This is a genomic window from Nonomuraea sp. NPDC049309 (assembly GCF_043196965.1).
GTDB lineage: Bacteria > Actinomycetota > Actinomycetes > Streptosporangiales > Streptosporangiaceae > Nonomuraea > Nonomuraea fastidiosa.
Genome location: NZ_JBICSH010000001.1, coordinates 1,176,732 through 1,404,608 on the forward strand (window position 1 = coordinate 1,176,732; position 227,877 = coordinate 1,404,608).

198 protein-coding genes, 2 pseudogenes and 1 riboswitch (2 of these 201 running past the window's edge) are annotated in these 227,877 nt (G+C 73.0%); of the genes and pseudogenes, 92 read left to right on the forward strand and 108 right to left on the reverse strand.

What is annotated here, in order from left to right; translation table 11 throughout:
- The 4 genes in view from ACGFIM_RS05525 to ureA are tightly spaced (at most 12 nt apart) and all read right to left on the reverse strand, a layout consistent with a single transcriptional unit that may run on beyond the window.
- Window positions 1–489 carry the beginning of an amidohydrolase gene (locus ACGFIM_RS05525; protein ID WP_393195071.1) on the reverse strand. The gene continues 1,122 nt to the left of window position 1, outside the view, so the window shows 489 of its 1,611 coding nt (coding positions 1–489); the start codon lies at window positions 487–489; its stop codon lies off the left edge, out of view.
- Window positions 489–1,766 carry an MFS transporter gene (locus ACGFIM_RS05530; RefSeq protein WP_393195073.1) on the reverse strand — a complete coding sequence of 426 codons (1,278 nt, stop codon included), beginning with the start codon at window positions 1,764–1,766 and terminating at the stop codon, window positions 489–491. Before ACGFIM_RS05530 ends, ACGFIM_RS05525 begins: the two co-directional genes overlap by 1 nt.
- Before the next feature lie 12 nt (window positions 1,767–1,778).
- Window positions 1,779–3,422, reverse strand: a complete 1,644-nt coding sequence (locus tag ACGFIM_RS05535; RefSeq protein ID WP_393195076.1) for an urease subunit alpha — start codon at window positions 3,420–3,422, stop codon at window positions 1,779–1,781.
- Complete coding sequence (gene ureA / locus ACGFIM_RS05540) at window positions 3,419–3,982, reverse strand: urease subunit gamma (RefSeq protein ID WP_393195079.1); 564 nt, start codon at window positions 3,980–3,982, stop codon at window positions 3,419–3,421. The genes ACGFIM_RS05535 and ureA overlap by 4 nt, the downstream gene beginning before the upstream one ends.
- Window positions 3,983–4,073: 91 nt before the next feature.
- Here ureA and ACGFIM_RS05545 point away from each other — a divergent pair, with 91 nt between their 5' ends.
- Window positions 4,074–5,237 (forward strand): PucR family transcriptional regulator, encoded by a 1,164-nt coding sequence (locus ACGFIM_RS05545; protein ID WP_393195082.1) that lies wholly within the window; start codon window positions 4,074–4,076, stop codon window positions 5,235–5,237.
- Window positions 5,238–5,276: 39 nt separating this feature from the next.
- On the opposite strand, the gene ACGFIM_RS05550 is transcribed toward ACGFIM_RS05545, so the two are convergent.
- Complete coding sequence (locus ACGFIM_RS05550; RefSeq protein ID WP_393195085.1) at window positions 5,277–5,702, reverse strand: SPW repeat protein; 426 nt, start codon at window positions 5,700–5,702, stop codon at window positions 5,277–5,279.
- A 131-nt stretch (window positions 5,703–5,833) separates the two neighbouring features.
- On the opposite strand from ACGFIM_RS05550, the gene ACGFIM_RS05555 reads away from it, so the two are divergent.
- Window positions 5,834–6,880 (forward strand): iron-containing redox enzyme family protein, encoded by a 1,047-nt coding sequence (locus ACGFIM_RS05555; protein WP_393195088.1) that lies wholly within the window; start codon window positions 5,834–5,836, stop codon window positions 6,878–6,880.
- A 3-nt stretch (window positions 6,881–6,883) separates the two neighbouring features.
- Here ACGFIM_RS05555 and ACGFIM_RS05560 read toward each other — a convergent pair whose 3' ends face one another.
- Window positions 6,884–7,621, reverse strand: a complete 738-nt coding sequence (locus tag ACGFIM_RS05560) for a class I SAM-dependent methyltransferase (RefSeq protein WP_393195091.1) — start codon at window positions 7,619–7,621, stop codon at window positions 6,884–6,886.
- Between the two features lie 171 nt (window positions 7,622–7,792).
- Between ACGFIM_RS05560 and ACGFIM_RS05565 the strand changes: the two are divergent.
- Window positions 7,793–7,885: pseudogene (locus ACGFIM_RS05565) on the forward strand (hypothetical protein); the annotation flags it as partial.
- Here the strand turns inward: ACGFIM_RS05565 and ACGFIM_RS05570 are convergent.
- From ACGFIM_RS05570 to ACGFIM_RS05585, 4 genes are all read right to left on the reverse strand, one after another.
- Window positions 7,849–8,958 carry a glycosyltransferase gene (locus ACGFIM_RS05570; RefSeq protein ID WP_393195094.1) on the reverse strand — a complete coding sequence of 370 codons (1,110 nt, stop codon included), beginning with the start codon at window positions 8,956–8,958 and terminating at the stop codon, window positions 7,849–7,851. The pseudogene ACGFIM_RS05565 and the gene ACGFIM_RS05570 sit on opposite strands and share 37 nt — an antisense overlap.
- 69 nt (window positions 8,959–9,027) lie before the next feature.
- Window positions 9,028–9,879: an ABC transporter permease gene (locus tag ACGFIM_RS05575; RefSeq protein WP_393195097.1), complete on the reverse strand. Its 852-nt coding sequence runs from the start codon at window positions 9,877–9,879 to the stop codon at window positions 9,028–9,030.
- Window positions 9,839–10,600, reverse strand: coding sequence for an ABC transporter ATP-binding protein (locus tag ACGFIM_RS05580; protein ID WP_393195100.1), 762 nt, complete (start codon window positions 10,598–10,600; stop codon window positions 9,839–9,841). The genes ACGFIM_RS05575 and ACGFIM_RS05580 overlap by 41 nt, the downstream gene beginning before the upstream one ends.
- A gap of 245 nt (window positions 10,601–10,845) precedes the next feature.
- Window positions 10,846–11,301, reverse strand: a complete 456-nt coding sequence (locus tag ACGFIM_RS05585; RefSeq protein WP_393195103.1) for a MarR family winged helix-turn-helix transcriptional regulator — start codon at window positions 11,299–11,301, stop codon at window positions 10,846–10,848.
- Window positions 11,302–11,607: 306 nt separating this feature from the next.
- On the opposite strand from ACGFIM_RS05585, the gene ACGFIM_RS05590 reads away from it, so the two are divergent.
- Window positions 11,608–12,387, forward strand: coding sequence for an LLM class flavin-dependent oxidoreductase (locus ACGFIM_RS05590; protein WP_393195106.1), 780 nt, complete (start codon window positions 11,608–11,610; stop codon window positions 12,385–12,387).
- A 163-nt stretch (window positions 12,388–12,550) separates the two neighbouring features.
- Here ACGFIM_RS05590 and ACGFIM_RS05595 read toward each other — a convergent pair whose 3' ends face one another.
- Both ACGFIM_RS05595 and ACGFIM_RS05600 read right to left on the reverse strand, forming a co-directional pair.
- Window positions 12,551–13,558, reverse strand: coding sequence for a glycoside hydrolase family 11 protein (locus ACGFIM_RS05595; protein WP_393195109.1), 1,008 nt, complete (start codon window positions 13,556–13,558; stop codon window positions 12,551–12,553).
- A 253-nt stretch (window positions 13,559–13,811) separates the two neighbouring features.
- Window positions 13,812–15,212, reverse strand: a complete 1,401-nt coding sequence (locus ACGFIM_RS05600) for a pyridoxal phosphate-dependent decarboxylase family protein (protein ID WP_393195112.1) — start codon at window positions 15,210–15,212, stop codon at window positions 13,812–13,814.
- A 202-nt stretch (window positions 15,213–15,414) separates the two neighbouring features.
- On the opposite strand from ACGFIM_RS05600, the gene ACGFIM_RS05605 reads away from it, so the two are divergent.
- Window positions 15,415–16,086: a DUF4142 domain-containing protein gene (locus tag ACGFIM_RS05605; protein WP_393195115.1), complete on the forward strand. Its 672-nt coding sequence runs from the start codon at window positions 15,415–15,417 to the stop codon at window positions 16,084–16,086.
- Between the two features lie 163 nt (window positions 16,087–16,249).
- Here the strand turns inward: ACGFIM_RS05605 and ACGFIM_RS05610 are convergent, their stop codons facing one another.
- The 5 genes from ACGFIM_RS05610 to ACGFIM_RS05630 form a co-directional block, all read right to left on the reverse strand.
- Window positions 16,250–16,765 (reverse strand): MarR family winged helix-turn-helix transcriptional regulator, encoded by a 516-nt coding sequence (locus ACGFIM_RS05610; protein WP_393195118.1) that lies wholly within the window; start codon window positions 16,763–16,765, stop codon window positions 16,250–16,252.
- A gap of 19 nt (window positions 16,766–16,784) precedes the next feature.
- Entirely contained in the window at window positions 16,785–17,054 is a 270-nt protein-coding gene (locus ACGFIM_RS05615) for a DUF3040 domain-containing protein (protein WP_393195121.1), read from the reverse strand.
- Between the two features lie 445 nt (window positions 17,055–17,499).
- Entirely contained in the window at window positions 17,500–18,078 is a 579-nt protein-coding gene (locus ACGFIM_RS05620; protein ID WP_393195124.1) for a hemerythrin domain-containing protein, read from the reverse strand.
- Between the two features lie 306 nt (window positions 18,079–18,384).
- A complete protein-coding gene (locus ACGFIM_RS05625) occupies window positions 18,385–18,588 on the reverse strand; it encodes a hypothetical protein (RefSeq protein ID WP_393195127.1) in 204 nt (67 codons plus the stop codon).
- A complete protein-coding gene (locus ACGFIM_RS05630; RefSeq protein WP_393195130.1) occupies window positions 18,582–19,073 on the reverse strand; it encodes a ketopantoate reductase family protein in 492 nt (163 codons plus the stop codon). The genes ACGFIM_RS05625 and ACGFIM_RS05630 overlap by 7 nt, the downstream gene beginning before the upstream one ends.
- A 251-nt stretch (window positions 19,074–19,324) precedes the next feature.
- Between ACGFIM_RS05630 and ACGFIM_RS05635 the strand changes: the two genes are divergently transcribed.
- Together ACGFIM_RS05635 and ACGFIM_RS05640 are read left to right on the forward strand one after the other, a co-directional pair.
- Entirely contained in the window at window positions 19,325–20,689 is a 1,365-nt protein-coding gene (locus ACGFIM_RS05635) for a sensor histidine kinase (RefSeq protein WP_393195133.1), read from the forward strand.
- Window positions 20,686–21,336: a response regulator gene (locus ACGFIM_RS05640; protein ID WP_393195136.1), complete on the forward strand. Its 651-nt coding sequence runs from the start codon at window positions 20,686–20,688 to the stop codon at window positions 21,334–21,336. Before ACGFIM_RS05635 ends, ACGFIM_RS05640 begins: the two co-directional genes overlap by 4 nt.
- 71 nt (window positions 21,337–21,407) lie before the next feature.
- Here the strand turns inward: ACGFIM_RS05640 and ACGFIM_RS05645 are convergent, their stop codons facing one another.
- Together ACGFIM_RS05645 and ACGFIM_RS05650 are read right to left on the reverse strand one after the other, a co-directional pair.
- A complete protein-coding gene (locus tag ACGFIM_RS05645; RefSeq protein ID WP_393195139.1) occupies window positions 21,408–22,271 on the reverse strand; it encodes a DUF2268 domain-containing protein in 864 nt (287 codons plus the stop codon).
- A 164-nt stretch (window positions 22,272–22,435) separates the two neighbouring features.
- Window positions 22,436–23,215, reverse strand: coding sequence for a hypothetical protein (locus ACGFIM_RS05650; RefSeq protein WP_393195142.1), 780 nt, complete (start codon window positions 23,213–23,215; stop codon window positions 22,436–22,438).
- A 56-nt stretch (window positions 23,216–23,271) separates the two neighbouring features.
- Here ACGFIM_RS05650 and ACGFIM_RS05655 point away from each other — a divergent pair, with 56 nt between their 5' ends.
- The 7 genes from ACGFIM_RS05655 (at window position 23,272) to ACGFIM_RS05685 (ending at window position 29,627) form a co-directional block, all read left to right on the forward strand.
- A complete protein-coding gene (locus ACGFIM_RS05655) occupies window positions 23,272–24,273 on the forward strand; it encodes an AAA family ATPase (RefSeq protein ID WP_393195145.1) in 1,002 nt (333 codons plus the stop codon).
- On the forward strand, window positions 24,270–25,208 hold the full coding sequence (locus ACGFIM_RS05660; protein ID WP_393195148.1) for a DUF58 domain-containing protein: 939 nt from the start codon (window positions 24,270–24,272) through the stop codon (window positions 25,206–25,208). The genes ACGFIM_RS05655 and ACGFIM_RS05660 overlap by 4 nt, the downstream gene beginning before the upstream one ends.
- A complete protein-coding gene (locus ACGFIM_RS05665) occupies window positions 25,205–26,152 on the forward strand; it encodes a VWA domain-containing protein (protein ID WP_393195151.1) in 948 nt (315 codons plus the stop codon). The genes ACGFIM_RS05660 and ACGFIM_RS05665 overlap by 4 nt, the downstream gene beginning before the upstream one ends.
- Before the next feature lie 11 nt (window positions 26,153–26,163).
- Window positions 26,164–26,754, forward strand: a complete 591-nt coding sequence (locus ACGFIM_RS05670) for a class I SAM-dependent methyltransferase (RefSeq protein WP_393195154.1) — start codon at window positions 26,164–26,166, stop codon at window positions 26,752–26,754.
- Entirely contained in the window at window positions 26,751–27,290 is a 540-nt protein-coding gene (locus ACGFIM_RS05675; RefSeq protein WP_393195157.1) for a TrmH family RNA methyltransferase, read from the forward strand. Before ACGFIM_RS05670 ends, ACGFIM_RS05675 begins: the two co-directional genes overlap by 4 nt.
- 39 nt (window positions 27,291–27,329) lie before the next feature.
- On the forward strand, window positions 27,330–28,124 hold the full coding sequence (locus ACGFIM_RS05680) for a glycerophosphodiester phosphodiesterase family protein (protein ID WP_393199633.1): 795 nt from the start codon (window positions 27,330–27,332) through the stop codon (window positions 28,122–28,124).
- Window positions 28,125–28,193: 69 nt separating this feature from the next.
- Window positions 28,194–29,627 (forward strand): MFS transporter, encoded by a 1,434-nt coding sequence (locus tag ACGFIM_RS05685; RefSeq protein ID WP_393195160.1) that lies wholly within the window; start codon window positions 28,194–28,196, stop codon window positions 29,625–29,627.
- Between the two features lie 220 nt (window positions 29,628–29,847).
- On the opposite strand, the gene ACGFIM_RS05690 is transcribed toward ACGFIM_RS05685, so the two are convergent.
- Window positions 29,848–30,138 (reverse strand): hypothetical protein, encoded by a 291-nt coding sequence (locus ACGFIM_RS05690; RefSeq protein WP_393195163.1) that lies wholly within the window; start codon window positions 30,136–30,138, stop codon window positions 29,848–29,850.
- A gap of 15 nt (window positions 30,139–30,153) precedes the next feature.
- Between ACGFIM_RS05690 and ACGFIM_RS05695 the strand changes: the two genes are divergently transcribed.
- On the forward strand, window positions 30,154–30,744 hold the full coding sequence (locus ACGFIM_RS05695; protein WP_393195166.1) for a MarR family transcriptional regulator: 591 nt from the start codon (window positions 30,154–30,156) through the stop codon (window positions 30,742–30,744).
- Window positions 30,745–30,792: 48 nt separating this feature from the next.
- Here the strand turns inward: ACGFIM_RS05695 and ACGFIM_RS05700 are convergent, their stop codons facing one another.
- Window positions 30,793–31,812: a universal stress protein gene (locus tag ACGFIM_RS05700; RefSeq protein WP_393195169.1), complete on the reverse strand. Its 1,020-nt coding sequence runs from the start codon at window positions 31,810–31,812 to the stop codon at window positions 30,793–30,795.
- A 431-nt stretch (window positions 31,813–32,243) separates the two neighbouring features.
- On the reverse strand, window positions 32,244–32,450 hold the full coding sequence (locus ACGFIM_RS05705; protein WP_393195172.1) for a cold-shock protein: 207 nt from the start codon (window positions 32,448–32,450) through the stop codon (window positions 32,244–32,246).
- Window positions 32,451–33,148: 698 nt separating this feature from the next.
- On the opposite strand from ACGFIM_RS05705, the gene ACGFIM_RS05710 reads away from it, so the two are divergent.
- Window positions 33,149–33,493, forward strand: coding sequence for an RNA polymerase-binding protein RbpA (locus ACGFIM_RS05710; RefSeq protein ID WP_364052876.1), 345 nt, complete (start codon window positions 33,149–33,151; stop codon window positions 33,491–33,493).
- Window positions 33,494–34,155: 662 nt separating this feature from the next.
- Here ACGFIM_RS05710 and ACGFIM_RS05715 read toward each other — a convergent pair.
- From ACGFIM_RS05715 to ACGFIM_RS05730, 4 genes are all read right to left on the reverse strand, one after another.
- Complete coding sequence (locus ACGFIM_RS05715; RefSeq protein WP_393195175.1) at window positions 34,156–34,662, reverse strand: FxsA family protein; 507 nt, start codon at window positions 34,660–34,662, stop codon at window positions 34,156–34,158.
- A 288-nt stretch (window positions 34,663–34,950) separates the two neighbouring features.
- Window positions 34,951–35,703 carry a polyprenol monophosphomannose synthase gene (locus ACGFIM_RS05720; protein ID WP_393195178.1) on the reverse strand — a complete coding sequence of 251 codons (753 nt, stop codon included), beginning with the start codon at window positions 35,701–35,703 and terminating at the stop codon, window positions 34,951–34,953.
- A complete protein-coding gene (gene lnt, locus ACGFIM_RS05725; protein ID WP_393195181.1) occupies window positions 35,700–37,334 on the reverse strand; it encodes an apolipoprotein N-acyltransferase in 1,635 nt (544 codons plus the stop codon). The genes ACGFIM_RS05720 and lnt overlap by 4 nt, the downstream gene beginning before the upstream one ends.
- 633 nt (window positions 37,335–37,967) lie before the next feature.
- A complete protein-coding gene (locus tag ACGFIM_RS05730; RefSeq protein ID WP_393195184.1) occupies window positions 37,968–40,160 on the reverse strand; it encodes a HelD family protein in 2,193 nt (730 codons plus the stop codon).
- Window positions 40,161–40,473: 313 nt separating this feature from the next.
- Here ACGFIM_RS05730 and ACGFIM_RS05735 point away from each other — a divergent pair, with 313 nt between their 5' ends.
- Window positions 40,474–41,670: an ROK family protein gene (locus ACGFIM_RS05735; protein ID WP_393195187.1), complete on the forward strand. Its 1,197-nt coding sequence runs from the start codon at window positions 40,474–40,476 to the stop codon at window positions 41,668–41,670.
- 13 nt (window positions 41,671–41,683) lie between these two features.
- Window positions 41,684–41,893: a hypothetical protein gene (locus ACGFIM_RS05740; RefSeq protein WP_393195189.1), complete on the forward strand. Its 210-nt coding sequence runs from the start codon at window positions 41,684–41,686 to the stop codon at window positions 41,891–41,893.
- 6 nt (window positions 41,894–41,899) lie between these two features.
- On the opposite strand, the gene ACGFIM_RS05745 is transcribed toward ACGFIM_RS05740, so the two are convergent.
- The 5 genes from ACGFIM_RS05745 to ACGFIM_RS05765 all read right to left on the reverse strand — a co-directional run bounded on the left by ACGFIM_RS05745 (window position 41,900) and on the right by ACGFIM_RS05765 (window position 46,579).
- Window positions 41,900–42,373 carry an Lrp/AsnC family transcriptional regulator gene (locus tag ACGFIM_RS05745; protein WP_393195192.1) on the reverse strand — a complete coding sequence of 158 codons (474 nt, stop codon included), beginning with the start codon at window positions 42,371–42,373 and terminating at the stop codon, window positions 41,900–41,902.
- A 23-nt stretch (window positions 42,374–42,396) separates the two neighbouring features.
- Window positions 42,397–42,990, reverse strand: a complete 594-nt coding sequence (locus tag ACGFIM_RS05750; RefSeq protein ID WP_393195195.1) for an ATP/GTP-binding protein — start codon at window positions 42,988–42,990, stop codon at window positions 42,397–42,399.
- Between the two features lie 256 nt (window positions 42,991–43,246).
- Window positions 43,247–44,113: a hypothetical protein gene (locus ACGFIM_RS05755; RefSeq protein WP_393195198.1), complete on the reverse strand. Its 867-nt coding sequence runs from the start codon at window positions 44,111–44,113 to the stop codon at window positions 43,247–43,249.
- Between the two features lie 586 nt (window positions 44,114–44,699).
- Window positions 44,700–45,464: a protein phosphatase 2C domain-containing protein gene (locus ACGFIM_RS05760; protein ID WP_393195201.1), complete on the reverse strand. Its 765-nt coding sequence runs from the start codon at window positions 45,462–45,464 to the stop codon at window positions 44,700–44,702.
- 5 nt (window positions 45,465–45,469) lie between these two features.
- Window positions 45,470–46,579 carry a M24 family metallopeptidase gene (locus tag ACGFIM_RS05765; protein WP_393195204.1) on the reverse strand — a complete coding sequence of 370 codons (1,110 nt, stop codon included), beginning with the start codon at window positions 46,577–46,579 and terminating at the stop codon, window positions 45,470–45,472.
- Between the two features lie 142 nt (window positions 46,580–46,721).
- On the opposite strand from ACGFIM_RS05765, the gene ACGFIM_RS05770 reads away from it, so the two are divergent.
- Window positions 46,722–47,918, forward strand: a complete 1,197-nt coding sequence (locus tag ACGFIM_RS05770; RefSeq protein ID WP_393195207.1) for a PP2C family protein-serine/threonine phosphatase — start codon at window positions 46,722–46,724, stop codon at window positions 47,916–47,918.
- A gap of 61 nt (window positions 47,919–47,979) precedes the next feature.
- Window positions 47,980–48,873: a 5'-3' exonuclease H3TH domain-containing protein gene (locus tag ACGFIM_RS05775; RefSeq protein WP_393199635.1), complete on the forward strand. Its 894-nt coding sequence runs from the start codon at window positions 47,980–47,982 to the stop codon at window positions 48,871–48,873.
- Between the two features lie 220 nt (window positions 48,874–49,093).
- Here ACGFIM_RS05775 and menD read toward each other — a convergent pair whose 3' ends face one another.
- The gene (gene menD / locus ACGFIM_RS05780; protein ID WP_393195210.1) at window positions 49,094–50,758 is read right to left on the reverse strand and encodes a 2-succinyl-5-enolpyruvyl-6-hydroxy-3-cyclohexene-1-carboxylic-acid synthase; all 1,665 of its coding nucleotides are present in this window, start codon (window positions 50,756–50,758) and stop codon (window positions 49,094–49,096) included.
- A gap of 450 nt (window positions 50,759–51,208) precedes the next feature.
- On the opposite strand from menD, the gene ACGFIM_RS05785 reads away from it, so the two are divergent.
- The 3 genes from ACGFIM_RS05785 (at window position 51,209) to ACGFIM_RS05795 (ending at window position 54,310) form a co-directional block, all read left to right on the forward strand.
- Entirely contained in the window at window positions 51,209–52,357 is a 1,149-nt protein-coding gene (locus tag ACGFIM_RS05785; RefSeq protein WP_393195213.1) for an AMP-binding protein, read from the forward strand.
- A 44-nt stretch (window positions 52,358–52,401) separates the two neighbouring features.
- The gene (locus ACGFIM_RS05790; RefSeq protein ID WP_393195216.1) at window positions 52,402–52,743 is read left to right on the forward strand and encodes a hypothetical protein; all 342 of its coding nucleotides are present in this window, start codon (window positions 52,402–52,404) and stop codon (window positions 52,741–52,743) included.
- A 178-nt stretch (window positions 52,744–52,921) separates the two neighbouring features.
- The gene (locus tag ACGFIM_RS05795) at window positions 52,922–54,310 is read left to right on the forward strand and encodes an RNA polymerase sigma factor (protein WP_393195219.1); all 1,389 of its coding nucleotides are present in this window, start codon (window positions 52,922–52,924) and stop codon (window positions 54,308–54,310) included.
- A 267-nt stretch (window positions 54,311–54,577) separates the two neighbouring features.
- On the opposite strand, the gene ACGFIM_RS05800 is transcribed toward ACGFIM_RS05795, so the two are convergent.
- Window positions 54,578–54,955 carry a hypothetical protein gene (locus ACGFIM_RS05800; protein ID WP_393195222.1) on the reverse strand — a complete coding sequence of 126 codons (378 nt, stop codon included), beginning with the start codon at window positions 54,953–54,955 and terminating at the stop codon, window positions 54,578–54,580.
- A 136-nt stretch (window positions 54,956–55,091) separates the two neighbouring features.
- Here ACGFIM_RS05800 and ACGFIM_RS05805 point away from each other — a divergent pair, with 136 nt between their 5' ends.
- Window positions 55,092–55,652: a TetR/AcrR family transcriptional regulator C-terminal domain-containing protein gene (locus ACGFIM_RS05805; RefSeq protein ID WP_393195224.1), complete on the forward strand. Its 561-nt coding sequence runs from the start codon at window positions 55,092–55,094 to the stop codon at window positions 55,650–55,652.
- A gap of 198 nt (window positions 55,653–55,850) precedes the next feature.
- Window positions 55,851–56,042, forward strand: a complete 192-nt coding sequence (locus tag ACGFIM_RS05810) for a DUF5999 family protein (protein ID WP_364052933.1) — start codon at window positions 55,851–55,853, stop codon at window positions 56,040–56,042.
- Window positions 56,043–56,399: 357 nt separating this feature from the next.
- On the opposite strand, the gene ACGFIM_RS05815 is transcribed toward ACGFIM_RS05810, so the two are convergent.
- Window positions 56,400–56,990 (reverse strand): alpha/beta family hydrolase, encoded by a 591-nt coding sequence (locus ACGFIM_RS05815; RefSeq protein ID WP_393195227.1) that lies wholly within the window; start codon window positions 56,988–56,990, stop codon window positions 56,400–56,402.
- An 83-nt stretch (window positions 56,991–57,073) separates the two neighbouring features.
- Here ACGFIM_RS05815 and ACGFIM_RS05820 point away from each other — a divergent pair, with 83 nt between their 5' ends.
- The gene (locus ACGFIM_RS05820) at window positions 57,074–57,421 is read left to right on the forward strand and encodes a hypothetical protein (protein WP_393195230.1); all 348 of its coding nucleotides are present in this window, start codon (window positions 57,074–57,076) and stop codon (window positions 57,419–57,421) included.
- A 92-nt stretch (window positions 57,422–57,513) separates the two neighbouring features.
- Here ACGFIM_RS05820 and ACGFIM_RS05825 read toward each other — a convergent pair whose 3' ends face one another.
- The 13 genes from ACGFIM_RS05825 to ACGFIM_RS05885 all read right to left on the reverse strand — a co-directional run bounded on the left by ACGFIM_RS05825 (window position 57,514) and on the right by ACGFIM_RS05885 (window position 73,098).
- Window positions 57,514–58,323, reverse strand: a complete 810-nt coding sequence (locus tag ACGFIM_RS05825) for a tetratricopeptide repeat protein (protein ID WP_393195233.1) — start codon at window positions 58,321–58,323, stop codon at window positions 57,514–57,516.
- 162 nt (window positions 58,324–58,485) lie between these two features.
- Window positions 58,486–61,317: an aminomethyl-transferring glycine dehydrogenase gene (gene gcvP / locus ACGFIM_RS05830; RefSeq protein WP_393195236.1), complete on the reverse strand. Its 2,832-nt coding sequence runs from the start codon at window positions 61,315–61,317 to the stop codon at window positions 58,486–58,488.
- 179 nt (window positions 61,318–61,496) lie between these two features.
- A riboswitch (glycine riboswitch) is annotated at window positions 61,497–61,593 on the reverse strand.
- 194 nt (window positions 61,594–61,787) lie between these two features.
- A complete protein-coding gene (locus tag ACGFIM_RS05835) occupies window positions 61,788–62,408 on the reverse strand; it encodes a MerR family transcriptional regulator (RefSeq protein WP_393195239.1) in 621 nt (206 codons plus the stop codon).
- Between the two features lie 147 nt (window positions 62,409–62,555).
- Window positions 62,556–63,026, reverse strand: coding sequence for a bifunctional nuclease family protein (locus ACGFIM_RS05840; protein WP_090771501.1), 471 nt, complete (start codon window positions 63,024–63,026; stop codon window positions 62,556–62,558).
- A gap of 131 nt (window positions 63,027–63,157) precedes the next feature.
- A complete protein-coding gene (locus ACGFIM_RS05845; protein ID WP_393195242.1) occupies window positions 63,158–63,784 on the reverse strand; it encodes a MerR family transcriptional regulator in 627 nt (208 codons plus the stop codon).
- Window positions 63,785–63,807: 23 nt separating this feature from the next.
- On the reverse strand, window positions 63,808–64,320 hold the full coding sequence (locus ACGFIM_RS05850) for an FHA domain-containing protein (RefSeq protein WP_393195245.1): 513 nt from the start codon (window positions 64,318–64,320) through the stop codon (window positions 63,808–63,810).
- A 268-nt stretch (window positions 64,321–64,588) separates the two neighbouring features.
- Window positions 64,589–67,093, reverse strand: a complete 2,505-nt coding sequence (locus tag ACGFIM_RS05855; protein WP_393195248.1) for a sugar phosphate nucleotidyltransferase — start codon at window positions 67,091–67,093, stop codon at window positions 64,589–64,591.
- A gap of 4 nt (window positions 67,094–67,097) precedes the next feature.
- Window positions 67,098–67,679: a CDP-alcohol phosphatidyltransferase family protein gene (locus tag ACGFIM_RS05860; protein ID WP_393195251.1), complete on the reverse strand. Its 582-nt coding sequence runs from the start codon at window positions 67,677–67,679 to the stop codon at window positions 67,098–67,100.
- Window positions 67,680–68,602: 923 nt separating this feature from the next.
- A complete protein-coding gene (locus ACGFIM_RS05865; RefSeq protein WP_393195254.1) occupies window positions 68,603–69,547 on the reverse strand; it encodes a GNAT family N-acetyltransferase in 945 nt (314 codons plus the stop codon).
- A 118-nt stretch (window positions 69,548–69,665) separates the two neighbouring features.
- Window positions 69,666–70,262, reverse strand: a complete 597-nt coding sequence (locus ACGFIM_RS05870) for a phosphoribosylanthranilate isomerase (RefSeq protein WP_393195257.1) — start codon at window positions 70,260–70,262, stop codon at window positions 69,666–69,668.
- Window positions 70,263–70,272: 10 nt separating this feature from the next.
- Complete coding sequence (locus ACGFIM_RS05875; RefSeq protein WP_393195260.1) at window positions 70,273–70,689, reverse strand: hypothetical protein; 417 nt, start codon at window positions 70,687–70,689, stop codon at window positions 70,273–70,275.
- 133 nt (window positions 70,690–70,822) lie between these two features.
- Window positions 70,823–71,497: a response regulator gene (locus tag ACGFIM_RS05880; protein ID WP_393195263.1), complete on the reverse strand. Its 675-nt coding sequence runs from the start codon at window positions 71,495–71,497 to the stop codon at window positions 70,823–70,825.
- Entirely contained in the window at window positions 71,494–73,098 is a 1,605-nt protein-coding gene (locus ACGFIM_RS05885; protein WP_393195266.1) for a sensor histidine kinase, read from the reverse strand. Before ACGFIM_RS05885 ends, ACGFIM_RS05880 begins: the two co-directional genes overlap by 4 nt.
- 129 nt (window positions 73,099–73,227) lie before the next feature.
- On the opposite strand from ACGFIM_RS05885, the gene ACGFIM_RS05890 reads away from it, so the two are divergent.
- Complete coding sequence (locus ACGFIM_RS05890) at window positions 73,228–73,815, forward strand: class I SAM-dependent methyltransferase (RefSeq protein WP_393195269.1); 588 nt, start codon at window positions 73,228–73,230, stop codon at window positions 73,813–73,815.
- 450 nt (window positions 73,816–74,265) lie between these two features.
- Here ACGFIM_RS05890 and ACGFIM_RS05895 read toward each other — a convergent pair whose 3' ends face one another.
- From ACGFIM_RS05895 to ACGFIM_RS05905, 3 genes are read right to left on the reverse strand one after another with little or no spacing between them, the layout of a single operon-like run.
- On the reverse strand, window positions 74,266–75,051 hold the full coding sequence (locus ACGFIM_RS05895; protein WP_393195272.1) for an enoyl-CoA hydratase/isomerase family protein: 786 nt from the start codon (window positions 75,049–75,051) through the stop codon (window positions 74,266–74,268).
- Window positions 75,048–75,962, reverse strand: coding sequence for an alpha/beta hydrolase (locus ACGFIM_RS05900; protein ID WP_393195275.1), 915 nt, complete (start codon window positions 75,960–75,962; stop codon window positions 75,048–75,050). Before ACGFIM_RS05900 ends, ACGFIM_RS05895 begins: the two co-directional genes overlap by 4 nt.
- Before the next feature lie 9 nt (window positions 75,963–75,971).
- Window positions 75,972–76,658, reverse strand: a complete 687-nt coding sequence (locus ACGFIM_RS05905; protein WP_393195278.1) for a gamma-glutamyl-gamma-aminobutyrate hydrolase family protein — start codon at window positions 76,656–76,658, stop codon at window positions 75,972–75,974.
- 1,485 nt (window positions 76,659–78,143) lie between these two features.
- Here ACGFIM_RS05905 and ACGFIM_RS05910 point away from each other — a divergent pair.
- Together ACGFIM_RS05910 and ACGFIM_RS05915 are read left to right on the forward strand one after the other, a co-directional pair.
- Window positions 78,144–79,262, forward strand: coding sequence for a globin domain-containing protein (locus ACGFIM_RS05910; protein ID WP_393195281.1), 1,119 nt, complete (start codon window positions 78,144–78,146; stop codon window positions 79,260–79,262).
- Between the two features lie 74 nt (window positions 79,263–79,336).
- Window positions 79,337–80,773 (forward strand): sialidase family protein, encoded by a 1,437-nt coding sequence (locus tag ACGFIM_RS05915; RefSeq protein WP_393195284.1) that lies wholly within the window; start codon window positions 79,337–79,339, stop codon window positions 80,771–80,773.
- Here the strand turns inward: ACGFIM_RS05915 and ACGFIM_RS05920 are convergent.
- Window positions 80,760–81,596 (reverse strand): helix-turn-helix domain-containing protein, encoded by an 837-nt coding sequence (locus ACGFIM_RS05920; RefSeq protein WP_393195287.1) that lies wholly within the window; start codon window positions 81,594–81,596, stop codon window positions 80,760–80,762. The two genes, ACGFIM_RS05915 and ACGFIM_RS05920, sit on opposite strands and share 14 nt — an antisense overlap.
- 142 nt (window positions 81,597–81,738) lie before the next feature.
- Here ACGFIM_RS05920 and ACGFIM_RS05925 point away from each other — a divergent pair, with 142 nt between their 5' ends.
- On the forward strand, window positions 81,739–82,821 hold the full coding sequence (locus ACGFIM_RS05925) for a WD40/YVTN/BNR-like repeat-containing protein (protein WP_393195290.1): 1,083 nt from the start codon (window positions 81,739–81,741) through the stop codon (window positions 82,819–82,821).
- A gap of 141 nt (window positions 82,822–82,962) precedes the next feature.
- Here the strand turns inward: ACGFIM_RS05925 and thyX are convergent, their stop codons facing one another.
- The 4 genes from thyX to ACGFIM_RS05945 form a co-directional block, all read right to left on the reverse strand.
- The gene (thyX, locus tag ACGFIM_RS05930) at window positions 82,963–83,745 is read right to left on the reverse strand and encodes an FAD-dependent thymidylate synthase (RefSeq protein WP_393195293.1); all 783 of its coding nucleotides are present in this window, start codon (window positions 83,743–83,745) and stop codon (window positions 82,963–82,965) included.
- 166 nt (window positions 83,746–83,911) lie between these two features.
- Window positions 83,912–86,542 carry a M4 family metallopeptidase gene (locus tag ACGFIM_RS05935; protein ID WP_393195296.1) on the reverse strand — a complete coding sequence of 877 codons (2,631 nt, stop codon included), beginning with the start codon at window positions 86,540–86,542 and terminating at the stop codon, window positions 83,912–83,914.
- A gap of 827 nt (window positions 86,543–87,369) precedes the next feature.
- Window positions 87,370–88,539, reverse strand: coding sequence for an amidohydrolase family protein (locus ACGFIM_RS05940; protein WP_393195299.1), 1,170 nt, complete (start codon window positions 88,537–88,539; stop codon window positions 87,370–87,372).
- A gap of 45 nt (window positions 88,540–88,584) precedes the next feature.
- The gene (locus ACGFIM_RS05945; RefSeq protein ID WP_393195302.1) at window positions 88,585–90,711 is read right to left on the reverse strand and encodes an anthranilate synthase component I; all 2,127 of its coding nucleotides are present in this window, start codon (window positions 90,709–90,711) and stop codon (window positions 88,585–88,587) included.
- Window positions 90,712–91,490: 779 nt separating this feature from the next.
- On the opposite strand from ACGFIM_RS05945, the gene ACGFIM_RS05950 reads away from it, so the two are divergent.
- The 6 genes from ACGFIM_RS05950 (at window position 91,491) to ACGFIM_RS05975 (ending at window position 101,135) form a co-directional block, all read left to right on the forward strand.
- Window positions 91,491–94,985, forward strand: coding sequence for a S8 family serine peptidase (locus tag ACGFIM_RS05950; protein ID WP_393195305.1), 3,495 nt, complete (start codon window positions 91,491–91,493; stop codon window positions 94,983–94,985).
- A gap of 165 nt (window positions 94,986–95,150) precedes the next feature.
- Window positions 95,151–96,752, forward strand: a complete 1,602-nt coding sequence (locus ACGFIM_RS05955; protein ID WP_393195308.1) for a CocE/NonD family hydrolase — start codon at window positions 95,151–95,153, stop codon at window positions 96,750–96,752.
- Window positions 96,734–97,693 (forward strand): helix-turn-helix transcriptional regulator, encoded by a 960-nt coding sequence (locus ACGFIM_RS05960; protein ID WP_393195311.1) that lies wholly within the window; start codon window positions 96,734–96,736, stop codon window positions 97,691–97,693. The genes ACGFIM_RS05955 and ACGFIM_RS05960 overlap by 19 nt, the downstream gene beginning before the upstream one ends.
- 280 nt (window positions 97,694–97,973) lie before the next feature.
- A complete protein-coding gene (locus ACGFIM_RS05965; protein WP_364053028.1) occupies window positions 97,974–98,183 on the forward strand; it encodes a DUF3311 domain-containing protein in 210 nt (69 codons plus the stop codon).
- Window positions 98,180–99,787, forward strand: coding sequence for a monocarboxylate uptake permease MctP (gene mctP, locus ACGFIM_RS05970; protein ID WP_393195314.1), 1,608 nt, complete (start codon window positions 98,180–98,182; stop codon window positions 99,785–99,787). Before ACGFIM_RS05965 ends, mctP begins: the two co-directional genes overlap by 4 nt.
- A gap of 565 nt (window positions 99,788–100,352) precedes the next feature.
- On the forward strand, window positions 100,353–101,135 hold the full coding sequence (locus tag ACGFIM_RS05975; protein ID WP_393195317.1) for a CPBP family intramembrane glutamic endopeptidase: 783 nt from the start codon (window positions 100,353–100,355) through the stop codon (window positions 101,133–101,135).
- A 224-nt stretch (window positions 101,136–101,359) separates the two neighbouring features.
- On the opposite strand, the gene ACGFIM_RS05980 is transcribed toward ACGFIM_RS05975, so the two are convergent.
- The 8 genes from ACGFIM_RS05980 to ACGFIM_RS06015 form a co-directional block, all read right to left on the reverse strand.
- Complete coding sequence (locus ACGFIM_RS05980; RefSeq protein ID WP_393195320.1) at window positions 101,360–101,812, reverse strand: hypothetical protein; 453 nt, start codon at window positions 101,810–101,812, stop codon at window positions 101,360–101,362.
- 557 nt (window positions 101,813–102,369) lie between these two features.
- Window positions 102,370–103,737 (reverse strand): alkaline phosphatase family protein, encoded by a 1,368-nt coding sequence (locus tag ACGFIM_RS05985; protein ID WP_393195323.1) that lies wholly within the window; start codon window positions 103,735–103,737, stop codon window positions 102,370–102,372.
- Window positions 103,734–104,861, reverse strand: coding sequence for a metabolite traffic protein EboE (gene eboE, locus ACGFIM_RS05990; RefSeq protein ID WP_393195326.1), 1,128 nt, complete (start codon window positions 104,859–104,861; stop codon window positions 103,734–103,736). Before eboE ends, ACGFIM_RS05985 begins: the two co-directional genes overlap by 4 nt.
- Window positions 104,861–105,715 carry a TatD family hydrolase gene (locus ACGFIM_RS05995; RefSeq protein ID WP_393195329.1) on the reverse strand — a complete coding sequence of 285 codons (855 nt, stop codon included), beginning with the start codon at window positions 105,713–105,715 and terminating at the stop codon, window positions 104,861–104,863. The genes eboE and ACGFIM_RS05995 overlap by 1 nt, the downstream gene beginning before the upstream one ends.
- Window positions 105,715–106,320: an EboA domain-containing protein gene (locus tag ACGFIM_RS06000; protein WP_393195332.1), complete on the reverse strand. Its 606-nt coding sequence runs from the start codon at window positions 106,318–106,320 to the stop codon at window positions 105,715–105,717. Before ACGFIM_RS06000 ends, ACGFIM_RS05995 begins: the two co-directional genes overlap by 1 nt.
- Entirely contained in the window at window positions 106,317–107,207 is an 891-nt protein-coding gene (locus ACGFIM_RS06005; RefSeq protein WP_393195335.1) for a sugar phosphate isomerase/epimerase family protein, read from the reverse strand. Before ACGFIM_RS06005 ends, ACGFIM_RS06000 begins: the two co-directional genes overlap by 4 nt.
- Window positions 107,204–108,169, reverse strand: coding sequence for an SCO3242 family prenyltransferase (locus tag ACGFIM_RS06010; RefSeq protein WP_393195338.1), 966 nt, complete (start codon window positions 108,167–108,169; stop codon window positions 107,204–107,206). Before ACGFIM_RS06010 ends, ACGFIM_RS06005 begins: the two co-directional genes overlap by 4 nt.
- A gap of 64 nt (window positions 108,170–108,233) precedes the next feature.
- Window positions 108,234–109,376 carry an inositol-3-phosphate synthase gene (locus tag ACGFIM_RS06015; protein WP_393195341.1) on the reverse strand — a complete coding sequence of 381 codons (1,143 nt, stop codon included), beginning with the start codon at window positions 109,374–109,376 and terminating at the stop codon, window positions 108,234–108,236.
- 202 nt (window positions 109,377–109,578) lie between these two features.
- Here ACGFIM_RS06015 and ACGFIM_RS06020 point away from each other — a divergent pair, with 202 nt between their 5' ends.
- Complete coding sequence (locus ACGFIM_RS06020; protein ID WP_393195344.1) at window positions 109,579–110,193, forward strand: PadR family transcriptional regulator; 615 nt, start codon at window positions 109,579–109,581, stop codon at window positions 110,191–110,193.
- A gap of 9 nt (window positions 110,194–110,202) precedes the next feature.
- Here the strand turns inward: ACGFIM_RS06020 and ACGFIM_RS06025 are convergent, their stop codons facing one another.
- Both ACGFIM_RS06025 and ACGFIM_RS06030 read right to left on the reverse strand, forming a co-directional pair.
- Entirely contained in the window at window positions 110,203–112,230 is a 2,028-nt protein-coding gene (locus tag ACGFIM_RS06025; RefSeq protein ID WP_393195347.1) for a SpoIIE family protein phosphatase, read from the reverse strand.
- A 175-nt stretch (window positions 112,231–112,405) separates the two neighbouring features.
- Window positions 112,406–114,223 carry a glycoside hydrolase family 15 protein gene (locus ACGFIM_RS06030; RefSeq protein WP_393195350.1) on the reverse strand — a complete coding sequence of 606 codons (1,818 nt, stop codon included), beginning with the start codon at window positions 114,221–114,223 and terminating at the stop codon, window positions 112,406–112,408.
- 159 nt (window positions 114,224–114,382) lie between these two features.
- Here ACGFIM_RS06030 and ACGFIM_RS06035 point away from each other — a divergent pair, with 159 nt between their 5' ends.
- The 6 genes from ACGFIM_RS06035 (at window position 114,383) to ACGFIM_RS06060 (ending at window position 120,301) form a co-directional block, all read left to right on the forward strand.
- A complete protein-coding gene (locus ACGFIM_RS06035) occupies window positions 114,383–114,817 on the forward strand; it encodes an ATP-binding protein (RefSeq protein ID WP_393195353.1) in 435 nt (144 codons plus the stop codon).
- Between the two features lie 31 nt (window positions 114,818–114,848).
- Window positions 114,849–115,535, forward strand: a complete 687-nt coding sequence (locus ACGFIM_RS06040; RefSeq protein ID WP_393195356.1) for a class I SAM-dependent methyltransferase — start codon at window positions 114,849–114,851, stop codon at window positions 115,533–115,535.
- Window positions 115,536–115,628: 93 nt separating this feature from the next.
- Complete coding sequence (locus ACGFIM_RS06045) at window positions 115,629–116,423, forward strand: hypothetical protein (protein WP_393195359.1); 795 nt, start codon at window positions 115,629–115,631, stop codon at window positions 116,421–116,423.
- Window positions 116,420–117,550: a hypothetical protein gene (locus ACGFIM_RS06050; RefSeq protein ID WP_393195362.1), complete on the forward strand. Its 1,131-nt coding sequence runs from the start codon at window positions 116,420–116,422 to the stop codon at window positions 117,548–117,550. The genes ACGFIM_RS06045 and ACGFIM_RS06050 overlap by 4 nt, the downstream gene beginning before the upstream one ends.
- Before the next feature lie 49 nt (window positions 117,551–117,599).
- Complete coding sequence (locus tag ACGFIM_RS06055) at window positions 117,600–119,027, forward strand: hypothetical protein (RefSeq protein WP_393195365.1); 1,428 nt, start codon at window positions 117,600–117,602, stop codon at window positions 119,025–119,027.
- The gene (locus ACGFIM_RS06060) at window positions 119,024–120,301 is read left to right on the forward strand and encodes an AAA family ATPase (protein ID WP_393195368.1); all 1,278 of its coding nucleotides are present in this window, start codon (window positions 119,024–119,026) and stop codon (window positions 120,299–120,301) included. Before ACGFIM_RS06055 ends, ACGFIM_RS06060 begins: the two co-directional genes overlap by 4 nt.
- A 45-nt stretch (window positions 120,302–120,346) precedes the next feature.
- On the opposite strand, the gene ACGFIM_RS06065 is transcribed toward ACGFIM_RS06060, so the two are convergent.
- The gene (locus tag ACGFIM_RS06065) at window positions 120,347–121,303 is read right to left on the reverse strand and encodes a GNAT family N-acetyltransferase (RefSeq protein ID WP_393195371.1); all 957 of its coding nucleotides are present in this window, start codon (window positions 121,301–121,303) and stop codon (window positions 120,347–120,349) included.
- A 128-nt stretch (window positions 121,304–121,431) separates the two neighbouring features.
- On the opposite strand from ACGFIM_RS06065, the gene ACGFIM_RS06070 reads away from it, so the two are divergent.
- The gene (locus ACGFIM_RS06070; RefSeq protein ID WP_393195374.1) at window positions 121,432–121,977 is read left to right on the forward strand and encodes a TetR/AcrR family transcriptional regulator; all 546 of its coding nucleotides are present in this window, start codon (window positions 121,432–121,434) and stop codon (window positions 121,975–121,977) included.
- Between the two features lie 104 nt (window positions 121,978–122,081).
- Window positions 122,082–122,513: an ATP-binding protein gene (locus ACGFIM_RS06075; RefSeq protein ID WP_393195377.1), complete on the forward strand. Its 432-nt coding sequence runs from the start codon at window positions 122,082–122,084 to the stop codon at window positions 122,511–122,513.
- 94 nt (window positions 122,514–122,607) lie between these two features.
- On the opposite strand, the gene ACGFIM_RS06080 is transcribed toward ACGFIM_RS06075, so the two are convergent.
- Complete coding sequence (locus ACGFIM_RS06080) at window positions 122,608–123,033, reverse strand: hypothetical protein (RefSeq protein ID WP_393195380.1); 426 nt, start codon at window positions 123,031–123,033, stop codon at window positions 122,608–122,610.
- A 76-nt stretch (window positions 123,034–123,109) separates the two neighbouring features.
- Window positions 123,110–123,496, reverse strand: a complete 387-nt coding sequence (locus ACGFIM_RS06085) for a hypothetical protein (RefSeq protein ID WP_393195383.1) — start codon at window positions 123,494–123,496, stop codon at window positions 123,110–123,112.
- Between the two features lie 204 nt (window positions 123,497–123,700).
- Between ACGFIM_RS06085 and ACGFIM_RS06090 the strand changes: the two genes are divergently transcribed.
- Both ACGFIM_RS06090 and ACGFIM_RS06095 read left to right on the forward strand, forming a co-directional pair.
- A complete protein-coding gene (locus ACGFIM_RS06090; RefSeq protein ID WP_393199637.1) occupies window positions 123,701–124,516 on the forward strand; it encodes a formylglycine-generating enzyme family protein in 816 nt (271 codons plus the stop codon).
- A 5-nt stretch (window positions 124,517–124,521) separates the two neighbouring features.
- On the forward strand, window positions 124,522–125,682 hold the full coding sequence (locus tag ACGFIM_RS06095) for a glycosyltransferase (protein WP_393195386.1): 1,161 nt from the start codon (window positions 124,522–124,524) through the stop codon (window positions 125,680–125,682).
- Between the two features lie 48 nt (window positions 125,683–125,730).
- Here the strand turns inward: ACGFIM_RS06095 and ACGFIM_RS06100 are convergent, their stop codons facing one another.
- From ACGFIM_RS06100 to ACGFIM_RS06140, 9 genes and pseudogenes are all read right to left on the reverse strand, one after another.
- Complete coding sequence (locus ACGFIM_RS06100) at window positions 125,731–126,645, reverse strand: hypothetical protein (protein WP_393199639.1); 915 nt, start codon at window positions 126,643–126,645, stop codon at window positions 125,731–125,733.
- Window positions 126,646–126,674: 29 nt separating this feature from the next.
- The gene (locus tag ACGFIM_RS06105) at window positions 126,675–127,580 is read right to left on the reverse strand and encodes a hypothetical protein (RefSeq protein WP_393195388.1); all 906 of its coding nucleotides are present in this window, start codon (window positions 127,578–127,580) and stop codon (window positions 126,675–126,677) included.
- A gap of 27 nt (window positions 127,581–127,607) precedes the next feature.
- Entirely contained in the window at window positions 127,608–128,495 is an 888-nt protein-coding gene (locus tag ACGFIM_RS06110) for a hypothetical protein (protein WP_393195391.1), read from the reverse strand.
- A 48-nt stretch (window positions 128,496–128,543) separates the two neighbouring features.
- On the reverse strand, window positions 128,544–130,538 hold the full coding sequence (locus ACGFIM_RS06115) for an MMPL family transporter (protein ID WP_393195394.1): 1,995 nt from the start codon (window positions 130,536–130,538) through the stop codon (window positions 128,544–128,546).
- Between the two features lie 151 nt (window positions 130,539–130,689).
- Window positions 130,690–131,334, reverse strand: a pseudogene (locus tag ACGFIM_RS06120) (response regulator).
- Window positions 131,331–132,446 (reverse strand): sensor histidine kinase, encoded by a 1,116-nt coding sequence (locus ACGFIM_RS06125; protein WP_393195397.1) that lies wholly within the window; start codon window positions 132,444–132,446, stop codon window positions 131,331–131,333. Before ACGFIM_RS06125 ends, ACGFIM_RS06120 begins: the two are co-directional and overlap by 4 nt.
- Window positions 132,447–132,561: 115 nt before the next feature.
- The gene (locus tag ACGFIM_RS06130; protein WP_393195399.1) at window positions 132,562–135,405 is read right to left on the reverse strand and encodes an NACHT domain-containing protein; all 2,844 of its coding nucleotides are present in this window, start codon (window positions 135,403–135,405) and stop codon (window positions 132,562–132,564) included.
- A gap of 96 nt (window positions 135,406–135,501) precedes the next feature.
- Window positions 135,502–137,367 (reverse strand): propionyl-CoA synthetase, encoded by a 1,866-nt coding sequence (locus tag ACGFIM_RS06135; RefSeq protein WP_393195402.1) that lies wholly within the window; start codon window positions 137,365–137,367, stop codon window positions 135,502–135,504.
- 251 nt (window positions 137,368–137,618) lie between these two features.
- On the reverse strand, window positions 137,619–138,566 hold the full coding sequence (locus ACGFIM_RS06140) for a GNAT family N-acetyltransferase (RefSeq protein ID WP_393195405.1): 948 nt from the start codon (window positions 138,564–138,566) through the stop codon (window positions 137,619–137,621).
- A gap of 130 nt (window positions 138,567–138,696) precedes the next feature.
- Here ACGFIM_RS06140 and ACGFIM_RS06145 point away from each other — a divergent pair, with 130 nt between their 5' ends.
- Together ACGFIM_RS06145 and ACGFIM_RS06150 are read left to right on the forward strand one after the other, a co-directional pair.
- On the forward strand, window positions 138,697–139,647 hold the full coding sequence (locus tag ACGFIM_RS06145) for a hypothetical protein (protein WP_393195408.1): 951 nt from the start codon (window positions 138,697–138,699) through the stop codon (window positions 139,645–139,647).
- Between the two features lie 233 nt (window positions 139,648–139,880).
- Window positions 139,881–140,396, forward strand: a complete 516-nt coding sequence (locus ACGFIM_RS06150; RefSeq protein ID WP_393195411.1) for a hypothetical protein — start codon at window positions 139,881–139,883, stop codon at window positions 140,394–140,396.
- A gap of 487 nt (window positions 140,397–140,883) precedes the next feature.
- On the opposite strand, the gene ACGFIM_RS06155 is transcribed toward ACGFIM_RS06150, so the two are convergent.
- Window positions 140,884–141,684, reverse strand: a complete 801-nt coding sequence (locus tag ACGFIM_RS06155; protein ID WP_393195414.1) for a class I SAM-dependent methyltransferase — start codon at window positions 141,682–141,684, stop codon at window positions 140,884–140,886.
- 146 nt (window positions 141,685–141,830) lie between these two features.
- On the opposite strand from ACGFIM_RS06155, the gene def reads away from it, so the two are divergent.
- The 4 genes from def to ACGFIM_RS06175 all read left to right on the forward strand — a co-directional run bounded on the left by def (window position 141,831) and on the right by ACGFIM_RS06175 (window position 145,003).
- Window positions 141,831–142,364 (forward strand): peptide deformylase, encoded by a 534-nt coding sequence (gene def / locus ACGFIM_RS06160; protein WP_393195417.1) that lies wholly within the window; start codon window positions 141,831–141,833, stop codon window positions 142,362–142,364.
- 7 nt (window positions 142,365–142,371) lie between these two features.
- On the forward strand, window positions 142,372–143,022 hold the full coding sequence (locus ACGFIM_RS06165) for a helix-turn-helix domain-containing protein (protein ID WP_393195420.1): 651 nt from the start codon (window positions 142,372–142,374) through the stop codon (window positions 143,020–143,022).
- Window positions 143,015–144,448: a pyridoxal phosphate-dependent decarboxylase family protein gene (locus ACGFIM_RS06170; RefSeq protein WP_393195423.1), complete on the forward strand. Its 1,434-nt coding sequence runs from the start codon at window positions 143,015–143,017 to the stop codon at window positions 144,446–144,448. Before ACGFIM_RS06165 ends, ACGFIM_RS06170 begins: the two co-directional genes overlap by 8 nt.
- 189 nt (window positions 144,449–144,637) lie before the next feature.
- On the forward strand, window positions 144,638–145,003 hold the full coding sequence (locus ACGFIM_RS06175) for an MmcQ/YjbR family DNA-binding protein (protein WP_393195426.1): 366 nt from the start codon (window positions 144,638–144,640) through the stop codon (window positions 145,001–145,003).
- 266 nt (window positions 145,004–145,269) lie between these two features.
- Here the strand turns inward: ACGFIM_RS06175 and ACGFIM_RS06180 are convergent, their stop codons facing one another.
- Window positions 145,270–146,163, reverse strand: coding sequence for a hypothetical protein (locus ACGFIM_RS06180; protein ID WP_393195429.1), 894 nt, complete (start codon window positions 146,161–146,163; stop codon window positions 145,270–145,272).
- 102 nt (window positions 146,164–146,265) lie between these two features.
- On the opposite strand from ACGFIM_RS06180, the gene ACGFIM_RS06185 reads away from it, so the two are divergent.
- The 8 genes from ACGFIM_RS06185 to ptsP are packed head-to-tail and all read left to right on the forward strand — an operon-like array spanning window position 146,266 to window position 152,815.
- The gene (locus tag ACGFIM_RS06185) at window positions 146,266–147,027 is read left to right on the forward strand and encodes a DeoR/GlpR family DNA-binding transcription regulator (RefSeq protein WP_364053166.1); all 762 of its coding nucleotides are present in this window, start codon (window positions 146,266–146,268) and stop codon (window positions 147,025–147,027) included.
- On the forward strand, window positions 147,024–148,001 hold the full coding sequence (pfkB, locus tag ACGFIM_RS06190; protein WP_393195432.1) for a 1-phosphofructokinase: 978 nt from the start codon (window positions 147,024–147,026) through the stop codon (window positions 147,999–148,001). Before ACGFIM_RS06185 ends, pfkB begins: the two co-directional genes overlap by 4 nt.
- Window positions 148,002–148,033: 32 nt before the next feature.
- Window positions 148,034–149,143: a mannitol-specific PTS transporter subunit IIC gene (gene mtlA, locus ACGFIM_RS06195; protein WP_393195435.1), complete on the forward strand. Its 1,110-nt coding sequence runs from the start codon at window positions 148,034–148,036 to the stop codon at window positions 149,141–149,143.
- Between the two features lie 3 nt (window positions 149,144–149,146).
- Window positions 149,147–149,455, forward strand: coding sequence for a PTS lactose transporter subunit IIB (locus ACGFIM_RS06200; protein WP_393195437.1), 309 nt, complete (start codon window positions 149,147–149,149; stop codon window positions 149,453–149,455).
- Window positions 149,448–149,873, forward strand: coding sequence for a PTS sugar transporter subunit IIA (locus tag ACGFIM_RS06205; RefSeq protein ID WP_393195440.1), 426 nt, complete (start codon window positions 149,448–149,450; stop codon window positions 149,871–149,873). The genes ACGFIM_RS06200 and ACGFIM_RS06205 overlap by 8 nt, the downstream gene beginning before the upstream one ends.
- Window positions 149,870–150,874, forward strand: coding sequence for a zinc-dependent dehydrogenase (locus ACGFIM_RS06210; RefSeq protein WP_393195443.1), 1,005 nt, complete (start codon window positions 149,870–149,872; stop codon window positions 150,872–150,874). Before ACGFIM_RS06205 ends, ACGFIM_RS06210 begins: the two co-directional genes overlap by 4 nt.
- Window positions 150,875–150,885: 11 nt before the next feature.
- Window positions 150,886–151,167: an HPr family phosphocarrier protein gene (locus ACGFIM_RS06215; protein ID WP_364053184.1), complete on the forward strand. Its 282-nt coding sequence runs from the start codon at window positions 150,886–150,888 to the stop codon at window positions 151,165–151,167.
- Window positions 151,160–152,815, forward strand: coding sequence for a phosphoenolpyruvate--protein phosphotransferase (ptsP, locus tag ACGFIM_RS06220; RefSeq protein ID WP_393195446.1), 1,656 nt, complete (start codon window positions 151,160–151,162; stop codon window positions 152,813–152,815). Before ACGFIM_RS06215 ends, ptsP begins: the two co-directional genes overlap by 8 nt.
- Before the next feature lie 192 nt (window positions 152,816–153,007).
- On the opposite strand, the gene ACGFIM_RS06225 is transcribed toward ptsP, so the two are convergent.
- From ACGFIM_RS06225 to ACGFIM_RS06240, 4 genes are all read right to left on the reverse strand, one after another.
- Window positions 153,008–153,337 carry a hypothetical protein gene (locus ACGFIM_RS06225; RefSeq protein ID WP_393195449.1) on the reverse strand — a complete coding sequence of 110 codons (330 nt, stop codon included), beginning with the start codon at window positions 153,335–153,337 and terminating at the stop codon, window positions 153,008–153,010.
- Window positions 153,334–153,765: a type II toxin-antitoxin system PemK/MazF family toxin gene (locus tag ACGFIM_RS06230; protein WP_393195452.1), complete on the reverse strand. Its 432-nt coding sequence runs from the start codon at window positions 153,763–153,765 to the stop codon at window positions 153,334–153,336. The genes ACGFIM_RS06225 and ACGFIM_RS06230 overlap by 4 nt, the downstream gene beginning before the upstream one ends.
- Before the next feature lie 254 nt (window positions 153,766–154,019).
- Complete coding sequence (locus ACGFIM_RS06235) at window positions 154,020–154,286, reverse strand: hypothetical protein (protein ID WP_393195455.1); 267 nt, start codon at window positions 154,284–154,286, stop codon at window positions 154,020–154,022.
- Window positions 154,286–154,597 (reverse strand): epoxide hydrolase N-terminal domain-containing protein, encoded by a 312-nt coding sequence (locus ACGFIM_RS06240; protein WP_393195458.1) that lies wholly within the window; start codon window positions 154,595–154,597, stop codon window positions 154,286–154,288. The genes ACGFIM_RS06235 and ACGFIM_RS06240 overlap by 1 nt, the downstream gene beginning before the upstream one ends.
- A 29-nt stretch (window positions 154,598–154,626) precedes the next feature.
- On the opposite strand from ACGFIM_RS06240, the gene ACGFIM_RS06245 reads away from it, so the two are divergent.
- Entirely contained in the window at window positions 154,627–155,421 is a 795-nt protein-coding gene (locus ACGFIM_RS06245; RefSeq protein WP_393195461.1) for an acyl-CoA thioesterase domain-containing protein, read from the forward strand.
- 5 nt (window positions 155,422–155,426) lie between these two features.
- Here the strand turns inward: ACGFIM_RS06245 and gndA are convergent, their stop codons facing one another.
- Complete coding sequence (gndA, locus tag ACGFIM_RS06250) at window positions 155,427–156,851, reverse strand: NADP-dependent phosphogluconate dehydrogenase (protein ID WP_393195464.1); 1,425 nt, start codon at window positions 156,849–156,851, stop codon at window positions 155,427–155,429.
- Between the two features lie 62 nt (window positions 156,852–156,913).
- Window positions 156,914–157,606, reverse strand: coding sequence for an HAD family hydrolase (locus tag ACGFIM_RS06255; protein ID WP_393195467.1), 693 nt, complete (start codon window positions 157,604–157,606; stop codon window positions 156,914–156,916).
- Between the two features lie 23 nt (window positions 157,607–157,629).
- On the opposite strand from ACGFIM_RS06255, the gene ACGFIM_RS06260 reads away from it, so the two are divergent.
- Window positions 157,630–158,277 carry an SDR family oxidoreductase gene (locus ACGFIM_RS06260; protein ID WP_393195470.1) on the forward strand — a complete coding sequence of 216 codons (648 nt, stop codon included), beginning with the start codon at window positions 157,630–157,632 and terminating at the stop codon, window positions 158,275–158,277.
- A 49-nt stretch (window positions 158,278–158,326) separates the two neighbouring features.
- Here ACGFIM_RS06260 and ACGFIM_RS06265 read toward each other — a convergent pair whose 3' ends face one another.
- Together ACGFIM_RS06265 and ACGFIM_RS06270 are read right to left on the reverse strand one after the other, a co-directional pair.
- A complete protein-coding gene (locus ACGFIM_RS06265) occupies window positions 158,327–159,667 on the reverse strand; it encodes a 6-phospho-beta-glucosidase (protein WP_393195473.1) in 1,341 nt (446 codons plus the stop codon).
- A gap of 10 nt (window positions 159,668–159,677) precedes the next feature.
- Window positions 159,678–160,436: a DeoR/GlpR family DNA-binding transcription regulator gene (locus tag ACGFIM_RS06270; protein WP_393195476.1), complete on the reverse strand. Its 759-nt coding sequence runs from the start codon at window positions 160,434–160,436 to the stop codon at window positions 159,678–159,680.
- A gap of 131 nt (window positions 160,437–160,567) precedes the next feature.
- On the opposite strand from ACGFIM_RS06270, the gene ACGFIM_RS06275 reads away from it, so the two are divergent.
- From ACGFIM_RS06275 to ACGFIM_RS06320, 10 genes are all read left to right on the forward strand, one after another.
- Window positions 160,568–161,782 (forward strand): PfkB family carbohydrate kinase, encoded by a 1,215-nt coding sequence (locus ACGFIM_RS06275; RefSeq protein ID WP_393195479.1) that lies wholly within the window; start codon window positions 160,568–160,570, stop codon window positions 161,780–161,782.
- Between the two features lie 3 nt (window positions 161,783–161,785).
- The gene (locus ACGFIM_RS06280) at window positions 161,786–163,183 is read left to right on the forward strand and encodes an extracellular solute-binding protein (protein WP_393195482.1); all 1,398 of its coding nucleotides are present in this window, start codon (window positions 161,786–161,788) and stop codon (window positions 163,181–163,183) included.
- Window positions 163,180–164,058: a carbohydrate ABC transporter permease gene (locus ACGFIM_RS06285; RefSeq protein WP_393195484.1), complete on the forward strand. Its 879-nt coding sequence runs from the start codon at window positions 163,180–163,182 to the stop codon at window positions 164,056–164,058. The genes ACGFIM_RS06280 and ACGFIM_RS06285 overlap by 4 nt, the downstream gene beginning before the upstream one ends.
- On the forward strand, window positions 164,055–164,855 hold the full coding sequence (locus ACGFIM_RS06290) for a carbohydrate ABC transporter permease (RefSeq protein ID WP_393195487.1): 801 nt from the start codon (window positions 164,055–164,057) through the stop codon (window positions 164,853–164,855). Before ACGFIM_RS06285 ends, ACGFIM_RS06290 begins: the two co-directional genes overlap by 4 nt.
- Window positions 164,856–164,870: 15 nt before the next feature.
- Window positions 164,871–167,603, forward strand: coding sequence for a sugar-binding protein (locus tag ACGFIM_RS06295; protein WP_393195490.1), 2,733 nt, complete (start codon window positions 164,871–164,873; stop codon window positions 167,601–167,603).
- Between the two features lie 129 nt (window positions 167,604–167,732).
- Window positions 167,733–168,665 carry a zinc metalloprotease gene (locus ACGFIM_RS06300; protein WP_393195493.1) on the forward strand — a complete coding sequence of 311 codons (933 nt, stop codon included), beginning with the start codon at window positions 167,733–167,735 and terminating at the stop codon, window positions 168,663–168,665.
- 397 nt (window positions 168,666–169,062) lie between these two features.
- Complete coding sequence (locus ACGFIM_RS06305) at window positions 169,063–170,556, forward strand: NAD(P)/FAD-dependent oxidoreductase (protein WP_393195496.1); 1,494 nt, start codon at window positions 169,063–169,065, stop codon at window positions 170,554–170,556.
- 115 nt (window positions 170,557–170,671) lie between these two features.
- Window positions 170,672–171,382: a DUF3152 domain-containing protein gene (locus tag ACGFIM_RS06310; RefSeq protein WP_393195498.1), complete on the forward strand. Its 711-nt coding sequence runs from the start codon at window positions 170,672–170,674 to the stop codon at window positions 171,380–171,382.
- Between the two features lie 333 nt (window positions 171,383–171,715).
- Window positions 171,716–172,837 (forward strand): MBL fold metallo-hydrolase, encoded by a 1,122-nt coding sequence (locus tag ACGFIM_RS06315; protein WP_393195501.1) that lies wholly within the window; start codon window positions 171,716–171,718, stop codon window positions 172,835–172,837.
- A gap of 47 nt (window positions 172,838–172,884) precedes the next feature.
- A complete protein-coding gene (locus tag ACGFIM_RS06320) occupies window positions 172,885–173,799 on the forward strand; it encodes a pirin family protein (RefSeq protein WP_393195504.1) in 915 nt (304 codons plus the stop codon).
- Here the strand turns inward: ACGFIM_RS06320 and ACGFIM_RS06325 are convergent.
- From ACGFIM_RS06325 to ACGFIM_RS06350, 6 genes are all read right to left on the reverse strand, one after another.
- Window positions 173,774–173,953 (reverse strand): hypothetical protein, encoded by a 180-nt coding sequence (locus ACGFIM_RS06325; protein ID WP_393195507.1) that lies wholly within the window; start codon window positions 173,951–173,953, stop codon window positions 173,774–173,776. The two genes, ACGFIM_RS06320 and ACGFIM_RS06325, sit on opposite strands and share 26 nt — an antisense overlap.
- Before the next feature lie 86 nt (window positions 173,954–174,039).
- Window positions 174,040–175,725, reverse strand: a complete 1,686-nt coding sequence (locus ACGFIM_RS06330) for a serine/threonine-protein kinase (protein WP_393195510.1) — start codon at window positions 175,723–175,725, stop codon at window positions 174,040–174,042.
- A 115-nt stretch (window positions 175,726–175,840) separates the two neighbouring features.
- A complete protein-coding gene (locus tag ACGFIM_RS06335; protein WP_393195513.1) occupies window positions 175,841–177,589 on the reverse strand; it encodes a DJ-1/PfpI family protein in 1,749 nt (582 codons plus the stop codon).
- A 651-nt stretch (window positions 177,590–178,240) separates the two neighbouring features.
- A complete protein-coding gene (locus ACGFIM_RS06340) occupies window positions 178,241–179,311 on the reverse strand; it encodes an FAD-dependent oxidoreductase (protein WP_393195516.1) in 1,071 nt (356 codons plus the stop codon).
- Between the two features lie 367 nt (window positions 179,312–179,678).
- A complete protein-coding gene (locus tag ACGFIM_RS06345; RefSeq protein ID WP_393195519.1) occupies window positions 179,679–180,698 on the reverse strand; it encodes a LacI family DNA-binding transcriptional regulator in 1,020 nt (339 codons plus the stop codon).
- Window positions 180,682–183,126 (reverse strand): glycoside hydrolase family 3 N-terminal domain-containing protein, encoded by a 2,445-nt coding sequence (locus ACGFIM_RS06350; protein ID WP_393195522.1) that lies wholly within the window; start codon window positions 183,124–183,126, stop codon window positions 180,682–180,684. The genes ACGFIM_RS06345 and ACGFIM_RS06350 overlap by 17 nt, the downstream gene beginning before the upstream one ends.
- Before the next feature lie 413 nt (window positions 183,127–183,539).
- On the opposite strand from ACGFIM_RS06350, the gene ACGFIM_RS06355 reads away from it, so the two are divergent.
- Genes ACGFIM_RS06355 through ACGFIM_RS06365 form a run of 3 tightly spaced genes read left to right on the forward strand, consistent with a single transcriptional unit; the run spans window position 183,540 to window position 186,670 of the window.
- Complete coding sequence (locus ACGFIM_RS06355) at window positions 183,540–184,859, forward strand: extracellular solute-binding protein (protein WP_393195525.1); 1,320 nt, start codon at window positions 183,540–183,542, stop codon at window positions 184,857–184,859.
- An 8-nt stretch (window positions 184,860–184,867) separates the two neighbouring features.
- Window positions 184,868–185,767: a carbohydrate ABC transporter permease gene (locus ACGFIM_RS06360; RefSeq protein WP_393195528.1), complete on the forward strand. Its 900-nt coding sequence runs from the start codon at window positions 184,868–184,870 to the stop codon at window positions 185,765–185,767.
- Between the two features lie 3 nt (window positions 185,768–185,770).
- Window positions 185,771–186,670, forward strand: coding sequence for a carbohydrate ABC transporter permease (locus ACGFIM_RS06365; protein WP_393195531.1), 900 nt, complete (start codon window positions 185,771–185,773; stop codon window positions 186,668–186,670).
- Here the strand turns inward: ACGFIM_RS06365 and ACGFIM_RS06370 are convergent.
- Window positions 186,648–187,424: a phosphotransferase enzyme family protein gene (locus ACGFIM_RS06370; RefSeq protein WP_393195534.1), complete on the reverse strand. Its 777-nt coding sequence runs from the start codon at window positions 187,422–187,424 to the stop codon at window positions 186,648–186,650. The genes ACGFIM_RS06365 and ACGFIM_RS06370 overlap by 23 nt on opposite strands.
- 82 nt (window positions 187,425–187,506) lie before the next feature.
- On the opposite strand from ACGFIM_RS06370, the gene ACGFIM_RS06375 reads away from it, so the two are divergent.
- The 5 genes from ACGFIM_RS06375 (at window position 187,507) to ACGFIM_RS06395 (ending at window position 193,012) form a co-directional block, all read left to right on the forward strand.
- Window positions 187,507–188,220 (forward strand): response regulator transcription factor, encoded by a 714-nt coding sequence (locus ACGFIM_RS06375; protein ID WP_393195537.1) that lies wholly within the window; start codon window positions 187,507–187,509, stop codon window positions 188,218–188,220.
- Window positions 188,220–189,689, forward strand: a complete 1,470-nt coding sequence (locus ACGFIM_RS06380; protein ID WP_393195540.1) for a sensor histidine kinase — start codon at window positions 188,220–188,222, stop codon at window positions 189,687–189,689. Before ACGFIM_RS06375 ends, ACGFIM_RS06380 begins: the two co-directional genes overlap by 1 nt.
- A gap of 65 nt (window positions 189,690–189,754) precedes the next feature.
- Window positions 189,755–190,660 (forward strand): polyphosphate polymerase domain-containing protein, encoded by a 906-nt coding sequence (locus ACGFIM_RS06385; protein ID WP_393195543.1) that lies wholly within the window; start codon window positions 189,755–189,757, stop codon window positions 190,658–190,660.
- 5 nt (window positions 190,661–190,665) lie between these two features.
- Window positions 190,666–191,343 carry a DUF4956 domain-containing protein gene (locus tag ACGFIM_RS06390; protein ID WP_393195546.1) on the forward strand — a complete coding sequence of 226 codons (678 nt, stop codon included), beginning with the start codon at window positions 190,666–190,668 and terminating at the stop codon, window positions 191,341–191,343.
- Window positions 191,344–191,353: 10 nt separating this feature from the next.
- A complete protein-coding gene (locus ACGFIM_RS06395) occupies window positions 191,354–193,012 on the forward strand; it encodes a CotH kinase family protein (RefSeq protein WP_393195549.1) in 1,659 nt (552 codons plus the stop codon).
- A gap of 390 nt (window positions 193,013–193,402) precedes the next feature.
- On the opposite strand, the gene ACGFIM_RS06400 is transcribed toward ACGFIM_RS06395, so the two are convergent.
- Both ACGFIM_RS06400 and ACGFIM_RS06405 read right to left on the reverse strand, forming a co-directional pair.
- Window positions 193,403–194,251 (reverse strand): hypothetical protein, encoded by an 849-nt coding sequence (locus ACGFIM_RS06400; RefSeq protein ID WP_393195552.1) that lies wholly within the window; start codon window positions 194,249–194,251, stop codon window positions 193,403–193,405.
- A 278-nt stretch (window positions 194,252–194,529) separates the two neighbouring features.
- The gene (locus ACGFIM_RS06405; RefSeq protein WP_393195555.1) at window positions 194,530–195,312 is read right to left on the reverse strand and encodes a hypothetical protein; all 783 of its coding nucleotides are present in this window, start codon (window positions 195,310–195,312) and stop codon (window positions 194,530–194,532) included.
- 835 nt (window positions 195,313–196,147) lie between these two features.
- Here ACGFIM_RS06405 and ACGFIM_RS06410 point away from each other — a divergent pair.
- Window positions 196,148–196,492 carry a hypothetical protein gene (locus ACGFIM_RS06410; RefSeq protein ID WP_393195558.1) on the forward strand — a complete coding sequence of 115 codons (345 nt, stop codon included), beginning with the start codon at window positions 196,148–196,150 and terminating at the stop codon, window positions 196,490–196,492.
- Between the two features lie 183 nt (window positions 196,493–196,675).
- Here the strand turns inward: ACGFIM_RS06410 and ACGFIM_RS06415 are convergent, their stop codons facing one another.
- Window positions 196,676–197,335, reverse strand: a complete 660-nt coding sequence (locus tag ACGFIM_RS06415) for an Lrp/AsnC family transcriptional regulator (RefSeq protein WP_393195561.1) — start codon at window positions 197,333–197,335, stop codon at window positions 196,676–196,678.
- Window positions 197,336–197,424: 89 nt separating this feature from the next.
- On the opposite strand from ACGFIM_RS06415, the gene ACGFIM_RS06420 reads away from it, so the two are divergent.
- The 9 genes from ACGFIM_RS06420 to menC all read left to right on the forward strand — a co-directional run bounded on the left by ACGFIM_RS06420 (window position 197,425) and on the right by menC (window position 207,831).
- On the forward strand, window positions 197,425–199,008 hold the full coding sequence (locus ACGFIM_RS06420) for an ABC transporter substrate-binding protein (protein ID WP_393195564.1): 1,584 nt from the start codon (window positions 197,425–197,427) through the stop codon (window positions 199,006–199,008).
- A 12-nt stretch (window positions 199,009–199,020) separates the two neighbouring features.
- Window positions 199,021–200,100, forward strand: a complete 1,080-nt coding sequence (locus ACGFIM_RS06425) for an ABC transporter permease (RefSeq protein WP_393195567.1) — start codon at window positions 199,021–199,023, stop codon at window positions 200,098–200,100.
- Complete coding sequence (locus tag ACGFIM_RS06430; RefSeq protein ID WP_393195569.1) at window positions 200,097–200,975, forward strand: ABC transporter permease; 879 nt, start codon at window positions 200,097–200,099, stop codon at window positions 200,973–200,975. Before ACGFIM_RS06425 ends, ACGFIM_RS06430 begins: the two co-directional genes overlap by 4 nt.
- Window positions 200,972–201,745 (forward strand): ABC transporter ATP-binding protein, encoded by a 774-nt coding sequence (locus ACGFIM_RS06435; protein WP_393195572.1) that lies wholly within the window; start codon window positions 200,972–200,974, stop codon window positions 201,743–201,745. The genes ACGFIM_RS06430 and ACGFIM_RS06435 overlap by 4 nt, the downstream gene beginning before the upstream one ends.
- Before the next feature lie 2 nt (window positions 201,746–201,747).
- Window positions 201,748–202,650, forward strand: coding sequence for an ABC transporter ATP-binding protein (locus tag ACGFIM_RS06440; protein ID WP_393195575.1), 903 nt, complete (start codon window positions 201,748–201,750; stop codon window positions 202,648–202,650).
- Window positions 202,647–203,867, forward strand: a complete 1,221-nt coding sequence (locus tag ACGFIM_RS06445; protein WP_393195578.1) for a M24 family metallopeptidase — start codon at window positions 202,647–202,649, stop codon at window positions 203,865–203,867. The genes ACGFIM_RS06440 and ACGFIM_RS06445 overlap by 4 nt, the downstream gene beginning before the upstream one ends.
- 345 nt (window positions 203,868–204,212) lie before the next feature.
- Window positions 204,213–205,799, forward strand: a complete 1,587-nt coding sequence (locus ACGFIM_RS06450) for a Na+/H+ antiporter (RefSeq protein ID WP_393195581.1) — start codon at window positions 204,213–204,215, stop codon at window positions 205,797–205,799.
- A 167-nt stretch (window positions 205,800–205,966) separates the two neighbouring features.
- A complete protein-coding gene (locus tag ACGFIM_RS06455) occupies window positions 205,967–206,734 on the forward strand; it encodes a GNAT family N-acetyltransferase (protein ID WP_393195585.1) in 768 nt (255 codons plus the stop codon).
- Window positions 206,731–207,831, forward strand: coding sequence for an o-succinylbenzoate synthase (menC, locus tag ACGFIM_RS06460; protein ID WP_393195588.1), 1,101 nt, complete (start codon window positions 206,731–206,733; stop codon window positions 207,829–207,831). Before ACGFIM_RS06455 ends, menC begins: the two co-directional genes overlap by 4 nt.
- Here the strand turns inward: menC and ACGFIM_RS06465 are convergent.
- The 7 genes from ACGFIM_RS06465 to ACGFIM_RS06495 all read right to left on the reverse strand — a co-directional run bounded on the left by ACGFIM_RS06465 (window position 207,821) and on the right by ACGFIM_RS06495 (window position 217,790).
- Window positions 207,821–208,486, reverse strand: coding sequence for an ABC transporter ATP-binding protein (locus tag ACGFIM_RS06465; RefSeq protein ID WP_393195591.1), 666 nt, complete (start codon window positions 208,484–208,486; stop codon window positions 207,821–207,823). The genes menC and ACGFIM_RS06465 overlap by 11 nt on opposite strands.
- Window positions 208,483–210,378, reverse strand: coding sequence for a dipeptide/oligopeptide/nickel ABC transporter permease/ATP-binding protein (locus ACGFIM_RS06470; protein ID WP_393195594.1), 1,896 nt, complete (start codon window positions 210,376–210,378; stop codon window positions 208,483–208,485). The genes ACGFIM_RS06465 and ACGFIM_RS06470 overlap by 4 nt, the downstream gene beginning before the upstream one ends.
- Entirely contained in the window at window positions 210,378–211,319 is a 942-nt protein-coding gene (locus ACGFIM_RS06475; RefSeq protein WP_393195597.1) for an ABC transporter permease, read from the reverse strand. Before ACGFIM_RS06475 ends, ACGFIM_RS06470 begins: the two co-directional genes overlap by 1 nt.
- Window positions 211,316–212,890, reverse strand: a complete 1,575-nt coding sequence (locus tag ACGFIM_RS06480; protein WP_393195600.1) for an ABC transporter substrate-binding protein — start codon at window positions 212,888–212,890, stop codon at window positions 211,316–211,318. The genes ACGFIM_RS06475 and ACGFIM_RS06480 overlap by 4 nt, the downstream gene beginning before the upstream one ends.
- A 90-nt stretch (window positions 212,891–212,980) precedes the next feature.
- Window positions 212,981–214,618 carry a PucR family transcriptional regulator gene (locus ACGFIM_RS06485; RefSeq protein ID WP_393195603.1) on the reverse strand — a complete coding sequence of 546 codons (1,638 nt, stop codon included), beginning with the start codon at window positions 214,616–214,618 and terminating at the stop codon, window positions 212,981–212,983.
- Between the two features lie 14 nt (window positions 214,619–214,632).
- Window positions 214,633–215,961: a serine hydrolase domain-containing protein gene (locus ACGFIM_RS06490; protein ID WP_393195606.1), complete on the reverse strand. Its 1,329-nt coding sequence runs from the start codon at window positions 215,959–215,961 to the stop codon at window positions 214,633–214,635.
- Window positions 215,922–217,790, reverse strand: a complete 1,869-nt coding sequence (locus ACGFIM_RS06495; protein ID WP_393195608.1) for a S9 family peptidase — start codon at window positions 217,788–217,790, stop codon at window positions 215,922–215,924. The genes ACGFIM_RS06490 and ACGFIM_RS06495 overlap by 40 nt, the downstream gene beginning before the upstream one ends.
- 244 nt (window positions 217,791–218,034) lie before the next feature.
- Between ACGFIM_RS06495 and ACGFIM_RS06500 the strand changes: the two genes are divergently transcribed.
- Window positions 218,035–219,330 (forward strand): UDP-glucose dehydrogenase family protein, encoded by a 1,296-nt coding sequence (locus ACGFIM_RS06500; RefSeq protein ID WP_393195611.1) that lies wholly within the window; start codon window positions 218,035–218,037, stop codon window positions 219,328–219,330.
- Between the two features lie 385 nt (window positions 219,331–219,715).
- On the opposite strand, the gene ACGFIM_RS06505 is transcribed toward ACGFIM_RS06500, so the two are convergent.
- The 4 genes from ACGFIM_RS06505 to ACGFIM_RS06520 all read right to left on the reverse strand — a co-directional run.
- Complete coding sequence (locus ACGFIM_RS06505) at window positions 219,716–222,607, reverse strand: glycoside hydrolase family 2 TIM barrel-domain containing protein (RefSeq protein WP_393195614.1); 2,892 nt, start codon at window positions 222,605–222,607, stop codon at window positions 219,716–219,718.
- 89 nt (window positions 222,608–222,696) lie between these two features.
- On the reverse strand, window positions 222,697–224,013 hold the full coding sequence (locus ACGFIM_RS06510; protein WP_393195616.1) for a M20 family metallopeptidase: 1,317 nt from the start codon (window positions 224,011–224,013) through the stop codon (window positions 222,697–222,699).
- Between the two features lie 31 nt (window positions 224,014–224,044).
- Complete coding sequence (locus ACGFIM_RS06515) at window positions 224,045–225,190, reverse strand: amidohydrolase family protein (RefSeq protein ID WP_393195619.1); 1,146 nt, start codon at window positions 225,188–225,190, stop codon at window positions 224,045–224,047.
- A 111-nt stretch (window positions 225,191–225,301) separates the two neighbouring features.
- On the reverse strand, window positions 225,302–227,877 hold the 3' portion of the coding sequence (locus ACGFIM_RS06520) for a phosphodiester glycosidase family protein (protein WP_393195622.1). It continues 817 nt past the right edge of the window; 2,576 of the gene's 3,393 nt are visible here — the last part of the coding sequence; its start codon lies off the right edge, out of view; it ends in the stop codon at window positions 225,302–225,304.

The window sequence follows — 227,877 nt, forward strand, 5'->3', positions numbered from 1 at the left end:
CACGTCGGGCACGTCCTCAAGGGACGGAAAGCCCATGAGCGCGAACGCCGCGGTGCTGGCCACGCCCATGTGACCGGAGGTGTGCTGGAGCCAGACGGGGCGGCCGCCTGAGGCCCGGTCGAGGGCCTCGCGGGTGGGGTGTGCGCCGCCCAGCTTGTTCTGGTCGTAGCCGCCGCCGCGGATCCAGGCGCCCTCCGGCAGGGTCGCGGCGCGCTCGGCGACCCGCGCGTACAGCTCGTCGAGGCTGCTCACGCGGACGTCCAGCTCGCGCAGCCGCTGTCCGCGCATGCTGAGGTGGTGGTGCGCGTCGTTGAAGCCGGGCACGACGGGCGCGCCGCCGAGATCCACGACCGTTTCCGCGCTCACCCCGTCGAGCTTCTCGTCGAGCCCGGCGATCCGGCCGTGCAGCACGCCCAGGCGGGTGGCCTGCGGCCGGTCGCGGTCGAGGGTGGTGAAGCGGCCGTTGACGAACAGCGTGTCGAGACGCATCAGACCTCCAGCGGTTCCCGCGCCGCCACGCTCCTGCGCCGCAGGGCGGCCACGCAGGCCATGGTGAGCAGGATGATGACCAGGTACTGGCCGACGACCGCCCAGATGGTGCCGGTCGAGGTGAGCAGCGCCTGGGCGATCATGGGGGCGGTGCCGCCGATGAGGGCGCCGCACAGCTGGTACGACAGCGAGATGCCGGTGTAGCGGACGCGGGCGGGGAACGCCTCGGCGAGGAAGCCGGCGAGGGCCGCGTACGACATGCCGCCGAAGACGATGCTGATCGCGAGCCCCAGCGTGGCGAGCACGGGCGAGCCGGTGCCGACCATGGCGAAGGTGATCGGCGTGCAGACGATGAGCGCGGTGAACGCGATGAGCATGAAGCGGGCGGCGCCGTAGCGCTGGCCGAGCACCGCGCCGGCCGGCTGGGTGACGAACTGGGTGATCGCCACGATGAGCAGCACGTCGAGCATCGTGCTGCGGCTGATGCCGAGGTCGGTGGTGGCCCACGACAGGATGAAGGTGTTGGTGAAGTACGCCGAGGCGATGCCGACGCCGCTCGCGCCGATGCCGAGCAGCACCAGCGGCCAGGAGGTGCGGAAGACCTCGGCGACGGGCAGCTTGGCCACCTCGCGCCGCTGCTGCATGCGGGTGAACTCCGGCGACTCCTCCACCCGCATCCGGATGATCAGGCCGACCACGAGCAGCACGGCCGAGCACAGGAACGGGATGCGCCAGCCGTAGGACAGGAAGTCGTCCTCGGGCAACGTGCTGACCAGCGCGAACGCGGCGGTGGCGAGGATCGACCCGGCGGGCGAGCCCTGCTGGGCGAAGGCGGCGTAGAAGATGCGCTTGGGCCCCGCGTGCTCGGCGGCGATCAGCACGGCGCCGCCCCACTCGCCGCCCACGGCGATGCCCTGAATGAGCCGCAGCGCGGCGAGCAGCATCGGCGCGAGCACCCCGATCTGCGCGAAGGTGGGCAGCACGCCGACCAGCGTGGTGGCCCCGCCCATGAGCAGCAGGGTGACGACGAGCGTGCGCTTGCGGCCGATGCGGTCGCCGAGGTGGCCGAAGACGACACCGCCGAGCGGCCTGGCCAGGAACCCGACCCAGAACGTGGCGAAGGAGGCCATCACCCCGGCGGCGTCGCTGACGTCGGGGAAGAAGAGCTTGCCGAAGACGAGGGCGGACGCGGTGCCGTAGATGTAGAAGTCGTACCACTCGATGGAGGTGCCGACGAAGGACGCGATGCCCGCGCCGCGGGCGGTGGTGGAGCTCATACGGGGGGATTCCTAGGCGAAGTGGTGGAGTCGGGCCAGCGGCACCTCGGTGGCGGGGGCCATGCTCGCCTCGGCGCCGTCCACGAGGACGGGTCCGGGTTCGCGCGGCACCTCGACGCGAGGGGTCGCCGTGTTGCGGTGCATGTCGGATCGGGTGAGGCCGCGGGAGTGCCGGATCGCCGCATACCGCAGGCCGCGCGGCAGGGCGTCCCTGCTGTCGGCGGAGTCGAGCGCGTCGCGCGCGACGAAGATCCGCGACAGCCGGGCGGGCGCGTCGCCGAGCCCGCCGAAGTACGGCCGGTAGACGCGCGGCTGGGTGAGCCGGGTGGAGCCGGAGCCGCTGCCGGAGACGCCGTGCGCGACGAACCCTGCCTTGATCACCAGCTCGGGCTTGGTGCCGAACCAGGCCGGCTGCCAGAGCACGATGTCGGCGAGCCGGCCGGGCTGGAGTGTGCCGACCTCGTGGGCCAGGCCGTGCGCGACGGCCGGGTTGACGGTGAGCTTGGCCAGGTAGCGCAGGATCCGCGGGTTGTCCGCGGCCGGTTCGCCGGCGCCCGCCGCCAGGGCGTTGAGGTGCGCCACCTGCCAGGTGCGCCGCACGGTCTCGGCCACCCGGCCCATGCCCATCGAGTCGGAGTTGACGATGCTGATCGCGCCCAGATCGTGCAGGACGTTCTCGGCCGCGATGCCGTGCTCCCTGACCCGGCTGCGGGTCACCGCCACGTCGCTGTCGATGTGGTGGTTCTGCCGGTGCACGGTCATCGTCATCGGGAACAGCTCGCCGGCGGTGTTCGTGGTGTAGGGCAGCGTGGGGGTGGTGGAGGAGGGCAGCACGTGCGGCTCGGACAGGATCTCCAGCAGGTCGGGGTGCCCGCCGCCGCCCTCGACGTGGTAGGCGTGCACGGTGCGCCCGCGCGTCGCGGCGATCGTGTCGGCCAGGTAGCCGGACTCGTTCATGGAGTCGGAGTGCAGCGCCACCGGCAGGTCGGCCTGCTCGGCGACGCCGAGGCAGGTGTCGATGACGCGCGGCGTCGCGCCGAAGTCCTCATGGATCTTGAAGCCGCCCGCGCCCGCGAGCACCGCCTCCTCCAGCAGCCGCCGCGAGCTGGAGGACCCGCGGGCCAGGAACGCGACGTTCAGCGGGGTGCCGCGCCAGGCGGCCATGAGCGTGTGCAGGTTGTGCGCCGGGTTGACGCCGACGTCCCACACGCCGCCGAGGCCCATGCCGACCACGGTCGTCACGCCGGAGGCCAGCGCGGCGGGCGCGATCTCCGGCGACGACAGGTGCACGTGCGAGTCCACGACGCCGGGCGTGGCGATCAGCCCCTCGCCGGGGACGATCGCCGTGTGCGAGTCGATGATCGCGCCCTCGAACGGCACGATGCGGCCGTCCTTGACGCCGATGTGCGTCTTGCGCACGCCGAGCACCGGGTCCATCAGCACGACCCCGGCCACGACCAGGTCGAGCGCGGACTCCCGGTCGCCGCGCGGGCTGGCCAGCAGCCCGTCGCGCAGCGTCTTGCCGCAGCCGCCGAGCAGCTCGTCGCCGTGCGGCACGTCGTCGGCCTCCACCTCGGCCCACAGGCAGGTGTCGCCGAGCCTGATGAGGTCCCCGGTGGTCGGGCCGTAGATCGCGTTGTACGTCTCGCGCCTCATGACGTGATGACCTCCACCTCGACGGTCTCGCCCGGCGGGAATGCGGTCGCCGTGCCGGCGGGGATGGCGAGCCTGAACCCCTCCGGCGGCCTGTCGAACGCCAGCGCCGCGTTGACCTCGCCCAGCGGGAAGTGCGAGGAGACGTAGACGGTGCGCTCGCCCCGGTTGGTGACGCGCAGGGTGGTGCGCTCGCGGCCGGGGTTCAGCTCGACGTCGCGCGGCAGCGGCCGGACCGCGCCGGGGCCGCCGGGCTCGGGCGGTCCGATGGGGGCGTCCACGGCGACGAGCGCGGTGCCGCTGGGGAACAGCGCCTCCACCTGGACGTGGGGCACGAGCGCGCAGACGCCGTCCATGACGTCGCCGGGGCCGAGCACGGCCTTGGCGCCCTCGATGACCTCGGGCAGCGTGGCGCCGTCCCAGGCCAGTTCGAGGATCTCGTCGCAGATCAGGGCGATCGCCTCCGGGGCGTTCAGCCTGCGCCCTCTGGCGCGGCGGCGGCGGGCGAGCTCGGCGAGCGTGAAGATGGTGAGCCGCTCCTGCTCGCGAGGTGTCAGATGCAACGTCGAACCTCCCGTTTCGCCCACGGTATGGCGAGGTCAGGGGCCCGACCAACGGTGAGACGGTGCGTAAATGCGCGGCTAGATTGTGCACATGACCAACGAGGTACTGGTCCGTCTCGCCCGGCGATGTCTGGAGAGTTACGAAGACCTCATCGACGGCTGGGCCGAGCAGGTGATGGCGATGGAGCCGTACGCGCAGGGCCTGGTCAGCCGCGCGGAGGTGCTGGAGGGCGCGCGGGTCGGGTTCGAGCTGATCCTGCGTCACCTCGCCGAGGGCCGGGTGCCGCCCGAGCTGCGCCCGCACTCCGAGCGGCTGGGCGAGCGGCGGGCCGGGCAGGGCGTGCCGCTGGAGTCGCTGCTCGCCGCGGCCCGGCTCGACGCCCGCGCGCTCTGGCAGGGCCTGGTGCGGCTGGCCGCACCTGAGGACCTGCCGCCGCTGCTCGAAGGGGCCATCCTCGTGTGGGAGGCGGTCGAGCAGCACAACACCGGCCTGATGACCGGCTACCAGCGGGCCGTGCTGGAGATGGGCAGGCAGCGCGAGGACGAGCGGCGCACGTGGTTCGCCCGGCTGCTGGACAACGACGGCCGCAACCCCGACGTGGTGCGCGACGCCGGGCGGGTGCTCGGCTTCGACGTGGCGGCCGCGTTCGTGGCGGTGGTGGCGTCCCCGGCGGCGGGTGCGGCGCTGCGGGTGGCGGCGGGCGGGATGAGCGGGCTCGGGCTGCGCACGCACCGCCACGAGTCGCCGTCGGGCGACATGCTCGTGGTGCAGCTGCCCCATCGGGCGCCCGATCCCGAACGGCTGGTGCTGGACGCGCTGGCGCGCGTGGCGTGCGGGGTGTCCCCGCGGGTGAACGGCCTGGCCAGGGTGCCGCACGCGGTGCGGCTGGCCGCGGCCACGATCCGGGCCGGCGGCGCCGCGCCCGCGGGGCCGATGCGGCTGGAGGACCGGTGGCTCGAGGTGTTCGTCGCGCACAGCCCCGAGCTGGCGGCCGAGCTGGCCGAGCGGGTGCTGGGGCCGCTGGGGTCGATCGGCGCGGCGGAGCGGGAGCGGCTGCTGGAGACCGTACGCGTGCATCTGGCGGGCGACGGCGCGATCGCCGAGACGGCGGCGGCGCTCTACTGCCATCGCAACACCGTGCAGCACCGCTTCGCCAGGTTCAGGGAGCTGACGGGCCGCGACGTGCGGGTGCCGGGCGACGCCGCCGTGGTGGCGCTGGCGCTGCGCGTCCGGCCCGCCGATGAGGGCGGCTGAGCGCGTGAGAAGGGCCGGTCTCGAGGGCCGGCCCTGGTCTCATCGCCTCCTCGTCATGCTCATGCCGAGCGCCACCAGGCCGAGGACGAGGATGATCGCGCCGACGATCACGTTGGTGGTGATCGTCGCCGCCGTGTCGGCCTCTCCCCTGATCAGCCACGGCGCGAGGATGGTCCACAGACCGATGACGGGCGTGATCCACGCGAGGCCGTGCGTGCGCCCGTACGCGGAGCTGAACCCCGCCGCCAGCAGCGCCACGGCGAGCCCCGTCACGAGGTTGTTGACGGTCAGCGACGTGATGCCGGAGAAGCCGACGATCCACGGAGACAGGGCCAGGAACAGCCCGGCCAGCAGGGTCAGTCCGTCGGCCACCTGAACGACCGGTTTGGCCGCGGCCACGTCGTACTGCTCGCGCATGCTGATGATGTCGGGATGCCGCTCCATTTCGCGGGTCATCAGGGACATCACCTCCTCGTTGCGACCGGCGAGAGCCTTTCCCGCCGTGCCCCCACTACCCCGTCAAGGGTGAGTCATACCGGCGGTTTGCCCGGTCAGCGCGGGGGAAACGAATGGGAGCCGTCCAGAGGGGGTACTTCGTGACAGCGGTCGACGCCATCGGAGGACACGGCAGGACCGTCCAGCACAGGACGAGCGGGCTCGCACCGGGGCTGCCCAAGCCGCGCGGGCCCGTCACCGCGCTGCTGTTCCGCCGCCTGTCCACACCCCCTGACGGGCGGGCGCTGCACCTCGACGTCACCGGCGCCGACCTGGGCGACGGCGACTTCCAGCTCGCCCTGTTCGCCTGCTACGAGCTGCACTACCGGGGCTTCGCGGGCGTGGACGAGCGCTGGGAGTGGGAGCCGTCGCTGCTGGCCGCGCGGGCGGTGCTGGAGCGGCACTTCGAGAAGCTGCTCGCGCGCGCCGTGCCCCGGCCGCGCGTGGCCGGGCCGCACGACGTGCGGCGGGCGCTGGTCGCGCTCACGGCCGACGACAGCGGGCCGTCGGTGTCGCGCTTCCTGGCGCGGCGGGCCGATCGCGAGCAGTTCCGCGAGTTCGTCGTCCACCGGTCGATCTACCACCTCAAGGAGGCCGACCCGCATACGTGGGCGATCCCCCGCCTGGCCGGCGGGCCGAAGGCGGCGCTGGTGGAGATCCAGGCCGACGAGTACGGCGGCGGCCGCGCCGAGCGGATGCACTCCGAGCTGTTCCGCGCCACCATGCGCGGCCTCGGCCTCGACGACTCCTACGGCGCCTACCTCGACCGCGTCCCCGGCATCACGCTGGCCATCTCCAACGCCATGTCGCTGTTCGGCCTGCACCGGCGGCTGCGCGGCGCCCTCGCCGGGCACCTGGCCGCCTTGGAGATGACCTCGTCGCTGCCCAACCGCCGCTACGCGCAGGGGCTGCGCCGGCTCGGCGGCGACGCCGCCGCCGCGCGCTTCTACGATGAGCACGTGCAGGCCGACGCCGTGCACGAGCAGGTCGCGGCCCATGATCTGTGCGCGGCGCTGGCCGCCGACGAGCCGCACCTGGCGGGCGACATCGTGTTCGGCGCGGCGTGCGCGCTGGAGCTCGAGCGGTCGTGGGCGGCGTACGTGATGGCGCGGTGGGAGCGCGGCGACTCGTCGCTGTCCCGGCCCTGAGCGTCATCCGGGCAGGCGGTAGACCGACACGTGCTCGGCGCTGGCGTCGGTGAACGGCGTCCGGTGCCAGTCGGCCCAGCGGTGCTCGCGTTCCATGCCGGCCAGCCGGGCCATCAGGTCGAGCTCGCAGGGCCAGGCGTAGCGGTGGTTGGCGGGCAGCAGGCGCACGCCGCCGTCGGTCAGCCGTACCTTGGTGGTGGCCATGAGCTGCTCGGCCGGCGAGATGCGGGCCGCCTCGGCGAGCACGACGTCCTCGCTCAGCGCGAGCAGCCGCAGCGCGCTGCCGTTCCTGAACGCCGCGGGGTCGGGCACCCACGCCTCCACCACGAACCTGCCGCCGGGCCGCAGGTGCGCGGCGGCGTTGCGGAAGCAGGCGACCTGCGCCTCCTGCGAGGGCAGCGCGTAAATGGTGTTGGTGGTCAGCGCCACCAGCGAGAAGGTGCCCTCGACCCGGGTCGTGGAGAAGTCGCCCACGGTGACCGGGATGCGCTCGCCGCCCGGCTTGGCGCGCAGGATCTCCACCATCTCGGGCGAGCCGTCGATGCCGGCCACCTCATGCCCGCGAGCGGCGATCGGCACGGCCAGCCGGCCCGTCCCGATGCCGAACTCCAGGATCGGGCCGCCCTCGGCGAGCAGGCACAGCTGCTCGACGGTGGCCTCGGTGGGCAGGTTCGCCACCGTGAGGTCGTAGATGTCGGCGATGCCGCGCCCGTAGGCGGCCGGGTCGAAACCGGTCGTCATCGCCGCTCCCCCGCTCTGGTCACGCGCTGCGTCCGTGTGCTCACGCGCCCGTGCTACCCCGCAGGTCAGGGATCATTCCGGCATATCGCCCCGCCTCCCGGGCACGGGACAGAGGTGTCGCAACACCGGGAAGACGTGGACGACGTGGAGCACACGGACGATGTGGTGACCGTGACGCCGTGCGAGGACGGGCCGCTGCTCCTCAGGGGACCGTTCCGGCTGGTCACTCAGGACGGCGTGCCGATCCCCGCGGGACGCTCGACGGTGGCGCTGTGCCGGTGCGGGCGCTCGGCGGTCAAGCCGTTCTGCGACGGCTCGCACAAGGTCATCGGCTTTCGCGCGCCGAGCGAACCCGACCCGCAGGACTGACCCGGCCGCGGCTGCGAGCGTGCCGCCCGGCGCAGCCACCGCGGGGAGTGCGCGGCCCGGCGCAGCCTGCGCCCCGCGTACGGGACGCCGCCCCGCAGCGCGGCCCCGGCGGCGAGCCAGCAGCAGATGGCCCGCTCCAGCACCCACACGGGCGCGAACAGCGCCGAAGAGGCGGGAAAGACGCGCCTGCCGCCCACCCGCCGCCTGCCCAGCTCGGCCAGCGCGACCGCCAGCGCGGCACCGGCCAGCGGCGGAGCGTACCGGCGCCGCCACAGGCACCAGACGAGCGCGGGCAGCAGCGGCAGGAACAGCGCGAGCCGGGCAGGCTGCGCCAGATCGTCATAGGCCTGGCGGACCCGCTGGTCCCAGAAGCGGGCCGTGTCGGGCGGCAGGCGCGGCACGTACAGGTCGAGCGGGCGCACCTCCCTGCCGCCGTGCGCGCGGACCGTGCGGATGAGCTCCAGGTTCTCGAACAGCACGTCGCCGTCGTAGCCGCCCATGCGCTCGAAGAAGGCGCGGCGCACGCCGAACGTGCCCGGGTAGTCGGCGCCGGCGCTGCGGTTCAGCAGGGTGCGGGCGGTGTCCCAGCGGGCGTGCCAGGGCAGCTCGGTGAAGTGGTTCTGGGGACGCACCAGGTCGGCGCTCTCCAGCAGCGCGTCGATCCTGGCGAGCGTGTCACCGTCGTGGCGGACGTCGTCGTCGGCGATGACCACGTGCCGGGCACGGGCCAGCCGCATGCCGGTGAGCACGCCGGCCACCTTGCCGTTGGCGCAGCGCAGGCCGGGGTCAGGGCGGACGTGCGCGACCAGCCCGCGCCAGGCGGCGGCGTGCCGCGCGAACAGCGGAGGCGGCGAGCCGTCCACGACGATGATCTCCCGTACGTGGCGGGCCAGCCCGCGCAGGTAGGCGGTGAGCTCGCCAAGGCCCCGGTCGTCCTCCCAGCGCAGCGGGAGCACGTAGTCCATCATGGGCGGCGGCTGCCCGAGGAAGATCGGGTTAAACGGACCCCGACCTGCTCCGACGTGCTCCGGCCTGCGCTAACGGGCCAGGCGGCCGAGCAGCGCGGCCGCGGCGGTGATCCCCGCGGCGGCGGCCACCGCGAGCACCGCGAAGTCCAGCGGCAGGTGCGCAGGCACGCCGAGCAGCAGCCCCCGCAGCGCGTCCACCTCGTAGCTGAGCGGGTTGACCGCACTGACGACCTGCAGCCAGTCCGGCATCGTGGTCGTCGGGTAGAGGGCGTTGGAGGCGAAGAACAGCGGCATCGTGATGGCCTGCCCGAACCCCATCAACCGGTCCCGGGTGCGGACGATCCCGGCGATCGTCACCGACAAGCAGGCGAAGAACGCCGACCCGAGCAGCACCGTCACCACCACCCCGAGCAGGCGCAGCGGATGCCAGCTCAGATGCACGCCCAGGAGCGCGGCGATGACCACCACCACGGCCGCCTGCACGATGGCCTTCACCCCGGCCGCGAACGCCTTGCCCGCCACCAGCGCCGCCCGCGGCGTCGGCGTGACCAGCAGCTTGGTCAGCACGCCCGAATCGCGCTCCCAGATGATGTGGATGCCGTAGAAGATGGCGATGAACATCGTGGACTGCGCGATGATGCCCGGCGCGAGATAGTCGCGGTAGGGGATGCCGCCCGTCGGGATCACGTTGATGCGGGTGAACGTCTCGCCGAAGACCAGCAGCCACAGCGCGGGCTGGACGGCGCGGGTGTAGAGCTCCGTACGGTCGTGGCGCAGCTTCTGCAGCTCCACCATGCACATCGCGACCAGCCTGGCCGGGATCACCCGCCAGGCGGGCCGGTCCTGCGGCGGGGCGGGCAGCGGCGCGGCGAGCGAGCCGTCAGCCGACGCGGGAGGCCGTGGCACGGGTACGGCGGACATCGCGGAACTCCCCTCCCTCCTCGTTGAGGCCGCTGCCTGCGACGTCGCGGAAGACGTCCTCCAGGGTCGGCTCCGGGCCGGCGCCGCGCCGGGCGCGCAGGTCGTCGGTCAGCTCGCGCGGCGTGCCGGACGCGCGCACCCGGCCCTTGTGCATGAGCGCCACCCGGTCGCAGTACTGGTCGGCCTCGTCCATGTAGTGGGTGGTGACCAGGACCGTCATCCCGGTCGCGGCGCGCACGGCCATGATGTGCTCCCACACCACCGTGCGCGCGATGGGGTCGAGCCCGATCGTGGGCTCGTCGAGTATGAGCAGGCGCGGCGCGCTGACCAGGGCCTGGGCCAGCTCCAGGCGGCGTATCATGCCGCCCGAGTACGTCTTCGCCAGCCGGTCGGCGGCGTCGGTGAGCCCGACCGCCTCCAGCGCCTGCTCCACGCGGGCGCGCCGCTCGCGCCTCGGCACGTCGAAGACGCGGGCGAAGAGCGAGACGTTCTCCCTGCCGGTCAGCCCCGAGTCGGCCGAGAGCTGCTGGGGGACGTAGCCGAGCAGGCGGCGCACCCGCATCCTGTCGGCGGCCACGTCGAGGCCGAACACCCTCGCCATGCCCTTCGGCACGGGGAGCAGCGTCGTGATGCACCTGATGGCGGTGGTCTTGCCCGCGCCGTTGGGGCCGAGCAGGCCGAACACCTCGCCGGAGCGCACGGTCAGGTCGAGGCCGTCCACGGCGGTGGACTCGCCGAAGGAGTACCGCAGCCCCGTACACGAGACCGCAGCACCCTCCTCACCGGCCCCGCTCTCCGGCGCACCGCCGTGCCCATCGCCGTATCCGTTACTGGGCCCGTTACTGGGCCCGTTAGTGTGCCCGTTAGTGTGCCCGTTACTGGGCCCGTTGCCCTGCGCGGGGCCGTGTGCGGGGTCGTCGTGGGCGGTCCCGCCGGCGTGGTCTCGTGCGCCGTCGGCGTCGGTCATCACGCCGTCACCTCCTCCTGCAGGCTCTCGGCCAGACGCCGCATGGCCGGGAGCGCGGCCTCCAGCGCGGCCAGGTCCTCGTCGCCGAGCCGCGCCAGGTGCTCGCGGACCAGCGCCGTGCGGCGTTCCTGCCAGGCGCGCAGCCGCGCCTCCCCCTCTGGAGTGGGCAGCAGCCTGGCGGATCTGCGATCGTCGCTGCGCACCTCGCGGTCGATAAGCCCGGCTCCGCTGAGCTGGTTGACCAGCGTGGAGACCGAGTTGCCCGCCAGGTAGAGCTCCTTGGCCGCGGCCGAGACGCTGATGCCGGGGTTGTCGGCGACCAGGCGCAGCAGCTCGACCTGGGCGCCGCGCAGCCGCGGCCCGCTCAGGCCCTGACGCAGGCGGCGCCGGATCAGCCGGTTGAGCCCGGTCAGCACGCCGGCGAACGCACCGGGCAGATCCTCCTCCGTACTCATGCCCGAAATATTAGCTCTGCTTACGATGTATTGTGAAATAAGCAGGTCAAAGGACATTTGCTCGCCACTTGCGCTGATTTCCGGCCAAGCAGACCGACCGTGCGCCCCGACCGCGGCGGGGAACCACGCCGACGAACTACTGCTCGCACAGGTCACGACAGAACGTCACACCGACGAGAGCCACAGCTCGCGGAGATCACGACAGAACGCCACGCAGACGGGAGCCCCCAGCTCGCGGAGGTCGCGACGGAACGCCACGCCGAAGGGAGCCGCTCCCGGGGAGGGTCGCGGGCATAGCCTTGCCCCATGGTGCGCTTCGCTGTCGGACTGCCGAACGTCGGCGAGTTCGGAGACCCCACGCTGCTGACCGAGCTCGGCGTCGCCGCCGAGGACCACGGCTGGGACGCGGTCTACCTCTGGGACCATCTGCTCTACCACGACCCGAGCTGGCCGGTCGCGAACCCGGTGGTGACGCTGTCGGCGATCGCCGCGCGTACGAGCCGGGTCCGGCTCGGCATCCTGATGACCGCGCTCCCCCGGCGGCGGGTGCAGACCGTGGCCAAGGAGACCGCCTCGCTCGACCGGCTGTCCGGCGGCAGGCTGGTGTTCGGCGCCGGGCTGGGGTCGCTGGACTCCGAGTACGCCGACTTCGGCGAGGACCCCGATCTGAAGGTCCGCGCGGCCAAGCTCGACCAGGGCCTCGACGAGCTGACCCGGCTGTGGGAGCGGCTGCTGCCGGCCCCTGTGCAGCGGCCGCGCATCCCGATCTGGTGCCCTGGACGCTGGCCCACGAAGGCGGGCTTTCGCCGCGCGGCCCGCTGGGACGGCGCGATGCCGACGTTCCGCGACTACGGCCACGACCTTCCGCCGGTGCCGGTGGAGGAGTTCGCACGGGTGGTCGACTTCCTGGGCGAGGAGCGGGGGTCGCTGGACGGGTACGACATCGCGCTGGAGGGCCGGGCGGCGGACGGGCTCGTCGAAGGGTACGCGGCGGCCGGGATGACCTGGTGGGTGGAGGCGATGGGATGGTGGCGCGGCGGCGTCGCCGACGCCCGCGCCACGATCGCCGCCGGCCCACCCCGCTGACCCGCATCACCGCCCGCCCGGCGGAGCCGCGGCCAAGCTGTGGCAGAGCCGCGGCAGAGCTGTGGCGGAGCCGCGGCAGGGGCGGGCGGCGCACAGGAGAGGCGGGCACGGCTGTGGCGCGGCGGTCAGTGGGAGCCGCCGCGCCACGAGGTGCTGGGGAAGGTCAGCTTGCGCTGCAGGACACTGTGGGCCAGGTCCAGTTGCCGTTGTGCTGGATGGTCACCCCCCAGTTGTTGCCGTTGCCGTTGGGTCTGGCTTGGAGCACCTGGGAACTCGGATAGGTGGCGCTGATGTTCCAGGTGGCGATGATCCTCGCCGGGGACGGCACGTTCATGGTGACGGTCCAGTTGTTGGAGCCGCTGACCGAGACGTTCAGGTTGTAGCGGTCGCTCCACTGCTGGCCCGCGGAGAGCGTGGCGGTGCAGCCGCCGCCGGGGTTACCTCCGCCGTTGTCGCCGCCGCCGTTGTCGCCGCCGCCGTTGTCACCGCCGGAGCCGATGGTGATGTTGGAGTTGCCGCTGCTCTGGTAGCCCTCGGTGGCGAGGATCTGGTAGTCGTGGCTGCCGAGGTTCATGCCGGCGCGGGCCCAGGCGTCGAAGTGGTTGCCGACGGTGATGGTGCCGCCGGTGCGCCGCTGCTGCCTGACGCTCCAGAACTGGTCGAAGGTGCGGGTGCCCTCGATGGACGGGGCGTTGTAGCGGGTGGTCTGGTAGATGTCGTACGTGCCGCCGTCGGTGGTCACGGTGCCCTTGTACGTACCGGTGGGCCGGTAGGTGCCCCAGTTCTCGACGATGTAGTACTCGATGAGCGGGTTCCTGGTCCATCCGTACAGCGCCAGGTAGGCGTTGCCCGACGGGTTGAAGCTGCCGGAGTACGTCACGGTCCTGCGCCCGCCGGTCGCCCAGCCCTTCCCTGCGACGAAGTTGCCGGTGTTGTACCAGGAGGTGCTGTAGTTACCGCCCGAGCCCAGCTCCATGGAGACCGTGCCTTGGGCGTCGGTCCAGAAGGAGTAGAAGTAGCCGCCGTGGTTGCCGGTCTGGTTGGTGGTGACGGCGGCGTGGGCGACGCTGGGGAGCATCGCGACGCCGAGGGCCGCGATGACGGCTAACGCGCGGGCGGCGAATCGCCACCGGCGCCTGCGGGCCGGTGGATAGGGGGGTGCGCCGTTCATGGGGTGCTTCCTCCTCGCGTGATGGCGGCGGGGATACGGGCGCGCGCGTACGCGCCCCATGGCCTCAAGGGCCCCTGATCGACGATGGGTGAAGCGAGCCGTCTCTCCGAAAGTATCGGAGAGACGGCGAAAGTATCGGACTCGCTTCCGGCGCCTGTCAATGGCCTCTTGCGCACTGTGAAGCGCGGTTTACCACATCTCCGCAGCAAGCCGCCCTATAGCACAGCGAGATGTCGATGAAATTTTCGCGAGATCACCGAAACTTGGCGATCACGGTGTCCGTCGCGGCCCTGATGATCTCCAGCGCGCGCTCGACGTGACGGGCGTGCGTGCGGAAGCTCAGCACGCACAGCCGCAGGTAGAGCCGCCCCTGGACGGTCGTGCTGCTCAGGTGGATCTGCCGGGTGTCGTTGATCTCCTTGAGCAGGCGTCGGTTGCGCTCGTCGTCGCCCTCGCGCAGGCGGAAGACCACCACGGTCAGATCCGGCCGCCACGGCACGGCGAAGCGGGGGTCGGCGGCCAGCTCCCGGTGCACCAGGGCGGCCAGGTCGAGCTTCTCCTCCAGCTCGCGGGCGAAGGCGTCCACGCCGTGCAGGTGCAGCGGCAGCCACAGCCGCAGTCCGCGGAACTCCCTGGTCAGCTCCACGCCGAGGTTCGCGAAGTCGGGCAGGCCGTCCATCGCGGCGAGGTCCTGGAGGTAGTCGCCGCCGTCGGCGTGCGCGGCGTGCAACGCGGCCGGGTCGCGGACGAGCAGCACGCCCGTCCCGTACGGCAGGAACATGCTCTTGTGCGGGTCGATGGCGATGGAGTCGGCGCGTTCGATGCCGGCGAGCAGGGCCCGGCCGCGCCCGGTGAGCCGGAAGCCGCCGCCGTAGGCCGCGTCCACGTGGAACCACAGCCCCTCACGGGCGGCGAGCCCGGCCAGCTCGGGCAGGGGGTCGATGGTGCCGGTGCCGGTGGTGCCCGCGGTCCCGGCCAGCAGGAACGGCCGCAGCCCCGCGGCCCGGTCGGCGGCGATCAGCTCGGCGGCGGCGCGCACGTCCATACGCAGGTCCTCGGTCATCGGCACCTGACGCACGGCGGTGGCGGGCAGGCCGCAGATGCGGGCGGCCTTGGCCACGCAGTAGTGGGTGTGCGCGGTGACGTACAGGGTGGCGCCGGTCAGGTCGTCGCCGAGGCGGCTCTGGCGTGCGGCGAGCACCGCCGACAGGGTGGCCGTCGATCCGCCGCTGGTGGTGATGCCGCCCGCGCCCGGCGGCAGCCCGAAGCGCTCGCACAGCCAGGTGAGCACGCCGTGCTCCATCGCGACCAGCGCGGGCGCCATCTGGGCCAGGCCCGTGAACCGGTTGGCGGCGTTGGCCAGCAGCTCGGCGAGCGCCGCCGAGTACAGCCCGCCCGCGGGGAAGTAGGCGAGGTAGCCGGGACCCGCCGTGTTGACCCCCTGCCCGGCCGCGCGCAGGAACGTCTCGACCAGCTCGCCGAAGTCGCCCGGCCCGGCGGCGGGCGGGCGGCGCAGGCGTTCCGCCAGCTCAGCTGAGGGCGTGTAGTCGCTGGCGGGCGACTTCTCCAGGGCGTCGAGCCAGTCGGCCAGCGCGTCCACGGCCTGCCGGCCGAGCGCCGCCATGCCGGTGCGGTTCACATCGAGTTCCGTCATGCCCGGCACCCTAGGAGGAAACGGGCACCCCGGGCTTGGACGCCGGTGCGCCTCGCGGGCCATGAGCTCCCCTGCGGCTTTCGCACAGTGCCATGGCTTTCGCACAGTGCCATGACTTTTGCACAGTGCCATGAACGGCCCCGCCTCCGGCGGCGTACCTCACCATGACGGCCGTCTCAGGCCGGGGAAGGGGACGATGGTCATGGGACCCCGACGCGTACTCATCGTCTGCGGCATCGCCGCGCTCTGGCCGCTGGCGGCGTGCGCCGGCTACACGCCGACGCCCACCGCCGACACGGCCGCACTCACCGACCTGGCGAGCGAAACACCGTTGCCCGAGGCCGAACCCTCCGGCTCCGCGCCGCCCGCGGAGGAGGAAGAGGACACCGGGACCTGGCAGACGAAGTGGGGGCCGCTGTCGGAGATCGACAGGGAGCTCATCCGTAAGGTGCGGCTCGCCGGCCTGTGGGAGATGCCGATGGCCCAGGACGCCGCGCAGCGCGCCGCCTCGGCCAAGGTCAGGGAGGTCAGCGAGACGATCGCGGGCCAGCATCACACCCTCGACAGGCAGGTCCGCGAGCTGGCGTCGAAGCTGGAGGTCAAGCTGCCGGTGAAGCCCACCGAGCAGCAGCAGCGCTGGATGAGCGACATCTCCGGAAGCACCGGCTCCTCGTACGACGCCACGTACGTCAAATGGCTCCGCCTGGCGCACGGCCAGATCTTCGGCCTGATCGGCAAGGTGCGCGGCAGCACCCAGAACACGCTGGTCCGCCGCTTCTCCGAGCAGTGCAACGCGGCGGTGCTGAACCACCAGCGCCTGCTGGAGAGCACGGGCCTGACGACCCCGGAGAGCTTCCCCGACCCGGCGGCCTGACGCGGCTCACCCACCCGGCCACCCCACCGGTGAAGCGGGCGACCGCGGCCATGGCGGCGGAACCGCGGACGACCCCACCCCATGACGGCGGAACCGCGGGTGACCGCAGCCCATGACGGCGGAACCGCGGGTGACCGCAGTAGACGGCCGCGGGCGCCGCGGGTCAGACGTCTTGCAGGCCGAGCGGGCGTGACGCGGCGTCCGCCGATTCGCCGCCCGCCGCGCTGAAGGCGTTCATGGCGGAGACGAGGGCGCGGCGCTGCTCGGCCGGCATGCGGGCGACGATGGCGCCGATCTCGGCGCGGCGGCGCTCCATCACCTGGTCGACGATGCGCTGCCCCTCGGCGGTGAGCCGCATCAGGCTCTCGCGCCGGTTGTGCGGGTTGACCTCGCGGACGACCAGCCCGGCGGCCACCAGGCGGTCGGCCATGCGCATGGCGGTGGAGGAGTTGACGCCGAGCAGCTCGGCCATGGTGACGAGCTTGGTCTCGCCGTGCCGGGCGAGCAGCACCATCATCCGGAACTGCGGCAGCGTGACACGGTCCCCGACGGCGCCGAGCGACCTGGCGGCGACGGCGACGAGCAGCCGCGACCCGCTCAGCACGGCCGTGACGACGGCCGACAGGTCGTCGTCACGGCCGGCGATGCGTGTCCCGCCCTTCGAGGACATGTCACCCATGTCCACAGTTGTACCGCCGCTACCCCTCCTGCCGCGCGGGCGCCCTCTCGCAGGAGCTGATCGGCACCCCTGGGCACTCCCGCTCCCCCGTCGTGATGAGCAGCACGATCCCCATCATGAGGATGGCGCACGTGAGCAGCATCAGCATGAGCCAGACCTGCATGGCGGACTTGCGCCGCCGGTGGGGACCGGCCTTCCCGGAAAGCAGCGCGTCCAGCTCGGGTTCATCGAGCGCTAATCGCTTCTCCAGGTCTTCCAGTGCCCGACGCTCTTCCCGGGACAGCCCCATGCCTTACGCCCTCATCCCCTCGGCGGCCCAAGAGCGGCACCCAGGACACGCCCCCGTGTACCCCCCGCTTCGCGCCATGCTCGACATCCTGATGACCTCTGACATTCCAGCCCGGCGGATCAAGGAGACCAAGAGAACCTTGCATACTGCAATGAACCTGTGATGTGAGATCACGCATAACGCCCACGAGCCCCACCCGACCGGTGTGAGGAAACGGGGCGCAGGCGCGGAGACCCAGCACGGGCGCGGCGACCGGGCACGGACACGAGACCGGACGCAGGCGCGAGACCGGACGCAGGCGTGGAGAGCAAGCGCGGGCGTGGAGAGCAAGCTCGGCGTCCAGGCGTGGAGACCTGGGGACGCGGCGTGCGGGCATGAAGCGGGCCGGGCCCTCGGTGCGGGCCCGGCCTGCCGGGTCACCGTGCGGAACGGGAGGCCGTCACGGTCAGGGGTTCTTGCCCATCGCCTTGCGGACGACGTCGCGGACGCGGTCCATCATCGCCATCGGCGTGCCCATCAGCACGTTCTTGGCGGCCGACTCGGTGCCGGGGTGCGGATGGGTGGGCGCCATGGCCTCGGCCGCCTTGACTCCCGCGGCCATGCTGCGCCGCTCGGCCTCGGTGGTCTGGGCGATGAGCTTGTTGAACTCGTAGCGCTCCTCGGCGCGGGCGTGCGCCTCGACGGCGCCGCGCAGCATCAGCAGGTTCTCCATGAAGTCGGGCGCGTCGGGCCCGGCCTCGTCCATGCGGGACAGGAGCTGCTTGGCCTGGTTCTCCTCGGTCAGCCGGTCTTCGACGACGCCCTCGCCTCCGTCGATCCTGCCGCGGGCGTAGGGGTGGACGATCTCCTCTTCAGCGGTCTCGTGCACGGCGAGCATGCGCACCAGGCGGGTGAAGGCCTCGCCCCGCTGCCCGGCGGGGGCCTGCTCGACCTCGTCGAACAGATCTCTGATCATGCCGTGCTGGGCCACCAGCAGGTCGATGACGTCCGTCTCGGCCATCTTCTCCGGAGCCGTCTTCGTCATGTCTGTCCTCCTTCGAGTACGGGGCCGCCTACCCCGGCCGGAGGCGGACACGCCCGCCCGGCGAACCGATTACCGAACCAGGAGCGACTCCAGGTCGGCGAGGTGCCGCCCGCTCATCGGCGCGCGGCCGGCCTCCACGTCGGCAAGGCGCGCGCGGGGCCCTGAGCAGCGGGGTCGCCACGCCGCGCAGGTCCGCCGCCGCGAGCACCTCGCGGTAGTGCTCGTGCACCTCGACCGGCCGGTGCCGGACCGCGACGTCGCGCCAGGTGCCGCTGCGGTCCTCCGGCCGGGTGCGCAGCCACGCGGTCAGCCGGTCCGTCGCCGCCTGCCGCTCCTCTCCGGCGACTCCGGCAGGTACGCCCGCGGCTCGAACGCGTCGAACGGCTCAAGCCGCCGCCCGAGCCGGTCCGCGACCGCGAACACCTCGGCGGCCGGCGCGTGCATGAGCGGCCTGTGCCGGTCGATGAGGTCGGCCATCGGCGCGCCGGCGAGCGCGGTGGCGCTCAGCATGGCGCCGAAGCCGAGCTTGGCCCACAGGTGGCCGCTGACGTTGCCGGTGGTCCTGGCGCCGAGCGCGGCGAGGTCGGCGGCCAGCCGGTCCACGCGGGGGCTCGGCCGGCCGTCCAGCTCGCCGATGACGAACGGCCCGGCCCGCCGTCGCGGATGACCCCCGGCTCGACCACGTCGGCGACGATGCCGGCGAACGCGCCGATCACCCGCTCCAGTCCCACGGAGGTGGCGATCAGGCCCTCGTTGAGGCCGTCCTGCACCGACACCACGTACCCGTCCTCGGCCAGGCGGGGCGCGATCCAGCCGGCCGCGTCCGCGGTGGCCTGGGCCTTGACGCACAACAGCACCCGGTGCAGCGGCCCGTCCACCTCGCCGGGGGTGGCGGCGGGCACCGCCACGCTGCGCTCGCCGCCGGCGCCGCGCAGGACGAGGCCGTCGCGGCGGACCGCCGCCACGTGCCCGGCGTCGGCGTCCACCAGCAGCACGGCGCCCGTCCCCGGGCCCGGTCGCTGATGGAATCCCTGCGTTGACGTGATCCCCCATGATCTCCCGAACCATCGGATCCCGGGCATGCGGCGTCGCGGGAGGAACCGCCTGGAGCGCCGCGGCACCGGACGGGGAAGCCGCCGGGACGCGAGGCAGGGGGCGCGCCCGCCCCGGCGACAAGCCGGTGATCCTCTTCTGCCGGGCGTTCTCCGGCCGACGCGGCCGTTTGCCGTCGGCCTACAATCCGTACGTGATAGGGACCCTGGCTCGCCGGTGGTCGTGCCTGATCCTGGGCGGGGCGCTGCTGATGCCGTACATGATGGCCGGCAGCCTGATCGCGGGCCTGGTGAGCGGCCAGACGGCCAGCCTGCTGCTGCCCGCGCAGCTCGGCGTGTTCGCGGCCGTGCTGCCCGTCGTGGCGGTCACCGGGCTGTTCCTGCCGATACGCGGGCTCGAGGTGAGCGCGGCGCAGGGCCTGCTCGGCGCCCGCGTGCTCACCCCGCCCCGGCAGGTCCGCCGGTCCTGGCAGGAGCGGCGGCGCACCGCCGCGTGGTTCACCCTCCACCTCGGCGTGGGCGGCGTGGTCAGCGGCTGCACGCTGGCGATCGTGCCGTTCACGATCTTCACGGTCGCGGTGTTCTTCACCGGGCCGCCCGCGCAGCCGGTGGGGCTGGACATCACGCCCGGCTGGAACGCGTTCCTGTGGGCGCTGGCGGGGCTGGCCTTGCTCGCCGGGCTGGTCGCGCTGGCGGCCGGGTCCGGTGCGCTGCTGGCCAGGCTGGCGCCCGTCCTGCTCGGCCCCACGCCCGCGGAACGGCTCGCCGCCGCCGAGGAGCACGCCCGGGCGCTGGCCGAGCGCAACCGCCTGGCCCGCGAGCTGCACGACTCCGTCGGCCACGCGCTCAGCGTCGTCACCCTGCAGGCCGCGGCGGCGGGGCGGGTACTCGACCGCGGCTCCGACGACGCGCCCAGGACGGCGCGCAGCGCGCTGGCCGCCATCGAGCAGTCGGCCCGCGCCGCCCTCGCCGACCTCGACCATGTCCTCGGCCTGCTCAGAGACGACCCGCCAGGAGACGGCCCGCCCGGAGACGACGACGCCGCGCGGCGAACGCCCGGGGACGCGAGCGGCGCTCCCGGCTCCACCGGGGGCGACGGCCGCCGCGCGGCCGGGGACGCGGGCGACGCCCCGGCCGGGCGGCCCGACGCCCGGCGCGCCAGAGCACCGCAGGCGACGCTCGACGACCTCGGCGAGCTCGTCGCCACCTCGGGCGCCCCCGTGGAGCAGCAGGTGGGCGACCTGTCGGCGGTGCCGGCCGTGGTGTCCCGCGAGGCGTACCGGATCGTCCAGGAGGCCCTGACCAACGCCATCAAGCACGGCGCCCGCGGCCCCATCCGCCTGACCGCCGCCGTGGACGGCGACCACCTGCGCGTGGAGGTCGTCAACCCGTGCGACGGGCAGCGCCGCGACGGCGTCAGGAACGGCGGGCGGACCGGCGGGCGGGGCCTGGCGGGGATGCGGGAGCGGGTCAGGCTTCTGCGCGGCGACCTGGAGGCCGGACCGGCGGAAAACGGCTGGCGCGTGGCCGCCCGCCTGCCGCTACGGTCGAAGCCATGACGCTGCGTGTCGTGATCGCCGACGACGAAGACCTCATCCGTACCGGCCTGCGCATCATCATCGACTCCGAGCCCGGCATGACCGTGGTGGGCGAGGCCTCCGACGGGGCGGAGGCGCTGGCGGTGGTCCGCCGCGAGCGGCCCGACGTCGTGCTGATGGACGTCCGCATGCCCGCCGTCGACGGCATCCGCGCCACCGAGCGGCTGCTCGCTCTGGACGAGCCGCCCAAGGTGCTGGTGGTGACGACGTTCGAGAACGACGACTACGTCTACGACGCGCTGCGCGCGGGCGCCAGCGGCTTCCTGCTCAAGCGCACCAGGCCGGACGACCTCGTCCAGGCGGTGCGCCTGGTGGCGGCGGGCGACTCGCTGCTGTTCCCCGCCGCGATCCGCGCCCTGGCCGGCCGCAGGTCGCGCGCGGGGTCGCCGGAGAAGGTGCCGGGCATCGACCGGCTGACCGAGCGTGAGGGCGATGTGCTGCGGCTGATGACCAAGGGCCTGTCCAACCAGGAGATCGCCGCCGAGCTGGTGGTCAGCCAGGAGACCGTCAAGACGCACGTGGGCAACGTGCTGGCCAAGCTGGGCGCGCGCGACCGTACCCAGGCCGTCATCGCCGCGTACGAGTCGGGCTTCGTCTCCCCCGGCTGACGTCTCGGCCGGGCCGGCGTCTCCGCGATGACCGGGCGCCGCGCCGGGGCGCGTACGGCGCGGCGCCCGGATCAGCCGCGTACGCCGCCGCGCCGCAGCAGCTCGGCGGCCGGCACGACGGTCGCCTCCGCGGCGCTCATCCCCGTCGCGGCCAGGGCCTTGTCGACGAGGTGGAGGCCCACCGCGTACCCGGCCATGTCGGGGATGCCGCGCGGCTCGCCGCCGAAGCGGCGGGCGGTGGTGTCGCCCAGCACGTACGCGGGCGTGTTCTGCATGCCCTGCAGGTCGAAGTCGGCCATGATCTTCTCGAAGGCGCCGTCGAACGCCTCCCCGGTCACCATGGACGACCACGGCCCCATGGCCTCGGGCCCCGACTGCTCGCGGACGAACGCCTCGGCCAGCCCTTCGGCGACCACGTGCTCGCCCACGGTCACGGCGACCGGGTCCCACTCCACGTTGCTGAAGCGCACGTGGTGGTGGAACTCGTGCACCGCGAGGTGCGAGATCCGCCCGATGACCTCGTCGGACGGCCAGGCCAGCAGGTAGATGTAGCTGGTGCCGGCCCCCATGCCGTAGTAGCCGCCGGAGATCTTCATCAGATGCTCGTTGCCGGGGTCGCCCAGGATGAGGAAGACGTCCAGCTTGTCGGGCTGCGTGGCTCCGCCGAGCGCCTGCGAGGCGCGCTCCAGCTCGTGCTTCACCTGGCCGAGCACGTCCTGCTCGATCATGCGGCGCACGGCGGGCAGGTAGCGCGGGTCGTCGGCGTCGACGCGGAAGCCGCCGCCTTGGTGGTGGATGCCGACGATGTCGCCCGGCATCGGGATCGACGCGCGCATCGGCTCCAGGATCTCCCGCAGCGCGTCCGGCCGGCGCTCCAGTGGCTGCTCGAGCAGGGACGCGATGGGCGTGAGGGTGTCGTGAACGATGAACTCCATGGCCCGGGACGCTAAACCCTCACGTTACGTGAGGCTCAAATCATTTTCCCGGCGCCCGTTCACAGCGCCGCCTCATCACAAGCGGGCCCACAGTGCCACCTCTTCACAGTGCCACCTCTTCACAGTGCCACCTTCTTCACAGGGGGCTCCACAGTGCCACCTCTTCACAGGGGGGCCTCGTCGCCGGGATCCTCGCCCGGCGAGCGGCCCGGCGTGCGCTGCCCGCTCTCCGACGGCGACGGCGAATCCGACGGCGAGGGCTGCGGGTTGGGCGTCTCGGGGGTCGGCGGCGGCGTGGGCACGAACACCGTGGGCGGGAGCTGGCGCGGCTGCGGCTCGCTGTCCTGCCGCCCGAACACCAGCATGAGCAGGATCGCCACCACGAGCAGCAGGAGGATGAGCACGGCGAGCGCGGCGAGCAGCACGCGCTTGCGGGTCTCGGTCAGCGGCCGCCGGGGCCGCGGCGGGCCGGGCAGGGCGGGGGCGCGGTCGGTCAGCCAGTACGGCACGAAGTCCGGCCCGTGCGCCTGCCCGATGAGCGTCCCGCCCACCATGACCGGCTCGAGGAACCGTTCCGCGCCCGGCCGTCCCGGCTGGTACGGCACCGCCACCCACGGCGCCCGCCCGCCGTCGTACGCGAGCACCTCGGGCATGCCCTCGAGCACGGCGCCGCCGGCGCGCGACCTGGCGGGACGGGTGAGCCAGCCGCGCACGCCCGAGCGTTCCCGGCCGCCCGCCTCCTTGATGGCGGTGACGAACCGGTCGCGGGCCGCGGCGTCATAGGCGGCGCCCCTGGTGAGCACCGCCAGCGACACGGCGCGGCCGTCGGGGCCCTGGCCGAGGTAGACGAAGCCGGCGGGCGCGCTGTGCAGGCGCGCCTGCACCACGTAGGGCCCGAGCCGGGGCGGGTCACCGTACTGCAAGGGACTTGCCACGTTTGCCATGTAAGCACAGACGTGGCGTCGTGCGAGTTTGCGGCGCGTTTGGTGGAATGGGCGTCATGAGCGTCGCCGAAGAGTTGCCAGGCGGAAACGACGCGGCATTGCTGCGTCAGAGTCTCGACGAGGTCCGGCGTGTCATCGTCGGCCAGGACCACATGGTCGAACGCCTCGTCGTGGCGCTGCTGGCGCGCGGGCACTGCCTGCTCGAAGGGGTGCCGGGGGTCGCCAAGACCCTCGCCGCCTCCACCCTGGCCACCGTCGTGGGCGGCACGTTCGCCCGGATCCAGTTCACTCCCGACCTCGTGCCGAGCGACATCGTCGGCACCCGCGTCTACCACCCGTCCACCGAGAAGTTCGATGTCGAGCTCGGCCCCGTCTTCGTGAACTTCCTGCTGGCCGACGAGATCAACCGCGCTCCCGCCAAGGTGCAGTCGGCGCTGCTGGAGGTGATGGCCGAGCGCCAGGTCACGCTGGCGGGCGTCACCCATCCGCTGCCCAAGCCGTTCATCGTGCTGGCCACGCAGAACCCGATCGAGTCGGAGGGCGTCTACCCGCTGCCCGAGGTGCAGCGCGACCGGTTCCTGTTCCGGGTGCGCGTCCCCCATCCCAGCGCCCACGAGGAGCTGGAGATCCTGCACCGCATGAGCGTCACGCCGCCGGTGCCGGAGCGCGTGCTCGACCCGCCCAGGCTGCTGGAGCTGCAGAAGGCGGCCGAGCAGGTCTCGGTGCACCAGCTCGTCGCCGACTACGTCGTGCGGCTGGTGATGTCCACCCGCAACCCGGCCGAGTACGGCCTGCCCGACCTCATCGACACCATCGAAGTCGGGGTCAGCCCCCGCGCGACGCTCGGGCTGGTGTCGGCGGGGCGGGCGCTGGCGCTGCTGCGCGGGCGCGACTACCTGCTGCCCGACGACATACACGACGTCGCCGTGGACGTGATGGCGCACCGGCTGATGCTCACCTTCGACGCCCTGGCCGACGGGGTCGATCCCGAGGACGTCGTCAAGCAGATCCTGCACGCCGTGCCCCCGCCCCTCGTCGTCTGGAACCAGAACCGTTGAGCACCACTGCCGAACAGGCGCTGCGGCGGCTCGAGCTGACGGTCACCCGCCGGCTCGACGGCCTGCTGCACGGCGCGCACCAGGGCCTGCTGCCGGGCACCGGCAGCGAGTCCGGCGACAGCCGGGTCTACGTGCCCGGCGAGGACGACGTGCGCCGCATGGACTGGGCGGTGACCGCCCGCACGACCATCCCCCACGTACGCGACCTCATCGCGGACCGCGAGCTGGAGACGTGGGCGCTCGCCGACCTGTCGCCCAGCATGGACTTCGGCACCGCCGACACTGACAAGCGCGACCTCGTGATCGCGGCGGTGGGCGCGATCGGGTTCCTGTCCAGCCGCATGGGCGACCGTTTCGGCGCGCTCGTCATCCACGACGAGTACGTCCACCGCATGCCCGCCCGCACCGGCCGCCCCGCGCTCTACGGCCTGCTGAACTCCCTCATGGACGCGCCGCGCGGCCGCGTGGTGCCCGACCCGCCGGATCTCGCCGAGGGCATCGACATCCTGAACGCCACGCGCCGCCGCCGCGGCCTGCGGCTGATCGTCTCCGACTTCCTCGACGCCGAGCCCGACCTCGACCCTGACGCCGAGCGGCCGTGGGAGCGCCCGATCCGGCGGCTGGCGGCCCGCCATCAGGTGCTGGCCGTCGAGGTCATCGACCCGCGCGAGCTGGAGCTGCCGGACGTGGGCCGGGTCGCGTTCGCCGACCCCGAGACCGGGAACGTACGCGAAGTACACCTTTCGCCGAAAATCCGGCAGGCGTACGCGGAGGCGGCGGCCCTGCAGCGTGAGGGCACCCGCCTGGCCCTGCGCCGCGCCGGCGTCGCCCACCTGGTGCTGCGCACCGACCGCGACTGGGTGTTCGACATCGCGCAGTTCGTGTTGCGCCAGCGCCGCATGAGCCACCTCGCCCACAGGAGACCGACCGCATGACGTTTCTCGCCCCCGGCTGGCTGTGGCTGTTCGTGCTCGTGCTGCTGCTCGTGGCGGGCTATGTGGCGGCCATGTTCCTGCGCCGCCGCTACACGGTGCGCTTCACCAACCTGGCCCTGCTCAACCTCGTCGCCCCCGCCGGGCCCGGCTGGCGCCGCCACGTGGCGCCCGCGCTGTTCCTCGTCATGATGTCGCTGCTGGTCATCGGCGCCGCCAAGCCCGCCGACCAGGTGCGCGTCCCCCGTGACCGCGCCACGATCATCATCGCCCTGGACATCTCGCTGTCCATGGACGCCGACGACGTGCAACCCGACCGCATCAGCGCCGCCAAGGCCGCCGCGCAGGCGTTCGCGCAGGAGCTGCCCGACCGCTTCAACGTGGGCGTGGTCTCCTTCGCCCGCTCGGCCAACGTGATCGTCTCCCCCACCACCGACCACCAGGCCGTGGTCACCGCGCTCGGCAACCTCACCACGCGGCCCGGCACCGCCATCGGCGAGGCGGTCTTCAACTCGCTGGAGTCGGTGCGCTCGTTCGACCAGCAGGCCGCGACCGACCCGCCACCGGCCGCGATCGTGCTGCTGTCCGACGGTGACAACACCTCGGGCCGCTCGGTCGGCGAGGCCATCGAGGCGGCGGCGCAGGCCGGCGTGCCGGTCTCCACGATCGCGTACGGCACCCAGGAGGGCACGGTCAACATCGACGGCCGCCCGGTCAACGTGCCGGTCAACAAGCAGACGCTGCAGGCGCTCGCCGACGGCACCAGCGGCCGGGCCTACACCGCCGAGTCCGGCGCCGAGCTGCGCGAGGTCTACGAGCAGATCGGCACCTCGCTCGGCTACAAGCTGGTCAACCAGGAGATCACGCAGTGGTTCATCGTGGCCGCGCTCGTGGCGGGGCTGCTGGTGGCGGGCGCCGCGGTGCTGTTCGGTACGCGGATCCCGTAACGTTTGGCGACGTGGCTCATTACTTCTCCGAGCAGCCCGAGACCGCGAGCAGGCCGGCGTCGGTCGATCTCGTCCTGCCCGACCTGCATCTGCGGCTGGAGACCGACCGCGGCGTCTTCTCGCCCGAGCGGATCGACGTCGGCACCCGGGTGCTGCTGGAGAGCGTCCCGCCGCCGCCTCAGGAGGGCGACCTGCTCGACCTGGGCTGCGGCTACGGGCCCATCGCGCTGACCATGGCCAAGCGGGCGCCCGGCGCCACGGTGTGGGCGATCGACGTCAACCGGCGCGGCCTGGAGCTGACCGAGCGCAACGCGAGCAAGGCCGGGCTCGGCAACGTGCGCGCCGTGCACGTCGACGAGGTGCCGGAGGGCGTGACGTTCCGCGCCATCTGGTCCAACCCCGCGATCCGCATCGGCAAGCAGGCGCTGCACGAGATGCTCACCAGGTGGCTGACCCGGCTGGCGCCCGACGGCGTGGCCCACCTGGTCGTCCAGAAACACCTCGGCTCGGACTCCCTGCAGCGCTGGCTCGGCGAGCAGGGCTGGCAGGCCTCACGCGAGGCCAGCCGGGCCGCCTACCGCATCCTGAAGGTGACCCGTTGAGAAAACAGCTGCGCCCCACCGACGTCAAGCGGCTCAACCGCACCTGGCGCAGGAACACCGGGAACCGGCTCGCGCTCATCATCGAGTCGGTCACGGGGCCGTTCAACATCGGCTCGATCTTCCGCAGCGCCGCCGCGTTCGGCGTGGACGAGATCTGGCTGGCCGGCAACGCCACCCCGCCCACCAACCCCAAGGCGGGCAAGACAGCACTCGGCACCGAACGCCTGGTCACCTGGCACGACCCGATCCCGGCCACCGAGGCGGTCAAGGCGGCGCGCGAGGAGGGCTACGCGGTGCTGGCCATCGAGCTGACCGCCGAGTCGGTGCCGCTGCACCGCGCCGACCTCGACCGGGACGTGTGCCTGGTGGTCGGCAGCGAGGACCACGGCTGCTCTCCCGCCCTGCTGGAGGCCGTGGACGGCGCCTGTTACATCCCGCAGGTCGGGCGGGTCGGCTCGTTCAACGTGGCGGTCGCGGCGGCCATCGCGCTCGCCGAGGCGCGGCGGCAGGAGTGGCAGAATCTCCCCGATTCGTAACCGCACCGTTCATCACGAAGGGGCATACTTCTCCACGTGCTGAGCCGTCGATTCGCCTTTCTCGACCATCCCGGCCCGCTCGCCTTCGCCCACCGCGGTGGCGCGGCCGAGGGCGCTGAGAACACCGTCGCCGCCTTCGAACGCGCGGTCGGGCTCGGCTACACGTACCTGGAGACCGACGCGCACGCCACCTCCGACGGGGTGCTGATCGCCTTCCACGACCACACCCTCGACCGGGTGACCGACCGGCGCGGCCGCATCTCCGCGCTGCCCTACCGGACGGTCAAGCAGGCGCGCATCAACGGCGTGCACGAGATCCCGCTGCTTGAGGACCTGCTCGGCACGTGGCCGGAGATCCGTTTCAACATCGACGTCAAGGAGTGGGCGGCCATCGGCCCGCTGGCCGAGGCGGTCAGGCGTACCAACTCCTACGACCGGATCTGCCTGACCGCCTTCAACGACGAGCGCCTTGAGGCGGCCAGGCGGGCGCTGCGCAAGGAGGTGTGCTCGTCGCTCGGCCCGCGCGGCGTGGCCGCGCTGCGCGCCGCCGCCGCCACCTCCGGCTACGGCCGCACGCTGGCCCGCCTGTCGCGCTCCGGTGTCCCCTGCGCGCAGGTGCCGGTCGGCTTCCGCGGGCTGCGGGTCACCACCCGCGCCCTGGTCCGGACGGCGCACGCCATCGGCATGCAGGTGCACGTGTGGACGATCAACGACACCGCGCGCATGGAGCAGCTGCTGGACCTCGGCGTCGACGGCATCATGACCGACAACGTCACCGGCCTGCGCAACGTGCTCGACCGCCGCGGGCTCTGGCATTCCGGCCTCGCGGCCTGAGATCGTACCGGCACCGTCCCCATACGCCAGGCCCCCGCGCAGAGGGCCCCAGAGGAGCGAGACGACACCATGCCCGGATCCGCACCCCCCGCGGCCCTCGACGACTCCCCCGCAGCGCGCCGGCGCGAGCAACGCGGCTGGTACTTCTACGACTGGGCCAACTCCGCCTTCTACACCACGGTCATCTCGGTCTTCCTCGGCCCCTACATCATCCCCGTGGCCAAGACCGCGGCGTGCGCCAAGGACTTCCCTGATGTGGACTCCGGCACGTGCGTGTCGACCTTCGACGAGCTGGCCGCCGCCCACCCCGGCCTCGGCTACGTGGACGTGCTCGGCGCCGACATCCGGCCGGCCGCGTTCTTCGGCCTGATCACCACGATCGCGGTGCTGCTGCAGATCGTGTTCCTGCCGATCGTGGGCGCGCTGGCCGACCACATCGGGCGCAAGCGCGAGATGCTGGGCGTGTTCGCCTACATCGGCGCGCTGGCCGCGATGGGGCTGTTCTTCGTCGAAGGCGACCGCTACATGCTCGGCGGCGTGCTGTTCGTCGTCGCGAACCTGGCCTACGGCTCCTCCGTCGTGGTGTACGACTCCTTCCTGCCGCAGATCTCCACCGCCGAGGAGCGCGACGCGGTCTCCTCGCGCGGGTGGGCGATCGGCTACCTCGGCGGCGGTCTGCTGCTCGCGCTCAACCTGGTGCTCTACCTCCAGCACGAGAGCCTCGGCCTGACCGAGGGCATGGCGGTGCGGATCTGCATGATGTCGGCGGGCCTGTGGTGGGCGACGTTCACGATCATCCCGCTGCTGCGGCTGCGCAACCGGCCCGTGCCCGCCCACGAGACGTCGGCGCTGGCCGCGGTCGGCGGCAGCGTCCGCCGGCTCGGACACACCCTCGCCGGGTTGCGGAAGTATCCGCTGACGCTGCTGTTCCTGGTGGCGTACCTGGTCTACAACGACGGCGTGCAGACGGTCATCGCCAACAGCGCGGCATTCGCGTCCGAGGCGCTGAAGTTGTCGCAGACCGTGCAGATCTCCGCGATCCTCATGGTGCAGTTCGTGGCGTTCTTCGGCGCGCTGCTGCTGGGGCGGCTGGCGCGCGCCTTCGGCACCAAGCGCACGGTGCTGGCGAGCCTCGTGCTGTGGACGGCGATCGTGGTGATGGCCATGTTCGTGGCCGAGGGGCAGGCGGTGCAGTTCTACCTGATGGCGTTCGCGATCGCGATCGTGCTCGGCGGCACGCAGGCGTTGTCGCGCTCGCTGTTCTCGCTGGTCATCCCGAAGGGGCGGGAGGCCGAGTACTTCAGCCTGCTGCAGATCAGCGACAAGGGCTCGGCGTTCATCGGCGCACTGACGATCACGATCGCGCTGCAGCTCACCAACAGCTACCGGATGGCGATCATGTCGATGATCCTGTTCTTCGTGGTCGGGTTCGTGCTGCTCGCGCTGACGAACCTGCCGAAGGCCATCCGTGCGGCCGGCAACGAGGTGCCCGAACGCATCTGACGCTCGCGGAGGCCCGGCCACTGCGCTGAGGGCGTGAGCATCGTGTCGAGGAACGTGGGCCCTGCCTTCAGGACGTGGGCCCTGCCTTCAGGACGTGGGCCCTGCCTTCAGGACGTGAGCACGGCCCCGCCGACGCCGCTGTGCCCGGCGGGTGTGCCCACGAGCTCCACGCTCGCCTTGGAGCGGACGCGTTCGCCGATGACGCCGGCGATCGCGTCGGTCACCCGGAGATCGGGCCGGCCACGATGCCGTCGGCCTCCGGCCTGCTGAAGGCGGCCTCCTTGATGGCGAACGTCACGCTCGGCGCGGGATCCCCGACCGGCTTGCCGCCGTTGCCCCAGCGGCCCGCCGGGACGACGACGAGCCGGACCTCGGCGATCTCGCGCCCCCACTCCCCGTAGAGACGGCGACGACGGCGTCGGTCAGCGCGCTCTCGCGGCCGGCGAGATCGCTTTCCGCGGCGTGGACGGTCAGGTGCGAGCTGCGCTCGCTCGACCTCGCGCCGCGGCACCTGTCACCGCTGTTGATGCTCCTGCTCGACGGCCCGCTGACCGTCTCCCAGCTCGCCGACCGGCCGAGCGTCGCGCCGACCACCGTGAGCCTCCTGGTCAGCGAGCTGAGCCGCAAAGGCGTGCTGGAACGGCGGGAGGACGACGCCGACCGGCGCCGCCGCATCATCGACATCAGCCCCGGGAGCCGGCCGGCCATCTCCCGATGGCCGTCCCCGGGGGCGCGGGCCTGGCGGCGCGCACTGGAGCCGCTGACGGCCGAGCAGCGGCGGCTGGTCGTCGACACCCTCCTCGCGTACGAGTCCGCCCTCGCCGAGACGAGGAAGCCGCCGCGCAGCAGCGGCGGGGTGCGGCGCGGCAGCCGGCGGGTGACCGGGCGGGGACGCTCTCCGCGCCTGGCGCCCCCGCCCGGAGTTCAACCGATCCGCCCGTACGACGGCAACTCGCTGACGCGAGCCGGCCCGCCGTACGGACCGTCGCGCCGGATGCGGCATTCCGGCACTTTCACAGAACCGATCAACACCCTGTCAGATACGACGCAAGGTTTGACCGTCCCGTTGAGTGAAACACATCACTCTTCCGAAAAACCGCCCTCAAACTCCCCATGAGCACGCTAGCCACTCAGGAGTCTATGTGCGTCAGCGGAGTGATGATGATCACGCGACGCATTTCCTGGAGTGCGGAGGCGGCGTGACGGCCACGGGGCAGCGCACTTCGGTGAGCGCGGTCTGGATGACCGGCCCGATGAGCACGCCCGCCCGCCTGCCGCTGTGCCCCAGCACGAGCAGCGCCGCCCCGCTCGCACGCTCCACGATCGCCCTGGGCGGCCGCTCGGTCACGAAGTCGGCCGTCACGGGGACGTTCGGCCTGCCGGAGGCCAGACGGCGCACCGCCTCCCTGAAGCCCGCCTCGGCCGCCGCCCGGATGGACCTGGCGTCCACGAACGGGCGCTCGTCCTCCCCCGGGCAGTCGCAGGAATCCCACCAGCCGCACACCGCCTCCAGAGAGCCGCCCCGCAGCTCCGCCTCCCGCAATGCGAACCGGAACGCCGCCTCACTGGCCGGCGACCCGTCCAGCCCCACCACCACCCGCACCCCACCGGCCTCCTCGCCCATCGGGTACGCGATGGCCCGCTCCCCACCGACCGACCCCGCAGACCGCCCGCCCGGGTGCGCGGAGACCTGCCCGGACGGGCCGCCCGGGTCCGCGAGAGCCTGCCGAATACCCACCGCTTCCCCGGAGGGGCCGTTGGGGCGTACCACGATGACCGGGGCGGGGCTGTGCGCGGGCACCTGGACGGCGGCCGACCCCACCCGCAGGTCCTCGAACCCTCCGACCCTGCGCGAGCCCAGCACCACCAGCTCCGCCTCCTGAGCGGCCTCCAGCAGCACCGCGGCGGCCGGCCGCTTGACCAGCAGCGGGCGGACGTCCGGCGCACCGCCCAGTGCGCGCACCCGCCGCACGCCCTCCTCCACGATCCGGGCGGCGACCTGCTCGACCTCCGCCAGCAGCGTCCGGCTGGCGGGGCGCAGCGCGTACGGCCAGTGCCAGGCGTGACAGACGACCACGGGACGCCCGCGCAGCCGCGCCTCCTGCACCGCCCACCGCAGCGCCTGCTCGCTCCCCGGCGACTCGTCGTATCCCACCAGGACGAATCCACCGCCAGGCTCCCGCACCACACCCCTCCCCACGAGGTGTCCGGCCCTCATGGGTGCGCTTCCCTGGCGCCCCGCCCCGACTCGCCGCCCGGCAGACTTTGACCGGCCCTTGGACCGGCGACCAGACACCCCCGAACCCCCGGAACGCACACCGCCCATCGGCGAGCCCCGCGTTCCGGAGAGTGGGGCCTGCCCCGAGCACGCCCACAGCCCCACCGCGCTGCGAAACGGCTACCCCCGGACACGACACGAGGCCGGGCCACAGCCGGAAGGCATGCGCGCGTCAGGCGCTCACCCGGGAGGAGGGCAGGCCGCGGACACGCGAATGCCCGGGCCTTCACCCCCGAGGAGGGGCCCGGGCACGAACAGGAAGAGGGGCCGGACACAGAACAGGCCGGGCCCGCATCCTCGAAGGATGCGGGCCCGGCCCGTTAACAAGCTCGCCTGGGTCAGGCGGCCACGATGTTCTCCGCCTGCGGGCCCTTCTGGCCCTGCACGACGTCGAAGGACACCTTCTGCCCCTCGAACAGCTCGCGGTAGCCACCGTCGGAGACGATGTTCGAGTAGTGGGCGAAGACGTCGGACCCGCCGCCGTCCTGCGAGATGAAGCCGAAGCCCTTTTCAGAGTTGAACCACTTAACGGTTCCGGTAGCCATGTCGATCTCCTTCAGAGATGGGTGCGATCCACACCGTGCGGACCGCGGTGTCGCCGTGTGAAAGCCCATCCGGAGATGACCGGAGAAAAACAAAAAACGCGTCTAGCTGCACTCTGCCAGACGCGCACAAAGTCTTATGGGTACAACAACTGCAACTCCTTCAACGTACCACGCATCTCCCCAACCGCCAAACCCAGCCGCCAGGGCGAAGCACAGCACCCCACCGGCACACGGCGAAACGAGCGCGGCACCCCGCCGGCACGCGGCGAAACGAGCACAGCGCCCTGCACCGGCACACGGCGAGACAGGTCGGCCGCCGAGCGGCGGCCCATCTCCTACGCGAAGGCGAGGACGGGTCGGCGGCCGAACGACGGCCCGCCTCCTCCGCAAGGCGAGGACGAAGCGGCGGGCCGAACGACGACCCGCCTCCTACGCGAAGGCGAGGGCGGGGCACGGCGGGCTCACACGCCAGAAGAGGGGACTACGCACGGGCAAAAAATCCGGATATATGCCTCCCGCGCCGCGGGAGCACCGGCATCACCGCAGGTTACGGCCCTGATCGGCGATCACGTGAAGAACCATGGCCCCAAGCGCGATTGGATCACCTCACAGGTGGGAATCCCATCACGGTACCAAGCGTTAGACACCGTGGGAGACAGACCCCCCACGCAAGGGGGCCCTGTAGGAGGCATTTAAACATGGGCGAGCGCGCGCTTCGTGGCACCCGGCTCGGGGCAACCAGCTACGAGAACGACCGTAACACGGACCTGGCTCCGCGCCAGGAGGTGTCGTACACCTGTCCGAAGGGCCATCGCTTCGAGGTTCCGCTTGCCGCCGAGGCCGAGATTCCCGCCAGCTGGGAGTGCCGGATGTGCGGCGCCACCGCCGTGCGGGTGGACGGCGAGCAGCCGGAATCCAAGAAGACCAAGCCCCCGCGGACGCATTGGGACATGCTCCTGGAGCGGCGGTCCATCGAAGATCTTGAGGAGGTGCTCAACGAGCGGCTCGCGGTCCTTCGGGCCCAGCGTCGCAAGAGCGCCTGACCTCCTCTCACGGTGAACCCCCGGGCTTCCGGCCCGGGGGTTTCTCTGTGCCCTGCCAGGGGTCCCTCCGTGTGCCCTCGGCGTCGTGGTGCCCCGCCAGAGGGCAGTCCATGTGGCCTCGGCGCCGGGCCTCGCCAGGGGTTCATCCGTGTGTCCTCGGCGTTCGTCTCTTCGGCGTCGTCGCTGTCTTCGGCTCCGGTCGGACAGGGCACCCCTCGCTCAACCGAGCCCTCTTCTGCCTGCCGGCAGGCTCTTCGGCCGGGCTCAGCGCGGCTTCCGCTGCTCGCCCATCGTGTGCCCCCTGGGACCGGCCAGGCGCGGCTACGGACCGGACGCGCTCCCAAGCCAGACGCGGTCGCAGCCGGCGGTGCCCAGAACCCAGACGCGGCGCGAGCCGGGCGCGTTCAAAGGGTAGACGCGGTTGCGGGCCCGACGCGGCCAAGAGCCGGACGCGGTCGGCGGACCGGACGCGCTTGCGGACCGGACGCGCTTGCGGACCGGACGCGCTTGCGGGCCGGACGCGGCCACAAGCCGGACGCGGGCGCGGGCCGGACGTGGTCGACGGTGGGGCGTGGGCGAAAACGTCCGTCCCAGCTCGCGCACCGGACGTAGTACTCCGCGGGTGGCGGGCGCGGTTGACAGCAGGTCGAGAGCCGAGGCGCTCAGGAGTCGTTGTCGTCGCGGATGACCTCGCCGTGCACCACGCGGGTGCCGCGAGGCGCGCCGGGAGCGGGGCCGGGGTCGTCGCCGGGGAAGCCGGACGTGGGCGGGAAGAGGTTCGCGTACGGGGACGACTGCGCCAGCCGCTTGATCCGCCGTTCGAAGAGGTACGCCCCCAGGCGGCGCATCATCGGCCGCGTGGCCGGGATCAGGCACAGCAGGCCGAACACGTCTAGGAAGAACCCGGGCGCGAGCAGCAGCGTGCCGCCGACCAGGATGATGCCGCCGTCGGCGAGCTCCCGGTCGGGCATCCGGCCGCTCTGCAGGCTCTCCTGGAGCGCCCGCCACGCACGCCGGCCCTCGCGCCGCACCAGCCACGCGCCGAGCAGGCTGTCGGCGATGAGCAGGGCGATCGTGGACGGCCCTCCGATCACCTGGCCGACCTGGATCAGCAGCCAGATCTCCACGATGGGGATGACCAGGAAGGCCAGAAAGAGCAGCAGCCGCATCGTTCAATTCCTCGTTTCCGCACACGCGTCACTGCACTGGACAACGCCCGGCGCCTGCCGAGCGTTCCGCCGGATGCCCATTGCCCCGCGCGATCCTCCGCCCTCGCGGCGGGCCGCGGGAGAGACCGGCCGCGCGGTCCGCCCGTCCCCGGGGCGAGCCGTTTGTGCCGCCGCCCCTGACGCCGACGCCGCGCTGGAATCGCCGACGCCGCACCGAAGCCGCCGCCCCTGATACCAGGCCGCACCGGGGCCGCAGCACCGACGCCAACGCCGCACGAGCGTCTGTCGCTAGCCGCGGGGCCCGTCACCCTTGAGGCGCTTGGGCAGGCCGGCGACGCCCCACATGCCGATCCGCCACAGCGCCTCGGTCATGATCTTGCCGCTCATCTTGCTCTTGCCGACCGTACGCTCCACGAACGTGATCGGCACCTCCACCACCCGCAGCCCGTTACGCGCGGTGCGCAGCGTCAGGTCCACCTGGAAGCAGTAGCCCTGCGACTCGACACCGGCCAGGCCCACCTTTTCGAGGGTGGCCGCGCGGTAGGCGCGAAAGCCCGCGGTCGCGTCGCGGACGGGCAGGCCGAGCATGACCCGCGTGTAGAGGTTGGCGCCCTTGGACAGCAGCTCGCGGCGCTGCGGCCAGTTGACGACCTTGCCGCCCGGCACGTACCGGGAGCCGATGGCGAGGTCGGCGCCGTCGGCCAGCGCCTGCAGCAGCTTCGGCAGCTCCTCGGGCTGGTGCGAGCCGTCGGCGTCCATCTCGACCAGGACGTCGAAGCCTTCGTCGAGCCCCCAGCGGAACCCGGCGATGTAGGCCGCGCCGAGTCCTTGCTTGCCCGGCCGGTGCAGGACGTGCACCTGCTCGTCGTCGGCGGCGAGGGCGTCGGCCACCTCGCCGGTGCCGTCGGGGCTGTTGTCGTCGGCCACCAGCACATGGGCCTCCGGCACCGCCGCGCGTACGCGCTGGACGATCGCCGGCAGGTTGTCGCGCTCGTTGTACGTCGGCACGACGACGAGCACCCGGCCGAGACTCTCCATCATCCGTCGTTCCTCATGTGATCGGCTCGCCGCCTGCCACGCCACGCGGCGAACCCGGCAGCCGCCGCTCCCATTACCATCAATGCCCATTCAGGAAGTGCGCCCACCTTTGTGGCAATTGTTTCTTTCGTCCGCACGGGCACCTTGACGACGTTCATGTCAGCGACAAGCTCACGGGTCTGCCAGGAGACCTTACCGTCAGGCGTGACATAAGCGGATATACCGGTCGTGGCGGCGGTGACCACGGCCCTGTTGTGCTCGACGGCACGCAGCTTGGACATGGCGAGCTGCTGCGGCGGCAGGTTGGACAGGGCGTAGCTGGCGTTGTTGGTCTGCACGACGAGCGGGGTGCCACCGGCCCGCACGGTGCCGCGTACGGTGTCGTCGTAGGCCACCTCGTAGCAGTTGACGGCGCCGATCGTGACCGGCCCCATCGTCAGATCGCCCGGCTTGTCGCCGGGCACCGACTGCCTGCCGACGAGGTTCGCCCGCTCCCACAGCGCCAGCACGATCTCCTTGAACGGGGTGTACTCCCCGAACGGCACCAGATGCTGCTTGTCGTAGTAGGCGCCGGGGCCCGTCACCGGGTCCCAGACGAGGCTGCGGGTGGCGCGGTTCTCCTCGCCGATGGCCACGACGGCCCCGACCAGCGTGGGCACGCCGACGTCGCGCACGGAGTCGGAGATGACCTGGCGGGCGTACTCGTCGCGGTAGGGGTCGATGTCGGTGGAGTTCTCCGGCAGGACCACGATGTCGGGCTTGGGCAGCTTGCCGTCGCGTACGGCCTGGGCCAGGCGCTTGGTCTCGTTGGCATGGTTGCGCAGCACGACGGCGGGCTCGTCGCCGAGCGCGTACATGCCGCGGCCCGGCACGTTGCCCTGCACGATGCCGACGTTGACGGTACGGCCCTCGTCGCCGTACCTCGGCACCGCCGACCCCAGCACGGGCACGGCCACCGCCAGCGCGACCGGCACCAGCCTGCCCGCGCCCCTGATCGGGGCCTTGAGCCTGACCTGCCGCCGGTCCACCACCGCGTACGCGAGCAGCGCGCCGCACAGCGTCACCGCGAACGACACCAGCGGCGCGCCGCCGAGCGCGGCGTACGGGGTGAACAGCGACTCGCCCTGGCTGAAGGCCGCGCGCGCCCACGGGAAGCCGCCGATCGGCACCAGGCCGCGCGCCCACTCCATCAGCACCCACAGGCCGCCGAACCACAGCGGCCAGGCCCGCAGCCGGAACACCGGAGCCGCGAGCGCGGCCATGGCGGCGTAGAAGACGCTCTCGGTGGCCACCAGCATGAGCCACACGTCGTCGCCGATGGTGCGCACCCAGGCCACGCCGGGCAGCAGGAACGCCGCCGCCCCCAGGTAGCCGAGCCAGGCGGCGCGGCGGGGGCGGGCGCCGTGGAGCGAGGCGGCGATCAGGCCGATGCCGAGCGGCGCGCACAGCCACCAGTCGAGCGGCGGGAACGCCAGGAACAGCACCACGCCGCCGGCCACGGCCGCGATCACCCGCGCGAGCAGCACCTGCCGCTTCTCCCCCGGCACCGCACGCGCTCCCCGCTCGCTCCCTGCCGCGCCCTGAGCCTCAGCGCCCGCCTCGGCGGCGGCCGTGGTGCCGGTCGGCTCGCTCACGGTGGCCGGAGCATCGGGCCTCGCGTCGTCTGTGACGGCCGGGGCGCCGGTGGCCGTGCCGGCTGCGGCCCGCCCGGACGCGGGCGTGGGGTTCGTACGGTCCTGCACCACTCCGGGCTCTCCTCGCCACCTCGCAAACGCCTGCTTGCGAAAACGCTACCGCTCCCGGGCCGCACTCAGACCGGCACACCCCGCAGAAGATCGGAGAAGAGGAAAAGACGGCAGGGCGGTCCCGCAGCGATCTGGGCGGGACCACCCGGCGCGTCGGCGGTCCTGAAACACGGGAACGGGAAGAGGGCCCGGAAACCCTTCGGACCGGACCCGTCTCGTCGGCGGCGAGCGCGGAATTCCGTTGTCTACTGGGCTCCCGGACCCGTCCCGGGTCCAACCCCCCGCCCGGTTGGGGTGCCCCGACTCGACGGACCGACGGCCCTGCACCTGGCTGTGTGGACGAAGCCACGCTCCGTCACGGACGCAGGATCCGGCGATGTCAGAGACGGCCAACCGGCCAAGTCCCGTGCTGGACTGCGCAGCAAACTACCGACTCCACCTCAGATGTCAACCGTGTCCCGATCAGCAGAAACATCAAGTTTCAGCAGCTGGGACATGTTCGACTGGCGGCTTCAAAGCCGGTCAAACCCCATTCGCGGGCTCCGGTGAGCGGCTTGGCAAGTCCCGCAGCGCGGGCGACAGCGGGCGCTCGTGGACGACCCCGAGCCGCTGCGTCGCACGCGTGAGAGCAACATACAGGTCGCTGGGACCTCGTGGCGACTGGGCGGCGATGAGATCGGGCTCCGCGACGATGACGGAGTCGAATTCGAGCCCTTTGGCGTCCGCGACGCCCATGACGGCGACGGGGGCGTCGAGCGCCTCGGTTCCCTTGCCGCGGCCCGCGCCGGGCGTGACGGCGACCGTGCCGGGTACGGCGGCGGCCAGCCGGGCGCCCAGCTCGGCCACCATGTCGTCGGGGGCGACCACGGCCACCTTGCCGCCGTCCGCCGCCTCGGCGGCCGCCAGGCCGGGCAGCGCCTCAAGGGGCGCCGACCAGGGCCGGGTGCCCGCCTCGCGCACGGACATGGGCGCCCGCAGCTCCGGGTCGATGGTGGCGAGCACGCGGGCGGCGACGTCCATCAGCTCGACGGGGGTGCGGTAGTTGACGGTCAGCTCCTGCAGGCGCCAGCGCCCGGCCACGTACGGGTCGAGCACCTCCGCCCAGGACCGCGCGCCGGCGGCCGAGCCGGTCTGGGCGATGTCGCCGACGATCGTCATCGACCGGGTGGGGCAGCGCCGCATGACGGCCCGCCAGGCCATCGGCGACAGCTCCTGCGCCTCGTCCACGATGATGTGGCCGTAGGCCCAGGTGCGGTCGGCGGCGGCGCGCTCGGCGGTGGTGAGCTGGGGGCCGTCGGCGCGCTGGCGCTCGGCCAGGCGTTCGGCCTCCATCACGTCGGACAGGCCCGTGAGCTCCAGCACCTCGCGGGCGTAGGCCAGCTCGGCCTCGCGCTCGCTCTCCGCGGCCTGCCTGGCGGCGGCCAGCTCCTCCTCGGCCTGCAGCGCGGTGGCGCGCAGCACCTGCTCGTCGATGTCGCCGAGGAGTTCGGCGGCCTCGTCGAGCAGCGGGACATCGGACTCGGTCCACTCGCCGCCGTCGCGGCGCAGCAGCCGGCGTTCCTCGGGGGTGAGCGAGGAGGCGGCGTAGTCGAGGCGCTCGGCGGAGCCGTACAGGCCGAGCAGGAGGCCCTGCGGCGTGAGGTAGGGCCACAGCCGGTTGAGCGCGGCCTTGACGACCGGCTCGGTGCGCAGGTCCTCGCGCAGGTCGGCCAGCTCCTCGTCGCCGATGAGCCCCTTGCCGATTTTGCGGGCCTGCTGCTTGGCCAGGGCGTTGAGCAGCGTGCGCACGAACACGGTACGGGCCTGGTTGTGGGGGCGGCGCGAGCGCTGGGCCCTGTTCCTCGCGGTCTCCATCATCTGGCGGTCGATGGTGAGCGTGATGCGGCCGAGCGGCAGCTCGATCGGCTTGCGCGGGACGCGCTGCCGGTCTCGCACGGCCTTGGCGATCACGTCGGCCATGCGGAGGTCGCCCTTGAGCGCGGCCACCTCGGGGCGCTCGCGCGCGGTGGTGGTGAGGCCGGGGTAGAGCTCGCCGATCGTGGACAGCAGCACATCGGTCTCGCCGAGCGAGGGCAGCACCTGCTCGATGTAGCGCAGGAAGGTGAGGTTGGGCCCGATGATGAGCACGCCGCGGCGTTCGAGGCGCTCGCGGTGGGTGTAGAGCAGGTACGCGGCGCGGTGCAGGGCCACGACGGTCTTGCCGGTGCCGGGGCCGCCCTGCACCACCAGCACGCCGTTGAGGTCGCTGCGGATGACGCGGTCCTGCTCGGCCTGGATGGTCGCGACGATGTCGCGCATGCGGCCGGTGCGCCGCTCGTCGAGCGCGGCGAGCAGCGCGGCCTCGCCGTTGAGCGTGGCGCGGTCGTCGTCGGTGAGCGCGTCGATGTCGAGCAGGTCGTCGTCGACGCCGACCACCTGGCGCCCCCTGGTCTGCAGGTGGCGGCGGCGGGTGACGCCCATGGGGGCGGCGGGGGTGGCGCGGTAGAAGGGCTGCGCGACGGGCGCCCGCCAGTCGATGAGCAGGCGGCGCTGCTCGTCGTCGGTCATGCCGATCTTGCCGATGTAGAGCCGCCCTTCCTCGACGTGGTCGAGCCGGCCGAAGGCGAGGCCGCGCTCGACCGCCCAGAGCCGGGCGAGGCGCGAGGCGTACATGCCGGCGAACGTGTCACGTTCCGACCGGTTCTGCATCGTGCCGACGGCGCCCGCGGCGAGCACCTCCTTGAGCTGCCGCTGGGTACGCTCGCGCAGGGTGTCGAGGCGGTCGTAGAGGCGGGTGACGTACGCCTGCTCTCTTGCCAGTTCGGTTTGACGCGTTGCCGCCTGACCGTTAATGTGGTTAATGGGACACTCCGGGCCATTCTGCTTGTTGTTGCGACAAACGCCGACATTAGCACGCCCGCGTCACTGGTCTCAGCACTTTCCTCCTTTCCTGATCACGCCTTGGTCTCACCTCTTGACCGTCTCCCCTGCGCCTTCTTACGGTCATCGCTCATTAGGAAAGTTTCCTAACCCGAACGAAGGAGACGCCGTGAACGGCCCGGTGCCGGGGACCCCCAGTCTGCTACGTGCCATCAATGATCGCGCGGCCCTGCAGGCGCTCCTGGAGCGGGGGCCGCTGACCCGCCCCGAGATCGGCGCGATCACCGGCCTGTCCAAGCCGACGGCCTCCCAGCTCCTGCTCCGCCTCCAGCAGGCGGGGCTGGTCGTGCAGGACGGCGTCAGGGAGGGCATGCCGGGCCGTACGGCCGAGGTCTACCGGATCAACCCGGCCGCCGCGTACGTGGCCGCGCTCGACGTCACCCCCGCCCGCATCGAGGCCAAGGTGGCCGACATCACCGGCACGGTCGTCGGCGAGCACGTGCTGCCGACCCCGCGCCGCCCGCACGGCGAGCTGGTGGACCGGCTGAACGCGGCGCTGCGCGGCGCCGGCCCGCCGGACAAGCTGCGCCGGGTGGTGATCGGCGTGCAGGCCGCGATCGACCCGACCACCGGCAGGCTCGGCTACGCCGCGGCCAAGGACGTGCCGGGCTGGCAGATCCCCGACCTGGTGCCCACGCTCAGCGCCGGCCTCGGCGCGCCGGTGGACGTGGAGAACAACGTCAACCTGGTGGCGGTGGCCGAGCAGGCGCACGGCGCGGCGCGCGGGCAGCAGGACTTCGTGCTGCTGTGGGCCGACGAGGGCATCGGCTCGGCCATCGTGCTGGGCGGCCGCATGCACCGGGGCGCGACCGGCGGCGCCGGCGAGGTGGGCTACATGCCGACCCCGGGTGCGCCGACGGCCCGCGAGGCCGGGCGCTACGCGAGCCACGGCTACCAGGCGCTGACCGGCGGGCCCGCGGTGCTGAGGCTGCTGCGCTCGTACGGCGTACGCGGCTCCGACTTCCGCCAGGCCGTCGCGAACGCCGTGCGCGCGGCGGAAGGCGCCGGGAAGAAGGCCGACGACGCCAGGGCCGGGCTGCGCGACGTGGCCGCCCGCCTGGCGGTGGGCCTTGCGGCCATCACCTCGGTCGTCGACCCCGCCCTGATCGTGCTGACCGGCGGCGTCGTGCTCCCGGGCGGCGACACCCTGCGCGAGCTGGTCGAGCACGAGCTGCACGCGCTGACCATTCCCCGGCCTCCCGTCCGCCTGTCCTGCGTGGAGGGCAATCCCGTCCTCGCCGGTGCGCTCGACCTCGCCCTCGCCGCCGCACGCGAGGAGGTGTTCCGCTCGACCGTCCCGTCATGATGGACGGCACCCCGTGCGCTCCGTCCCTCCGGCGGAGCGCACGGTGCTCCTGGACGGCGAGGACGTGCCGCCCCGCCCGCTGCGCGAGCACGGCGGCGAGCCGGCCGCGAGCCTGGGCCTGCGGGCCGGACCGCCGCACCGGCTCGCTGAGATGTGCCCGCGCGGGCTCGGCGCCGCCGGAAGCGCTCTGGCGGCGCCGCGTGCCGCGTACGGGCCGCTCTGAAGCCGCTCAGGCGCCTTCGGCGGCCACGGGCGGCTCGCCTGCGATGTCGGGGGCGCGGTGCTCGTAAGGGGTGCTGAGCACGACCGTGGTGCGGGTCGAGACGTTGGCCGATGCGCGGATCTGCTGCAGCAGGTCCTCCAGCGCGACCGGCGAGGCCACCCGGACCTTGAGGATGTAGCTCTCGTCGCCCGCCACGCTGTGGCAGGCCTCGATGGCGGTCAGGTGGGCCAGCCGCTCGGGGGCGTCGTCGGGCGCGGCCGGATCGATCGGCTTGATGGACACGAACGCGGTCAGCGGCAGCCCCACCGCGTCGTGGTCGATGATCGCGGCATATCCGCGGATGACGCCGCGCTTTTCCAGGCGGCGTACGCGCTGGTGCACCGCCGAGACCGACAACCCGGTCTCCCTGGCCAGGTCGGTGAAGCTCATGCGGCCGTCACGGGCCAGCAGCGTGACGATGCGGCGGTCGATCTCCTCCATCGGTCAAAGGTAGCCCGTCATGGTCACGACATGGTCCCGACGGGAGAGGCCCCCTTGCGCATCGCGTGCTCCAGGAGCGTGATGAGCACCTCCTTGCCGGAGTCGCGGCGGCGGGCATCGCAGCGCACGATCGGGATGTCCGGCTCAAGGCCGATGGCCGAGCGCACCTCGCCGATCGTGAACGGGGTGGTGCCCTCGAAGTGGTTGAGCGCCACGATGAACGGCTGGTCGCGCTTTTCGAAGTAGTCGACGGCGGGGAAGCAGTCGTCGAGGCGGCGGGTATCGGCCAGCACCACCGCGCCCAGCGCCCCCATGGCCAGCTCGTCCCAGACGAACCAGAACCGCTCCTGGCCCGGGGTGCCGAACAGGTAGAGCATGTAGTCGTTGCGGATCGTGATGCGGCCGAAGTCCATCGCCACGGTGGTGGCGAGCTTGCGCTCCACGCCCGACAGGTCGTCGATGTAGGTGCCCGCCTGCGTGAGCGCCTCCTCCGTACGCAGGGGCCTGGTCTCGGAGACGGCCCCGACCATCGTGGTCTTGCCCGCGCCGAAACCTCCGGCGATCAAGATCTTGATCGCGGTCGGCAGCCGCCAACGGTCTGAGCGACCGAATTCCATCCAGCACCGCCCGTACAAATCCCGCGCATGCGCGACCCCGCCCTAGGTGCCGTGGTCAGTGGTACCTGTCAAGGAAGCTTGTGAAGGTCGGCCCACATGCCTGGCATCGAGACACCCTAGCAACGCCACATTTTCCACTCAAGCCGCAATCTTTTACAAGAACGAAAATGTCATGGTTTGTGGCTAGACGCCCGCTTATTCGGCGATCTAACAGGCAAACAGTCAAGTTTGTCTGTCATGTATTCAGACGAGCACTTTACCGCGGCGGGTGAAAGTCCGAAACACCGGTGAACCCACTGTAGAAGCCGAGCTGTCTGCGCAGGTAGAAGGCCGTGCGCGGGCTGTGGTCGCCGATCGGCTCGATCATCTCCTGCGCGCGGCGGGCCAGATCCGCCATCGACCGCGTCACCTCCGAGCGCTCCACGCCCAGCGCCAGCACGTTCAGGCCGCCCCAGCTCAGGTCCCGCCGGTAGCTCACGACGTCGCCCAGGAGATGCAGGTAGCGCTGCACCTGCCGGCTCACCGCGCGCAGCTCCTCCAGGTGCGCCTTGGCCCAGTCGTCGGCCGCGTAGATCCAGTGACACAGGTCCACGAAGCAGGAGCCCCGGCTGTCGGCGTTGTCGACATAGCGGGCCAGCGAGGGCAGGTCGCGCCTGTCGCGCCACATCCACGCCCGCGCCATGCCCTCCAGCATGCATCCGAGCTGGTCGGCCCAGATGCCCTGCAAGTGGCCGAACTCCTTGACGGTGCCCAGCTCATCGCGCAGATCGGCGAGGAACCGGGAGGCCGCCGACCGCGGCGCCGCGCCCTCGGCGACGTCCAGGCAGTCCTCCGCCAGACGATCGACGTGGGAACGGGTGAGCGCGCGATGATCGATGAGCCGGTCCACCGCGAGCACCCACAGCGCGGCCCTGTTGACGACCTTCAGATGCTGAGCGCTCGCCCAGGGGGCGCTGAAGGCGGTGGACAGCGTCAGGGCGGTGAACAGCTCGGAGCCGAAGGCGGCAGCCGGGAACAACCCGCCGTACATTTCGGCACACCGCCGCAAATCTCGGCCGCATTCGGCGGCCAAGGCGCACGTCTCGCCGAGCTCGAACGCCTCGTCCAGCTCGTCGCCCGGCATCCTAGGGCCGCTCGACCGGCTCGCGGATCATGCCCGACGACCCCCATTTCCCCTGGATATGCACCTGTCAGGGGAATTCTTTCATGATCACATACTATCGATCAAGGTATCAGCCGCCTGGCCGGACCGCCCTGTTCGGCTCTCCCCCACGCCATCCCGCACCGACGCCAACGAGCGCGGCGGGGACGGGAAACGTGCGGCAGAGCGAGCCTCGCCGGGGCTCGGACGAGGCCGCCAGGGCTACGCGAGCCCCCACGCCTCACGCGGAACCCTACGGCCTCACGCGGACTTCTGCCTCGCGCGACGCTCACACGACCTACGCGCGGCGCTCACGCAACCCGCACGTCGAAGCTCACGCGGTCGGCACGCACGACACGCACACCCCCACGCATAGCCCACGTAACCCGCACGCAGAACTCACGCAACCCGCACGCGAAGCTCACGCGGTCGGCACGCACGACACGCACACCCCTACCCCGGAGTGCGCGCGGGCCGCACACGGAGCTCGCGCGGCCCACACGCGAGGCGCGGTCTACCTCGTTGCGGAGGCCGCACGGGCTTCGCTCGGGGGAAGGCGGTCCGGGGCTCAGGCGGGGTCCTGGAGGAGGCCCCAGGCGGCGGTGGCGTCGTCGTGGCGCTTGCCCCAGACCGGCCCGCGCTCGGTCTCCAGCGCCCGCACCGCCGCGATCACCGCCTCCGGCCCCTGCGCGGCGAGCTGGTCGAGGACGTCCTCCCAGCGCCGGCCGTACCAGTCGACGAGCCGCGCCACCCCGTCGGTGAACACCCCGGCCCCGCGCACGTCACCGAGCGCGATCTGGCCGGTGACGCTCTCGCGGGCGGCCTCGGGGCGGGCGGCGGCGACCCAGAACCCGCCGGGCGCGTTGCGCAGACGGCGCACCAGCTCAAGCGAGTACGGCCGCCCGCCGGGCAGCCGGTCGAGCCGGTCGTCGTACACCACCCGCACCCCTCCCCCGGCCAGCCACAGCACCACGGGCGAGTCGCCGAGCACGAGGTACTCGAGCCGCTCGCGCACCCGCACCACGGCCACGGTCGCCGACGGCGAGTCGGGGTTGGCGAGGTCGCAGGTGTCGGCGTGGGAGGCCGCCGTGGCCTCGATGGCGCGCTCCAGGATCGCGGCGAGCGGATCGGGGGCGTCGCGGGCCAGCTCGGCGGCCAGCGCGCCGCCGAGCCGCCCCACCAGCCAGGCCACGCCGTGCACGCAGCCGCTGTCGACGCCGGGCGGGGCCGTGGCGCCGTCGAGCACGGCGATCCACGACGGCCCGGCGATCACGAGGTCCTCGTTGGGCCGCGCGGAGCCGGGCCTGGTGGCGTAGGCGACCTCGCGGAACACGCCCGTCAGACGACGACCAGCTCGCGCGGCGTGGTGTTGAGCCGCTCGAAGCCGTCGCCGGTGCAGACCACGATGTCCTCGATCCGCGCGCCGTGACGCCCCGGCAGGTAGATGCCGGGCTCGACGGAGAACGCGAAACCGGGCTCCATCGGCTCGCCGTTGCCGGAGACGATGTACGGCTCCTCGTGCGTCTCGATGCCGATGCCGTGGCCGGTGCGGTGGACGAAGTACTCGCCGTAGCCGGCGGCGGCGATGATGTCGCGGGCGGCGGCGTCGATCGACTCGCACGGCACGCCGGGGCGCACCGCCTGGCAGGCGGCCTCCTGGGCCTGGCGCAGCACCTCGTAGTAGGCGGCGAACTCGGCCGGCGGCTCGCCCACGCTGTAGGTGCGGGTGGAGTCGGAGCAGTAGCCGTTGTGCAGCTGGCCGCCGATGTCCACCACGACCGGCTCGCCCGCCTGGATGACCCGGTCGGACACGTCGTGGTGCGGGCTCGCGCCGTTGGGCCCGGAGGCGACGATGACGAAGTCGACGGTGGCGTGTCCCGAGGCGAGGATCGCCTCGGCGATGTCCCTGGCCACCTCGCGCTCGGTGCGCCCGGCCCGCAGCAGCTCGGGCACCCGGCGGTGCACGCTGTCGATGGCCTCCCCGGCCTCGCGCAGCGCCGCCACCTCGGCGGGCGACTTGCGCATCCGCAGCTCCCGCAGCACGCTGCCGGCCAGCACCTGCTCGGTGCCGGGCAGCACCTCGCGGAAGCGCAGCGTGGACATGGCCCACATGCGGTCGGCCAGCCCCACCTTGGCGGGCCTGCCGAGCCGGGCGGCGGCCATCGCGTACGGGTCGTCGGTCTCGTCCCACGGCACGAACTCGAGCCCCAGCCGGGACGCCGGCGACGCCTCCGCGGCGGGCAGCTCCAGGCGGGGCACCATCATGAACGCCTCACCCGAGGCCGGCACCACCAGGCAGGTCAGCCGCTCCAAGGGCTTGGCGTCGTAGCCGCTGACGTAGCGCAGGTCGGGTCCCGGCGTGAGCAGCAGGGCGTCGAGACCGGCTTTGGCGGTGGCCTCCTGGACGGCGGCCAGACGGGACACGGGATACAGATCTGAGGACGTCACAGGCCCAATCTACTCTTGCGACACCGCCTAAAAACCGGGAAAAGGTCTCACCACGCTCCAACTCAGAACTACACCACGTTAGCAGTCGATCACGTAGTGTGGGGCCAATTGTCCAGTTCCACTGCGTTCGAGAGTGAGAACGATGGTCGACGTCATAGGCGCGGCCGAGCTGCTCGGGCACGAGAGCGAGGCCGAGATGCTCGCCGCACGGCTGGCGCACGCCCAGCGGCTGGGCAACATGGGCTGGGCGGAGTGGCACCTGCACACGGGCGAGACCATCTGGTCCGAGCAGGTCTATGTGATCTTCGGCAGGGACCCGGACGAGGGTCCCATCCCGCTGCCCGACCTGGCCGAGCACGTCGATCCCGCCGACGTGGCCACGCTCGACCGCCTGCTGTGGTCGGTGGTGCAGGGCGTCGAGCCGGTGCAGGCCGAGTTCCGCATCCGCCGCGGCGCCGGCGACGTACGCGACCTGCGCGTCGTGCTCGAACCCCTGCCGGGCCCCGGCGGCACGATCGGCATGCACGGCGTCATCCAGGACATCACCGGCCGCCGCCGCGCCGAGCGCATGGTCTCGGAGTCGCGCCGCCAGCTCCTGGAGGCGCGCGAGCAGGCGGCCGAGGAGCGCCACGTGATGCTGGCGCTGCGCGAGGCGATCCTGCCCGAGCCGGTCGGCTGCCTCGACCTGCCGCACACCCGGGTCGCGGTGCGGTACGTGCCCGCGGAGAAGACCGCGAACCTGGGCGGCGACTGGTTCGAGACCGCGCCCGCCCCCGACGGCCGGCTGCTGCTGACCATCGGCGACGTCTCGGGCCACGGCCTGCCGGCGATCTCCCGGATGGCCCAGCTCCGCCACGCCCTGGTCGGCCTGGCGATGACGGGACAGGCCGCCAACAGGCTGCTCGACTGGCTGAACGAGCTGGTCATGCACCAGCTCAAGGACACCACCGCCACCGCGATCGTGGGCCACCTGGACCCGGCGACGCGGGTGTTCGCCTGGGGGCAGGCGGGCAATCTCGCGCCGATCCTGGTGCGCGACGGGGTGGCGAGCCAGCTCCCCAAGCCCAGGGGCGTGCTGCTGGGCGCGGCGTCCGGCAGCCCGTACGAGCTGGCCACCACCCGGCTGCAGCCCGGCGACCTGCTGCTGATGTTCACCGACGGGCTGGTGGAGCGGCGTACCCGCGACATCGACGTGGGCCTGGACCAGGTGCTGGCCGCCGCCCGCCGCCTGTCGGGCCGCGACCTGGGCGACGGCCTGGACGCGCTGCTCGCCGAGATCGGCGGCCCGAACCCGGAGGACGACGCGTGCCTGCTGGCGGTCGGCATCCTCGACCAGTGACCCGCCCCGCCGGCGGTGCGGGCGGGTTGTCGGTGGCGGATGGCAGCATGGGTCCGTGCTGATGCTTCTGGACACCCCGTCCCTCTACTTCCGCGCCTTCCACGGCGTGCCCGAGTCGATCAAGGCTCCCGACGGGTCGCCGGTCAACGCGGTGCGCGGGCTGATCGACATGATCGCCACGCTCGTCCGCCAGTACGCGCCCGACCAGCTCGCGGCGACGATGGATGCGGACTGGCGGCCGGCGTTCCGGGTGGCGGCGATCCCCACGTACAAGGCGCACCGGGTCGCGCACGGCGACACCGAGGAGGTGCCCGAGGCGCTGGTGCCGCAGATCGCGGTCATTCAGGACGTGCTCGACGCGCTCGGCATCGCCCGCCTGGAGTCGCCCGGCTACGAGGCCGACGACGTCATCGGCACCCTGGCCCATCAGGCGGGCGGCGCGGTCGACATCGTGACCGGCGACCGCGACCTGTTCCAGCTCGTCGACGACTCCCGCCCCGTCCGCGTGCTCTACACCGCGCGCGGCATCCGCAACCTGCAGATCGTGGACGAGGCGTTCGTCACCGCCAAATACGGCATCCCCGGCCGCGCCTACGCCGACTTCGCCACCCTGCGCGGCGACCCCAGCGACGGCCTGCCCGGCGTCTCGGGCGTCGGCGAGAAGACCGCGGCCGCGCTCATCACCCGCTTCGGCTCGCTCAGCGGGCTGCTCGACGCGCTCGACGCGGGCGAGACCGACGGCTTCCCGGCCGGCAGCCGTACGAAGCTGGCCGCCGCCCGCGACTACCTGCGCGTCGCCCCCACCGTGGTCGAGGTGGCCAAGGATGCGCCGCTGCCGGACGCCGACCTGACGCTGCCGAGCAAGCCGCGCGACGCCGAGGCGCTGGTCGCGCTGGCCGACCGCTACGGCATCGACGGCCCGCTCAACCGCCTCCTCGACGCGCTCGCCCGCTGACGCCCCCGCACGGTCCTGCGGCGGCACTCAGGACGCGGCCGCCCGGCGAGGCGCTCACGGCGGTCCGGCAGGGCGCCCGGCAGGCGGTCGGGCGGGGCGTCACCGCGGTCCTGCGGTGGCGCAACAGACGGGGCCGGCAGGGCGCCCGGCAGGCGGTCCGGCGCAGGCGCTCAGCAGGCGATCCGGCGCAGGCGCTCAGCAGGCTGTCCGGCGGGGTCGGTCAGGAGGCGCCGAGGAAGGCGCGCACGGCGTCCTGCGCCGCCTCGCGCAGGCGGGCGTGCACGAGCGCGTTCTCCTCGCGGTCGGTGCGCACCTCCACCACGCGCGGCCCCTGGCCGCGCAGCGCCTTGGGCAGGTCGCCGATGTCCGACACCAGCGTGTACGGCGTGCCGGTCGCCGCCGCCACATACCCGAGGTCCACGCCATGCGGGGTGCCGAACACCCGCTCGAACGGATCGCGGATGGCCGCCTGGGGCAGCATCGAGAAGATCCCGCCGCCGTCGTTGTTGACGACGACCAGGCACAGGTCGGGCCGGGGCTCGCGGGGGCCGAGGATGAGGCCGTTCTGGTCGTGCAGGAACGACAGGTCGCCTATCAGCGCGTACGAGGGGCCGTTGTGCGCCAGCGCGGCGCCCATGGCGGTGGAGACGAGCCCGTCGATGCCTGAGGTACCCCGGTTGGCCATGAACCTGATGCCCCGCCGGGGCCGCATCGCCTGGTCGAGGTCGCGGATCGGCATCGAGGAGCCGCAGAACAGCAGCGAGCCGTTCGGCAGCGCGTCGACGAGGTCCCTGGCCAGGCGCGGCTCGCTGGTGCCCGTGAGGTCGAGCACCTCGTCAACGACGGCCCTGACCGCCTGGTCGGCGCGGCGCCAGGCGTGCAGCCAGCTGTCGTCGCCGGAGGCGACCGGGATCTCCACGGCCTGCGCGACCTGGGTGGCCGAGCGGGTCGGGTCGGGCCAGCGGTCGAGGTCGGGCGCGACCACGATGTGCTCATCCGCCCGCTGCAGCCACGACAGCAGCGGGCGCGACAGCCCCGGCCTGCCCAGCGTGACCACGACGTCGGGCCGGTGGGCGTCGGCGAACTCGGGCGTGCTCAGCAGGTAGTGGTAGGTGGAGATGGCGTTGTCGCCGTAACGGCCGCCGCCGCTGGGCTCCGACAGCACCGGCCAGCCCGCCATGCCGGCCGCGGCCACGTAGCGGCGCACGTTCGCGGCGCCGTCGCCGACCACGAGCACGCCGCGCCTGGTGGGCGGCAGATGCAGGGCAACCGGCGGCGGGGCGACCCTGGCGCGCACCCACGGGCCGTTCGCCGCGCCGTCGAGCGGCTCGCACCAGCTCGTGTCGCCGTCGGGGATCAGCGGCTCCCTGAAGGCCACGTTGAGGTGGACGGGGCCCGGGTTGCCGGCGCCGGCGGCGTGCTGCCAGGCGCGGCAGGCCAGCGAGCGCCAGTAGGCGACCTGGCCGGGGCGCTCCTCGGGCACGCCGACCTCGGCGAACCAGCGGGGCGCGGTGCCGTACAGCTTGAGCTGGTCGATCGTCTGGTTGGCGCCGGTGCCGCGCAGCTCGGGCGGGCGGTCGGCGGTCAGCACCAGCAGCGGCACCCCCGACTCCGACGCCTCGACGACCGCCGGGTGGAAGTTCACGGCCGCGGTGCCGGATGAGCAGATGAGCGCGACCGGCCGCTCGGAGCGCTTGGCCAGGCCGAGCGCGAGGTACGACGCCGAGCGCTCGTCGATGCGCACGTGCAGGCGCACCCGCGACTCGGCGTGCAGCGCCATGGCCAGCGGTGCCGAACGCGAGCCTGGCGCCAGCACCACGTCGGTAAGGCCGCAGCGCACCAGCTCGTCGACCAGCACCGTGGCCAGCGCGGTAGCGGGGTTCAACGGGACGCCTCCTGCTTCCGGCCAAGCCAGTGGATCTCAAATGCCGACAAATGCTGAAAATTCCCCATGGGGCGGCGGAACAGTAGCACCGGGGGCGCCGATCGCACCGCCTGCCCCCGCCGCCCGCCGGCGGACGGCCGCACCGCCCGCTCCCCCGGCGGATCGCACGGGGACACGCCGGGCGGACCGCACGGGAACACGCCGGACGAGCCGCGCGGGAACACCCTGGGCGGAGTGCCCGGGGACGCACCGGACCGGCCGTGCGGGGAGATCCTGGGCGGGTCGCTCGGGAACGTGCCGGGCCGCAGGGCGCGAGCCCGCGGGGGCGGCCCTGCTGCGGCGGTCTGCCCGTGAAGCCGTGTACGCATCGGGATCCGGAAGACCACGGGGGAACGCGTCACGACCCTCCCTGAACCCGCTGTCCGACCTGTCGCCATTAACCTTACGAGCATGTGGAGGAACCCGTCGCATCCGGACCGGCCACTGCATGCCATCGTGCAGCCTCCGGGACCTGCCCTGTTCGCGGCGATCCGCGACGCGCTGGCGGGTGAGGGACCCGCGGTCCTTCCGCTCGCGCCCGGCCAGGAGGGTCCCGCCATCGAGGCGCTGCGGCCCACCCACGTCGGCGGCTCGCCCCGCGACGGCGGCGCCGGCGTTCCCGGCGATGTGGCGGTCGTGATCTCCACCAGCGGCAGCACCGGCCCGCCCAAGGGCGTCATGCTCTCGGCCGCCGCGCTGCGCGCCTCGGCCTCCGCCTCGCTGCGCCGCGTCGGCGCGGCCAGGGGCGAGCGCTGGCTGTGCTGCCTGCCCGTCTCCCACGTCTCCGGCCTGCAGGTCCTGGTACGCGCGCTGCTCTCGGACAGCGAACCGGTGATCCACCCGGCCTTCGACCCCCGGGCGGTGCTCGACTCGGGTGCCGACCACGTCTCGCTGGTGCCCACCCAGCTCCACCGGCTGGTCGAGATGGGTGCGGATCTGTCGGTGTTCAAGACGATCGTGCTCGGCGGCGCCGCGGCCCGTCCTGGCCTGCTGGAGAAGGCCCGCGAGCTGGGCGCGCGGGTGGTGACGACGTACGGGAGCAGCGAGACCTCGGGCGGCTGCGTCTATGACGGCCGCCCGCTCGACGGCGTGGACGTCAAGATCGGCGAGGACGGCCTCATCAGGATCGCCGGCCCGGTGCTGTTCTCCGGCTACCGCTTCGACCGGCCGCCCGCCCCGCTCGACGGCGGCTGGTTCGTCACCTCCGACCTCGGCGAGCTCGACGGCGGGCGGCTGCGCGTCCTGGGCCGGGCCGACGACGTCATCAACACCGGCGGTGAGAAGGTGGTGGCCGGCGTGGTGACCGCCGTGCTCGCCGCGCACCCCGAGGTCGCCGACGTGGCCGTGGTCGGCGTACCGGACCCGGAATGGGGTGAGCTGGTCACGGCCGTCGTGGTCCCCGCCCACCCCGACACACCACCAACACTTTCAGAACTGCGGGCATACTGCCGCGATAGGCTTCCTCCCCACGCCGCCCCGCGCGACCTGCGGCTGATGTCCCGGCTACCACTGCTGCCGAACGGAAAGACCGATCTGGTCCGCCTGAGGGCAGGAACCTGACGAGTTGCGGCTGCGTCATAGTGGGGAAGAAGGAGGGAGCCTTCATGGACCAGACCCGCAAGATGTGGGCATCCGCGGCCGTCGTCGGCGTCATCATCGTCGGGGGCGCGTCAGTCGCGGCGGCCGCCTCGGCGGGCAAGCTCGACCAGGTCGCCAGGGAGACCAGGGCCGAGATGGAGAAGGTGTCACCGTCCGGCGAGCAGCCCGGCCCCGAGAGCAGCGAGCCCGCCGTGGTCTCCACGGAGGTCAACCCCGACCCCCAGACGGTGCTGCGCTACTGGAGCGACCAGCGGATGGAGGACGCCCAGCCGATGCCCATGCCGGAGGTGGGCAGGCTGGAGATGGGCGAAGGCGATTCCGGAGAGATCGGCGGGCAGCCGGAATAAGAACAGGGGCGGGGGCGGTTGAGTATTCGGGCGTTCCGCCCCTTCTCATCCCCGCATCGTGCGCACCGGGAACAAATGACGGCGAATGGCGTTATTGATACTGGTGCGCCGTGCGGACGTCAACCGCCCCACCACAACCTGCCTGATCGCTTCCACTCCGTACGGAGGAGGTGTCCTCATGCCCAGAACCGCCGTGGCGACCCCGCCCGAAACTCTCGACCAGCTCATTGAACGAGGGCGAGCGCAGGGTCACCTCTCTCTGGCGGAGCTGCGTGACGCTTTCGCGAAGGCCGGTATCAGCCCCTCTGAAGGCCGCACGATCCTGCGTGAACTCTCAGAGGCCGGCGTGAGCCTGGCCACCGAGAACGAGCCGTCTCTCAGCACCACTGCCCCTGCCAAGAAGGCCGCCGCCAAGAAGACCACCTCGCGCGCAAAGACTACCCGCCGCAAGGCGAGCGAGGCAAAAACCGACGCCCAGGCGCCGACCAAGCGCAACGGCAAGAAGTCCCGCAAGGCCGACGGCGCCGAGCCCGAGCCCGCGCCGGAGCCCGTGGAGGACGTGGAGGACACGGTCAAGGACGCCGCCGACGACCTCGCCATCGACGGTGAGGACGCCGACCTCGAGAACGAGCCGCTCGACCTCGACGACACCGCGTCCGTCATGGGCGACTCCGTGCACACCTACCTCAAGTCCATCGGCCGCCGCACCCTGCTCACCGCCGCGCAGGAGGTCGAGCTGGCCAGGCGCATCGAGGCGGGCCTGTACGCGGAGTACAAGCTGGAGACCCAGCCCGACCTGCCCGAGGACCTGCGCGAAGACCTCAAGATGGTCGTCGAGGACGGCAAGCAGGCCAAGGACCACATGCTGGAGGCCAACCTGCGCCTCGTGGTGTCGGTGGCCAAGAAGTACACCGACCGCGGCATGTCCCTGCTGGACGTCGTCCAGGAGGGCAACCTCGGGTTGATCAGGGCCGTGGAGAAGTTCGACTACACCAAGGGCTTCAAGTTCTCCACGTACGCCATGTGGTGGATCAGGCAGGCCATCCAGCGCGGCTTCGCCGACTCGGCCCGGACGATCCGGCTGCCCGTTCACGTGCTGGAGATGCTCTCCAAGCTGTCGCGGGTCGAGCGCGACATGCACCAGCGGCTCGGCCGCGAGCCCACGCCCGAGGAGCTGGCCGTCGAGCTGGACAAGACGCCCGACCAGATCGAGGAGCTGCTGCGCACCAGCCGGCAGCCCATCTCGCTCAACGCGACGATCGGCGAGGACGGCGAGACCACGATCGGCGACCTCATCGAGGACGTCGACTCCCCCGAGGCGTCGGAGATCGTCGACCGCCAGCTGCTGGGCGACCAGCTGCGCGGCGTGCTCGACAACCTCTCGCCGCGCGAGTCGAAGATCATGGCTCTGCGCTTCGGCCTCGTGGACGGCAAGCCGCACACCCTGGACGAGATCGGCAAGCACCTGGGCCTGACCCGGGAGCGGATCCGCCAGCTGGAGAAGGAATCCCTGTCGAAGCTCCGCCACCCCAGCAACACGCGCCCGCTGCTGGACTGGGCGAGCTGACCCCGCTCGGCTGGGCGTGCCGACACCAAGAGCCCCGGTGATCCACCGGGGCTCTCGTCATGTACAGGGACCCGCCCCTGTTGGACGGTCACGCGCCACCCGCGGGACCCAGGGCGCGGCCGGTCGACGGAAAACGGGAACTCTCAGCGCGCGACCGGCCGGCGCGAGACGGAAACCCTCAGCGCGCGACCGGCCCGCGCGAGACGGAAGCCCTCAGCACGCGACCGACCTGCAGAAGACGGGTAAGCCGCAGGAAGCGGCGGCCGGTCAGCGGGAGGCGGGGACGCGCTGCGGAACGCGCGGGATGCCCCACAGCCGGTTCTCCTCGCGCAGCGTGCGCAGGCGGTTGACCTCGGCGGTCCACATGGCACCCTCGGGGGTCGCCTTGGCCTTGCGGCGCGCGATCCGGTCGTCGTAGGCCTTCACGCCGAACGTGGCCCGCTGCCCCGCCTCGGCGGCCCGCAGCGCCTCGGTCAGCGCGCGGTCGAAGGCCAGCCCGGCCTCGCGCAGCTCGAACTCGTCGGCGTCGGCGGCACGCAGCTCCTGCAGCGTGCGCTCGGCCTGCCTGGCCTTCTCGAGCAACTCAGGGAAGCTCTTGGCTATCTCCTGGTCCGCGTGGTAGCGAACCTCTGCCTCCCGGCTCACCCGCGGACGGAAAAACGCCATTCGACCCGGCCCTTTCACGCTGTCGTTGCTTGTTCAACCGCCAAGCGTACGCCGTCCGGCGACACGTGCGGAAATCGCCCCGGCGCGAGCGCCTTTACATAGTAAGATCACCGGCATGCCCGCCAAGAGACCGCCGGTCCCCCTCTCGCGCGAGCGGATCATCGAGGCCGCGCTGCACATCGCCGACACCCAGGGTCTGCGGCGCCTCACGATGCGCCGCCTGGGCGACGCGCTGCAGGTGGAGGCGATGGCCATCTACCACCACCTGCCCCGCGGCAAGGAGGCGCTGATGGACGCCCTGGCGGAGCACGTCACGTCCGTGCACGTGGAGCCGCAGTCGACCTGGCAGGAGACGGCCAAGGCGTGGTGCCGGGCGAGCAGGGAGCTGCTGCGCGACCATCCGGGCGTGCTGGCGCTGGCACTGACGAAACCGCCCAAGGGCGCCACGGCCATCGCGATCAGAGAGCAGACCGAGCAGCTCGCCGAGGCGGGGCTGGAGAACGCCGCCGAGGCCGTGCGCGCGCTGCGGGCCTTCGTGTTCGGCAGCGTGGCGGTCGAGGTGCAGCAGTCCGGCTGGGCCGACCCCGAGGTCGATGAATGGGTCAGGCGGGACGAAAGAGCCGATGAGGACTTCGAGCGCGGACTCGACGCTCTTCTCAAGGGATTGCAAACGTGATGCGCGTGGTGCGCTCGGCCCGTTATCCTGCAAGAGGCACGTTGTGTCGAAGGTCACACGGTTCGGGGACCCTTCTGTAACAGTCCCTGCGGGTCACGCCGGAACGTGTGACTCGCGCACACGGGCCAGCACAACCACCCGAGCCGGCTCCCGCCCCTCCACCACGGGAGCATCCCACGAGATATCGGAGGCACGCCGATGTGCCCGCATGAACCGGCCTGTCCGGATGCAGAGGCGCCGGACCGCGAAGCGGCCCGCACCCTCGCCAGTCACCCCGAACAGGGGTGGAGCCTGCTCTGCAACGGTGTCGTCCTGTTCGAGGACACCGGGGAGCTTCTGCCCAGCGGCGCGGCCATCGCACCGCACCGGCCCGTGGTCGGCGCGGCCTGACCCGCCACCGGGCGGCCGGCGCGCGACTTCCGCGGCCGGGCCGCCCGACTTCGCCGGCCCGCGCCAGCGGCACGTGAACGCCGCGCGCGGGCCCGTCCGAAGGCCCGCACAGGGCCACCTCGGAGGGCTCTTCTGCAGACCCTCCTGAGATCCGCACAAGGCCGCCCCAAGAGGCCGGTACCACGGTCCGTGCGGCCTGCTGAGAAAAGCCCGCGCGATGCGCGCTGGAGCGCACCCATGTGGGCGAGCGCGTACAAACGTAATGCGGCTACAGCGCACGCGGACGAGCACGTACAAGCGCGCTGCCGCTGGAGCGCACGCACGCGGGCGAGCGCGTACAAGCCCGGACAGTGCGGGCTAGGCGTACCGGGTCAGCCACTCCGCGACGATCTCACCGACGCGGGCGGGGTTCTTGTTGAGGCCGTGGTTCTCGCCCGGCAGCACCACCAGCTTGGCCGCGTCCTCCGCGCCGGGTATGCCGAACGGGTCGCGATCGCCGTTCACCACCAGCACATCGACCCCGGCCTCGCGCAGCTCGCCGACCCGGGAGCGTTCCGGCTTGCCCGGCGGGTGCACCGGGAAGGCCAGCGCCACCACGGTGAGCGCCCCGACGGACTTGGCCGTACGGCAGGCCAGCCGGGCGCCGTTGCTCCGCCCGCCCTGGACGAGCGGCAGCCCGGGAAAGCGCTCGCGCAGCGCGTTCACCACGCTCACCCACGCCTCGTCCTGCGCGGCCGCGTTGCCGGGCGCCCGCGCCCCCTTGACCCGGAACGCCTGCGTCACCCGCGCCACCGTGGCGCCCACGGCCAGGGCCGCATCGCGTACGGCCAGCAGATCGGGCGAGTCCACACCGCCGCCCGCGCCGTGGGTCATCACCAGTAGCAGCCGGGGGTCCTCGGCTTCGTCGATCTCGACCGCCGCCGGACCTTTCGGGGTCATCACCTGCATGGCAGCACCGTACCTGCGGAGGATCACGCCCTACCTCTCAGGTGGGATGACGGCGTGCCGCCGGGCCGTACATGATAGATCGCATGTCAGACAAACGCCTCAGGGACGACCTGCAGGCCACGTTGGACGCCCGCCGCGACCTGGGCCCCGAGTACGAGGCCGCGTTGATCGACTCGTTCATGGAGCGCCTCGACGCCACGATCGCGCACCGCGTACGCGCCGAACTCGACCTCCACGAGCCCGCGCCGCGGGGCAAGCGGCAGAGCCCGGCCGGGCCGATGGTCCCGATCGTGATCGGCTCGCTGGCCCTCGGCATCCCGCTGACGGGCATCGCGGGCTCGAGCGCGGGCGCGACCGGCCTGCTGATCACCTGGATGGCGATCGTCGCGATCAACGTGGCGGCCGCCGCCGTGATCATGCGCCGCCGCTGAACAGGCACGGAACCCGGCCAGCGTGGTCAGGCGTTGGGCCGGGAGGCGGCCGGACACCCTCGGGCCCGGTCCGGCGAGACGGCCGCAACGGGTCAGGTGTCGCGGTGGTAGCGCAGGCGTACCTCGGCGGCGAGCGTCTCGTCCTCGTGCTCCAGCCCGTACGTCCACACCCGCTCGGCGTCCTCGGTGCGCCCGCGCAGCGGCAGCGTGCGGGCCAGCAGCTCGATGGCCAGGGCGCCGGTCTGCGGGTCGGCGCCGCTGTCAAGGCTCGCGGCGAACTCGGCGCAGGCGAGCTCCAGATGCGCGATGCCGAGCTGGACCCGCAGCCCGGGGATCTCGTCTTCGGGGGCGAACTCCAGGGCGTCGAGCAGCACCTCGGCCGCCGCGCCCGGCTCGCCGTGCTCCACCATCAGGTCGGCGAGGCGCTGGGCGGCGTGCGCGCCGATCCGCTCGTCGCCGGCTTCGACGCCGGCCTGCATGGCCTCGCGCAGCTCCTTCTCGGCCTCGGCCAGGTTGCCCTCGCGGACGGCGAGCCTGGCCAGCCCGAGGCGGGCCAGCGGCACGTACGCGGGCGTGCCGACCCCCAGCACCGCCTGCCAGGCGCCCCTGGCCTGCTCGTCGCGCCCCTCGCGCTCGAACCCCTGGGCGAGGTGGCAGGCGGCCTGTGCGGCGTATTCGGGGTGTCCGGTGGCCAGGGCGGTCCTGGCGGCCCGCCGTGCGGCCTCGACGTCGCCGCGCTGCTCCAGGACCACGGCGAGGCCCACGGCGGCCTGGGCGCGGTCGGGATCGTCGGGGTCGTCGGCCAGCTCGCCGAGTATCGCCGCCGCCGCGTCGAGTTCGCCGCGTTCGGCCAGGCGGCGGGCGGTGTCGAGGGGCGAGGTCTCCAGTTCTGAGGACGTCAACGGAGCTCCTTGTGGGGACGGTCGGCCCCGAGCCTAACGAGTTCCGCCGATCATGTCTGCTCACTTGACGCCGAAGGACTGGCCGCCTCGCCGCCGGGGCCCGCAGAAGCCCGCCCGCACACGCCGGAGGGCGGGCGAACCGCCCGCCCTCCGCGTCTCCGCTCAGTCCTCGTACGCCTCCAGCGGCGGGCAGGAGCACACCAGGTTGCGGTCGCCGTAGGCCTGGTCGATGCGGCGCACCGGCGACCAGTACTTGTTCTCGCGCAGGGACGCCACCGGGTAGGCGGCCTCGCTGCGGCTGTAGGGGTGCGTCCACTCGTCGGCGGTGACCGACTCGGCGGTGTGCGGGGCGTTGCGCAGCGGGTTGTCGGTCTTGTCGTACTCGCCGGAGGCGACCTTCGCGATCTCGCCGCGGATGGCGATCATCGCGTCCACGAACCTGTCGAGCTCGGCGAGGTCCTCGCTCTCGGTGGGCTCGATCATCAGCGTGCCGGCCACCGGGAACGACATGGTCGGCGCGTGGAAGCCGTAGTCGATGAGGCGCTTGGCCACGTCGTCCACGGTGACGCCGGTCTCCTTGGTGATCTGCCGCAGGTCGATGATGCACTCGTGCGCGACCAGGCCGCCGCGGCCGGTGTAGAGCACCGGGTAGTGCGGGGCCAGCCGGCGGGCGAGGTAGTTGGCCGACAGGATGGCCTGCTGGGTCGCGGCGGTGAGGCCGTCGGCGCCCATCATCCTGACGTAGGCGTACGAGATGGGCAGGATGCCCGCGGACCCGTACGGCGCCGCCGAGACCGGCCCGACCGGGGTGCCGCCGCGCAGCGGGTGGCCGGGCAGGTAGGGGGCGAGGTGGGCGCGGACGGCCACCGGCCCGACGCCGGGCCCGCCGCCGCCGTGCGGGATGCAGAAGGTCTTGTGCAGGTTGAGGTGGGACACGTCGGCCCCGAACTCGCCCGGCTTGGCCAGGCCGACGAGCGCGTTGAGGTTGGCGCCGTCGACGTAGACCTGGCCGCCGGCCTCGTGCACCTTGGCGCAGATCTCGGTGATGGCCTCCTCGTACACGCCGTGCGTGGACGGGTACGTCACCATGATCGCGGCGAGCGCGTCGCGGTGCTTTTCGATCTTGGCGTCGAGGTCGGCCAGGTCGACGTTGCCGTCCTTGTCGCAGGCCACGACGACGACGCGCATGCCGGCCATGACGGCGCTGGCGGCGTTGGTGCCGTGGGCGGAGGACGGGATGAGGCAGACGTCGCGCCGGTCCTCGCCGTTGGCCCGGTGATAGGCGCGGATGGCCAGCAGGCCCGCGAACTCGCCCTGGGAGCCGGCGTTCGGCTGGATGGAGACGGCGTCGTAGCCGGTCACCTCGGCGAGCCAGCTCTCCAGCGTGCCGATCAGCTCGCGGTAGCCCTCGGCCTGCGACTCGGGCGCGAACGGGTGGATGGCGGCGAACTCCGGCCAGGTGATCGGCTCCATCTCGGTCGTCGCGTTCAGCTTCATGGTGCAGGAGCCGAGCGGGATCATCGAGCGGTCGAGCGCGATGTCCTTGTCCTGGAGCCTGCGCAGGTAGCGCAGCATCGCGGTCTCGGAGCGGTGCTGGTGGAAGACCGGGTGGGTGAGGTAGTCGCTCTCCCGCAGCAGCGAGGCGGGCAGCGCGTCGGGGGCCTGCTCGGGCTCGACGGCCTCGCCGGTGACGCCGAAGGCGGCGCGTACGGCGGCCAGCTCGGCGGCGCCGGTCTTCTCGTCGCAGGCGACGGAGACGTGGTCGGCGTCCACCTGCCAGAGGTTGATGCCCCGCTCGGCGGCGGCGGCCACGACCTCGGCGGCCCTGCCGGGCACGCGGGCGAGCACGGTGTCGAAGAACTCGCCGTGCACGACCTCGACGCCGGCGCCCTTGAAACTCTCGGCCAGGGCGCTGGCGTGGCGGTGCACGCGGCGGGCGATGCGGCGCAGGCCCTCGGGTCCGTGGTAGACGGCGTACATGCTCGCGATGACGGCGAGCAGGACCTGGGCGGTGCAGATGTTGCTGGTGGCCTTCTCGCGGCGGATGTGCTGCTCGCGGGTCTGCAGGGCCAGCCGGTACGCGGGGTCGCCGTCGGCGTCCACGGACACGCCGACCAGGCGGCCCGGGAGCTGGCGCTGCAGCCCGTCGCGTACGGACATGTAGGCCGCGTGCGGGCCGCCGAAGCCGAACGGCACGCCGAAGCGCTGGGAGGAGCCGACGGCGATGTCGGCGCCCAGCTCGCCGGGGGCGGCGATCAGGGTGAGCGCGAGCAGGTCGGCGGCGGCCACGACGAGCGCGCCCTTGTCGTGCGCGGCGGCGGCGATCTGGCGGAAGTCGCGCAGCCGGCCGGAGGCGCCCGGGTACTGCACGAGCACGCCGAAGCACTCGGGCAGCTCGCCGTCGAGCGAGTGCTCGACGAGCGTGATGCCGAGCGGCTCGGCCCTGGTGGCGAGCACGGCCTTGGTCTGCGGCAGCGCGTCGGCGTCCACCACGAAGACGCTGCTCTTGGACTTGCCCGCCCGGCGGGCCAGCGTCATGGCCTCGGCGGCGGCGGTGCCCTCGTCCAGCAGGGACGCGCCGGCGACGGGCAGGCCGGTGAGGTCGGAGACGACGGTCTGGAAGTTCAGCAGCGCCTCGAGCCGGCCCTGCGAGATCTCCGGCTGGTACGGCGTGTAGGCGGTGTACCAGCCCGGGTTCTCCAGCAGGTTGCGGCGGATGACGGCGGGCGTGACCGTGTCGTAGTAGCCCAGGCCGATCATCGAGGTGAGGACCTTGTTGCGGCCGGCCAGGGCGCGCAGCTCGGCGATCGCCTCGGCCTCGCCGATCGGGGCGGGCAGCCGCAGGCGGTCCTTGGCCCTGATCGACTCGGGGACGGCCACGGCCACGAGGTCGGCGACGGACTCGAAGCCCACGGCCTCGAGCATGCGCTGCTGCTCGGACTCGGAGGGGCCGATATGCCTGGACGAGAACGGAGGAGCTGACAGATCGGTCATGGTGTGCCTCCCGAGGCTTGCGGAGACCGGCGCCGGGGCGCGGGCGAGTGCCGGATCTCCCCCTCTGTCAGCGCGGGCCACGCGGTGCGCGGCGCCACGACCTGAGAGCTTCACCCTGACGCAGGGCTTGCACCGTCGGTGAGACACGCCTGGCGGGCGCGCCTGCTTTCCAGAGTCGCCTCGCCCGAGCGGTACCGGTTGCCTGAGAGATTCCGGGGAGGGTTGCTCCTTCGGCGCCCTGGGCCCTGGGCCCGGGGACTCTCCCGCACGGGGTCGTCAGCCTTGCTGTCCTAGATTACTACGTTAGGCCGCTATTGCCGTGCACCGCATCACGGGTGAAAGGCGCACTTCACCGCGGGTCTCGCAGTGAGCGTTCGATGAGGCGGTGACGCTTCGTCACCTCTGCGTTCCGGTACGTGCCGCGCCGCGGGCGGCGTTCACCCCGGCGCGAGCGTACGGAAGCGATCGGGTCAGCCGATGCGGCGGGCGCGCCGCCTGCGGGCCAGTTCGTCAGCGGGGTGGTCGGCCGGGACGGTGTCCGCGACCGCCGCGCGTTCCCCCGGCAGCTCCGCGAGGGATCCCTCGACCTCGCGCCAGACCCGGCCGAGCGCGATGCCGAACACGCCCTGCCCGCCCTGGAGGAGGTCTATCACCTCGTCGGCCGAGGTGCACTCGTAGACGCTGACGCCGTCGCTCATGAGCGTGATCTGGGCGAGGTCGGCGACCCCGCGGTCACGCAGGTGCTGGACGGCCGTACGGATCTGCTGCAGCGACACCCCGGTGTCGAGGAGCCGCTTGACGACCTTGAGCACCAGGATGTCGCGGAAGCTGTAGAGCCGCTGCGAGCCCGAGCCGTGCGCGGCCCTGATCGTGGGCTCTACCAGGCCCGTGCGCGCCCAGTAGTCGAGCTGCCTGTAGGTGATGCCGGCGGCGGCGCAGGCCGTGGGCCCGCGGTATCCGATGTCACCCGGCAGCGCCGTCGGCTGCTCGTCGAAGAGCAGTCCCTGCTCTCCGGCACGCTGCCGCGCGCTCTCGCGCCGCACCGGATCTTCCTGGCCGGCCGTCTTTCCCTCGCCGCTGCTGACCGCCACGCGGACCTCCGGCTTTCTCTCATCCCGTGGCCTGATCTGGGGGTTCGTGAAGGGCGGCCACGGGTTTCACTTGCACCGTAGGACCGTGACCATGCTCAGTCAACGATCCGGCTCGGCGCGTCGTGAAGCGTAAATGCACTGAAATACCTACCCCGCCCTGCCGAAGTCTTCGGGAGTGATCGTGTCAAGGAACTCCCTGAACTTCTCCACTTCGTCCTCCTGGTCGTCCGGGATGATGACCCCGGCCTCCTGGACGACCTCTTCGCTGGCGAAGATGCGCGCCCCCGTACGCAGGGCGAGCGCGATCGAGTCGGACGGCCGCGCGCTCACCTCCACGCCGTTGGAGAACACCAGGTCGGCGAAGAAGATGCCGTCGCGCAGGGCGACGATGTTGACCGCTCGCAGGCCGACACCCAGGGCGCTCAGCACGTCCCTGAAGAGGTCGTGGGTGAGCGGCCGCGGCGGCGGCTCCTCAGCCTGGGCCAACGCGATGGCCGTGGCTTCGGTCATGCCGATCCATATAGGAAGGAACCGCTCCCCGTGTGCCTCCTTGAGCAAGACGATCGGCTGATTTGTGGGCATTTCAACTCGAACGCCCACGACCTCCATCTGCAACACGGGCTGCTCCGTTTTCCTGACCGGTCACCCGGCACAGCTCTTGAACATCGGTTCTGCTGACTGGTTCCTGCAATTCAACGTAACACCCGGTGGGCCCGGAATGTGCCCTCGCCTCCCAGCTCGCTTCGCCGTCAACGACCCAGGACCGACCGCACCTCCGTGCGCACAAGGGATGCGTGCAGGTCGAGCAGAAGATTCGACAGCTCGCGGGCGACCTCGTCGGCCTCTCCGATGGCTCCGGGGCGGCGCCGTTTGAGTATCGGCGCGACGGTCTGCTCGACCAGCCCGGCCTCGCGCTCTGCCGCCGCCTTGACCGCCCGCAGGTGCCGGGCGTGCAGGCCGAAGCGGCCCAGGGCGCCGACGGTGCGGGCGATCTTGAGCGCCTCCTCGTCGTAGCGCCTGGCCACCGGGGCCAGCAGGCCGTAGTCCTCGAGCTCGGTGAGCGTCTCGTCGTCGATGCCCGCCTTCTCGAGCAGCTCGGACCGGCTGAGCTTGACCTCCTGCGCCTGCTGCACCGCGCGCGGCCGGCCGAAGCTCTCGGCCATCTTGTCCTTGATCACGCGCAGCGGCAGGTAGTGGTCGCGCTGCTCGGTCAGGATGAAGCGCAGTTGCTCGACGTGCAGGTGGGTGAACTTGCGAAAGCCGGAGGGGCTGCGCTCGGGCTCGATCAGCCCTTCGCCCTCCAAGAACCTGATCTTGGAGATGGTCACATCGGGGAACTCGCTCCGCAGGAGCGCGAGCACCTCCCCGATGCTCATGTGCGAGCGTGCCGCCTGTGAAGTCATACGCCGGAGTTGCCCCGCATCAGGAAGAGAAGGCGAAACTTGCCGATCTGCACCTCGTCGCCCGAATGCAAGGGTACCTCCTCGATACGCTCGCGGTTGACGTACGTGCCGTTGAGGCTGCCCACGTCGCGCACGGAGAACTGGCCGCCGGGGTGGCGGTAGAACTCGACGTGGCGGCGGGAGACCGTGATGTCGTCGAGGAAGATGTCGCTCTCGGGGTGACGCCCCGTCGTCGTCAGGTCCTTGTCGAGCCGGAAACGACTCCCCTGGTTGGGGCCCCTGGTCACGGTGAGCAACGCCGTACCGGGCGGAAGCTGCTCGACGAGCGCCCGCTCGGCCTGGAGCATGTCGCCTGTCTCAGCCTCGTACGCCTCGATTCCCGCTATGGAGATCGTCGAGGTGGTGTCCCCGGAGACCTCGTGTCTGGTCAGCGGCGACCCACAACGGGAACAGAAACGGGCATCCTCGGGGTTGGCGTGCCCGCACTGCGTGCAGTAGACGCTCGGCATCGATCGGCTCGGCCTCCTACCGCGAAGACGCGGCGACGGTGCTCTGGGCGCGCCTCGCTTCGCTATTTTCACGTTTGCGAATGCCGCAACTTACGCTGATCAGCGGCAAAGGTCAAGGCGGGGCGCTGCACTGTGGTTCGGACGCAGATAAAGTTACCGCCGCCCCCGCCCCGTGGTCCATGCCGCCGCGCGTATCTACATTACGATCTTGCGGCACTCTCTGGGCACGTCATCGGCGAACCCTTTCCGTTAACTCTGCGTGACGAGCTCAGCCGGCCGCCCGCTCCACGACCCGAGCCCAGCGTTCGAGCAGGGCCTGGGCGGCGTCCAGATCCGCCGCCTCGGCCCACAGGTCGGTGACCGGCTCGGTGGCGGCCGGCAGCACCAGCACCCAGCTTCCGTCGTCGCGCGCCACGCGCACGCCGTCGGTGGTGTCGACGCGGTGCCGGTCGGGCTCGGCCTCGGCCGCCTCGATGACCGAGCGCATGACCGCGCCCTTGGCCGCCCACGGCGTGGGCACCGACCGCTTGAGCAGCCTGGCCTCGGGGATCCGCGCGTCGATCTGGCTGAGCGACAGCCGGGTGCGCGCCACCAGCCCGAGCAGCCGCATGAACGCGGCCAGCCCGTCGATGGCCGGGCTGAACTCGGGCACCACGAACCCGCCGCGCCCGTCGGCGGCGAAGATCATGTCGGGTCCCGCGGCGGCCGATGTGAGCGCGTCGAGCGCGGTGGGCGTCCACTGCACCTGCACGCCGTGGAAGCGGCAGACCTGCTCGGCGACCCTGGTCGTGGTGACCGGCAGCGCCACCTGGCCACCCCGCCGTTCGGCGGCCACCAGGTCGAGCACGACCAGCAGCGCGCGTTCCTCGCTGATGAGCTGGCCCTTCTCGTCCACCAGGGCGATGCGCTCCCCCACCGGGTCGAACCGCACCCCGAACGCCGCCCGCGACGAGCTGACCAGCTCCGACAGGCGCTGCAGGTCGCGGCGGCGCTCGGCCAGCGTCTCGGTGGGCGAGACGTCGTCGAGCCTGGCGTTGACCGTGAGCACCTCGACGCCCACCCTGGCCAGCAGCGTGGGCAGCACCAGCGACGAGGTGCCGCCCGCGCAGTCGACGACGACCTTCATGTCCCGCACGTCGCTCACGCCCACGTGGCGCAGCAGCTCGTGGGTGTAGTCCTCGACCGCGCGGGCCGGGTAGGTCAGCTCGGCGATCTCGCCGGGGAAGGCGCGGCGGAACTCCTGGCGGGAGAAGACCCGCTCCAGCTTGCGCTGCGCGGCGGGCGGCAGGTCGGCGCCGCGGTCGTCCATGATGATGATGTCCACGCTCTGCGGGTCGCCCGGCGTGGTGCGCAGCGCGATGCCGCCGGCCGCCGACACCCTGGCCGTGTGGAAGCGGGTGACGGGCAGCGGGGCGGCCTCCAGGTCGAGGACGTTGATGGCGCCCGCGGTCAGCGCGCCGATGACGGCCCGCTTGAGCGCCCTGGCGGCCAGCGAGCAGTCGCGCGAGGTGACGACGCGCTCGCCCTTCTTCAGCGTGGTGGCGTACGCGCTGGCCAGGCGCACGCACAGCTCGGCGGTGATGTCCACGTTGACCAGGCCGCTGACGCCGCGCGGCCCGAACAGGTTGCGCTGGCCGCGCGACTCCCAGATGACGCTGGTGTTGACCACCGCGCCGGCCTCGATCGTCTTGAACGGGTAGACCTTGACGCCGCTGGAGACGTACGCCTCGGCCTCGATGACGCATTCGTCGCCGACGATCGCGTTCTCCTCGATGCGGGCGCCCGCCATCACGTCGGTGCTCTTGCCGATGACGCAGCCGCGCAGGTGGGTGCCGGGACCGAGGTAGACGTTGTCGTGGACGATCGCGCGGTGCAGGAACGCCCCCTCGCGGACGACCGCGTTGTTGCCGAGGACGGTGTACTCGCGCAGCTCGGCCCCCGCCTCGACCTTGGCGTAGTCGCCGATGAGCAGCGGGCCCTTGAGCACGGCCCCGGGGTCGACCGTGGCCGAGTCGGCGACCCACACGCCGGGCGAGACCTCGAAGCCGCCGATGTCCAGTGCGACCCGCCCCGACAGGGCGTCGGCCTGGGCCTTGAGATAGCTGCCGTGGGTGCCGACGTCCTCCCAGTAGCCGTCGGCGACGTAGCCGTAGATGGCGGCGCCGCGGGCGAGGAGTGCGGGGAAGACGTCCGAGGACCAGTCGACGGGGCGGCCGGTGGCGACGGCGTCGAGCACCTCGGGTTCCATGACGTAGATGCCGGTGTTGACGGTGTCGGAGAAGACCTGGCCCCAGGTGGGCTTCTCCAGGAAGCGCTGGACCCGGCCCTCCTCGTCCACGATGATGATCCCGAATTCGAGCGGGTTGGGGACGCGTTTCAGACCGATCGTGACTAGAGCGCCTTTTTGACGATGAAAGCGGATCATCTCCGATAAATCGATGTCCGTCAGGGCATCTCCGGAGATGACCAGGAAACGGTCGTCGCGCAGGCGGTCGGCGGCGTTCTTGACGCTGCCCGCGGTGCCGAGCGGCACGTCCTCGGTGGCGTACTGGAGGCTCATGCCCAGCTCGCCGCCGTCGCCGAAGTAGTTGCGGACCAGCGCCGCGAGGAACTGCAGGGTCACCACGGTCTCGGTGACGCCGTGCCGCCTGAGCAGGCGCAGCACGTGCTCCATGATCGGGCGGTTGGCCACAGGGAGCAGGGGCTTGGGCTGGTTGGCGGTCATCGGACGCAGCCGAGTGCCCTCCCCGCCCGCCATGACGACCGCCTTCACCCGATCATCCCCTTCTGGCCTCCGCCACGAGCTGGCGTACCTGTACGACATACAGGACGCCCGCCCACCAGTACAGGCCGGCTCCCCAGAGCGCGAACGCCCACCCGACAATTCGTGCTATTTCGGCATACCACCCGGAGTGCGAGGCAAGGAAGAGCAGCGGGAAGGCGTACATGAGATTGAACATGGCGGCCTTGCCCAGGAAATGCACCTGAAGTGCCCTATAGCCGTATTTGCGAAGAACAGGGCCGAAACAGCCGACGAAGAGGTCGCGGCCCAGGACGATGACGACCAGCCACCACGGGATCACCTCGCGCAGCAGGAGGGCGATGACGGTGGCGAAAACGTACAGCTTGTCCGCGGCCGGGTCGATGAGCCGGCCGAGCCTGCTGGTCTGATTGAACGCGCGGGCGATCTTTCCGTCGAGCCAGTCCGTGAAACCGGCCACCGCGAGGACCCCGATGGCCCACCCGTCGGCCTTGGGCCCGAGAACCAGCCAGAAGAACACGGGCACGCCAAGGAGGCGCAGGAAGCTCAGCAGGTTAGGAACCGTCCAGATCCGGTCCTCGGCGGAAGTTTCACTCACGCAGGAGACCCTACTGCCTGGAACTCCACCACAGCGGCCCCCGTCCGCCCGCCCTCCGGCCGCCTGTGCACCACCCTCTCCTCTTTGGAACGCGCACTCGGGACGGGACCGGACCTGCCCGCCCCACGTGCCAGAACGCCCCGAAACCCCTTCCGGTGACGGGCTCGGGCGTCGCCGGGTGTCCGAAGCCCTCCCGCAGGGCCGGTCGCGACCACCCCGAGCGCCGAGCGGGCGACCGCGGCCGCATCCCAGCGACGCACCGTAAGGCAGGCACCGCACGGCCGCCCGACGAGTCTGCACCGCACAGGGGCTGAGCCACCACGTCCGGCCTCCCCTGAAGCCGGCTCACTCCGCACCGGAGACGGCCGGCACGGGACACGACACACCGGAGACGGCCGGCACAGGAGGCCTTGCGCCGGAAACGGCCGGGGAGGCGGACCCGCGCCGCTGTCCCCGGCCATGCCGAACTCACGCCCCGCCGCCGCGCACGGCCACGGGGGATGGCCGCTGCTCCGCTCCGGATCGGCAGCCGGGAGGCGAGGCGCCCCGTGCCAGAGGCACCGAAGCGGCCCGGCCACGCGCACCACCCTGGCCGGGGCATGGCGTTCGTTCTGATGGGCAAGGCATGGCGTTGGTTCTGGTCGTGACCGCGCGACTGGGGCGAGGCGCGTTGCGCTGGAGGTGGCCGGGCAGGGGCGCGCCGTACCGGAGGCGGCCGGAGCGGGGCACCGTACGGAAAGGAAGCCAGGCAGGGCGCGCCTTCGCGAGAGGAAGCCGGGGCGGGGCGCGCCACACCGAAAGGGAGCCGGGGCGGGCGCGCCGGCACGGAGCAGGCCGGCTGCGGTGCTCCGGAGGCGGGGCGCGATCAACCTGCGGCGTGCCGACCGGGCCCGGAGCGTCAGGGGCGATCCGGGCCGGGTGGATCAGGTGCAGAGGAAGGCGTGGGTGCGGGTGACCGGGGTGAAGCCGAGGCGGCGGTAGAAGCGGTGCGGCCAGTCGTCGGTGTCCGCCAGGAGGAAGATCAGGCCGTCTGCGCCGCTGCCGGTCTTCACGCCGGTGTTCGCGCCGGACTCGCCTGCCAAGGCAGCGGGGTTGCCATCGGACACGCTTGACCCGGCTTCAGGGTTCCCACCGGAATCGCTTGCCCCGGCGGCAGGGTTCTCACCGCGCGTTTCTGGTCCGGTGGCGGTGCTCGTGGCGAGATCGGCGGGTGCGGTGGCGGCGATGAGGGTGGCGGCCTCGGCGAGCAGGGCCGTCATCAGGGCTCTGGCGTGGCCGGAGCCGCGGTGGAGCGGGCTGGTGAAGACGCTCTCGATCTGGGCGACACCGTCGTGGACGTACAGGTCCGCGCGGGCGGCCACCTCGCCGTCCGGCGCGCGTACCCCGTAGAAGCGGACCACGTCGGCGCCGTCCAGGCGGGCTTCGACGCGGCGGGCGAGGCCCTCGATGACGTCGGCCGGGGCGTTCGGGAGCGTGTGGCGCCAGTCGCGGCGCAGCACGGGGATGAGCTCGGCTGGCTCCAGCCGTTCGGCCTGCGGCGGCGACTCGGGCAGCTCGCCGTGGAAGGTCATCACGTACGTCGTCTCGCGTTCGTAGCCCGCCTCCTCGAACGCGGGCGCGCAGGCGGTGCCGAGCCGGTCGTCGTCGACGCAGATCAGGCGGTGGGCACGCGCGGCCAGGAGCTCGTCGGCCGCCTTCAGCAGGAGCTCGGCGGCCCGGCCGGGGTCCGGGTCGGGGGCGGCGGTGACGATCAGCTTGTTGTCGTCGTACGAGCCGGGGTAGCGGTCGTCGAGCACCGCGAAGCCGCCCGGCGCGGGCAAGACGCGGGGCGCCCTGCGGCGGGCGAAGCGGTGCAGGAAGCCGAGCACCCGGGCCACCTCGCCGGCCCCGTCGGAAGCCGGCGACCCGCCGGCCCTGTCAGATGCCGACGATACGCCGGCCCTATCGGACGCCGGCGACCCGCCGGCGGTGTCCGGGCTGAGGAAGTCAGGCATCGAGGTTGCGTACTGCTTTGATGAACGCTCTGATCAGGTCGGAGTCCTTCTTGCCCGGCGCGGTCTCGACGCCGCTGGAGACGTCGACGCCCCACGGCTCGGCGGCGGCGATCGCCTCGGCGACGTTGCCGGGCGCGAGGCCGCCGGCCAGCATCCAGTGGCCGGAGGGGCGCCCGCGCACGGCCGCCCAGTCCCACGGCCGCCCCGAGCCGGCGTGGGGCGCGTCGACGATGAGCAGGTCCTCGTCGTACGCCCCGCAGCGCAGGTCGGCCTGGGAGTCGACGGCCCTGACCAGGCGGACCCCGAGGTCTTTGAGTGCGGTGAAGTCGCCGTGCGGGTGCCTGCCGTGGAGCTGGACGGCGCGTACGCCGGAGGCCAGCGCCGCCTCGCGCACGGTCTGCGGATCCTCGCCGCGGAAGACGCCGACGGTGAGGACGTGCGGCGGCACGAGCGCGGCCAGCTCGGCCGCCCGCTCGGGCGTGATGCGGCGTGGGCTCGTGGTCATGACGAATCCGATGGCGTCGGCGCCGGCCTCGACGGCGGTGGCGACGTGTTCTGGCTCGCTCAGCCCGCAGATCTTCACGTACACGCCTTCGACCTTAGCGGCGCCGCGTGGCGGACGGGGACAGCCAGGCCCAGAACAACAGCGCCAGAATGAGGACGAGGAGGATCACCCCGCCGGGCGCGTGCGCGGCCGGCCGGGTGACATGCTGGGCGAGACCGACGGCGAACAGCGCGATGCTGCCCAGCGCGGGCCAGCCCGCCCCGCGTCCCGGCCGCCAGAACAGCACCGCGAGCACGATCTGCACGAGCGCCACGACGTGGACGACCGTCCCGGCCATGACGTGGGCCTCGGCCATCGACGCGTTCTCCGCCGCCTGCCCGGCGAACGCGACGGCCACGAGGAGCGCCGCGGCCTGCGCGGTGACGGCCAGGCGCAGGCCGTACAGCAGGCCGGCGGAGATCCCGTCGGCCGCGCCGTCCGTCCGGGCCGGGGCGCCGCGGGTCTTCTGCATGGCGGGTCCTTCCGCTGCTGCGATCGATGTGCGATCACATGATCGCGTAGCGGGGCGTCCCGGTCGTCCACCCGGTGGATGAGACGCCGGTACGCCCTGGGATGAATCCGCCGTCCCCGCCGTACTCCGGAGGTCAGTTCCGGGGCTGGCGTACGGGGCGGAAAGAGGCGTCGACCAGCCCCGTGCGGTGGGCGACCACCGCCGCCTGGATCCGGTTGCGCAGCCCCAGCTTCTCCATGGCGGCGGCGATGTGGGTCTTGACCGTGGTGACGCCGACGTGCAGCTCCTCGGCGATCTCGGCGTTGGACAGGCCGGTGCCGACCAGGGCGAGGACCTCCAGCTCGCGCTCGGTCAGGCCGGGCGGCACGGTGGGCGCGGCCTGTTCTTCGGCGGCGAGGAAGCGTTCGACGACCCGGCGCAGCACGGACGGCGCGAGGAGCTGCTCGCCGGCGGCGGCGCGGCGGACGGCGTCGACCATGCGTTCGGGATCGTCGTCCTTAACGAGGAAGCCGGCGGCGCCGGCGCGCAGGGCGGCGTAGACGTTGCCGTCCTCGGCGAACGTGGTCAGCACCACGATCCTGGTGAAGGGCCGGGCGGCGAGCACCCGCTTGATCGCCTCCAGTCCGTCGACCCTGGGCATGCGCAGGTCCATGAGGACGACGTCGGGCAGGTGGCGCTCGGCCAGGCGGACGGCCTCGGCGCCGTCCTCGGCCTCGGCGACCACCTCCATGTCGCCCGTGGCCTGCAGGAGCATGCGCACGCCCGCGCGTACGAGCGCCTGGTCGTCGGCCACCAGCACGCGGATCACGCGGCGCTCCCCGAGGCCAGGCGGGTGGGCAGGTGGACGGCGAGCACCCAGCCGCCGTCGCCGTCGGGCCCGGCGCTGAGCGTGCCGCCGAGCGTGCGGACCCGCTCGCGCATGCCGGCGAGGCCGCGTCCCGAGGAGGGCAGGCGTTCGATGGCCGTCGGGGGGCGGCCGTTGCGGACCTCGACGGCGAGCCCTTCGTCTGAGGAGGTCACGGATACGCGGACCCGGGTGCCTGGGCCGGCGTGTTTGAGCACGTTGGTGAATCCTTCCTGGACGATCCTGGCCGCGGATGCGCGGGCGACGAGCGGGGCCTGGTCGATGGCCGGGTCGAGGTCGAGGTCCACGACGAGGCCGGCGGCGGCCATGCGCTCGGCGGACTCGCGCACGACGTCGGCCGGGTCGGCGAGCAGGCCGGGCTGGCGTTCGGGGTCGCGCAGCAGGTCGAGCAGGTCGCGCAGGTCCTGCAGCACCTGGTGTCCCGTCTGGCGGATGTCGTCGAGCGCCTCGGCGACGGGGCCGTCGGACGCGGTGTAGCGGGCGGCGCCGGCCCGCAGCACCATGGCGCCGACGTGGTGGGCGACGATGTCGTGCACGTCGCGGGCGATGCGTTCGCGCTCGGCGAGCTGGTCGGCGCGGACCTGGGCGACGGCGGCGCGGGCGGCCTCCTCGGCGCGCAGGCGCTCGGAGGCGGCGGCGGCGCGGCGCATGCCGAGGTAGCGGCCGATCGCGATGGGCGTGGAGACGAGCGTCATGAGCACACCGACGCGAAAGGGGGTGATCTCGGTCTGGGGGCCGACGACGGCGATGGCGGTGAGCAGGCAGCCGGTCAGGTACGCGGCCAGCGTCCACGCCCACGACGCCACCCGCATGGCGAACACGCCGATCGCGATCAGCGTGAGGATCACGCAGGTGTTGACGACCTGGTTGAGGTAGGCGTCGGCGGAGACGAGCAGCACGCCCTGGAGCAGGAAGACCAGTCCCGGCAGCCGTCGTGCGATGCCGAGCGACAGGCCGCCGACGACGGCTAGCAGGCCGATGACCCAGACCGGCTGGCCGCCGGAGTGCCAGGACGTCCAGGTGCTGAGCACGGTGATCGCCACGCCGCCGGCGGCGAGCAGCGCGTCGGGGGTGACGTCGCGATCGTCAAGGCGTTCCGCCGAGCCGCGCAGGTAGCCGCCGAGCACGGCGGGGAAGACGGGCAGCAGCATGGCGTACATCCACGTGTTGCCGGTGAGCGCGATTCCGGGGTCTGCGATGTTGCACGCGGTCGCGCCGATGGCGGCGACGACCGCGAGCGCGGTGGCGCGCGCGCCGGCGCGGTATCCGGCCACGCCGAGCGCGACGCAGAGAAGGATCTGTGCGGTGTTGGAGGTGAACGAGCCGAGCTGGTCGGTGACGACGAGCACGGCCGCGAGGAAGAGCGTGACGCCGATGGGCCGGTGGCGGACGAGCCCCATCGGCAGGCCGACGAGCAGCGCCATGGGGATGGCCGCCTCGGCGGGGAGGTACTCGGTGTCGCCCGCGTGCGCCGTGGTGAGCAGGTCGAGCCCCACCCCCGAGGCCGCGAGGAGGACATCGAGCGGCACGCCACGCCAACGCATGAACCACACGGTAGCCGCCTCTTCCGGCCCGCTGATCCTCCGAGTGGAGGAGCTCGCCTCCTCCAAGTGGCCGCAGGTCCGCCCTGGAGGGGGAGCGATCAGGAGCGCCGATCGGCCTACGTTCATGGCATGCCCAACGACACCGCGCTGTTCCTCGGTCAGTTCCTGCGCTCCCCCGGCACGATCGGTGCGGTCGCGCCGAGTTCACGGCGGCTGGCGGCGGCCGTCTGCGCGCCGATCCCGGAGCGGGGCGAGCCGATCGTGATCGAGCTGGGGCCCGGGACGGGCGCGTTCACGGCGGAGATCCAGCAGCGGCTCGGCGGGCGCGGGCATCACCTGGCCGTCGAGCTGAACGAGCCGCTGGCGCGGCTGCTGGCCGGGCGCTATCCGGCCGTGGACGTGGCGCACGCCGACGCGATGCGGCTGGGCGAGCTGCTCGCCGAGCGCGGGCTGCGCTCCGCCGACGTGGTGATCAGCGGCCTGCCGTGGGCGGCGTTCCCCGGCGCGATGCAGCGCGAGCTGCTCGGCGCGGTCACGGAGGCGATGAGCCCCGGCGCGGCGTTCACCACGTTCTCCTACATCCACGCGATTCCGCTCAGCTCGGCGCGGCGGTTCCGCGCGCTGCTGGCCGAGCGGTTCGAAGAGGTCGTGCCAGGACGGACGGTGTGGCGCAACACGCCTCCCGCGTTCGTCTTCCACGCCCGGCGGCCCCGCTGACACGCGTACGAGCGGCCGAGCGTAGGAGGAGGAGCGCGGGGCGTCCGGCCGCCCGATCGGCGCCCGGATCGGACGGGGTGCGCCTGCGGCCGGGAGCTGCCTGCTCAACTTCCCGGCGGCGCGAGTGTCCGGACCGCCCCCGCGGTTCCCGCCGGCCTGTGGACCGGCGTGCCCATCGCCGTAGCGATCACGTCCCTGGTCCCGCCATGTCGGCGAAGGGTGGACCGGCCGGTGGGCTGGTCGCCGCGGCCGTGGTCGCGGCGGCTTGCTGACCTCCTCCCCCTGCGCGTGGACGCCCGACGGTCACGCGGGCCGCCAAAAAGATCTCGGCGCTGCGTGCCGGGGCGGCGTTCTCGACCTCGACGGGCAGATGCCCGCTCGCGCCGTCGTCGCCCACGCGCCCCGACTACCCGAGCGGCGGGAAAGCACACCCCACCAGGGCGGATGAGCTCAGCCGAATGCGGGCGGCCGCTTCTCGCGCAGCGCGCGCACGCCCTCGGCGGCGTCGGCGCCGGTGAAACCGAGGAACTCCATGGCGAGCGAGGCGTCGAACGACGGCCCCGCCAGGCGCAGCCAGTTGTTGAGCGAGTACTTCGTCAGCCTGATCGCGTCCTGCGCGCCGGAGGCGAGCCGGACCGCGATCTCCATCGCCCGCTCGTGCACCTGGTCGTCGTCGACGCACAGGCTGACCAGGCCCATCCGCTCGGCCTGCTCGCCGGTGACCGGCTCGCACAGCAGCAGGTGGTATTTCGCCTTGGCCATGCCGCACAGCAGCGGCCAGACGATGGCGGCGTGGTCGCCGGCCGCGACACCGAGCCGGGTGTGGCCGTCGATGATCCGGGCCGTACGGCCGGCCACGGAGATGTCGGCGAGCAGCGCCACCGCGAGCCCCGCGCCGACGGCCGGGCCCTGGATGGCGGAGACGATGGGCTTGGAGCAGTTGAGGACGTTGTAGACGATGTCGCGGGCCTCGGCGAACACCCGCATCCGGGTGCCGTGGTCGCGCATCATGTCCTCGATCATGGACAGGTCGCCGCCCGCGGAGAACGCGGTGCCCTCTCCCCTGACCACGATCGCGCGCACGGACTCGTCGCGGTCGGCGTCGCGCCAGATCTCGCCCAGCTCGCGGTGCGCGGTGGCGTCGACGGCGTTGAGCCTGGCGGGCTCGCTGATCGTGACGCGCAGCACCCCGTCGGCGGGGGTGTCGAGCCGCAGCTTGGTGTAGGCGTCCTTCACAGGTGCTCCCGGAGCCGCTCCGCCACGTACTCGCGGGCCTCGACGGCCTGGTCGAACAGGCCCGGCAGGACGAAGAAGCCGTGGACCGCGCCGTCGAACCTGCGCAGCTCGGCGGGCACACCGGCCTCGCCGAGGCGGGCGGCGTAGCGCTCGCCCTCGTCTCTGAGCACGTCGTACTCGGCGGTGATGACGGTGGCGGAGGCCAGGCCGGACACGTCGGGCAGGCGCAGCGGGGACAGGCGCGGGTCGGCGGGATCGACGCCGTCGGCGTACTGGCGGTAGAACCAGGCCATGTCGGCGGCGTCGAGGCCATAGCCCTTGGCGTTCTCGGTGTAGCTGGGCGTGTCCATAGCGGCGTCGAGCACCGGGTAGACGAGCACCTGGTGCGACAGTGTCAGGCCGGCGTCGCGGGCCTGCCAGGCGGCCACGGCGGCGAGATTCGCCCCCGCACTGTCGCCGAGCACGGCGACGCTGCCGTTGCTCTGGTAGAAGGCCGGGCGGGCGAACAGGTCGCGGACGACCGTCCACGCGTCGTCGACCGCGGCGGGGAACGGGTTCTCCGGCGCCAGGCGGTAGTCGACGGAGACCACCACGGCGCCGGTGCGGATGGCGAGGTCGCGGGCCGTCGCGTCGTTGCGCTTGACACTGCCGAAGACCCAGCCCCCGCCGTGGAAGTAGACCACGACCGGCAGCGGACCGTCGCCGGGGTCGGCGCGGTAGATGCGGATGGGCACGCCCTCGGCCACCTCGTCGCGGACGAACGGCAGCTTGGTCAGCGGCCCCCGATGGACGGCCATGGGGTCGGTCGCGCGCATCTCCTGGATGGCGGCCAGGTCGAGGCTTGCCAGCCCGTCCTCGGGGCCGGCCTGGATCCGGGCGACGTAATCCCGCGCCTGGGGGTGCAGCGGCATGATCGCAGCCTATCGGGCCGCCTCGATGAACGCATCGAAGAGCCGGTTGTCGGTGCCGCGTTCCGGATGCCACTGGACGCCGACGCCGAAGCGGTGCCCCTGCAGCTCGATGCCCTCGACGATCTGGTCCTCGGCCCAGGCCACGGCGAGCAGGCCGGTGCCGAGCCTGCGTACGGACTGGCGGTGCGGCGCGCTGACCTCGACGCGGTCGCCGACGGCCTTGCCGAGCTTGCTGGTGACGCTGACCTGGATGACGTGGGGCCCGTCGGGCTCGGAGTGGCGGTCGCTGTCCAGCACGTCCGGCAGCCACGGGATGAGCGTGCCGCCCTGGGCGACGTTGAGCACGTGCATGCCCCGGCCGATCGCGAGGACGGGCAGGTCGGCCTCGATGGCGGCCCTGGCCAGTGCCAGCTCGAAGCGGTCGCGGTGGGGCTGGGGCTCGTCGGCCCTGGCGTCCTGCTCGCCGTTGTAGGTGTCGGCGCCCAGCTCCGCGCCGCCGGCCAGGACGATGCCGCGCAGGCCGCTCACGTAGTCGCCGGCCGAGCTCGGGGCGATGGGCGGCAGCACGACGGGCGCGCCGCCGGCCCGGCCGACCGCCTTGGCGTAGGAGGGGGGAGACAGCACGGCCTCGCGTACCCAGTCGCCCCAGCGGGCGGCCTCCCAGTAGGCGGTGATGCCGATCAGCGGTCGGGACATGCGATCTCCAGTGGCATGGTGGAGTTCGTACGGCCGCCATCCGCCGAGGTGCGGCGGCGGCCCCATGCATCCCCCATCATGGCGCACAGTCTTTCCGATATGTCACCCCTTTGAAGATCCGTCCCCCGGCCTCACCCATCACCCCTTTCCACGGCCGTCCGAGCCGCCTCCCAGGGCGAACCGAGCGACGCCCTCCCCAGCCCACCCGCCGCGGCCCCACCGTGGCGGCGGATTCCTCCGGCACACGATCGGTTCTCTGACGCACGAGCGGTTCTCCGTTGCACGAGCGGTTCTCTGACGCACGAGCGGTTCTCTGACGCGCGAGGCGGATCCTCCGGCGCGCCAAACGCCGCCGCCCGGCTCGCACTCCCCCGGCCGCCTGCCTCGCCGTCCTCGGCCGGGCCCGGGAGGGCTCCCCCGGCCTGCCGGGACCGGAAGGCTCCTGGGCCTGCCGGGACCGGAGTGCTCCTGGGCCCGCCGGAGCGGCGGACCTCCCACAGCCCACCCACCGTGCCTCCCCGGCCCTGTCGCGGCAGCGGACCTCGCTCATCCGGCCCGCCGCCCTCTCCCGAGGCGGCCAGGATGGCGGCTTCCCGCCAGCACACGGAGCATCGCCGCCCGGCCGGCTCCCTGCCACCCAGCCGCCCCTCCCCACCACCCCACTCACGCTCCCCAGCCGAGACCGAGCCCAGGCCGGGGTCGGGACCGGGACCGGGGCCGGGGTGGTCCCGGCCAGCCGGGGCGGCGGCTCTCCGCCTTGCGTGCGGAGCGTCACCGCCCAGCGGCCCAGCCTGCACCCCCGCACACACCCCCACCCCACACCCGGAGCCTCACCGCCCAGCGGCCCAGCCTGCACCCTCGCACACACGCCTCCGCCCCGTGCACGGAGTGTCGCCGCCCTGGTCGCTTCCCCGCCGCCCGACCGGCCCTTCCCCGCCGCCCGGGTCGCTCTCCCCGACCGAGCCGAGACCGGGATCCAGGACGAGGCCGGGGCTGGAATCGGGGCCGGAGCCGGGATCGGGCCGGGGGCTGGGCCAGGGTGAGGGCGGCTCCACGCCAGCCCTCCTGGCCGACCGGGGTGGCGCGGGTGGGGGCGGCGCGTTGGGCCGTGTGTCCCGCCCAGGCGGTCGGAGGCCTGTCCGGTCAGGGTGGTGGGGGCGGCAGGCGTTGCGACGTTCGGGTGGGTGCCGTGATCCGTGTCAATGCACCAAGAAAATCGACGTTCAATATGAAGATTATTTCTGTTCGTCTTTCGAGACCGTAATTCACATGTCGCCGAACGCGGAGAATCACGGATCCATTACGGATAGTTCAGCTTCGCACCGTATTGGGCGAAACGGTTGTGGGGGGTCATCGCCGGTGTAACACTCGATTTCGAGCGTACGGACATGCCGGGGAGGGGTCCCGCGCTCATGACCCGGAACGTCAGGGAGGTGAACGGCGAGGGCCGGAATGCGTTTCCGGTCAAGGGGTGGGGTTGTTTTCATGACGTTGAATCCGCGCCTGGTCAAGGAGAGTTTCTCGCTCGTCGAACCCGTGGCCGACAAGGCCACGGCCTACTTCTACGGCCGCTTGTTCGCCGAGAACCCGCACTTGCGGAGCATGTTCCCGCCTGCCATGAACGTGCAGCGGGACCGGCTGTTCAGCGCGCTGACCAGGATCGTGTGGAGCCTGGACAGCCCGGAGGGCATGGCCGCCTATCTCGGGCAGCTCGGCCGCGACCATCGCAAGTACGGCGTCGTCGCCGAGCACTACACGGCCGTGGGCAACGCCCTGCTGGCCACGATCCGCCGCTTCGCCGCCGAGGTCTGGAACGACGAGATCGAGGCGGCCTGGACCGCGGCGTTCGCCGAGGCGTCCAAGCTCATGATCGAGGCGGCCGAGTCGGACGCGGGCACCTCGCCCGCGTGGTGGCTGGCCGAGGTCGTGGACCACGAGCTGCGCCACCGCGACATCGCGGTCATCACGTTGCGCCCGGCGCAGCCGCTGCCGTACACGCCGGGACAGTACGTCACCGTGCAGACCGCGCGCTGGCCGCGCGTGTGGCGGATGTTCTCGATCGCCAACGCGCCGCGCGAGGATCACATGATCAAGCTGCACGTACGGTCGGTGCCCGGCGGCTGGGTCTCGACCGCGCTGATCCGGCACACCCGCATCGGCGACACGCTCATGCTGGGCCAGGCCATGGGCACGATGACGCCGTGCGAGCACAGCGAGCGCGACGTGCTGTGCGTGGCGGGCGGCACCGGCCTTGCGCCGCTGAAGGCGATCGTGGAGCACATCATCGCCTCCGGCCGCCGTCCCAACATCCACCTGCTGTTCGGCGCGCGCACCGCCGCCGAGCTGTACGACCTGCCGGACCTGATCAGGATGCAGTCGTCGTTCCCGTGGCTGCGGGTGCTGCCCGTGGTGTCGGACGAGCCCGGCTACGAGGGCATGCGGGGCCATCTGCCCGAGGTGACCCAGCGCTTCCACTCCTGGTCGGAGCACGACGTGTACGTGTGCGGCCCGTCCGCGATGGTCGACGAGACCGTGCGCCGCCTGCAGGGTGACGGCGTCCCGCCGGCCCGCATACACCGGGACGTGGTGCACGGCGAACGCTGACAACTCACTCGAAAGGTTGACAATCGGGCGGGGAAGAGGCCATCTGGAGATGATCCCCTTCGTGGAGGTGGAGCGTGCCTCTTCCCGCCCGGCGCCGCGTGATCGGCGGGCTCGTGGCCGTCCTCGCGGCGGCGCCGCTGGTCACGTCCGTCCCCGCCACGGCCGCCGGAGCGGCGTCGGAGGCGGTCCCGCTCACCGAGATCGGCGTCCCCGAGGGGCGTTCAGGACCGCAGGGCGGGGCCGACACCTACGAGTGGGACGGCGTGATCGTGGCGGCGCACCAGGTCGGGCGCTTATCCGACGGAGGGGCGGCCGGCATCGCGTTCGCGACCTCCGGTGACGCCGGCGCCACCTGGACGCGCGGCGTGTTGCCCGGGATCACCACGGCGGCGGGCGGCGTGCACGCGCGCACCGCCGACCCCTCCGTGGCCTACGACGCCGCGCACGGCGTGTGGCTGATCACCTCGCTGGGACTGTCCGACGACGGCGGGGTGTCCGGTGCGGCGGTGCTGACCAGCCGCTCCACCGACGGGGTGGCCTGGTCGCCGCCCGTCGTCACCGCCGTGGGCGGCGACCTCGACAAGAGCTGGGTGGTCTGCGACAACGGGGAACGCAGCCCGCACCGGGGGCAGTGCTACGCCGTCTTCGACGACCACGCGGCGGGGAACGCGATCAGGGTGGCGCGCTCGTCCGACGGCGGCCTGTCGTGGTCGGTCACCGCCACGGAGGCCACGGGGCTCGGCGGGCAGCCGGTGGTGCGGCCCAACGGGACCGTGGTGGTGCCGTATCTGAGCAACGACGGCGAGATCCGCTCCATCCGCTCCCGCGACGGAGGCACCGCCTGGAGCGAGAGCGTGCCCGTCTCGCGGGTGCAGCGGCACACGCCGGCGGGCGGGTTGCACGCCCTGCCGCTGCCGTCGGCCGGGACCGACGCCGCCGGCACGGTGTACGTCGCCTGGCACGACTGCCGCTTCCAGCACGGCTGCGCCGGCAACGACATCGTGCTCAGCACGTCGGCCGACGGCGAGAAGTGGGGCGACGTGCTGCGGGTCACCGCGGACGGCGGCGACCACGTGATCCCGGGGCTGGGCGTGGACCGCACGAGCGACGGCGAGCACGCGCGGCTCGCGGTGACCTACTACCGCTACGCCGACGCCGCCTGCGTGCCCGCCACCTGCCGGCTCACCGTCGGCCACACCTCGTCGGCCAACGGCGGCGCGAGCTGGTCGGCGCCGCTGGAGCTGCACGGGCCGATGGCGGTCGGCTGGCTGGCGCTCACCGGCCAGGGCAGGAGCGTGGGCGACTACATTTCCACCTCGGTCGTGCCTGGCGGCAACGCCTTCCCCGCCTTCGCCGTCGCAGCACCGCCCGCGAACGGGACGCCCGACGTGCGCACGCACACCGTCACCGGCGGCCTGCCGATCGTGCCGGGCCCGCAGCCGCTGGTCTCGATCGAGGCCGCGGTGGCCACCGGCGAACCGCCGCCCGCGCTGCCGCTCACCGCCCGCTGACCTGCGCGCCGGCCCGGGCGCGCAGCGCGGCGGCCGTCTCCTCGTCGGCGGGCCAGAACGTCTCGATCGCCAGCTCGGACACCGTGACGTCCATCGGCGTGCCGAACGTCGCGATCGTGGTGAACAGCGACAGCACCCGATCCCCCGCCGCCACGCGCATCGGCACCAGGATGTCGGACGGGCCCGGCAGGTGCGTCACCACGCCCGGGCCGGCGTCCGATACGGCGTTCGGATAGGTGTAGGCGGCGAGCTCGTCGTGCAGCTCGGCCAGCCGCCCGTCGCCCGACGCCTCGGCCTGCCGGCGGAGCTGGCGCAGCGCGTAGGCGCGTACCTCGGCGAGGTTGAGCAGCCGCCCGCCCAGGGCGTCGGGGTGCAGCGACAGCCGCATCACGTTGACCGGCTCCTTGAGCAGCTCCTCCGGCACGCCCTCCAGGAACAGCCCGGCCGCCGCGTTGGCCGCCACCAGGTTCCACGCCGCGTCCACCACGACCGCCGGATACGGCTCGTGCCCCGCGAGTATCGTGTCCAGCGCCTGCCTGACGGCCTCCAGCTCGGGCGCGCGCACCTCACGTTCCGGGTAGATCGGGGCGAACCCCGCGGCCACCAGCAGCCGGTTGCGGTGCCGCAGCGGCACGTCCAGCTCCTCGGCCAGCCGCATCACCATCTCCCGGCTGGGCCTCGCCCTCCCCGTCTCGAGAAAGCTGACGTGGCGGGCCGACACCCCCGCCTCGATGGCCAGGTCGAGCTGGCTCACCCGGCGCCGCTGCCGCCACGAGCGCAGCAGCGAACCGAAGGACTCCTCATGTACGGCGACCGCTTCCATGCCGCCCACGTTAGGCGATCACGGGGAAGCGCCTCGATTACCTCTCAGGTAAGCGGCGACCCGCGCACCGAACCTCCCGATCCTCGGGAACTGTCGGTGGCGCGTGTCACGATGGCCGGCAAGCGAACATAGGAGCGAAGTCATGAGTGACGCACTGCTCGCGGTCGGCACCCGCAAGGGCCTGTTCCTGGCCCTGTCGAAGGGCGGCGGCCCGTTCGAGGTCCAGCCGATCCGGTTCTCGTCGATCGCCGTCCACTCGGTGGCGATCGACACCACCGGCGGCACCACGCCCCGGCTGCTGGCCGGGATCGAGTACGGCCACTTCGGCCCGTCGGTCATGTACTCCGACGACCTCGGCGCCACCTGGCACGAGGCGGACAAGCCGCCCGTCGCCTTCCCGGAGAAGACCGGCGCGACGCTCGCCAAGGTCTGGCAGCTCGCGCCCTCGCCGTCCGAGCCCGGCGTGGTGTGGGCGGGGGCCGAGCCCGCGGCGCTGTTCCGCTCAGAAGACCGCGGCGTCACCTACCGGCTCGTCGAGGGCCTGTGGGAGCATCCGCACCGCGAGCGGTGGGAGCCGGGCGGCGGCGGGCTGTGCCTGCACACGATCGTCACCCATCCCACCGACCCCAAGGTCATGGCGGTGGCCGTCTCGGCGGCCGGGTTCTACCGCACGGCCGACGGCGGGCTGTCGTGGGAGGCGGCCAACAAGAACATCAGGGCGCCGTTCATGCCGGAGGGGCAGCAATATCCGGAGTTCGGGCAGTGCGTCCACAAGGTGGCGATACACCCGTCCCATCCCGGGCGGCTCTACCTCCAGCACCACTTCGGCGTCTACCGCAGCGACGACTTCGGCGGCACCTGGCGCGACATCGGCGCGTCGCTGCCGTCCGACTTCGGCTTCCCCATCGCGGTCCATCCGTCGCGGCCCGACACGGTCTACGTGCTGCCGCTCCACGCCGACATGGACCGCACGCCGGTCGGCCACCGCTACCGCGTCCACCGCACCGACGACGGCGGCGCCACCTGGCAGGCGTTCTCCGACGGGCTGCCCGACGGGCCGGTCTACTCCACCGTGCTGCGCGACGCGATGACCGCCTCGCCCGCCGGGGTGTTCTTCGGCACCCGATCGGGCGAGGTCTACGCCTCGCGCGACGACGGCGAGACGTGGTCCACGGTCGCCCGCCACCTGCCCGACGTGCTCACGGTGCGCGCCGCGGTGCTCTGAGCCCTGGCCGGGCCCGCGGCGCGCCCCGCGCCCGCTTCGCGCGGGCACGGCGCGGGTCGCGGCGGATGCGCGGGGCATGGGCTCGCGGCGGATGCGCGGGCGTGGGTTCGCGGCGGCCGCGTGCGGGCCTGCGGCGGGTGGTCAGACCTTGCGCCAGCCGGGGATCCAGGCGCCGTCCTCGACGACGTAGTCGCCGAAGAGCGCGGGCGCCTCCTTGCGCATCAGCTCGCCGATGCGCTGGAACAGCAGGCGGATCTCCTCCTCCGCGCCGGCCGCGGTGCGGGCCTCGATGGTGTGCCGCAGCGTGCGCACGTTCGCGGTCCACACCAGGCCCGTCGCCACGCCCTCGGGGGCGAAGCGGCGCATGAACGACGTGCGGTGCTTCTTCTCCGAGAACGGCACACCCTCCTCGTCGAGCCCGAAGTGCTGGGCCATCCAGAGCTGGAACTGCTCGAGCTGCTCCAGCACGGCCGTGGCCCGCTTCATCAGCTCCTCGTCCTCGCGCGCCCACTCGGGGAACCAGAACGGCAGCTCGTCGAGGCGGACGAAGCGCAGCGACTCCTGCGAGATGGCCACGCCGGGCCGGTGACGCACCAGCTCGTGGGTCAGCACCCGGCTCACGTTGTGCAGCACGAAGCTGAAGCTGATGTGCTCGAGCACCGAGCCGTGCGCGCTGGCCAGGATGTTGCGCAGGTAGTCGTCCTGGTTGTCCCTGATCCGCACCACGTTGGGGTTGAGGCCGGGCTCGAACGAGCGGTAGCAGAGCCGGCCGGCGAACTCGGCGAGGTTCTGCGCGTCGAGGTCGCCGCGGTCGAGCCGCTCGAGCCAGCTCTCACCGCCGACCTCCCTGAGATAGCGGGCGAGCTCGTCGTAGTCGAGCGCCGGCCTGGCGACGATGAAGACCTCTGGTTCGACAGTGCGCATGGATAGCCCCCGCTCGGTTTCGGCAGTGTGACGGCCCTTAAGCAAACCAGGTCGGGCGGCCGTACGCGACCCGGCGCCCGCCGCCCCCCTCACTGCGGTGCGGCGGGCGCCTGTCCAGGTCGGCCCGCGTGCGCGGGCCGACGCCTGCCGGTCGCCCGGCCGTGCGTCACGCGCCGTCGCGGCAGCGCTTCGCCGGCCGGTCGCGGGTGACCAGATCGGTGTTGCCGTCGGTGCCGTCCAGCCAGACGACGGTCCTGCCGTCGCCGGAGGCGAAGAGGTCCTGCATGCCCCGGTTGCACGAGAACCGCTGCAGGGTTCCGCCGCCGAGCGGCACCTGGTGGATCTTCACCAGGATGTCGTTCGTCACCTCGGTGCCGTCGGGCCACACGCCGATGGTGGCGAACGTGTCGTTGGCGTCGAACCAGTACGCCGTGGGCGCGTCCGGGCCGTCCGGCACGACCACGGCCGTACCGGTGCCGTCGGAGGCGGCCCGCATGATGCCGTAGCGGCCGTCGCCGTTCTCGTCGTAGATCCAGGCGAGGTGCCGTCCCGTCAGGGTCGGCACCGCGCTGAACGAGCCCTGCGGCATCGGCACGACGGTCTCCGCGCCGGTCTCGAGGTCGAGGACGGCGGGAGCGCTGCGGGACGCCTCGCCCTCCGTCCAGACCTTGAGGTACGCGAGCCTGCCGCCCTTGAGCGACGGCGCGTGGCCGTGCACCCCGGCCGCGGCGGTGACGTCGACGGGCGGCGCGTCGCCGCGCTTGACCCACACCGAGTGCTCATCGTCGGGTCCGACGCCGTCCCAGGCGATCGTGTCGCCGTCGATGGCCACCGTCTCGATGACGCCACTGCCATCGTGAACGAGTCTCTCCGGCGACGAACGGTCGAGCGGGCGCGTGTGGACCCGGTAGCTCTGCCGCGTGGCGTCGAACGAGACCCACGCGGCGCTCTTGCCGTCGGTGGCCGGCATGAGGTTCCACCGGTCGTTCTCCGACAGGCGCACCGGCTTGCCACCGCTGACCCGGCCGGTGAGGATCTGGGAGGGTTCCACGACGTCGGGCGAGGAGTTCGACACCACGTACCGGCCGCCGGCCACGTCGGGCTTCGCGTACGGGTCGGTGATGCCGTCGATCAGCACGCGCGAGTCGGTGCGCAGGGCGCGCTCCCAGCCGGGCTTGATGCCGTGCCGGTCGAACGCGCGGCTCACGGTCAGCCGGTCGCGGGCGGGCAGCCCGAGCGCGCGGGCCGCCGACTCGACCGCGCGGCGGCCGTCCACGAAGTCGTCCAGCGGCGTCATGTACTCGGTGACCGCCTTGTAGACGAGCCGGTCCGCGGACGCGCCGCCGAGCGCCTCCCTGATGTCCCACAGGGCGCCCGAGAAGATCGTGGAGTTGTAGTGCACGCCGCCGTAGTCGGCGCGGATCGACATCCCGAGGTAGGACTCGCCCGCCACGCGGCCGTCGTCGAGGTCGCGGATGGCGCACTGCTCCGGCGGGAGCGTCTTGCACAGCGTCTCGCCGAGCAGGCTCGCGTGGGGGTCGGTCATCGGGATGCCGAACGCCTCCAGCTGGATGGCGTTGCCGAAGTAGTCGGCCACGCCCTCGTTGATCGCGCCAGACTGGCCGATGTAGACCAGGCCGGCGCTGTGCTCGATGACGCCGTGGGTCATCTCGTGGCCGACGACGTCGAGCCCGGAGGCGAACGGGCGGTAGTCGCCGCCGCCACTGCCGTAGATCATCTTGGTGCCGTCCCAGAAGGCGTTGGCGATCGGCTCGCCCTCCATCGTGACGTCGACCACCGAGTACATCGTGCCGCCCTGGCCGTCGAGCCCGTCGCGGCCGAGCCTGCGGTAGAACTCGTAGACCTGGCCCGCGCCCCAGTGGGCGTCCACGGCGCCGCTCGCGGCGTGCTCGGAGCCGAAGGCGGGGGTGCCGGAGCGGACGGGCTCGGCGTCCGCGGGGACGCCGAGGCCGAGCCAGGCGTTGACGTCGCCGCCCTGGGCGTCGTAGGTGAGGATCTCGCCGTCGGTGCCGTCCCACATGGGGCGGGCGCGGTCGCGCAGCTCGTAGGCGCCGTCGGCGCGCTGGTAGACGTTCAGCTCGACGCTACGGCCGTGCACGGTCTCGCCGGTGCCCGTCACCGGGCCCTCCGCGCGCAGACGGTCCACGGCGAACAGGGGCTGCCCGGAGTGGGCGTCCACGTACGCGTCGAGCAGCAGCGGCCGCCCGGCGACGGGCTCGCGCCCGGTGAGCACCACGTGCCAGGCGAGCCGGCCGTCGCCGCGCGGGATCACGACCAGCTCGCCGGTCTCGGCCTTGGCGCTCTCCTTGGCCCGGCGGTCGCGGATCAAGGTGGTGCGGGCGATCGTGGCGGCGGACTCGCGGGTCACGGCGGGGGTGGTGCCGACGGTCAGCTCGGTGAGGAAGCGGCCGCCCGCGCCGACGACCTCGCGCCGGTCGCCGTTCTTGCGGAAGTGCACGAGGTAGTGGGCGCCGAAGACGGGCACGCCCCGGTGGCGCTGGGCGAACCTGACCGTCTCGTCCGCGCCGTCCACGACGGTCCCGAGCGGGGCGAGGTCGGCGGGGTCGATGTGGTAGCGGGGATCGGCCAGGTGCGCCTTGGCCGCCGCCACCGGATCGCCCGCCTGCGCCGGCTCGGACAGGCCGCGCACCTCGGCGGGGGCGCGGGTGCCCGCGCGCGGCTCCACCTCTGGCGGCGGATCATCGGCTGCGGCGGTGCCGGGCGCGGCCAGTGCCAGGCATAACGCGGCCACGAGGGTGATGCGACGCCAGGACACGACACCTCCAGAGGCTAGGTTGTCTGGCGTTTCCGATCATGACAGCGCTTTTTACAAATCGACAAGAGTTATTGGATGGGGCGAAATCAGGAAATGTGGATTTTTATATTGATTTTTCAGGCCGTACGCGGATCGAAGCCGCACGTCAGCGCCACTCCGGGGGCCTCTGGCACACGTCAGTGAACACTTTCGGACGACAACCACACGACCGCAGGGGCCAGGCAGCGCTCGCCGCCCCGCAGCCCCGGAGGAGACGCGAGGGGGCGGACCGGCGCTCGCCCGCACGTGGCGCAAGCGCGGAGCACGTCGGCGCCGCACCACCCGCAGCCCACCCTCCCGCCCCGACGCGACGCTGATGTAAGCACACCCACAGCGCACCGAACGGCACTCACCCTCCCCGCCTCTGCGTGACGCAGACGCAAACACGCCCACGCCACTCCGACCGGCGCCTCGCCTCCTGCCCTCAGGCCCAGGCACGCCAACAGCGCACCGACCGGTCCCTGGCACCGCGCGGGCGGGGGGACTGCCCGTGTCGCACCGGCCGGTCCCGGCACGCTGAGGCGCTCAGGGTTCGGGCGCATCGCATGCCGGGCTCGCCCCGCCCGGCACGGTCAGGCTCTCCGGGCGTGCCGGCTCGCTCTGCGCCCTCACCTCAGGGCCCGCCGGGGCGGGAGCGGGGGTGCGCCGGCGCCCCAGGACGGTCGGCCGTCGCCCGGGACCGTCGAGCCTCATCCCCGTTGAGCTCAACCGCCGGTCGCAGGCGGGCGGCCGCCGACCGCGGGCGGGCAGTCGCCGGTCACAGGCGGGCAGTCGCCGGCCGCGGGCGGTCAGAGGCGGTAGATGCGGCGGGCGTTGGCGGAGCCGATCATGTGGGCGACGCGGGCGGCGTCGGCGGCGCTCCACTCCCCCGCGTCGACCCTGGCGGCCAGGGCGGCGGCCAAGGCGCGGCGGTGGGCGAGGGCGGCCAGGTAGGCGGTCTCGGCGAGGCCGCACGCGCCGGAGCCGTACAGGAGCTTGTGGAAGGGGGCCAGCTCCAGCAGCTCGTCGACGACGCGGGTGGCGGCGGCGGTGTGCGGCGGGGCGAGGCCGACGTCCACGTACACGTGCGGGAAGGCCGCCGCGAGGTGGGCGGCCTGCCGGTGGAACGGATAGCAGTGGAGCAGGATCATCGGCACGCCGAGCGGCTGGAGCGCGGCGGCGAAGGCGCTCAGCCTGGCGGGGTCCGTACGGTGCGGCTCCCCCAGCGGGCCGCCCGGCCCGCCGGCCCCGGCGAGGCCGGCGAAGCCGCAGTGGAACTGGACGGGCAGGTTGCGTTCCTTGGCCGCGTCGACGGCGCTCCAGACCAGGTAGTGCAGCAGCACGGGGTCGGTCAGCGGGGCCTTGGGGTCGGCGAGGCGCCGGTTGGCCGCCGCGATCACCGCGCCCCTGGCGGGCCGGCCAGCCTCCAGGTCGAGCCCGCACAGCGCGCCGGCGACGGTCTTGAGCGCGACCGCCCGCGCCGCCCTGGCGGTCAGCTCCTCGCCGAGGTCGTCGAGGTAGTCGACGGCGAGCTGCGCGGAGGCGGCGACGTCGCGCTCGATGTGCTCGACGCGGACCAGCTCGTCGGCGGCGGCCCCGCCGAGGCGGCCCATCTCGGCGGCGCCGAGCAGCTCGCCGTCCTGTGCCGACGAGTCGACGAGGAACGCCACCACCCCGGCACCGGCGAGCATCCGCCGGTTGACCTCGGCGGCCCCCAGCTCGGTCCTGCGGGCGAGGTAGACGGCGGGCGGGGCGTGCGGCTCCAGGTCGAGCAGCGGCCCGCACCAGCGGCGTACGGCCGTGCCGAGCGGGGTGTCGAAGTGGGTGGTGCCGGGCGGCGCGGGGCTGCCTGAGCCGCTGATGAGCAGTTCGAAGCCGGCTCGGCCGAGGTCGTCGCGCCGCACCCCGTTGCAGTGGTGGTCGACGAGCGGGGCGAGCAGCGCGTCACGCACCGTGCCGGGCAGGTCTACGGGGAGCATGCGGAGACTCTAGGGGAGCCCCGCATGCTCCCGCCCGGGTTTTACTCATCTGCGTGCGAGCCGGAGCACGTTCGCGATGATCTTCGCGCCCGCGTTGCCCTCCTGGGTGAGGATCGACTCGGGGTGGAACTGCACGGCGAAGCGCCGCCGCTCGGTGTCCTCGATGGCCATGACGTTGCCGTCGGGCGTGAGCGCGGTCGGGGTGAAGCCGACCACGCCGGGCCGCTTGGCGTGCAGCGAGTGGTAGCGGGCCGCGGTGAACTCACCGGGCAGGCCGTCCAGCAGCGCGCTCTCGGCGATCTTGGAGACCCGGCCGCGCTTGCCGTGCTCGGGGTAGTCGAGCAGCTCGAGGGTGCCGCCGGCGTGTTCGACCATGGCCTGCAGGCCGAGGCAGACGCCGAAGACGGGCAGGTCGCGGGCGTAGACCTCGTCGAGCAGCGCGGACATGCCGAAGTCGGTGGGCCAGCCGGGGCCGGGCGAGAGCACGACCAGGTCGGGCGCGATCTCGTCGATCATGTGGGTCGGGAAGCCGTGGCGCAGGGTGACGACGTCGGCTCCCTCCTGGCGGAAGTAGTCGGCCAGGGTGTTGACGAAGGAGTCCTCGTGGTCGACGAGCAGCACCTTCATGCCGAGGCCGGCCTGCTGCCTGGGCTCGGCGGCCTTGACGTCGCCCGGCCGGTTGACGGCGGCGAGCGCGCCGAGCAGGGCGCTGGCCTTCAGCTCGGTCTCGCGCTCCTCGGACTCGGGGTCGGAGTCGAACAGCAGGGTCGCGCCGGCCCTGACGGCGGCGATGCCGTCCTTGATCTGCGCGGTACGCAGGGTCAGCCCGGTGTTCATGGACCCGTCGAAGCCGATGAAGCCGATGGCGCCGCCGTACCAGCGGCGGGTGGTGGCCTCGTGGTCCTCGATGAACTGCATGGCCCACGTCTTGGGCGCGCCGGTGACGGTCACGGCCCACATGTGGGTGAGGAACGCGTCGAGCGCGTCGAACTCGGGGCGCAGCCGGCCCTCGATGTGGTCGACGGTGTGGATGAGCCGGGAGTAGAGCTCGATCTGGCGGCGGCCGATGACCTTGACGGTGCCGGGGACGCAGATGCGCGACTTGTCGTTGCGGTCGACGTCGGTGCACATGGTCAGCTCCGACTCCTCCTTCACGCTGGACAGGAGGGTGCGGATGGCCTCGGCGTCCTCGACCGGGTTGCGGCCGCGGGCGATGGTGCCGGAGATGGGGCAGGTCTCGACGCGGTCGCCGGTGACCCGGACGTACATCTCGGGTGAGGCGCCGACCAGGTGCTCGCCCTCGCCGAGGCTGATGATGAACTCGTACGGGGCGGGGTTGCTGGTGCGCAGGCTGCGATAGAAGGCCGGCGGGTCGGTGCAGACGGCGTGGAAGACCTGGCCGGGCACGACCTCGAACAGGTCGCCGCGCTTGAACTTCTCCTTGGCGGCGGCCACGACCTTGGCGTATTCGCCCTTGGGCGGGTTGGGCGGCAGCTCGCCGGGGGCGGCGGGCTTGACGATCTCGCCGGTGCGTTCGAGGCCGCGGGTGGTGGCGCCGTCGACGGTGAACTCGTAGCGGTGCTCGACGCAGGTCTCGCGCTGGCGGTCGATGACCACGAGCCGGTCGGGCAGGTGCAGCACGAGGTCGCGCTGGTCGTCGGGGCGGACGAGCTCCTGCCTGATGGGCTCGAACTGGAAGGCGAGGTCGTAGCCGAAGGCGCCGTAGAGGCCGAGATGCGGGTCGTCGCCCTTGAAGGCGGCGATGACCTCGCGGATGGCGGTGAACACGGTGGGCCTGCGGCTGCGCTGCTCCTCGGGCAGCAGGTCCTCCGACTCCGGTACGTACACCGAGACCTGGTCGGTGGTGGGGTCGGTGACGGGCTTGCCCGCGCTCAGCAGGCACGTGGTGATCGCGGGCAGCACGACCTTGCCGCGCTCGTTGAGCGCGGTCGCCGAGATCGTCCGGCCCTTGGCGACGAGCTCGATGCACGGATCCACGTAGCCGAACGCCCATCGGCTGTAGCGGCCCGGGTAGTCCATGCCGGAGGAGAAGGCGCCACCGCGCCGCTCCGACAAGGCTGAGACGATCTCTTCGAGGGCGGCCTCGTCCACCTCGCGTGTCTCGCGCTCGACACCGATGCCCCCGGCGGTGGTATATCCGCTCTTCTCCACTTCCTGCCCCTTCAAATGATCGAGCCCCGGGGGCGGACACGAGAAAGGCCGCCATCCGGGGCGGCCGTCCGTTCGTTGTGGAATGCGAAACACGCGCCGCCTAGGAGCGGCGCCACCACTGGAGCTGAGCGTGATTTCGCATGCCGTCAAGGTTAACCCCCCGACCATGATCGCGCAACGAGCCCGCTGGTGTGGCGCGTCTTCGAACAGTACCGCTCCTCGACCGCCGGCGGATCCGCGCTGCGGCGGCCGCTCCGGGCTACGGCGGCCGCTCCGGGCTGCGCCGCCTGCCCGCGCCGCCGGACGCGCCGCGGGCGCCCGGCAGACCGGCATCGAGCAGGTGGCACGGCGTGCCGGGGTGATCAGGGCCCGGGGCGATCAGGGCGACGTCCACCGCAGGTTCGCCGGCGAGACGGCTCCGCTGGAGACGTGCCGGAAGGTCGACGGCGGGCGGTGCGCGACGTGCCGGTGCGGGCGTGCGAGTCCGGCCGGCCGCCGGCGGGGACGTCGTGCAGGCGCTCACCACGGCGGTCGTGCTGCACGCGGGCACGCATCCCGCACGACGATGAGCCGGAGCGCATCGCCGCCTATTTCCCGGTGATCATTGACCAAATCGGTCACTGCGGTCACCGACCCGCACCGGCCAGCAATCTGACAAGATTACATTTCTTATCGCAAAGTAACTTTTCCTTACAGCTATTGCTTTCCTCACTTGATCACTTCACTCTTCTCGACAGAGGCGTGAAGATCACCTCTTCACCCGTCGAGAAGGAGAGCACGTGCCCCACATCTCCCGCTGGCGCGCGATCCTCGCGGGGATCGTCGTGGCCGCCACCGGTCTGCTGGTCCCGCAGACCGCGGCTCAGGCGGCGCCGAAGTCCGACAAGATCGACGCCGCCGTGCAGACGCGGCTGGAGCAGGACGACAAGGCCACGTTCTGGGTCAGGATGAAGGGCTCCGCCGATCTCGGCGGCGCCCGCCGTGCCGTGACCAAGGAGGCCAAGGCCGAGGCCGTCTACGAGGCCAAGAGCGCACAGGCGAAGTCCTCCCAGGAGGGCTTACGCAAATTACTCGACGCCCGTAAAGCCGAATACACCCCGTACTGGATCGTCAACGCGGTCAAGGTGACCGCCGACGCAAAGCTCGCCTCCGAGATCGCCGAGCTGCCCGAGGTGCAGCGCATCGAGCCGATCCGCACCGTCTCCGTGCCCAAGCCGGACGAGGGCCGCGCGCAGGCCAGGGTGAACGCGGTCGAGTGGAACATCGACCGGATCAACGCCCCGCGCGTCTGGGACGAGCTGGGCGTCCGCGGTGAGGGCATCGTGGTCGCCAACATCGACACCGGTGTGCAGTTCGACCACCCCGAGCTGGCCGCCGCCTACCGGGGCAGGAACCCCGACGGCAGCTACACCCACGACTACAACTGGTTCGACCCGGCCGGCGTCTGCCCGTCGGCCGCGCCGTGCGACAACAACGGCCACGGCACCCACGTCATGGGCACCATGGTCGGCGCCAACGGCATCGGCGTGGCCCCGGGCGCCAAGTGGATCGCGGCCAAGGGCTGCGAGCTCAACACCTGCACCGACGCCTCGCTGCTCGCGGCCGGCCAGTGGATCGTGCGGCCCACCGACCTGAACGGCGAGAACCCGCGCCCCGACCTCGCGCCGGACGTCGTCAACAACTCCTGGGGCGGTGACGGCTTCGACCCCTGGTACAAGGAGGTCGTCGACACCTGGCTCGCCGCCGGGATCTTCCCCGCCTTCGCCAACGGCAACGAGGGCCCTGCCTGCCGCACCAGCGGCTCCCCCGGCCAGTACATCACCGCCTACAGCGCCGGCGCCTTCGACGTGAACAACGACCTCTACGCCCGCTCCAGCAAGGGCGAGGGCGAGAACGGCGAGATCAAGCCGAACATCGCCGCCCCGGGCGTGAACGTGCGCTCCTCCGTGCCCGGCGACGGCTACGACTCCTACACCGGCACCTCGATGGCCTCGCCGCACGTGGCCGCCACGGTGGCCCTGATCTGGTCGGCCTCGCCAGGCCTGACCGGCGCCATCGACACCACCAGGGCGCTGCTCGACGGGACCGCCATCGACGTCGACGACACCAGCTGCGGCGGCACCGCGGCCGACAACAACGTGTGGGGCGAGGGCAGGCTGGACGCCTACGCCGCCGTGCAGGCCGCGCCCCAGGAGGGTCTCGGCGAGCTGTCCGGCACGGTGACCTCCGGCGGCGAGCCGGTGCCCGGCGCCTCGATCACCGTCACCGGTCCGCTGACCCGCTCGGTGACGACGGGCGAGAACGGCACGTACACGCTGCCGCGCCTGCTGCCCGGCGACTACCAGGTGACCGCCGGCAAGTTCGGCTACGTCGAGGTCACCACCGAGGTGACGATCACCGCCGAGGAGGCGAGCACCGCCGACCTGACTCTGGAGGCCCAGCCGACCGCCGTCGTGTCGGGCACCGTCAGCACGGCCGGCACGCCCGAGCCCAGAGCGACGGTCGCCGCCACGGGCACGCCGGTGAGCGCGGTGACCGACGAGGCGGGCCGCTACAGCCTGACGCTGCCGCAGGGCACGTACGAGCTGACCGTCACCCCCACCTCGCGCTGCTCCAGCTCCGCGACCGAGTCGATCACCCTGGAGGGCGACCTGGTCAAGGACATCGAGCTGCCGCTGCGCGGCGACAACTTCGGCTACACCTGCGCATCCGGCGCCCAGCCGTACGTGGCGGGCACCGACCTGCTCGCGCTGACGGGCGACGATGAGGCGGTGCAGGTCACGCTGCCGTTCCCGGTGCCGTTCTACGGCACGGGCCAGAGCCAGGCGTGGATCGCCTCCAACGGCTTCATCACCTTCGGCGACCGGGCCACCACCGCAGGCAACGTCCTCATCCCGTCGCCGGTCACGCCGAACAACGCGATCTACCCGTACTGGGACGACCTCATCGTGGACGACCAGGCCGGCGTCTACACCGCGGTGACGGGCACGGCCCCGAACCGGGTGTTCGTGGTGGAGTGGCGCAACGTCACCTACTACAACGAGCCCGCGCAGCGGGTGTCGTTCTCGGCGCTGCTCGGCGAGGACGGCTCGATCGGGTTCCGGTACAAGGACATCGAGAGCGAGCGCACCCAGGGCGCCAGCGCCACCATCGGCGTCGAGAACGCGGAGGGCGACGACGCGCTGCTCTACTCCTACAACGAGCCGGTGCTCGCGAACGGGCAGAGCCTGACGTTCACCGCGAGCAGGCACGGCCTGGTGGTCGGCACGGTGACCGACGCCAACGACGGCGAGCCCATCGCCGGGGCGACGGTCAAGGTGGGCGACGTGGCGACGCTGACGACCGGCGACGACGGCGCCTTCTACGGCCAGGTGCTGGCCGGCGACTACGACGTCGAGGTGACCAAGGAGCACTACGGCTCCTTCACCCAGCAGGTCACGGTGGCCCCGGCCGCGGTGACCCGGGTGGACACGCAGCTCGTCACCGGCCGGGTGAGCGCGTCGGCGGCGGAGCTGACCGTGGTGCAGCCGGCGGACACCACCCGCAAGCGCACGCTGGAGCTGACCAACCTCGGGACGGCGACGCCGTACACGGTGACCGGCGACTCCTGGCTCACCGTGACCCCGGCCTCCGGGGAGCTCGCCCAGGGGCGGAAGGTCACGCTGACCGTGGAGGTGTCCAGCACCGGGGTGGCCGCGGGGACGTTCCGCACGGGCACGCTGCTGGTGGAGTCGGCCAGCGGGCGGCAGCCGACCATCGAGGTCAAGGTGACCGTCGTGGTGCCCAAGCTGCAGATCGCCGTGGACATCGGCGCGACCAAGAACGCCGTGGACGCCGCCGGTGACCCCTGGACGGCCGACCGCAAGTACACCCAGGGCGGCCACGGCTACGTGGCCACCACGAGCAAGACGGTGAAGACGTCGAAGAGCATCTCCGGCACCACCGACCAGACGCTGTACACGACGGCCAGGGAGGGCATGCTGGAGTACCGCTTCGACAACGTGCCGAACGGCACCTACACCGTGGAACTGGACTTCGCCGACCTGTCGAACACGAAGATGGGCAAGCGGGTCTTCGACGTGCTGGTCGAGGGCGAGCTGGCCATCCCGGCGCTGGATCTGGCGCTGGAGGCGGGCACGTACACGGCGGTGAGCAGGCAGTACACGGTGAAGGTGACCGACGGGCAGCTCAACGTGCGGTTCGCGGCGAGGCAGGGCTCGACGATCATCAACGCGCTGCGCGTCTCGGAGCGTCCCGACCGGGCGGCGTCCTGACGGTACCTCGTGACGGCACGTCGGCCGGCACGGCCCGCCGCCCCGCCGCGCGCGGTGGCGGGCCGTGACGCCACCCGGCGCTCCCGGCGAGGCCGGGTGGCCGGCTCTGTCGTTGACGCCGCCCCGGGCTATCCGCCCGGGGCGGCATATGTTACTGGTTGGTACATGAGACGCGTGCGGATCCGGCGCGACCTTCGCGTGCCGATGCCCGACGGCGTGACGCTGCTCGCCGATCACTACGCGCCCCCGCACGGACGGCCGGGCCCCGTGGTGCTCATGCGCTCCCCGTACGGGCGGCGCGGCCTGCTCGGCTGGTACTTCGCGCGCGGCTTCGCCCGGCAGGGCCTGCACGTCGTCGTCCAGAGCTGCCGCGGCGGCTTCGGCTCCGGCGGCCTGCTCGACCCGCTCGGCGACGAGCACGAGGACGGCCTGGCCACCGTCGCCTGGCTGCGCGAGCAGCCCTTCTACGGCGGCTCGTTCGCCATGTTCGGCCCCTCCTACCTCGGCTACGCGCAGTGGGCCGTCGCGCCCTTCGCGGGGCCCGAGCTGAAGGCGATGGCCACCCAGATCACCGCCTCCCAGTTCAGGGACGCCGCGTACGTCGGCGGCGCGTTCGCGCTGGAGTCGGCGCTGAGCTGGACCACGCTCACCGACGGCATGTCGCGCGGGTTCGGCGGCGCGTCGGTGCTGACCGCGCCCCGCCTGACCCGCAGGGCGGTGCTGTCGGGGCGGCCGGTGGCGGAGCTCGACCTGGTCTCGGCGGGCCGTCCGCTGCGCTTCTACCGGGATCTGCTCGCCCACCACGCGAACCCCGCCGTCCCGTACTGGCACAAGCGGGACTTCTCCGCCAGGGTGGGCGAGGTGGAGGCGGCGGTGACGATGCTGGGCGGCTGGTACGACGTGTTCCTGCCGTGGCAGCTCAAGGACTACGCGGCGCTGCGGGCGGCGGGGCGGCGGCCGTACCTGACGATCGGGCCCTGGTACCACATCGACGCCCGGCACGGCCGCGCCACCATGGAGGAGGCGTCGGCCTGGTTCCGCGCCCACCTGCTCGGCGACCGCTCGCTGCTGCGGCCCGACCCGGTGCGCGTCCACGTGACGGGGGCGGGCGAGTGGCGCGACTACCCCGACTGGCCGGTGCCCGGTATGCGGGAGACGCGCTGGCATCTCCAGCACGGCTTCGGCCTCGGTCCCGACGGCCCGCTGGAGTGCGGGCCCGACCGGTTCCGCTACCACCCGGCGTACCCGACGCCGCGCATCGGCGGGCCCGTGCTGCTCGGCGACTCCAGGCCGCGCGACCAGCGGCGGCTGGAGGAGCGGCGCGACGTGCTGGTCTACAGCTCCCCTGCGCTGGACCGGCCGCTCGAGGCGATCGGGCCGGTGCGCGCCGAGCTCTACGTGCGCTCCAGCACGCCGCACGTGGACGTGGTGGTGCGGGTGTGCGACGTGCATCCCGACGGGCGGTCGTACAACGTGTGCGAGGGCGTCAGGCGGCTCGGGCCCCGAGACGGGGACTTCGACGGCGACGGCGTGCGGCGGGTCGAGGTGGAGCTGTGGCCGATCGGGCACCGGTTCCGGCGCGAGCACCGGATCAGGGTGCACGTGGCGGCGGGGGCGTACCCGACGATCACCCGCAACCCCGGCACCGGCGAACCGCTCGGCTCCCCCGGAGGAGACGGCAGGATGGTGCCCGTGGACGTCGACGTGTTCCATTCGCCCGAGCGGCCCTCGGCCGTGGTGCTGCCGCTGTGCGCGCCTCACGGCTGATGTCCCTGGTCCTGCTGCTGCAGGCCAGAGGCGGGATGACGGCGGCCGAGCTGGCCAAGGAGCTGGAGGTCTCCGAGCGCACGGTGCACCGCGACGTGCTGGCGCTGTCGGAGGCGGGCGTGCCGATCTACGCCGACCGGGGGCGCGGCGGCGGCTACCGGCTGCTCGACGGGTATCGCACCCGGCTGACCGGGCTGGACAGGACCGAGGCCGAGGCGCTGTTCCTGTCGGGCGTGCCGGCCGCGCTCCGCGAGATGGGGCTGCAGGACGTGGCGGCGGCGGCCCGGCTGAAGGCCGCCGCCGCACTCGCACCCGCGCTGCGCGACGCGCCGGCGACCGCCGCCCAGCGCTTCCACCTGGACGCGCCCGGCTGGTTCGCGGGCGACGACCCGCCGCCTGACGCGCTGGCGCCGCTGGCCAGGGCCGTGTGGCGGGACCGGCGGGTCTCGGCGGTCTACAAGGACGTGCTGCGGGTGCTCGAGCCGTACGGGCTGGTGCTCAAGGCGGGCGTCTGGTACCTCGCGGCGCGGCACCGGGGCAGGTTCCTGATCTTCCGGGTGCACCGCTTCGGCGAGATCTCGGTGCTGGAGGAGACGTTCGACCGGGACCAGGACTTCGACCTGGCGGCCTTCTGGGCCGAGCAGGCGGCGGCGTTCGCCAGGTCGCTGCTGCGGGAGGAGATCACGCTGCGGCTGACCGAGCGGGGCGTGCGCATGCTGCGGCACGTGGCCGACCCCGCCGCGGTGCCGGACGCGCTGGCTTCGCTCCAGGAGGACGGGACGGTGCGGCTGGCGGTGGAGTCGCTGCCGGTGGCGTTCTCGCAAGTGCTGCGGTTCGGGCCGGAGGCCGAGGTGCTCGGCCCGCCGCGGCTGCGGGCGATGGTCGCCGAGGCCGCCGCCCGGATGGCCCGGCTCTACGCGGACCCTGACCCTCCGCCCTGACCCGGCCGCACATCCTCGGGTGAAGGGGATGACCGTTCGTCGCGCCCAACCGACCGCTCGGCGATTATGTGCGGCGCTCACCGCCTCACCGGAGTTACTGTTCTGGGCGGCCCGCCCTAATGCCCGTCTCAAATATCGAGATATCAACTCGGCATTTAGGCCAAACCGTAACATAGCGTTCATTGGGTTTAATCCCTTCGAAAAGCTAACCTCCCTCCGTTGACCCATGTCACGAGCCTGGTCACCGCCAGCGCGCCTGATCAACTCATCGGAGGGCCGGATGACTACCGGGGAACCCGGGCAGCCACGTAGCGATCGCAGCCCATGGAACTGGCTGCTGATCGTGCCCATCGTGCTGCCGTTGCTGACATTCCTGTACAACTACGACGAGCCGCGCCTCTTCGGCTTCCCGTTGTTCTACTGGCTGCAGCTCGCCTTCATCATCGTCGGCGTGGCCACCACCACTCTCGTTTACAGGATGACTAAGTGAGCGCCCACACGACCGAGCTGGTCATCTTCGTCCTGCTGTTCCTCATCGTCAGCGGCATGGGCTTCGTCGCCGCCCGCTGGCGCCGCCCGAACGACCTCGCCAGCCTCAACGAGTGGGGCCTCGGCGGGCGCAGCTTCGGCTCCTGGATCACCTGGTTCCTCGTCGGCGGCGACCTCTACACCGCCTACACCTTCGTCGCGGTGCCCGCGCTGGTCTTCAGCTCCGGCGCGCTCGGCTTCTACGCGCTGCCGTACACCGTGGTCGTCTACCCGCTGGTGTTCCTGGTGCTGGCCCGCATGTGGTCGGTCTCCCACGTGCACGGGTTCGTCACCCCCGCCGACTTCGTGCGCGCCCGCTTCGGCTCGCCCACGCTCGCGCTGGCCGTCGCCATCACCGGCCTGATCGCCACGATGCCGTACATCGCGCTGCAGCTCGTCGGCATCGAGGCCGTGCTGAAGACGATGGGCATCACCGGGCACCTGCCGATCATCATCGCCTTCGCCATCCTGGCCGCCTACACCTACCAGTCCGGCCTGCGGGCGCCCGCGCTGATCGCGTTCGTCAAGGACTCGCTCATCTACATCGTGATCCTGGCCGCGGTCATCTACATCCCCGCCAAGCTCGGCGGCTGGGACTCGATCTTCGACGCGGCCAAGGCCAAGTTCGACGCCACCCCGGCTCCGGGCGACGGCCACATCCTGAACGCCAACAACCAGCTCCAGTACGTGACGCTGGCCTTCGGCTCGGCGCTGGCGCTGTTCCTCTACCCGCACAGCCTCACCGGCGTGCTCGCCTCCAAGAACCGCAACGTCATCAAGCGGAACATGTCGGCGCTGCCCGCCTACAGCTTCGTGCTGGGCCTGATCGCGCTGCTCGGTTTCATGGCCATCGCGGCCGGCACCAAGCCGGTCACCACCGACGGCAAGGCCGACGCCAACACGATCGTGCCGCAGCTGTTCGACCAGATGTTCCCCGACTGGTTCGCGGGCGTCGCCTACGCCGCCGTCGGCATCGGCGCGCTCGTGCCGGCCGCCATCATGTCCATCGCGGCGGCGAACCTGTTCACCCGCAACATCTACCGCGAGTACATCAACAAGAACGCCACCGACGCCCAGGAGGCCAACGTCTCCAAGCTGGTGTCGCTGCTGGTCAAGATCGGCGCGGTGCTCTGCATCCTGCTGCTCGACCCGCAGTTCTCGATCGACCTGCAGCTCATCGGCGGTGTCATCATCCTGCAGACGCTGCCGTCCGTGGCGCTCGGCCTGTACACCCGCTGGTTCCACAAGGGCGGGCTCATCGCGGGCTGGGCGGCCGGCCTGGCGGCGGGCATGTGGATGCTGTACCTCATCCCCAACCCCGCCAACGGCAAGGCGCACTTCGGCGGCTCGGCGTTCCCGCTGTCGAACTTCGGCTTCGACACCCCGATGACGATCTACGCCGGGTTCCTGGCGCTGATCGTCAACCTGGTGGTGACGGTGGCGGCCACGGCGATCCTGAAGGCCGCCAAGGTCGCCGACGGCGACGATGCCACCAAGCAGGACGACTACTTCGCCGACGAGGGCGACGCCAAGGTCAAGCCCCTCGACCTGACCGGGTCCCACTGACCCCGGCGGACCACCCGTCCCGTGCTTCCCGCGGCCCGTCCCCTCTCGCGAGGGGACGGGCCGCTCGCCGTTTCCGGCCCGCCCCCGCACGCCAGGGGCTCGCCGTCATCGCCCCGGTCCCCTCGCGCGAAGGGCGGATGCCCGCTCGTCTCCGGTCAGTCCGCCGGAGCCGGCGACCTCCGGCTTGGCGCGTACGGCGGCCTCTGGAGCGGCGAGCAGGCGCTCGTCCCCGGCTCTCCCTCTCCGTCTCGGACGAAGCTCCGCAGGAGCCATACGCGGCGGGGAGAGACCGTGTGCGGCTGAGAGACCGTGTGCGGCTGAGAGACCGTGTGCGGCTGAGAAGCCGGGCACCGGCACGGAGCAGCCAGGGCGGCGCCCATGAGGCCGCACCCGTCGCAGGACCGGCTTGAATGAGCCCAGCGCCGTCCCGGGACGCGGGGCTCCGTCCGACGAGCCAAGGCGCCGGTCGGCGAGGACGCCCGCGCCGGGCACGGGCGGCGGCGGGACGCGTGTCGGGAATGAGGGCTTTATCAGCATCCGATCATGTCGGGGTTAGTCTGCGGCCATGCAGACACAGTCCCCCCTCGCCCCGTCCCACCTGCTCACTCCCCGGCTGATCCGGGCCGAGGTCGTCGCCGTGCTGTCGGTGTCGCTCGGGGCCAGCGCGCTGGTGGCGTTCGTACGGCTGATCGGGGCGCTCACCGCGCCGCGCGAGCTGAAGGGGCAGCAGGCCGTGCTCGTCGGGTCGATGGCCCCCGGGCGACCATGGCTGGACTTGACGTTGCAGCTGGTGCAGATCGCGGTGGCGGTGGCGCCCGTGGGGCTGGTGGCGTACCTCATGGTGCGCTCGGGCGAGTCGCTGCGCACGATCGGTGCGGACTTCCGCAGGCCGGGGGGCGACCTGCTGCGCGGTGCGGCGCTCGCGGCCGCGATCGGCGGGTCGGGCCTGGCGTTCTACCTCGCGGTGTGGGCGGCCGGGGTGAACCTGACCGTGGTGCCGGGCGCGCTGCCGGACGTGTGGTGGCAGGTGCCGGTGCTGCTGCTCGCGGCGGCGCAGAACGGGGTGCTGGAAGAGGTCATCGTCGCCGGCTACCTGCTGCACCGGCTGGGCCAGGCCGGGTGGGGGCCGTGGAAGGCGGTCGTGGTGTCGTCGCTGCTGCGCGGGTCGTACCACCTGTATCAGGGGTTCGGGGGGTTCGTCGGGAACGTGGTGATGGGGCTGGTGTTCGGGCGGCTCTACCAGCGGTGGGGCCGTTCGATGCCGCTGATCATCGCGCACACGCTGATCGACGCGGTCGCCTTCGTCGGGTACGCCTTCCTGCACGGCAAGGTGAGCTGGCTCCCCTGAGACCGCCGACCCGAAGGGCGTACCGTCGTGGGGCCGGTTCATGACCGTCGCGGTACGCGACGCGGTGCACGCGTTCACGCCGAACGGGTCGAACCCGCGGAGGCCGTGCTGCACCAGGGCGGTGAGCGATCCGGCGTACCGGCCGATCCGCTGGAGGATCTAGGCCGGCTGTGCGTGCGGGCGTGGTGGTTCGGCTCACCGCTGCCGGTGAGCCGTGCACGCGGTCATCCGCCGAGCAGGGGTCTCCTGCGGGCCGGAAGCAGGGCGGACAGCACGAGGAAGGCGCCGGTGAGTGCGTACAGGCCGGTCATCCCCGCGAGGGTGCCAGGCGGCTCGCCCGGCTCGGCCCATGGAGCCGGACCCGCCGTCCACGGCAGGCCGCCCGCCCGCGCCCACGGCAGCGTGGCCGCCAGCTCGACGGCGGCGTCGAGGTCGAGCGCGAACAGCACACCCGCCGCCGTCAGCGGCACGCCGCAGGCCAGTGCGGCGACCGGCCACACCGTCAGGACCCTGACCAGCACGGCGACGCCCGCCACGTACGCCAGCGCGGACGGCGCGGGGGCGAAGGCCACGGTGCCGCCGCGCAGCGCCCTGGCGGCGGCGTCGGTCAGGTAGTAGACGGGGATCGCGGCGGCGAGTCCCGCGACGGCCGCCACCAGCTGCCCGCCTCGCTTCACCTGCCACCCCTCCCCCGTCCGGTCGGGGAAACCTTAACCGGGACGGGGCCTCCCGCGCTGCCTGCCTGCGAAAACTCCCCGTCTGCCCGCCTGCGGACCCGGGCCGCACCGCCGGGCCGGCCTTACCCGGCTCCCCTTGGCGCCTCCCTCGGGCCGCTCCTGGAGCCACCTCACCCGCACACCCTCGCCACCGCCTGCTCGGCCCCGCCGCTCCCGCAACCACCGTCGCCGCCCCACCCGCCATCGGCCCGCTCACCGCGCTCAAGCGCGGGGTGCAGGGGTGCGGACCGGCCGGTGGCGGCCCGCCGGGTGAGGGGAGCGGCCGTCGAGGGGGCGGGTGCGGGGCCGGTGTGCGAGGCGCCCCGCATGCGTAGCCGGGGGCACGTGACCGGGGCGAGGACGACGCCCGAGGCGCCCTGCCCGCGTAGCCACGGGCACGCGACCGGCGCGCGACGCGGCACCCTGCGCCTAGCCCGGGGGCCGGTGGTGGCGGGTGCCGTCGCAGGCGAGCCCAGAGGGCGTCGTGGCGTCGGACAGGGCCCGGGGCGGTGACGGGGTCATCGGGCGAGGCGGAGCAGCAGGTCCTTGACCTCGGTGGCGGCGTACCGCTCCCTGGCCTGCGCCGGGTCGGAGCAGAGCAGGACGGGCGCGTCGGCGGGGTCGGCGGGCAGCAGCCCGTGAGAGCCGCGTACGGCGCGCGCGCCCGCGTCCAGCCCGACCACGCTCATCAGATAGCGCATCCCCAGCTTCTTGCGCAGCAGTGCGAGCCCGGCCCGCCGCTTGGCCGCGCCGGGCGCGGCGGGGTCGAAGAACAGCTCGGCCGGGTCGTAGCCGGGCTTGCGGTGGATCTCGACCAGGCGGGCGAAGTCGGGGGCGCGGGCGTCGTCCAGCCAGTAGTAGTACGTGAACCAGGCGTCGCGCTCGGCGAGCAGCACCAGCTCGCCCGAGCGGGGGTGGGAGAGGTCGTGGGCGGCCTTGCCGTCCTCGTCGAGGACGCTGCCGACGCCGGGCAGGGCGGCGCAGAGCTTGGCGACGGCGGGCACGTCGGCGGGGTCGCGGACGTAGACGTGGGCGATCTGGTGGTCGGCGACGGCGAACGCCCGGGACGTCCACGGGTCGAGGTATTCCATGCCGTCCTGGGTGTGGACGCGCAGCAGCCCTTCGGAGCGCAGCATGCGGTTGACGTGCACGGGGCGGCCGACGCCGGTGATGCCGTACTCCGACAGCGCCACCACGGTCCGGTCGCCCGCGACGTCCAGCAGCGGCCCCAGCTCGGCGTCCAGCTCGGCGGCGGCAGCGGCGGCGCGCGGGTCATCGGGGCCGTAGCGCTGCAGGTCGTAGTCGAGGTGCGGCAGATAGGCGAGGGTGAGGTCGGGGTCGTACGCGGTCATGATGTGCCGGGTGGCACGGATGATCCAGCGGGAGGAGGCGATGCCGGCGCCCGGCCCCCAGTAGCTGAACAGCGGGAACGTGCCGAGCCGGGCGGTCAGCTCGTCGTGCAGCTGCGGCGGGTCGGTGTAGCAGTCGGGTTCCTTGCGGCCGTCGGCGTAGTAGACGGGCCTGGGCGTGACGGTCCAGTCGACGTCGGCGCCCATGGCGTACCACCAGCAGACGTTGGCCACGGTGTGGCCGGGGTGCTCGCGCCGCGCGGCCTGCCACAGCTTCTCGCCTGCGACGAGGGCGTTGTGCTGCCGCCAGAGGAGCACCTCGCCGAGGTCGCGGAAGTACCAGCCGTTGCCGACGATGCCGTGCCCGGACGGCGGCAGCCCGGTGAGGAACGTGGACTGCACGCTGCACGTGACGGCGGGCAGCACGGTGCCGAGCCCCGCCTGGAAGCCGCGCTCGCCGACCGCGCGCAGCCGGGGCATGTGGGCGAGCAGCCGCGGGGTCAGCCCCACCACGTCGAGGACCAGCAGCTTGGTCATGCCGTCACTCCCGCCTTCCAGAGCTCGGTACGCGCGTAGTCCAGTTCGGCCGCGATGCCCGCGGCCAGCTCCGCCGGGGTGCGCGGGCGCAGCGCGGCGGGCAGCACGCTCCAGGTGTAGGTCTCGACGTCGTAGTGGTCGCACAAGGGCTCGGGCCCGCCCGCCAGCTCGGCGACCGCGGCGCGCAGCACGGGGGCGGTGGTGGCGAGCGGTGCGGCGGGGGCCGCGTGCAGCGGCACGTGGTAGTGGACCCGCCAGGTGCCGGGCAGGCGGCGGCGCAGCGCCTCGTCGAGGTCGTCGGCGCGCTCGCCGGTCCTGGTGCGGGTCTGGTGGAGGAAGCGCGGCTCGGCGTACTCGTGCAGGGCCTCGGGCTCGGCGGTCTCCAGGGCCGCGGAGAGCTGCACCTTGACGACGGGCAGCCCGGCTTCGGCCAGCGCCTGCACAGCGGCGGCGGGCTGCTCCCAGGCGCAGGCGAGGTGGGCGAGGTCGAGGCAGATCCCGAGGCGTTCGGTGTCGGCGCGCGCCAGATGGGCGACGGCCTGCTCGGTGGTCTCGATGACGCAGCCGGGCTCCGGCTCGAACGCGGCCCTGATCGTCCGCCCGGTCGCCGCCTCGACCTGCGCCAGCCCGGCGGCCAGCTCGTCCAGGTGGCGGGCGGCGGCATCGGCCATGGCGGCGTCCCAGGGCTCGCGCCAGCCGAGCGGCAGCGTGGAGATCGAGCCGCGCGCGGCGTCGTCCGGCAGCAGCCCCGCCAGGACGCGGGCGAGATCCAGCGTGTACGCGAGCCGCTCCCGCTCGGTCCAGTCCGGCCGGTAGACGGCGTGTTTGACGACCGGGTCGTGGAAGGCCGCGTACGGGAAGCCGTTGAGCGTCACCACCTCCAGGCCGCGCGCGTCCAGCTCCCCGCGCAGCCGCCGGAGCGCGGACGGGTCGGCGGCCAGCGCCTCCGCGACGGGTGCGGCCAGCCACAGGCCGAGGCCGAGCACGTCGGTGGCGAGGCGGTCGCGGATGGGGACGGCGTACGCGTCGAGCTGGGCCACGATGCCGTCCAGGTCCTCGGCGGGGTGCACGTTGGTGCAGTAGCCGAGGTGCAGCGGCGTGCCCGACGGGTGCCTCAGCCGCATCACTCGCCGCCGCGCTTGATCGAGCTGCCGGCGAAGGTCGGCTCGTCCGCGCCGGCCACCCCCGACAGGTCGAGCCGCCCCGACTGGCCGTAGAACTCGACGGGGTTGCGCCAGAACACCTTGTCCACGTCGTCCTCGTCGAACCCGGCTTTCAGCATCGCCTCGGCCGTCTCCAGCGTCAGCAGCGGGTCGGAGACGCCCCAGTCGGCGGCCGAGTTGACGAGCATGCGCTCCAGGCCGTACCGGCGCAGGATCTCCACCATGCGCGGCGGCGACATCTTCGTCTCCGGGTAGATCGAGAACCCGGCCCAGCAGCCCGAGCCGTGCACCAGCTCGATCGTCACCTCGTTGAGGTGGTCGATCAGCACGCGCTCGGGGGCGATGCCGGAGGCCGCGACCACCTCCAGCGTGCGCCTGGTGCCGCGGGCCTTGTCGCGGTGCGGGGTGTGCACGAGGGCGGGCAGCTCGTGCTCGACGGCCAGGGCGAGCTGACGTTCGAACGCGTCGTCCTCCTCCGGCGTCATCGAGTCGTAGCCGATCTCGCCGACCGCGACCACCCGGTCCTTGTCGAGGTAGCGGGGCAGCAGGTCGAGGACGGGACGGCAGCGCGGGTCGTTGGCCTCCTTGGGGTTGAGCGCGATCGTGGCGTGGTGCACGACCCCGAACTGCGCCGCCCGGTACGGCTCCCAGCCCAGCAGCGCGTCGAAGTAGTCGGTGAACGAGCCGGGGTTGGTGCGCGGCTGGCCGAGCCAGAACGCCGGTTCGACCACGGCGCGGACGCCCGCGGCGGACATCCTGGCGTAGTCGTCGGTGGTGCGCGAGGTCATGTGGATGTGGGGGTCGAAGATGCGCATCAGGTCTCCTCGCTGGTCAGGCGGCTCAGGAGGGCGGCGGCGTCGGCGGGCATGGGGCGTCCGGCGGCGGCGCGCTCCTCGGCGAACGCGGCCAGCATCTCCGCCAGCTCGGCGTCGGCCCGCTCGTCGAGGCCGTGCACCGCCTCCAGCGGCACGCCCATGAACACGCACTTCAGCACCGCCTGCCGCCAGGCCGGCGGGTCCAGGTGGCGGGCGTAGGGGCCGAGCGCGGCGGCGAGCAGGCGGGCGTCGTTGCTCCGGATGGCGTCGAGCAGCAGCGGGACGGCCTGCGCGCCGATGGGCAGCAGCGGCAGCGCCTTGAGCACGGCGCGTTTCTCGTCGGCGTCGCCGTACCGGTAGAAGGCGGTGACGTCCTCGGCCACGCGGCCGGGCGGGAGCGCGGCGAGCAGCAGCGCCCTGGCCGCCTCGTCGGCCGTCCAGCCGGGGGCGTCCGGCAGCTCCGACCGGCCGGCCTTGCGGCCCGCCGACGAGAACGGCCGCACGGCCGACTCCGGGCTTTTCGCCGCCTCGGCGAGCGCCTCCTCGAGCCAGGGCCATCCGGGGGTGCCGGTCAGCGCCTTGCGCAGCGCGTCGATGGTGGTCATGCGCCGCCTCCCTCCGTCGTCGGCGCGCGTCCCTCGCTTTCTCCGGTACGTACGAGGCGGCGCGCGGCTTCTTCGGCTCGGCGCAGGAAGGCGAGCGAGCGGGCCGCCACGTCCGGGGCGGCGTGCGCGTGCCTGGGCAGCTCGACGGCGACCAGGCCCCGGTAGCCGGATGCGGACAGCGCCCGCAGCACCGGCGGGAAGTCGATCTCGCCCTCGCCGAACTCCAGGTGCTCGTGCGTCCCGCGCCGCATGTCGTCGATCTGGACGTTCACCAGGTGCTCCGCCACGGCCGTCACGCAGCCGGGCACCGGGTCGGGCTCGTTGCAGCGGCAGTGCCCGATGTCGAGCGTCAGGCCGAACCCCTCTGGCTCGCCCAGGGCCTTGCGCAGCCTGCGCCAGCCCGCGATCGTGTCGACCAGCATGCCGGGCTCGGGCTCGAAGCCCAGCGGCATCCCGCCGGCGTGCTCCAGCACCTGCGCGCACCCGGACACCAGGCGCCGCCAGGCCTCGCCGGGCGGGACGTGGGCCGGGCGCACCCCCGACCAGAACGACACCGCCTCCGCCCCCAGGTCCGCGCCCACGGTGACGGCGCGGCGCAGGAAGTCCACCCGCGTGGCGCGGTCGTCGTCGAGCAGGGTGGGCGCGTGCTTGCGGCGCGGGTCGAGCAGGTAGCGGGCGCCGGTCTCGATCACCACGGCCAGGTTCAGCGTGCGGAGCCGGTCGGCGACCTCGGCCACGCGCCTGGCCAGGCCGGGGGCGAACGGGTCGAGGTGGTGGTGGTCGAGGGTGAGCGCGACGCCGGTGTAGCCGAGATCGGCGATGACGTCGAGCGCGTCGGTCAGGCGATGGTTGGCGAAGCCGTTGGTGCCGTAACCGAATCTGATCATGTGGGCGACACCTTCCTGGCCAGGCGGCGGGCGAGCGGCACCGCCGCGGCGAGCGCGAGCCCGGCGAGCGGTCTGCCCGCCCGTGCGGCCAGCGCGCCCTGGAGGGCGGGCAGGCTGACGATCCCGGCCGTCACGGCGTCCCTGACCCGGCTCGCGGAGGGGTCCGAGACGGCTCTCGCCTGGGGGCGGCCGAACTGGGCGGCGTACCAGAGCGCCAGCGCCCCCTGCGCGGGCCCCGTCGCCCCGCCGGACGGCCGGGCCTGCCCGGAGGGCACGGCGGCGGTCGTGGCCAGCGCCAGGGTGGCGGCCAGTGTGGCGGCGGGGCGGGCCGGGGAGGTCCCGGCGGTCTCGCCCCGCGACAGCTCCGTCAGCAGGTACGTGTGCGCCGCCACGGTCAGCGCCGCGGGGACCGCCGCGCCGAGCGGACGGCCGGCGAGCCCGGGTCCCCGACCGGCGGGCAAGGGGCGCGGGGCGGGGAGCGACGCGCTCATCCCGGTGGGCGCGCACACGCCGGGCGACCGGGCCGAGGTGGCGCCGAGCAGCACGTTCAGGCCGCGGCAGAGCGCCATCACCAGCGGGCCCGCCCGGGTGTTCTTGGCCGCCAGGTCGTACGCCCACACCGCACCGGCCAGCGGCGCGGCGACCGCGAGCGCGCGCCGCCCGCCGGTGAGCCCCGCGACGGTGAGGCCCGCGGCCGTGAGCCCGGCCGCCACCGCCAGCGCCTCCCCGGGCCGCACCCGCCCGGACGGGATCGGCCGCTCCGGCCGCTCGGCCGCGTCGAGGTGCCGGTCGGCCCAGTCGTTGGCCGCCATCCCCGCCCAGTACAGGCAGACCGACGAGCAGACCAGCCCGGCCGTCCGTGGCCCCACCGCCTGTCCCGCGGCGGCCCCGGCGATCACGTCCCCGGGCACCGACAGCGCGGCCGGCGCCCGTACGAGGTCGGCCAGGTCACGGAGTCTCACGCCCGCACCCCTTTCACCGGCCTGCGGCGGGTGACCGGGCCCCGGCACGCAGGCGGGGAGGAGGTCACGGGGCGGGCTCCAGCGTGCCGATGAACGCGCACAGGGCCTGCCACTGCTCGGCCAGCCCGTGCGGGACGTCGCCCAGGGGGTCTTTGAAGAAGAAGGCCAGCTCGGGCAGCGGCCCCACGCGGCCGAGCCGGTGCGCGGCGGCGGTGAGGCGGGCCAGGTCGAGGATGAGCGGCGCGGCGAGCGCGGAGTCGCAGCCGTGCCAGGTGAACTCCATCCGCATGGCGGTCCCGAGGAAGCCCTCGAACGTGACGAGGTCCCACGCGGTCTTGAAGTCGCCCAGGTCCTCCAGGTAGTCGATGCGGGTCTCCCCCTGGGGCGCGTAGCCGAGGGTCTCGGCGAGCACGCGTTGCTTGCTCGCGGCCTTGGCGGCGTTGGCTCCGGGGCGGGCGAGGTTGGCGCCGTCGCCGCCGCCGAGCAGGTTCACGCCGGACCAGGTGCGGACCTTGAGGTTGCGCTGGGCGAACATCGGGGCGAGCACGGACTTCACCAGCGTCTCGCCGGTCTTGCCGTCGTGCCCGCCGTAGGGCACGGAGCGCTCGCGGGCCAGCGCGTCGAGCGCGGGCAGGCGGGCGCCGGTGGAGGGGGTGAAGTCGACGTACGGGCAGCCAGCGTGGAAGGCGGCGTAGGCGGCGAGCGCGCTGGGCGGCAGGACGGTGCCGGGGCGTTCGAGCGCGGCGCGCAGCGCGGGCAGCCCGGCGTGGGCGGGATGCGGTGGCGGGACGGGCTCGGTGGTGGAGACGTTGATGACGACGACGCGTTCGAGGTCGTGGCGGCTGCGGAACGCCTCGAGGTCGGCGCTGATGGCGGCGGCGGTCCCGGCCTGGGTGGCGGCAGCCGGTAACGGGCGTAAGCGCTGGTCGATGGCCGTGAGCTCGGCCTGCACGGCCGTTGCGACGGCCGCCGGCACGACCCCGGCCGCGGCCAGCTCGGCGGCCTTCTTGTCGAGCGGCACCGAGGTGACGTCGTGTCCGCCGAACACCAGGTCGCCGATCCCCGGCCGGACGCGGTCGCGCAGCGCGGGCGACTCGAGGACGCATCCGGTGGGCCCGGTCAGGCCGGATTTGACGGCCAGGGCACCGATCATGCTGGTGACGGCGACCGAGCCGCGGGCTCCGATCAGCCATGCTCCCGTTCTCATGCGCTCTCCTCCGGCAGGCGGTCGGCTGGGCGTGGAGATGATCGGGCTTTCGTGTTGAGAATGCGCTCGAATGCGCCGTCGTTCAAGCAGGAACCGACGCCTGTTCACGTTCGTCCGCCGATGCTCCGCCCCATATGGCGAGGTGCACTATGGGGTGCCTTCTCGGCTAAAGTGCGAAGCGCACGACGAGCGGAGGGGGATCATGGCGCGACGTCCCGACCTGGTCGGCCTGACCGTGCTGGCCATGCTGTCGGTACGCCCGGCCCACCCGTACGAGCTGCACCGCTTCATCGTCGACACGCACAAGGACTACGTGACCGGCCTGCCCAGGAGCCTCTACCACGCGGTCGAGAAGCTGGCCGGCCAGGAGCTGATCGTCCCCGTCGAGACGAGCAGGCAGGGCCGCCGTCCCGAGCGCACCATCTACGAGATCACCGACGAGGGCCGCCGCGAGCTGGCCACTCGGCTGCGCGCCCTCCTGGAGAGCCCGCAGGGCGAGCGGCGCACGTTCACCGCGGCCGTCTCGCTCATGGGGGTGCTGCCGGTGCCCGACGCGCTGCAGTCGCTGCGCACCAGGGCGGCCTCCCTGGAGGGCGAGCTGGCCGGGCTGAACGCCCATCTCGAAGCGCTGCACGCCTCCGGGCTGCCCGAGGTGCTGACGGTGGAGCTCGACTACGAGCGCACGCTGAGCGAGGCCGAGCTCGGCTGGGTCAGGCGGCTCATCGCCCGCCTGGAGTCCGGCGAGCTCACCTGGGCGGGCACCGTCAACCAGGGCCTGCTCGCCCAGGCGCTCGACGAGCAGAAGAGCGAGTCCTGAGCCGCCGGGTCAGCGCGTGCGCGCCACCAGCAGGGCGACGTCGTCCTCCGCCGGTGTGCCGCCCACCATCGTGGAGATCACCGAGGCGCACAGACCGTCGAGCGGCGGCCGCGCGCGGGACAGCGCGGCGCCGAGCCGCCGCATGCCCTCGTCCAGGTCGCCCCAGCGGGTCTCGATGAGGCCGTCGGTGTAGAGGGCGAGCACGGTGCCCGGCTCCAGCTCCAGCTCCACCGACGCGAAGGAGCCGAGGCCGACGCCGACCGGGGTGCCGCCGGGCAGGTCGGGGAAGAACACCTCGCCTGACGGGCGGCGCAGCGCGGGCGGCGGATGCCCGGCCCCGGCCATGACGCAGCGGCGGGTGACCGGGTCGTACAGCGCGTACAGGCAGGTGGCGCCCGTAGGGTCGAGCGGCGAGGCGTCGTCGTCGGTCTCGGCCAGCCGGACGACGAGCTCGTCGAGGTGGGCGAGCAGCTCGTGCGGCGGCAGCCCGACGTACGTCAGCGTGCGCACGGCCGTCCGCATGCGGCCCATGGTGGCGGCGGCGGTGATGCCGTGCCCGGTGACGTCGCCGACGACCAGCGCGACGCGGCCGTCCGGCAGCTTGATGGCGTCGAACCAGTCGCCGCCGACGCCCTCGTGCAGGCCGGAGGGCAGGTAGCGGGAGGCCACGTCGAGCGCGTCGCCGCCGTTCAGCCTGCCGGGCAGCAGCTCGCGCTGGAGCGCGAGCGCGGTGTTGCGCTCGCGGGTGTAGCGGCGGGCGTTGTCCAGGCTGAGCGCCGCCCTGGCGGCCAGCTCCTCGGCGAGGAGCAGGTCGTCCACGCTGAACGGCCGCTCGTTGTCGGTGCGGGCGAACACGGTGACGCCCAGGACCTCGCCGCGGGCCTGGAGCGGCACGATGAGCAGCGAGTGCATGCCCGTGGCGCGCATGAGCCCGGCCCGCTCGGGGTCGTCGTCGAGCCAGCTGCCGGGTGAGAAGTCGATGACGGGCTCGTAGTGCGTCGTGCCGGTGGCCACGACGTGCGAGAACGGCGACGACGGCCGGATGAACACCGCGTCGCCGAGCGCCCAGCGGGCCTCGGGGACGCCTTCGTGCACCGAGGCCAACCCGGCCCTGCGGAAGGCGGGGATCCCCACCGGCGTGCCGGCCAGCCGCTGCAGCGGCGTGGTGTCGGGCAGCACCGACTCGCCGAGGTCCACGGTGACGAAGTCGGCGAGCACGGGCACGGCCAGGTCGGCGAGCTCCTGCGCGGTCTTGCCGACGTCGAGCGTGGTGCCGACCCTGATGCTGGCCTCGCGCAGCAGCCGCAGGCGGTCGCGGGCCCGGCTGTTGGAGATGTCGAGCACGAGCGTGCACACCCCGAGCGGGCGGCCGTCCACCCCGTCGAGGCGGGAGATGGACGACGACAGCGTGCGCTCGTCGCCGTGGTCGTCGGCCATGGTCCAGCGGGACTCGCGGTCGATGAGGGCCTCGCCGTCGGCGAGCACCTTGCGCATGGCGGCGAGCAGGGTCGTGACGTCGGTGCCGGGGATGGGGTCGGCCAACGAGTGGCCGATGCGGTAGTGGGGGAAGCCGGGCTCCAGCCGCTTCGCCTCGTCGTTCAGCCAGACGCAGCGCATGTCGCTGTCCCAGATGGCCATCGCCACGGGAAAGCTGTTGATCAGCGCCTCGAGCAGCGACCCTGTCCTGCCCGACAGGTCCTCGTCCGCCGGCACGGCCGACAGCAGCCACGCCTCGCCGGCCGGCCTGGTCGTCAGGCGGGCGCCCTCGATGAGGGCGAGCAGCCCGCAGCCGTCGCGGCGGCGCAGTTCGGCCAGGCCGTGCCAGCGTTCCTGGTCGCCGAGGGCGCCGGTCCACAGGCGGGCGTCGCCGCAGCGCAGGAGCGAGTCCCCGGGCCGGCCCATGACCTCGCCGGGCGGGTAGCCGGTGAGCTCCTCGGCGGACTTCGTCCAGCCGATCACGACGCCGTCGGCGTCGAGCACGATGAGAGCGGGCGACCGCTTCGCCCTCGCGCCCGAAATGGTGTCCGGTGCGGTCATGTCCCCCGTCCCATCGCGTATCGGAAATCGCCCCCGATCGCCCAGCATAGCCACGCTGACCTGCGACGACGCCTCCCCGGCCGGGCCCTCACGCCGGGGCCTCGGCCCGGCGGCCCACGCGAGGGGCCGCGCGAGCGGCGGGCTCTCGCCTCGCGCGCTCACCCAGCGACTTCACCTAGCCGAGCGCGTGGTCGAGGTTGAACGCCGCGCTGATGAGCGCGAGATGGGTGATGGCCTGCGGGAAGTTGCCGAGCTGCTCGCCGTTGTGTCCGATCTCCTCGGCGAAGAGCCCGAGGTGGTTGGCGTAGGTGAGCATCTTCTCGAACGCCAGCCTCGCCTCGTCCAGGCGGCCCGCGCGGGCCAGCGCCTCGACGTACCAGAAGGAGCAGATCGAGAACGTCCCCTCGGGCCCCTCCAGCCCGTCGGGGCTGACCTCGGGGTTGTAGCGGTAGACCAGCGAGTCGGAGACCAGTCCCGCGCCGAGCGCGTCGAGCGTGGACAGCCACCTGGGGTCGGTCGGCGAGACGAACTTGGCCAGCGGCATCATCAGGATCGAGGCGTCCAGCACGTCCTCGTCGAAGTGCTGGACGAACGCGCCGAGCTCGGGCCGCCAGCCGTGCCGCATGATGTCGCGGTAGATGGTGTCGCGGGCGTGCCGCCAGCGGGTCATGTCGGCGGGCAGGCCGCGCTGGGCCGCGATGCGCATGGCGCGCTCGATCGCCACCCAGCACATCAGCCGCGAGTAGACGAAGTTCTTGCGCCCGCCGCGGGTCTCCCAGATGCCCTCGTCCGGCTGGTTCCAGTTGTCGCAGACCCAGCCGACCAGCGTGCACACCTCCTCCCAGCGGTCGCTGGAGATCGGCGCGCCCCACTTGTTGTAGAGGTAGACGGAGTCGATGAGCGCCCCGTAGATGTCGAGCTGGAGCTGATCGGCGGCGGCGTTGCCGATGCGCACGGGGGCCGAGCCGCGGTGGCCCTCCAGGTGGTGCAGCTCCTGCTCGGGCAGGTCGCAGCGGCCGTCGATGCCGTACATGATCTGCAAGGGCCCGTCGCGGCGGTCGCGGCCGAGCGCGACGTGGCCGGACAGGAAGCCCATGAACGCGTCGGCCTCCTCGGTGAAGCCGAGCCTGAGCAGCGCGTAGACGCAGAACGCGGCGTCGCGGATCCACACGTACCGGTAGTCCCAGTTGCGGCCGCCGCCGATGCGCTCCGGCAGGCTGGTGGTGGGCGCGGCGACGATGCCGCCGGTCGGCGCGTACGTGAGCAGCTTGAGCGTCAGCGCCGAGCGGTGCACGACCTCGCGCCAGCGGCCCCGGTAGCGGGAGGCCGACAGCCAGCGCCGCCAGTAGCGCACGGTGGCGGCGAACTCCGCCTCCGCCTCCTCGAGCGGGCAGCCGCGCGGCGCGACGCCGGGCGCCATGTTGTCGAGGGCGAGCACGGCCTGCTCGCCCTCGGTCAGCTCGAAGGCCGCCCAGGCGTCGCGCTCGTCGGTCTGCAGCGGCACGCTGGAGGTCAGCGCGAGCGCCAGCGTGGGCGAGGCGAACGTGACGGTGCCCGCCTCGCGGGTGACGACGTGGGGCTGCCTGGCGTAGTCGAAGCGGGGCGCCACGCGGGCGCGGAACGGGATGCGGCCGCGCACGCAGGAGACGCGGCGGATCAGCCGGTGCCGGTCGGCCTCGCGGGGGTCGGTGGCGATGGGCATGAAGTCCTGGATCTCGCCCACGCCGTCGTCGGCGAAGAACCGGGTGATGAGCACGTTGGTGTCGGGGAAGTAGAACTGCTTGGTCGTGGCGGGCACGCCGGCGTGCAGCTCGAAGGAGCCGCCCTTGCCGGCGTCCAGGATGGCGGCGAAGACGCTGGGGGCGTCGAACCGGGGGCAGCAGTACCAGTCGATCGTGCCGTCGGTGCCGACGAGCGCGACCGTGCGCAGGTCGCCGATCAGTCCGTGCTCGCCGATCGGCAGGTATCGGGAGTCACCATCGGGTGCCCGCATGTCCATCAACGTACGCCGACGTCCGTTTTGTCGGGGTTTCTGGCGCGTCAGGGGCGCGTCAAAGGCGTCCAGATCTTCATCCAGGGTTTCGCGATCTTCGGCTCGGTCAGAGGACAGGCGCCCGCGGATCCTCCCGGCCCTCGGCGGGCGTGAAGGACGATGGCATCCGAGTTCGCACTGCGGTGTCCCATCACGGCCGATCTCGGCCTGATCAGGGACCTGATCCGCATGCACGGCCACTACTGCGGCCTTCCCGAGCGGCGCCTTGACGACCTCGTGCTGGCCGCCAACGAGGCCGTCACCAACGTGCTCGACCACGGCGGCGCCTCCGGCGTGCTGACCGTGCGCGGCCACGCCGACGGGGTGATGGTGCAGGTGCTGGACGTCGCGGGGCTGCTCACCCGCGGCCATCTCGCCGCCGCCGCGCTCGACCAGACCGCCTCGCACGGCTACGGGCTGTGGGTGATCCAGTATCTGTGCGACGCGGTGACGGTGGAGCAGACCGGCGGGGGCTCGCTGCTCAGCATGTGGGTCCGCCGCACCGCCGAGCGTCCGGCCGGCGACGGCTCGCGGACGCAGCGCGCAGGGGGCTGATCTTCGCGGGGTCCCGGGTTACGTTCGGGACATGCGTCAAACCGGTACGGGCCCCGGGCCCATCACCCCTGACGGATCCCCTGTCGAGTTCTACACCCTCGTCCCCGCCGCGGACGAGCCCGCCCACGTCGCCGAGGTCACCCCGCACGGCGGCACGGTCCTGGAGCTGGGCTGCGGCGTGGGGCGGGTGACACATCCGCTCGTCGAGCGCGGGTTCACGGTGGTCGCCGTGGACGAGTCGCCCGAGATGCTGGCGCACGTGCGGGGCGCGCGCACCGTCCTGTCCCGCATCCAGGATCTGCACCTGGACGAGCGCTTCGACACCGTCATGCTGGCCTCGCAGCTCGTCAACACCCCCGACGACGCCGAGCGGCGCGAGCTGCTCGACGCCTGCGCGCGGCACGTCAAGCCGGGCGGCTCGGTGCTCGTCCAGTGGATGCCGGCCACGTCGCAGGACCGCTGGCAGGCGGGCAGGGGCCGCACCGACGGCGACATCACGATCAAGATGGCGTCGTACGAGCCGGTCAGGCCCGGCGTGGCGGCGGTGACGATGGAGTACAGCTACGTCAAGGACGGCGTCAGGAAGGTCTGGACGCAGTCGTTCGAGTCGCTGCGGCTGACCGACGACGAGCTGGCCGCGCAGCTCGCGGAGGCGGGTCTGCGGCTCGACCGGTTCCTCACCGAGGACCACGCGTGGGCGGTGGCCAGGCCGGCCTGACCCCGGAGCGCGCCTTTACAGTGTAGATCTCAGCATGGCGGCAATCTTCCCGGTTTTACTGGAAAATGCTGGGACTGTTGGTAAAGTCGCGCCATGAGTGACCGGCTGGACGATCTCGAACGGCGGATCGACGAGCTGCGTGCGGCCGTGCGCAAGGCGATGCGCGCCAGGGACGGCGCCACCGCGCGCGTGCTGCGGGCCGAGCTGCGCAGCGCCGAGCGCGCCTGGGACGCCCTGGTGTGCGGCGCCGAGCCGGTCAAGGAGGAGCCGCCGCGCCTGGTCACCGTGCGCGAGCAGGTGCACCAGGGGCTGCGGCTGCTCGGCGCGCCCGCCCAGCCGCGGCTGATCGTGGCCGTCAGCGACGCGTTCTTCGGCGGCACCATCCGCAGCGGCCAGCTCACCAGCCTGCGCAGGGACGAGGAGCGCTCGTTCCGGTCCTCGCCGTACGGCCGGCCGTACTACCTGTGCGCGGCGCTCACCGACCGCCTCTCCCCCGCCCGCGGCCTGCTCACGCTGAGCACCTGGCCGCTCGAGCGGCGCGTGGTCGGCCCGCTCAGCCCCCGCGTCGACTTCCTGACCTGCGCCATCGCGGTGGCCCGCGAGCACGCGGCGCGGGAGCGGGACGGCCGCGGGCCGCTGGATGAGCGGGCGAGCCGCTTATTGCTGCGCATGGCCAGGAACATCCCCGGCGCCACGGACGGCACGCTGGGCCCGCCCGACCCCGAGCGGGTGACCCGCGCGGCCCAGGCCGAGCTGCGCGTCCACGTCGATCGCGACACGCGGGATCGCGCTGAGCTGGCCGAACGCGCCGCCGCGCAGCTCGGTGACGCCGCCCGGCTGTTCGGCGCCGCTACGCTGAGCACGATCAAGAAGGAGAACGCCAAGTGAGCGGCTTGAAGCGCGAGGGCGACCACGTGCACCGCCTGGAGGCGCTGCGGGGCACCACGCCGCCGCGGCCGCACGACGCCCGCGCCATCGCGGCCCTGGCCGCCAACCCCGGCTGCGCCCGCAGGGCCCTGCTCGACGGCGCCGGCATCGACAAGGACGCCACCGCCCGCCACCTCGGCTTTCCCGCCCCGTTCGGGCAGTCGCCGTTCGCGATCACGCGCGGCAACATGTTCGAGGCGCAGGTGAAGGCCGACGGGTGCGCGGAGCTGCTGCGGATGCTGCGCGAGCTGCTCGGGCTGCCCATCGCCGAGGTCGCCTACCACGACGTGGAGAACGTCGGCGCCCACCTGCGTCACGCCCACACCAGGGCGCTGATCGACCGGGCGGCCCGCGACGAGCACGACGCGGGCACCCTCTACGACCATCCGCTGCTCACGCTGGAGATCGCCGGGCACACCGCCTACCTGGAGCCCGACGTGGTGGCCTTCCAGCTCGGCGGGCGCTTCCACATCGTGGAGATCAAGTCGTTCGCGGTGATCGACGGCCAGGCCGACCCGTCGGCGGTCGCGGCGGCCGCCCGGCAGGCCGCGGTCTACGTGCTGGCGCTGCGCACGCTGCTGGAGGAGCTGGGCCACGACCCGCTCAGGGTCTCCCACGACGTGGTGCTGGTCTGCCCGGAGAACTTCGCCAACCGGCCGGTCGCCTCGCTGGTCGACGTGCGCAAGCAGCTCGCGGTGCTGCGCCGCCAGCTCACCAGGATGACCACGCTCGACCGGCTGCTCGCCGACCTGCCCGACGACCTCAGCTTCGACCTGCGTCCCGATGAGGACGGCCGGCCCACCAGGCCGGTGGCCGAGCTGGCCGACGCGCTGCGCAGGACGACCGCCCGCTACGCGCCCGACTGCCTGTCCACCTGTGACCTGTGCTTCTTCTGCCGCGACGAGGCCCGCCAGGAGGGCGCCTCCGACCTGCTCGGCCGCCAGGTGCGCGACGAGCTCGGCGGGGTCGCCTCGGTCTCCGAGGCGCTCGGCCTGGCCGACGGCACGCTCGACCCGGCCGAGGGCCAGGAGGAGATCGCCCGCCTGCTCCGCAACGCCGAACGCCTGCGAAGAGAGTGCCTCGCATGAACCCGCGACCGATCCCGCCGGCCCCGGCATCCCGGGGGGAGAGCCGGGCATGAGCCTGCTGACCTCGCTCGCCCGGCTGCGCGCCCTCGACGAGGGCATCGCCCAGCCCGTCGCGACCGTCAGGCACTGCCATCTGTCCGCGCGGCCCATGGTGTTCATCCCGCTGAAGCTGTCGGGCGAGGCCGCCGCGCCGCTGGCCGCGATGCTCGGCACCGACCGCGACCGGCCGCACCTGCTCGTGGTGACCCAGCCGCGCAACCGCGACCAGCGCTTCGCGTGGGCGGCCCAGGTGGCCGAGGTGCTGCTGCCGTACATCGAAGGCTTCCTGCACGACACCGAGACGGTCGAGCGCAGGAACGCCGACCCCTACGAGCGGGCGCTCGACGCCCCGCAGCTCATCGTGCCGAACCTGGGCGGCGTGGCGTTCACCCGGCTGCTCGGCCGCTCGACCCGGTTCCGCCGCCCCGACGGCCCCTATCCGGTGCCGGAGTCGGTGCCGCTGCTCGGGCGGTGGCTCACCTATCTCGGGGAGCGGGCCGCCTACCCGGGGTCGTCGCTGATGCTGGCCGCGACGCAGGAGCTGGGCCGCCACTGGGCCAGCGGGCAGAGCGCGCTGGAGGACGCCAACCTGGCCTCGCTCGTCGGCTGGATCACCACCGGGCCCAGCGACGAGGCCGAGGACCCGCTGATCTGGCCGCCCGCCGGGCCCGCCACCGATCCGGGGTTCGACGCCGAGGTGCTGGCCCCCGCGATGGAGAGCGGGTCGCCCGAGCGCATCACGGAGGCGCTGCGCACCCAGCTCGAACCCACCTGGCGGCTGATGTGGCAGGCGATCGACCTGCTGGCCGGGCTGCCCGAGGGCGCCAGCGTGGCGCAGCGGTGGGAGCAGGACCGCGGCTCGTTCAGCGGCATGGCGGAGAGCATCGCCGAGGGCGCGCCGCCGCAGCCCCGCCGTGACGGCGCGGTGGCCGCCGCGGCCCGGCTGGCCCGCATGGAGCGCGCGCAGGCCGCCTACGAGGTGCAGCGCGCCTACGACGACCCGCTGGTCATGGCCGAGTACCGCCTGACCGGCGAGGCGTTCGCCGGTGAGGTCGTCGAGACCGTGCCGGACAACACCGAGGGCGAGGGCCGTTCGCGCAAGCTCCGCCCGCTCGTGGTGATCAAGACCGACGATCCGGTACGCCTGGCGCCCGGCACCTCGCTCGGCACCCCGCAGCGCCGCGGCCAGGGCGCCGAGCTGGTGGAGGCCGCGGAGGGCCTGGTCACCTTGAAGATCACCAAGGGCATGGGCCGGGGCAGGACGCCCGCGCCGGGAGCGGTGCCCGAGATCGGCGAGCGGGTCTGCTACACCTCGCTCACCGACGACTTCCAGGGCTCCCCCGCCCTGCCCGAGGCCGAGGCCACGCCGTGGACGCACGGCGGCCCGCCGCAGGAGTACGTGCCCGACGACGAGGACGCTCTGGAGGACTGGTCGTGACCGGCAGCCCCGAGCAGGTCATCAGGAACGTCCTGGCCGACCTGCCCAGGCACCGCGGGGTGGTGGTCGACTCGCCGCCCGGCGCGGGCAAGTCGACCCTCGTCGTGCGCGCCGCCGCGCACATCGCCGCGACCGGCGAGCCGCTGATGATCGTCGCCCAGACCAACGAGCAGGTCGACGACCTGGTGGCCAGGATCTGCGACAAGCATCCGCACCTGACCGTGGGCCGGCTGTCGGCGAGCGGGTACGTGCCGCCGCTGCGCATGCTGGAGCTGCCCGGCGTCCGCGTCGGCACCCGCATCCAGGACCTCGGCGACCCCGACATCGTCATCGCCACCGCCGACAAGTGGGCGTGGATCGGCGACCGGGTGTGGCCGTGGGCGATCGTGGACGAGGCGTACCAGATGCGCTCGGACAAGCTGCTGCGCATCGCGGGGCTGTTCGAGCGGGCGCTGTTCGTGGGCGATCCCGGGCAGCTCGACCCGTTCTCGATCGTGGACGGCGACCGCTGGTCCGGCCTGTCGTGGGACCCGCTGCAGAGCGCGGTCGCCGTGCTGCTGCGGCACAACCCCGACCTGCCCGTGCACCGGCTGCCGGTGTCGTGGCGGCTGCCCGCGTCGGCGGCGCCGGTGGTGTCGCAGGCGTTCTATCCGTTCACCGGGTTCCGCTCGGGCACCGCGGAGGGCGAGCGGTGGCTGGAGCTGTCCACCGGCGGCATGGGCACCGTGCACGACCAGGCCCTTGAGGAGGCCGCCAGGTCCGGCTGGGCGCTGCTGGAGCTGCCCAACCGCCACACCGTGCGCACCGACGGCGAGGCCGTGCAGGCGGTCGCGGCGCTGGCCGAGCGGCTGCTGCAGCGCGGCGCGGTGGCGGGCTCCGAGCAGGGCGAGCGGCCCGTGACGGCCGACAGGATCGCGGTCGGCGCGGCGCACCGGGACCAGGTGGCCGCCATCCGCGCCGCGGGCCTGCCGCCCGAGATCACCGTCGACACCGCCAACCGGCTGCAGGGCCGCGAGTACGACGTCACGATCGTGCTGCACCCGCTGTCGGGCCGCCGCGACGCCACCGCCTTCCACCTGGAGTCGGGGCGGCTGTGCGTGCTGGCGTCCCGGCACCGGCACGCCTGCGTGGTGGTCGCCAGGGCGGGCATCGCCGAGCTGCTCGACGCGCACCCGTCGGCCGAGCCGGTGCAGCTCGGGGTGCCGGTGAAGTTCCCCGACGGCTGGGAGGCCAACCAGGCGGTGCTCGAGCACCTGGCGAAGCACCGCGTCTGAGACCGCCTGGGAGGCGAGGTCAGCGGCGGCTCCGGAGGCGGGCGCTCAGGACGGCGCCTTCCTGGAGGTGCCGCTGAGGCGGCGCTTCCAGACCTCGACGACGAGGACCGGGCGCATGCCCACCGACTCGTACAGGTCCAGGGCGGGCGTGGTGTTGTTGGAGTCGACGTGCAGCAGCGTCCCCTTGCGCCCCTTGGCGGCGTCGGCGGCGAACGCGTGCCGCAGCAGGAACCGGCCGAGCCCACGGCCCCGGTACGCGGGCAGCACGGCCAGCGTGGCGACGTAGCCGCACTGCTCGCCGGCCACGAACTCGTCGTTGCCGATGACCACCCCCGCCGGGTCGCCGTCCACCTTGGCCAGGGTGAGCTGCGTCCAGTCGGTGCCGGACATGACCTGGCGGCGCTCGTACCACTCCTCGTACGGGACCGCGACGAAACCGAAGTGCTCGGCGAACGCCACCTGGTGCACCCGGTGCGCCTCGCGCCGCACCTCGTCGCTCACCCCCGTGTGCAGGGTGACGCCGCCGGGCACCTCCGGGGGATCGACCGGGCCGTCGTGGTCGATGCGCATGCGGTGGAAGGAGGTGCCCGGCTCGAAGCCGAGCCTGCCGAGCCTGACCGCCTTGGCCTGGTCGGCGCCGTAGAGGCCGGCGTGCACGGTGACGCTCTCGTGTCCGGCCGCGGCGCCCGACTCGGCGGCCCGGTCCAGCACCAGCCGGTACAGCTCGTCCTCCAGGTCCTGCACGCCGGGGCGGACGATCACCTGTACGTCCACCAGATCGCTGTCGCCGTTGTGGTGCGCCCAGGCGTAGCCGTCGAGCCGGCCATCGGGCCCCCAGGCGAGCCAGACGTCCTTGTCCAGGTCGAGGCCCGGCTCGGCCAGCTCGTCCCTGATGTCGGCGAGCGTGATGTCGGGCTCGCCGATGATCTCGATGTTGTGCGTCGAGACGAGCTCGAAGATGGCGGGGACGTCGCCCGCGGTGGGCCGCCTGATGGTGTGCATTCTCCGGATTGTCGCCGAAACCCGGCGAAACCGCCTCTGCTTTTCCGTACCGCCGGTGGGGGGCGACGCGCGTGCGCCCTAGAATGGAGACGGTGAACTTACCGGCCGACAAGTAGAAAAGGTGTGAAGTGCGCGAAGACACCCGAACCCGCATCCAGGAAGTCGCCCTCCGGCGCTTCACGGAGCAGGGGTACGAAGCGACCTCGCTGCGGGAGATCGCCGAGGAGCTCGGGGTGACGAAAGCCGCACTTTACTACCATTTCAAGACCAAGGACGACATCGTGGCCAGCCTGGTCGAGAAGCGGCTGATCGAGCTGGAAGAGCTGCTGGAGTGGGCGCGCAACCGGCCGAAGACGCCGGAGACGCGCCGCGAGCTCGTCGAACGTTACGCCGCCGGCCTCCGCGACGACCGCCACCACGGCATCGCCCGCTTCCTGGAACGCAACCAGACCGCGCTGCGCGACCATCCCATGCTGATCAAGATCCGCGAGCGGATGATGGAGCTCGTCTCCGAGCTCAGCGAGTCCGGCGCCACGCCTGCCGAGCGCGTCAGCTACTCGCTGGCGCTCTTCGCCCTGCACGCGGGCAAGTGGCTGCTGAAGGAGGGCGAGCTGCCGGAGGAGGAGATCCAGAAGGCGACCGTCGAGGTGGCGCTCCGGCTTCTGGACGCCTGAGCGCACTTCACGCCGCTTTTCGGGCGCGACATCCCCTATACGGGCGATTGGGGCGGCCTTTTCGGGGCAGTGGCCCGTCACGCATCCGAAGGGGAGGAGACGCGGTGGAGGCGACGATAGCGCTCCGACTGCCCAGGGATGCGGCCAGCGTGCCGCTGATCAGGCAGCTGCTCGACGGCACGCTGCGGTCGCTCGGCGTCGAGCCGCAGGTACGCGACGACATCGAGCTCATGCTCACCGAGGCGTGCTCCAACGTCATCAAGCACGCGGGGCCCAGCGACGACTACACCGTCAGCGCCTCCGTCCACGACCACCTGTGCGTCATCAAGGTCATCGACACCGGCGGCGGCTTCGACCCGCGCGAACTGCTCGATCCCGAGCCGGGCGCCGAGGAGGGGCGCGGGATGCAGATCATGCGCGCGCTCGCCGACGACGTCCGCTTCACCAACCGCCGCGAGCACGGCGCCGTGGTCTGCCTGGAAAAGCGCCTCCGCTACGCCCCCGGCGCCGCCGGCCGCCACCTCATGGCCACCTGATCTCCGCCCCTCCCGCCCGTCCCCCGCTCTGGGGGACTCTGGCACGTCCCAGCGCTCGTCGCGCCTGGTGCACGGGCGTCCGCTCGCCCGGAGCCTACTGCTCCTGCGGCACCCGCTCCTTCGGGACCTGCCTGTGAGAGGCCCGCTCGCCGCCTTGCCGATCACCGCCCGGCGCCCGCTCGCCCGCCGGCCGGTCGTCACGGTGGTCCCGCGAGCGCGATCCCTGGCCGCCGGCGTGGCGTTCGGCACGTTCCAACCGGTCACCGTTCCAGCTCGCCGTCCGATGGGCGTGGCCGCCCGCCCGGCCGTTCGCCTGCGCGATCTCCGGGCTCGCCGAGCGGCGAGACGCCGAACCGGCCCTGGCCGTCGCCGGGGCGGGGAGGAGGCGGAGGCGGGCGAGGACTCTTCGCCAGCGGATCATCGTGGCGGCCAGGCCGAGGAAGGTGAGCATCGAGACCACCGCGATGAGCAGTACCGCAGAGACGATGAGGACCAGGACGACCATCAGGGTCCCGATCAAGCCGAGCACGGTCATCATTCGCCGGACAATGCCCGCCTGCCAGTCGTTTATTCCACCGATTTGAGATAGATCAAGGTTACTCCGCCCCGGCATCGAGCCGGTCGAGCCGCCGCAGGACGACGCCTTCGCGCAGCGCCCACGGGCACACGTCGAGGCGTTCCGCCTCGAAAGGGTCCATCGCCGCGTCCGCGACCAGCGCCCCGGCGGCCGGGCGCGCGGCGGAGTCCGTGGTGGTGAGCTGGGCCGCCCGCCGGCCATGTCCTGGCGGGGCAGGGAGCGGGCGACGGACGGGCCCCGCTGGACCGGCGATCCCGGCGAGCCGCCCGACCGTGACGGACGTGGCGACGGCGCGGCCGGTACGGCCGTACCGTCCGGCGAGCCGCCCCCGATGCCGAAGGGCGCGCGCGGCGGCGGGTGGCGCCGTCTCGCGTGCGCCCGCGCCCCGCCGCGTGATCGTGGGCACGCTCCAGGCACTACCCTTCCTTGGTGGCATGACACGTTTGGGGGACCTTTGAGCGCTTGTTGTGGCCCGAGCAGGGAGAGCGCCGCCGGACCGTCGCACGAGGCCGCCGCGCCACCGCATGGGGAGGCCGCGAGGCCGCCGCACGAGGCGGTCAAGCTCGCCGCGCCCGCGCTGGTGCGCAAGCGCAAGGCGACGACGCGCGGCATGGTGCGCATCCCCGGCGGGACGTTCCTCATGGGCGGCGACGACCCGGACGGCCAGCCGGAGGACGGCGAGGGTCCGGTGCGCGAGGTGCGCCTCGACCCGTTCCTCATCGACGCGGCCTGCGTGACGAACGCGCAGTTCGCCACGTTCGTCAAGGACACGGGCTACGTCACGGAGGCCGAGCGCATCGGCTGGTCGTTCGTGTTCTACCAGTTCGCCAAGGCCGGGGTGATGGACGCGACCGTGCCCGGCGCGCCCTGGTGGGTCGGCGTCGAGGGCGCCACGTGGCGCTCGCCGGAGGGGCCGGACTCGTCGATCGGCGACCGGCAGAACCACCCGGTCGTCCACGTGTCGTGGAACGACGCCGCCGCGTACGCCGAATGGGCGGGCAAGCGGCTGCCCACCGAGGCCGAGTGGGAGATGGCGGCCAGGGGCGGCCTGGAGCGCAAGCGCTACCCGTGGGGCGACGAGCTGGCGCCGAACGGCCGGCAGCGCTGCAACATCTGGCAGGGTCCCTTCCCCACCGCGCCGAGCAAGGGGACGATGCCGGTCAAGTCGTTCCAGCCGAACGGCTACGGCCTCTACAACGTCGCCGGCAACGTGTGGGAGTGGACCGCCGACTGGTGGGGCACCGCGTGGGAGCCGTACGCGGAGAACCCGCTCGGCCCGGCGGACGGCACGGCGAAGGTGATCAGAGGCGGCTCGTACATGTGCCACGATTCCTACTGCAACCGTTACCGCGTGGCGGCGCGCACGTCGAACACGCCCGACTCGTCGACCGGGCACACCGGCTTCCGCTGCGCGGCCATAGTCTGAGCGTCATGTCACGAACCCTGCGACTGCTGATCACCGGCGGCGGCACCGGTGGTCACACCTACCCGGCCCTGACGACCCTGTCGGCCGTCCAGCGACGTCAGGTGCCGCACGACGTGCTCTGGGTGGGCACCGCCAACGGCCTGGAGGCCCGCGTCACGGCCGAGCACGGCATCCCGTTCAAGGCGATCACCACGGGCAAGCTGCGCCGCCGGCCCAACCTCAAGGAGCTGGGCACCAACATCGCCGACATGTTCCGCATCCCGATCGGGGTCATGCAGGCGATCGGGCACGCCGCCCGGTACCTTCCCGACGTGGTGCTGTCGACGGGAGGGTACGTGGCGGTGCCGATCGGCGTGGCGGCCAAGCTGATCCGCAGGCCGCTGGTGATGCACGAGCAGACGACCGTGGTGGGCCTGGCCAACCGCATCCTGGCCAGGCTGGCGACGCGGATCGCGCTGTCGCACGAGTCGTCGCTGGAGTACCTGCCCGCCAAGGCGCGCAAGAAGGCGGTGGTGACGGGCAACCCGATCAGGCCGGAGCTGCTGCAGGGCAACCGGGCGGCGGCCTATGACCTGTTCGGGCTGACGTTCGAGGTGCCGCTGATCTATGTGACGGGCGGCGCCCAGGGCAGCAAGCAGATCAACACGCTGATCATGGAGATCCTGCCGCGGCTGCTGCCGCACGCGCAGATCGTGCACCAGTGCGGCCCGGCGTGGATCGACCAGATGCGGGCCGTGCAGCTGCCGCCCGACCTGGCCGAGCGCTACCACCCGGTGCCGTACGTCGGCAGCGAGCTGGCCGACCTGTTCGCCGCCGCCGACGTGGTGATCTCGCGCAGCGGCGCGGGCACGGTGTCGGAGCTGACCGCCATCGGCAAGCCGTCGGTGCTGATCCCGCTCATCCCGACCGGCGGCGACGAGCAGCGCAAGAACGCCGCCTACCTGGCCTCGGCGGGGGCGGCGCGGGCGCTGCTGGAGCCGCATCCCACGGGTGAGATGCTGCTGGCCGAGCTGATGCCGCTGCTCGCCGATCCCGAGCTGCGCCACACGATGGGGCAGGCGGCGGCCAAGCTGGGCCGGCTCGACGCGGCCGATGCGCTGTGCGACCTGCTGCTGGAGACCGCGAGCCACGGCATGCCCCAGGTCTACACCGGCGGCGCCCGCTAGGGCCCCTGGCCCGGTCCGGACGTTCCTGCGCCTCCCCCGGCCGCGCCGTCAGGGCTCCTTGGGCGATGCGGAGCCCGGATCGGAGGGGCCCGGTTCCAGGGGGCGGAACACCTCGCGGGCGGAGCTGATGCTCCGCCTCAGCGCCTGCTCCAGCCGGTCCGCGTCCTGGGCCAGGTGCTCGATCTCCGGTACGGCGAGCCTGCCGGCGCCCGTCTCGGCCACCAGCTCCTCGTACTGGTGCATCCGCCCGCGCAGCTCCTCGATCTGCCGGTGCGCCAGGTACGCGCGCTCGGCCTCAGCGACGTTGGCGGCGTACCGCTCAAGGGCCTCGACCCTGGCGACCACCGCCGCCTCGCTGTCGTCGAGCGCGCGGGCCAGCGGCTCGGCCACGGCCTCCACCTCGGGGGTGAGCCCCTGGGCCACGGTCTCCCTGTGCTTGGTGCGCAGCGCGGACAGCTTGGCGAGCAGCCGGGCGATCTCCCACTCCTGGGCGGGCAGCATCACGCCGTTGCGCACATCGTCGAGCAGGCCCTCGGCGTTGACGCGGGAGCCGGTCACGGAGGCGATGGCGCGCTGGGCGCGGTCCAGCAGGCGTGCGGCCGGTTCGTCGAGGTCGTCGGGGAGCACGTAACGCCCCTCGTACAGGCGCAGCCGCTCGTACATCCCGCGCTCGTACTCGGCCGTCTCGTCCTCGGACAGGTCGTCGCGGGTGAACACCACCAGCAGCAGGGGGAGGCCGAGAGCGAGGAGCAGCAGGAGGCTGACGCCGATGCGCAGCGCGCCGAAGCCGAGCAGCACGCACAGGAACACGGCCGCACTGGCGGTCACGACCCTGCGCACCCGCTTGCCGGAGCTGCTCGCCCGGGGCCGGGGCACCCAGCCGGCGCGCATCTTCAGGAGAACCCGGCGCCCTTCCCGGAGGAGCCGGGCGTCATCGGGCGGTATTTCCGGATCGATCACCATGTCCGCCACAGCCCGGATCCTAAGCGACGTCAGCCGCCGAGGTGGCGGAAAGCCTCGTGCGCGGAGCTGACGCTGTCGCGCAGCGCCTGCTCCAGGCGGTCGGCGTCGTCGGAGAGCCGCTTCAGCTCGGGGATCTCGGCGCCGTCCGCGCCGGTCTCGGCCAGCAGCTCCTCGTAGCGGTGCAGCCTGGCGCCGAGCCGCTCGATCTGGCTGCGGGCGCGGTAGGCGCGTTCCGCGTCGGCGACGTGACCGGCGTAGCGCTCCAGCGCCTCCACGCGGGCGAGCACCGCCTTCTCGCTGCTGTCGAGCGCGCGGGCCAGCGGCTCGGCCACCGCCTCGACCTCGGGGGTGACGCCCTCGGCGATGATCGCCCGGTGCTCGGCGCGCAGCTCCGACAGCTTGGCCACCAGGCGGGCGATCTCCCACTCCTGGGCGGGCAGCATCACGCCGTTGCGCGCGCCGTCCAGCAGCCCATCGGCGTGCACGCTCGACGACATGACCTGGTCGATGGCCGTCTGGGCGCGGGTGAGCAGCGCCCTGGCCTGCTCGTCGAGGCGGTCGCGCAGCACGTAGCGGCCCTCGTGGGCGCGGGCGATCTCGTAGACCTCGCGTTCCAGGGCGATGCGCCGCCGCGTCTGGGCGTCGGGCCGCGGCTTGAGCAGGACGGCGACCATGAGCAGCGCCGACACCGTCATGATCACCGCGAACGGGGTGTAGCGCTCGGCGCCGAACAGCACGAGCCCGTAGAGGGCCGCCAGGAGCGCGGTCACGGCCGCGGCGGCCCGCGCGGCGCCCGCGAGCGGCAGGCGGCCCGTGTAGGGCGGCACCCACCCGGCCCGCATCCTGAGCAGGAGCTTGCGGTTGTCGCGGAGCACGGCGGCGACCTCGTCCGGCACGGAGGGATCGACGATGACCTTCGCGTATCGTCCGGGCACGTCCTCGATCCTCCGCGCGTGTGGTCGTCAGCTCTCCAGGTGGCGGAACGCCTCGTGGGCGGACTTCACACTGCGGCGTAAGGTGCGCTCCAGCGCGTCGGCGTCCTGCGACAGCCGGTCGATCTCGGGCACGGACAGCCGGTCGGCGCCCGACTCGGCGAGCAGCTCCTCGTAGCGCGGCAGCCGGGCGCGCAGCTCCTCGATCTGGCTGCGGGCGTGGTACGCGCGCTCGGCCTCGGCGACGTGGCCCGCGTAACGTTCCAGCGCCTCCACCCTGGCCACCACGGCGGCCTCGCTGCCGGCCAGCGCGCGTTCGAGCGGCTCGATGACCTGGGCCACCTCCGGCGCGATGCCTCTGGACAGCAGCTCGCGGTGCTCCATCCGCAGTGCCGACAGCTTGGCGAGCAGCCGGGCGATCTCCCACTCCTGGGCGGGCAGCATCACGCCGTTGCGCGCGCCGTCGAGCAGGCCCTCGGCGTTGACGTGGGAGCGCAGCACGGTGCCGATCGCGCGCTGCGCCCTGGCCAGGACGGCCGCGGCCTCCTCGTCGAAGTCCTCGGGGAGCAGGTAGCGGCCCTCGTACAGGCGGGCCTTCTCGTAGACGGCGCGTTCGTGCGGGCGGTCGTCCTCGGGGACCTCGCTCATGGAGGCGATCTTGATGAGGACGATGAAGACGTACGTGCCGAGCAGCACGAAGCCGGCGGCGGCGTACTGGGAGGCGAGCAGCACCGCCATGAGCGCGATGACCACCGGCGTGGCGGCCAGGAGCAGCGCGCTCGACGGATTGCGGCGGCGGGCCGGGACCACCTCGGCGGGCGGCACCCATCCGGCCTTGATCCTGGACAGCAGCGGGGCGTTGGCGCGCAACGTCGTCGCGTCCTCCAGCCGGACGGCCGGATCCACTACCACACCCACGTTCTGCTCTGGCACCCTGGCGCCCCCAACGCTCGTAGTATTGGGATATTACGTAGTTTTTTCCCCAGGTGTCAGCCTCCGAAAGGTCAGTCCGGGCAACCACCAGTTGCGGTCTCCCAGCACCTCCATCGCGGCCGGCACGAGCACCAGCCGCACCACTGTGGCGTCCACCAGCACCGCGACGGCCAGCCCCACGCCCATGGTGCGCAGCGCGCGATCGTCGAACGCGCCGAACGCGGCGAACACGCAGAACATGATCGTGGCCACGGAGGTGATGACCCCGGCCGTCCTGGCGAGCCCGTCGGCGACCGCGCGGGTGTTGTCGCGGTCCCTCAGGTACTCCTCCCTGATCCGCGACAGCAGGAACACCTCGTAGTCCATGGACAGCCCGAACATGATGGTGAACAGCATCAGCGGCACCCACGCGTCGATCGGCCCCGCGGTGCCCTGGCCGAGCACGTCCAGCTGGAACACCGCGACCACCACGCCGTAGGCGGCGCCGATGGACAGCAGGTTCACCACGATGGCCTTCAGCGGCAGGACCACGCTGGTGAACACGGGCACGAGCAGCGCGAAGGCGGCGAGCAGCACGGCGCACACCACCCAGGGCAGCCGTTGCGCGGTGTGGCGGGCGTAGTCGGCGGCGGCCGCGGTCGAGCCCGTCACCAGCACCTGCTCGGGCAGTTCCGCGCGGAGCCGGTGGATGAGGTCGCCGGTGCGCTCGTCCTGGGGGCCGGTCTCGGGGATCACGAGCGCGGCGCTCTCCCCCGCCGGAAGGGTGCGGGCGACGCCGGGCGTCCCGGCCGCCTGCCGTACGGCCGTGCGCAGCGCGGCCCCGCCTTCGGGCGTGGCGGGCCCGGCCAGGACGAGCGGACCCGCCATGCCCGGGCCGAAACCCTCGGCGAGCAGGTCGTGCGCCCGGCGCGTGGTGTCGGTGACCGGCCGGTTCCCCGCGTCGGACGAGCCGACGCGCAGCTGGGTGGCGGGCAGGGCCAGCGCGGCGAGCGCGACCAGCGCCAGCGCGCCCGCCGTCCAGGGGCGGCGCTGCACGACCCTGCTCCACCGGTACGACAGCGGCACTCGCCCGCTCCCGCGCGGCAGGGCGAACCTGTCGATCCGCGCGCCGATCAGCGCCAGCAGGGCGGGCAGCAGGGTGAGCGCGGCGAGCAGCACCATGAGGACGCCGCATCCGGCCGCCAGCGCGACACCGCCGCCCGGCGACGGGCCGAGCAGGAGGATGCCGGAGCCGGTGACGATCACGATGAGCCCGGCGAAGAGCACCGATCTGCCCGCCGTCCGCATCGCGCGGGCGACCGCCTGCGCCACAGGGCCGCTCTCCAGCTCGGCGCGGAAGCGGGTGACGATCAGCAGGGCGTAGTCGATGCCGACGCCGAGCCCCAGCATGATCGTCAGGTACACGCCGAAGCCGGGCGTGTCCACGACATGGCTGAGCAGGGTGAACGCCGCGACGCCACAGGCCACCCCGACGACGCCGATCACCAGCGGGATCGCGGCGGCGATGAGCGAGCGGAACGCGGCCAGCAGCACGACGGCGGCGGCGAGCAGCCCGGCTCCCTCGGTGAGGCCCGGGGGCGTGACGTCGGCGAAGTCGTCGCCCGCGAGCTCGACGGCGACGCCCGCGGGCGGGCGGAAGGCGTCCCTGACCCTCTTGATCTCCCGAGCCGCTGCGGTGTCCGGGTAGCCGAGCGGGATGGAGGCGATGGTGCCGCCGGTGGAGACGCGCCGCTCCTCGATGGCGGCGCGGGCGCCGGGGACGGCGTTCACGCGGGCGACGAGATCGTCGAGCGCGGCGCGTACCGGGGCGGACTCGACCCCGGACGGGGCGGAGACGACGAGCGCGCCCGGCGCCTGCTCCGCCGCCGCTCCGAGGAGCGCGGCGGCCCTGCCGCTCTCCGAGCCGGGCAGCGTGAACTCGTCCTGCGACGGGCCCGGCCAGGTGGCGGCGGCCGCGACGAGCGCGGCCGTGAGCGCCGCCCATAAGGCGACGACCAGGCGTCTGCGACGGATACAGAATCGGATCATGCGGCGACCGTAGGCAGGGCGGCCGCGACCGGTCGTCGCCCCGGCGCGGTCGATCGGGTAGGCCGTCCGCGGTACGCGCGGGACGAAGAGCCGGGGCCGGGCCGTGCCGGGATCTCCCGGCGGACCGGCGCGGCAGCCGGACGGACTGCGGTCAGGAACCGGGACGGACCAAGCCGGTCTCGTACGCGATGACGACGAGCTGGGCGCGGTCGTGCGCCGCCAGCTTGGTCATCATGCGGTTGACGTGCGTCTTGACCGTGTGCGGGCTCATCGCCAGCTCCTCGGCGATGGCGGCGTTGGACAGACCCCGGCCGACCCTGGCCAGCACCTCGCGCTCGCGCCCGGTCAGCGGGTCAGCCTGCCGTCGTCCAGGGATGCGGGCCTGGAGGTGAACTCCTCGATGAGCCGCCTGGTGACGCCGGGCGACAGCAGCGCGTCGCCGCGGGCGGCCACCCGGACCGCGTGCCGGATCTCGGCCGGTTCGGCGTCCTTGACCAGGAAGCCGCCGGCGCCGGAGCGCAGCGCCTCGTAGACGTACTCGTCCAGGTCGAACGTGGTGACCACGACCACCCGCACCCCGGTCGCGGTCAGGGCGCGGGTGGCGGCCAGGCCGTCGAGCTCCGGCATGCGGATGTCCATCAGCACGACGTCGGGCCGCAGCCGCCGCGCCTCGCGGACCGCCTCGGCGCCGTCGGCGGCCTCCCCCCACCACGGTGAGGTCGTCCTCGGGGTCGAGCAGCGCCCGCAGCCCGGCCCTGACGAGCGGCTGGTCGTCGGCGAGCAGGACCGTGATCACGTCGGCAGCCTGGCGGTGACGCGGAACCCGCCGCCGGGGGCGTTGCCGGTGGTGAGCAGGCCGCCCAGGGCGGCGACCCGCTCGGCCATGCCGGTGATCCCGTGGCCGCGCCGGTCCCGTTCGCGGGGATCGGCCCCGCGGCCGTCGTCCTCCACCCGTACGGTCACCGCGTCCGGCTCGTACGTCAGCGTCACGGTCGCCGCGGCGGCGTCCGCGTGCCGCATGGTGTTGGTCAGCGCCTCCTGCACGACCCGGTAGACGGCGAGGTCGGCGGCCGGCGGCAGGGGGCGGCGCTCGCCCTCGACGTCCAGGCCGACCGGGATCCCGGCCGTCTCCAGCAGGCGGGGAAGCTGCGCGGCGCCCGGCTGCGGCGCGGTGCCCTCGGCCGCCGTCCCGGAGCGCAGCACGCCCAGGACCGCCTTCATCTCGCCCAGCGCCTGCCGGCTGGAGGTGCGGATCACCTGGAGCGCCGCGGCGGCCTCGGGCGGCCCTCCGGCGCGCTCGACCGCCTCGGCGGCGACGGCGGCGTGCAGGGCGATCACGGAGACCGTGTGCGAGGTGACGTCGTGCAGCTCCCTGGCCACCCGCAGCCGCTCCTCCTGGGCCCGGCGCAGCGCCTCCTCCTCGCGGGTGCGCTCGGCCTGGGCGGCACGCCGCTCCACCTCCCGCGTGTACGCCCGCCGCGCCCGCGACACCTCGGCCGGCTGCGCCACCACCAGCACCAGCAGCAGCCATATGAGCACGGCGATCGCGACGTCGGCCTCCATCCGCGCGATCGCCGCCGCCGCGGGCACCGCCACCAGGAACGCCGCCCCCGCCCATCCGGCCGCCCTGCGCCCGGCGGCGATGGCGGCGAACAGCGCGATGAGCGCGGGCACCGGCCACAGGGCGATCGCGTAGCCGCGGGCGAAGATCACCGCCGCCGCTCCCGCGCACACGGCCAATGCCAGGACGGGACGCCTGGGCAGCGGCGCGAGGCCGAGCGCCGTGGTGGCGAGCAGGACGTGCCCGAGCAGGTCGAGCGGCCAGGCGTGCGGCTGGTTGGCGTACGCCATGACGGTGGAGGCGTGCACGGTCACCGCCATGACGAGCACGAGAGCGGTCGTCCGCATACCCGCACCGTAGTGCGGAGCCTCCGCCCCGCGCGATACCGCGGCCGCCGTACCCGCCTACCGCCCATGGGGTACGTCACAGGAGCGCGGCCGGCCGCCGGGAGGACGGCGGCGGTCAGTCGCCCGCCAGGAGCGCGGCCTGCTGGATCTCCCACAGGGCGGGCTCAGGGATGCCGGCCTTCACCAGCTGCTCCCAGGTCGCCATGCGGTCCCCGGGGTCGTCGAGCAGGGTGCGCAGCAGGGGCCGCAGGACGGTGCGGTCGGCGCCCTCCTCGTACCACAGCGCGCCCAGGGCGCGATACAGCGCGGGCGAGCGGACGCCCGCGGTGCGCAGCAGCTCCTCGATGAGCGCCACCCGCTGGCCGAACGGCAGCACCTCCCCCGCGCCCAGCGCGCGCAGCAGCAGGTCGAGCAGGCGCCGGTGGCGGGGGTCGTGGCCGGTGGCGATCGCGGTGATGACGTCGCCCATGCCGTCGTGCTCGCCGTCGTGCCCGGTGCCGCCGCCGAGCATGACGTCCTCGCGGCCGTCCACGACGACGCGGCGGGCGGCCAGGGCGGTGACCAGGCCGTTCCAGCCCTCCTGGCCGAGCTCCCCCTTCCACAGGTGGGTGAGCGTGGACCAGCGTTCGAGGTGGTCGGGGCCGCCCAGCAGGGCCGAGACCGCGACGGGCTGCTCGGACGCGCAGACGATGAGCAGGGCGAGGTTCGCCGAGTACGCCGCCAGGCGGCGGGTCATCGTGAGCCGGACCGGGCGGAACCTGGTGAAGTGACGGCGGGTCCGCTCGTGCAGGGCGCGGCGCAGCAGCCCGGTGAGCAGGTCTGCGCAGCGGGCGCGGACCGCGGACGGCACCTCGGCGAGCAGCTCCAGGATGAAGCCGACGGTGGGGGTGCGCTCGGCCAGGCAGGAATGCGAGGTGACGGCGTACAGCAGGTCGTCGTCCACGGCCTGCACGATGGCGAGCGGCTCGTCGCCGGCCAGGCGGCGGCGCCGGTCGAGGTCGCGCAGCGCGTACATGGTGATCCAGGCGACGAGGAACTCGCCGAACGTGGCGTGCAGGAACGCGTGACCGCGGCGGCGGACGAAGAAGAACCGCTCGGTGGCCTTGCGCGCCCAGCCGCCGGGCTCGACGTCGTCGTCCGGCTCGTCCTCGCCGCCCCGGCACAGGGCGGGCACGTCGCGTTCGAGCTGCTCGTCGGTGATGACCTGGCTGCCGCGCGCCAGCATGGACAGCGCGACCGCGCCGAGCAGCACCAGCTCCTGATCGATGGCCGCGCGGTGCGCGCCGCCCGTCTCGCGCTCGGTGTAGTCGCGCAGCAGCACCTCGTACAGGCGGGCGCGGCCGAGCGGCCCGTGGTCGCGCTGGAGCGCGTTGCCGCCGGCGTCGTAGAGCGCGAGCAGCAGCAGGAGCAGCGGCTGCCTGGCCATCTCGCCGTGGGCGAGCGCCGCCTCCGGGGGCAGCGGGGTGAGGTCGCGCCTGGCCAGCAGGGCGCGGTTGGCCTGGTCCCAGACGTCGAGCCACTGGCGTACCTGGTCGTCGTCGAACGGCCGCAGCTCCAGCGCGATCAGCCCGTCGGGGAAGCGGACGCGGTCGGCCACCACCGTCCTGCTGGTCACGATGACCGCGACGGGCCGCCCGGCCGCGGCCTCCCTGGCCTGGAACTCGCGTACCCGCTCCAGGTAGTCGTAGCGGGCGGCGGCGCCCGCGACCAGCTCGTCCATGCCGTCGAGCAGGATGACCGGCATGGCGCCGTCGGCGGCGGCGACGAGGTCGGCGTAGGCCACCTCCTCCCCCAGCACCTCGGCGACGGCCTGCTCGATCTGCTCGGTGACGCTCGCCCGCGCCCGCACGCCGCCCAGCTCCACCCGGATCGGCAGGAACTCCGAGCGGGCCAGCCGCGCGGCCAGCACCTCGGTGAGCTTGGTCTTGCCCGAGCCGGGCTCGCCGAGCACGAGCAGCGGCACCTGGGTGGCGCGCAGCGAGGTGAGGTGGCCGACGAGGAACGCCTCGGTGTCGGCCAGCATCCGCTGGCCCTCCCACCAGCCACGCTGCGCGGGCGTGGACTCCTGGGTCAGCTCGGCGACCCGGCAGCGGGGGCTCAGGTAGCCCTCGCCGAGCAGCGGCAGGTAGACGTCCTCCGGCAGCTTGCCGACCACGAGCAGCGGCTGGTCGAGCGCGTTGGCGGCCATCCTGACGCGGTGGATCATGGGGCGGTCGCCGGCGCGGGGCGGCGCCAGCTCGGCGAGCAGCCAGGCCACGCGGGACAGGGCGGTGGCGGGCGGCGGGGGTTCGGTGACGAGGCTGCGCACGCCGAACTCGTGGCTGTCGAGCGCCAGCGACCGGTAGTCCTCGTCGTAGATGCGCAGCGCGTGCGCGGGCGGCCCGTCGGCGAGCAGCCGGGGCAGCCGGAGCTGGTCGTCCACGGGCAGCTCGTCCCATAAGGACAGGCCGCTCACGTACGCGGCCAGGCATTCCGACATGCGCAGGTAGGCACGTTCCACGGCGGCGCGGGTGTCGGCGTACGGCACGTGCGGCTCGGGCGTGGGCAGGCGTTCCAGCAGCAGCTCGGCGACCAGCCGGGTGAAGCGCTCCGCGGCCGGCACCACCCGGGAGACCTGCTCGCCCCGGTCGAGCCGGTCGAGCGTGAACGGCAGCTTGGCCTCGCCAAGCGCCTCGAAGTAGGCGGAGACGACGACGGCGGCGTGCGCGGCGGCCAGGCGGCGGGTGCGGGTGTGCCGGTCCACCCCGGCCCGCAGCTCGGGCAGGCGGCGGACGACGTCCTCGCCGTAGGCGACGATGGCGTCGCGCAGGTCGCGCAGGCCGCCGGAGAGCTGCGGCCCGCCGGACAGCGCCCAGCCGGTGCGCTCGGCCGCCGATGCCAGCCCGATGACCTTGACCAGCCTGGTGTCCTTGCATCCGAGGATCCTCAGGGCGTCGGCGTAGCTCGGGGTTTCGATCATGGCCTTCTCCCGGGGGACTGGGGCTGTCCCATCATGCGTCGTCGGCCCCGGCCGCCGCAGGCCGTTCGCCAGGACGGTCGGGATGTGCCCTGATCGTCACGTACCCTCCAGCGCGCTCTCGATCTCCGGCAGCGCCGCGGGATCTTCGATGGTGGACGGAGTCGTGTACGGCCGGCCGTCGGCGATGTCGCGCATCGTGGCGCGCAGGATCTTGCCCGACCGGGTCTTCGGCAGCCGGGACACCACGACGGCGCGGCGGAAGGCGGCGACCGGGCCGATGCGCTCGCGTACGAGGGCGGTCAGCTCGCGCTCCACCTCCTGCGGGTCGCGGGAGGTGCCCGCCTTGAGCACCACGAACCCCACCGGCAGCTGGCCCTTCAGCTCGTCGGCGACACCGATCACGGCGCACTCGGCGACGTCGGGGTGGGCGGCGATGACCTCCTCCATCGCGCCGGTGGACAGGCGGTGCCCGGCGACGTTGATCACGTCGTCGATGCGGCCCATGACGTAGAGGTAGCCGTCGGCGTCGAAGTGGCCGCCGTCGCCGGTCAGGTAGTGGCCGGGATAGCGGTCGAGGTAGGAGCGGGTGAAGCGCTCGGGGTCGCGGTAGAGGGTGGGCAGCGCGCCGGGCGGCAGCGGCAGCCTGACGGTGACCGCGCCCTCGGCGCCGGGCGGGCAGTCGCGGCCCTCGCCGTCGAGGATGTGCACGTCCCAGCCGGGCACGGGCTTGGTGGGCGAGCCCGGTTTGACGGGCAGCGGCTCGATGCCGACGCAGTTGGCGGCGATGGGCCAGCCGGTCTCGGTCTGCCACCAGTGGTCGATGACGGGGATGCCGAGCAGGCCGGAGGCCCAGTGGTAGGTGTCGGGGTCGAGGCGCTCGCCGGCGAGGAAGAGGTACCGCAGCCCCGACAGATCATGCTTTTTCGCGTATTCGCCGGAGGGGTCCTCTTTCTTGATGGCGCGGATCGCGGTCGGCGCGGTGAACAGCGTGCGCACGCCGTGCGTGGCCACCACCCGCCAGAACGCGCCCGGGTCGGGAGTGCCGACGGGCTTGCCCTCGTACAGCACCGTGGTGCAGCCCGCCAGCAGCGGCCCGTAGACGATGTAGGAGTGGCCGACCACCCAGCCCACGTCGGAGGCGGCCCAGAAGACCTCGCCCGGCGCGGCGCCGTACACGTTCGACATGCTCCAGTGCAGCGCGACCGCGTGGCCGCCGTTGTCGCGCACCACGCCCTTCGGCGCGCCCGTCGTGCCGGAGGTGTAGAGGATGTAGAGCGGGTCGGTCGCGGCCACGCTCACGCACCCGGCCGGCTCCGCCGCCGCGACGGCCTGCGCCCAGTCGAGGTCGCGGCCCTCGGTGAGCTCGGCGCGGCACTGCGGCCGCTGCAGGATCACGCAGCGGTCCGGCCGGTGGCGCGCCTGCGCGAGCGCGTCGTCGAGCAGCGGCTTGTACGCCACCACCCGGCTCGGCTCGATCCCGCACGACGCCGACAGCACGACCTTGGGCCGCGCGTGGTCGATGCGCACCGCCAGCTCCCTGGCCGCGAACCCGCCGAACACCACCGAGTGCACCGCCCCCAGCCTGGCGCAGGCCAGCATCGCCACCACGGCCTCGGGCACCATGGGCATGTAGATGACCACGGTGTCGCCGGCGGTGACGCCGAGCCCGCGCAGCATGCCCGCGGTCCGCGCCGTCTCCTCCAGCAGGCCGGCGTACGTGTAGGTGCGGGTGACTCCGGTGACCGGGCTGTCGTAGATCAGCGCCGCCTGCTCGCCCCGTCCGGCCGCGACGTGCCGGTCGAGCGCGTTGTGACAGGTGTTCAGCCGCCCGCCGGGGAACCAGCGGCCGCCTTCGTACACGGTGCTCGCCGCCGTGTCCCACTCGATGCCGCGGGCCGCCTCGCCCCAGAACGCCTCGGGCTCCTCGATGCTGCGCCGGTAGACCGCCTCGTAAGCACTCACTTGTCGATCAGAACAAGCGTGCGCCGATGGCGCAAGACGTGACGCGCGGGAGCCCGGGCGGGGATCGCCGTACGGTCGATGAGCGTCGCCGTACGGTCGGCTCGCGTCGCCGAGCGGCCGTACCGCGACGCTCAACCGGCACCTTCCGCGCCGGACGGGGCTTGCCCGCCTCAGACGGACGCCTGCCGTCCCAGGACAGGGCCTGCCGTGTCAGGACACGGCAAGCCGTGCCACGACGGGGGCCTGCCGTGTCAGACGGAGGTTCCCGTGGCGGGCGACAGGACCAGGCGGACGGCGAAGACGCGGTAACCCGCCCGCTCGAACGCCCGCCGCATCGGCGCGTTGCCCACGTCGGTGTCGGCCGCGATGCGCCGCACGCCGCGCCCGGCGTGGAAGCGGGTGATCTCGCCGAGCAGGTCGTCGACGTACCCCTGGCCGCGCCGCTCCGGCACGACCCCGAGGTAGCCGACCACGGGGCCGGCGTCGTTGGCCGACGGCAGCGCCACCCCGACGAGGTCGCCGCCGTGGTCGTAGGCCAGCCGCCACCATGACCGGTCGCCGCGCATGGACTTGTAGTCGCGCACGTCCGCGCGCGCCTGCTCCTCCGGGTCCATGACGGCCAGCGCCTGGCGGGTGTGGAAGTCGAGCGTGCCCTCCGCCACCCGCCGGAACGCCGCCACGAACGCCTCGTCGTCGTCGTCGGCGCGGAACACCAGCCGCCGCGACGGCTCGGGCACCGGGGCCTCGCCGCCGGTCCAGGCGTAACGCAGGCGCTCCAGCTCCTCGGTCAGCCCGGCCTCGCCGGCCGCCTCCCATCGCCAGGCGATCGCGGCGCGCGTGCCCGGGTCGTCGCGCCAGCCCGGGGTGACGAACACGTGGTACTCGGGCGCGGTCCCGTAGGCCTCGTGGGCGCGGCGCAGCAGCTCGGCGGCCAGGGCGCGGCGGCCGGGGACGGACGGGTGAACGTACAGGCAGTCGAGCGTGAGCGGGCGGTCGTCGCCGGGGAAGCTCCACCAGACGGCGCGGGCCATGATCTCGCCGGTGTGCTCGTCCTCGGCGAGCCAGATGCGGTCGTAGCGGTAGCTGCCGGTGTCGAGGAACGTCAGCAGCCGGTCGGGATGGGCCCAGCTGATCGGTTCGTCGACGGCGCAGCCGAGCAGGCGGTCGAGATCGTCTCGCCGGGCGGAACGGAAACGCATGAATCCTCCGAGAAGCAGAAGCGGGCGCGGTGGGCGCCCGTGAACGTGCGGAACATCTCAGCGCCTCCTTTCTTCCGGCTTTTCGGTGTCCGAGGGCACTTTAGCCCAGATCTCGCGCCAGGATGGGCGGGTGAGCTCCTACGACGACGACACACTGCCCCTGCAGCCCCCGATCCGGTTGCCCGCCGCGGCCACGCTCGCCTCCGCCGTACGCTCGGCGCCCACGTTCGAGGAGGTGAGCGGGCAGGCCGACGAGCTGAAGCCGGACGCCGAGGACTCCGACGTGCTGGCCTTCTGGGCCGAACACTGCCGCGAGCGGCTGGCCGGCGACGAGAGCCTGCTGCTCGAGCTGATCAGGTTGTTCCTGTCCAGGGAGCCGGCCAGGAGCACGCCCTCCGCCACGCTGACCGGGCTCGGCCTGGTGCGGCGGGAGGAGCCGTACACGCTGAGCTGGCTCGGCCTGTGGGTCGCGCGGCAGATCATCGCCGAGACCACCGGGCAGGAGATCCCCGTCATGGGCTCGCTGGCCGAGGCGGACGCGCCGGCGCTGCTGCACGGGCTGCGCTCGTACCCGGAGAGCGAGCGCGACGAGGAGCTGGCCGGCTGGCTCAAGGGCCGCGAGCGGGCGGACGCGGCGGCCGAGATCGCCTCCGCGCTCGGCACGGTGAGCCCGCTGGCCCGCGCGGTCGGCGTGGAGGTGCTGTCCACCTCGCTCGGTGACGAGGGGAGGCTGGCGCTGACCCGGCTGCTCGACCAGCCGAGGCTCGGCGCGGTGATCGCGGCGAGGACCGGGCGCGACAACCGGCGTCCCGCGCCCGAGGAGATGTCCTGGGTGCTGGTGGACATGGCGGCGGCGCTGCTGGAGTTCGGCGGGGAGATCCGCGAGGTCATCGAGTCGATCTCGATGGGGATGGACGCCGAGGAGCAGGCCGGCACGATCGCGATCCTCGCCTTCTGCGACCACCCGTGGACGGGACGCGTGCTGCAGGTGCTGATCGACCACCATCCGGACGAGAAGGTCGTGTCCGCGGCCCGCAAGGCGCTGCGCCGCCTGCGCGGCCTCGCCACCGTCCGCCTCTGACCACCGCCCGCCACGCGACCGCCAGGCGACCGCCGCAGACAGCCGTGCGACCACCGCATGACCGCCGCCCGCAGCCGTGCGACCCCGCGTGTCCGCCGCCCGCCGCCGTATCTCCCGTCCCCCCGCTGCGGCACCCGGTCCTCACGTTGTGCCGCCGTCCCGCGGCGCGCGAGCCGAGTGACATGCGGGACGGGTGGGACGGCGGGGCGGCGATCACCGGTAGAGTCGGCTCGGTGACCAAGCACGCGATCTCCCCACAGACCGGCCTCCTGGGTGACACGTTCGCCTGCGTGTGCGGCGCGCTGATGGTCGGCCGGATGACGGCCGAGGTGCACGCCGCCGAGAGCGGGCTGTGCTCGGCCTGCCTCGGCACGGCGGAGGAGGAGGTGGCGCCCGACCTGGTGCGCCCCTGCACCTCCTGCGCCGGGACCGGCCGCCGTAAAGAGCAGGTGACCTGGCAGCTCGCGCACGCCGAGGCCGAGCACCTGATCACGATGACCATCGTGCGCGGCGTCGTCGCGGGGTTCGACGGCCCGTTCCACCTGTCCGAGGTGGCCGACACGGTCAGGAACGGCCTCGGCCTGCCCGTGGGCCGGCTGCCGGTCGGCCCGCGCGTCCGCGACCTGCTGCTGCAGCTGCAGGCGGCGGGCGAGATCGCGATGGTGTCGGCGCCCGACGAGATGGTCGGCACCGACATGGTGCTCTACCGCGACCCGCAGTGGCAGCGGGTGCGCACCGTCGGCCTCTAGACGTCCCCATGGCGGCCCCGGGCGGCTCGCCCGGGGCCGGGTCACGTCAGGTGGCGCACAAGCCGGAGAGCACGTCTATGCCGAGGATCGGGTACGGCCGGGAGCAGGTGACCGACTTGCCGGGCCCGAGGCAGCCGACGCTGATCCCTTCGGCAGGGCGCAGCCGCACGGGGCCCCGCGCATGCCGCCTCTTCGGCCCGCACGACCAAGACCGGCGAGCATCGCGACCGGCCACCACCGCGCCACGCCCACACGACGGCCCCCACCGCGCCACCCGGCAGATCCCCACCACACCTCCCGACCGGCCACCACCGCGCCACCCCACAGGTCCCCCACGCGCCACCTGACCGGCCGCCGCCGCGCCACCCGACAGGTCCCCCACGCGCCACCTGACCGGCCGCCGCCGCGCCACCCGACAGGTCCCCCACGCGCCTCCCGACCGGCCGCCGCCGCGCCGACGGGTCCCCGTCGCAGTCCGTGCGGCGGGTCAGGCCGGGACGCGGCAGATGATCTCGCCGTGGAGGACGGAGAACCAGCCGTCGTCGGCCGCCGCCCACTCGCGCCAGCCCGCCGAGATGCGCCTCAGGTCGGCCTCGGTCGCGGCACCGGTGGCGAGGGCCTGCTGGGCCATCGCGGAGGCGAGGACGCGCTCGGCCCACATCCCGCCCCACCACTCACGCTCGGCGGGGGTGGCGAAGCACCAGGTGGACGAGGTGGCGGTGACGTCGTCGAAGCCGGCGGCGCGGGCCCACGACAGCATCCGCCGCCCGGCGTCCGGCTCGCCGCCGTTGCCGCGGGCGACCTTCTCGTACAGGGCCAGCCATTCGTCCAGCGCGGGCACCCGCGGCCACCAGGCGAAGGCGGCGTAGTCGCTGTCGCGGGCGGCGACGATGCCGCCGGGCTTGGTGACCCTGCCCATCTCGCGCAGCGCGCGTACGGGGTCGCCCACGTGCTGGAGCACCTGGTGGGCGTGCACGACGCAGAAGGAGCGGTCGGGGAACGGCAGGTCGTGCACGTCGGCCACGGCGAAGTCGACGTTCGTCAGCCCCCTGGCCGCGATCTCGGCCCTGGCCAGGGCGAGGGCGTCCTCGCTCACCTCCGAGGCCGTCACGTGACCCACGCGGCCCGCCAGGTCGGCGGTGATCGTGCCGGGCCCGCTGCCCACGTCGAGCAGCCTCATGTGCGGGAGCAGGTGAGGCAGCAGGTAGGCGGCGGAGTTCTCGGCGGTGCGCCAGCGGTGGGAGCGCAGCACGGACTCGTGGTGGCCGTGGGTGTAGACGGCGTTCATCGGTGAACTCCTTCCATTCTGCGAACGCCACCAACCCTAGCCGTCGTCTCATCATTCAAGAGATGCCGTCTCATATGACAAGACATGGAGCCGCGTACGTAGACTTTTCCCGACGACGTACGAGAACTTCATGAAAGGCGGAGTCCGTGGCAGAGGTCCGGCCGATCACCCTCGTGGGCGACCCCGTCCTGCACAATCCCTGCGAGCCGGTCACCCGCTTCGACGACGAGCTCGCGGCACTGGTGGAGGACATGTTCGCCAGCATGTACGCGGCCGAGGGCGTGGGCCTGGCCGCCAACCAGATCGGCGTGTCGCTGCGCGTCTTCGTCTACGACTGCCCCGACGCCGAGGGCAAGCAGCACAAGGGCGTGGTCGTCAACCCGGAGCTGGAGCTGCCGAGCCTGGGCGAGCGGCACCTCGACGCGGGCGACGAGGGCTGCCTGTCGGTGCCCGGCCAGTACGCGCCGCTCCCCCGCCCCGACCACGCCACCGTGCGCGGCTTCGACGTGACCGGCGCGCCCGTCACGGTCGAGGGCACCGGCCTGCTGGCGCGCTGCCTGCAGCACGAGACCGACCACCTCGACGGCTACCTCTACATCGACCGGCTGCCGGCCAAGCGGCGCAAGCAGGTGCTGAAGGCGTATCAGGAATCCACTAAAGCGGACAAAGCATCGCTATAGTGGAGGAATGACTGGCGAAGGGGTGCTGTCCAGCGGCCTGTCCATGGCCGAGCTGGGCGGGCGCATCCGCGACGAGCGGCGGGCGCGCGGGCTGTCCATCGAGCGGCTCGCCGAGCTGAGCGGCATCAGCAGGAGCATGGTCTCCGACGTCGAGCGGGGCGCGAAGACGCCGACCGTGCTGGTGCTCGACCGGCTGGCCACGGCGCTCGGCACGTCCATCTCGCGGCTGCTCGACGAGCCCGCGCACGGCGGCGTGCGGGTGCTGCGGCATGCCGAGCAGCGGGTGCTGCGCGACCCGTCGGGCTGGGAGCGGCGGGTGCTGTCCCCGGTGCTCGGCGACGTGGAGTTCGAGTTCATGCGCACGACTATCGGGCCCGGCGTGGACGCGGGCGAGTTCGCGCCGCACGCGCCGGGGTCGCGCGAGTACCTCGCGGTCGAGCGCGGCGGGCTGCTGCTGACGATCGACGGGCGGCCGTACGAGCTGGGCGCGGGCGACTCCGCGTACTACCCGGGCGACTGCCGCCACGCCTTCGCCGGCGATCCTGACACCGGCTGCGTCTTCTACCTCGCCATGGCGCTGACGCCTGGCCCCGCCGGTGCGGCGGGACACCACGGAGCCGGGCGGCACGAGACGGGGAGGGAGCCGCGCGATGGATGAGCCGCGGACGGCGAAGGTCCAGGCCGATGAGCTGCGGACGGCCGGGGTGCGGGCCGCGGAGCTGGCCGCGGGCCACCTGCAGGGGATCGCCGGGCGCCCCGTGTGGCGGCCGGTGCCCGACGACGAGCTGGCCTGGATCTCCGGGCAGGAGCTGCCGGAGACCGGCAGGCCGCTGGGCGCGCTGCTGGACGACGCGCGCGAGCACATCCTTCCGTACCCGATGGGCAACGGGCACCCGCGCTTCTTCGGCTGGGTGAACTCGCCGCCGAACCCCGCGGGCGTGCTGGTCGAGCCGCTGGCCGCGGCGCTCGACCCGAGCTGCGCGGGCGGCGACCACGCGGGCCCGCACCTGGAGCGCACCGTCGTGCGCTGGCTCGCCGAGCTGGTCGGCTTCCCGCACCCGCCCGGCGGCGGGCTGCTGACCAGCGGCGCGTCCATGGCGACGGTGATCTGCCTGTCCGCGGCCCGGCAGCGGGCGGCGCTGGCCGACGGCTGGGACGCCCGCCGCGACGGCCTGTCCGGGCGGGCGCCGATGGTCCTGTACGTCACCGACGAGGGGCACAGCTGCCTGCACAAGGCGGCCGAGCTGCTCGGCATCGGCGCGCGGAACGTGCGCAGGGTACCGGTGGACGGCGCGTACCGGATGGACCCCGCCGCGCTGCGGCGCATGATCGCCGAGGACCTCGACGCCGGGCTGCGGCCGTTCTGCGTGGCGGCCAGCGCCGGCACCGTGAACTCCGGCGCGGTGGACCCGCTCGGCGAGATCGCCGACGTGGCCGCCGCGTACGGGATCTGGTTCCACGTGGACGGCGCCTACGGGGCGCTCGGCGTGCTGGCCGGCGAGGCCGCACCGCACTACCGGGGTCTCGACCGGGCCGACTCGCTGGCGCTCGACCCGCACAAGTGGCTGGGCGTGCCGGTGGGCTGCGGGTGCGCGCTGCTGCGCGATCCCGGGGCGGCGCGGGCGGCCTTCAGCCTGGTGCCGTCGTACCTGGTGGACGAGAACGCGGGCGAGCTCGGATGGTTCGCCGAGTACGGGCCGGAGCAGACCCGCCCGTTCCGCGCGCTGAAGACCTGGGCGACCATGTCGCACCTGGGCCGGGCCGGTATCCAGCGGCTGGTCGAGCACACCTGCGGGCTGGCGCGCACGCTGGCCGCGATGGTCGAGCGGGCGCCCGACTTCGAGCTGCTCGCCCCCGTGACCACCTCGATCACCGCCTTCCGCCACACGCCGCGCGACCGCGATCTCGACGCGCTCAACCGGGCGCTGCCGTACGCGGTGCAGGTGCGCGGCAACGCGTTCATCACCGGCACCCGGCTGGGCGGGCGGGACGCGCTGCGCGCCTGCTTCCTGCACCCGGAGACCACGGAGGCGGACCTCGAGGTGCTGCTGGAGGAGATCAGGCTGGCCGCCGCGAGCCTGTAGGCGCTGCTCCAGGCGGCTCCTGGCGCGCAGGACCGGCGGGCGCGGTCACCCGGCGCGACACCATGGCGCCCGCGCCCCCCGGCAGGCGGGGCGCCTCTGCGGCCGTTCCCACGGACGCCGCAGAACGCCCCTGCGGGCTGTTCTCGCGGACGGCGCGGGCGCGGGACGTGGGCGGAGTAGCCTGGCGGCGTGGTCACCGTCGAGGACGTCCGCCGGTTCGCGCTCACGCTGCCGCGCACGACCGAACATCTCATCCGCGACCGGATCAAGTTCCGGGTCGGCAAGATCGTTTACGTGGCGTTCTCGCGCGACGAGACGATCATGGGCTTCGGCTTCCCGAAGGAGGAGCGCGCGGCCCTGGTGGCCAGTGAGCCCGACAAGTTCCTCCTTCCCCGGGAGTCGGACATGCGCTTCCACTGGGTGGAGGCCCGCATGGCCGCGCTCGATCCTGAGGAGATGCGCGAGCTGGTGCTGGAGGCGTGGCGGATGTGCGTACCGAAGAAGGTCCGCCTCGAACAGGAACGCGCCGCCGCGGCGGCCCGGCGACGGCCGTAGCCGCCGGCGAAGCGGCGCCCTGACCACCGCACCCGAGCCGGCCCTCCTCACGGCGGCGCGCCGCATCACCAGCTCAGCGCCGCCCCGCCGACCTCAGCACCACGTCGCCGGCCCCACCGCCACGTCGCCGGCCTCAGCACCACGTCGCCGATCCCAACGCCACGTCGAAGGCCTCAGCGCCGCCCCGCCGAACCTCATAGGACAGAGCGCCTCGCGGCGGCGCGCCCGATCAGCGACCCCACGGGCAGGGAGCGCCTCGCGGCGGGTCAGCGGGTGAGGGAGCGGTAGAGGTCGCGGGTCAGCGTGGTGATGCGCCTGACGGAGGCGTTCCACGTGCCGCCGACCGGGTGTGCGGTGAGCAGCGCCATCACGTACCGCTCGCCGGGCCCCACGAGCCCGGTCGTGTGCAGCACCGGCCGCCCGTAGTCGGGCACGCCCGAGCCGGTGGCGCGCCGCGCGGCCAGCGAGATGGGCGCTCCCACGGCCCCGCCAGCGGCGGCGGTGCCGGCGGCGTGGGTGGCGTTGCCCGTGCACGGGGCGGGCGGCTTGGTGCCGAAGCCCGACCAGCCCTGCTTGACCGCGTGCGGCTTGGGCACGCCGCCGGGGATGCCGAAGGTCTGGTCGAAGCCGTCGGTGCCGCACGGCGTGGCCTTGCGCAGGTGGCCGAGGATGATGTCCCTGACCCGGGGCTCGGCCTTGTCGAGCAGATAGCGGTACGTGCGCACGATGTCGTACGCGCTGAGCGAGGTGTAGCCCCAGAACCCGGGCTTGGAGGCGGGCGGCGGGGTGGTGTCGGACAGGCCGAGCCTGCGGGCCTGCCGGACGATGATCTGCCCCTTGCCGAGGCGGTCCCAGAGCGCGGAGGCGGCGTCGTCGTCGCTGGACCGCAGCATGACCTTGAGCAGCTCGGCGTCGGCGGGCGGAACGGTCCTGCGCCCCTCCAGGTAGTCGATCGCGATGAGGATCTTGACGACGGAGGCGGAGCGGTACTTGCGGTGCGCGTTGCGCAGCGCGACGAATCTCCCCGCCTGGCGGTCGAACACCACCCACGCCGCGGTGGTGCCCGCGGGGACGCGGGGCGCGGCGGCCTGCGCGGGTGTCGCGATGGTGGCGGTGAGGGCGCCGGCGAGGAGCAGAGATCCCAGGACCTTGGTTCGCATCCGCCTATAAGTACCAGATCTCCCCAGGACACCCTTGACCCGCCCAACTAAGCGGGTATAAACACAGATGAAACCAACACGAAACGGCGGTGAATCAACATCATGTACGCCGAGGAACGGCAGCAGGAGATCCTGCGACGCGCGCGTGCCGCGGGCCGCGTCGACGTGGTGACGCTGGCCGCCGAGCTCGACGTGACCACAGAGACGATCCGCCGCGACCTGACGGCGCTGGAGCGTGCGGGCGTGCTGCGCCGCGTGCACGGGGGCGCGATCCCCGTCGAGCGGCTGGGGTTCGAGCCCGCGCTGGCCACCCGCGACGAGGTCATGACGGCCGAGAAGGAGCGCATCGCCAAGGCCGCGCTGGCCGAGCTGCCCGAGGACGGGTCGATCATCATCGACGCCGGCACGACCACGGGCCGCCTGGTGAAGGTGCTGCCGGCCGACCGGGAGCTGACGGTCGTGGTGAACTCGCCGCCGCTGGCCACCGCCCTGGCCGCGCGCGCCAACCTGCACGTGATCATGCTGGGCGGCCGGCTGCGCGGCAAGACGCTGGCCACCGTGGACGACTGGGCGCTGCGCCCGCTCGCCCACCTCAACGTCGACGTCGCGTTCATGGCGACCAACGGCTGCTCGCTGACCCGCGGCCTGACCACGCCCGACCCCGCCGAGGCGGCGATCAAGCGGGCCATGGTCAAGGCCGCGCAGCGCAGCGTGCTGCTGGCCGACCACACGAAGTTCGGCAACACCTACCTCGCGACGTTCGCCGAGCTGAGCGAGATCGACGTGGTGATCACCGACACCGGCCTCGACGTGGCCCAGGCGGCCGACGTGGCCGCCGCCGGGCCGGAGGTGATCAGGGCGTGATCGTCACCCTGACGCTCAATCCCAGCCTCGACCGCACGATCGAGATCTCCTCGCTCGACCGGGGCACGGTCATCCGCGCCGCCACCGCCCACCTCGACCCCGGCGGCAAGGGGGTCAACGTCTCGCGCGCGCTGCTCGCCAACGCGGTGGCGAGCCGGGCGGTGGTGCCGTACGGCGGCGACGAGGGCAGGCAGCTCGTCCGTCTGCTGGCCGCCGAGGGGCTGGACATGGTGACCGTGCCGGTGTCCGGCGCGACCAGGTCGAACGTCACGCTGGCCGAGCCCGACGGCACCGTCACCAAGATCAACGAGCCCGGCACGGCGCTGTCGCCCGCCGAGCTCGACACGATCGCCGAGGCCGTGCTGGAGGCGGCGCACTCCGGCGGCCAGGGCGCCGACTGGGTGGTCGCGTCCGGCAGCCTGCCGCCCGAGGTGCCGGCCGACGTGTACGCCACGCTGTGCCGTCGTTTCGCCGGGGCCGGCATCCACGTCGCGATCGACACCAGCGGGCCCGCGCTGTCGTACGCGCTCGATGCCGCTCCCGACCTGGTCAAGCCCAACCTGGAGGAGCTGTCGGCGGCCACCGGCATGCCGATCGCGAGCCTGGGCGACGTGGTCGCGGCGGCGGGCGAGCTGCGCGCGGCGGGCGCGCGTACCGTGCTGGCCAGCCTGGGCGCCGACGGCGCCGTCCTCGTCGAAGAGTCCGGCACCTGGTACGGCGAGGCCCCCGCCGCCGTGCCGCGCAGCTCGGTCGGCGCGGGCGACGCCATGCTGGCCGGGTTCCTCGCCGCGGGCGGCAGCGGTCCCGGCGCGCTCGCGCAGGCGCTGGCCTGGGGCGCCGCCGCCGTCCAGCAGCCCGGCAGCCGCATGCCGGGCCCCGCCCACATCGACATCGACGCCGTCACCGTGTGCCGGCCCGACCCCGAACGTCCGCTCTCCACCGCCGTACCCGCGGCGCTTCCCCAACCCGGCTGACCTCCTGCTCATCCTCCAAAGGAGCACCTCCCATGGCCGACACCTACACACCCCCGGTGACCGGAACCGGGGTCAAGGCCACGATCCAGCGCATCGGCGGCCATCTGGCCGGCATGATCATGCCGAACATCGGCGCGTTCATCGCCTGGGGTCTCATCACCGCGCTGTTCATCCCGACCGGCTGGCTGCCGAACGAGTCGCTCGCCCAGATGGTCGATCCGATCATCCGCATCCTGCTGCCGGTCCTCATCGCCTATACCGGCGGGCGGATGGTGCACGAGCAGCGCGGAGCCGTCGTCGGCGCGGTCGCGGTGATGGGCGTCGTGGTGGGCACGGACAAGCCGATGTTCCTCGGCGCCATGATCATCGGCCCGCTGGCCGCGCTGGTCCTGAAATATGTGGACAGGTTCACGGAGCAGCGGACCAAGGCCGGCTTCGAGATGCTGGTCGACAACTTCTCGGCCGGCATCGTCGGCGGCGCGATGGCCATCGTCGGCTACTACGCCATCGGCCCGGTCATGGAGACCGTCACCAGCGCGGCGGGCGACGCCGTCGAATGGCTGATCACCAACAACCTGCTGCCGATCGCCTCCGTGCTCATCGAGCCGGCCAAGGTGCTGTTCCTCAACAACGCCATCAACCACGGCGTGCTCAGCCCGCTCGGCGTCGCCGAGGCGGCGGAGAGCGGCAAGTCGATCCTGTTCATGCTGGAGTCGAACCCCGGACCCGGCCTCGGCCTGCTGCTGGCGTTCCTGCTCTTCGGCCCGCGCGCCATGCGGCCCACCACCCCCGCCGCGATGATCATCCACTTCTTCGGCGGCATCCACGAGATCTACTTCCCGTACGTGCTCATGAAGCCCCGCCTGATCCTGGCCGTGATCGCGGGCGGCGCGGCCGGCGTCTTCACCTTCATGATCACCGGCGCCGGGCTGGTCGCCACGCCGTCGCCCGGCAGCATCTTCGCCTACATCGCGGTCACCCCCAAGGGCGGCTGGCTCGGCTCCAGCCTGGGCATCCTCGTGGCGACCGGAGTCTCGTTCGTCATCGCCGCACTCCTGCTCGGCTTCGGCAGGGGCGAGAAGTCCCAGCCCGACGCGGCGCAAGAGGCCGAATCCGCAGAAATCACTCAGAAGGAGAGCTGAGCCATGGCCGGCATCGACAGCAAGGACATCCGCAAGCTCATCGTCGCCTGCGACGCGGGCATGGGGAGCAGCGTGATGCTCGCCTCCCAGCTCAAGAAGCAGCTCAAGGACACCGGCGTGACCGTGGAGCACACCCCGGTCAACAACATCCCGGAGGACGCCGACGTGATCGTCTGCCACTCCGGCCTGGCGGCCCGTGCCAGGGCGGCCGCCCCGGGCAAGGTCCTCATCCCGTTCCAGATCTTCCTGGGCGACCCGGCGGTGACCAAGCTGGTGAACACCATCAAGAACGGCGGCACGGTCGATGCGTGACGGCCTGCTCGACCCGCGGGCCGTGCTGCTGCACGAGAGCGCCCCCGACCGCACCGCGGCCATCCGCCGGTGCGGGCGGGCGCTGGTCGAGGTGGGAGCGGTCGATGAGTCGTACGTGGAGGCGATGCTCGAACGCGAGCGCTCGATCTCCACCTACGTCGGCGAGGGCGTCGCCATCCCCCACGGCACCAACGCCTCGAAAGAGGCGGTGAAGCGCGACGCGATCTGCGTGGTGCGCTTCCCCGGCGGCGTCGACTGGGACGGCGAGCAGGTGACGCTCTGCGTGGGCATCGCCGCCAAGGACGACGGGCACGTGCCGCTGCTGGCGGCGCTCGCCGAGATCCTGCTCGACCCCGGCAGGGCGCGGACATTGCGGGAGGCCACCGAGGTCTCCCAGGTGATGAAGGAGCTGACATGAAGGTCGCGCGTTTCCACGCGCCAGGCGACATCCGGATCGAAGAGGCGCCCGAACCGGTCGCCGGTCCGGGCGAACTGAAGATCCGGGTACGCAACTGCTCGACGTGCGGCACCGACGCCAAGATCTTCAAGTTCGGCCACCACCACATCGTGCCGCCGCGCGTGATGGGCCACGAGATCGCCGGCGAGGTCGTCGACACGGGCGCGCGCGTGCAGGTGATCGCCGCCATCCCGTGCGGCACCTGCGGCGAATGCCGGCGCGGGCGGCTCACCGTCTGCCCGAACCAGGAGTCGATGGGCTACCACTACGACGGCGGCTTCGCCGAGTACATGATCGTCCCGGCCAAGGTGCTCGCCGTCGACGGCGTCAACGCCGTCCCCGACGGCGTCGGCTTCGCCGAGGCGTCGGTCGCCGAGCCGCTGGCGTGCGTGATCAACGGCCAGACGCTGGCCCGCGTCGGTCCCGGCGACGACGTCGTGGTCATGGGCGCCGGGCCCATCGGCTGCCTGCACGTCCGCCTGGCGCGGGCGCGCGGCGCCAACCGGGTGTTCCTGGTGGACGTCAACGCCGAACGCCTGGCCATGGCCGCCGAGCTCGTACGCCCCGACGCCGCCATCGACAGCGATCCCGTCGAGCAGGTGCTGAAGCTGACCGGCGGGCGCGGCGCCGACGTCGTCATCACCGCCGCCGCCTCGGGCGCCGCCCAGGAGCAGGCGGTGCGAATGGCGGCCCGGCAAGGGCGCATCAGCTTCTTCGGCGGGCTGCCCAAGGACAACCCGATCATCTCGCTCGACTCCAACCTCGTTCACTACCGCGAGCTGACCATCGTCGGCGCGAACGGCTCCAGTCCCGCGAACAACGCCCAGGCGCTGAAGCTGGTCGCCGAAGGGTCGGTGGTGGTGTCCGACCTCATCACGCACCGGCTGCCGCTGCCGCGGGTGCTGGACGGCATCGACCTGGTCAGCCGGGGCGAGGCCATCAAGGTCACCATCGAGCCCTAGGAGGTCCTGCCATGGCACAACGTACGGTGGTCGTCGCCTCGGCCAGCGGCCTGCACGCCCGCCCCGCCAAGCTGTTCGTGCAGGCGGCGGCCAAGGCGGGGGTGCCGGTGACGATCCGCGCCGGTGACAAGGCCGTACCGGCCAAGAGCATGCTGGGCGTGCTGTCGCTGGGGGCCGTGAAGGGCACGGAGGTCACGCTGGAGGCCGACGGGCCCGGCGCCGAGGAGGCGCTGGACGCGCTTGCGGCGCTGCTGGCGCGCGACCTCGACGCGGAAGAGGCCCCCGATGCATGACGGCACCGCCCCGCCCGTCCCCGCGTCACCGTCCCCCGATGCCGGGGAGGGGGCGTGGAAAGGGAGCGCGGGGCGGCTGGCCGGGCTCGGGGTGAGCCAGGGGCGGGCGGCAGGGCCGGTGCTGCGGATGGCCGGCCCGCCCGCGCTGCCCGCGCCGCGCGCCGTCGGCGACCCCTCGGCGGAGGTGGCCGCGGTCGGCAAGGCGCTGGAGGCGGTGGCCCAGGACCTGACCAGGCGGGCGGCGGAGGCCGGCGGCGAGGCGTCCGAGATCCTGGAAGCGCTCGCCATGATCTGCGAGGACCCGATGCTGCGCGAGGACGCCGAGTCCAGGGCCGCCACGGGCGTGGACGCCGCCCACGCGCTCGACGCCGCGTTCGCCCAGCACCGCGAGGCGCTGGCGGCGCTCGGCGGCTACCTGGCGGAACGCGCCGCCGACCTCGACGACCTCAAGCACCGCGCCATCGCGTCCGTGCTCGGCCTGCCCATGCCGGGCCTGCCCGACCCCGGACACCCGTACGTGCTCGCCGCCGACGACCTCTCCCCCGCCGACACCGCGGGGCTGGGCGACGACGTGCTGGCGCTGGTCACCGAGCGCGGCGGGCCCACCAGCCACACCGCGATCCTGGCCCGCGCCCGGGGCCTGCCCGCCGTGGTGGCCTGCAAGGGCGTCATGGACCTTCAGGACGGCACCGTCGTCGGCGTGGACGGCACCACCGGCGAGATCGCGGTCGGCCTCACCGAGGCGGAGGCGGTTGCGGTCGCCGAGGCCGAACGGGCGCGTAAGGCCAGGCTCGCCGCCGGCTCGGGCCCCGGCAGGACCGCCGACGGCCACCCGGTCAAGCTGCTGCTCAACATCGGCTCGGCCGCCGACCTGCACCCCGACGCCGAGGGGGTCGGGCTGTTCAGGACGGAGTTCCTGTTCCTCGACCGCAAGCAGGCGCCGTCGTACGAGGAGCAGGTGAGCGCGTACGCCGAGGTGTTCGCCGGGGCCGGCAGCGTCATCGTGCGCACCCTCGACGCGGGCACCGACAAGCCGCTGCCCTTTCTCGGCCTGCCGCCCGAGGAGAACCCGGCGCTCGGCGTCCGCGGCCTGCGCGTGGACCGGCTGCTGCCCGACGTCCTCGACACCCAGCTCGACGCCATCGCCGAGGCCGCCCGCCGCACCGGCACCGAACCCTGGGTGATGGCGCCCATGGTCACCACGGTCGCGGAGGCCGGCGCGTTCGCCCGCCGTGCCAGGGCCAAGGGCATCGCCAAGGTGGGCGTCATGATCGAGGTCCCGGCGGCGGCGCTGCGCGCGAACCGCCTGCTCCAGGAGGTCGACTTCCTCAGCATCGGCACCAACGACCTCGCCCAGTACACCTTCGCCGCCGACCGCCAGCACTCCCAGCTCGCCGACATCCTCGACCCGCGCCAGCCCGCGCTGCTGGAACTGATCGCGATGTGCGCGCGGGCCGGGCAGGAGGCGGGCAAGCCCGTGGGGGTGTGCGGGGAGGCCGCGGGCGACCCGCTGCTCGCGCCGCTGCTGGTAGGGCTCGGGGTGACCAGCCTGTCCATGGCGCCGGTGTGCGTCCCCGCCGTACGGGAGGCCCTGGCCGGCCTGACGCTCGCCGAATGCCGCGAACGCGCGCAAGCCGCCCTGGAGTGACGCGAGCCGTCCCGCCCGGACGGTCCCACCTGGGAGCAGGGCGGTCCGGGCGGGACGGCTCACCGCACGCAACCCGGCGACCGCGTGCGGCCGCCGCCTCGGTGGGCGGTCGTGGGCTTCGCGGGGGCGCACGACCGCCGCCGGCATGTCAGCCGGAGGCCCGCGCCTCGCAGCGGATGCGCGCAGCCACGCTCAGCCGGCCGACCGGTCCTCGTGATTCATGTGCGTGAGGCGTTCGGTGACGGCCATCCAGGCCGCGAACGCCACGCACCCGCCCTCGAACGCCACCAGCCGCCCGTCCCAGGCGTCCCCTGGACGTCCGGCCTTGGCCGCCGAGCGCAGCAGCGCGAGCCCGCCGGCCAGGTTGGCCAGCCCCCACACCAGGTTCACGCCCGGTCCGGAGCGCCGGCCGGCGAGCGGGGTGAGGTGGCGGCGCCCGGTGACGGCCGTGGCCAGGTGGGGAGCGCTGTTGCTCACCAGCAGCCCCGCCACGAACGACCGCGCCGCAGGCGGGAACCTCACCTGCCCACCTTCCAGCCGTGCAGCTTCATGAGCCGGGCCGCGACCCTGGCGAACCGCTCGCCGTCCAGCACCGCGCCCTCACGCCTGATGTCGTCCTCGTCGAGCTCGAAGACCCGGTCGAGGCGGACGTAGGAGACGCGGTCGTCGTTCCCCCACCGCCCGAGCTCCAGCCAGTCCGGCCCGTCGTCGCCCTTGCTGGACAGCATCATGCCGAGCAACCGCCGCCCGTTACGCCCCACGACCAGCAGCGGCCGGTCCTTGCCCCGGGACGGGTCCTCCTCGTACGGCACCCACGTCCACACGATCTCCCCCGGGTCGGCCAGGCCGTCGAGCTCGGGAGAGTACGTCAGAGTGGCCGCCCCGCGCACGTCGTAGATCTCGCGTACGGCGCCCCGGGCGGGGCGAGGGTCCTCACCTAGATCACGCATTGGGGGAGCTTACGGCGCTCACCCCCGAAAATCCACCCCCGCCCCTGCACCCGCCCAGGTCACGTCCACGGCCTCGCGCCGGACGCCGCACCTACCCAGGCCTCGCGCCGGACGCCGCACCCACCCAGGCCTCCCACCGGACGCCGCACCCACCCACGGCCTCGTGCCGGAAGCCCAGGGCTCCGGTCAGACGGCAGCACGCGGCGGGAGCGCCCGGCCCCGCGAACACGGCCCCGCCGCGGCGAGGCCGGCCCTCAGGTCAGCGCTGCGAAGAACGTCCTGATGTCGGCGGCGAGCAGGCCGGGAGCCTGGAGGGCGGCGTAGTGGCCGCCGCGCTCGAACTCCGGCCAGTGCACGACGTTGTGCACGCGCTCGGCGTACCGCCGCACGGTCGTGTCGCCGGGGAAGACCGCGATGCCGGTCGGCGTGGGGTCGGGGGCGGTGCGGCTGACGGCCGCGGAGATCAGGGAGCCGAAGTCGCCGCCCTGCACGCCGTACCGGTCGTAGCCGAGGCGGTCCATCAGCGCGGCCCGGGCGGCGACACGCTGCGCATGTGGACGAAGTGCACGCGCTGACCGTCGATCTCGGTGGTGTACTGGGGCAGCTTGTTCAGCCGGGCCTCGTGGGCGCGCCGGTCAGAGCCGTCCAGCCGGTACGCGGCCGGCTCCCGCACCGCCTCGGGCGGGACGCCGTACGTCCAGCCGACCCCGTCGAGCGCGTCCGGCCAGCGGGTGCCGGCGAGGCGCTCGCGCCGGTCGCCGAGCTCGTCCCGGGCGATGTCGATGTTCGTCGATGAGCGATGGCATGCGCGGCAGGCCAGGAGCCCTCTCACGCGCGCACCTTGCTCTAGAATTTCGTTCTGTGTCGTCAGAGTCAGCGTTCTTCACGCTCAAGCAGGACGAGTACGTCCCCGCGCCGCACGCCCGTGGTCCCTGGTCCCCCGACATGCTGCACGGCCGGTTGCTCGGCGGTCTGGCCGCACGCGCGATCGAGCAGCGGCACGCCCGGCCGGGCCTGCGTTTCGCCCGGCTGACCGTCGATCTGTTCCGCAACAGCCCGATGCTTCCGGTCACCGTCGAGACCTCCCTGGTCAGGGACGGCCGCAGGATCCGCGTGGCGGACGCGACGATCTCCACCGCCCAGGGCGTCATCGCGCGGGCGAGCGCGGTGCTGCTGCGGGAGGGCGAGCAGCCCGACGGTGAGCGGTCGCTGGTCACGCCCGCGTGGGACGCGCCGCCGCCCGAAGGACCGCCGGCGGGGGCGAACGGGCCGTGGACGCCGCCGTTCGACCTGTGGCGGGTGACGCCGTGGGGCGCCCCAGGGCCGGGGCGGGTGTGGCTGCGCGAGCGGTTCGCGCTGGTGGACGACGAGCCGCTGACCCCGATCGTACGGGCCGCGCTGGCCGCCGACTTCGCCAGCCCGCTCAGCAACTCCCAGGCCGACGGCCTGCGGTTCATCAACGCCGACTACACGCTGACCCTGGCCAGGGCGCCCGAGGGCGACCTCATCGGCATGGAGAGCACCGGCCATGTCAGCGACGGCGGCGTCGCGACCGGTCAGGTGACCGTGCACGACGCCGCCGGGCCGTTCGGCTTCTGCGTGGTGACCGCCATCGCCAACGGCTCCGCCATGACGGCGCCGCGCGGCACCAGGTAGCGGGGCTACGCCGGACGTTCCGTGCGGTCGCCGGACCAGTCGGTGTGGAAGGTGCCCTCCTTGTCCACCCGCCGGTAGGTGTGCGCGCCGAAGTAGTCGCGCAGTCCCTGCACCAGCGCCGCCGGGAGGCGGTCGCGGCGCAGCCCGTCGTAGTAGGCCAGGGCCGAGGAGAAGCCGGGCGTCGGCACGCCGATCTGCACCGCCGTGGTGATGACGCGCCGCCACGACTCCTGTGCCGCTTCGAGCGCCCCGGCGAAGCTCGGGTCGGCCAGCAGCGTCGGCAGGTTCGGGTTCGCGTCGTAGGCGGCCCTGATCCGGTCGAGGAACTTGGCCCTGATGATGCAGCCGCCCCGCCAGATGGTGGCCATCGCGCCGAGGTCGAGGTCCCAGCCGTACTCCTTGGAGGCGGCGGCCATCTGGTCGAAGCCCTGGGCGTACGCGACGATCTTGGAGGCGTACAGCGCCTGGCGGACGTCCTCGATGAGCTCGCGCCCGCCGACGCCGGACAGGTCCGGCCCGCGCAGGGAGCGGGCGGCGGCGCGCTGCTCGGGGTGGCCGGACAGGGCGCGTGCGAACGTGGCCTCCGCGATGCCGGTCACGGGCACGCCCAGGTCGAGCGCGCTCTGCACGGTCCAGCGGCCGGTGCCCTTCTGCTCGGCCTGGTCGACCACGATGTCCACGAACGGCTTGCCGGTCTCGGCGTCGACCTGGTCGAGCACCTCGGCGGTGATCTCGATCAGGTACGAGTCGAGGTCGCCCCTGTTCCACTCCCTGAAGACCTCGGCCAGCTCGGCCGGGCCGGCGCCCAGGGCCTGGCGCAGCAGGTCGTAGGACTCGGCGATGAGCTGCATGTCGGAGTACTCGATGCCGTTGTGCACCATCTTCACGAAGTGCCCGGCACCGTCGGGGCCGACGTGCACGGCACACGGCACGCCGTCCACCTTGGCCGCGATGTCCTGCAGGATCGGGCCGAGCGCCTCCCACGACTCCTTCGAACCGCCCGGCATGATGCTCGGGCCGTTCAGCGCGCCCTCCTCGCCGCCGGAGATGCCGGTGCCGACGAAGTGCAGGCCGCGCTCGCGCAGCGCGGCCTCGCGGCGGCGGGTGTCCTCGTAGTGCGCGTTGCCGCCGTCGACGATCATGTCGCCCGGCTCCATCAGCTCGGCGAGCTGCTCGATCACCGCGTCGGTGCCGGCGCCGGCCTTCACCATGATGATCGCCCGGCGTGGCCGCTTCAGCGAGGCCACGAAGTCGGCCATCTCCTTCGCGGGCACGAACGCGCCCTCGTCGCCGAACTCCTTCACCAGCTGCTCGGTGCGGCCGTAGGAACGGTTGTGCACGGCGACCGTGTAGCCGTGTCGCGCCAGGTTCCTGGCCAGGTTACGCCCCATGGTCGCCAGGCCGGTGACGCCGATGTCTGCCAAGTCCATCAGTCAGCTCCTCTGTGGGGAATACGCAACATCAAGCCCGGCGGTTCGCGGGGATATTCCCGTCAGTCGCTCTGGCGCACACCGAGCTCGTCGAGCCGGTCCAGCATGTCCGCCGGGTCGGCGTACACCCGGAAGGCCCCCGCACGCTCCAGCTCGTCCCTGCCATACCCGCCGGACAGCACCCCGATGCCGAGCGCACCCGCCCGGCGGGCGGCGAGCAGGTCCCAGACGCTGTCGCCCACCACCATGGCGTGCGCGGGATCGACGCCGGCCAAGGCCGCGCCCGCGAGGAACAGGTCGGGGTCGGGCTTGGCCCTGCGCACCATGTCGCGGGTGACCATCGGCGTGTCATCAGGGAGCCCGAGCAGGCCCAGCGCGAGCCGGGCGGTGCGGGCGTAGCCGCTGGTGCAGATGGCCCACGGCACGCCCCGCTCGGTCAGCTCGCCCAGCAGCTCGACCGCGCCGGGCAGCGGCCTGACGGAGTGCGCCTGCCGCTCGTACGCCTCGGCGTGGTGGGTCTGCAGCTCGTCGATCTGCTCCCTGGACAGCTCGAGCCCGGTCTCGCGCAGCAGCGCGCTGACGAACAGGCCGCCGCTCATGCCGATGCGCCGGTGGATCCGCCACACCGACAGGTCGATGCCCATCCCGGACAGCGCCTGCCGCCAGGCCACCACGTGCTGGTAGACGCTGTCGATCAGGGTGCCGTCGAGGTCGAAGAGAAACGCCGGGGTGGGAGCCTGCGGGAAGTCGCGCATGCGTCCATGACACCATGGCCCGCATGCGGATCATCATCGCGGGTGGGCACGGGAAGATCGCGCTGCGGCTGGCGGCCCGGCTCGCGCCGGAGTCGGAGGCGGTCGGCCTGGTGCGCAATCCTGCGCACGTCGCCGACGTGGAGGCCGCCGGTGGTCAGGGCGTGGTGTGCGACCTGGAGCGCGCGAGCGTCGACGAGGTGACCGGGATCGTCGAAGGGGCGGACGCCGTGGTGTTCGCCGCGGGCGCCGGTCCCGGCAGCGGGGCGGCGCGCAAGGACACCGTCGATCGGGCCGCCTCCGTGCTGATGGCCGACGCCGCGGAACGGGCCGGGGTGCGGCGCTTCGTCCAGATCTCGGCCATGGGTACGGGCAAGCCGCCCGCGCCGGGCAGCGACGAGGTGTGGGCCGCCTACATCAAGGCCAAGACCGAGGCCGAGGAGGACCTGCGCCGCCGCGACCTCGACTGGACGATCCTGCGGCCCGGCCGCCTGACCGACGAGCCGGGCACGGGACGGGTGCTGCTGGCCCCCGAGGTGCCGCGCGGTGCGGTGCCCCGCGACGACGTGGCGGCCGTCATCGTCGCCCTGCTCGGCGCGCCGGGCACGGCGGGCCGCACGCTCGAGCTCGTCTCCGGCGACACCCCCATCGACGAGGCCGTCGCAGCCCTGTGAAGCGTCCGGCACGCCCCGGCTGAGGCGGCCGGTGCCCGGCGGTGCGCGCTCAGCGGGGGAAGACGGCGGCCAGCTCGGGGATGCGGGCGCGGTAGCCGTCGAGCAGCTTGTGCGCCGTCGGCACCGAGTCGACCAGCGGGTGCAGCGCGAACGCCGCCACCGCAAGACGCGACGACCCGGTCAGCGCGGCTTGGATGGCGGTCTGCTCCACCTCCTTGACCTGCTGCATGAGCCCGAGGAAGCGGCCCGGCAGCGGCCTGGTGGCCAGGGGGCGGACGCCGGAGCCGTCGACCGCGCAGGGGATCTCGACGACGGCGTCGTCGGGCAGGCCCGGCACGGCGGAGCCGTTGCGCACGTTGAGGATCATGGTGGAGGGCTCGCTTCTGGAGATGGCGGCCATGAGGGCGAGCGCGATGCCCTCGTACCCGCCGGCCTCCAGGTCCTCGGCCGAGCGCTCGCCGGCGTCGGCGGCCTCGCGCGCCTCCGCCATGTACGACTCGTCGCGCTCCTTGCGGGCCAGCCGCCAGGCGTTCAGCGCGTCCTCGGGCCGCTCCCGCACCGCGGCGTAGAAGCGTTCCTGCTGCTCGAGCAGCGCCTCGCCGCGGGTGCGCCCGGCGCCGGCGGCCACCGCCTGCCGGGAGAAGTAGTAGTAGTACAGGTACTCGTTGGGCAGCGCGCCCAGCACCCGCACCCAGTCGGGGCCCAGCAGCCTGGCCTCCTCCACCCGGTGCAGCGCGGCGTCGTCGGCGAGCAGGTCGGGCAGCACGTCGCGGCCGTCGTGCTGCAGGCCGCGCAGCCAGCCGAGGTGGTTGAGGCCGACGTAGTCGGGCGAGACGCGGGCGGGGTCGAGCCCGAGCGCGCTCGTGGCCCGCCTGATGAGCCCGATGGGCGAGTCGCAGATGCCGATGACGCGGTCGCCGAGCACGCCGCGCATGGCCTCGGTGATCATGCCGGCCGGGTTGGTGAAGTTGATGACCCACGCCTGGGGGGCGCGGGCGGCGACGCGTTCGGCCACCCGCACGGCGACGGGCACGGTGCGCAGCCCGTACGCGATGCCGCCCGGCCCGGTGGTCTCCTGGCCGACGAGGCCGAGTTCGAGCGCCACCCGCTCGTCGGCGGTGCGGCCGGCCAGCCCGCCCACACGGATGGCGGAGAAGACGAAGTCGGCTCCGGTCAGCGCCTCGTCGAGGTCGGTGGTGACGCGCACGCGGGGCGGGTCGTCGTGCCCGGCGGCCTGGCCGCGCAGCACGTGGGAGATCGCCTCGAGCCGTTCGGGCGAGACGTCGTACAGCACCACCTCCTCCACCCGAGGCTTGGCGGTGTCGCGCAGCAGCGCGCCGTAGACGAGCGGGACGCGAAAGCCCCCGCCGCCGAGTACGGCCAGTCTCATCCTCAGCCTTTCACGTGAGCAGCACTTCGACGCCGGCGGCGGCGCAGGCGCGCAGCGTCGCCTCGTCGGCGCCTTCGTTGGTGACCAGCACATCGACGTCCTCGGGACCGCACACGCGCAGCGCGCCGGTGCCGGGGAACTTGTGCCGGTCGGCGAGCAGCACCACCTGCCCGGCAGCGGCGATCATGGCCCGTTTGAGCGGCACCTCGGCGAGCGTGGTGTCCACGAGCTGCCCGTCGGGCCGCACGCCGCTCGCCCCGAGGAACACCCGGTCGGCGACGACCTGGGCGAGCGCCGCCTCGGTCAGCACGCCGACGAGCGAGTGGTAGGGCCGGCGCACCATGCCGCCGAGGAGCAGCAGCTCGACGGCGGGGTCGGAGCGCAGCACGTCGAGCACGGCCAGGCTGGAGGTGACCACGGTGATGCGGCGGCCGCGCAGCCTGCGCGCCAGCCGCATGGTGGTCGTGCCGATGTCGAGCAGGACGACGTCGCCGTCGCCGACCAGCTCGGCCGCGCGGGCGGCGACGGCCTCCTTGTCCTGCTCGTCGGCGGCCGCGACCTCGGAGAACGGGCGGTCGGTGTCGGCGTCGACGGTGGCCAGGGCGCCGCCCCTGACGCGCCGCAGGGTGCCGTCGCGATCGAGGACCTCGAGGTCCCTGCGGATCGTGGACGGGCTCACGCCGAGCTGACTGGCGAGATCACGCACGCTCGTGGCGCCCGAGTCGCGGACGCGGCGCATGATCTCGGCATGCCGGAGGCGCTGGAGCACGCCGGGAGTCTAACATTCAAATACGCGCAGAAGTAAGCAACTTGCGCCAAACAATTGCGTGAGCACTTGCAGAGTGCGAGCAAACGTGCAAGATTGCGCAGAACCTGGTGTGTCGAGGAGGACTTATTCCCGTGTCTGTCCAGGCGTACGACCCTCTTGCCGGCGAGCGCAGCCCCGATGCCCCGCAGTTCGACGTCTTCCTTGCGGGCACCGTCTTCCTCGACATCATCTTCACCGGCCTGCCGTCCATGCCCGCGGCCGGCACCGAGATCTGGGCCGAGGGCATGGGCTCGTGCCCGGGCGGCATCGCCAACCTGGCGATCGCGACGAGCCGGCTCGGGCTGCGCACGTCGCTGGCGGCCGCGTTCGGCGACGACGACTACGGCGACTTCTGCTGGCGCACCCTCGAGGAGCAGGAGTCGGTGGACCTGTCGCGCTCGCGCCGCTTCGAGCACTGGCACTCGCCGGTGACGGTGTCGATGGCCGTGCATCGCGACCGCAGCATGGTGACCCACGGCCACCCCGCGCCGATGCCGGCCAACGAGATGATCGGCAAGCCGCCGCGGTCGCGCGCGGTGATCGCGACGCTCTCGCCCGACGAGCCGCTCGGCTCGCCCGACGCGCCGTGCTCGTGGGCGGAGCTGGCCTCCCGCGACGGCGCACTGATCTTCGCCGACGTCGGCTGGGACCCCTCGGGCGCCTGGTCGCGCTCGGTGCTCGACCAGCTCGAGTACTGCCACGCGTTCATGCCGAACGCCACCGAGGCCATGGCCTACACCGGGACCGAGACGCCGCGCGACGCGCTGTACGCGATCGCCGACAAGGTGCCCCTGGCCGTGGTGACCGACGGCGCGAACGGCGCGATGGCGATCGACTCCACGACGGGCGAGGAGGCGTTCGTGCCGGCGCCCCGGGTGACGGCGCTCGACCCGACCGGCGCGGGGGACGTGTTCGGCGCCGGCCTCGTGCTCGGTACGCTGTGTCGCTGGCCGCTCGACGACCGGCTGGCGTTCGCCGAGCTGTGCGCCGGGCTCGCGGTGCAGCAGTTCGGCGGCTCGCTGGCCGCGCCGGGCTGGGGCGACATCGCCGACTGGTGGCACGAGGTGCGCGAGGCCGCCCCGCACGGCGGCGCGTACGGCAGCTCGCTGGCCCGCCGCTACGCCTTCCTCGACCGGCTGGTGCCCACCGACCCGGTGGGAGCGGTGCGCCGGGCCGCCGCCACCATCGCCCGGTACGCCGACGTGGGCATGGCACCCCCCGCTTCCGGGCAGCGGCCGGAAGCGCCGCGACCCTCGCCCGAGGGTGACGAACCGGACACGCCTCGCGCCCCTGTCCAGAAGGAGTAACGCATGACCGCCCCGACGCGACGACCGCGCGGTTCGAGAGCCTTCGCCCTGCTCGCCGCCGGCGCCCTGACCCTGACCGGGGTTCTTGCCGGGTGCGCGCCCGGCTCCTCCGCCCCGCCCGCCTCGTCGCCGCCGCAGCCGTCGGCCTCGGCGGTGCAGACCGACCCCGCCCAGCTGGGCCAGGTCACGCTGACCGTGTGGGACCAGGAGGTGCGCGGCGGCCAGGCGGCGCAGATGGAGCGGCTCAACAAGGCGTTCCAGGAGAAGTACCCCAACATCAAGCTCAACCGGGTCTCCCGGTCGTTCGACGACCTCAACACCACGCTGCGCCTGGCGCTCAGCGGCAACGAACCGCCCGACGTGGTGGAGGCCAACAACGGCCGCTCGTCGATGGGCGCGTTCGTCAAGGCGGGGCAGCTGCTGCCGCTGGACGCCTACGCCGACGCGTACGGGTGGAAGCAGCGCTACCCCGAGTCGGTGCTGCGCTACTCGCGCTACACCGCCGACGGCAAGGTGTTCGGCGAGGGCAATCTGTACGGCCTGCCGCAGGTCGGCGAGGTCGTCGGCATCTTCTACAACAAGGCCAAGCTGAGCAAGCTGGGCCTGCAGCCGCCGGCGACGTGGGCGGACTTCGAGTCGGCGCTGGAGACGGCGAAGGCGAAGGGCGAGGTGCCGCTGCAGTTCGGCAACCTCGACAAGTGGCCCGCGGTCCACGTCTTCGGCACCGTGCAGGGCCGCCACGTGCCGAAGGAGCAGATCAGCACGCTGGCGTTCGGCAAGAAGGGCGCCTCCTGGACCTCGCCGGAGAACCTCAAGGCCGCCGAGCAGCTGGTGAGCTGGGTCGACAAGGGCTACTTCGCCAAGGGCTTCAACGGCCAGGACTACGACGCCTCCTGGCAGGCGTTCGGCAAGGGCGAGGGCGTGTTCCTCATCGCCGGCACGTGGCTGCTGGCCGACCTGGACAAGGCGCTCGGCGACGACCTGGGCTTCATGCTGCCGCCCGGCGCGACGGCCGACGCCCCGCCGGTGGCGACCGGCGGCACGGGCCTGCCGTTCGCTGTGACGTCCAAGACCAAGAACCCGGACGCGGCGGCGGCGTACATCAACTTCATCACCAGCGCCGACGCGATGAAGGTGCTGACCGAGACCGGTAACCTGCCGGTCGCCGACACCTCCGCGCAGAGCGTGAAGGAGGGGCCGCAGCAGGACGTGTTCACCGCGTTCGGCACGGCCACCGAGAAGGACGGGCTGGTGCCGTACCTCGACTACGCCACCCCGACGTTCGCCGACACGCTGGGCGCGGCGCTGCAGGACCTCCTCGCCAAGAAGGCCACGCCGCAGGAGTTCCTGGAGAAGCTGGAGAAGGACTACACGTCGTTCGTCGAGAGCAACGGAGGATGACCCGACCGCCCGGGGAGCCCCGCCGCGTCGCCTACCTCTACCTGCTGCCCGCCTTCGTGGTGTATGCGGCGTTCCTGCTGTTCCCGATCGGGCGGGCCGTGCAGTTCTCCCTCTACGACTGGGACGGGCTGTCGGTCGGCACCTGGGCGGGGCTGGACAACTACCTCGCGATCGTGACCGACGAGGGGCTGCGCGCGGCGTTCGCGCACGCGCTGGTGCTCATCGTCTTCTACGCGGTGTTCCCGCTGGTCATCGGTCTCGCGCTGGCCGCGATCCTGAACCACGCCAAGGTGCGCGGCCTCGGCTTCTTCCGCACGGTGGTGTTCCTGCCGCAGGTCATCGCGATGGTCGTGGTGGCGGTGGCCTGGCGGCGGGTGTACGCCCCCGACGGCTCGCTCAACTCCCTGCTCGGCGCGCTCGGGCTGGACTCGCTCGCGCGGGGCTGGCTGGGCGACTACACGTTCGCGCTGCCCGCCGTGGGCGTGGTGGGCACCTGGTTCGAGACGGGCCTGGTGACGGTGCTGCTGCTGTCCGGGATGAGCCGGGTCCCGTCGGAGCTGTACGAGGCGGCCCGCCTCGACGGCGCGGGCGCGGTGCGCGAGTTCTTCGCGGTGACGCTGCCGTCGGTGCGCGCGGAGATCGCGGTGGCGCTGACGCTGACGGTGATCGCCGCGCTGCGCACCTTCGACCTGGTGTACGTCACCACGCGCGGCGGCCCCGGGAACGCCACGTCGGTGCCGTCGTACGAGGTCTACCACCGGGCCTTCGGCCTGGGGCAGGTCGGCTCCGCCGCGGCCATCGGGGTCACGCTGACCGTGCTGATCTTCATCGTGTCGTTCGCGGTGAACCGCTTCGCGGACAGGAGGCTGTCGTGATCTCGCGCGGTGAGCGGGTGGCCAACTACGTCATCCTGACGGTGTTCGCGGCGTTCGCGCTCTACCCGATCGTGGTGATCCTGTCGGCGGCGCTCGGCCCCGCCGACAGCGGCGGCACGTCCGGCCTGGGGAACTTCGCGGCGGCGTGGGAGATCGGCCGGTTCGGCTCCTATCTGCGCACCAGCCTCGCGGTGTCGGTGTTCGTCGTGGTCGTGAGCGTGATTTTGTCGATCATGAGCGGGTACGCCTTCGGCACCATGCGCTTTCGTGGCCGTACCGTGCTGTTCTACCTGTTCATGCTGGGCATCATGATGCCGAGCGAGGCCGTGGCGGTGCCGCTCTACTTCGACCTGCGCTCGCTGGGGCTCATCGACACCTTTTGGTCGATCACGCTGCCGCAGATCGCGCTGTCGGTGGCGTTCGGGACGTTCTGGATGCGCGCCTACTTCCTGACCTCCAGCCGGGCGATCGTGGAGGCGGCCCGCATCGACGGCGCGTCGAGCTGGCGCATCCTGTGGCAGGTGCTGCTGCCGCCCGCCAGGCCCGCGCTGGTCACGCTGACGCTGCTGGTGTTCATGTGGACGTGGAACGAGTTCCTCATCCCGCTGATCATGGTGACCAGCGAGTCGCTGCGCACCGCGCCGCTCGGCCTGGCGTTCTTCCAGGGGCAGTACACCTCCGGCTTCACGCTGCTCGCGGCCGGATCGGTCATCGTCGCCCTGCCCGTCGTCATCTTCTACCTGTTCCTCCAGCGCCACTTCGTCCGCGGACTGCTCCAGGGGGCGGTCCGCGAGTAACCCCCCGGAGGTTCGATGCCCATCACAAGATCCGTAGCGCGGCGGCGGGCCGCGGTGACCGCCCCGCTCGCCGCGGCCGCGCTCGTCCTCGGCGTCACGCCCGCCCTCCCGGCGTCGGCGGCCGCTCCCCCGCCGGCCGAGCGTCCCGGCAAGGCGCCCGTCGACCTGGACGCCTTGTTCGTCGGCGCGCACCCCGACGACGAGTCGGGCACGCTGTCCACGCTCGGCCAGTGGAACGAGGACCACGGCGTGCGTGCCGGCGTGGTGACCGTCACCAGGGGCGAGGGCGGCGGCAACGCGGTCGGGCCCGAGGAGGGCCCGGCGCTCGGCCTGCTGCGCGAGGCCGAGGAGCGCGCCGCCGTCGGCAAGGCGGGTGTGCGCGAGGTGTTCAACCTCGACGACGTCGACTTCTACTACACGGTGAGCGCGCCGCTGACCGACCAGGTGTGGGGCGGTGACACGCTGGAGAAGGTGGTCAGGGTCGTCCGCCAGACCCGGCCCGAGATCATCCTCACCATGGATCCGGCCCCGACGCCGGGCAACCACGGCAACCACCAGGAGGCGGCCAGGCTCGCGATCGCCGCCTTCTACGCGGCCGCCGACCCCAAAATGTTCCCCGAGCAGATCACGAAGGAAGGGCTGAAGCCGTTCGCGCCGGCCCGGCTGCTCACGAACGGGGCGCGCGGCACCGGGCAGCCCGGGGAGTCCTGCTCGTCGACGTACAAGCCGGCGAACCCGGCGCAGAACGTGTTCGGTGTCTGGAGCGGCCGCACCTCGGCGAGCCAGGGCAAGACGTGGGCCGCGATCGAGCGCGAGGCGCAGCGCGAGTACGCCTCGCAGGGCTGGGCCGGCTTCCCCGACGTGCCGTCCGACCCGCAGCAGCTCGGCTGCGACTTCTTCACCCAGGTGGACGCGCGGGTGCCGTTCCCCGAGCCGGGCAGCGCGGCCGCCGCGGCGCCCACGAACATCCTCGACGGCGCGGTGACCAGGCCCAAGGGCGGCGTGCCGCTGGGCACGACGTTCTTCCTGCGCACGAGCGACTTCGACGTGCGGCCGGGCGCCGCGTTCACCGTCGAGGCCGAGGTGGGCGCGCCGCAGAAGGAGCGGCTCGGCCGTTCCACGGTGGCGCTGAAGGTGCCGGAGGGCTGGCAGGTGACCGGCTCCGGCGACCTCGGCCGGGTGCGGGCCGGGCAGACGGCCAAGGCCACGTTCACGGTCACGCCGCCCGCGCAGGCCGAGCCCGGCCGGGTGCGCGTCGCGGCCACGCTCACCACCGAGAACGGCGGCGGCTACACCGACCGGCAGGTCGAGGTGAGCCCGCCTGTACGCGCCGTGCAGCAGCCGCTCCCCCAGGTCGCCCAGTACGAGAAGTGGACGGCCGAGGTCGGCGTGCCGCAGCTCGGCGGCATCGTCCAGCCGGTGCTCACGCTGCCGTCGGGCGGCAGCCGCGAGGTCGGCGTGGTCGTCACCAACGTCGGCTCCGAGACCCGCTCCGGCACCGTGCGCATCGACCTGCCCGACGGGTTCACCGCGGAGAGCACCGAGGCCCCCTTCGAGGACCTGGCCGCGGGTGAGTCGGTGACGGTGCCGTTCAAGGTGACCAACTCCGACCCGTCGCTGAAGACCTCCAACGAGGGCGGCGACTACCCGTACACGATCACCACGACCATCGACGGCGGCGGCTCGGCCGTCAGCAGGCCCGCGCTCGAACTGGTCCCGGCCACCACGGTGCCGCAGGCCGAGAGCGCGCCGGCCGTGGACGGCGCCGAGGGCGACGGCGAGTACACCGGCGACACGCTCGACATCTCCCGCCTGTGGGAGGGCAGCGAGTGCGAGTCCGCGGCCGACTGCTCCGGCACGGCCAAGCTCGCCTGGCACGACGACACGCTGTACGTGCTGGTGCACGTGAAGGACGACGTGCTCGGCACCGCGCTGGAGACCTCCGACTGCAAGCGGCACTGGCGCACCGACGCGGTGGAGGTCACGCTCGACCCGCGCGGCGTGTCCGAGAACACCTCCACCACGTTCAAGACCGCGGTCCTGCCGGTCACCGCGGAGGGTCCGCCGTGCTTCCTGCGGGACGCCGACAACCACCAGGGCCCCGGCGAGGAGACCGCGCCCGGCATGAAGGTGGCGTCGAAGGTCGGTGACGGCGAGTACACGGTGGAGATGTCGATCCCGATGGAGGTGCTGCCCGGTGCGGTCGATCCCGAGCACCTGGGGCTGAACATCCTCGTGTACGACTCCGACACCCAGGACAAGACCGGCCAGACGCGTATCGGCTGGTCGACGTGGGGCGGGGTGCAGGGCGACCCGTACCGGTGGGGCGTGGCCAGGCTGCCCGGCTACCAGCCGCCGGCCGACCGGCCCACCACGCCGCCCGAGCCGGTGATCCCCGACACGGCGCTGTCCAGCCTGGACTCGCCGCAGACGCTGGAGCAGTCGGTGCGGGTGAACGTGCCGCCCGCGGGCGCGCCTGCCGCCGCCCATGCCCCGCGCGTGGTGACCGCTTCCGGCGGGCGGGACTCCGTACAGGTGCGGCTGCAGGCCGGGGAGCCCGGCGAGGCGCACCTGTTCGTCCGCGACGCCGAGGGCACGGCGGGGAGCAAGGTCGTGAAGGTCTCCCGTAAGGGCGTCACCACCGTCACCGTGCCGGTGCCCCGTGCCCCGGGCAAGGGCGCGACCGTGCTGGCGGGCTGGGCGTCCCGCGACGGCGGCACGGCCGCGGCGTCGGCCCCGCTGCGCTGATCCCGCTGACGGGGGACGTCGGCTCTCTGCACACTCTCGGTGATTGGGCGACTACAATCCGGAGGCAGGAGCCAACGTCCCCCGTGCGGCGTTCCCCTTTCCGCCGCGCGCGCACGAAAGGGAGCCCCCGTGCCCGAGTTCGAACGCTGCGCGACCATGCCCGTCCATCGCCGCCTGCTGTCCACCTCGCCCCGCTACGCTCTCGCCCTCGCCGCCATCGAGAACGAGACGTTCGCCAGGAAGACCGCCGGGGCGCCCGGCAGGGACGAGGTCGTCACCATCCCCGTGGTGGTCCACGTCGTCCACCACGGCCCTGAGCAGGACATCGCACAGGAGCAGATCGACAGCCAGCTCGAGGTGCTCAACGCCGACTTCCGGCGGGCCAACCCCGACGTCGGCAAGGTGCCGCAGGTGTGGCAGGACCTCGCCGCCGACGCCCGCCTGGAGTTCCGCCTGGCCGACACCGCCCCCGACGGCTCGCCCACCACCGGCGTCCTGCGCGTCCCCACCGACGTCACCGGGTTCTCCACCGACGACCGGGTCAAGTTCACCGCCCGTGGCGGCTCCGACGCCTGGCCCGCCGACCGCTACCTCAACATCTGGGTCTGCGAGCTGAACGACGCGCTCGGCTACGCCGCCTTCCCCGGCGGGCCGCCCGAGCTCGACGGCATCGTCATCCGGCACTCCGCGTTCGGCACCACCGGCACGGCGGCGGCCCCGTACGACGGGGGCAGGACCGCCACCCACGAGATCGGCCACTGGCTCAACCTCCGCCACATCTGGGGCGACGACGGCGACGGCTGCTCCGGCAGCGACTTCGTCGACGACACTCCCAACCAGGCCGGCCCCAACTTCGGCGCGCCCTCCTACCCCAAGGTGAGCTGCGGCAACGCGCCCCACGGGGACATGTTCATGAACTACATGGACTACGTCGAGGACGCCGCCATGTTCATGTTCACCAAGGGCCAGGCGTCACGGATGGACTCCGCCCTGGCCGGCCCGCGCTCGTCCTTCCTGACCCCGCGCCTGCGGGAAAGCCTGCGCACCACCATCCCCGGCTGACCGCACCCGCCTGCCCTGCACGCCGGCCGCGCGGCATCCGGGGCGTCCCTGGCCCACCCGCGCCGCGTAGCACGTGCCGCCGGTCCCGCGCGCGGCACGCGTAACCGCCTCCTGCCCTGGCCTTTACCGCGTGGCCGCTCGAATGGCCGTCGTGCGCCATGAACGCGGCGACCTGCCATGCCGTCGTTTCATGCTGCACGCGCCGGGGCGCGTCGTCCCGCCGGGTCGCGAGGGCCGGGCATCCCGCTCCCTCCCGGGCCCGGCGGCCGTCCTCCGGCGAGTGCCGGGTGCAGGCCCTCCTCCGCAGGCACGGTGTGGGGCGTGGAGCGGTATCCGCATGGCAAGGGGGCAGGGCCGGTCGTCTGTCCTGGTCACCCTGGCTGCGAACATGGGGAGCATGCGTGTTGTGGTGATCGGAAGCGGCATCGTGGGCGCGGGCGCGGCCTACCACCTGAGCCGAAGGGGCGTGGCGGTGACCGTCGTGGACGGCGGCTTCCCCGGTGAGGCGACGCAGGCGGGTGCGGGCATCGTCTGCCCGTGGGTCGACCACCCCGAGGACGACGACTGGTACCGTCTGACCCGCGAGGGCGCGCGCCACTACCCCGGCCTGGTCGAGGAGCTGGGCGAGGACATCGGCTACGCCAAGGTGGGCGCGCTGCTGGTGGCCGAGGACCCGGTCGATCTGGAGCCGGTGCGGGCGCTGCTGCGCCGCCGCCATGCGGGCGCGCCCGAGATGGGCGAGGTCGTGGACGTCCCGACCCCGGTCGAGCTGTTCCCGCCGCTGTCCGACACGCTGAGCGCGCTGCTGGTGCCGGGCGCGGCCAGGGTGAACGGCCGTCAGGTACGCGACGCGCTGCTCGCGGCGGCCGTGGCCAGGGGCGCCGAGATCCGTACGGGCACCGCCACCCTGACCTCCGACGGCCAGGTCCTGCTGCACCCCACCGACGACGAGACCGGCGGCACCGTCGCTTCCCGGGCCTCGTCCCCGGCCGTTACCCCCGGGGGCACGGCTTCCGTCCCCGAGGCCGGAGGCTCTGCTGCTGCCGGGACGGCGTCGCAGAGGGTGACTCATCCGGGGACGGAGCGAGCCGAAACGGAGCGGCGGGAAGCCGCAGGGCCGGCCGCGGGGCGGCCGGGAGCCGATGGGGCGGCTGCGGCTCGGGTGGGAGCGGCAGAGCCGGCCCACGGCCGGCCGGGAGGCACGGGTCCCGAGGCGGCCGGGCCGGGAGGCGCAGGGACGGAGGGTGAGCGGGCGGCGTCAGGGCGGCGGGACGCAGGCGGCGGCTCGTGGCGGCAGTCGGCGCCGGACGCGTCCTCCGCGCCCACGATGCCCGGTGTCTGCAAGACGCCGACGGGCGAGGGCGTGCCGCTCGAGGCCGACCGGGTGATCGTGGCGGCCGGGGCGTGGACCGGCGAGGTGTGCCGGCCGCTGGGCGTCGAGCTGCCGGTCTTCCCGCGGCGCGGCCAGATCCTGCACGCCACCTTGGAGGGCGTGGACACCGCGTGGTGGCCGATCATCCTGCCCCGGCAGGGGCCGTACCTGCTGGGCTTCCCCGACTCGCGGGTGGTGGTCGGCGCGACGGTGGAGGACGTCGGGTTCGCACCGCGCGTCACGGTCGGCGGGCTCGACGAGGTGATCGCGGCGGGACTGCGGGTGGCTCCGGGATTGGCCAGTGCGACGGTGTCGGAGACGCGGGTCGGCCTGCGGCCGGTCTACGCTCCCGGTCCCGCGCTGATCGGGCCGGTGACCGATCGGGTGGTGGTGGCGACGGGGCTGAGCGCGTACGGGCTGACGGCCGGACCGTTCACCGGCGAGATCGCCGCCGCGCTGGTGCTGGGCGAGCGGCCGCCGATCGACATCACGCCGTACCTGCCGCCCAGAAGCTCATGAAACCGCACGCTGATATCGGACGCCCAGCCCGATAAGCCACCCTGCTCATCAAGTGCGACAAGCGGCAACGTAAGCTCGGATACCTCCCCACCGGTGACATCGTGGGGAGGCCGCCTTGCCGTTGCTCGCACTGCTCCTGCTGCTGCTCGTGGTGCTCGCCGGCTGTGCGGACCCGAAGGCGGTCGCGCCTTCGTCGCCGTCCGCCACTCCCCCGCCGTCCTCCGCGGCGCCCGCGCCCAAGCCGCCGGCGCCCCGCCACCGCGAACGCGCGCCCGAGCAGGAGGTCCGGGTGCCGCACTCCGCCTCGGGCCGGTACGCCGTCGTCCCCGGATCCGACCGTGCCAGGCGTGGACGGGGTGCGCTCGTGCGCTACCTCGTGGAGGTGGAGCGGGGGCTGCCGTTCGATCCGCTCACGTTCGCCGCCGAGGTGCACCGCACGCTCAACGACATTCGCGGCTGGGCCCGTTTCCAGCGCGTGGATCACGGCCCGGTACGGGTGCGCGTCGCGCTGTCCAGCCCGCGCATGACCATCCGCCAGTGCCTGCCACTGCGCACCGGCGGCGAGCTGTCCTGCTGGAACGGCCGCCGCTCGGTCATCAACGCGCTGCGGTGGGCGAAGGGCGTCCCGCAGTACGACGGAGATCTGGTGGCGTACCGGCGCTATCTGATCAGTCACGAGGTCGGCCACGCGCTGGGCCACGGCCACCGGCCCTGCCCAGGACCCGGCAGGCTCGCGCCCGTGATGACCCAGCAGTCGAAGTCGCTCGGCGGCTGCCGCCCCAACCCCTGGCCGTACCCGCACCGTGACCACGACGAGCGCCCCTGACCCCGCGCTCCGGGGCGGCCGGTGCCGTGCCGGCACCGGGCACCCCTCGCGGCGTGGGAGAGGGCGACGCGGGGCGGCAGGGTGGGGGCGGCGTTCCCTAGGGCCGAAGCTACCGATAGGTTTCCATCAACCGGACGAGTCGCCGCTTCGGTGACGGGGCCCGGCAACGCCGTACGCCGCCAGGAAGCGCGGGGGCGCCGGCGGCGGCCGGTTCCCGGTCATCGCCGGTTGAGCGATCACGACCGTCTGACCTATCGCGATATATCGTAGAAGTGGAAACATCGGGGAGTCCCGCCGATCGGGACGCGAGAACTTTCCAGGGGAGTGTGAGCGATGGCAGGGATGCGGACGGCACGGCGGATCCTCGCGGGCGGCGCGGTCCTGGCCGCGGCCGGCTGGGCGCTACGCGAGGTTCCCGCCGAGCTGGGCATACGGCCGCTGACGTCAGGACCGGACCGGGCGGCGCGGATCCGGCGCTCGCCGCAGTTCAGGGACGGCGCGTTCGTCAACACGATGTCAGAGCCGGCGACCGTGCCGTCGGCGCCGCCCGTGAGCATGCTCGGCGAGCTCGCCACCGACCGCTCCCAGCGGCGTCCCGCAGGTCCCGTCCCGCTGCGCATCCCGCCGTCCGACGCACCGCCCGCCGACGGCGTGCGCGCGATCTGGTACGGCCACGCCTCCACGCTGGTGGAGATCGAGGGCCGCCGGGTGCTGTTCGACCCGGTGTGGAGCCGCCGGGTCTCCCCCTCCCAGCTGGTCGGCCCGAAGCGGCACCACCCGGTGCCGGTGGAGCTGCACGAGCTGCCCGAGGTGGACGCGATCGCCATCTCCCACGACCACTACGACCACCTCGACATGGCGACCGTGCAGACGCTCAACCGCACGCAGAAGGCGCCGTTCATCGTGCCGCTCGGCATCGGGGCGCATCTGGAGCGGTGGGGCGTGGCGGCGTACCGGATCATCGAGCTGGACTGGGACGAGGAGACCGAGGTACGGGGGCTGCGCTTCGTCGCGACGGCGGCCCGCCACTTCTCCGGCCGCACCCTGCGCCGCAACGACACGCTGTGGGGCTCCTGGGTGGTGGCCGGGCCGACCAAGCGGGTGTTCTACGCGGGCGACTCGGGCTACTTCGAGGGCTACAAGGGCATCGGGAGCAAGCACGGCCCGTTCGACCTGACGCTGATGCCGATCGGCGCCTACAGCCCTGCCTGGCCGGACATCCACATGAACCCGGAGGAGGCCGTCACCGCCCACCTCGACCTGGGCGGCAAGCTGCTGCTGCCGGTGCACTGGGCGACGTTCACGCTCGCCCTGCACCCGTGGGCGGAGCCGGTGGACCGGCTGTGGCGCGAGGCGAAGGCGCGCGACGTGCGCATCGCGGTGCCCAGGCCGGGCGAGGCCGTGGACGTCTCGGCCGCGCCGGCGGTCGAGGGCTGGTGGGAGATGCTCACCTGAGCGCCCCACGTGATGCTCGCCTGAGCGCCCCGGCGTAGGGTGCGGCTGTGAGCAATCTGGAACGCGAGCCGCGCGAGATCCGCTGCGGCGCCGGTGCGGCCGATGAGCGCGAGGTGCTGACCGGCCGTGAGGTGCCGCTCGGCGGTCCCCGCGCGATGCTGGTGAGCAGGACCCTCCCCCACAAGCACCGCCGCATGATCGGCGCGTGGTGCTTCGTCGACGCGTACGGGCCGCAGGTCGCCACCATGCGGGTGCCGCCGCATCCGCACACCGGCCTGCAGACCGTGAGCTGGCTGGTCGAGGGTGAGGTGCTGCACCGCGACAGCCTCGGCTCGCTGCAGGAGGTCCGTCCCGGGCAGCTCAACCTCATGACGGCGGGGCGCGGCATCTCGCACTCCGAGGAGTCGCCGCGGACGGTGCTGCACGGCGTGCAGCTGTGGGTGGCGCTGCCCGGCGCGCACCGGAACGTCGCGCCCGGTTTCGAGCACCATCCCGAGCTGCCCGAGCTGGCCGGTCCCGGCTTCCGCGCCCGCGTCATCATGGGCGCGCTCGGCGGGGTGACCTCGCCCGCCACCGCCTACTCGCCGCTCGTCGGCGCCGAGCTGGAGGTCGGCGGGGAGGCCGAGGTGCCGGTCGAGCCGGGGTTCGAGCACGGGCTGCTGCTGTTCGACGGTGAGGTGGCCGGGGCCGAGCGCGGCGCGCTGGTGTACCTGCCGCCGGGCCGGACGTCCATCCGGTTGTCGGGGCGCGGGCGGGTGCTGCTCATCGGCGGCGAGCCGTTCGCCGAGGAGATCGTCATGTGGTGGAACTTCGTCGGACGCTCCCACGAGGAGGTGGCCGCGTACCGGAAGGAGTGGATGGAGGGCGAGGGGTTCGGCGTCGTCGAGGGCTTCGACGGGGAGCCGCTGCCCGCGCCCGTCCTTCCCGGCACGCGGCTCAAGCCCCGCGGCCGCGTCCGCTGACGTCCAGCAGCAGCGTTTTCGGCCGGACGGCCGGCGGCACCTTCTGCTGGTTGCCGCCGGACAGCTCGGAGACGAGCCGGTGCGGCGATGCGGCCTTGATCCGCAGCCTCCGCATGTAGATCTCGACCACCCGGTCGATCTCCGCTTCCGGCACCGCGCCTGCCCGGCCGGGCGCGGGCAGGGCGGCGGTGCCGGTGACACCGAAGCCGCCGGGCGGTCACGAAACCTTTCGGTCGCGTTTCACTGCTGGTCGCGCTCGCGGCCCTTGCGGACTCTCCGGACGACGAGGTGGCGGCCCAGCAGGACCGAGCCGGGGACCACCGCGAAGCCGAGGAGGCTGGTGCCGAGGCCGAGGCCGATGCCGGCGTCCAGGAGCCCTCGCTCGCCCCTGAGCAGGGGCACGCCGAGCGAGACGCTCACCGACACCGACAGCAGCGGGCCCCGGCCGGCCAGCTGCTCCGGCGGCTCGTTGGTCACGGGCGGTGGCGGCTCCTGGGGCGCGGACGAGGTGGGCGGGGGCGGGCCGTCGTCGCGAGGCGGCGTCGGACGGATGGTGGTCGGGTCCGAGGTGGGCAGGCGGGTCGGCCGGCTCGTCCTGGTCGGCCTGCGGGTCGGCTCGCGGGTGGGCCGGCTCGTGGTGGGCCGCCGGCTGGGCCGGATCGTCGGCCGGGTGGTGGGCCTGCTGGTGGTGGTGGGCGGGGTCGTGGGCCTGCGCACCACGGGCCTGGTCACCGGGCGGGCGGGTGACGTGGCCGCCGGTGTCAGCGCGGCCGGCTCGCTCGTCGTGGGCGACGCCTTGGTGGGCGTCGGCTCGGGCGTGGGCGTCTCCCGCGTCGGCGACGGTGACGGCGAGGACGGGGCGGGCGTGGTCGCCGGCGGCAGCGCCACGGTGGCGGGCGGCGGCTCGGTCACGCTGCGCGGGTCGGGCACGTCGCCCAGGATCGCGAACGCCGACACGACGGCCGCGGCCGTCGCCACCACCAGGCCGCTGGTCATGGCGAGCTTCCCGGTCGGCGACAGCGCGCTGTGGAACAGGCTCGTCCCCGTGCCGGGCTCCGGGACGGCGGGCGGGTTCGGCAGCAGCCCGGCCAGCGGCACGACGAGCGCCGCCATCCTGGCGCGGCCGCGCTCCTCCCACTCGCTCCCGTACGCCGTCCGCGCCGTGTCCTCCAGCTCCTCGAGGAACGCCAGCGCCGACTCGGGACGCTGCGCCGGGTCCTTGGCCAGGCCGTGCTCGATCAGGGGCCGCAGCGGCGCCTCGATGTCGTCGATGGGCGGCGGCAGGTGCCGGTGCTGGTAGGCGAGGGCGGCGATGTTCTCGCCGTGGAAGGCGCGGTGACCGGTCAGGCACTCGTAGAAGACGAGGGTGGCGGCGTAGACGTCGGTCGCGGGCCCGGCCGGCGCCTCGTCCCATTGCTCCGGGGCCATGTACGAGGGCGTGCCCGCGAGCACCCCTGTCTCCCCGACCCGGGCGGCCACGCCGAAGTCGACGAGCTTGCTCTCACCCTCCTGGGTGATCATCACGTTCTCGGGCTTGAAGTCGCGGTGCACCACGCCGTGCCGGTGCGCCTCCGCCAGGCCGAGCAGCGAGCCCTTCAGCACCGTCAGCGCCGCCTGCGGGCCGGTGGCGCCCTCGTTGCCCAGCAGCCGCCGCAGGGTGACGCCGTCGACCAGCTCCATCACGATGACCGCGTCGTCGTCGCCCTCGATGTAGTCGAGCACGCGGGCCGTGTGCGGGCTGTCGATCTCTTGGATGAGCCGCGCCTCTTCCCGGAACCGCGCGACGAACGCCTCGTCCTCGCGCAGCTCACCGGAGAGGTGCTTGATCGCCACTTCTAAGCCGTCGGAGTCGCGGACGGCGAGCATCACCCGGCCGGTTCCGCCGTGCCCGAGTTCCCGGATCTCTGTGTAGCCGGGAACCTCCATGGAGACCTCCTGACCGGATAAAGATCCTTATGTCAGGACGCTAACCCGGTGTCACCGCGCGTGTCGAGTCCCTTGACCAGAAGTGACGGCGACAGTGATCGGATCGGTATGACCGCTATGCGTGGGCCCTCCGGCGGTTCAGGGAGCGGGCCGCGACCGTGATCGCCCAGGCGGCGGCGACGCCCAGCAGCAGGAACAGGAAGAAGACGAGCGTCGGGAACCAGGGCCATCCCGCTCCGGCCAGCTTGACGTCCACGATCGGGTACTCCAGCGTCTTGGCGGCGAACCTCGCCGTCGCCACGTCGTACGTGCGGGCGATGTCGCGCAGCACCGCGTCGAAGGCGAACTCCTCGGTCGTGTGGACGTACTCAGGACGGAGATCGCCGATGCCCGGCACCTGGCGGCGTGCGGCGTCCAGGCCGGGCACGAGGAGCCGGTCGAGCCCGCCGGCCGCGGCGGCGAGGGTGGTGCGGGGGACGAACGTCAGCCCGTGCGCGGAGCGGATGGGGCCGTCGCCGGCCGCGATGGTCCGCCCGACCACGGCCTGCTCGGTGTAGGAGTTGAACACCGAGGCGAGCTCCAGCTCGCCGACGCCGTCGGTGAGCAGCACGCCGATGTCGGACGGGCCGGTCTGGTAGGAGGAGTTGAGCGGGGCGACGAGGTCGGCGGGCTCCAGGCTGCGTACGGGGATGCTCGCGGGCGCGCCGGGCGAGTAGTGCCGCCAGTGCACGGCGCCGGCCGCCTGCCGGGCCGTGGGGACGTCGGCCAGGCGCTCGACGATGCGCAGGGCGGCGTCGATGCCGGACAGCACGCCCGCCGCGGTGATCACGTCGCCGTCGTCGACGTACCGCATGCCGCTGCGCCACTTCACGGTGGGGAAGTCGGCGCGCAGGCCGCGCATGCGCAGCCAGTGCGAGGTGGCCGGGCGGCCGTCGAGCAGCCCGGTACGGGCCAGCGCGCGGGCGCCGTTGCAGACGCTGACGGTCAGCGCGCCGGCGGCCGCCTGCCGCCTGGCCCAGGCGTTGATGGAGCTCAGCTCGGCGGGCTCCGGCGTCTGCATCGCGGGGAAGATCACGGCGTCGAGCGTGTCGCCCTGGCCGGACATGAGCCGGTCGAGCTCGTCGAACGTCACGTCGGGGACGATGTCCAGCCCGCCGGTCATGGGGATAAGCCGGGGGCCCGCGGAGACGACGTACAGGTTGAACCGGCCGGTGCTCGCCAGCACCTCGTACGGGCCGAGCAGGTCGGCGGCGTTGGTGCCGTTGCCGCCGGTGAGCAGGGCCACGGTGGGCTTGGCCGGGTCGTGGCTCCTGGCCGCGGGGGCGGCCGAGACGGCGTCGGCGCGCGCCTCGTAGATGCTGCCGAACCTGCCGATCGTGCTGGCCGCCGAGACCGCCCCCGGGACGAGCAGCACGATCAGCACGACAGCCGCGCCCTTGACCCACTTTCCCCTGATGGCGAGGCGGGGCAGGGCGGCGTACTCACCGCGGCGTCTGAGCACGGACGCCGCCATGAGGACGTACATCGCCCAATGCCCGATCATCGAGACCTGGGCGAGGCCCAGCACTTCCAGCCAGAACAGGACCGACAGGATGACGAAGGGCGCGAAGATGACCGCGGCCATCTCGCCGATCGCCCGCTTGCGGTGGCGGCGGACGGCCATCCAGAGCGCCGGCACGACGGCCATCTCGGCGACCATGATCATCATCCCGACGTCGGCACGCGTGCCCGCGGGCAGCAGCGCGCCGACGGCCATGCCGAGCAGCAGCATGCCGAGGTTGACCGCGATGACCAGCTCGACGTAGTGCCAGAGGACGCGGCCCGCCGTGCGGAGCCCTCCCGGCCGCGCCGCCCTGTCCGTCATCGCCCGGCCTCCGGGGGCCGGGAGACCGCGCTCAGCCTGCCGAGGCCTGGATGGCGGGTTCTGCTCCCCGGCGTTCCGCCTCGCATGATCGCCCCTTCCCACCGCGTGTACACGTCACCTCCGGATGGTGTTCGACCTGCGCTTCCCGGACAAGGACACAGACCGGACATCCACCGGACATTTCCTGACCGTGGTGGTGGTGCGGGCCTTTGAGGTCTTTGGGCGGTGTTCTGGTGGTGCAGGTTTCTCCGAGCGGGGTTCTGGTGGTGCGGGGCAACGTGGACGGGGCGGGGTGGTGGACCAGGGCGCTGTTCCGGTGGGCGCGAGTGCGGGACGGCCGGGGAGAGCCGCTGACGGGTCCGTTGCAGGAGCGGGCGGGGTGCCGGAGGGGCGGCGACGGGGCTCAGGCGGACCGCGGGCGGGACGGCGGGACAACGACGGGGCCCAGGTGGGCAGTCGGCCGAGACCCGCCGACAGACAACGAGGCCCGGACGGGCAGTCGGCCGAGACCCGCCGACAGACGACCAGGCCCAGACGGGCAGTCGGCCGAGACCCGCCGACAGACGACCAGGCCCAGACGGGCAGTCGGCCGAGACCCGCGGGGAGACGACGAGGCCCGGACGGGCAGCGGGCGGGATCGGTGGGCGTTGGTCAGGCGGCGGGGCGGGTGGAGGTGGCGGTGAGGAGGCGGCGGATGTTGCGGGCGGCGGTGCGGCCGGCACGGTTGGCGCCGATCGTGCTGGCCGAGGGGCCGTAGCCGACGAGCTGGATCCTCGGGTCGCGGACGACCTGGGTGCCGTCCACGCGGACGCCGCCGCCCGGCTCGCGCAGGCGCAGGGGCGCGAGGTGGTCGAGCGCCGCCCGGAACCCGGTGGCCCAGATGATGGTGTCGCAGGCGAGGAACGTGCCGTCGTCCCACTCCACGCCGGTCTCGGTGATGCGGCGGAACATCGGCCGCCGGCGCAGCGCCCCCTTGGCCAGCGCCTCACGTACGACGGCGCTGTAGGTCAGACCGGTCACGGAGACGACGCTCTGCGGCGGCAGCCCGGCGCGTACCCGCTCCTCCACCATGGCGACGGCCTCCCGCCTGGCCTCCTCGCCGAAGTCGTCGTCCCGGAACACGGGGGGCCGCCGCGTGACCCACGCGGTCGCGGCGGCCACCCCCGCGATCTCCGACAGCACGTGCGCCGCCGAAGCGCCGCCGCCCACGACGACCACCCGCCGCCCCGCGAACTCCGCCGGCCCCCGATAGTCGGCGTAGTGCAGCTGGCGGCCGGCGAAGGTGGCGGCGCCCGGGTAGTACGGCCAGTAGGGACGGGTCCAGGTGCCGGTCGCGTTGACGAGGGCGGCCGCGGACCACTCCCCCGCGTCCGTCTCGATCACCAACCGCCCTGCTTCGCCCTCGCGTACGGACGTGACCCGCACCGGACGTACGACGTGGAGCCCGACGGCGCGCTCGTACGCGCCGTAGTACGCGGGAACGACCTCGGCCGCCTGCCGCGACCCGTCACCGCCGGGCGGCTTGGGGAGGCCCGGCAGGTCGAAGACCCCGTGCACCTTGTCCATCGTCAGCGAGGGCGAGCGGTGCCGCCACGCCCCGCCCGGCCCGTCTTCCGCGTCCAGCACCACGGGCTCGAACCCGAACCGGCGCAGGAAGTACGCGCTGGACAGGCCGGCCTGCCCGGCCCCGATGACGACGACCTCGCTCTCCTCCACGCTCACCCTCAACCACCCGGGCCCCGCCCCTCTTCCCGGCCCCGCCCCGTCCCGGCCTCGCCGCCGGCTCCTGCCCTCCGCCGGCGGCGTGACCCGGCCCCGCCCTGTCCGGGCCTCGCCGCCGGAGCCTGCCCACCGCCGGCATCGTCTGCCCCCGCCGGGATGCGGTTTCCCTCCCCAGGCGTCAGGCATCGGCGGCGGAAGCCGGTCCCACGGCGCGGGCCGAAGACGAGCGGATGCCCGGCCGCGGGCGGTCGAGCGCGGACCAGGACCAGGGGGCGCGGCGGACGGTGCCCACAAGAGGGTGCCCACAAGACGGTGCCCACTAGACGGTGCCGGCAAAGGGCCGGGCCAAGGGGTGCGCGGTCACACGTCAGGGTTTGCGGACCGGTGCCGTGGAGCCGCGCACGACCAGCTCGGTCGCGAGCTCGACATGGTGCGAGTCCACCCGCTCGCCGTCCGCGAGCCGCAGCGCGGTCCGCAGCGCGGCCTGCCCCATCTCGCGCAGCGGTTGCCGGATGGTGGTGAGCGGCGGCGAGGTGACCTTGGCGATCTGGGTGTCGTCGAAGCCGACGATGCTCAGGTCCTCGGGGATGCGCAGCCCGCGCTCCCGCGCCGCCTCCATGATGCCGACGGCCATCTCGTCGCTGCCGGCGAAGATGGCGGTCGGGGCGTGCGGCAGGTCGAGCACGGCGGCTCCGCCTTCGACGCCGTCCTGGTAGTGGAAGTGGCTGGAGCGTACGTAGCCGGGCAGCACGGGCGCTCCCTCGGCCTCCATGGCGGCGCGGTAGCCGTGCAGCCGCGCCTGGTTGCACGCGGCGGTGGCGGGGCCGCCGACGTAGGCGATGCGCCGGTGGCCGAGGGAGAGCAGGTGCTGGGTGGCGGCCAGCCCGCCGGCGAAGTTGGTGGAGCCGATGCTGGTGACGCGGGTGCGCGGCAGGTTGAGCGGGTCGATGAGGACGAGCGGCAGCCGCGCCCTGCTGAGCGCGGCGGGCTGCCCGGCGGTGAGCTCGCTGGTGACGGCGATGAGCGCGCGCCGTCCCGCGGCGACCAGGCTGCGCGCCCAGGCGGTGGTGCGGGCCTCGCCTCTCCTGATGCTGACGACGACGCCGACGCCGGCCTCGGCGCCCGCCTCGATCACGCCCTGGATGATCTCGGTGGAGTAGGCGTTGAGGTCGGTGTCGAACTGCACCTCGACGGTGCCGAGCCCGGCCTGCTCGCGGCGCGGCGTGGGGGCGACGTAGTCGTGCTGCTGGAGCAGCTCCTGCACCAGGGAGCGGGTGGCCGGGGAGACGTCGCTGCGGCCGTTGAGCACCTTGGAGACGGTCGCGACGGACACTCCCGCGGAGGCCGCGACCGTGGCGAGCGTGGCCCGTCTAGAGCTGGGCGGCATCTGCACCCCCTTGCCGAGACTGCCCGGCGGCCGTGGCGTTCACCTCGACGGGCGTGACGAGGCGCCGGTCGTGGCCGACGTGGCGGGTCTGGCCGGTCAAGCGTACGACGGCGCTGCACGGCAGGTCGGCGGCCGAGGTGCCGACGAGTACTTCGATGTCGCCGGGTTCGACGACGCGGCGCAGGTCGCGCCCGGTGAAGGAGGTGCGGTCCGCGTGTATCCGGAAGGTGACCTCGGCGTCCGCGCCGGGTTCGAGCGGGACGCGGGCGTACCCGATGAGTTGTCTGACGGGTCTGGTGACCTGGGCGACGAGGTCGTTGATGTAGAGCTGGACGACCTCGGAGCCGGCCCTGCCGCCGGTGTTGCGCACGGTGACGGTGGCGGTGAACTCGCCGTCGGTGGGCACCTCGGTGGCGCTGAGCCGCAGGTCCGACACCACGAAGGTGGTGTAGGAGGCGCCGTAGCCGAAGGGGAACAGCGGGGTCGGGTCGAGGTTGCTGATGCCGTGGCTGTCGGTGCCGAGCGGCGGCTGCAGGTAGGTGGCGGGCTGGCCGCCGGGGCTGCGCGGGATCTGCACGGGCAGCTTGCCGGTGGGCTGGACGCGGCCGGTCAGCACGCCGGCGATGGCGGCGCCGCCCTCCTCGCCGGGCATGAACGCCTGGACGAGCCCGGCGGCGCGGTCGCGGATCTCGCCCAGCGCGTACGGACGCCCGGAGACCACGACGACGACCACGGGCGTGCCGGTGGCGGCGAGTTCGGCGAGCAGGTCGGCCTGCACGCCGGGCAGCCGCAGGTCCTCGGCGTCGCAGCCCTCGCCGGAGGTGCCCTGCCCGAACAGGCCGGCCAGGTCGCCGACGACGGCCACGCACACGTCGGCGTCGCGGGCGGCGGCGACGGCGGCGGGGAAGCCGGAGCGGTCGTCGCCGCGTACCTCGCAGCCCTTCTCGTAGCGGATGTCGGCGTCCGGCAGCTCGGCGGTGAGCGCGTCGAGCACGCTGGGCGCCTCGATGCCGAGGCCGAGCCCGGGGTGGCGGGGCAGCACGTGGTTGGGGAAGGCGTAGCAGCCCATGAACGTGCGCGGGTCGTGCGCGGCGGGACCGACGACGGCGACGCGTCGGGGCGCGGTGCGGCCCTCGCCGAGCAGCGGCAGCGCGGTGCCGGCGTCGAGGAGGATGATCGAGCGTTCGGCCAGCTCCCGGGCGAGTGCGCGGTTGGCGGGCGAGTCGAGGTCGACCTCCGCGGCGCCGGCGACGGACTTCTCGGGCGTCCAGTCGTGGTCGAGCAGGCCGAGCTCGACCTTCTGGGTGAGCAGGCGGCGCACGGCCCGGTCGATGAGCTCTTCCGGCACCTCGCCGCTGCGGACGCGCTCGGCGAGGTGCTGCCCGAAGCCGAGCGTGTCGGGCAGCTCGACGTCGACGCCTGCGGTGAGCGCGTGGACGCCGGCCTCCTCGGTGCCGGCGGCGATGCGGTGCATGGTGGCCAGGAACGGAACGCCCCAGTAGTCGGAGACGACGGTGCCGGTGAAGCCCCATTCGTCGCGCAGCACCTCGGTGAGCAGCCAGGGGTCGGCGCCCGCGGGGACGCCGTCGACATCAGAGTAGGAGTGCATGACCGAGCGGGCGCCGCCGAGCGCGATCGCGGTCTCGAAGGGCGGCAGGATCATGTCGAGCAGCTCGCGGCGGCCCATCGGCACGGGGCCGTGGTTGCGGGCGGCGCGGGAGGCGGAGTAGCCGGCGAAGTGCTTGAGGGTGGCGATGACGCCGGCGTTCTCCAGGCCGCGGACGTAGGCGGCGCCGAGCGTCGCCACGAGGTACGGGTCTTCGCCCATGGTCTCCTCGACCCGTCCCCACCGGTAGTCGCGGACGACGTCGAGCACCGGCGACAGGCCCTGGTGCGCACCGACCGCCCGCATGTCGCGGCCGATGGCGGCGGCCATGCGCTCGACCAGGTCGGGGTCGAACGTGGCGGCCCAGGCGATGGCGGCGGGGTAGACGGTGGCGCCGAAGGCGGTGAAGCCGGTCAGGCACTCCTCGTGCACGATGGCGGGGATGCCGAGCCTGGAGCCTTCCATCACGATCCGCTGCTGGCGGACGACCTCGGCCGCGCCCTCCTCCGGGGTGACGGGGGTGCTGCCGTGGACGCGGGTCAGGTGGCCGAGGCCGTGCCGGGCCGCCTCCTCCAGGGGGATGGTGCCGGAGGCGGCGAAGACGTCTTGCATGGGGGCCACGTTCAGCGGCTCGGCGCCCGGTTCCGGTTCCTCGGCCTGACTCATGTCGTTGCCGACCCACCGGCTGCCGAGCTGGCCGATCTTCTCCTCCAGGGTCATCTCGGCAAGGAGGGCTTCGACTCGGTCGGCCACGGCGAGCGCCGGGTCCTGCCACGGGCGCAGGGCCCGGTCCGCCGTCGGGGTCCGATCAAGAGCCGTCATGTACTGCGCTCCTTAAGAAGGTGCGGTCTTCTCGTAACTTTTCGAAAATGTTTCGACAGCCGTGCCGATCTCGGCGCGCGGCCTTCGCCGTCCCAGACCTCCAGCTAAGAGCACGCGCGCTAGTACCTTACACGCGCCTCATCAGATAGCCAGATGTTTCCCTGATCGACAAGGTCTTGACACCACTATTTTCGAAACCTAGATTGGCGACCCCCGCGGTCATGTCGAAAATGTTTCGATGAGCTGACACTAGGAGGAGTGGACGAGTGGCACTAGGGTGCCAATCCACGACCGCCGGTCATCGCATCCATTGATCACGAGCCGCGACCCCCAGCCCGCGGCACTCAAGTACGGAGATCAGCGTGGAGTCCAGGACAACCACCTCTCGCCGCAACTTTCTCAGCCTCGTCTCCATGGGTGTCCCCCTAGGAGCAGCACTCGCCGCCTGCGGCGGCACAGGACCCACCCAGACCGGCGCCGGTGGCGGCACGGGCGACGCGACCACCGGTGGTGGCGACGCCAACAGCGCCACGTACTGGTACCTGTCGACGCAGCCCCAGGAGGGCGTGCGCACCCGGACGGTCGAGCGCCACAACAAGGCCAACCCTGACGCGACGATCGTCGGCACGACCTTCCAGAACGACGCGTTCAAGACCAAGATCAAGACGGCCATCGGCGCCGGCCAGGCCCCCACGCTCATCTGGGGCTGGGGCGGCGGCACCCTGCGCAGCTACGTGCAGGCCGGCCAGGTGGACGACCTGACCGACTGGTTCGACCAGAACCCGGCCGTCAAGGACAAGCTGTTCCCCTCCGCCTTCGGCGCGGCGACGATCGACGGCAAGATCTACGCGATGCCGTGCGAGACCCTGCAGCCGATCGTCCTCTACTACGACAAGCGGGCCTTCGACAAGATCGGCGCCCAGCCGCCCCAGACGTGGGGCGACATCCTCGACCTGGTGCCGAAGTTCAACGCCAAGGGCATCGCGCCGTTCTCGCTGGGCGGCCAGTCGCGCTGGACGAACATGATGTGGCTGGAGTTCCTCTTCGACCGCATGGGCGGTCCGGAGGTGTTCCAGGCCGTGTTCGACGGTGAGAAGGACGCCTGGTCCAACCCGATCGCGATCAAGGCGCTCGAGGAGATCCAGAAGCTGGTCAAGATGAACGGCTTCGTCAAGGGCTTCTCCTCCATCACCGCCGACTCCAACGCCGACCAGGCCCTGCTCTACACCGGCAAGGCCGCGATGATGCTGCACGGCGGCTGGACGTACGGCAGCATGAAGGCCGACGGCGGCGACTTCGTCTCCGGCGGCAACCTCGGCTACATGAACTTCCCGCCGATCGACGGCGGCAAGGGCGACCCCGGCAACACCGTGGGCAACCCCGGCCAGTACATCTCGATCTCCTCCAAGGCCACCCCCGAGCAGAAGGAGATCGCCAAGAAGTTCTTCGCCGGCGCGCTCATCGACGACACGGCCGTCAAGGAGTGGGTGGCCACCGGCGCCGTGCCCATCATCAAGGGCGCGGACAAGGAGTTCGCCAACTCCGAGGACAAGGAATTCCTGACCTTCGTCTACAACATCGCCGTCAACGCCAAGTCCTTCGCCCAGTCGTGGGACCAGGCGCTCAGCCCGACGGCCGCCGAGGTGCTGCTGGACAACATCGCCAAGCTGTTCCAGCTGTCCATCTCGCCGCAGCAGTTCGCCACCAACATGAATGCGGTCATCGGCAAGTGAGCGCAGTCATGACGACCGCCCGGCCCGCCTCCAGGGCGGGCCGGAGCGGCTCTCTCGGGTGGATGACCATTCCGGCGCTGGCGTTCTTCGTCGTTTTCGCGCTCATCCCGCTGGTGGGGGTGCTCCTCCTCAGCTTCGCGCAGTGGGACGGGCTCGGGGAGATCGGCATCGCCGGGTTCAGCAACTGGAGCGCGATCCTGTCGGATCCCGGCCTGCCGCACGCGCTGTGGATCACCTTCCTCGTCATGGTCGTCTCGTGGGCCGTCCAGACGCCCGCGAGCATCCTCATGGGCACCTTCCTGGCCGGCCAGCAGCGCTACCGCGCGGTGCTGTCGGTGATCTTCTTCATTCCGCTGCTGCTCAGCTCGGCGGCGCTGGCCATCACGTACAAGGCGCTGCTCGACCCGAACTTCGGTCTCGGCGCCGGCCTGAACATCCCCTTCCTCGTGCAGGACTGGCTGGGCGAACCGGTGCTCGCCTTCGGCGTGGTGATCTTCGTGGTGTCCTGGCAGTACATCCCGTTCCACGCGCTGATCTACCAGGGCGGCGTGCGCCAGATCCCGCGTTCCATGTACGAGGCCGCGCAGCTCGACGGCGCGGGCCGGGTACGCAGGTTCTTCAGCATCACGCTGCCGCAGCTCAAGTACACGATCATCACGTCGTCGACGCTGATGGTCGTCGGTTCGCTGACCTTGTTCGACCTGATCTTCGTGTTGACGGCCGGTGGGCCCGGCGACGCCACCAGGGTGCTCGCGCTCGACATGTACAAGCGCGGCTTCCAGGCCAACCTCATGGGGCCGGCCAGCGTGATCGCGGTCATCCTCGTCCTCGTCGGCCTCGCCCTGTCGCTGTTCCTGCGCCGGCTCGGCGGCCGAGACCACAGCCACAGCCAGCTTGAAGGGGCCTGACGCATGACGACCGCCTCCACCAGGGCTCACAAGAGCGAGACCCTCGCGGCGGGACCGGCTCACCGCCGCAAGGCCGCGCGGAGCGGGGAGCGACGCAACTGGGTCGCCGGCCTGACCAGCATCCTGTGGCTGGCGATCGTGGTCGTGCCGATCTACTGGATCGTCATCACGAGCTTCAAGTCGCAGTCGAACTACTACCAGGAGAACCCGTTCGCCCCGCCGGCCGAGCCGACGCTTGCGAACTACCGGATGGTCATCGAGGCCGACTTCATCCAGTACTTCATCAACAGCGTCATCGCGACCGTCGGCGCCGTGGTGCCGGCCGTGCTGGTCAGCTTCATGGCGGCGTACGCGATCGTCCGCGGCGGCAGGAGCCGCCTGCTGCGCTGGACGAACTCGATGTTCCTCATGGGCCTTGCGATCCCGCTGCAGGCCGTGGTGATCCCGATCTACCTGATCATCATCCAGCTCGGCCTGTACGACTCGCTGATGGCGCTGATCCTGCCGTCGATCGCGTTCGCGATCCCGCTGTCGGTGCTCGTGCTGTCGAACTTCATCAGGGACGTGCCCAAGGAGCTGTTCGACTCCATGCGGATCGACGGCGCCACCGAGAACGAGATGCTGTGGAAGCTCGCGTTCCCGCTCACCCGCCCCGCCGTGGTGACGGTGACGATCTACAACGCGCTGCAGATCTGGAACGGCTTCCTGCTGCCGCTCGTGCTCACCCAGAGCCCCGACAAGCGCACGCTGCCGCTGGCGCTCTGGTCCTTCCAGGGCCAGTACAGCATCAACGTGCCCGCGGTGCTCGCCTCGGTCGTGCTCACCACCCTGCCCATCCTGGTGCTGTACGTGGTGGGCCGCCGCCAGCTCCTCGCCGGCCTCACCGCCGGGTTCGGCAAGTGAGCTCATCGGCGTGCCCGGTCAGGTGCGCCATGTCCCGCTCATAGAGACGGTCGTCGCCGCGGGCGACGTGGCCGGCGAAGGCCGCGTCGCCCGCGGCGGCGCGTTCACGCATGAACGCGACCAGGTGCTCCAGCCTGGTCACCGCCATGGCGGGCAGCCTTTCGAGGTCGTCGTCGCCGAGCCCGTACGCGCCGGCGAACAATCCCAGCCTGCGCGCCTGCTCCGCCACCGGCGCCCCGCCCGCGGGAGCGGGGTCGGTGAGCGGCACGAACCGGTAGGCGGCGTAGGCCACGTCCCACAGGCGCGGCCCCGGGTGCGCGGTGTCGAAGTCGATGAACGCGACCGGCTCGCCGTCCCTGAACACGGTGTTGTACGTCGCCACGTCGCCGTGGCAGATCACCTCGGCCGGCTCGACCGGCGGGAAGTACCAGGCGGCGCCGGGCGGCGGCGTGAAGCCGGCGGTGGCGTCGTGGTAGCGGCGCAGCAGCCGGGCCGCGCCGGTCAGCGCCCGGTCCGTACGCGCCCACGCCGGCAGCGGGTGGTCGGCGGTCTCCCCCGCCACGAAGCCGAGCACCTCGCGCCCCTGCTCGTCCACGCCGTGGACCCGGGGAGCACCGGTGAAGCCGCGCTCGGCCAGGTGGCGCAGCAGCGCGTGCACGGCGGGCGTCCACGGTCCCGTGGGACGGCGCACGGTGCCGGCCGCACGGACGACGTGGTTGACGCCGCCGGCCAGAATCTCCTCGCCGCTCGCCACGCCCTCCCTTCTACCGTGCCGCGGCTCAGCGATACCACCGGTTTTATCCCGGTCTTGCGGGGCGCACGGTAGAACAGGCGGCATGAACCCAGCACCGGTGGTGCTCGTCGTGGACGACGAGCCCAACATCCGCGAGCTGCTGCTCGACGCCCTGGAGGTCAACGGGTTCCGCGTCCGCACGGCCGCGTCGGGCACGCAGGCGCTCAGGAGCGTCGGCAGGCAGCGGCCCGACCTGGTCCTGCTCGACGTGATGCTGCCCGACCTCGACGGCTTCGCGGTGGCGCAGCGGCTGCGCCCGGACGGCGGCGGCCCTCCGGTGCTGTTCCTGACCGCCCGCGACACGGTCGAGGACCGCATCGCCGGGCTGACGGCGGGCGGCGACGACTATGTGACGAAGCCGTTCAGCCTGGAGGAGGTGGTGCTGCGCATCCGCGCCATCCTGCGCCGTACGGGCGCGCGCGATGAGCGCTTCGACGACGGCCTGCTGCGCTACGCCGACCTGGAGCTGGACGAGGAGACCCACGCCGTGCGCCGCTCCGGACGGCACATCCACCTGTCGCCGACGGAGTTCGCGCTGCTGCGCTACCTGATGATCAACGCCGAGCGGGTGGTGAGCAAGGCGCAGATCCTCGACCGCGTCTGGGACCACGGCTTCGACGCCGACAGCCGCATCGTGGAGTCGTACATCAGCTATCTGCGCCGCAAGATCGACGCCGAGGGGCGGCCGCTGATCCACACACTGCGCGGGGTGGGCTACTCGCTGCGCGACCAGGCGCTGATGGACCGGAAACGCTGATGGAGGCCGGCGCTCCGAGGCGGCACGGCCGGGCGTGGCCGCTGCGGCACCGGCTGCTCGCCGCGCTGCTCGGGCTGTCGGCGGCGGCGCTCGCGGTGTTCGCTGCGGCCGGGGTGCTGCTGCTCGACCGCTCGCTGCTGGCCCGCGTGGACACCCAGCTCACCGCGTTCGCCATCTCGTTCGGCAACGGCCCGCCGCCCGGCGCTCCCCCGCCGCCCCCGGGCCGCGGCGGCGACGTGGAGCTGCCCACCCAGTTCCGGGTCACGGTGTTCGCCGGGTCGGGCGCGGTCGTGCGGCGGCTACCCGGCACGGGCGACGGCCCCGACGTGCCGCCCGAGCTGCTCGAGCACCCGCCCGCCACCCCGTTCACCGTGCCCGACAGGTCGGGCGACGGCGAGTGGCGCACGATGATCGTCCGCATGCACGACGGGAACATGGCCGCGGTCTCGCTCTCGCTGGAGTCCCACCGCAGCACCGTGCGCCAGCTCCTGCTCATCGAGGCGGCGGCGGGCGTCCTGGTGCTGGTCCTGCTGGGCGCGGTGGCGCTGGTCGTGGTCCGCATCGGGCTGCGCCCGCTCACCAGGATGGAGCGCACCGCCGCCGCCATCGCGGCCGGCGAGCTGGACCGGCGGGTCTCCGACAGCGACCCGCGTACCGAGACGGGCCGGCTCGGCCACGCGCTCAACGTCATGCTCGGCCGCCTCAGCGAGGCCCTGCGCCAGCGCGAGCGCTCCGAGCAGCGGCTGCGCCGCTTCCTCGCCGACGCCTCCCACGAGCTGCGCACGCCGCTCACCTCCATCCGCGGCTTCGCCGAGCTGTACCGGCACGGCAGGCCCGACCCCGATCCCGCGGTGGCCCGCATCCTGAGCCGCATCGAGGGCGAGGCCGAGCGGATGGGCGTGCTGGTGGAGGATCTGCTGCTGCTCGCCCGCCTCGACGAGGAGCCCGCGCTCGACATGACCGAGGTGGATCTGCACGTCATCGCCGGCGACGTGGTGCTCGGGGCGCGGGCGCGCGACCCCGGGCGCGAGGTGGAGCTGGTGCCGGGCGACGGCCCGGTACGCGTGGTCGGCGACGAGCACCGGCTGCACCGCGTCCTCGCCAACCTGGTGGGCAACGCCCTCACCCACACGCCGCCGGGCACGCCCGTACGCGTCGTGCTCGGGCTCGCCGGGCCGGCGGACGGCGCGGCGGCCGTGGCGCACGCCGGGGCCGAGCGCGTGCGGGAGCCGGTCGCCGTCATCGAGGTGCACGACGAGGGGCCGGGGATCGACCCCGAGCACCTGCCGCACATCTTCGACCGCTTCTACCGCGCCGACCCGTCCCGCGAACGCCGCGGCGGCACCGGGCTGGGGCTCGCCATCGCGGCCGCCCTGGTGGGCGCGCACGACGGGCGCATCGAGGCGCGAAGCCGTCCCGGGCGCGGCACGACCTTCCGCGTGCTGCTTCCGGCCGTCCCGACCCGGTAAGACGGCGTTCACACATTATTCCCAGCTTGTTGCGGTCCCATATGGACTGACACGGAAGGAGAGACATGCTGGGAAGATTCCGCAGACCTACCGTCTCCGCAGGTCAGCCCGCCAGTCCCGGTCCTCCCCACGACGAGGCGGGACACGCGCTGCGCGCCCCCAGCAAGCTGCACGCGTTCAACCGATACGAGATCAAGTACCTCCTGGACGCCGCCGAGGCCGGCGAGCTGCGGGCCGAGATCGAGAACCTGCTCGACCGCGACCGGCACAGCGGCGACAACGGATACGGCATCTGGAGCGTGTACTACGACACCCGGCGGCTGCGCTTCTACTGGGAGAAGATCGAGGGGCTGAAGTTCCGCAGGAAGCTGCGCATCCGCCACTACGGCGACCGGTTCCAGGTCACCGGCGACACCCCGGTCTTCGTGGAGATCAAGCAGCGGGTCAACCGGGTCACCCAGAAGCGCCGGGTGCGGCTGCCGTACCGCGACGCGATCGCGCTGTGCGACGGGCGCGCGATGGTCGCGCACGATCCGTCCCAGCGGGCCTTCCTCGAAGAGGTGCTCGACCTCGTCTGCCGTCTCGACCTGCGGGCCACCGCGATGACCGGATACCAGCGGCACGCGTACGTCGGCCGCGGCGCCGACGTGGGCCTGCGGGTGACGTTCGACCACCGGGTACGCGGCCGCGACCGGGACTTCCACCTCGGCGCCGACGCCGAGAACCGGTTCATCGTCCCGCCCAGCAAAGTGATCATGGAGGTCAAGGCCAACGAGCGGGTGCCGTACTGGCTCACCGACCTGACGGCCAAGCGGAACCTCCAGGTCATCCGGGTCTCCAAGTACTGCCAGAGCGTGGAGGCGTACGGCCTGGCGCCCCGCTCGATCTTCCACATCCCCGGACACGACCTCGACCTCGACTCCCCCGCCCCCGGCCGCGCGCCGGCCCTGACCACCGCCAAGGAGGCGTGACCCCCATGGACTTCTCGTTCCAGGACCTGTCGGGCACGTTCAGCGTCGCCGACATCGCGCTCGCGATGGCCCTGTCGTTCGTGCTCAGCGCCATGATCGGCTGGGTGTACCGGGCGACGCACCGCAACGTCTCCTACAGCCAGTCGTACGTGCAGACGCTCGTCATCCTCGGCATGCTGATCTCGCTCATCATGCTGGTCGTCGGCTCCAACATCGCCCGCGCGTTCGCCCTGGTGGGCGCGCTGTCGGTGGTGCGGTTCCGCAACGCCATCAAGGAGACGCGGGACGTCGGCTTCATCTTCCTGGTGATGGGCGTCGGCATGGCCGTCGGCACCCGCTTCTACCTGCTGGCCGTGGTCGCCGCCGTGGCGATCTCGCTGATCATCATGATCATGCACCGGTTCAACTGGTTCCAGCTCAACGTGCGCCGGCAGGTCGTCAAGGTGCAGGTGCCGTCCGACGACGACTACACGCACGCCATCCAGGACGTGCTCATCCGCCACACCGACGAGTTCGAGCTGGTCAGCATGGAGTCGATCAGGGGCGGCGCGCTGCTCGAGCTCATGTACACGGTCAAGATCAAGAAGGGCAGCGAGCCCGCGGACGTCATCGCCGCGCTGCGCGAGCGCAACCACGGCCAGAACGTCACCGTCCTGACCGGGTACGACCAGACCGACCTGTGAGGGCCCCGTCATGGCACAGCCGCACCGGCTCAAGCACCGCATCCCCGTCAAGCTCCGGCACAACTGGAAGCTCGTCGCGCTGTGCACGGCGTTCCTGGCGGTGTGCTGGGGGGTGTTCGGCAGCGGGACCGTCCGGCCGTACGTCACCACCTCCGGCACCGTCCAGACCCGCGACGTCGTCCAGGACCTCACCGGCACCCGCGAGCTGTTCGACACCTCCGTGCCGCACGAGGTGACGCTCACGTTCCGCGACGAGAGCTACCAGGACATGCTGGCCGAGTACTTCAAGGACGGTGAGAAGAAGTACGTCGAGGCGGACCTGACCATCGACGGCACCCGCATCCCGAGCGTGGGGATCCGGCTCAAGGGCAACTCGACGCTGCAGGGCCTGACCTGGAAGGGGCAGACCCGCCCGCGCTCCGGGCCCGGCGGCCGGCAGCGGAACGGCGGGCCGCCAGACGGCGGCCGGCCCCCGGCCGACGGGCGGCCACCCGCCGACGGACAGGCACAGCCGAACGGCCCGCCCCCGGCGGACGCAGACGCGCAGCACGGCCAGGCGCAGGACAACGGGCAGGCCCAGCGCGGCCAGGCGCAGGACAACAGGCAGGGCCAGCAGAACGGGCAGGCGCGCCGCAACGGCGGGCCTCCCGGCAACGGGCCGCCCCCTGCGCTCAAGGCCGAGGAGCCGGAGAACCTGCCGTGGCTGATCAGCTTCGACGAGTTCGTGGCGGGCCGCCGCTACCAGGGCCACAGCCAGATCGCCGTACGCCCGGCCACCCAGCAGGCGTCGGCCCTGCTCAACGAGGCGCTGGCCATCGCCATGGTCGGAGCGGCGGGCGAGCCGACCCAGCGCTCGACGTACGCCTCGTTCTCCGTCAACGGACGCGCGTCGAAGCCGCGCCTGCTGGTCGAGTACCTGGACGAGGGGTACGCCGAGCGCCTCGGCGAGGGCGTCCTGTACAAGTCGCTGGCCTCCAGCCAGTTCACCTACCAGGGCGAGGACCAGACCGCGTACGTCGACGACTTCAAGCAGATCAACCTCAAGGGCCAGCGCGACCTCCAGCCGGTCATCGACTTCATCAAGTGGGTGGAGGAGGCGTCGGACGAGGAGTTCTCCAAGGGCCTGGCCGAGCGGATGGACGTGGAGTCGTTCGCCCGCTACGCCGCCCTGCAGAACCTCATGCTGAACTTCGACGACATGGCGGGGCCTGGGCGGAACTACTACCTCTGGTACGACCTGCGCACCTCCACGTTCCAGGTGATCAACTGGGACCTCAACTTCGCCTTCAGCGGCGACCCCACGGCCGGGCCCGACGACCCGGTCGGCATGGTCTTCGGCCGCCGCCCCGCCGGCGCGGGCCCGCCCGACCAGCAGGGCCGCCAGGGCCAGGTTCCTCAGGAACGCCGCGGCGTCGGCATGCGTCCCGGGCACACGCTGAAGGAGCGCTTCCTGAAGGACGCCGGCTTCAAGCAGCTCTACCAGCGCGAGTACGCCGCCCTGTACCGCAAGCTGCTGGCGGGCGGCACCGCGACGAAGCTGCTCGACGAGGCGCTGGCGGCCTACAACCGCAACGCCGGGGCCGACACCGCGAAGGCCGCCCAGGAGGCGACCGCCCTCCGCCGGACCCTCACCACCCGCACGGAGTCCCTGCAGTCGAAGCTCTCCTGACCTCGGTGTATGAGCTACGGCCGGACGCCCCCACCCGACACCGGACGCCCGGACGAGGAGCACTCCCACCCGACAGCGGAGGCGGGCGGGGGCACTCCCACCTGACTGTGGAGGCGCGGGCGGGGGCGCTCCCGGCCGGTGACGCGCGACGGGTCCCGCCGCCGACGTGGACCTCGGACCGGCCCTCGCCGGTGCTGGCCCCGCCGGTGCGGTCCCGCCGCTGCGGGCCCCGCCGGTGCGGCCCGCCGCTGCGGGCCCCGCCGATGACGTGCGGCGGGTGAGGTGCTCCTGCCCTGGGTGCCCGCCGCACGCGCCGCGACCGCCCGGTCCGAGCACCGGCCCGTTCCCCGTCACCCGTGCCCACCGGCGGGCGCGTCAAGGGGAACGGGCTCAGCGGGCCTTGAAGGCGACAGCGGTGGTCGAGGTGATCGCGGTCACCAGGGCGACCGTGAGCAGGACGGTGCCCAGCGGATTGGGGCGCCGCTCGGCCGGCTTGACCTGCAGGGCGTGCGATCGGGCCGACGGGGTCGGGGACGGCGTGGGAGTGGGCGTACGGGCCGGGGTGGGCGCCGGCGTCTGGACCGGCACGGGAGGAGCCGGAGGAGCCGGCACGGTCCTCGGCACCGGCCTCGGCCTGCCGCGCGGGCAGTCCCCGACGTGGACCCCGCCCGCGCACAACCCGTCCGGATAGACCGTCACCTGAGGCACCGTGACCTGCGGGGCGGCGTTCCGCTTCGCGCGCGGCATCGAGATCGACACCCGGGGGCGGGGCGAGGTCTGCACCCACACGCGGGGCACCCGGACGTCCGGCCCGGCGGTGACCCGCTTGGGCGGGGCCGGTGGGCGTACGGACGCCTTCGGCACCGCACGAGGCTTGGGCACCGCACGAGGCTTGGGCACCGCACGGGGCTTCGGCACCGGGCGCGGCTTGATCACCGGCCGGGTGGAGGCGGGACGGGGCAGCCGCACCCGCCCGGGGTCCGGAACGGGACGCGACGCCCGTACGGGCTGCGCCGCCCACCCCCGCACCGGCCCCTGCGGACCCCCGGCCGCCTTCTCCTGCACCGGCGCCTGGACACTTCCGGCCGCGCTATCCCGTAGTGACACCTGCGCGACCCCGGCCACCCGTACCCGGGCCACGCCGTCCTCCGTCCGCGCCGCGCCTGCCGCCACCCGCGCCCGATCATCCGCCCGCGCCGTGCCCTCCGCCACCCGCGCCCGATCATCCCCCTGCGCCATGCCATCCGCGCCACGTGCACGCCGCGAACCGCGCTCCCCCGACGCCCCGCCACCGGCCGCCACCGCACCGTGTGAGATGTGAGCCGCCACGGCGCCTTGTGGGGTGTGCGTCGCCACGGCTCCCTGCGAGGTGCGAGGCGGTGCAGCGGTGTCGTGCGCGCGGGAAGCGGTGGCGTTCTGCGTCCGAGAAGAGTGAAGCCCTGCGGTGGCCGGGCCGGTCACGGTGACGGTGATCAGGGCGGTGGCCAGCAGGAGCGGCGCGCGCCTGGCTCCCACGGTCACACCCCTCCGGCGATCCGGGCGAACTCGTCGAGTGCGCTCCTGAACGCATCAGGCCCGACCGCCAAGGGCCCGTCGAAGGCACGGGAGATGTCCCACGTCAGGTAGGTGCCGAAGCCGATCAGCGCGGCGGTCGCCACCAGCGGCAGGATGGCGAGCCCGCGCGGCCTGGCCCCGGCGAGGAACGGGAAGATGATGACCAGCGCGCCGGTGAGGATGGTCAGGAAGAGCAGGCCGTCCGGCGGCCGGGCGGCGGCGTCGGCGGTGCGCTGGGCGCGGGCGGCGGAAAGTGCGCTGAGGTGTTCGAGCACGTTGGCCTTGGCGTCGGTCTCGTCGTCGCTGTGGGTTTCGAGTGCGGTGACGCGGGCGCGGAGGTCGTCCAGGCGCTCGCCGCCGACCGGGTGCATCCTGCCCTCCGCCATGAGCGGCCACTCGTCTCTGACCACGAAGGCGACGTACTCCCGCAGCGACCTGCGCACCTCCTCCGACGCGCTGCCGGGCAGCTCGGCGGCGGCCCAGTAGGCGTCGACGGCGGCCTGGCTCTCGGCGTGGGTGTTGAGCCTGGCGGCGTCGGCGGTCGTCCAGGGCACGATGATCGCGATGGCGAACACGAGCAGGAACATCGCCGACAGCATCGCCCCGGCGTGCGAGGCCGAAGGGCCGCCGGGATCACGGTCCTCGCCGGCTCTCTTGACCCGCCTGAACACCAGCGCCGTGAGCGCCACAGCGCCCACTGCCGCCAAGATCGATAGCGTGTACGCCACCATGAAGATCTCCCGCACCTCTTTCGGATACGCAGTGTCACATTACTATCACACAGTGCAATGATGGCGTCAGGCGCGCAAAGGTAAAGTCCAGGGCAAGCCCATACCCCCGGCGAGCCGCCAGGAAGGGCCCGCGTTAAAGGCCCTGGGGACGTGCCCCGGGGTGATCCCTGGGCCAGACCCTGAGCCGCAATCGTACGGAAAATCCGCCTAAGTGATCATCTCGGGGGTGGGCCAGCGCCCGCCTCGGCCCGGTGCCGGTGCGAGGACAGGCCGGCATTCTTCGGCAGAGCTCCAAGGCCTTCCGCGGGAGGGGGCGACGGCGCGCAGCGCGCCTGGGGCGACGGGCCGCGAGCTGCGGCGGAGCGGCGAACCCGAAGGCGCGGCGGGACGGCCGCCCGGAGGCCGTGGACCGGCACACTCGAACACGCATCGGAGTCGCGGACTCGACGGCACCACAGGGCGACGCACCCGATGGCGCCGCGAGGCGGCGCACACGAAAACGCCGCAAACTGACGCGCCCAAACACACACCAAGGCCACGAACACGAAAACGCCACAGGACGACACCCCCCGACGAGCCCGCGAAACGGCCCACATGAAGATGACGTGGGGTTACACGCCCCAAGGGGCCGGCGGTGCGCCCCATGCGCGCCGGGGCCGTGGTCACGAGGGTGCTGCGGGGTGCGCTCGCGGGGGTTCTGAGGTGGTGGGCTGGAGGGTGTGGCGGGAGTGGACCGGGAGTGCGTGTCGCCGGGGGTGACGGAGGGCGGGCTGGACGGATTGTTCAGGTTCTGACTGGATCACTCACTGAATGTCCAGCCGAATGATGAAATATCGGAAATCTAGGGACCATGGACCGTGTGAATCTCAACGGTCGTGAATTCGTCATGGTCAGCTCGACGGCCAGCAAGGTCAACCCCGATGGTCCCACGCGGTTCGAGTACTGGGAGGACGACGGGCTGGTGTGGGGCAGCTACACCGGCGACACCGTGACCCAGGGCCGTTTCGTCGGGACGCGCGACGGCGACCAGGTGACGATCTCCTACGTGCACGCCCTGGTGGCCGGGGGCAAGGCGGCGGGGAAGAGCACCAGCCGCATCGAGACCGGCGACGACGGGCGGCTGCGGCTGGTGGAGGAGTTCAGTTTCGAGGGCGACGACACGCCTCACGTCAGCGTCTGCGTCGAGGTGTCCTGACGCCCCGGCGTCAGGTGCGCCCGGCCAGGCCACGGCGAGGGCGGTGAGCGGGCGGCCACTCCGGTGGACCGCGTCATCGCGGGCTCCCACGACCGGCGTGAGACCGCGCCGACCGCCCCGGTGAACCGCGTCGTCACGGGCTCCCGCAGCCGGCGTGGGGCCGCGCCGGCCGCCGTGCACAGGTCAGGTGTCCTTACGGAGGGCGGCGCGGCCCTCGGCGGCGCCGACGAAGCGCATCTTGCCCAGCGGCACGTCCCCCTGCGCCTCCAGGGCGGGCCGCCGCTGGGCGCGGGCGGCGTGGTCGCGGTCGCTGGGCAGCACGTACGGCCGCTTGAGCACCTCGTCCAGGATGAACACCGTCTCGGTGGCCTTGACGGCGGGGATGTTGGCGAGCCGGTCGGTCACCATGGAGTGCACGGCGGCCACGTCGGCGACGCGCACCTGGATCATGGCGTCGTGCTGGCCGGTGGTGATCGCGCAGTACTCGACCTCGGGCATCCGCGCCAGCTCGGCCCTGAACTGCTTCCACATCTGCTGGCGCACGGTGACGAAGATCAGCGCGGTGATGCCGAGCCCGGCCCTGACGTGGTCGATCTCGGCGGTGAAGCGCTTGATGGCGCCGTCGGCGCGCAGCGCCTCGAAGCGCGTGTAGGCGTTGGCGCGGGAGATGCCGACGCGTTCGGCGAGGGCGGAGACGGAGATGCGGCCGTTCTCGCGGAGCACCTCGAGGATCTTCATGTGGATCTCGTCCAGCTCGAGACCGATTCCGATCCGTCCAGGCTGACCGCCACCGGCGACACCATTTCTGGAAATTTCACTCATTAGTTCCTCACCGCTGTTCATATCCGTCTCGCCGACCGCACAGAGCCTGGACGTTCTGCCGCACAATCCTCGACATCCTTCTGCCGAACGTCCAATCTTGGAGGACTTACATGGCGACCCGCTCGCAGACGGCGGCTGTGCTGCTCGCCGGTGCACTCGCCCTGGCCGCCTGCGGAAGCGGCGGCACCACTCCCGCCTCCGGGCCCTCGGGGGCCGCCGGGGGCAAGACCCTCGTCATCGACACCTCCTTCGACCTCAAGACCGCGGACCCCGGCCGCACGTACGAGCCGACGGGGCTCATCGTGGGCAAGGCGGTCTACGAGACGCTGCTGACGTTCGACGGCGCCGATGTGACCAAGCCGGTGCCGGCGCTGGCCGAGTCGTACGAGCTGTCGAAAGACGGCAAGACGCTGACGCTCAAGCTGAAGCAGGGCGCCACGTTCGCCGACGGGTCTCCGGTGACCGCCGACGACGTGGTGTTCTCGCTGACGCGGGTGCGTGACATGAAGGGTACGCCGTCGTTCCTGCTGGACGGTGTCGAGGTGGCCAAGGAGGACGACGCGACGATCACGCTGACGTCGACGTCGCCGAACCCGGCGCTGCCGTACATCCTGCCGAACCCGGCGCTCGGCATCATCAACAGCAAGGTCGCCAAGGAGCACGGCGCGACCACGGACCCGCAGGACAAGGCCGAGCAGTACCTCAACAACTCCTCGGCGGGCTCGGGCCCGTACCAGATCGAGTCGTTCAACGTCAGCAGCCAGGTGACGCTGAAGGCGAACCCCAAGTACTACGGCACCAAGCCCGCCTACGACCGGGTGGTGATCCGCAACGTCGAGGCCGCCACGCAGAAGCTGAACGTGCAGCGCGGCGACAGCCAGATCGCGCTCAACCTGTCCGGCGACCAGGTCACCGGCATGCCGCCGGCGCTGCAGGTGAAGAAGACGCCGTCGGCGAACGTGCTGTTCCTGCTCGCCAACCAGGACCCGGCGATCAGCAAGACCACCACGAACCCGAAGTTCGTCGAGGCCGTGCGCAAGGGCGTGGACTACGCGGGCCTGCTGGAGCTGGCCGGTGAGGGCTCGGCGCAGGCGCCGGGCGTCATCCCGTCGCAGCTCCTCGGCGCGCTGCCGGCCGGCCAGGCCGCGCAGCGGGACGTCGAGGGCGCCAAGGCGGCGCTGGCCGCGAGCGGCCTGTCGAACCCGACCGTGAAGCTGGAGTACCCGAGCGAGCTGACCGTGAACGGCCTGTCGTTCCAGCCACTGGCCGAGCGCATCCAGGCCAACCTCAAGGAGGTCGGCATCACGGTGGACCTGCAGCCCGCCCCGGTGACGACGGCGCTGGACAACTACCGCAACGGCAAGGAGGAGATGGGGCTGTGGTACTGGGGCCCCGACTACCCCGACCCGAGCGACTACCTGGCCTTCCTGCCCGGCAAGACGGTGGGCCTGCGGGCCGGCTGGAAGGAGGGCGCGGCCAAGGAGCTGGAGTCCCTCGGTGAGAAGGCCGCCGCCGCGATCGGCGACGACGCCCGCAAGGCCGCGTACGTGGACGTGCAGACGAAGCTGAACGAGGCCGGTCCGTTCGTGCCGCTGATCCAGCCGAGCCAGAACATCGTGGCCGCCGCGTCGGTGACCGGCATCGAGTACCACCCGGTCTGGACGGTGGACATCGCCGACCTCGGCGTGCAGTAGGGGACGCCGGAGGTGTCGGAGACCCTGGGGCCGGCGGCGGGTCGCAGCGCCGCCGGTGCCAAGAGAGGCGGGCATCCGCTGGTGCGGTTCCTCGTGCGGCGGGTGCTGCTCGCCGTGCTCATGGCGTGGGGCATCACGCTGGTGACGTTCGTGCTGACGAACCTCGTGCCCGGCGACCCCGTCGCGGCGAACCTCGGCCAGCGGGCGCTCGGCGACCCCGCCATCGTCGCGCAGTGGCGCGCCGATCACGGCCTGGACAAGCCGCTGTGGCAGCAGTACCTGCTCCACCTGCAGGGCCTGGTGCACGGCGACCTGGGCACCAGCCAGCAGAGCCACCGCCCGGTCAGCCAGGACCTCGCCGAGTACGTCCCGGCGACCCTTGAGCTGGCGGGCGCGGCGATCCTGGTCTCGCTGGTGCTGGGCGTGGCGTTCGGGGTGATCGCGGCGCTGCGCAGGGACCGGCTCTCGGACCACGCCCTGCGGGTGCTGAGCCTGATCGGCATCTCGGTGCCGACGTTCTGGCTGGCGCTGGTCGCGTTCTACGTCTTCTTCTACCGGCTGCAGCTCACCCCGGGCAGCGGCCGGGTGGACGCGGCGCTCGGCGCGGCCCCGCCGGTGACCGGCCTGGCGACGGTGGACGCGCTGCTGGCCGGGCGCTGGGACGTCTTCGCCTCCGCCGTCGGCCACCTGATCACGCCGGCGCTGGTGCTCGCGCTCTACACGATCGGCCTGCTGACCCGCTTCACCCGCTCGGCGGTGCTGGAGGTGCTGGGCCAGGACTACGTGCGCGCGGCCAGGGCGAAGGGCCTGCCGGGGCGGACGATCCTGTTCCGTTACGTGCTGCGCTCGGCGCTCGTGCCGGTCATCACGGTGGCGGGCCTGGCGTTCGGCAGCCTGCTGTCCGGCACGGTGCTGGTGGAGGCCATCTTCGCCTGGCCCGGCATCGGCCAGTACGCGTACAAGAGCGCCACCACCCTCGACCTGCCCGCCGTGATGGGCGTCGGCCTGGTCGTGGGCGTGGTCTACCTGGTGATCAACCTGATCGTGGACGTCCTGTACGGCGTCATCGATCCCCGAGTGAGGCTGCAATGAGACGCCGTGACCCCCTGGCCCGAGGGGGACTGCTGCGGCGGCTGCCCCAGGCGTGGCGGCAGCCGCTGGCCGTGGCCGGCGCCGTGCTGGCGGTGGCCTGGCTGGTGATCGCGCTGGCGGCGCCGGTGCTGGCGCCGCACGATCCGCTGGCGCAGGACCTGCCGAGGCTGGCCGCGCCGGGGCCCGGCCACTGGTTCGGCACCGACCAGCTCGGCCGCGACATCCTGAGCCGCGTCATGTACGGCGCGCGCGTGTCGATCCCGCTGACGCTGCTGCTGGTGGCGCTGTCGGTGCTGATCGGCGGGCTGCTGGGCGCGTGCGCCGGCTACTTCGGCCGCTGGGTGGACGAGACGATCATGCGGGTGGCGGACCTGGTGTTCGCGTTCCCCACGGTGATCCTGGCCATGGTGGTGGCGGCGGCGCTGGGCGCGAGCCTGACGAACGCGGTGCTGGCCGTGCTGGTCGTGGCCTGGCCGGCGTACGCGCGGGTGACGCGCGGCCTGGTGCTGGGCGTGCGGGAGCGGGAGTTCGTGCTGAGCGGGCGGCTGCTGGGCTTTTCGGTGTGGCGGTCGCTGCGCGTGGACGTGCTGCCGAACGTGACCGGCCCCGTGCTGGTGCTCGCCACCCTCGACATCGGCACGGCGTTGCTGCTGCTGTCGGGCCTGTCGTTCCTCGGCCTGGGCGCCAAGCCGCCGTCCCCTGAGTGGGGCGCGATGGTGGCGTCGGGCGTGGAGGTGTTCGACAGCTGGTGGGTGGCGACGTTCCCGGGTCTTGCGATCCTGACCGTGGTGCTGGCGTTCAACTTCCTCGGCGACACGCTGCGCGACGCGCTCGACCCCCGTACCGCCCGCGCGATCAAGGAGCGTGCCCTGTGACGCTGGACATCGCCGGCCTGAAGGTGACGATCGGCGGCAAGGACATCCTGCGCGGCGTGGACCTGCGGCTGGAGGCCGGCAAGGTGCACGGGCTGGCCGGGGAGAGCGGCTCGGGCAAGACGATGACCGGGCTGGCCGTGCTCGGCCTGCTGCCGCACGGCGCGAAGGCGTCGGGCTCCATCAGGCTCGGCGAACGCGACCTGCTGCGGCTGCCGCCCAAGGAGCTGAACCGGGTGCGCGGCGGCGAGGTCGCCATGGTGTTCCAGGACCCGGCGACCAGCCTGCACCCGATGCTGAGCATCGGCACCCAGCTCACCGAGCACATGCGCCACCACCTGCGGCTGGGCAAGGCGGAGGCGCGGGAGCGGGCGATCGAGCTGCTCGGCAAGGTCCGCATCCCCGGGCCCGCCGAGGCGTACGGACGCTTTCCGCACCAGTTCTCCGGCGGCATGCGGCAGCGCATCGCGATCGCCATCGCGCTGGCCTGCTCCCCCAAGGTGCTCATCGCCGACGAGCCGACCACGGCGCTGGACGTGACCGTGCAGGCCGGCGTGCTGCGGCTGCTGCGCGGGCTCTGCGACGAGCTGGGGCTGGCCGTGCTGCTGGTGACCCACGACCTCGGCGTCATGTCGGCGGTGGCCGACGAGGTGAGCGTGATGAAGGACGGCCTGGTGGTGGAGTCGGGCCCGCGCGAGCGGGTGCTGCGCGAGCCCGGGCACGCCTACACGCGCGCACTGCTGGACTCGCTGCCCGACACGGAGGTGCGCTGAGCATGCTGACCATCGACGACCTGGTGGTGGAGCACCGCTCGCCCGGACGTCCCGTGGTGCGGGCCGTCGCGGGGGCCAGCCTCCAGGTGCGGCCGGGCGAGGTGGTCGGGCTCGTCGGCGAGTCCGGCTGCGGCAAGTCCACGCTCGCCCGCGCGGTCTGCGGGCTGAACCCCATCACCTCCGGCTCCATCTCCTTCGAGGGGCGGCCGGTGACGCCGCTCGGGCTGCGCCGCAGGAGGCTGACCGGCATTCAGATGGTGTTCCAGGATCCGTACGCGTCGCTGAACCCGAGGCGGCGGGTGGGCGACCAGATCGCCGACGGGCTGCGCACCTCGGGCGACACCTCGGCCACGCCCGCCGACCTGCTCGAACGCGTCGGCCTGCCGCGCGACGTCGCCGGGCGGCACCCGCACGAGTTCTCCGGCGGGCAGCGGCAGCGCATCGCGATCGCCAGGGCGCTGGCCGCGCGGCCCCGGCTGCTCATCGGCGACGAGCCGATCTCCGCGCTGGACGCCTCCGCGCAGTCGCAGGTGGCCAGGCTCATGCGGGACCTCGCCGTGGAGTCGGGCGCGGGGCTGCTGTTCATCAGCCACGACCTGTCGGTGGTGCGGCTGATCGCGGACCGGATCGCGGTCATGTACCTCGGCAAGATCGTCGAGGTGGGCGAGACGGCCGAGGTGTGGGCGCGGCCGCGGCATCCGTACACGGAGGCGCTGCTCGCGGCCATCCCCAAGCCGGACGGGCGCGGCGTGCTGCCCGCCGAGCTGCCCGGCGACGTGCCCGACCCGGCGGCCCCGCCGTCCGGGTGCCGGTTCAACCCGCGCTGCCCGAAGGTGATGGACGTGTGCAGGGAGAAGTCGCCGGACTTCGGGCCGGTCGCCTGCTGGCTGCACGAGCCGAAGTGACCCCCGCACCGCACGAGGGGCCACCTCCCCGCGACCCGGCCGCCTCGGGCGGGCGGCCCGCGGCCGGCGGTTCGGCCGTCTCCGATCAGAAGCCCGCACCCGGCGGTTCGGCCGTTTCCGGCATGGGGGCCGCGCCCGGCGGTTCGGCCGCCTTCGGCCGGGAGCCCGCGCCCGGCCTGGGGTTTGAGCCGGTGGGCGGGTCCGGCGCCTGGGCGGCGGGCGCGCCTGGCGTCGAGGAGGCGGCGCGGCTGGTGCCCGGGCGGGTGGCGGCGGTGCGGGAGCGGATGGCGGCGGCCGGGGTGGACGCGCTGGTGCTGCGCCCCTCGCCCGACTACCGGTTCCTGGGCGGCGGCGAGGGGCCGTTCCTCGTGGTGACCGCCGACGTGGCGGCCGAGACCTCCGACCCCGCCCTGCTGGTGCCGGCGGGCGCGCGGCGGGTCGGGGTGGACGCCGAGATGCGGGTGCGGGAGCTGTTCGGGCTGGCGATCGAGGCGGAGCTGGTGCCGGCGTCGCCGGTGCTCGCGCCGCTGCGGCTGCGCAAGGATCCCGGCGAGGTGGCCGCCATCGGGCGGGCGGTGGCCGCCGCGGAGGGCGTGCTGGCGCGGGCCAGGGAGCTGTCGTGGTTCGGGGCGACCGAGCGGGAGATGGCGGGCCGGCTGCGGCTGCTGCTCGCCGAGTCGGGCTGCGAGGACGTGGTGGCGCTGCGGGTCGCGGCGGGCGAGCACACGGCCAGGCCCTGCCACGCGCCCGGCGGGCGGGTCATCAACCCCGGGGACGCGGTGACCGTGTCGGTGTGCGGGCGATGGGGCGGCTACTGCGCGGAGGCGGCCCGGGTCTTCGTGGTGGCCGAGCCGCCCGAGGACTTCGAGGCGATGTACTCGGTGGTGCCGGAGGCGTACCGGGCGGGACTGGCGGCCGTACGGCCCGGCGTGCCCGTGTCGGAGGTGGCGGCGGCGGTCTGCGAGGTGATCGACGGCAGCGGGTACGGCCGCTTCGCCTCCCCGCACGTCGGCCGGGGCGTCGGGCTGGGTCCCGACGAAGGGCCGCGGCCCGGTGAGGACACCGTGCTGGCCGACGGGATGACCTTCTGCCTGGAGCCGGCCATCTACGTGCCGGATCTCTTCGGGGCCCGGGTGGCCGACGTGGTCGCCTGCACCGCCTCCGGGCCTTCGCCCCTGGGGTCGCTCCCCCACACCCTCGAAACCCTCGACCACTGACTCCTCCGGGGGACGGGGCGAAGTCCTCCGGGGGTGAGGAGTTCCGGGTCGGAGGTCCGTCGTGGGCCGAGGTGGGCGAACGCCTTTCCCACCGCACGGGGTCGAGGTCCTTCGGGGCGGAGGAAGAAGAGGTCGCCGGAGGGGGCGCGACGCGTGAAGGGGGCGGCGGGCGCTCGCAGGCGACCAGCGGTCCGGACGCACGGCGCCCGCGCTGGTCGTCCGCGAGCGCCCGGGTGGCGGGGCGGGCGGGGCCTTGCGCGTGGGGCTGCTCCTTGCGTGGCAGGGGGTGCGAGTGGGCGGGAGGGACTGGATTAGGCTGGGGCGGGCGATCTTTTGGGGGCGTTCGTGGACCAGTTCGTGCTGCTCATGCTGGTGCTCTTGGGGGCGCTGCTCATGGTGCCGCTGGGCGACCGCGTGGGGCTGCCGCCGCCGGTGCTGATGACGTTGCTGGGCATCCTGATGGCCGTCCTGCCGTTCGTGCCGAACGTGGACGTGCCGCCCGGCATCGTGCTGCCCCTGCTGCTGCCGCCGCTGCTCTACGCGGCCGTGCAGCGGACGTCGTGGCGGCAGTTCGCGGCCAACTGGCAGCCGATCTTCCTGCTCGCGGTCGCGCTGGTGTTCGTGACGACGGCGGCCGTGGCCGCGGTGGCGCAGGCGCTGGTGCCGGGGCTGCCGCTGGCGGCGGCGGTGGCGCTGGGCGCGCTGGTGGCGCCGCCTGACCCGGTGGCGGCGACGGCGGTCGCGGGCCGGCTGGGGCTGCCCAGGCGCATGGTGTCGCTGCTGGAGGGCGAGGGCCTGTTCAACGACGTGACGGCGATCGTGCTGTACCACGTGGCGATCGCGGCGGCGGTGACGGGCACGTTCTCGTGGCCGGGCGCGCTCACCGAGTTCGTGCTGTCGGCCGTGGTGGCCGTGATCGTGGGCCTGGCGCTGGGCTGGCTGGGCGGGCGGCTGATGGAGTGGCTGGGCGACGCGACGCTGCGGGTGGGGGTGTCGCTGCTGGTGCCGTTCGTGTCGTACGCGCTGGCCGACGAGCTGCACGGCTCGGGCGTGCTGGCGGTGCTGGCCACGTCGTTCTTCCTGAGCGAGCGGATGACCGACGCCGACGACGTGCAGGGCAGGTTCGCCTCGACGACGTTCTGGCAGGTCGTGGACACGCTGGTGGTCGGTGTGGCGTTCGGGCTGATCGGTCTGGAGCTGCACGCGGTGTTCGGCACGGTGCACGGCCGGTTGGGCGAGTTGCTGTGGTGGAGCGCCGCCGTGGTGGGCGTCGTCGTCCTCGTACGCCTGGTGTGGCTGCTGCCGGCGGCCTGGCTGGCGAAGAAGACGCGCGGGCCCGGCCACGAGGACACCGAGATCCCGCTGACCTGGCGGGAGACGGTGGTGATGTGGTGGTCGGGCATGCGCGGGGTGGCGTCGGTGGCGCTGGCGCTGGCCATCCCGCTGCAGACGGAGAGCGGGGAGGAGTTCCCGCAGCGGCCGATCATCGTGTTCATCGCGTTCGCGGTCATCCTGACGACGCTGATCGTGCAGGGCCTGTCGCTGCCATGGCTGGTGAACAGGCTCGGAGTGAAGGCGGACACGGCGGCCGAGCGCGCGCTGGAGCGGCGGCTGGCGGAGCAGGCGGCGAAGGCGGCCAGGCAGCGGCTGCAGGAGATCAAGGAGACCGAGGAGCTGCCGGACGAGGTACTGGAGGCGCTGAACCGGCGGCTGGCGGACATGAACGTGCGGCTCAGTCCCGAGGCGGCGGACGAGGAGCGGCGGGAGGCGTTCGAGCAGCGGGTGCGGCGGGTCAAGCTGATGCGGCGGGTGCAGGGCGAGATGATGTCGGCGGCCCGCCAGGCGGTGCTGGAGGCGCGGCGCGACCCGAACGCCGACCCGGCGATCATCTCGCGCATCCTGCGCCAGCTCGACGCCCGCAGCCTGCGCTGACCCCGGCGGGTCCCGGCGGGGGCGCCGGCCTGCCCGCCGGGTCCCGCGGGCGCGCTGAGCTTCCGCTACGAAAGACCGCTCCCCTCTTGGTGGTCCCGGACGAATCCCGGGCGGCCCCGCATGGCATAACGTCGCCATGGAACCTCAGTGAGGGGAAAGGTGAAACGTTGATCGAGGTCAGGGAGCTCCACGAGATGCCGGAGTTGGAGCGCGTCTACGCGCTGTTCGACGACATCTGGCATTTCGGCTCCGCAGACCCGCCCATCACGATGGAGCTGATGCGGGCGCTGTCGCACGCGGGCGGCTACGTCGCCGGCGCGTTCGACGGCGGGCGCATGGTCGGCGCCTCCGTGGGGTTCCTCGCGGCCGGTGGCGCCCTGCACTCCCACGTCACCGGCTCGATCGCGGGGCGGGGCATCGGGTTCGAGCTGAAGCAGCACCAGCGCCGCTGGGCGCTGGAGCGCGGCCTGACCCACATCACCTGGACCTACGATCCACTGGTCCGCCGCAACGCCCACTTCAACCTCGCCAAGCTGGGCGCGCGGCCGGCGGAGTACCTTCCGTGCTTCTACGGCGTCATGGAGGACGCGATCAACCAGGGCGACGAGTCCGACCGGCTGCTCGCCTCCTGGCCGCTGACCGCCCCGCACGTCGAGGCGCTGGCCCGGCGGGAGCCCGGCGAGAGGACGCCGGTGCCGGAGGGCGCGGTGGTGGCGCTGGCCGACGAGGGCGGGCGGCCGGTGCCCGGCCCGGTGGACGCGCCGGTGGTGCTGGTGGCGGTGCCGCCCGACATCGAAGGGCTGCGCCGGGCCGATCGCGGTGCGGCCAAGGCGTGGCGGCACGCCGTCCGTGATGTGCTGGGAGGGCTGATGGCGGAGGGCCGCGCGGTGACGGGGTTCGCCGCGAAGTCGTACTACGTAGTGGAGAGACTGTGAAGATCACCGGAGTGGAGCTGCGCAGGATCGCGATGCCGCTGGTGTCGCCGTTCCGCACCTCGTTCGGCACCGAGACGGCGCGCGACGTGCTGCTGGTCAGGGTGGTGACGCCGGAGGCCGAGGGCTGGGGCGAGTGCGTGGCGATGAGCGAGCCGCTCTACTCCTCCGAGTACGTCGACGGCGCCGCCGAGGTGATCCGCCGCTTCCTGCTGCCCGCGCTGCCGCAGAACGTGGACGCCAACCAGGTGGCCCGCGCGCTGGAGCCGATCAAGGGGCACCGGATGGCGAAGGCGGCGGTGGAGACGGCGATCCTGGACGCGCAGCTGCGGGCGGCGGGCGAGTCGTTCGGCCGGTTCCTGGGGGCGTCGAAGACGCGGGTGCCGTGCGGGGTGTCGGTCGGCATCATGGACTCGATCCCGCAGCTTCTCGACGCCGTCGCGGGCTACATCGACGAGGGCTACGTCCGGATCAAGCTGAAGATCCAGCCCGGCTGGGACGTCGAGCCGGTGCGCGCGGTGCGCGAGCGGTTCGGCGACGACCTGCTGCTGCAGGTGGACGCGAACGCCGCGTACGCGCTGTCGGACGCGCCCCGCCTGGCCCGGCTCGACGCGTTCGACCTGCTGCTGATCGAACAGCCGCTGGCCAACGACGACCTGGTGCAGCACGCGAGGCTGGCGCAGCGGCTGCGCACGCCGATCTGCCTGGACGAGTCGATCGAGTCGGCCGAGCACGCCGCCGCGGCGATCGCGCTGGGCTCGTGCTCGATCGTCAACATCAAGCCGGGCCGGGTGGGCGGCTACCTGGAGGCGCGGCGCATCCACGACCTGTGCCGGGCCAACGGCGTGGCGGTGTGGTGCGGCGGCATGCTGGAGACGGGCCTCGGCCGGGCGGCGAACGTGGCGCTGGCCGCGCTGCCCGGCTTCACGCTGCCCGGCGACACCTCCGGCTCGCGCCGCTACTTCGCCACCGACATCACCGAGCCGTTCGAGCTGGTGGACGGGCATCTGGAGGTGCCGGCGGGTCCGGGGCTCGGGGTCGAGCCGATCCAGGACGTGCTGGACGAGGTCACCACCTCGGCGGAGTGGATCACTCTCTGAGCCGCGGCACCGCGGCGAGCAGGGCGCGGGTGTAGTCGTGGGCGGGCGCGCCGACGACCTGCTCGGCGGGCCCGACCTCGACCAGCCTGCCGCGGTGCATGACGGCGATGACGTCGGCGACGTAGCGCACGACGGCCAGGTTGTGCGAGATGAACAGCATCGACAGGCCGAGCTCGTCGCGCAGCCCGCGCACGAGGTTGAGCACCGCGCCCTGCACCGACACGTCGAGCGCGCTGGTGATCTCGTCGGCGACCAGCAGCTCGGGGTCGCCGCCGAGGGCGCGGGCGATGGCGACGCGCTGCCGCTGGCCGCCGGACAGCTCGCGCGGGTAGCGGCCGGCCAGCTCGGCGGGCAGCCTGACGAGGCCGAGCAGCCGCTCCACCTCGCCGGGGCCGCAGCCCTCGGCGATGGTGCGGCCGACGGTCATGCGGGGGTTCAGGGACGCGTACGGGTCCTGGAAGACCATCTGCACCCGCCGCGCCCCCGTGATCGTGCCGGTGTGGGGCGCGAGCCCGCACACGGCCCTGGCGAGCGTGGACTTGCCCGAGCCCGACTCGCCGACGAGGCCGACCACCTGCCCGTCGGGGATCTCCAGCGTGACGTCGTCCACGGCGGTGAAGGAGCCGTAGCGCACGCTCAGGTTCTTGATGATCACTTGACCTCCCAGCAGGCGACCCTGCGGCCGGGGCCGAGGTCGGCGAGTTCGGGGCGCTCGCTCGAGCAGCGGGCGGTGGCCAGCGCGCAGCGCGGGGCGAACGCGCAGCCGGGCCCGACGTCGGCGGGGGCGGGCTGGGTGCCGGGGATGCCGGCCAGCGGCGTGTCGCGGTCGGTGTCCAGGTCCGGCAGCGACGCGATGAGCGCCTTGGTGTACGGGTGCGCGGCGCCGCCGGCGAGGTCTCCCGCGGGCAGCTCCTCGACGACGCGGCCCGCGTACATGACGACGACCCGGTCGCACAGCTCGCCCACGACCGCGATGTCGTGCGAGATGAACAGGGTGGCCGCGCCGGTCTCCTCGACGACCTCGCGCAGCAGCTTGAGTATCTGCCGCTGCACGGTGACGTCGAGCGCCGTGGTGGGCTCGTCGGCGATGATGAGGCGGGGCGTGCCCATGAGGCCCATGGCGATGACGGCGCGCTGCCGCATGCCGCCGGACAGCTCGTGCGGGTGCTGGGCGGCGCGCCGTTGCGGTTCCGGCAGGTGGACCTGGGCGAGCCGGTCCACGGCGCGGCGGCGGGCCTGCTCGCGGGTGGCGCCCTCGTGCACGATGGCCACCTCGGCGAGCTGGCCGCCGACCTTGAGCGCGGGGTTGAGCGCGGCCAGCGGGTCCTGGAACACCATCGCCAGCGTGGTGCCGAGCTCCTTGTCCGTCAGGGCGGCGACGTCCTTGCCGCCGAGCCGCAACGCGGCGTACGTGACGACGCCCGGGTAGGGCACGAGGCCGCCGATCGCGGCGGCGGTCATGCTCTTGCCGCTGCCCGACTCCCCCACCAGGCCGACGATCTCGCCGGGCGCGACGGTGAGCGACAGGTTCCGTACGGGGGACGCCCCGTGGGGGGAGGTGCCGGGGGAGGTGCCGGGGGAGGTGCCGGGGGAGGTGCCGGGGGAGGTGCCGGGGGAGGTGCCGGGGAAGGTGACGGTGAGGTCGCGCACCTCCAGCACCGCCTCCGGGTCCGGCTCGGGCGGCGGCCCGGACGGCGCGGGGGCCACGGTGCGGCCACGCGGCACGGTGGTGCGCGCGGCGGCCTTGGCCAGGGCGTCACCGAGCAGGTTGAACCCGATGCCGGCCAGCGCGATGGCGGCGGCGGGCCCGAGCGCCACCTCGGGGGTGACGTAGATGCGCGGGAACCCGTCGAACAGCAGCCGCCCCCAGTCGAAGTCCGGCGGCTGCACGCCGAGCCCGAGGAACGACAGCCCGGCCAGGCCCAGCAGGGCGCCGCCGAGCGCCTGGGTGAGGTGCAGGATGAGCGGCTCGGCGATGTTGGGCAGCACGTGCCCGGTGAGGATGCGGCGGCGCGGCACGCCCAGCATGCGGGCGGCGGCGACGTAGTCGGAGCCGGCGACGGTGGCGGCGAGGTTCTGGGTGAGCCGGGCGAAGCCGGGGGCGATGGCCGCGCCGATGCCGAGCACCGCGCCGCGCGCGCCGAGCCCGCTGACGACGGCGGTGAACATGGCGAGCAGCAGCCCGGGGAAGGCGACGAGCGCGTTGACCGTGCCGGTGACCAGGCGGGCGGCGCGCCTGGGCAGCACCGAGGGCAGCGCGCCGAGCACGACCCCGGCCAGCGCGCCGATGAGGGTGGCGGCCAGCGCGAGCAGCAGCGAGTAGCGTCCCGCGACCAGGACGCGGGCCAGCAGGTCACGGCCGAGGTTGTCGGTGCCCAGGGGGTGTCCCGGCGAGGCGCCCTGGAGGATGGCGTCCGCGTCGATGCGCTCGGCCTGCGCACCCCACAGGATCGGCCCGATCACGGCGAGCACGGCCATGGCGGCCACGATGACGGCGCCCGCCGTGCCCGGCACGTTGCGCCGCAGCCGCCCCATCAGCGAGGTCATCAGGTCTCCTTGATCGCGGAGGTCGGGTCGAGCACGCCGAGCAGCAGGTCGACGGCCAGGTTCACGACGAGCACGATCGCCCCGTAGACGAGGACCACGCCCTGCGCCACCGGGTAGTCCTTCTGCGTGACCGACTCGACGATCTTCAGGCCGAGTCCGGGCCAGGCGAAGACGTACTCGACCAGCACGCCGCCCGCGATGAGTGAGGTCAGCAGCAGGCCGCCGACGGTGAGGGTGGCGGTGAGCGTGTTGGGCAGCACGTGCCGCAGGTGCAGCCGGGCGGCGGGCAGCCGCTTGGCGCGGGCCAGCCGCACGTAGTCCTTGCCGAGCTCGCGCAGGGTCTCGACGCGGGAGATGCGGGCGATCATGGCGGCGGGCCCGATCGCCAGCGCGGCGACCGGCAGCACGTACGTGATCGCGCCCGCCTTGCCCGCGGGCGGGAACCAGCCGAGCCCGATGGCGAAGACGGCCACCAGGGCGATCGAGTACAGGAACTCCGGCACCGCCACCGCCGCCCCTGTGGCGGCGCTGAAGGTGAGCTCGGTGCCCCGGTTGCGGCCGTTCTCGGTGCGGACGGCGCTCCACATGCCGAGCGGCACCGCGACCAGCATGGCGGCCAGGACGGCGAGCAGGGCCAGGCTGAGCGTGTTGGGCAGGCGGGCCATGATGACCTCGCCGACCGGCTCACCGGTGACGAACGAGGTGCCGAAGTCGCCGGAGAAGACGTTCGCGACGTAGGTGAGGAGCTGCTCGGGCAGCGGCCGGTCCAGGCCGAGCGCCGCCCGCCGCGCCTCCACCAGCTCCACCGGCGCGGCGGGCCCGAGCGCCGAGCGCACGGGGTCGCCGGGGATGAGGTGGATCATCGCGAACGTCGCCACCACGAGCACGGCCAGCGAGACCAGGAAGCGGACCAGCCGCCGCAGGCCGGTGCGACGGCTCATGCAGCCCCCTGGGTGAGGCGGATGGAGGTGGTCACGAACATCCCGGCGACCATCTCGTACGTGGCGCCCTTGGCGGCCTCCAGCACGGTCGTCTCCACCACCGGCACCATGTCGGCGGCGTCGAACAGCGCCGACTCGGCCTGCAGCCACCTGTCGCAGCCCTCGGCGGCGGGCACCTGCGCGGCCTCGCCGACCAGCGACTCGTAGCGCTTGTTCGACAGGTGCGCGAAGTTGGCGCCCTTGGGCGCGGCGGGGCCGGACAGGAAGCCGACGAGCTGGCTGGGCAGGGTGACGCCGATGGGCAGCCAGACGACGTCCCAGTCCTGGGTGGTGTTGAGCGACTCCGACAGCTTGGTGTCGATGGCGCCGTTCAGCTTCACCTCGGCGCCGATCTCGCCCCAGGCGGTGGCCAGGTACTCCGCGGCGGCTTGGACGCCGGCGCCGCGCGTGGTGGCGTACAGGTAGCGCAGGGTGAGCCGCTTGCCGTCCTTGACGCGGACCCCGTCGGGCCCCGGCTTCCAGCCGGCCGCGTCCAGCGCGGCCGCGGCGGCCGCGGGGTCGTGGGCGGGCACGTGGCCGGTGACGGTGTCGCCCTGGCAGGGGCGCGGGTGCAGGACGAGGCCGGTGGGCGCCTTGCCGGTGCCGCTGGAGGCGATGCCGGCCAGCTCCTTCAGATCGACGGCCTGGGTGAGCGCCTTGCGGACGGCGGGGTCGTGGGTGGGCCGGTCCTCGCCCTGGTGGTAGAAGAACTGGCCGTTGGCGACCGGCGTGACCTTCTTGGTGACGCCGGGCGCGGCCTCGACGCGGGCGCGGTCGGGGCCGTAGAGGGTGATGCCGTTGAGCGCGCCGGAGACGAGCAGGTTGGCGGCGGTCTGCTCGTTCGGCACGATCTTCAGCACGACGGTCTCGGGCGCGTCCTTGATGGAGGTGCCGGGCGCGCCCCAGGCGTACTCCCTGCGCACCTTGAACGTGTAGTGGTCGCCGGGCACCGCCTCGGTGAGCCGGTAGGCGCCGCTGCCGGAGGTGGAGCGGGCGAGGATCGAGCGGTCCTTGACGCCCTTGCCGCAGACCACGAAGATCGCCCGGCCGGTCTCCAGGATGAAGCTGAACGGCTTCGGCATGGACAGCGTGACGGTGCCGGCCGCGTCGTCGGCCTCGGCCTTCATGCCGGTGGGGATGAGCACGCCGTAGATGGGCGACTTGGTGTCCGGGTCGGTGATGTGGTCGACGCTGGCCGCCACGTCGGACGGGGTGACGGGCGAGCCGTCGGAGCAGGTGGCGTCCTTGCGCAGGGTGAAGGTGACCTTGTCGGGCTCGACCGTCCAGCGCTCGGCGAGCGCGGGGACGATCTTGCCTTGCGCGTCGATGCCGACGAGCGTGTCGTAGGCGAGCGAGAGCGTGGTGTTGGTGACGTTGAGTACGCCCATGGCGGGGTCGAGCACGCCCGGGTCGGCGGGGAGCGCGTAGGTGAACGTGCCGCCCCCGGCCGAGCCGCCCTCCGCCCCCGTCCCTCCGCAGCCGGCCGCGAGCAGGGCGAGCGCGGCGAGGCCCGCCGCGAATGGTGTTCTCATGGGTACTCCAGACGAGCGTGGGGGTGAGCTCCACCTTCGCGGCTCGCCGGTGCCCGTTCTTCGGTGCCGGGCACGAAAAAGCGCGGCCGTCTAGTGCCGTCGTCCGAAGATGCGCATCTGGAGCTGCACGGTGAGCCGGGCGTCGGGGTCGCCGAGGTCGAGGCCGCCGATCTCGGTGAGCCGCTTGAGCCGGTAGCGGAAGGTGTTGGGGTGCACGTGGACGCGGGCGGCGGCCAGGTTGACGTCGCCGAACGCGTCGAGGTACGCGCCCAGCGTGGCGACCAGCTCGGTGCCGTGCTCGGCGTCGTGCTCCAGCAGCCGCTGGTAGGGGCCGGTGGGCGCCTGCTCCTCGGCGGCGGCCACGTCGGCGACCTGGAGCAGCAGCGACTCGAAGTGCACGGCGGTGTAGCCGGCGGCCTGCCCGGTGACGCCGCGGTGGCGCAGCACGCGCAGGGCGCGGTCGGCGTCGGCGCGGGAGCGGGCGACCTGGGCGAGGTTGAGCGCGAGCCGGCCGACGCCGACGTTGGCGGCGTGGCGGGGCCCGACCCTGGCGAGGAAGCTCTCGGCGACGCGGACGGCGCGCTCCTCCTCGCCGCCGCCCGGGGTGAGGGGCAGCACGGCGTAGGCGACGGAGCCGGCGAGCGCGGCGGCGGCCTTGGGGTGGATGGCGGCGACGTGCAGGGCGAGCGCGTCGCAGAAGCGCTGCCGCTCGCTCTCGCTGCGCACGTGGTCGGCCGCATAGTCGGTGGCGGCGTTTTCCGAGCGGCCTCCGGGATCGGCCGGCGGGCCGGTCAGCTCGGCGGCGAGCACGCACAGCCTGCCGGTCGCGATGCCCAGCCGGCCCGCGGCCTCGGCGGCGTCGGCGCCGCCCGCGAGGACGGTGGACAGCAGGTCGGCGCGCAGCCGCCGCTGGGTGCCCGCGCCGGCCCGCTCGTGCAGCAGCCGCAGCGCGACGACCTTGGCGGCGTCGGCGAGCGCGCGCTGCCGCTGCGGGGTGAGCGGCTCGCGCACGGCGACCCAGATGGAGCCGAGGATCTCGTCACCCGCGCGGACCGCCACCGCCACCCTGTTGATCACACTGTCGTCGGGCAGCTCGATGTAGACGGGCTCGCGGCTCTGGTAGAGCCGCTTGAACGCGCCCTGCTCGTCGAGCAGGCGCAGGTAGCGCTCGGGCACCTGGCGGCCGAGCACGGTTTCGACGCGGCCCTGGTCGGCCTCCTCCTGGCGGCCGGAGAACGCGAGCACCCGCGAGGACCTGTCCTCGATGGTGACGGGCGCGTCGAGCAGCGCGCACACGGCGTTGGCGAGGGCGAACAGGTCGCCGTGCGCCCCTTCGTCGCCGGGCTCGGCCAGGTCGCCCTCGGCGAGCAGCGAGCGCAGCAGCGCCGCCACCTGCGCCCACGAGGCGGCCCTGGTCAGGCCGAGCACGGCGACGCCGGTCTCCAGCACGGCGGCGCGTACCCGCTCGTCCACGTCGACGGGCAGCTTGACCACGACGCCCGCCGCGTGCGGGACGCGGGCGAGCAGCGCGCAGATCTCGGCCGCCCCCTGCACGCCGACCGCGAGCACCATCGCGCCCTCGGCCACGATCAGCTCGTCGAGGGGGTCGTAGATGTGGACGCCGGTGACCTCGGCGTCGAGGTGGCCGGGCGAGGCGGCGACGTCGAGCACGGTGGTGCCGAGGTCGTCGAGGATCCGCCCGAGGCCGGCGCGCGGGCGGATTCTCATGGGGTCACGATAGTTCACTCCGTCTTGGGGGTGGCGCGGGCGCCCGCGTGCACGTACGGGGAGCCGTCGGCCAGCGTGTAGAAGACGACCGTGACCCAGTCGGGGGCGTCGTCCGCCTTGCAGACGAACAACGGCCGGTCGCCGCCGTGCACGGCGATGAGGCGGTGCTCCTCCGCCTCCGGCTGCAGGGCGGCGAGCGCGCCGGTGGCCTCCATCGTGATCCACGGCCCGTCGTCCTTGACGGTCACCGTGATGCGGGCGCCGGCCCGCTCGTAGACGCCGGCGTACGGGGTGGCGTCCACCTCGACGGGGGTCTCCGGCGGCGTGGGCATCTGCGGCACCGCCAGGCCGTCGAGTTCGGCGAACAGCTCGGTGGCCACCGCGCGGGTGAAGGCGCCGGAGTGGCCGCCGTTGGCGGTGACGCAGGCGACGGTGCCGGTGCCGGGCACCGCCCACAGCATGGCGTGCTGGCCGATGGTGTTGCCGCCGTGCGAGAGCACGCGCTGCCCGCTCCACTCGTCGAGGATCCAGCCGATGCCCCACTGGCGGCCGAGGCCGTGCGGGTTGGGCACGTCCACCTGCGGCTCCCACATGGCCTGCGGGTCGTCGAGCAGGCCGCCCTCCAGGTGGGCCCGCGCGAACGCCACCACGTCGGCGGGGCGGGCGCAGATGAGCCCGGCGGGGCCCATGCCGCGCATCAGCCCCCACACCGGCGCCGGGGCGCCGCCCTCCACGTGGCCCATCGCGGCGCGGAAGCGCAGCACGTCCTCCGGCAGCGTCCAGGTGTGGGTGAGGCCGAGCGGTTCGGCGATCTCCTCGCGCAGCAGGTCGTCCCAGCGCTTGCCGCCCAGCCGCTCGGCGACGCGGCCGGCGATGACGAAGCCGGAGTTGCAGTACGACTGGGTGGCGCCGATGGGGTGGTTCTGCGTCAGGCCGGCGCAGGCCTCGACGTACTTGGCCACGCAGTCGTCGCCACGTCCGGTGTCGAGGAACAGGTCGCCGTCGATGCCGCTGGTGTGGGAGAGCAGGTGGCGGATCGTGACCGTCTTGGTGACCTCGGGGTCGGCCACGGCGAACTCCGGCAGCACCTCCGACACCGGGGTGTCCAAGGTCAGCCTGCCGCGCTCGATCTGCCGCATGAGCAGGGTGGCGGTCCAGACCTTGGTGACCGAGCCGATCTGGAAGAGCGAGTCGGGGGTGGCCTCGACGCCGGTGGCGGTGTTGAGCGTGCCCGCGGCGGCCTCGTGCAGCTCTCCGTCGTGCAGGTACGCCAGCGCCGCGCCGGGCACCTCGTACCGGGCGATCAGCTCGGCGAGCCGCCGCTGATCCATTGCTCCAGCCACGCGATGATCCTTTCGTTGTAGTCGTACCGGTGCGAGGGCCGGCCGTTCAGGATGAACAGGTGGGAGGCCCCCGGGTAGCGCACGAGCCGGACCGGCACGCGGCGCTCGCGCAGCGCGGCGAACCACTGCTCGGCCTGTCCGATCGGGCAGCGGTCGTCGTCCTCGCCGTGCAGCAGGAGCGTGGGGGCGGTGACCTCGCCGGCGTGGGTGATCGGCGACTGGGCGGCGAGATCGCCGGCGCACTCGTACGTTTTGATCAGCATGCCCAGGTCGGAGGTGCCCGCCAGGCCGGCCAGGTCGGTGACCGCGCCGCCGGCGATCGCCGCCTTGAACCTGCCGGTGGTGCCGGTCAGCCAGCACGTCATGTAGCCGCCGTAGCTGTAGCCGGTGACGGCGAGCCGTTCCCGGTCGGCGATGCCCGCGGCGACCAGGTCGTCCACGGCGGCGAGGAAGTCCTGGGCGTCGGCGAGGCCCCACGCGCCGGCCGTCGCCGTGTAGAACGCCTCGCCGTAGCCGTCGCTGGCGCGCGGGTTGAGCGTGAGCACCGTCCAGCCGCGTGCGGCCAGCACCTGGTGGTACAGGTGGAAGCCGTCGAGCACGGGCGCCCAGGCGTTGTGCGGGCCGCCGTGCACGTCGAGCAGCAGCGGGCCCGGCTCCGTGACGCTCTCGTCGCGCAGCACGAAGCCCTCGACCTCGGTGCCGTCGGGGGCGGTGAAGGTACGGCCGACCGGCACGTACGGGTCGATGTCCGCCGGCGCGTGCCGGGTCAGGCGCTCAGGGGCCGAGCCGGCGAGGTCCAGGAGGAAGACCTCGCCGGGGCTGCGGGGTGTGGCGGCGACGTACGCCGCCTTGCCCGCGGCGACGCTCGCGCCCGCCACGCTCACGTCGCCGGGCACCAGCGTGTGCGCGGGGGCGCGGTAGAGGCGGGTCAGGCCGCGGTCGCGGGCGCAGAACAGCAGGTCGCCCTGGTGCACGGCGGGGTTCGCCCCCGGGTAGCCGGGGTGGCCGAGCATGACGTTGCGGTCGAGCCCGGTCTCCACCTCGGCGGCGCCGCCTGGGCCGAGCGTGAACAGCCGGACGTGCCCCACCGGCTCGCCCTTCTGCGCGGCCACCACCAGCCGGTCGCCGAGCCACCAGGCCCCGGCGCACAGCAGCTCGGGGCCGGTCAGCCGCTCGGGCGGGCCGCCCGCGGCGGGCACCTCGTACACGCCGGCCTCCGGGCGCAGGTCGCGCTCGGCGTCCATGGACGCGACGAACGCCAGGCGGGTGCCGTCCGGCCGCCACGACGGCTCGCCCGCGTGGAAGTCACCCTCGGTGAGCCGCCTCGTCTGCCCCGACGCGACGTCCACCACGAACACGTGCGCGGTGACCCCGCGCAGCAGCCCCGCGCCGTCGGCCTTGTAGTCCAGACGCTCGGCCACCACGGGCGCGTGCGGATCGGGCGGGCCGCCGTCGCCGGGCCCCACCGGCCCCGCGTACGCGATCGCGGCGCCGTCCGGCGACCAGACGGCCGGGCCCGCGCCGAGCGGCGCGGAGGTGAGCCTCATCGGCTCGCCGCCGTCCATGGGCAGCAGGTGGAGCTGCGGCACGCCGTCCACCGGGCGCAGGAACGCCAGCGTGCGCCCGTCGGGCGACCAGCGCGGCGCGCTCCCCTCGGCCAGGCGGCGCGGCTCCGCCCCCGGCGCGGCCAGCCACACCTCGGAGCGGTTCGCGTCGGACTCGCGGTCGGCGGTGGTCAGCGTGTACGCCACCGCGCCGCCGTCCGGGCGCAGGGCCGGGTCGGAGGGGACGGCGAAGCCGTACAGATCGTCCAGGGTGAGACGTCGCATATGCGAACCGTAGGGCACCGGCATCGGCCCTGCTTCGGCCGCATGGACGAACGCCGGGCCCGCGGTTGTGCCCCCGCACAACCACGCCCCGCCGTCCCCGGGCCCTGCCCTGCCGGGCCCGCATGACCGGGCCCGGCTTCGAGCCGCCTCGCCGGTCCGGGAGAATGACCTGCGGACGTTAAGGTGAAGGTCCCCCCGCCGGTCCCCGGCATGTCATCTCCCCCGAGAAATTGGATGGTCAAGCATGGTACCCACGCCGGAACGGCAGGTGGCCGTGTTCGGTGCCGGATACATCGGTCTGGTGACCGGTGCCTGTCTCGCGGAGCTCGGTCACCGCGTCGTGGTCCGCGACATCGACCCCGACAAGGTCGCCCTGCTGCGCTCCGGAGACGTGCCGATCTACGAGCCCGGCCTGGCCGACCTGATCGCCAGGAACAAGGAGCGCCTCTCCTTCACCACCGACATCGCCGAGACGCTCGACGGCGCCGAGATCGCATACGTGTGCGTCGACACCCCGCCGTCCGCCTCCGGCGACGCCGACCTGTCGCGCGTGTGGTCGGTCGTGCGCTCTCTTGAGGGCGCCACCCACCTGCGGGCGGTCGTCATGAAGTCCACCGTGCCGGTCGGCACCGGCAGCCGCGTGCGCGCCGCGCTCGACGAGGCGGGCCTTGCTCACGTCGGGTACGCCGCCAACCCCGAGTTCACCGCCGAGGGCACCGCGGTGCGCGACTTCATGCATCCCGACCGCATCGTCATCGGCTCCGAGGACGACGCCACCGCCAACCTGGTCGCCGAGCTGCACCACGGCATCGAGGGCCCGGTCGTCGTCATGGACGTGCGCTCGGCCGAGATGGTCAAGCTGGCGTCCAACGCGCTGCTCGCCACGAAGATCAGCTTCATCAACGAGATCGCCACGCTGTGCGAGAAGACCGGCGCCGACGTCGAAGAGGTCGCCCGCGCCGTCGGTCTCGACCACCGGCTCGGCCCTCACTTCCTGCGGCCCGGCATCGGCTGGGGCGGATCCTGCTTCCCGAAGGACTCCGAGGCGCTGCGCCAGCTCGCCAGCAACACCGGCTACCACCTGCAGCTGCTGTCGGCCGTCATCGAGGTCAACAACCTGCAAAAGCGCCGCGCGATCCAGAAACTGAAGGACGAGCTCGGCACGCTCACCGGCATGCGGGTGGCGCTGCTCGGCCTGACGTTCAAGCCCGGCACCGACGACATGCGCGAGGCCACCAGCACCGTGCTGGCCGGGCGGCTGCTCGCCGAGGGCGCGGAGGTGCGCTGCTGGGACCCGATGGCCAGGCCCGCCGAGGTCGAGCCGTGGATCTCCACCACCCGCCACGCCACCCCCGAGGAGGCCGTCGAGGGCGCCGACGCGGCCATCGTGGTCACCGAGTGGCCGCAGCTCAAGGACGCCGACTGGGCGGGCATGGCCGCCTCCATGCGGCGGCCCGTGCTGTTCGACGGGCGCAACCTGCTCGACCCGAAGGAGATGCGCGGCCTCGGCTACACGTACATGGGCGTCGGCCGCCCCTGACCCGAGACCACGGGGGCCGGCCACCCTCACTAGGCGACCTCACGGGGCCGGCCACCCTCGCTAGGCGACCTCACGGGACCGGCCACCCTCGCTAGGCGACCAGGCGGGGCCGGCCGCCTCGATCGGGACCGCGCGGGGACCGGCCGGCCCTGGCACGGGGCCGGCCGTCCCGGCCTCCTGCCCTGGCCCTCAGCCGCTCGGCCCCGGTCCCCTGCCCCCGGCACTTCGCCTCGGCCTTTGGGGCCCGGGCCACCAGCCCTCGCCACCGCGGGGCTCGCCCGGCGCGTGGAGCCGCGCGGCGCGGGAGTCATCCCACGGCGCGGGACCCGCCGGCGCCAGGCTCACCCCGCATGCAGGGCCTGCCCCGTGTGCGATGGCGGGCTCCTCACGCGGGGGTGAAGCGGAGGCGGAGAGTGGCGGGGCGGGCCCGGAGGTGGTAGGCGGGCAGCGGGCCGGGGCCGCAGGTGGCGGTGCCGATGCCCTGGTGCGCGAGGTCGAGGTGGAGGTGGAGCCGGTCGCCGGGGACCAGGTCGGGGCGGTGCGTGGCGGCGGTCAGCTCGGCGGTGCTCCAGCGGCGGGCGGTCAGCCCGAACACCGGCTCGCCCGACACCGTGATCCCGCCCCGCGCACCGGTGAGCACGGCCCAGCGGACGTCGGCGCGGTGCCCGTTCTCCTGCGGGTGGACGTACGGTGTCTGCAGCTCCTCCACCGTGGCCGACCAGCGGCCGATGCGGGCGGCCAGCCCGGTGTCCGGGTACGACTCCCCCGGCCCAGGCCCGAACCAGGTCACCCGGTCCACGGCCTCGCCGGGCAGCGTCATGTCCACCCCGGCCCTCGGGATGGGGTCCGGCCACTCGCCCTCAGGCTCGATGTCCAGCTCCAGGCGCAGCCCGCCGTCGTACGTCCACCGGTACGTCGCCCGCATCCCGAGGTCGGTCGCGGCCGGCGCGACCCGGGTACGGACGACCAGCTCGTCGCCCGCGCTGACCTCGTCCACCCGGTGGGTGAGCCGGTGCAGGCCGAGCGCGCGCCAGCGGGCTTCGAGCCCGCCGTACCGGTCGTTGTCGGTGGGCGCCCGCCACAGGTCGAGCCTGGGTCCCTCCACCTGCAGCCCGAACAGCCGCACCAGCCGTCCCGAGGCGTCGAAGGCGCACTCGCCGGCGGTGATCAGCCCGTCCTCGCCGCGGGTGAACGCCTGCGGTCCCCCTGCGACGCCGGACGTGAGGCCCCGCGGGGCGGCGGCCGCAGAGGCTCGGAGGGCGGCGGTCCCGGAGTCCCGAGCGGCGGCGTTCGCAGAGGCCTGGAGGGCGGCGGTCCCGGAGGCGGGGGCGAGGCGTGTCTGGCCCCAGGCGACCTCGTGCCCGGCCGGTGCCCACGGCTGGTCCTCGGCCAGCTCGGCCCGTACGGTGAGCCACCGCTCCCCCTCGGGCCCGCCGTCCGTAGCGGGCAGCGCGACCTCGCCGCCGCCGGGCGGCACGTCGAGGACGTGCTCGGCCACCGTCTCGCCCTCCACCTGCACGGTCGCGGTGAACCGCAGGTGGGACAGGTCGCGGAAGCCGTAACCGTTGACGACCCGTACGGACCTGCCGCCGTCGAAGTCGAAGCGGACCGGCTCGAACACCTTCTTCAGGTCGATCAGGCCGGGCGACGGCGTCCTGTCGGGGAAGACGAGCCCGTCGATGACGAAGTTCGAGTCGTGGACGGGCTCGCCGAAGTCGCCGCCGTAGGCGTACTCGTGCTCCGGATGGGCGATGCCGTGGTCGATCCACTCCCAGATGAACCCGCCGGCCAGCCGGGGGTAGCGTTCGAACAGCTCCTGGTACTCGGCGAGCCCGCCGGGCCCGTTGCCCATGGCGTGGGCGTACTCGCACTGCAGGAACGGCATGCCGCGCCGCCGCGCGTCGAGCTCGGGGTCGTCGAGCGGGTCCTCCTCGCGCTTGCCGATGGCCTCGACCTCGGCGTGGGATGCGTACATGCGGGAGTAGACGTCGGTGTGGGCGCAGGAGCGGTCGCCCTCGTAGTGCAGCGGCCTGGACGGGTCGCGCTCGCGCGTCCAGTCGGCCATGACGGCGAGGTTGCGTCCGACGCCGGCCTCGTTGCCGAGCGACCACATGATGACGCTGGGGTGGTTCTTGTCGCGTTCGACCATGCGGCGCATGCGGTCGAGCAGCGCGTCGGCGTAGCGGGGGTCGTCGGTGGGGTTGCCGCGCCAGCCGACCTCGCCGAAGCCGTGCGTCTCCAGGTCGCACTCGTCGATGACCCACAGGCCGAGCTCGTCGCACAGGTCGAGGAAGCGCGGGTGCGGCGGGTAGTGGCTGGTCCTGACCGCGTTGACGTTGTGCCGCTTCATGAGCAGCACGTCCTCGCGCATGGTCTCGTACGGCACCGCCCGGCCGTGCTCCGGGTGGAACTCGTGCCTGTTGACGCCCTTGAGCAGCAGCGGCCTGCCGTTGGCGAGCAGCACACCGTCCTCGATGGTGATGGTCCTGAAGCCGATGCGCAGCCGCACGGTCTCGCCGTCGCCCGCGACGACGGCCTCGTACAGGCGGGGCGTCTCGGCCGTCCACGGCTCCACTTCGGCCGTGATCTCGGAGCCCGGCCGCAGGCCGGTCACGCCCAGCTCGGGGACGCTGAGCGGGCCGGGTCCTTCGAGGTAGGCGAGGGTGCCGCGGCCGTCGCGGTAGTCCGCGCGGACGTACACGTCGGCGGTGGAGCGGGTGAGGGTGACGTCGCGGAAGATGCCGGGCAGCCACCACATGTCCTGGTCCTCCAGGTACGTGGCGGCCGACCACTGGTGGACGCGCACGGCCAGCACGTTGCGTCCCGGCCGCAGGTAGGGGCCGGCGTCGTATTCGACGGGCAGCCGGCTGCCGGTGGAGAAGCCCAGCTCGTGGCCGTTGAGCCAGACGCGGGCGAACGACTCGGCGCCCTCGAAGCGCAGCCGCCCGCCCTGCCAGCCCGCGGGCAGGTCGAAGGCGCGGCGGTAGTCGCCGGTGGGGTTCTCGTTCGGGACGCGGGGCGGGTCGATGGGGATGGGGAAGGCCACGTTGGTGTAGGCGGGGGCGCCGTGGCCGTGCAGGTTCCAGTGGGACGGGACGGGCAGGTCGTCCCAGCCGGAGTCGTCATAGCCGGGGTCGGCGAAGTCTTCCGGGGCGTCGGCGGCGGGTGACAGGCGGAAGCGCCAGGTGCCGTTGAGGCTGAGCGCGGGGGCGTCGGACCGCAGGGCGGCGCGCGGGGCGAGCCGGCCCGCGCCGGGGGTGAATGTTTCGAGATCCATCGCCGCCGAGCCTAGAGGTTAACTCCCGTTTCGTCAGCGATGCGTCCATTGTCCGGACTGTACGCTGACGCGCCGTCTTCCCGATCACGCTAGGGATGCGCGGCCGCCAGGTAGCCCGCGAGCAGCGCCTCGGCGACCGCGGCCACCGCCTCGTCGTCCGGCAGGAAGCGCGGGCTGTGCAGCCCGGCCTCGGTGTCCACGCCCACGAACATCATCAGCGACGCCGCCACGCTGCCGTACCTGGCGAAGTCGTCGGCCCCGCAGGAGCGCAGCTCGTCGGAGACCGTCCAGCCCTGCTCGCGCAGCCGCTCCCCCGTCCGCAGCGCCAGGTCGTGATCGTTGATGAGGATCGGCTCGCCGGGCAGGATCTCGACGTCGGCCGTGCAGCCGTACGCGCGGGCGGTGTCCCTGACCACCTGCCGGAACCGGCCGTGCAGCTCCTCGCGCCAGCGCTCCGACATCGTCCGCAGCGTGCCGGTGGCCACCGCCTCGCCGGGGACCGCGTTGGCAGTGGTGCCCGCCGCGACCGTGCCGAACGTGACCACGGTCGGCACCATCGGGTCGGCGGCGCGGCTGACGAGCTGCTGCGCGGCCACGATCACCTGCGCCATCGCGAGGACGGGGTCGCGGGTGAGGTGCGGGTACGCCGCGTGCCCCTCGGCCCCGGTGACGATCACCCTGAACTCGTCGGATGAGGCGTTGACCGGCCCCGGCGTGCAGGCGATCGTCCCCTCGGCCAGCACCGGCTGCACGTGCGCGCCGATCATCGCGCGCAGGCCGTGCCTGGCCAGCACGCCGGACCGTACGATGTCCTGCGCCCCGGACGGGAACGTCTCCTCGCGCGGCTGCAGCACCACCAGCAGCGGCGACGCGACCGGCGCCCCGCCCGCCGCCCCGGCCACGGCCTCCGCTCTGGCTGCGGCCTCCGCCATGATTTCCGCCATGGCCTCCGCTCCGGCCCCGGCCTCGCCGGCCGTCTCCCCCGCGCCGCCCGATGCGACGGCGGCCACGGCGCGAGCGAGCGCGACCACCGCCGCGAGGTGCACGTCGTGGCCGCAGGCGTGCATGGCGCCGTTCGTGGCGGCCCATCGCACGCCGGTGCGCTCGACGATCGGCAGCGCGTCCAGCTCCCCCCGTACGCCGACGGCGGCTCCCGGAGGGCCGACGCGCAGCACGGCCCCGGTGCCGGCCACGTACTCGACGTGCCCGCCGGGCAGCGCGTCGAGCAGCCGCTTGAGCGTCGGCTCCTCATGCCCGGAGATGCGGGGCATCGCGTGCAGCTCACGGCGCAGCGCGACGGCGGCGGGCAGTTCCTTCCGCAGGGCGGCGCGCAGCGCCGCCTCGAGGCCGGCCTCCGCCCCGGCCGCCCGATACCCGTTTCCGCCCGCTCGCGCCGCCCCCGTCAACCGTCTCTCCTCTCACGCTTCATCCCGGCGATCAGCCGCCGAGGCCGTAGACGCGGCGCGCGTTCTCCGCGCCGATCATGGTGGCGACCCGTACCGCCTGCGGCACCGACCACTCCGCTTCTGCCACGAACTCGCCGAGCACTCTCGCCATCCCCCGCCGCCACAGCAGCGCGCCGAGATAGTGCAGCTCGGCGGGCCCCCACGCGTCGGACGAGTAGAGGATCTTGGCGAACGGCGCCACCTCCAGGCTCTCGGCCAGCAGCGCCGCGCCGCGCGCCCCCACGTGGTTGACGGCCAGCCCCACATCGAAGAACACGGTGGGGTACGCCTGCGCCAGATACCCGGCGTTGCGGTGGAACGGGTAGCAGTGCAGCAGCAGCAACGGCACCCCGGTGGGCTCGGCCAGCTCGATGAGGCCGCGCAGCAGCAGCGGGTCGGACCGCTTGAGATCGACGTCGGGGTCGCCGTAGCCGATGTGGAACTGCAGGGGCAGCCCCCGGTCGATCCCGGTCCAGATGAGGTGCCTGACGAGCACGGGGTCGCGCAGCCGCCCGCCCTCCTCGAACCACCGCCCTGCCGCCTGCGCGACCTCGGCCTCGGCCGGCCGCGCCGGGTCGAAGTCGAGCCCGCACCGGTAGGCGGCGACGGTCTTGAGCCCGCGCGCCGAGCGCGTACGCTCCCACAGCGCCTCGGCGAACCGCGGCCCGAACTCCGCCGCCGCGCACCCCGTCGCGGCGAGCTGCTCGGCCACCGCCTCCAGCCGGACGATCTCGTCGGCGGGCGCCCCGCTCGCCTGCGCCATCCCGGACGGCCCCAGCAGCTCCTCGGCGCGGTAGCCGGTCTCCACCAGGAAGTGGCCGACGCCGCAGGCGCCGAGCAGCAGCCGGTTGACCTCGTTCGCGCCGATCCTGGCCCGCCTGGCGAGGTACTCCTCCGGCGGGCAGAACGGTTCGAGGCCGAGCACCGGCGCGCAGTGGCGCAGCACGGCGAACCCGAGCTGGGAGTCGAAGCGGGTCATCCAGTCGGGCACCGGCCGGTCGGACTCGCCGAGCAGGTCCTCGAACGCGGTGCGCGACAGGTCGTGCGAGGTGGCCCCGTGCACGTGGTGATCGACGAGCAGCAGGTCCTCCAGGGCACGGGCCAGCCCGGCGGGCACGACTTCGAGCTCCATCGACATCGGCGGTCCTCTCCGATCAGACGGCGCCAAAACGATCTCGTACCCGATCTGCGCAGGAGGACACGCGGGCCCCCGGGAGCGGTTCCCGGGGGCCCGCGCGGCGGGGCGGGGTCAGGCGGCGGCCTTGGCGGTCAAGGCCACCTCCGCCTTCTTGGTGACGCCGTTGACGGTGACGGCGACCGTCACCGTGCCGGGCCGCAGCGCGGTGAGCGTTCCGGTGTCCGGGTCGAGGACGGCGACGTGCCGGGGCTTGGCCGTCGTACGGCTGCCGATGTGCAGGTTGGGCGAGCCCGTCCAGGCGACCGAGACGGGATAGGCGGCGGGGACGGTCCGCCCGTCCTGGACGACGGACGCGCCGACGGTGGCGGGCTTGCCGACCGCGACGCTCGAAGGCGCGGTGAGCGTCAGCTCGTCCACATGCGGGCGCACCTGCGTGCCGATCCAGGCGGGCGCGTCGGCGAACCAGTTCCGCTTGACCCGCTCGGCCTCGGCCTTGCTCACCGGGTCGACGCCCCACAGCGACCAGCCGGTGAAGCCGCCGTCATCGGGCGCGGTGGCGGGGTTCTTGCCGGAGTTGCCGTTGATGACGTACGGCACGGCGTCCACGTGCTCGGCGTGGAACGTCCCGACGTGCCCGCCGATGAACGCGGCCCCCTTGCCGGTCTCCCGCTGGAAGGCGGCCAGCCAGTCCTCGATGAGCGCGGCCTCCTTGCGGTCGCCGAGCTGGCTGCCCTTGCCCGGGGTGGGGTCGCGGGGCGGCACGTGGAACACGACGGCGACGGACCCGATGGAGGGGTCCTTCGCGGCCTTGTCGAGCTGGTCGCGGAGCATCGCCACCTGGTCGAAGCCGCCGCCCCTGAGCGTCAGGCGCGAGGTGTCCAGGGTGATGAAGCGGGTGCCCTTGTGGTCGAACGTCCGGTACGTCTCGCCGAAGACGGCCGTGAAGTTGCCGATCTCGCCGCCCATCACCTCGTGGTTGCCGGGGATGTAGTGGTAGGGCGGCTCGCCTCGCAGCTCCTCGTCGAGGATCTTCTTCGCCAGCGCGAAGTCCTCGGGCGAGGCCTCGTCCACGAGGTCGCCGTTGATGAGCAGAAAGTCCGGCTCGGCGGCCTTGATCTCACGCAGCGTGCGGCGCGCGTTCTGCACCAGGTCGCTGTCGGGGTCCCTGGCGACGAACTGCGCGTCCGACATGACCGCGAACCGCCACGGCATGTCCGACACGTCGGGCTTGACCACCGGGTCGGTGATCTTCGGCGCGGGCGGCGTCTCCACGGCGGGCGGCACCTTGGCCACCAGGCCGTCGATCGTGATCTCGTTGGTGTACTGCGCGTCGGCCTTGGTCTCGGCCACGTAGAAGCGGCGCAGCTTGAGCGGGTAGTTGACGCCGGGCGGCACGGTGAACTCGACGTAGCGCCAGCCGGTCCACGTCATGTACGGCCCGCGCAGGATCTGCGACTGCCCGAGCGCGTCGTAGAACTCCAGGCTGGGCCACTCGCCCTTGCCGGTGGAGTTGATCCACAGCCCGAACGCCTGCGGCTGCCCCTCGATCACCAGGTCGCCCGGAGGGCTGGCGTAGGCGGCCCTGGTGGCGGTGGAGGTGGTGAAGTCGTACGACAGCTTCAGCCCGCCGCCGTCGTGGCCGGGCCCGGCCGACAGCGAGCCGGTGGCGCGGGCGGCGGAGAACGTCCAGCTCGCCGCGTCCTCGAAGTCGGCGACCTGCGTGTCCTCCATGCCGACGGTCACCGGCACGGCGGTGGTGAGCTTGCCGACCTTGACGGTGATCAGCCCCGAGCCGCTCGCCTGCCGCGCCTTGACGGTGAAGTAGCCGTGCTCGGCCGCGGCGACCTCGAAGAGGTTCTTGTCGTAGGAGAGCGTGAGGTCGGCGGGCTCGATGGGCGCGGAGTTGCCGTTGCGGTCGTAGCCGACGACGCCGAAGGCGGCGGTGCCGTCCTGGCCGGCGATGCCGATGCGGTCGGCGGTGGCGCCGATCCGCTCCAGCGGCTGCAGCACGGTCAGCGTGATGCTGCCCTTGGCCTTGCCCTTCGAGGCGGTGACCGTGGTCTGGCCGGGCACCAGGGCGTGGAACCTGCCGTCGCGGACGACGCCGTGCACGGCGGGCGTGGCGCGCCAGGACGGTGTGCCGGCGGCGGGTCCGTACGTCTCGTCGTAGCCGGCGGCGGTCAGCCGCCTGGTCAGCCCGGGGAAGACGCGGTCGGGACGGCCGCCCGCGACCGGTCCGGAGCCGGGCGCCTTGGCCGGGTCGGAGGCGGTCTCCACCCAGAAGCCCTTGAGCTTGCCGCTGCCCTCGGGCGCGTAGAGCGCGAGGCCGTTGGGGACGTGGCGCTCGCCGCCGTCGGACGGGCTGTTCTCGATCTGCACCTCGGCGGAGCCCGGCTCGCGGGCGAGCAGCGTGGACGAGCCGCCGCCGTCGAGGTTGAGCGCGTCGGCCGCGCCGAGCTCCTTCATCATGGCGGCCAGCTCGTTGAGCGTCACGCCCCGGCTGTCGGCCTGACGGCCGTCCACGGTGAGCAGGTACATCGTCCTGCCGTCGGCGGAGAAGCCGACCGCGGTGCGCGGGTGGGCGGCGGTGTCGGTGGAGTTCTGCACGACGCCGTCCTTGACCAGCACCCAGTTGCCGCCGACGGCCGCCTTGACCGGGCCGCCGTCGGCGGGCTTGGGCCGGTAGG

Coding starts and splice junctions, on each gene's coding strand:
- ACGFIM_RS05530 (WP_393195073.1), bottom strand. CDS start 1,766: ATGAGCTCCACCACCGCCCGCGGCGCGGGCATCGCGTCCTTCGTCGGC.
- ACGFIM_RS05535 (WP_393195076.1), bottom strand. CDS start 3,422: ATGAGGCGCGAGACGTACAACGCGATCTACGGCCCGACCACCGGGGAC.
- ACGFIM_RS05545 (WP_393195082.1), top strand. CDS start 4,074: ATGACCAACGAGGTACTGGTCCGTCTCGCCCGGCGATGTCTGGAGAGT.
- ACGFIM_RS05550 (WP_393195085.1), bottom strand. CDS start 5,702: ATGTCCCTGATGACCCGCGAAATGGAGCGGCATCCCGACATCATCAGC.
- ACGFIM_RS05560 (WP_393195091.1), bottom strand. CDS start 7,621: ATGACGACCGGTTTCGACCCGGCCGCCTACGGGCGCGGCATCGCCGAC.
- ACGFIM_RS05570 (WP_393195094.1), bottom strand. CDS start 8,958: ATGATGGACTACGTGCTCCCGCTGCGCTGGGAGGACGACCGGGGCCTT.
- ACGFIM_RS05575 (WP_393195097.1), bottom strand. CDS start 9,879: ATGTCCGCCGTACCCGTGCCACGGCCTCCCGCGTCGGCTGACGGCTCG.
- ACGFIM_RS05585 (WP_393195103.1), bottom strand. CDS start 11,301: ATGAGTACGGAGGAGGATCTGCCCGGTGCGTTCGCCGGCGTGCTGACC.
- ACGFIM_RS05590 (WP_393195106.1), top strand. CDS start 11,608: ATGGTGCGCTTCGCTGTCGGACTGCCGAACGTCGGCGAGTTCGGAGAC.
- ACGFIM_RS05595 (WP_393195109.1), bottom strand. CDS start 13,558: ATGAACGGCGCACCCCCCTATCCACCGGCCCGCAGGCGCCGGTGGCGA.
- ACGFIM_RS05600 (WP_393195112.1), bottom strand. CDS start 15,212: ATGACGGAACTCGATGTGAACCGCACCGGCATGGCGGCGCTCGGCCGG.
- ACGFIM_RS05605 (WP_393195115.1), top strand. CDS start 15,415: ATGGGACCCCGACGCGTACTCATCGTCTGCGGCATCGCCGCGCTCTGG.
- ACGFIM_RS05610 (WP_393195118.1), bottom strand. CDS start 16,765: ATGGGTGACATGTCCTCGAAGGGCGGGACACGCATCGCCGGCCGTGAC.
- ACGFIM_RS05615 (WP_393195121.1), bottom strand. CDS start 17,054: ATGGGGCTGTCCCGGGAAGAGCGTCGGGCACTGGAAGACCTGGAGAAG.
- ACGFIM_RS05620 (WP_393195124.1), bottom strand. CDS start 18,078: ATGACGAAGACGGCTCCGGAGAAGATGGCCGAGACGGACGTCATCGAC.
- ACGFIM_RS05625 (WP_393195127.1), bottom strand. CDS start 18,588: ATGCTGAGCGCCACCGCGCTCGCCGGCGCGCCGATGGCCGACCTCATC.
- ACGFIM_RS05640 (WP_393195136.1), top strand. CDS start 20,686: ATGACGCTGCGTGTCGTGATCGCCGACGACGAAGACCTCATCCGTACC.
- ACGFIM_RS05645 (WP_393195139.1), bottom strand. CDS start 22,271: ATGGAGTTCATCGTTCACGACACCCTCACGCCCATCGCGTCCCTGCTC.
- ACGFIM_RS05650 (WP_393195142.1), bottom strand. CDS start 23,215: ATGGCAAACGTGGCAAGTCCCTTGCAGTACGGTGACCCGCCCCGGCTC.
- ACGFIM_RS05655 (WP_393195145.1), top strand. CDS start 23,272: ATGAGCGTCGCCGAAGAGTTGCCAGGCGGAAACGACGCGGCATTGCTG.
- ACGFIM_RS05665 (WP_393195151.1), top strand. CDS start 25,205: ATGACGTTTCTCGCCCCCGGCTGGCTGTGGCTGTTCGTGCTCGTGCTG.
- ACGFIM_RS05685 (WP_393195160.1), top strand. CDS start 28,194: ATGCCCGGATCCGCACCCCCCGCGGCCCTCGACGACTCCCCCGCAGCG.
- ACGFIM_RS05695 (WP_393195166.1), top strand. CDS start 30,154: ATGCTCCTGCTCGACGGCCCGCTGACCGTCTCCCAGCTCGCCGACCGG.
- ACGFIM_RS05705 (WP_393195172.1), bottom strand. CDS start 32,450: ATGGCTACCGGAACCGTTAAGTGGTTCAACTCTGAAAAGGGCTTCGGC.
- ACGFIM_RS05710 (WP_364052876.1), top strand. CDS start 33,149: ATGGGCGAGCGCGCGCTTCGTGGCACCCGGCTCGGGGCAACCAGCTAC.
- ACGFIM_RS05715 (WP_393195175.1), bottom strand. CDS start 34,662: ATGCGGCTGCTGCTCTTTCTGGCCTTCCTGGTCATCCCCATCGTGGAG.
- ACGFIM_RS05720 (WP_393195178.1), bottom strand. CDS start 35,703: ATGATGGAGAGTCTCGGCCGGGTGCTCGTCGTCGTGCCGACGTACAAC.
- ACGFIM_RS05745 (WP_393195192.1), bottom strand. CDS start 42,373: ATGGAGGAGATCGACCGCCGCATCGTCACGCTGCTGGCCCGTGACGGC.
- ACGFIM_RS05750 (WP_393195195.1), bottom strand. CDS start 42,990: ATGGAATTCGGTCGCTCAGACCGTTGGCGGCTGCCGACCGCGATCAAG.
- ACGFIM_RS05755 (WP_393195198.1), bottom strand. CDS start 44,113: ATGCCGGGCGACGAGCTGGACGAGGCGTTCGAGCTCGGCGAGACGTGC.
- ACGFIM_RS05770 (WP_393195207.1), top strand. CDS start 46,722: ATGGTCGACGTCATAGGCGCGGCCGAGCTGCTCGGGCACGAGAGCGAG.
- ACGFIM_RS05775 (WP_393199635.1), top strand. CDS start 47,980: ATGCTTCTGGACACCCCGTCCCTCTACTTCCGCGCCTTCCACGGCGTG.
- ACGFIM_RS05785 (WP_393195213.1), top strand. CDS start 51,209: ATGTGGAGGAACCCGTCGCATCCGGACCGGCCACTGCATGCCATCGTG.
- ACGFIM_RS05790 (WP_393195216.1), top strand. CDS start 52,402: ATGGACCAGACCCGCAAGATGTGGGCATCCGCGGCCGTCGTCGGCGTC.
- ACGFIM_RS05795 (WP_393195219.1), top strand. CDS start 52,922: ATGCCCAGAACCGCCGTGGCGACCCCGCCCGAAACTCTCGACCAGCTC.
- ACGFIM_RS05805 (WP_393195224.1), top strand. CDS start 55,092: ATGCCCGCCAAGAGACCGCCGGTCCCCCTCTCGCGCGAGCGGATCATC.
- ACGFIM_RS05810 (WP_364052933.1), top strand. CDS start 55,851: ATGTGCCCGCATGAACCGGCCTGTCCGGATGCAGAGGCGCCGGACCGC.
- ACGFIM_RS05815 (WP_393195227.1), bottom strand. CDS start 56,990: ATGCAGGTGATGACCCCGAAAGGTCCGGCGGCGGTCGAGATCGACGAA.
- ACGFIM_RS05820 (WP_393195230.1), top strand. CDS start 57,074: ATGTCAGACAAACGCCTCAGGGACGACCTGCAGGCCACGTTGGACGCC.
- gcvP (WP_393195236.1), bottom strand. CDS start 61,317: ATGACCGATCTGTCAGCTCCTCCGTTCTCGTCCAGGCATATCGGCCCC.
- ACGFIM_RS05845 (WP_393195242.1), bottom strand. CDS start 63,784: ATGAGCATCGGGGAGGTGCTCGCGCTCCTGCGGAGCGAGTTCCCCGAT.
- ACGFIM_RS05850 (WP_393195245.1), bottom strand. CDS start 64,320: ATGCCGAGCGTCTACTGCACGCAGTGCGGGCACGCCAACCCCGAGGAT.
- ACGFIM_RS05875 (WP_393195260.1), bottom strand. CDS start 70,689: ATGCAGAAGACCCGCGGCGCCCCGGCCCGGACGGACGGCGCGGCCGAC.
- ACGFIM_RS05885 (WP_393195266.1), bottom strand. CDS start 73,098: ATGCGTTGGCGTGGCGTGCCGCTCGATGTCCTCCTCGCGGCCTCGGGG.
- ACGFIM_RS05890 (WP_393195269.1), top strand. CDS start 73,228: ATGCCCAACGACACCGCGCTGTTCCTCGGTCAGTTCCTGCGCTCCCCC.
- ACGFIM_RS05900 (WP_393195275.1), bottom strand. CDS start 75,962: ATGCCGCTGCACCCCCAGGCGCGGGATTACGTCGCCCGGATCCAGGCC.
- ACGFIM_RS05905 (WP_393195278.1), bottom strand. CDS start 76,658: ATGTCCCGACCGCTGATCGGCATCACCGCCTACTGGGAGGCCGCCCGC.
- ACGFIM_RS05910 (WP_393195281.1), top strand. CDS start 78,144: ATGACGTTGAATCCGCGCCTGGTCAAGGAGAGTTTCTCGCTCGTCGAA.
- ACGFIM_RS05920 (WP_393195287.1), bottom strand. CDS start 81,596: ATGGAAGCGGTCGCCGTACATGAGGAGTCCTTCGGTTCGCTGCTGCGC.
- ACGFIM_RS05925 (WP_393195290.1), top strand. CDS start 81,739: ATGAGTGACGCACTGCTCGCGGTCGGCACCCGCAAGGGCCTGTTCCTG.
- thyX (WP_393195293.1), bottom strand. CDS start 83,745: ATGCGCACTGTCGAACCAGAGGTCTTCATCGTCGCCAGGCCGGCGCTC.
- ACGFIM_RS05940 (WP_393195299.1), bottom strand. CDS start 88,539: ATGCTCCCCGTAGACCTGCCCGGCACGGTGCGTGACGCGCTGCTCGCC.
- ACGFIM_RS05955 (WP_393195308.1), top strand. CDS start 95,151: ATGAGACGCGTGCGGATCCGGCGCGACCTTCGCGTGCCGATGCCCGAC.
- ACGFIM_RS05965 (WP_364053028.1), top strand. CDS start 97,974: ATGACTACCGGGGAACCCGGGCAGCCACGTAGCGATCGCAGCCCATGG.
- ACGFIM_RS05975 (WP_393195317.1), top strand. CDS start 100,353: ATGCAGACACAGTCCCCCCTCGCCCCGTCCCACCTGCTCACTCCCCGG.
- ACGFIM_RS05985 (WP_393195323.1), bottom strand. CDS start 103,737: ATGACCAAGCTGCTGGTCCTCGACGTGGTGGGGCTGACCCCGCGGCTG.
- eboE (WP_393195326.1), bottom strand. CDS start 104,861: ATGCGGCTGAGGCACCCGTCGGGCACGCCGCTGCACCTCGGCTACTGC.
- ACGFIM_RS05995 (WP_393195329.1), bottom strand. CDS start 105,715: ATGCGCATCTTCGACCCCCACATCCACATGACCTCGCGCACCACCGAC.
- ACGFIM_RS06000 (WP_393195332.1), bottom strand. CDS start 106,320: ATGACCACCATCGACGCGCTGCGCAAGGCGCTGACCGGCACCCCCGGA.
- ACGFIM_RS06005 (WP_393195335.1), bottom strand. CDS start 107,207: ATGATCAGATTCGGTTACGGCACCAACGGCTTCGCCAACCATCGCCTG.
- ACGFIM_RS06015 (WP_393195341.1), bottom strand. CDS start 109,376: ATGAGAACGGGAGCATGGCTGATCGGAGCCCGCGGCTCGGTCGCCGTC.
- ACGFIM_RS06020 (WP_393195344.1), top strand. CDS start 109,579: ATGGCGCGACGTCCCGACCTGGTCGGCCTGACCGTGCTGGCCATGCTG.
- ACGFIM_RS06025 (WP_393195347.1), bottom strand. CDS start 112,230: ATGACCGCACCGGACACCATTTCGGGCGCGAGGGCGAAGCGGTCGCCC.
- ACGFIM_RS06030 (WP_393195350.1), bottom strand. CDS start 114,223: ATGCGGGCACCCGATGGTGACTCCCGATACCTGCCGATCGGCGAGCAC.
- ACGFIM_RS06035 (WP_393195353.1), top strand. CDS start 114,383: ATGGCATCCGAGTTCGCACTGCGGTGTCCCATCACGGCCGATCTCGGC.
- ACGFIM_RS06040 (WP_393195356.1), top strand. CDS start 114,849: ATGCGTCAAACCGGTACGGGCCCCGGGCCCATCACCCCTGACGGATCC.
- ACGFIM_RS06045 (WP_393195359.1), top strand. CDS start 115,629: ATGAGTGACCGGCTGGACGATCTCGAACGGCGGATCGACGAGCTGCGT.
- ACGFIM_RS06055 (WP_393195365.1), top strand. CDS start 117,600: ATGAGCCTGCTGACCTCGCTCGCCCGGCTGCGCGCCCTCGACGAGGGC.
- ACGFIM_RS06065 (WP_393195371.1), bottom strand. CDS start 121,303: ATGCACACCATCAGGCGGCCCACCGCGGGCGACGTCCCCGCCATCTTC.
- ACGFIM_RS06090 (WP_393199637.1), top strand. CDS start 123,701: ATGGTGCGCATCCCCGGCGGGACGTTCCTCATGGGCGGCGACGACCCG.
- ACGFIM_RS06095 (WP_393195386.1), top strand. CDS start 124,522: ATGTCACGAACCCTGCGACTGCTGATCACCGGCGGCGGCACCGGTGGT.
- ACGFIM_RS06100 (WP_393199639.1), bottom strand. CDS start 126,645: ATGGTGATCGATCCGGAAATACCGCCCGATGACGCCCGGCTCCTCCGG.
- ACGFIM_RS06115 (WP_393195394.1), bottom strand. CDS start 130,538: ATGATCCGATTCTGTATCCGTCGCAGACGCCTGGTCGTCGCCTTATGG.
- ACGFIM_RS06125 (WP_393195397.1), bottom strand. CDS start 132,446: ATGCGGACGACCGCTCTCGTGCTCGTCATGGCGGTGACCGTGCACGCC.
- ACGFIM_RS06130 (WP_393195399.1), bottom strand. CDS start 135,405: ATGATCGAAACCCCGAGCTACGCCGACGCCCTGAGGATCCTCGGATGC.
- ACGFIM_RS06140 (WP_393195405.1), bottom strand. CDS start 138,566: ATGCGTTTCCGTTCCGCCCGGCGAGACGATCTCGACCGCCTGCTCGGC.
- ACGFIM_RS06155 (WP_393195414.1), bottom strand. CDS start 141,684: ATGAACGCCGTCTACACCCACGGCCACCACGAGTCCGTGCTGCGCTCC.
- ACGFIM_RS06165 (WP_393195420.1), top strand. CDS start 142,372: ATGACTGGCGAAGGGGTGCTGTCCAGCGGCCTGTCCATGGCCGAGCTG.
- ACGFIM_RS06170 (WP_393195423.1), top strand. CDS start 143,015: ATGGATGAGCCGCGGACGGCGAAGGTCCAGGCCGATGAGCTGCGGACG.
- ACGFIM_RS06180 (WP_393195429.1), bottom strand. CDS start 146,163: ATGCGAACCAAGGTCCTGGGATCTCTGCTCCTCGCCGGCGCCCTCACC.
- ACGFIM_RS06185 (WP_364053166.1), top strand. CDS start 146,266: ATGTACGCCGAGGAACGGCAGCAGGAGATCCTGCGACGCGCGCGTGCC.
- mtlA (WP_393195435.1), top strand. CDS start 148,034: ATGGCCGACACCTACACACCCCCGGTGACCGGAACCGGGGTCAAGGCC.
- ACGFIM_RS06200 (WP_393195437.1), top strand. CDS start 149,147: ATGGCCGGCATCGACAGCAAGGACATCCGCAAGCTCATCGTCGCCTGC.
- ACGFIM_RS06205 (WP_393195440.1), top strand. CDS start 149,448: ATGCGTGACGGCCTGCTCGACCCGCGGGCCGTGCTGCTGCACGAGAGC.
- ACGFIM_RS06210 (WP_393195443.1), top strand. CDS start 149,870: ATGAAGGTCGCGCGTTTCCACGCGCCAGGCGACATCCGGATCGAAGAG.
- ACGFIM_RS06215 (WP_364053184.1), top strand. CDS start 150,886: ATGGCACAACGTACGGTGGTCGTCGCCTCGGCCAGCGGCCTGCACGCC.
- ptsP (WP_393195446.1), top strand. CDS start 151,160: ATGCATGACGGCACCGCCCCGCCCGTCCCCGCGTCACCGTCCCCCGAT.
- ACGFIM_RS06230 (WP_393195452.1), bottom strand. CDS start 153,765: ATGCGTGATCTAGGTGAGGACCCTCGCCCCGCCCGGGGCGCCGTACGC.
- ACGFIM_RS06235 (WP_393195455.1), bottom strand. CDS start 154,286: ATGGACCGCCTCGGCTACGACCGGTACGGCGTGCAGGGCGGCGACTTC.
- gndA (WP_393195464.1), bottom strand. CDS start 156,851: ATGGACTTGGCAGACATCGGCGTCACCGGCCTGGCGACCATGGGGCGT.
- ACGFIM_RS06255 (WP_393195467.1), bottom strand. CDS start 157,606: ATGCGCGACTTCCCGCAGGCTCCCACCCCGGCGTTTCTCTTCGACCTC.
- ACGFIM_RS06260 (WP_393195470.1), top strand. CDS start 157,630: ATGCGGATCATCATCGCGGGTGGGCACGGGAAGATCGCGCTGCGGCTG.
- ACGFIM_RS06265 (WP_393195473.1), bottom strand. CDS start 159,667: ATGAGACTGGCCGTACTCGGCGGCGGGGGCTTTCGCGTCCCGCTCGTC.
- ACGFIM_RS06280 (WP_393195482.1), top strand. CDS start 161,786: ATGACCGCCCCGACGCGACGACCGCGCGGTTCGAGAGCCTTCGCCCTG.
- ACGFIM_RS06285 (WP_393195484.1), top strand. CDS start 163,180: ATGACCCGACCGCCCGGGGAGCCCCGCCGCGTCGCCTACCTCTACCTG.
- ACGFIM_RS06295 (WP_393195490.1), top strand. CDS start 164,871: ATGCCCATCACAAGATCCGTAGCGCGGCGGCGGGCCGCGGTGACCGCC.
- ACGFIM_RS06305 (WP_393195496.1), top strand. CDS start 169,063: ATGCGTGTTGTGGTGATCGGAAGCGGCATCGTGGGCGCGGGCGCGGCC.
- ACGFIM_RS06315 (WP_393195501.1), top strand. CDS start 171,716: ATGGCAGGGATGCGGACGGCACGGCGGATCCTCGCGGGCGGCGCGGTC.
- ACGFIM_RS06330 (WP_393195510.1), bottom strand. CDS start 175,725: ATGGAGGTTCCCGGCTACACAGAGATCCGGGAACTCGGGCACGGCGGA.
- ACGFIM_RS06335 (WP_393195513.1), bottom strand. CDS start 177,589: ATGACGGACAGGGCGGCGCGGCCGGGAGGGCTCCGCACGGCGGGCCGC.
- ACGFIM_RS06345 (WP_393195519.1), bottom strand. CDS start 180,698: ATGCCGCCCAGCTCTAGACGGGCCACGCTCGCCACGGTCGCGGCCTCC.
- ACGFIM_RS06350 (WP_393195522.1), bottom strand. CDS start 183,126: ATGACGGCTCTTGATCGGACCCCGACGGCGGACCGGGCCCTGCGCCCG.
- ACGFIM_RS06355 (WP_393195525.1), top strand. CDS start 183,540: ATGGGTGTCCCCCTAGGAGCAGCACTCGCCGCCTGCGGCGGCACAGGA.
- ACGFIM_RS06360 (WP_393195528.1), top strand. CDS start 184,868: ATGACGACCGCCCGGCCCGCCTCCAGGGCGGGCCGGAGCGGCTCTCTC.
- ACGFIM_RS06365 (WP_393195531.1), top strand. CDS start 185,771: ATGACGACCGCCTCCACCAGGGCTCACAAGAGCGAGACCCTCGCGGCG.
- ACGFIM_RS06375 (WP_393195537.1), top strand. CDS start 187,507: ATGAACCCAGCACCGGTGGTGCTCGTCGTGGACGACGAGCCCAACATC.
- ACGFIM_RS06380 (WP_393195540.1), top strand. CDS start 188,220: ATGGAGGCCGGCGCTCCGAGGCGGCACGGCCGGGCGTGGCCGCTGCGG.
- ACGFIM_RS06385 (WP_393195543.1), top strand. CDS start 189,755: ATGCTGGGAAGATTCCGCAGACCTACCGTCTCCGCAGGTCAGCCCGCC.
- ACGFIM_RS06390 (WP_393195546.1), top strand. CDS start 190,666: ATGGACTTCTCGTTCCAGGACCTGTCGGGCACGTTCAGCGTCGCCGAC.
- ACGFIM_RS06395 (WP_393195549.1), top strand. CDS start 191,354: ATGGCACAGCCGCACCGGCTCAAGCACCGCATCCCCGTCAAGCTCCGG.
- ACGFIM_RS06400 (WP_393195552.1), bottom strand. CDS start 194,251: ATGGCGCAGGGGGATGATCGGGCGCGGGTGGCGGAGGGCACGGCGCGG.
- ACGFIM_RS06410 (WP_393195558.1), top strand. CDS start 196,148: ATGGACCGTGTGAATCTCAACGGTCGTGAATTCGTCATGGTCAGCTCG.
- ACGFIM_RS06415 (WP_393195561.1), bottom strand. CDS start 197,335: ATGAACAGCGGTGAGGAACTAATGAGTGAAATTTCCAGAAATGGTGTC.
- ACGFIM_RS06420 (WP_393195564.1), top strand. CDS start 197,425: ATGGCGACCCGCTCGCAGACGGCGGCTGTGCTGCTCGCCGGTGCACTC.
- ACGFIM_RS06430 (WP_393195569.1), top strand. CDS start 200,097: ATGAGACGCCGTGACCCCCTGGCCCGAGGGGGACTGCTGCGGCGGCTG.
- ACGFIM_RS06440 (WP_393195575.1), top strand. CDS start 201,748: ATGCTGACCATCGACGACCTGGTGGTGGAGCACCGCTCGCCCGGACGT.
- ACGFIM_RS06470 (WP_393195594.1), bottom strand. CDS start 210,378: ATGACCTCGCTGATGGGGCGGCTGCGGCGCAACGTGCCGGGCACGGCG.
- ACGFIM_RS06475 (WP_393195597.1), bottom strand. CDS start 211,319: ATGAGCCGTCGCACCGGCCTGCGGCGGCTGGTCCGCTTCCTGGTCTCG.
- ACGFIM_RS06480 (WP_393195600.1), bottom strand. CDS start 212,890: ATGAGAACACCATTCGCGGCGGGCCTCGCCGCGCTCGCCCTGCTCGCG.
- ACGFIM_RS06485 (WP_393195603.1), bottom strand. CDS start 214,618: ATGAGAATCCGCCCGCGCGCCGGCCTCGGGCGGATCCTCGACGACCTC.
- ACGFIM_RS06495 (WP_393195608.1), bottom strand. CDS start 217,790: ATGCGACGTCTCACCCTGGACGATCTGTACGGCTTCGCCGTCCCCTCC.
- ACGFIM_RS06500 (WP_393195611.1), top strand. CDS start 218,035: ATGGTACCCACGCCGGAACGGCAGGTGGCCGTGTTCGGTGCCGGATAC.
- ACGFIM_RS06505 (WP_393195614.1), bottom strand. CDS start 222,607: ATGGATCTCGAAACATTCACCCCCGGCGCGGGCCGGCTCGCCCCGCGC.
- ACGFIM_RS06515 (WP_393195619.1), bottom strand. CDS start 225,190: ATGTCGATGGAGCTCGAAGTCGTGCCCGCCGGGCTGGCCCGTGCCCTG.